Raw genomic sequence first — 224,398 nt, 5'->3', positions numbered from 1 at the left:
GGCGCAGGCCCGGCATCATGGAACGCCACCCACAGGAGAGCCGCCATGAATATGAACACCATCTTCCGCCCCCCGTTCAGCGAAGAGCAAGCCGCCGTGCTGGACCCGATCAACCAGTACTTCGCCGGCCACGCCAACGACGACGCGGCCCATATGCGCGCCGCCTTCCTGCCCGGTGCCCATATCGAATCGGTGCGCGAAGGCGTGTTCACCTCCTGGCCGCTGGATGTATATTGCCAGCGCTTCAAGGGCGAGCCGGCGGCCGACGAGGCGCAGCGCGAGCGCATCGTGGACTGGATAGACGTGCAGGGCAGCGCGGCCTGCGCCCGCGTCACCCTGGTGCACGGCGCCACCACTTTCACCGACTATTTCGTGCTGCTGAAAACCGATGCCGGCTGGCGCATCGCCAACAAGGCCTTCCACGGCCAGCCGACGGCGGACTAGGCAAACCATCCATGTTGTAAGATAGCCCACCCTGAGCTATCAAACCAATATGGAGCAGCCATGCAGTCCACGCCGTCCACTTCGCGCCTCACCACCCTCGCCTTCGCCACCGCCCTGACCCTGGCCGCCCACGGCGCCAACGCCCAGCAAGCCACCGTGCGCGAAGCGCCGCTGCGCGCCCACCTGTCCTTCCTGGCCGACGACCTGCTCGAAGGGCGCGGCACCGGCCAGCGCGGCGGCGACCTGGCGGTGCGCTACCTGGAAACCCAGGCCGCGCTGATGGGCCTCAAGCCGCTGGCCGACGGCACTTACCGCCAGCCGGTGCGCTTCCAGGGCACCAAGCTGCTGGCCAGCGGCAGCTCGGTCACCTTCCACGCCGGCAGCGGCACGCGCCTGACGCCCATCCCCGGCCAGGGCATCGTGTACGGCACCGGCAGCGGCCAGGCCAGCGTGAGCTTCGAGGCGCCGCTGCTGTTCGTCGGCTACGGCGTCAAGGCCGAGGAGGAGAACTGGGACGACTACAAGGGCGTGGACGTGAGGGGCAAGATCCTGGTGATGATGGTGAACGACCCGCAGCCCACCGCCGAAGAGCCGAACCGCTTTGCCGGCAAGGCCTACACCTACTACGGCCGCTGGCTGTACAAATTCGAGGAGGCGGTGCGGCGCGGCGCCGCCGGCGTGCTGCTGATCCACACCACGCCGTCGGCCTCCTACCCGTGGTCGGTGCCGGCCAACGGCTTCAGCCACGAGCGCTTCCACCTGAACCGCGGCGGCAACGGCATCGAAGGCTGGCTGCACGAGGACACCGCGCGCGACCTGGTGGGCGCCTCCGGCTTCGACCTGGACGAACTGCGCCGCCGCGCCGAGCGGCGCGACTTCCAGCCGGTGGACCTGAAGGCCAGCGCCAAGGTGGAGCTGCGCAGCGTGATCCGCCAGGTGGAGCAGTTCAACGTGGCCGGCATCGTGCCGGGCACCGATCCCAAGCTGAAGGAGCAGGCGGTGGTGTACTCGGCGCACTGGGACCACCTCGGCATCGACGAGGGCGTCAAGCGCGAGGACAAGACCGACCATACCTACAACGGCGCCATCGACAACGCCTCCGGCGCGGCGGCGCTGCTGGCCATGGCGGCCGAGGCGGTCAAGCACCCGGCCAAGCGCACCCAGGTCTTCCTGTGGCCGGCGGCCGAGGAGCAGGGCCTGCTGGGCAGCGCGGCCTACGTGGCCAAGCCGGCCTGGCCGCTGGACAAGACCAGCGCCGACCTGAACCTGGACAGCATGAATTTCGCCGGCCGCACCAAGGACATCGGCGTGGCAGGCGCCGAGCGCAGCACGCTGTACGAGACGGCCGGCCAGGTGGCCAAGAAGATGGGGCTGAAACTGGCGCCGCTGATCCCGGATTTGTCCGGCGCCTACTTCCGCGCGGACCACTTCAACTTCGCCAAGGCCGGCATCCCGGCCTTCAACGTGGGCTCGGCCGTGTTTTCGGGCGACGGCCATTTCGAGTTCGAGAAGAACCAGCAGGCCTCCAGCGACAAGCTGGTGGCGTTCAAGAAGGACTACCACCAGGTGACCGACGAGTACCGCGCGGACTGGGACTTGTCCGGCATGGTGCAGCAGGCGCAGTTCACGCTGAACCTGGGCTACGCGGTGGCGAACGCGCCCGGCATGGCCAGCTTCAAGAAGGGCGACGCGTTTGCGAAGGTGAAGCGCTAGGGACCGTGGCGGCGCATCGGCGGGTTACGCGAGTACCTCGCTAACCCGCCCTACGCGGAGCTTCGTAGGGCGGGTTAGGCGCGCAGCGCCGTAACCCGCCAACTACGCGGCATCGTAAGCGGCGCACTCCGCCCGCGCGCGCGCTTCCCATTCGTCCGGGTCGGGCGCGTACAGGGCGGCGGGCGGCGGCGGCGCCGCGCCTTCCGGGACCGCCACGCGCTGGTACAGGAACACGCCGGTCCAGGCCAGCGTGTTGGACGGGAAGTGCTGCAGCAGCCGGAACGCCGGATGCGACAGCGCAAAGGTGGTGCAGCTGACCAGGCAGCCCTCGGGCAGCTCGCGCGCCAGCTTGGCGGCCAGCGCGCCCATCAGCGGCGCAAAGCAGGTGCTGTAGATGAACACCAGGCTGGCGCGGCTGACGTCGGCCTCGAACATGTTCTGCTCGCGCAGTTCTATGCGCGCGTCGAGATCCTGCAAGTGGCGCAGCGTGGCCGCAGCGCCGCCGGGCAGCGCCAGCGGCGCCTCCGGCTGCAGCGGCTGCCCCGGCAACGCCGCCAGCAGCTGCTGCGACAGCGCCAGCAGGCGCGCGCGCCGCTCCAGCGCCATGGCGTGCCGGTAGCCCAGCAACTCCACGCCAGTGCAGCGCTCGAACGGCAGCGCCAGCGCGGCCGACAGCACCACCCTCCCCAGGCCGCTGCCCAGGTCTATCATCTCCCCGCCCGGCCGCACATAGGGCGCGATGGCGTCGAAATAATTGGCCAGCTCGTAGCGGTGGAATTCGCCGTAAATCAGGCTGCCGTCGTCCACCAGCCACTGGCGCAGCTCGGCGTCGCTGACCTGCTCCAGCCGCAGCGCGTCCGGCGCCGGGCCGGACGGTTCCGGCGGCAGCATGCCGTGCCGCTGTATGCCGGACGGCAGCAGGCCTATCACCAGTTCCAGGTGCGGCTTCATGCGGGCGATAAAATAATCGCGCTGCGCCGGATCGCGGAAAGCGCGCCGCAGCGCCAGTCCAACCTCGTTGAAGCGTGCGAAACGGCCGCTTTCCAGCAGCGCGCGCAGCGGCCGGATATGCTGCTCGCCGCCCTCCACGCTGTCGAGCAGGGCCGCCAGCACGTCCTCGGCGCTGGTGCAGGGACCGGCGGGGGCTGCGGCCGCCGTGTCGGCGCGCCGCCATTCAATAGCAGTTTGCATGTCGATTTTCTTTACATTTCCTTGCGGATACTTTTTATGGCAAGCGGCAAGTTATTGATTTACATAAATTTTTCTTACTGCACAGGAATGGGCATAATTCTTGCATCGTTCCAGGAAAATGCATTTATTAGGACTTATGCCATGTTCAAGACCCTGCGCTCCCTCGTTTTCCTGTTCGCCGCACTGAGCAGCGGCATCGCCTGCGCCGACGTGATCAGCGTTTCCCACACTTGGACCGGCGACGAAACCGCCGGCGAAGTGCGCCTGATACGCGACGGCGTCATTTCCCTGGCAGACTCGCCGAAGGTCTTTCCTGGAAGCATCTCCAACAACCCTGCGTATTTCGAAACCTGGTCCTTCAACGCCGACCCGGGCTCGCTGGTCAAGGTGCTGGTGACCGCCGTCTCCAACAACAGCTTCTTCTCGCTGTACGACACGGCACTCGACACCGGCAACCTCAGCCTGAACTACCTGGGCGACATGGGCGGCTCCTTCAGCGGCTCCGAATTCAGCGTGTACGCTCCGGGCAGCGGCCAGCTGCTGCTGGTCGCCAACAGCGTGGGCGGCGGCGCCATCGGCCAGACGGCCAACGCCACCATCACCTTCCAGGCTCCGGCCACCAACGCCGTGCCGGAACCGGCTTCGCTGGCCCTGCTGGCCATCGGCGCCCTGGCCCTGCTGCCGGCCGCGCGCCGCCGCAAGTCGCCGGCCGCCTGAGCCGCCCCGGCCGGCGCGGCGCTCAAGCCGCCGCGCGCGCCTCGTACTCCGCCAGCACCGCCTCGAAGGCGGCCGCCGGCACCGGACGGCTGAAGTAATAGCCCTGCATCTGCCTGCAGCCATGCTGGCGCAGGAAAGCCATCTGCTCCAGCGTCTCCACCCCTTCCGAAATCACTTCCAGCTTCAGGTTGGCCGCCAATGCGATGATGGTGGTGACAATGGCCGCGTCGTCCGGGTCCACCGTCAGGTCGCGCACAAAGGTCTGGTCTATCTTCAGCACGTCGATCGCAAAACGCTTCAGGTGCGCCAGGCTGGAATAGCCGGTGCCGAAGTCGTCGATGGCCAGCTTGACGCCCAGCTTTTTCAGCTCGTGCATGACGGCGATGGCGTGCTCCACGTCGTTCATCACCTGGCTTTCGGTCAACTCCAGCTCCAGGCAGGCCGGCGGCAAGCCGGTTTCTGCCAGCGCGGCGGCCACCGACTGCACGAAGTCCGGCTCGGCCATCTGCCGCGCCGACACGTTGACGGCCACGCGCAGGCTGTCGCGGCCGGCGCCGCCGGCGGCGCGCCAGGCCATCAGCTGCTGGCAGGCGGTGCGCAGCACCCAGGCGCCCACCGGCAGTATCAGGCCGGTTTCCTCGGCCAGCGGGATGAAGCGGTTCGGCGCCACCATGCCCAGCTCCGGATGCTGCCAGCGTATCAGCGCCTCCATGCCGACGATGCGGCCGCTGGCCGTGTCCACCTGCGGCTGGTAGTGCAGCACGAATTCGCGCCGCTCCAGCGCGCTGCGCAGCGCGCCTTCGATCAGCATGCGCTCGCCCAGCTTCTCGTTCATGGCTGGGGTGTAGAACTGGTAGTTGTTGCCGCCCATTTCCTTGGCGCGGTACATGGCGATGTCGGCGCGCTCGAGCAAGGCGCCGGGGTCGGCGCTGTCGTCCGGATACACCGCGATGCCGGCGCTGCAGGTGAAGAACAGCTCCTGGCCGTCGATCAACAGCGGCGCGGCCAGGCAGTCCAGCACGCGCTGCACCTGGTCGGCGCGCGGCGACAGCGCGCCCTGCTCGGGCAGCAGCATCAGTGCGAACTCGTCGCCGCCGATGCGCGCCACCGTGTCCACCGGCCGCAGCGCCAGCTGCAAACGCTCGGCCACCGCCTGCAGCAGGCGGTCGCCGCCCTTGTGGCCCAGGCGGCTGTTGGTGAATTTAAAGCGGTCCAGGTCGATCGACACCACCCACAGCGCATGGCCCTTGCGCTCGGAGTGCGTCATGGTCTGGTGCAGGCGGTCCAGCAGCAGCACGCGGTTGGGCAGGCCGGTCAGCGCGTCGTGCGTGGACTGGTGGTGCAGCTCGATCTCGTAGGCCTTGATGGCGGTGATGTCGTGCATGAAGGAGACGAAATGGGTCACCTCGCCGTCCTCGTCGCGCACCGGCGACACGTAGACGTCGTTCCAGAACATGGCGCCGTCCTTGCGGTAGTGGCGCAGCACGGCGTGGCCCTCGCGCTGCTCGCGCACCGCCGCCACCAGTTCGCTCACACCCGGCTGGTCCACATCGTCGCCGTGCAGCAGCCGCGTGCTGCGGCCCGCCAGCTCGGCGCCGCTGTAGCCGGTCAGGCGCTCGAAGGCAGGATTGGCGTAGGCGATGGCGTAGCCGGGCGCGCCGTCGGTGATGATGATGGCGTTCACATTGGACTCGATGGCGCGGTCGCGCAGCCGCATGGCGCGGTTCACGTCGCGCAGCTCGGCGGTGCGCTGGTCCACGCGGCGCTGCACGTCGCGGTTGCGGCTGGCCAGGGAATTGACGTAGGCCGCGCCCAGCACGCTGACGATGGCGCCCAGCGCCAGCGTGAAGATGGACGCCAGGTGGTCGCCCACCAGCACCGCGCGCGGCTGGGTGGCCACCATCAGCCAGGTCTGGCCGGCCACGTCGAAGGGCTGCGCCAGGCGCGGCGGCGGCGCCGGATACAGCCAGTGCGGCAGCTCGGCCTGCGCGGCGGGCTGGCCGGGGGCCTGGTACACCAGCGCGTCCGGCTCCTCGGCGCCGCTGGCGTACACCTTCAGGTCCAGCTCGCCGCTCGCGGGCAGGCCGGCCGCAGCGTAGATTTTTTCTATCATGTCGCCGGGGCGCAGCACCATGGCGGTCTCGCCCACCAGCGCGGCGCGCCGCTCGGCCTGGGTGGCCGGCTGCGTGCCGTAGCGGAACACCGGCATGGACACGATCACGCCCAGGCGCTCCTTGGGATCTTGCGGCCCCTGCGCCAGCCGCACCAGCTTGCCCGCCGTGGGACGGCCGCTGGCGTAGGCCTTGTTGCGCGCTCCGCCGTCGAGCGCCGGGTAAGCCGTGTCCAGGCCGATGGCCGCCGCGTTGTTCGCCATCGGTTCGATGTATTCGATCACGCGGTAGCTGTCGCGCACGTCGGCCGGCACCCGCTGGCCGCCGCGCATCTCGGTCAGCACCGTGCCCGGCACCACGGCGGCCAGTTCGGCCTCCAGCGCGGCGCGCTCGGCGTGGCCGATCACGCGCAGCGAACTGATCGCCTGCATATAGGGATAGTGCTCGATAATGGGCCGGGTAAACAGCTCGAATTCCTTGCGGCTGACCTGCTCGCGGCTGGCGAACAGCTGGTTCACCGCCCCCAGGCCGGCGATGGCGTTGCCCACGCCCTGCTGCAAAACGAACAGGCGCGCGTGCGCACGCTGCAGGAAGGCGAGCGACACATTGTCCTGCTCCAGGCGGCTCACGCCGGCAAACAACAGCGCCGTGCAACCCAGGCCGGACAACAAGGCCAGCACCATCGGGCGGAGCTGGGCCAGGCGGCCTGGCTGCGGCTGAGGAGCGGAAGGGTGGGAAGCGCTAATCGGGTTCACCCGTCGTAGATGCTGATAAAGCAGCAAGATTAGCACGGATTGGCGCCCCGCGAGCGGTGGCGCGGCCCCGGCGGGCCATCAAAATTTGCTTTGTAGCAAATTTATCAAGCATTGCCCGCAACCCGGCACAGTGTGATAATCGGTGACAATTCAGCGATGATCGGGCCCTCCCCTTTATGCCCTTGCTCCCCCTCCTCGCCCTGCTGCTGGCCTGGCTGACCGCCGCGCCGGCCCTGGCCAATACCCCCGCCGTGTTCAACGGCGGCGCGGTGGCCGGCTGCACCTATACCGCCGCCAGTTCCAGCTACAGCTGCCCGCCCTTCGCCGCCACGCTGGACGTCACCATCGCCAGCGGCTACAAGGTGGTGCTGACCGGGCCCATCAGCTTCGACTACAACCAGCAGCTCAATATGAGCGGCACGGCGCAGCTGCAGGTGGCGGGCAACCTCGACATCGGCGACATCAAGCCGTCCAACCTGAACATCAGCGGCGGCGCGCTGGTCTCCAGCGGCCAGTTCAAGATGGGCGCCCAGGTGCAGACCATCGTGGCCGACATCAGCGCCGCCAGCATGAAGATAGGCACCGGCTCGGACACCAAGGTGACCGGCACGCTGACCTCCACCGGCCAGATCGACCTGGCCTCGCACGCCACCATCATCGGCCCCATCACGGGCGGCAAGATCACCACCGGCTCGCCGGTGGCGCTGACCGGCGATGTGACGGCCAGCATCTCCTTCAACCTGTCCTCGGGCAGCACGCTGAACGGCAACCTGGTGGCCCCGGTGGTGACGCTGGACGCCTCGCCCTCGCGCGTGAACGGCAACGTCACGGCCAATACCTCGCTGACGATCTCTTCGGCCAGCAGCGTGAACGGCAACGTGGTGGCCGGCGCGGTCAAGCTGCTCTCCTCGGACGCCTACATCACCGGCACCGCGCTGGTGGACACGCTGGACCTGGACTGGCACGGCCGCGTCTACCAGGCGGTGACCTGCCGCACCGGTACCGCCGGCAGCCCGTGCAGCTGCGTGACCGACGGCAGCGGCTACGCGAGCACCCCCAGCAAGACGGTCTGCACCGCGCCCGCCGCCAACACCGTGCACCACTACCAGATCACGCACGACGGCAACGGCCTGACCTGCCAGCCGGAGACGGTCAGCGTGAAGGCCTGCGCCGACGCGTCCTGCAACACGCTGTACACCGGCAGCGCGCAAGTGTCGCTGGCGCCCAATACGGTGGAGTCGCCGGCGCCCGTGTTCAGCTTCAGCAACGGCGTCGCCAGCGCCTACGTGCGCCAGACCACCGTCGGCACCCCGACGCTGGCCATCACCTCCGCCACGCCGGCCGCCACGGCTGCGGCCACCTGCAGCTCGCCGTCCGGCACGTCCTGCAGCATGGCGTTTGCCGCCGCCGGCTTCCAGGTCACCGCCGCGCCGCGCCTGGCAGGCGTCAGTGCCCCCTTCATTGTGCAGGCGCTCACGGCCAGCAACGCCACGCCCAGCAGCTGCGTTCCGCTGATCGCCAACACCACCAAGACGCTGCAGATGCGCTGCGCATATATAGACCCTACCACCAACAGCAACACGCTGAGCCGCGCCGTCAACCTGACCGGCGCCGGCGGCGCGGGCAACACACCCAGCGCGGCGCTGGTCTGCGGCAGCGGCAGCCTGGCCAGCGCCGCTGGCGCCAACCTGTCGCTGTCCTTCGACGGCAACGGCGTTTCCACCAACGGCGCGCTGTCCTACGACGACGTGGGCTCGCTGGCCCTGTCCGCCGAATACACGGCCAGCAACGCCAATTTCACCGGCAGCAGCACGGACTTCGTGGTCGCTCCGCACCACTACGCCATCACCAACGCCAGCACCGGCACCGTGAGCAATCCCGGCGCCAGCAGTGCCACCGAGGGCGTCTTCACCAGCGCCGGCACCCCGTTCAGCGTGCAGGTAACCGTCCTCAGCCAGAACAATGTGGTGAGCACCAATTTCGGCCGCGAGACCCTGCCGCCGCGCGTGGACCTGACGCGCAACCTGGTCGCCCCGCTGCCATCGCCGGCCCAGCCCGTCACCAGCGCGGGCACGCTGACCTTGCCCAGCCCGGCCGTGATCACCGGCGCCATCGTCACCAGCGCCACCGCCACCAACCCCACGCCCGGCAAATTCACGATCAGCAACTTGAGCTGGGACGAAGTGGGCATCATCACCCTGACCGCCACCACCAACAATGCGCTCAACAACGGCAGCCTGTACAGCAACCTGGCCAGCACGCTGGTCGGCGGCGGCACCAGCGGCAATATCGGCCGCTTCATCCCGGACCACTTCGACACCGCCATCACCACACCCAACGCCTCCCCCATCATGGTGTGTCCAACCGGCGTGTTCAGCATCACCTGCAGCGGCGGGCGCTTCGTGTACGCCTCCCAGCCCTTCGGCCTGACGGTGAGCGCCCGCAACGCCGCCGGCGGCCTGACCACCAACTACGCCGCCAGCTATGCGCGCCCGCTCACCATCACCGCGTGGAACGCGGCCGGCGCCACCGGCACCACCGCCCCCAACGACAACGACAACCCGGAATACCGCCCCGTCGACAACGCCGCGCGCAGCATGCCGACAGGCGCCGGCCTGACCGGCGGCCCCGCAGTCCCGACCGCCTTCGTCTTCACCGGCGGCAACGGCCTGGGCAGCATCAGCTACGCCTTCAGCAAGTCCTACTCGCCGGGCCCGCCCTATATGCCCAGCGTGGCCACGAACACCATCTCAAGCCCGGTCAACGTGTTCTTCCGCGCCGCCGAAACCGTGCCCGGCGGCGACGGCGTGACCTCCCTGCGCGCCGGCGCCGTGGAAGCAGGCATCGCCGTGGCCAGCGGCCGCCTGCAGGTGGCGCACAGCTACGGCTCGGCCTTGCTCACGCGGCGCGTGGAAGTGGAATCGCAATACTGGACCGGCACCGAATTCCTGCGCAACAGCGCCGACGCCACCGCCGGCACCACCGCGCTGAGCACCGCAGGCGTGCTCACCTTCGGCAACTGCACCCGCAACCTGTCCGCGGGCGGCGGCTGCTACGCCGGCCTGGCGGCCGACAGCACCCCCGCCACCGTGGCCTTCACGCTGGGCCGTTCCTGGCTGCGCCTGGCCGCCCCCGGCGCCGGGCGCGACGGCAGCGTGGACCTGCGCGTGAACGCCTTCCCCTGGCTGCCCAGCACCGTGGGCCGCCTCAACTACGGCGTGTACCGCTCGCCCGTCATCTACCTGCGCGAAATCCACTAGCGTGCCTGCCGGCAGTCGCGAACTGCGGTAGCATGGCCGTTTCCCCAACAACGGCACAGGAGCGGACATGGACGGCAAGTGGATAGAGATACAGGGCGAAGACGGCCCCTTCGGCGCCTGGCTGGCCTTGCCGCGCGGCGGCAGCGGCCCCGGCATCGTGCTGCTGCAGGAAATCTTTGGCGTCAATGAGCACATCCGCAGCGTCGCCGCGCAATACGCGGCGGACGGCTACGTGGTGCTGGCGCCGGACCTGTTCTGGCGCTCAGGGGCGCGCATCGAACTGGGCTACGGCGAGGCCGACTGGCAGCGCGCCGTGCAGCTCAAGCAGGCCAACGGCCCCGCCCAAGCCCAGGCCGACGTGCGCGCCGCCGCGCAAGCCCTGCGCGCCCTGCCCGGCGTGGGCGCCAGGATCGCCGCCCTGGGCTACTGCTACGGCGGCCTGCTGGCCTACCACGCGGCGGCCAATGGCGACGTGGACGCCGCCGTGGCCTACTACGGCGGCGGCATCCAGAACGCGCTGGAACGCGCCGGCGACATCCACGTGCCGCTGATGCTGCACTTCGGCGCGCGCGACAGCCACATCCCGCTGGACGCGGTCAAGCACATCGCCGAACGCTTCGACGAGCGCGACAACGTGGAAGTCCACCTGTACACCGAGGCCGAGCACGGCTTCAACTGCAACCACCGCGCCAGCTACCGCCAGCAGCCCGCCGCGCTGGCGCACGGCCACACGCTGGTTTTCCTGAGCGAAACCATCTGAGCGCCACCCGTGGCCGTCTCTCCCCTATGGCGCATAGTCTGCCGCCTCCCACGGCGGCATACTGCTGGCATACGATGACTGGAGAACCGCATGAGCACGCACGCCCCACCCGAACCCATCCTAATCCTGATCAACGGCTGTTTCCACACGGTCGATAAATCCCAGCCGCAAGCCAGCGCGGTCGCCATCCAGGGCGGAAAATTCCTGGCCGTGGGCGACGCCGACGAGGTGATGCGCCACCGCACGCCCACCACCCAGGTCATCGACCTGAACGGCCGCAGCGTGGTGCCCGGCCTGAACGACTCCCACCTGCACCTGATACGCGGCGGCCTGAACTACAACCTGGAACTGCGCTGGGAAGGCGTGCCCTCGCTGGCCGACGCCCTGCGCATGCTCAAGGAACAGGCGCTGCGCACGCCCAGCCCGCAATGGGTGCGCGTGGTGGGCGGCTGGAACGAATTCCAGTTCGCTGAAAAGCGCATGCCCACGCTGGACGAGATCAACGCCGCCGCGCCGGACACGCCGGTGTTCGTGCTGCACCTGTACGACCGCGCCCTGCTCAACCGCGCCGCGCTGCGCGTGGTCGGCTACGGCAAGGACACGCCGAACCCGCCCGGCGGCGAAATCCAGCGCGACGCCTCCGGCAACCCGACCGGCATGCTGATCGCCCGTCCCAACGCCATGATCCTGTACGCCACGCTGGCCAAGGGACCCAAGCTGCCGCTGGACCTGCAGATCAACTCCACGCGCCAGTTCATGCGTGAGCTGAACCGCCTGGGCGTGACCTCCGCCATCGACGCCGGCGGCGGCTTCCAGAACTACCCCGAGGACTACTCGGTGGTGGACCAGCTGGCGCGCGAGGACCAGCTCACCATCCGCATTGCCTACAACCTGTTCACGCAGAACAAGGGCAAGGAACTGGAAGACTTCGAAAAGTGGACCGACATGGTCACGCCCGGCCAGGGCACGGATTTCTATCGCCACAACGGCGCCGGCGAAATGCTGGTGTTCTCGGCCGCCGACTTCGAAGACTTCCTGGAACCGCGCCCGGACCTGAACCCGGACATGGAGGCAGAGCTGGAAAAAGTGGTGCGCCACCTGGTCAGCAAGCGCTGGCCCTTCCGCCTGCACGCCACCTACGACGAATCGATCTCGCGCATGCTGGACGTGTTTGAAAAAGTGAACCGCGACATCCCCTTCGGCGACCTGCACTGGATGTTCGACCACGCCGAAACCATCAGCCCGCGCAACATCGAGCGCGTCAAGGCGCTCAACGGCGGCATCGCCATCCAGCACCGCATGGCCTTCCAGGGCGAATACTTCGTCGAGCGCTACGGCGCGGAAGCGGCCAAGGCCACCCCGCCCATCAAGCGCATGCTGGAGACCGGCGTGCCGGTGGGCGCAGGCACCGACGCCACCCGCGTAGCCAGCTACAACCCGTGGACCGCGCTGTACTGGCTGGTGTCCGGCCGCACCGTGGGCGGCATGCGCCTGTACGACGCCGGCGCCAAGCTCTCGCGCGACACCGCCATCGAACTGTGGACCGCGGGCAGCGCCTGGTTCTCCAGCGAGCAGGGCAAGAAAGGCCGCATCAAGGAAGGCATGCTGGCCGACCTGGCGGTGCTGTCGGCCGACTTCTTCACGGTGGACGAAGACGCCATCAAATCGATCGAATCGGTGCTCACCATCGTGGGCGGCAAAGTAGTCTACGGCCAGGCCGAATTCACGCCGCTGGCGCCGCCCGCCATACCGGTGCTGCCGGACTGGTCGCCGGTGGCCTCCACGCCGGGCCACTGGCGCCGCGCCGCGCCGGCCGCCGCCGTGGCCGCGCTGCCGCACCAATGCCAGGGACCGTGCGGCGTGCACGCCCACTCGCACGACCGCGCGCGCCGCTCGTCGGTGCCGGTGTCGGACTTCAGCGGCTTCTGGGGCGCGCTGGGCTGCAGCTGCTTTGCATTCTGACGGAGGCCGCCATGAACTACAGCAAAATTATCCTGGGCCTGGTCCTGTCCTTCGTGGTCGGCGCCGGCTGCAAGCTGTTCGGCATCCCGGCCGCCTCGCCGCCGGTGCTCAGCGGCGCGCTGCTGGTATTCGCCATGAGCAGCGGCTACTGGCTGGTGGACCGCTACCTGTGCCGGGAAGCGGCGCAGAACAAGCAGCACTGCGGCGGCCACGCGCTCGACGGCAAGCCCGGCGAGGCGCCCAAATGAGCGCGCTGCTGATAGGCGCCCTGCTGGGCCTGGCCGTGGGCGGCGTGTGCCGCTGGTTCGACATCCCCTCCCCCTCGCCGCCGACGCCTGTCGGCGCCCTGCTGGTGGTCGCCATGACCGCCGGCTACGTCACCGCCGGCCTGTTTTAGCACTGCAGCAGCGCGCGCAGTTCGGGGATGGTGAGCGGGGCGGCGCCGGCGCCGCGCGCGCGCAGGGCGGCCAGGATGGCGACGATCTCCTCCGACGTGCGGGCCGCGCTGAAGTACCAGCCCTGCACCCGCGTGGCGCCGCGCTCGGCCAGCCAGGCCAGGTCGGCCTCGTGCTCCAGCCCTTCGCACAGCAGCTCGGCGCTGAACAGCTCGGCAATGCCCTGGATCAGCCGGAACAGCCCGGCCACCCGCTCGCTGCCCGCCACGCCGTGCACGAACTGGCGGTCCACCTTGAGGCGGTCGAAGGGGAAGCTGTTGATGGCGTCCAGGTTGGAATAGCCGGTGCCGAAGTCGTCCACCGCGATGCGCACGCCCAGCGCGCGCAGCTGCGCCACGCGCGGCGACACCAGCTCCAGCGTCTCGAGCAGCTGGCTTTCCGTCACTTCGAACTCCAGCAGTTCGCCCCGGATGCGGTAGGCATGCAGCAGCCGTTTCAGGTCGCCGATCAGGTCGGCGTGCAGCAGCGAGCGGCGCGAGAAATTCAGCGACACCGGCACCACCGGCAGCCCGGCGTCCAGCCAGGACCGCATGTCGCGGCACACCTGGGTCAGCACGCGCAGGTCGATGTCGTAGATCTTGTCGGTGCTTTCTGCCAGCGGGATAAAGCTGCCCGGCGCCACCAGGCCGCGCGACGGATGGCGCCAGCGCACCAGCGCCTCCATGCCGATCAGCCGTCCCTGCGCGTAGTCCACCTGCGGCTGGTAGTGCGCCACCAGTTCGCCGTGCTGGGCGCTGGCGCCGGCCGCCGCCGTGTCGAGCGCGCCCTGCAGCTCGAACACCATGTGCGAGCGCGCCAGCAGCTCAAAGCCGTATTCCTTGACCGTGGTGCGCAGCATGGCGCTGCTGATGGACGAGGCCGCCGTCTCGGCCGCGTCCAGCAGGCTGGCGGCCGAGCCCAGGTAGGGCGTGTCGTGGTGCTCGACGCCGATGCGCGCGTGCAGCGCCTGGGTGCTGCCCTGCTCCAGCGTGAACGGCGCGCTCAGTTCGTTCTTCAGCCGCTCCAGGCTGAGCGCCTGCGCGGCGCGGTCGCCGAACAGCGCGAAGGCGAATTTGTCGCCGCCCAGGTGGCCCACCAGGTTGCTGGCCCCGGCCCATTCGGTGAGCCGCTCGCCAACGATGCGCAGGGCCTGGTTGCCGGCGCTGCGGCCGAACACTTCATTGAGCTGGCGGAAGCCGATCAGGTCGATATAGCCGGCCATCACGTGCGGCAGCCGGGTCTGCTCCAGGCCCAGCTGCAAATGGTGCAGGAAGACGTTGCGGTTGGACATGCCGGTGATGTCGTTGCAGTAGCGCAGCTCCAGCGTGTCCACCACCAGCCGCGCCATGCCCTTGAGCAGCATGGCCTGGTCGGGCGAGAAGCTGCCGGCCTCGCGCCGCATCACCCACAGCGTGCCGAGCAGATAGCCGCGCGCGCCGGACAGCGGCACGGCCGCGTAGTGGCGGTAGTGCGGCGCATGCGTCACCAGCGGATTGTTACGGAAACGCGGATCGCTGCTGGCGTCGGCGATCTCGAACCAGTCGCCCTCGGCGCCCACCGCCCAGGTGCAGAAGGAGCCCGAGCGCGGCACATGGCGCTCCTCCATGCCCACCCGGGACGGCAGCCAGATCTGCGACTGGTAGACGATGCTGATGCCGCCGATGTCCGCGCCCACCGAGCGGATCGCCAGTTCGGTGATGTAATCGAGGTTGGGGTCGCTGCGGTCCTGCGTCATGGCGTAGCGCGACACCTCGGCCAGGCGGCGCTGCTCGGTCTCCCCGTCCAGGCAGGACGGTGGCAGCTCTTCCAGGGTGCTGGCATCCATGCTTACTCTCCTCCGTGCGAGTAAACATGGTGACACAAAAATGCAGTTATTGCATTTTTTTGAGCCGCCTTACCTGCAACGTTGCGCCGATGAGAAACAGCAGGAACAGGACGCCCGACGCCATCTTCAGCCATTCGGCTTCCGGGCTGTCCGCCAGCGGTTTTCCAACCGGCAGGCGCACCGACGTTTCCGTCATGGCCGGGATCAGGTGGAAGAAAAAGGTGAGCGAATACGACACCGTCATCACGGCGGCGGCCTTGGCGCCGAACAGGCTGCCGCGCGCGGCCAGCCAGGCCAGGCCCAGCACCAGCAAGGTGATCACGCCCAGCGCGTGCGGCTTGCCAAAGCCGCCGTGCTGGAAGATGCCGAAGCCGGTCAAGCAGGTCAGCACCGTGGTCCAGATATACACCTGGCCCACGGTGTTGGCGGGGTTGATGCCCTTATCGCGGAAAAAGGCCATCAGCCCCGCGGCCAGCGCGACGAGGCTGATGGCGGTGTGGATGGCGCCGAGTGGGGTAAGTCCAAGCATGATGTCATTCCTTAGCGTGAAGGTTGAGGGCTGGCTGCCATTCAATGTTAGTCCTGTACGGCTCAGCCGTCCTATCGCGAAAGGCAGGGATGGATGCACCAATCCGGGGCGGCGCATGCTGCACGGTGCACGGTGCACCGTGCATGCTGCGCGCCGCCGCCCGCGCGGCGCCGATAAAATGGCGCCATATCGACGGAGGCTGCCATGCGATCGACTGCGATGAAACTGCTGGTTCTTTCTTGCGCCCTGGCGGGCCTGGCCGCGTGCGGCGGCGGCAGCGAGGGCATGAGCGTCACCTCGCCCCTGCCGCCGACGGTGCCGCCCGTCATCACGCCGCCGGTGACGCCGCCCGCCACGCTGCAGCTGGCCCTGCAGCCGGTGGCGAGCGGGCTCTCGCAGCCGCTGTACCTGACCGCGCCGGCCGGCGACAGCCGCCTGTTCATCGTCGAGCGTCCGGGCCGCATCCGCATAGTCGCCAACGGCGCGCTGCTGGCCGCGCCCTTCCTCGACATCAGCAGCCAGACCACCAGCGCCGGCGAACGCGGCCTGCTGTCGATGGCCTTCCATCCGCAGTACGCGCAGAACGGCAGCTTCTTCATCTACTACACCGACAGCAACGGCGATATCGCGGTGGACCGCATGAAGGTCTCCGCCGGCAACGCCAACCTGGCCGACCCGGCCACCGCCGGCCGCATCATCACCATCCCGCACCGCGAGTTCAGCAACCACAACGGCGGCCAGCTGGCTTTCGGCGCGGACGGCTACCTCTACATCGGCACCGGCGACGGCGGCGGCGCCGGCGATCCGCTGCGCAACGGCCAGAACCTCAATTCGCTGCTGGGAAAAATCCTGCGCCTGAACGTGGGCATCGTGGTGCCGGGCCAGACCTACGGCATCCCCGCCGACAACCCCTACGCGGGCCAGGCCGGACGGCGCGGCGAGATCTGGGCCGCCGGCCTGCGCAACCCCTGGCGCTTCTCCTTCGACCGCGGCGACGGCCTGCTCTACATCGCCGACGTGGGCCAGGACCAGCGCGAGGAGGTGGACGTGGCGCCCGCCACGCAGGCGGGCCTGAACTACGGCTGGAACGTCATGGAGGGCACGGCCTGCTACAACGCCGCCAGCTGCAGCCAGGCCGGGCTGACCTTGCCGGTGTTTGAATACCTGCACGGCGCCAACGACGTGAACGGCTGCTCCATCACCGGCGGCTATGTGTACCGGGGCGCGGCCATCCCTGAACTGGCGGGCACGTATTTCTACTCGGACTATTGCAAGGGCTATCTGAAAAGTTTCGCCTACCGCAACGGGGCGGTCAGCGCGGCGCAGGAGTGGGCGGTGGACAACCCCGGCAATGTGCTGTCCTTCGGCCAGGATGCGCAGGGCGAGCTGTATGTGCTGGCCGGCAGCGGCCAGGTGTTCCGCATCGTGCGCCGCTGAACGCGCTAGAATGGCGGCATTGCAACCCGCCCATTCCGCTGATACCGCCATGGCACGTTTGAAACTTGAATTCCCGGAAGACCAGTTCTATTTTTCCACCCAGCTGACCGTGCGCGTCACCGACATCAACGGCGCCAACCACCTGGCCAACGATTCGATGATCTCCATGATTTCGGAGGCCCGCGCGCGCTTCCTGTTCGAGTTCGGCGTGCGCGAGACGGAGGCGGACGGCACCGGCATCATCGTCACCGACCTGGCCACCACCTACAAGGCCGAGGGCCATGCGCGCGACCATTTGCTGTTCGAGGTGGGGGTGATGGACTTTAACAAATACGGCGGCGACATCACCTTCCGCATCACGCGCCCGCAGGACCAGGCGCTGGTGGCGATGGCCAAGTCGGGCTTCGTCTTCTTCAACTACAAGCGCAGCCAGGTGGTGCCCATGCCGGAGGATTTTCTGGCGAAATTCCCCCGGGTGAACTGGCTGGACTAAAGGCTTAGCCGCGCGAAGGCCGCGCGCCGGGCACTTTCACGTCGAAGGTCTTGCTGAACCAGTTGTCCAGCATCTGCTTTTCATAGCGCAGTTCGTCGTTGGCGGTGGACAGCCGCGCGTTCTCGAGATAGTTCATATCGGACAGCCTGGCGTCGCCGCTGCGCAGCACCTTGCCGCCCTCTTCCAGGCTGTAGTGCAGCTCCATGCGGGGCCAGTCCGCCATGCCGCGCATGACGCGGATGTCGTTCATGCTGCGGCGGCTGTAGTCGATGCGGCCGGCCAGGTCGATGTCGGTCACGGTCACTTTGAGTTCCTGCCCGGCAGGCAGGAGTTTGCCCAGGCCGGCGAAGTGCTTGCTGAGGCTGTCGAGCACGCGCTCGCGCTCCACCGGCGAGAACGGCATGTCGGCGAATTTCTGCGCGTCGGTGTAAGTCACCGTGGCGCCGGCCACGGCGGCGGCGCTGGCCATGGCGGCGACGCCGGCCAGCGCCAGCGCGGCTATGGGGTTGCGAAGTGCACGCATGATGATCCTTTCAGCATGAAGATTGCGGATCATCCTAATATACCCCCGTTTGCCGCGCCTTGTGCTGCGCTGAAACGCTTTCTTACCAATTCGCTGCCGATGCGGACGCCGTCATTCCCGGGACGGCGGCGGCCAGCGCCACCGCCTCCCTGCAAAGCATCATTTCGACAGTTTCACCTGCGTCAACTCCGCCGTCAGATAGCCGACAGCGCCACTGAACTTGTTGTTGTAGTTGGTGTTGATGAGGATGTTGATCTGATCCTTCAGCGCCGATGGCAGCGCGGGGAAGCGGGTCCACTCGTCGCCCGGATGCTGGAAGTTGCTCATCACATAGGTCCAGCCATTGATTTCATCGACCGCATGCAGGCCGGTCGATTCCGCGCCGGCCGGGCAGGACAGCAAACGATCGAGCTTTTTGGTATCGACGTTATACGCCCACAGGAAGTTGTTCAGGTGGTTGCCGCTGTCCTCGCCGATAAACAAGGTGCGCAGTTTTTCCGAGAACTTCAGGTTGTCGGGACTGGCGATCTTGTCCGGATTGGCGGTGTTGCCCAGGCCGTCGGCCGCGATGTCTTCGCCTGCGATCAGCATGCTCGATTCGCTCGGCACCCATTCGCTGTCGATGGCTGCGCCGGTGTCATCCTTCTGGCCGCCGGCGAGTTTGTGCGACACCACGGCGCCAGCCACCAGTTTCTTGAACTTGACGTTATTGCCGGCCACGTAGCCCGAACCGCCTTCGACCATCGAGTCCTGGATGTTGGCATACGCCGAGTAGGCCATCTTGTCCTTGGCGTTGACGGTCGTGCCTTCGTTCTTGGTAAAGGCCATGCTGCCACCCTTGAGCGCCGCGTAGCGGTGGGTTTCAAGGAAGGCGGCGGCTTTCTCCTGGCCGGCCTTGACGCGGACCCAGGCGGTTTTTTTGTTCAGCACGATCTTCGTGTAGCTGGCATCGTTCGGATCGGTCAGCGTCGAATCCATGATGTCGGTAGCCTTGATGCCGCCGTCGACCAGCGCCTTGATCTCGGCGTGCGTCGCACGGCCCAGCTTGATCCATTGCAGCTTGCCGGTGGTGGTCTCGGTCAGCTGGCTCGTGTATTTGGCCACGTACAGCGTGCCGCCTGCCGCCAGGTCGGCGGCCTTGTCGGCCACGAACATGAACAGCCCGCCATTGGTATAGTCGTCGCCGCCCAGGATGGTGCGCTGGTCCGGCATCACCTGCACCAGTTCGCGCGAGTAGCGGCCCAGGCAGTAATGTTTCTTGATGCTGCCGGTGCCGTCCGGGTTCACCGACACTTCCGGCAGGTGGCCGTAGTCATACGGATTAGCGGTGGCCGCATTGCCGAAGACGTTCTTGCTGAATTCCTTGAGCACGGCCAGCGTCTGGCCGCCCAGGCCCTGGTCGAAGGCATCGGGCTCGTACTCTTCGCTCGACAGATGGGTGTTCCACGGCGACAGGCTGGCGCCGCAAGTAATCCACAGGCCCTTGACGGCCGAGGTATCGACATTGTGGTATTTCACCAGCGACAGCTTGCCGGTGGTCTGGTCCTGGTCCAGCGTCAGCACGGCGATCGGCGACGGCAGCGTGCCGTAGGTGGACGCGCCGGCCTGGTTCAGCGAGTTGTATTCAAACTGCACCACGGCAAACACAGGCTTGCCCTTGACGCCGGCCACGCTGGCATTGGCCACCGTCAGCATCGAGCTGCCGTCCGGCGAATCCGAGAAGAACTGGCGTTCCTTGCCGGGCACCGAAGCGTCGATGATAGGCTGGTTCTTGATGTCGACATAGCCGCCCGCAATCAGGGTTCCGCCCTTGCCATCCGGTACCCGGTCGCCGGTCAGGAAGAAAGGCTGGTAAGCCAGGTTATAGCTGTTGCTGCTGCCATCGCTGAAATTGACCTTGAGTTTGGAGCCGACAGTGGTCGTGGCCAGCGCGGCAGGCGAGCTCGCGGCTGGCGCGGCCATGCCGGTGAATTCTACCGTGGTAAAAGTCGCGGCCGGGTTGCTGGTGCCTGGTGCGATCACCGGAGGCGCGTCGCCATCCGAGCTGCCGCCACAACCGGACAACAGGGCACTGACACCGGTCAGACCGGCCAAAGGCAGCATGGGGGCACCGGCAAACAGTTGCAACAGGCGACGACGGGAGGACTCTGGAGCGTAATTCGACATTTTTTGCTTCTTCCGTTATAAATAATATCGTGGGGAACAGGGCTGCTTGAAGATGTTGCCGGATCATAAACGGAGAATATTTCAGCTTGATGACCAGGCGCGGCCCTTGTCGGAGCGCCCCCCTGCCTCTGGGAATGCGGCACACCGCGATACATTTGTCTTGGACATTTTTTGCCGCTAAACAGTTTTCTTTTGAATTGATGGACAATATTGTCAAAAGTGAAGTACTGTTTCATATCTGTCACTGGCGAGGCGCCGCCGGGTCGGATGCAGCATGCAGTTTCGCTATGAAAAACAGGCATCTGTTGTAAGGCAATACCGTAATGATTATTGCCTGTTGTTAATTCAACGGATGTGAGACTACAATCGAAAGAATGCGCCTAAAAATTGCGCATACGAGTGTCTTTTTGCGGAATACGCCTATATGTCTTTTTTGTCCTCACCTTCGCCCAAGCTAGCGCCATGGAAAGTTCTGCTGGTCGATGACGAACCCGATATCCACGACGTCACCAAGCTGACCCTGACCCGCTTCCGCCTGGACGGCCGCGCGCTCAGTTTCGTGCATGCCTACAGCGGCGCCGAGGCCAAGGAAGTGCTGGCGCGCGAGCAGGATATTGCGCTGGTGTTCCTGGACGTGGTGATGGAGCAGGAAGACAGCGGCCTGGAAGTGGCGCGCTGGATGCGGCAGGACCTGGACAACCAGTTCACCCGCATCGTGCTGCGCACCGGCCAGCCGGGCCAGGCGCCCGAAGAGCGCGTGATCGTCAACTACGACATCAACGACTACAAGGAAAAGACCGAGCTCGACCGCACCAAGCTGTTCACCACCACCTTCGCCGCGCTGCGCGCCTACCGCGACATCATGAAGGTGGAGGAGGCGCGCATTGCGCAGCTGAACTACCGCGAAGGCCTGGAGCGCGTGATCGCCGCCTCGGCCCACATTTTCCAGCAGCGCAACCTGAAGGACTTCGCCAACGGCCTGCTGCAGCAGGTGGTGGCGCTGCTGCGCCTGGAAAACAGCATGCTGCTGCGCCTGCGCGCGGCCACCGCCATCAGCGGCGAACATGAATACGAAATCCTGGCCCAGATCGGCGACGAGGAAAACATCCTCACGCCCGACCTGCTGGCCCAGCTGGACGACGCCAAGAGCAACCGCATTTCCCGCGTGCACGGCGACACCTATGTCGGCTACTTCCCCAACAGCAGCGGCAAGGCTTCGCTGCTGGTGCTCAAGGGCGTGGAAGAAATTTCCGACATCGACGCCAAGCTGCTGGAAGTGTTCTGCTCGGGCGTGGCGATCGCCTTCGACAACATCCTGCTGACGCAGGAAATCACCGACACCCAGGCCGAGCTGATCCTGCGCCTGGGCGACGTGGTGGAATCGCGCTCGAACGAAGCGGGCAACCACGTGCGCCGCATGTCCGAGGTGTGCCATCTGCTGGCCGTGGCCAGCGGCATGCCGGACGAGGAAGTGGCCGTGCTGCGGCACGCCGCGCCCATGCACGACATCGGCAAGATCGCCACGCCGGACGCGGTGCTGCTGAAACCGGGCAAGCTCGACGCGGCCGAATGGGAAATCATGAAGCAGCATCCGGCGGTGGGCCTGTCCATCCTGGACGGCTCGCAGCGCCCTATCCTGAAAGCGGCCGCCGTGATCGCCCATCAGCACCACGAAAAATTCGACGGCAGCGGCTATCCGCAGGGCCTGCGCGGCGACAAGATCCACCTGTACGCGCGCATCGTGGCCGTGGCCGACGTGTTCGATGCGCTGATGCACAAGCGCTGCTACAAGGAAGCCTGGCCGGTGGAGCAAGTGGTCAGCCACCTGCGCGAAGTAGCGGGCCACCACCTGGACCCGGTCTACGTCGAGCACCTGATCAACAACATCGACAAGGCGCTGGCCATCAACGAGCGCTTCCCGGACTGAACGCCGCCTGCACGGCATGCTCGATGCGGCCGGCCAGTTTGGTGTCGGCCAGCATCGGGAACTCCTTCTTCAGTTTATTCGACACCGCCCAGCCGTTTTCACGCACGGCGCGCACGATGCGGTCGATTTCCGTGTCCGGCCCTTCCAGCCAGTTCTTCACTTCCCGCCGCGCGTTGTAGACGCCGCGCAGATACGCCGCCTCGTCCGGCATCTCGACGGCCAGGGTATGCCGCAGCACGCCGCCGAGATAAGCGGCGTGTTCGCTCAGGTCCGGATAACGCCAGGCCGCCATCCCATCCTCATAAGCGCCGAACTGGAAGTTTGAGCGGACGCCATCCTCGTACTCCGTCATGGCGCCAAACTGGTACTGCTGCGCATATTTGCGCATCAGCGGCCGCGAGAAGACTTCCAGCGTCTGGTCATACACTGCCCGCGCGAAGGCCGAGCGCGCGATCGAGGCCGACACCGGCAAAATAAAAGGCGCAGGCACTGCCCCGTCGCGGCGCAGGATGTCATTAATCAGAAAGCGCGAAATCCGGCCATTCCCGTCCGACATGGGATGGATGTAGACAAAGCCGAACGCCGCCACCGCCGCGCGGACAGCCGGCGGCTGGCCAGCCGTGCACGCCAAGCTGGCCCTCAAGCCTTCGAGCAGCGGCAGCGTCGCGTCCCAATGGGGCGCGATGTAGTCGACCACGTCGCTATATGTATTGAGATGGCCGACGAACACCGGCGAGCGGCGCAGGCCGTAGCGTGTTGCGGCCGGCCCCAGTATGCTGGCCTGCAGGGCCGCCAGGCTGTCCAGCGCCAATGGATCTTCAGCGCGGCCGCACTGGGACTCCATGGTGGCGGCAAAGCGCTGGATGCGGCTCTGCCGGCTCTCCTCGTGCTCGATAGCAAAGCTGGCACGGCTCTCCCTGATCGTCAGCCAGACCGCGCTGCGCTGGAGAATATCCAGCCCGTAGGCCGACTCCAGTTCCGCCAGCGCGTGGGCAAAATCGATAGCCTCAGCGGCCCGCACCTCCGGGCTGCGCGACACCACCGGACAAAACAGGCGCGTGCCCGGTAAATTGTTGCGCACACGCCAGCGCTTCACGGCGATAAACGATGTGGAAGTGAGATAAGCGCCGGCATCGATGGCATCGACGTAGTTGCCCGCTGCGGTATCCGGCACAGCGAGCGCCCGCCCGGTCAGCCACTCGAAAAAGAACCCCGCCCTGCGCGCATATTGCCCGGTGGGCTCTCGCCTGATCCACTCTTCAAGCTCAACCGGTTCAATCCGCGCAAACAGGCGCGCCAGCAACTCCAGATGCAAACGCTCATGCTTGAGCGCAAAAGTAAGCTGCCCTTGCAGATCGGGCGCCGGACGGCCAGCTGCGGGAAGGCCGTTCACGGCAGGCAAAGGCTGGACAGGCTCGGCGCCATACCGTTCCGCCAGCCATCGCCACCCTGCCCTTGTTCCAGCGGTCGCCATGATTAAAACCGTTCACAAGTACTCAAAAACGATTATGCGCCTAAAATTTTGATTACAAATCGGGGCTTTTGACAAAAAACGCTTATAGCGCTGAAAGACCAGAAAATTGAGCAATACCAAGGCAGGTCCCCATAAAGCGGCATCTCAATGTTAGGTAGCGTGCATCAAGCCTGCGGCTTGCCGTGCTGGACGCGGGGGAAGCGCAGGTTGTAGTGCAGGCCCATGTTGGGGGCGCTGACCACTTTTACCGTGCCGCCCAGCGGCCCCGTCACCAGGTTGTACAGGATGTGCGCGCCCAGGCCGCTCCCGCCGGAGCCGCGCTTGGTGGTGAAGAAGGGGTCGAACAGCTGGCTCAGCGTGCCCGGGTCCATGCCAATGCCGTTGTCGCTGTAGTCGAACTGCACGTGGTCGCCCTCCACCCTGCCCTTGATCTTGATCGAGCCGGACTGGCCTTCACCAAAGCCGTGCACCAGCGAGTTGACCACCATATTGGTCACGATCTGCGACACCGCGCCGGGGAAGCTTTCCATGTCGATGTCCGGCGGGCAGTCCACCTCCACTTCGATCGGCTTGCCCTTCAGCTTGGGCTGCAGCGACAGCAGCACCTCGTCCAGGTATTTGCGCAGGTTGAAGCTGCGCACATTGTCGGACGACTGGTCCACCGCCACCTGCTTGAAGCTGCGCACCAGCGCCGCCGCGCGCTGGGTGTTGGTGGTCATGATGCGCAGCGACTGGTCGACGATGTCGAAGAACTGGTTCAGGCCGTCCTCGTCCAGCGCGCCGTTGGCCAGGTCTTCCTTGGTCAGCTTGAGTTCCTGCACCAGGTGGCTGGTGGCGGTCACGCAGATGCCCAGGGGCGTGTTGATTTCGTGCGCCACGCCGGCCACCAGGCGGCCCAGCGAGGCCAGCTTTTCCTGCCGCACCAGCTCGCCCTGCGCCTCCTGCAGCTGCGTCAGCGCCGTGTTCAGCGCCGCGTTCTGCTCTTCCAGCGCGCTCTTGGCGCGGCGGATGGCGCGGTCGGCCTGCAGGCGCGAAATCACCACCGCCACGTGGCTGGCCATGAAGGCCAGCACGTCCAGGTCGGACTGGGTATAGATCACGTCCTCGTGGTAGCTCTGCACCACCAGCACGCCGTAGGCATAGTCGTTGAGCAAAATCGGCGCGCCCATCCAGCTGATGATCTCTTCATTGCCCAGCGGCCGCTCCACCTCGCCGGACGCCATCAGCGCCAGGTAGCCGTCGCGGTCCAGCAGCACCGGCTGGCGCTGCTTCAGGATGTAGGAGGTCATGCCAACGCCGTAGGAGAAGCTGGTGCACGGCGCGGTCGGGTCTTTCTCGTCGACGAAATACGGCACCGTGATTTCGTTGTTGCTCGGGTGGTAGAGCGCGATCAGGAAGTTGCGCACGGTCAGCACTTCGCTGATGGCTTCGTGCAGGCGCTGGTACATGGTGTTGCGGTCCCACGAGCCGCCCGACAGGCTGGCGATCTCGTACAGCGCGCGCTGCAGGCTTTCGGCGCGGCGCCGCTCGGCCACTTCGTATTCCAGCGCGGCGGTGCGCTCGTGCACGGCGCGCTCCAGGCGGTCCATGCTCTGCAGCCCTTGCAGCGCGCTCGACACGTGGCTGGCAATCAGCTGGAACAGCGCCTGGTCTTCTTCGCTGAAGGTGTGCTGCTTGTCGTAGCTCTGGATCACCATGGCGCCCATGGTCCGGTGGTTCTGGTCCAGCAGCGGGCAGCCCATCCAGTGTTCGGCGGTGGTGCCCAGGCCCCACACGGCGCCGTCGGTCTCGTGCGAGGTGTGCTCCTCGGCGGTCATGATCAGGCGCTGGCCGTTCAGTATCACCCAGGCGGTGGGCGAATGGTCGGACGAGGGCAGCTCCACCAGTTCCTGGCCGTCATACGGCGCATCGTCCACCTCGTCGACAAAGTAGACGAAGCGCACCGAGTTGGGGCGCCCCTCGTCGCTCAGCGCCACATAGAAGTTGGCCGCGTACATGATGCGCCCCAGCGCCTCGTGCACCGCCTGCACGAATTCCGCAATGTCGGTGCAGGTGCTCGATTTTTGCCCGATTTCGAGCAAGATGCTTTGTACGGCTTCCAGGCGGCTGAGACGGCTTTCCATCGATTTTCCTATGTGCAATTGAGCATAGGAATGGTAACAGTTCAGGCAGGCCGGCGGTAGCCGCTTTCTATCCACGCTGTGGCGCTGGCCACACTGAGTTTGAAGGTCGGCAGCGCGCGCACCTGGGCCAGTTCCTCGCCGTAGGGGTCGAAGGCGGTCAGGGTGGCGTAGGGTTCGTCCTCGTCCGGCGTGATGTCGAAGTTGACGGTGATGTAGGCCGCGCCTTCGGTGTTCACGCGCACGCTCTTGTGCAGCTGGGCGTACAGCTGCTGCTCGTGGCGGCGCAGCACTTCGTTGGCGGTCTTGACCAGGGTGTTGAAGGCGTTGATGTCGAGCGGCTTGGGGTTTTTCTTGTCGCGCCCCATGGTCCACGGCCCCACCAGGGCCGGTTCCGGCTCGCCGTCCTTGATCATGGCCACGGCCCAGCCTTCGTCCTCGTCGTTCTTGATCACGCGCGCGGTCCAGCCATTGGCTTGCCATAGGCGGTCTTCCTGCACCAGGGTGTCTTCTTCGTCCTGGTGCTGGTCTTGGTCGGAAAGCAGGGTGTCGTCAAACATGGCGTCAGTCATGGGAGCTCGCTTTACTGGATATATATACAGTTAAAAACCGTATCATAGCCCAATTCAGCCCTTGCGGGGAATAGCCGTTGAGCCCCGCACCACCAGTTCCGGCTTGAGCCGGATTTCCACCTGCCCGCCGCCCTCCCCGCGCAGCTGGCGCAGCACCAGCTGCGCGGCCTGCATGCCCATGGCGTGGTGGCCGATGCGCACCGTCGTCAGCGGCGGGTTGACCATGTCGACAAAGGGCATGTCGTTGTGGCCCACCACCGACACGTCCTCCGGACAGCGCAGGCCGCGCTCGCGCAGCGCGTCGTAGCAGCCCAGCGCCAGCAGGTCGTTGCCGGCCAGGATGGCGGTGGCCTGCGGGTAGCGGTCCAGCGCGTCCAGGCAGCCGGCGCGGCCCGCTTCGCGCGTGTAGGCGCTGCACTCGGCCAGCAGCACGTCTTCGCGCGCCACGCCGTGCGCGGCCAGCGCCAGTTCATAGCCTTCCTTGCGCAGGTGGCCGGTGGACAGCGTTTGCGGCCCCACCAGGTGCACCAGCTGGCGGTGGCCCAGCGCCAGCAGGTGCTCGACCGCCATGCGCATGCCGGCGTATTCGTCGTTCACCACGCTGGACACGCGGCTGCTGTCCTCGCTGCGGTTGACCGTCACCAGCGCCGCGCCGGCCTCCAGGCAGTGGCCTATCACCGGATCATCGCGGGTGGCGGTGGCCAGTATCAGCGCGTCCACCTGGCGCGCCAGCAGCTGGTCCACCACGAAGCGCTGCTGCGCCGGGTCTTCGCCGGCGTTGGTCACCAGCGCCACGTAGCCGTGCTTGCGCAGCTCGTCCTCTATGCCCAGCAGGATGGGCGGGAACACCGGGTTGGTAATGTCGGGCAGCATCACGCCGACGATATTGGAGCGCCGCGTGCGCAGCGCCGCCGCCATCTTGTTGGGACGGTAGCCGTGCCTGGCGGCTTCCTTCAGCACCCGCTGGGCCACCTCCTCGCCCACCATGTGGCGCGTTTCCGGGTCCATGACGCGGCCCACCGTGGAGGTGTGCACCCCCAGAATCTCTGCCAGGCCCTTCAGCGTCATCTTTTTCTGCTGCATAGACTTTTCCCGCGGCTCCCGCTAATCGACGTCGTATTTTCGCACGCCCGCGCTTCCCAGCGTAAACGGCGAAAGTTATGCGAACGTTCGCAAATATTTTCTCTCGCCGCTTGAATTCATATTTTGTTCTGATACTATCAAGTCAATGCGAACGTTCGCATAACCAAATACAAGCAGGAGGAGACAGCAAGTGGACATGAACACCGCCAACATTATCGACGGCGAAGCATCCGTCACCGCCGTGGCGCACGCCGCCATGGCCCGCACGCCGGACGCGCGCCTGCGCCAGCTGGTGGCCGCATTTGTCGACCATATGCACGCGCTGATACGCGAAGTGGACCTGACCGAAGCCGAGTTCGACACCGTGCTCAAATTCGTCACCGACATCGGCCAGCAGACCAACGACGTGCACAACGAGGTGGTGCTGGCGGCCGACGTGCTGGGCATCTCCACCCTGGTGGCGCTGCGCAACAACCCGCAGACCCAGGGCCAGAGCGCAGCCGCCCTGCTCGGCCCCTTCTGGCGCGCCGCCGCGCCGCTGTGCGCCAACGGCGAGTCCATCGCGCGCGGCGACACGCCCGGCACGCCGATGCAGGTGTTCGGCCAGGTGCGCGGCCTGGACGGGCAGCCCATCTGCGGCGCCAAGGTCGACGTATGGCAGGCCTCGCCGGCCGGCCTGTATGAAAACCAGGACGCGCACCAGCCTGCCATGAATCTGCGCGGCTATTTCATCACCGGCGAAGACGGCCGCTACAGCTTCCGCACCGTGCGCCCGGCCGGCTACCCGGTGCCCACGCACGGCGCGGTGGGCGTGCTGCTGCGCCTGCAGGAACGCCACTGCATGCGGCCCGCCCATGTGCACTTCATGGTGTCGCACCCGCAATGCAAAACGCTGATCACGCAGGTCTTCGCGGATGACTGCGACCACCTCGGCAGCGACGTCTCCTTTGGCGTGACCAAGCCGCTGGTGGGCCAGTTCGTGCGCCACGCGGCGGATGCGGAAAAAGGCGCGGGCGAGTACTACACCCTCAATTACGACTTCGTCCTGGAAGCGGGCGAAAGCTGCTTCCCCGAAGCGCCCATCAAATAAGGAAACCAGCATGCCAACACCACTTCCACTCGCCGGCCAGGTGGCCGTTATCGCAGGCGGCGCGGGCGCCATCGGCTACGCCAGCGCGCAGCGCCTGGCCGCCCAGGGCGCGCGCGTCGTGCTGCTCGGCCGCGCCGGCGGCGACGCCCACGCCAAGGCCGCCGCGCTGCCCCCGCTGCAATCCGGCGCACACTGCGCCATCGACGCCGAGCTGGCCGACAGCGCCGCGCTGGCCCGCGCCGCCGCCGAGGTGCGCGAGCGCTACGGCCGCGCTGACATCCTGGTCAACTCGGCCGGCTTCACGCAGCCGGTGCCGCACGCCGACCTGGACGCGCTGGACGACGATCTGATCGACGCCATCTTCACCGCCAACTGGCGCGCGCCGTTCGCAGCCATCCGCGCCTTCGCGCCGCTGCTGCGCGCTTCCGGCAAGGGCCTGGTGGTCAACATCTCGTCCATCGCGGCCAGCACCGGCATAGGCAGCAACGTGGCCTACTGCGCCGCCAAGGCCGGGCTGGACACCATGGCCAACTCGCTGGGCCGCGCGCTGGCGCCGCACATCCGCGTCATCAACGTTTCGCCCGGCGTGGTGGACAGCCAGTTCGTGCCGGGCCGCGACGCCGCCTTCAACGACAAACAGGCCTCCACCACCCCGCTCAAGCGCATCGGCCAGCCGGACGACATCGCCGCCGCCGTGGAAGCCTGCGCCACCACGCTGCTGTTCGCCACCGGCAGCGTGATCCGCATCGACGGCGGCCGCCACCTCGGCGCGGCGTAAGGAGAGCACATGAACAAGACCATCATCACCTGCGCCGTCACCGGCAACATCGTCAAGCCGGAGCAGCACCCGGACCTGCCGGTCACGCCGCGCCAGATCGCGCAGGCCTGCCTGGACGCGGCCGACGCCGGCGCCGCCGTGGTCCACATCCACGTGCGCGATCCGCGCACCGGCATGCCGTCCATGGAGCTGGACCACTACGCCGAAGTGATGCAGCGCATCCGCGAGCGCAACCGCGAGCTGGTGATCAACCTGACCACCGGCCCCGGCGGCCGCTTCATCCCCAGCGCAGAAGACCCGCAAGTGGCCGCCCCCGGCAGCACGCTGATGCTGCCCGAAAAGCGCGTGGCCCACATCGCCGCGCTGCGGCCGGACATCGCCACGCTGGACCTGAACACCATGAACTCCGGCGCAGACGTCGTCATCAACACGCCCGCCAACGTGCGCCGCATGGCCAAGGTGATACGCGAGGCCGGCGTGCTGCCCGAGATCGAAATCTTCGACTCCGGCGACCTGCACCTGGCGCGCGACCTGATCGCCGACGGCACGCTGGCCGGTCCGGGCCTGTTCAGCTTCGTGCTGGGCGTGCACTACGGCTTCAGCGCCAGCCCGGAAACCATGGCCTACGCGCGCGGCCTGCTGCCGCCGGGCGCCACCTGGACCGGCTTTGGCATCGGCCGCCACGAGTTTCCCATGGTGGCGCAGGCCTGGCTGCTGGGCGGCCACGTGCGCGTCGGCTTCGAGGACAACCTGTATATCGCCAAAGGCCGCCTGGCCAAGGACAACGCCGAACTGGTGGCCCGCGCGCGCCTGATCGTCGAATCGCTGGGCGGCGCCGTCGCCACCCCGGCCGAAGCCCGCACGATGCTCGGCCTGCACTGAATTCAATTAACTACAACGAGGAGCACCACATGAACACCGTACGCGTTACCGAAAAAGCCGCCAGCATCGACCTGCTGGCCCCTACCCTGTCCACTACCGAGCGCCCGGTTGCGCAGCCCGGCCAGTGCGTGATCGAAGTGCACAGCGCCGGCGTGAACCCCAGCGACGTGAAGGCCGCGCTGGGCGCCATGCCGCACGCCGTCTGGCCGCGCACGCCGGGCCGCGACTACGCCGGCGTGGTCATCGACGGGCCTGCGGAACTGATCGGCCAGGAAGTATGGGGCAGCGGCGGCGAGCTTGGCATCCGCCGCGACGGCACCCACGCGCGCTACCTGGTGATCGACGCGGCCGCCGTGCGCGCCAAGCCTGCCAGCGTATCGATGCTGGAAGCCGGCGCGGTGGGCGTGCCCTTCATCACCGCCTACGAAGGCCTGCGCCGCGCCGGGCTGCCGCAGGCCGGCGACGTGGTGCTGGTCATGGGCGGCAACGGCAAGGTCGGCCAGGCAACCATCCAGCTGGCCACCCGCGCCGGCGCCCGCGTGTTCGCGGTGGAGCGCAGCAAGGAAGCCTATATCGGCCACGCCAACGGCGCGGTGGACATGATCGCCGCCGACACCCAGGACATCGCCGCCTATGTGCGCGACAAGACCGGCGGCCACGGTGCGGACATCGTCTACAACACCGTCGGCAGCCCGTATTTTGAACAAGCCTGCGCAGCACTGGCCACCGGCGGACGCCAGATCTTCATCTCCACCATAGAGCGCGCCGTCCCCTTCGACATCTTCGCCTTCTACCGTGGCCAGCACACCTACGTCGGCATCGACACGCTGGCCCTGGACTCGCTGGCCTGCGCCCGCATCCTGGACGCGCTGGCGCCCGGCTTCGCCGACGGCACGCTCAAGCCCTTCCCCGTGCTGGCCGACACCATCTACGCCCTCAAGGACGCCGCGCAAGGCTACCGCGCCGTGCTGGGCGGCGCGCGTGAACGCGTGGTGTTGCAACCAGATCTGCAGCCGGCATGAACCTCACCCGCTACAAGGAAGCCCCGGCCTACTTCCCGCCCAACCACGCAGGCATGCACTGCCTGCGCCTGCAGGGCCATGAAGCGGGACCGTCGGACAGCCTGTGGCTGGGGCTGTCCCACCTGCTGCCCGGCGGCGGCACCACGCTGGACGCGTCCGGCGTGGAGAAGCTGTACGTGGTGCTTGAAGGCGAAGTCACCATCGCCACCGAGGACGGCGAACACGTGCTGCGCCAATACGATTCCGCGCGCCTGGCGCCCGGGGAAAAGAGAGCTCTAAAGAACAATACCAAGCACCCGGCCAGCATCCTGTTGGCCATGCCATACCAGTCAAAATAAGTTGTAAACAATAAGCTAGACCTTGATCGAAGCACACGACGAAGTATTGGAGGAGACACATGATTACCACCAGCCCCACCGGCCCGGGCGCGCTGCCGCCCGCAGTCCGCACCCGCAAGCCCTTTTACGCCATCCTGTACGTGCAGGTGCTGTTCGCCATCGCGCTCGGCATCCTGCTCGGCCATCTCGACGCCAAGCTGGCGATCGACATGAAGCCGCTGGGAGACGGCTTCATCAAGCTGATCAAAATGCTGATCGGCCCCATCGTGTTCTGCACCGTCGTCAGCGGCATCGCCGGCATGCAGGACATTAAGAAAGTCGGCCGCATCGGCTGCAAGGCCCTGCTCTACTTCGAGCTGGTGTCCACCTTCGCGCTGTTTATCGGCATGGCGGTCGGCAACTGGCTGCGTCCCGGCGACGGCTTCAACGTCAACCCGGCCACGCTGGACGCCAAGGCCGTCGCCGACTACGTGGGCAAGGCCAAGACGCTGAGCACTACGGACTTCTTCATGAACATCATCCCCACCACCGTGGCGGACGCCTTCGGCAAGGGCGACGTGCTGCAGGTGCTGCTCATTTCCCTGCTGTTCGGCTTTGCGCTGGCGGCCATGGGATCACGCGCCAAGCCGGTGACGGAACTGATAGAAATGGGCTCGCAGGCGGTGTTCGGCGTGATCGGCTTCATCATGCGCTTCGCCCCCATCGGCGCGTTCGGCGCCATGGCCTTCACGGTAGGCAAATACGGCGTGGTGGCGCTCGGCCCGCTGCTGCGGCTGATCGGCACCTTCTACCTGACCTCGGCGCTGTTCGTGCTGATCGTGCTGGGCCTGATCGCGCGCGCGGCCGGTTTCAGCATCATCAAGTTCCTGGTCTACATCAAGGAGGAGATTTTCCTGGTGCTGGGCACCAGCTCGTCCGACACCGCGCTGCCCACGCTGATGGCCAAAATGGAGAGGCTGGGCTGCTCCAAACCGCTGGTAGGCCTGATCGTCCCAACCGGCTACACTTTCAACACCGACGGCACCAGCATCTACATGACGATGGCGGCGCTGTTCGTGGCCCAGGCCACCAATACCGAGCTCAGTTTCCTGCAGCAGCTGGCCATCTTCGGCGTGGCCATGCTGACGTCCAAAGGCGCCAGCGGCGTGCAAGGCGCTTCCTTCATCGCGCTGGTCGGCACGCTGGCGGTGGTGCCCACGATACCGGTGGCCGGCATGGCGCTGATATTGGGCATAGACCGCTTCATGAGCGAAGCGCGCGCACTCGTCAACATGATAGGCAACGGCGTCGCCACGGTGGTCATGGCGCGCTGGGAGGGCGAGCTGGACCGCGAGAAACTGGCCGTCATCCGCTAAAGGAAAACACAATGAAAAAAACATACTACAACCCTGCGCTGGCCATGGCGCTGTCGCTCGCACTGGCGCCCGGCCTGGCCGCCGCGCAAAGCAGCGTCACCGTCTACGGCCGCCTGAACGTGGCGCTGGAATCCATGGAGACCTCGGCCGGCGCGGCCGGTAAGCCGCTCAGCATCACCCGCGAAGTGAACAACCGCTCGGTGTTCGGCTTCAAGGGCACGGAAGACCTGGGCGGCGGCATGAAGGCGCTGTTCCAGATCGAGGGCACGCTGTCGCCGGACACCGGCGAAGGCAGCCCGGCCGCGCGCGACACCCGCGTGGGCCTGGAAGGCGGCTTCGGCCAGGTCTTCCTGGGCCACTGGACCACGCCCTACAACAACAGCACCTCCGGGCTAGACCCGTTTTATCCGACCACGGCCGGCTATATGAGCATCATGGGCAACGGCGCCGGCTCCACGGTGGACAATGTGAGCAATGTGTCCTCCTTCGACCGGCGCCAGCAGAACAGCATCAGCTGGTATTCGCCCGTTTGGCGCGGCTTCTCGCTGCGCACCGCGCACGGCATCAGCGAGGAACGCCCGGCCGGCGGCGCCAAGCCGGCGCTGACGTCGCTGGCCGCCATTTACGAACAGGGGCCGTGGTACGCGGCGCTGGCGCACGAGCTGCACAAGGACTACCAGGGCAAGGGCCGCGACGACAAGGGCACTCGCCTGGCGGCGGCCTACAAGTTCGTCACCGGCTACGGCGAAACGCGGCTGGCCGTGGTGGCGGAAAAGCTCAGCTACGAGACGGCCACGGGCAAGCTGGAACGCAAGGCGGCGTATCTGTCGGCCAGCCACCAGTCGGGGGCGCACGGCCTGCGGCTGGGCGTGGCACGGGCGGGCGACGGCAGCGGCGCTTCCACGCAGAAGATAGGCTTTATCAAGCGCGGCGCGGATACCGGCGCGCTGCACGCCACGGTGGGCTATGACTACACGCTGTCCAAACGCAGCAGCTTGTACGCCTATTACACGCGGCTGGACAATGAAGCCAATGCGGTGCATGACTTCGCCATCAACGGGCTGGGCGTAAGCGCAGGCGCCACGCTCAAGGGCGCGGCGTTCGGCATCAGGCACGCGTTTTAACGGCGCGGTCGAATGAAGCGGTAGTGCCGGCGGCTTGCGCCACCGGCCTTGCTACTTACAATGACATCGCGGGCCGGTGCGGCGGAGCGATCGGCGGCCCCAGCGGAGTGCGGCGCGGATCGATGGCCGGTTCCGGCATATGGTAGGTGTAGGGATTGATGATAATCGGCGGAATCGTGGGTGGCGCCGATGGCGGCCCTTTGGGTCCGCCCGACAATTCAGTCGCGCTACGCTGGCGCATTGCACTGCCGAATCCCGAGGATATCGATTGACCCTCGCTCAGTTCTAGCCAAGCCATATTGCCCTCCATGTGCAAGATAGGTATTCAGTATAGGCAACGATATCTTTAATTCAAGGAGAACCCTGCCGCTTTTTTCGGCAGGCGGGGCGATTCCGCAGCTTATCGCCTCCGCCCGCCATTGATCCCGCGAAATCCGCGCTCCATCGCAATCCGGTGGCCCGGCGCGGCCGTCCGCCGTAAAGTCGCACCATACCAACCACGCATCACCACCACGACTTTACGGGGAACCTGAAATGAAAAAACTGCTCGCCATCGTCCTTATCGCCCTGCTCTTTATTGCAGCCTGGAACACGCTCGACACCGGCGACATGGTGGTCCACCTGGGCGACGAGGAATTCGACGGCCCGCTGGGCGTGCTGCTGGGCATCACCTTCGGCGGCCTGGGCCTGCTGATCGGCGCCATCGTCATGGTCTGCGTGGCGGTCTTCCTGGGCTTCCTGTTCGCCGGCCTGGGCGTGCTGATGCTGGCCGGCCTGGTGCTGCTGGCGGTGGTGCTGGTTGCCGTGATGTCGCCGCTGATGCTGCCGCTGCTTATTCCTGCCGGCATCATCTGGTTCTTCGCTGCACGCAACCGCAAGCAGCGCGAACGCGCCCACCAGGACATGGACCAGAAAATGGACCCTAAAATGGACCCGCACGCCGCCATCTGAACCAGCCCTAACCCTCCTCGCAAGCCGCGCCGGGCGCAAACCGTTCCACACGGTTGCGCCCGGCGCGTTTGGCGCAGTACAGCGCCTTGTCCGCCCGCACCAGCGCCGCATCGCCGCTGGCATCCGCCGGGTCCAGCGCCGCAATCCCTATGCTTACCGTGACCGACAGCGCGCCGCCCTCCGCCTGCAGCGGCGTGCCGGCGATGCGCTGCCGCAGCCGCTCGGCGAAGGCCAGCGCGGCGGCCATGTCGGCGCCCGGCAGCAGCACAGCGAACTCCTCCCCGCCCACCCGGCCCAGGGTATCGATCTTGCGCTGGCTGTCGCGCATCAGCCCGGCCAGGTGGCGCAGCACGGCGTCGCCGGTGGCGTGGCCGTATTCGTCGTTGACGCGCTTGAAATGGTCCAGGTCCAGCATCAGCACCGCGCCCTGCTCGCTGATGTCGCGCTGCAAGCGGGCCTGCTCGTCGTCCAGGCGCGCCATGAACTCGCGCCGGTTCGGCAGGCCGGTCAGGAAGTCGGTGGTGGCCAGCACCAGCAGCTCCTCGTTCATGCGCTTGCGCTCGGTGATGTCCAGCGTGGAGACGATGACGAAGTCCAGGCTGTGGGTATGGCCCGGCATCACCAGCAGGGTCAGTTCGTTCAGCCGCTGCACCCCGTCCAGCCGCTCGAAGCTGCCCTCGCAGGCGAACAGATGGGCGCCCTGCGCCAGCGCGCCCAGCGCCCGGGCGAAAGCGTCCAGGGCGGCGTGGTCGAAATTCTGCGCCAGCGTCAGCGCGGAGGCGTCCTTGCTGCCGGGCGGCGCGCCCACCTGGGCCAGCGCGGCCGCGTTGACGTCGGTGATGCGCACCAGGCCGGCCAGCCGCGCCACCTGGCTGGGATTGGCCCGCAGCCAGGCGGACACGTCGTCCACGCCGGACTGCGCCAGCTCGGCCAGCGCGGCGCGCACCGCCGACCAGTCCTGCTGCCACAGCGCCACCGGCGCGTGGTCGTACAGGCTGCGGAAGCGCGCCTCGCCGGCGCGCAGCGCCACCGCCGCCTGCGCCTGCTCGATGGCGATGCCGGCCAGCCGCGAAGCCTGCTCCATCAGCGCCAGCTGCGCCACGCTGGGCGCCTGCGCAGCGCAGTGGAAGATGGCGAAGCTGCCCAGTATGGCCCCGCTGGCGGCGCGGATGGGCTCCGACCAGCAGGCCTGCACCCCGGCCTGGCGCGCCAGGTCGCGGTATTGCGACCACAGCGGATCGCCGGCCAAGTCGGCCACAATCACCCGCCGTCCCAGCTGCACTGCCTGGCCGCAGTAACCTTGCGGCTCGTTCACCGGCTGGCCGTCTATCGCGGCGCACAGCATGGGCGGCAGGCTGGGCGCCGCGCGCACCTGCAGGCGGCTGCCGTCCTCGTCCAGCAGCAGGACGGCGCAGCGCAGTTCCGGATGGCCGTCCTCGACGCCGCGCACCACGCTGTCGAGGATGGTTTGCAGCGGCGCGCCGGTGGCCAGCAACTCCAGCACCTGGCGCCGGGTCTGCTCGCGCACCTCGCTCTGGGTGCGTTCGGTGATGTCGCGGAAGGACCACAGCCGCGCCGGCGCGCTGCCCAGCCGCAGGCCGCGCGTGAACTGCTCGATCACGCGGCCGTCGCGCAGATGCAGCAGTTCGTGCTGCACGTCGTTCTCGCGCAGCCGGCGCGCCACCGCAGCCAGGAATATGCTGGGCTGGGCCACCTGCTCGGCCACCTGCTGCAGCAGCAGCGCGCCGTCGTGCGCCCAGTCCAGATGCTCGGGCACGTTCCACAGCTCGCGGAAGCGGCGGTTGGAATTGAGTACGGCTCCGTCGAAATTGTCGACCAGGATGCCGTCCACGGTGGAGTCCAGTATGCTACGCAGCACCGCCTGGCTGCGCTGGGCGCTGTCGGCCATGGCCAGCAGGCTGGCCTGGCCCTCCTTGAGCTCATCGGCCAGCTGGCGCGCCCGGCTCAGCGCACGGCGCGCCCGCAGGCTGCTGCGCGCCAGCAGCCAGGCCAGCGCCGCCAGCACCACGCTGAGCACGGCGCCGGCGCCGCCTATCAGTTGCACTTTGCTGTCGCGCTCGGCGCCCACGCCGCTGCCCGGCAAGCCGCTGATGCGCAGCGTCCAGCGGTGCCCGGCCAGGCTGATCTTCTGCACCGTGTGGCGCATGCCCGGCTGCGGCGGCCCCGGCTGGCTGTCGTACATGCGCCTGGCCACGGCCAGTTCATCGCCGTCGTAGATCTCCACGTCCAGCTTGGCGGCGCGTTCGCCGCCCAGGCCGGCCATCACGTCGCCGATGCGGAACGGCGCATACACCCAGCCCGTGAGCGCGGCGCGGCGCTGCTCCAGGGTCTGCTGCGGCTGCGCGTTGCTGTACACCGGCAGCACCAGCAGGAAGCCGGCCTGCTCGGCGCCCGGGCCGCCGCCGTCCTCCTGCACCAGCCGTATCCGGCCGGTCAGGGACGGCAGGCCGGAATCGCGCGCGCGCTCGAGCGCAACGCGGCGCACCGGCTCGGACAGCGGGTCGAAGCCGAAGGCTTTCAGATTGGTGCCGCTGAACGGCTCGATATAGACGATGGGCGCGTACTGGGCGCGCGCGCCTTCGGGGTGGACCGTGTAGTCCGGGAAACCGTCGAGACGCAGCGCCCGTATATGGGTCTCGCGCTGCGCGCCGTCCACCAGGCGCATATAGCCCACGCCCTGGATGCCGGGGAAGTGCTGGTTCAGGTGCTGGCTGTCCAGGTAGCGGTGGAATTCGTCGCGGTCGACAAAATCGGAACTGATGTACAGGCCCTGCACGCCGTACAGCACCTGCTCGTAGGTCTGCATGCGCTGCGCGATGCTGTTCACCAGTTCGCGCACGCGGAAATCGAAGTCGGCCTGCAGGCCCTGGGCCGCGTCGGCGCTGGCGTTGCGCCATAGCCACCAGGTCGACCCCAGGCACACGCTCAGCACCAAGCCCGCCACCATGGCCGGGTTCAATAACAGGTAGGGCAGCATCCGGCGGGGTGCGGGCCGGGGAACGGTAGGGTCCATGCTTTTCGCTGGGAGACGGCGGTGAAAGGGAGTGCCAGCGCTTCTGATGCTACCGTTGATAGTACGTTAACGGCCCCGCCCCGCGCAACGCCCTATTGTGGATTTTCGGCAATAGCCTATGCCGCATTGCCATTTCCAATCGTGCCGCAGACATTGATTGTAGGGGGAACTCTTAGTTGTTCCGTGTCGAAAAACTTTACACCTGATGGGCCAAGCATCAACTGGACGAAGGCAACTCATTGATTTTATGCAATTTATTTTGCAGGCATGCAACTTGCTTATATGTAATTCATATTCCCATAAATCATGAGAGCCCACATGTCCGCACTGATCCGCCTGAGCGCCGCCGCAGTTGTTTCCCTCGCCTTCGCCGCCCAAGCCGGCGCCACCGTTATCGATTTCAATGGCAAAGCCGCCGGTTTCTATACAAACGCCAACAATAATGTGCTTAACAATATCAAGTTTAGCGATTCAAGCGGCAATTTGCTTTATATGGGAACCGGCTACACCGGCGGCGACACCAGCGCCTTCGCCTATAACGGCACCGACTATCTGATGGGCTACAGCAACCTCACACTGAGCGCCGCCACGGCAAGCCCGTTCTCGGTGCAAAGCCTGGACATGAAAGCCTGGGATGCCAATGGCCCTATCGCGTCTGCAACACTGATCGGCACCTACGCGAACGGAGCCACCATAACGCGCACCTTCAATCTGAATCAGACCGCAAACAACACTTTGACCGGCGGCAACGACTTCACCACCTATCTCCTGAGCGGCTATACCAACCTGACCTCCCTGACTATCCAGCGCAGCGACACCTACCGCTGGCTGGCCGTGGATAACATCACCATCAATGCCGCAACGGTGCCGGAGCCTGGCACGCTGGCCGTGTTCGGCCTGGGCCTGGCGGGTCTGGCGGCCATGCGCCGCCGCAAACAGAAGTAATCCCTGCCGCCGGCGCGGCAATCAGGCGCGGGCGCCGTCCGCGTACTGGCGGTAGCCGCGCGCGCGCAGGGCGCAGGCCGGGCAGGTGCCGCAGCCGTAGCCCCAGTCGTGCAGCGCGCCGCGCTCGCCCAGGTAGCAGGTGTGCGTGGCCGAGCGTATCAGGTCCACCAACGGCGCGCCGCCCAGCTGTTCGGCCAGGGTCCAGGTCTGGGCCTTGTCCAGCCACATCAGCGGGGTTTCCAGCTTGATGCGGGTGTCCATGCCCAGGTTGAGCGCCACTTGCAGCGCTTTCATGGTGTCGTCGCGGCAGTCCGGGTAGCCGGAGAAATCGGTCTCGCACATGCCGCCCACCAGCACGTTCAGGCCGCGCCGGTAGGCCAGCGTGGCGGCCACGGTCATGAACAGCAGGTTGCGGCCGGGTACGAAGGTGTTGGGCAAGCCGTTTTCCTGCATCACGATCTCAATGTCTTCCGTCATCGCCGTATTCGACAGCGCCGAGATCAGCGACAGGTCCACCATGTGGTCCTCGCCCAGCCGCTCGGCCCACTCCGGCTTGTGCGCGCGCAGCGCCGCCAGCACGCCCGGGCGCACCGTCAGCTCGATGGCGTGGCGCTGGCCGTAATCGAAACCGATGGTCTCAACCCGGCTGTAGCGCTCCAGCGCCCAGGCCAGGCAAGTGGTGGAGTCCTGGCCGCCGCTGAACAGGACCAGGGCCGCATCTGTTTGGATCATTTTTTTGCCTTCAGTAAATCTTAGTAGTACGCCATCTTTTGGGACTATCCGGTAACATGCGGAATAGCTTTCCCCTCAAAAGAACCGGCAGGACCTCGAATTTTGGCACAACTCATCACAAAAGCAATGGGCAAGCGCGCCTGGGCCGCCTTACTGTTGGCCTGCGCCCTGCCCTGCGCCGCGCTGGCCCAGGGCATGCAGTACAAAGTACGGGTGAATGCGCCCGACAAACTGGAAAGCCTGCTGACCGACAATCTGGACCTGCTGCGCTTTCGCGGCAACCCGCGCATCGACCGCGAACAGCTTCAGCGCATGGCGCGCGGCGCGCCGGAACAAGTGAAAACCCTGCTGGCCACGGCCGGCTACTACTCGCCCGTGGTAAGCACCCGCATCGACGGCCTGCCGGGCGCAGGCGAGGAAGGCGGCACGCCCACCGTGGTGCTCGACGTGCAGCCCGGCGAACCGGTGCGCGTGGGCAGCGTGGAGATCGTGCTGCAGGGCTTTGCCAGCAGCGGCGGCACGCCCTTCGACACCGCCGCGCTGCAGGCCGCGTGGGCGCTGCCCAAGGGCGACATCTTCCGCCAGGACGAGTGGGAGCAGGCCAAGCGCGCCTTGCTGCGCCAGGTGGTGCAGACGCGCTACCCGCGCGCCCAGTTGAGCGACAGCATGGCCACCGTGGACCCGGACCAGCACAGCGCCGCCCTGCGCGTGGTGCTCGACAGCGGCCCCGAACTGCGCTTCGGCGAACTGCGCATAGAAGGCCTGAAGCGCTACCCGGCCTCCATCGTGGCGAATCTGAACCAGATCAAGCCGGGCGACTACTACAGCGAAGCGGCGCTGCAAGCCTACCAGTCGCGCCTGCAGGACACCGGCTACTTCGCCAGCGTGGAGGTGAGCGCGGACCTGAGCGCCATCCTCGACCAGCAGCTGGAGGCAGCTGCCGAAAAGGGCGCCGACGCGGGCGCCCCCGCTGCGCAGCCCTCCACTGCGCCCATGGCTCCCCTGCCGCTGCTGGTGCGCGTAACGGAGAACAAGCGCCGCAACGTCAGCGCCGGCCTGGGCTACAGCACCAACACCGGCAACCGCGCCACGCTCAACTACGACGACCTGGCCATCTTCGGCCTGAAGATGAAAAGCGCGCTGACGCTGGAGACCAAGAAGCAGACCGCGCGCGGCGACTTCTATTTCCCCGTCACGCCGGACGGCTACAGCGACAGCTTCGGCGGCGCCTACGAGCGCAGCGACATCGCGGGCGAGCAGACCACGGTGTTCACCGTGTCCGGCAAGCGCGCCTGGGGCACGCCGCTGCTTGAACGCAGCCTGGGCCTGGAGCTGCTGACCGAACAGAAGACCGTGGCCGGCCAGCCCAATGTGCGCAGCACCAGCCTGCCGCTGACCTACTCGGTCACGCGCAGGAAGCTGGACAACCTGCTGTTCCCCAGCAAGGGCACCGTGGTGAACTGGCAGATCGGCGGCGCCCTGCTGCCGCTGCTGACGGACGAACCCTTTATCCGCGCCAGCACCAAGGCCATGTGGTACATCCCCTTCGGCGCCAGCAGCACGGTGATACTGCGCGGCGAGCTGGGCGCGCTGGCGTCGAAACAGAAGGACGGCGTGCCCGCCATCTACCAGTTCCGCGCCGGCGGCGACCAGTCCGTGCGCGGCTACGCCTACCAGGAACTGGGCGTGCGCAAGGGCGACGCCACCGTGGGTGGACGCTATCTCGCCACCGGCAGCGCCGAGTACCAGTACTGGTTCAAGCCGTCCTGGGGCGCGGCCGTGTTCTATGACGCGGGCAACGCCTCCGATTCCTTCTCCGGCCTGCATCCCAAGTCCGGCTACGGCGTGGGCGCGCGCTGGAAAAGCCCGGTCGGGCCCATCAACGTGGACGCGGCCTATGGCCACGCGGTCAAAAAAGCGCGTCTGCACTTCTCACTGGGGTTCACTTTCTGATGGCCGACACTACCGCCCCCGTCCCCGCCCCCGTCCCTGGCCCGAGCGCCCCGCCTGCCCGCTCCCGCTGGCTGCGCCGCACGCTGATCGGCCTGGCGGCGCTGCTGGTGCTGCTGGCGGGCCTGGCCTGGCTGCTGGGCCGCGAGTCCACCTTGCAGCAGATCGTCCAGCGCGTGGCCAGCGCCAGCGGCGGCCAGATCGTTGCCACCGGCGTGAGCGGCTCGCTGTACGGCCGCATGCATATCGACCGCATCGTCCACCGCACGCCGGAAAGCGTGCTGACGGCGAACGACATCACCATAGACTGGTCGCCGCTGCAGTACTTCAGCGAGGGCATCGCCATCAGCGAACTGCACATCGCCAGCGCTGTGTCGCAGACGCTCAAGCCCGGCGAGCCGGCCAAGCTGCCGGACACGCTGGCGCCGCCCTTCCGCCTGAGCGTGGCGGACGCCCGCCTGGAGCAGCTCACGCTGCTGCCCACGGCCGCCGCCAGCGCAGGCACCGTCATCAGCGCCATCCGCCTCAAGCTGGACGGCGACGGCAAAGCCTGGCGCGTGCGCGAAGCCAGCGCCATGACGCCCATCGGCCGCGTAGCGCTGGAAGGCAGCGTGGGCGCGCAGCGCCCCTTCCAGCTCAACGCCAAAGCCAGCCTGACCCAGACCACCGGCGTGCCCGCAGGCGCCAAGCCCGCGCAGCTTGCGCTGGCGGCCGGCGGCACGCTGGCGCAGATCGAACTGGGCGCGCAGGCCACGTCCGGCAAAGCTTCCGGCGAAGCAAAACTAACCCTGACCCCTTTTAATCCCATCATCCTGCAGGCCGCCGACATCAAGGGGCGCGGCATCGATCCCGCGCTGTTCGACCCGGCCTGGCCGCAGGCGGAACTGAGCCTGCAGCTGCAGGCGAAGATCGCGCCGAACCAGGCCGTCAGCGGCAGCCTGCTGGTGCAGAACCAGGGCGCGGCCGGTCCGCTGGACCAGCACCGCCTGCCGCTGCGCAGCATCAGCGGCCAGCTGGGCGGCACGCTTACCGCCACCACCATAGACCAGGTGCTGGTCGACCTCGGCGCGGCGGGCAAGTTCACCGGCGGCGGCCGCGTGCAGCGCGTGGCGGTGGACGGCGGCGTGGACGCAGCCACCTTCCAGCTGCGCACCGAGCGCCTGGACCTGCGCGCCATCCACGGCGCCGTCAACAGCACCAGGATCGCGGGCGACATCGCGCTGGGCAGCACCGGCAAGACGCAAACGCTGACCGTCAACCTGGCGCAAGCAGGCCTGCGCCTGGACGCGCAGGCCACGCTGGCCGACGCGCTGCTGCGCCTCAAGCAGGCCCGTCTCAGCGTGGGCAAAGGCAGCGTCAACGTGAGCGGCGAGGCCAGCCTGCTGGATAAGCAGCCGTTCAAGGCCAGCGCCAGCATCGTCCGTTTCGACCCGTCCGCGCTGGGCGCGCTGCCTGCGGCGGACCTGAACGGCGACATCAGCGCCAGCGGCCAGCTCGCACCGGCATGGCAAGTGGCGGCCAGCTTCAAGCTCGGGGCCAGCCGTCTGCTGGGCCAGCCGCTGTTGGGCGCAGGCAAGCTGAATGCGGACGCCGCGCGCCTGAGCGGCGTGGAGGCCCAACTGGCGCTAGGCCAGAACACGGTGGACCTGCGCGGCGGCTTCGGCGCGCCCGGCGAGCGCCTGGTGTGGCGCGTGGATGCGCGCCAGCTGTCGGCCGTCGGCAGCGGCCTGCTGGGCGCCCTGGCCGCCAACGGCGTGGCCAGCGGTACTTACGCCGCGCCGCGCAGCACATTCACCGCCGAAGCGACGGGCCTGGGCCTGGCTCAGGGTCAAGGTCAGGGTCAAGGTGCCGCCAAGCGCCCGGCGCCGGACAGCGTGCTGCGCGCAGCGGGCGAAGTCTGGATGGCGGGAAAACAGGCCGAGCTGAAAGTGTCGGGCAGCGCGCAGCGCGTCAATCCCGCCGCCTTCGGGCCTTACACGGCGGGCAGCATCAACGCGGACTTCAGCGGCAGCGGCAAGCTGGGCGCCGACTGGCGCGCCGCGCTCGACCTCAAGCTGCAGCCCTCCACCTTGTCCGGCGCCGCGCTGTCCGGCTACGCCAGGCTGGCTGCGGACCGCGCCCGCATCGACAACGCCGACATCGACCTGCACCTGGGCGCCAACAGCGTGCAGGCCAAGGGCGGCTTCGGCAGCGCGCGCGACCGGCTGGACTGGAAGGTCGACGCGCCGCAGCTGGCCACGCTGGGCGCGGGCTTCGGCGGCGTACTGCGCGGCACGGGCGCGCTCACCGGCACCATGGCGCAGCCCGCGCTGTCGTTCAGCATGGACGGCGCCAACCTGCGGCTGTTCACCGCGCACCAGATCAAGAGCATCAAGGCCAGCGCCAGCATCGGCACCGGCTACGGCGGCGCCGACCCGCTAAGCAGCGACGTGGAGCTGGCGGGCTATGTGTCGCCGGGCCTGAGCATAGACAAGGCGCGCTTCCAGTCCACCGGCACCCGCGCCGCCCACACGCTGCAACTCAGCGCCAGCAACCCGCACTTCGACGCGCTGCTCAAGATGCACGGCGGCAGCAGCGGCGGCAATGGCAACGGCGCCAGCATCGCCGACGACAGCGTCTGGAGCGGCTCCATCGACACGCTGCAGAACAAGGGCCGCTACACCCTCGCCCTGCAATCCCCGGCCGCGCTGCGCATAGCCGGCGCGGCGGGCGGCGGCGCGGCCGGCCTGGCCAAGCCCGAGCAGCTGTCGCTGTCGAACGCCGTCATCAAGCTCGCCGATGGCAGCATCCGCATCGAGACGCTGGAAAAGACCGGCCCGCGCTGGCGCAGCAAAGGCTCCGCCGCCGGCGTGCCGGTCAGCTACCTGGCGCAACTGTCCGAACTGTGGCGCGACAACGTGGTGAGCGACCTCACTCTGGGCGCCGCCTGGGCGCTGGACGTGCAGGCGCCGAACGCCGCGCCAGCGCAGGCGCAAGCCTCCGCCTCCGCCCCGGCGGCGCGCGGCGGCGCGCCCGTCCTCGCCAACATAGAAGGCATGCTGCGCATCTACCGCGAAGCGGGCGACATCACCGTCACCAGCGGCGACAAGCCCATTGCCCTCGGCCTGCGCCAGCTGGAGCTGCGCGCCGACGCCGCGGCGGGCGCCCTGCGCACCCAGCTCAGCCTGGAGGGCGCGCGCGCCGGCCAGGCGCGCGTCGACGCCACCGCGCAGCTGGTGGAGGGCCGCATCGCCGGCGGCAGCGCGCTGGCCATGACGGGCAGCGTCAACATGCCGTCCATCGCCTGGACCGCTCCGCTGACGGGCGTGCCCGGGCTGGAACTGGACGGCGCGCTGAAGCTCTCCGCCACCGGCAGCGGCACCATCGCCGCCCCCGTGCTCAATGGCGACATCAGCGGCGACAAGCTGGTGGTGAACTGGGCCGAGCAAGGCATCAAGCTGCGCAACGGCCAGCTGCAAGCCAAGCTGGCGGGCGATCAGCTCAACCTGCAAAAGCTCGCCTTCGACGGCGAGCAAGGCCGCGCGCAGGTGGACGGCTGGGTCAAGCTGGCCAATGCCGAAGCCACCATGCAGCTCAAGCTGGTGGCCGACAAGCTGCTGGTGCTGTCCCGCCCCGACCGCACGCTGGCCCTCAGCGGCCAGGCCACGCTGGTGCGCGACCAGAAGCACTTCCAGCTGGACGGCAAACTGAAAGCCGACCGCGCCCGCATAGAACTCGGTTCCGACAACAGCCCCACCATCAGCGACGACGTGGTGGTGCTGGGACGCGGCAAGCCGCCCTCCAAAGCGGCGGCGGTGCAGTCCATGCCGCTCAGCGTGGACCTCGAGGCGGACCTGGGCAACGACTTCCACCTGAAAGGCAAAGGCTTGGATGCGGACCTGAACGGCACCGTCCACCTGCGCATTGCGGACCGCCGCCCGCCGCGCGTGATCGGCAGCATCCGCGTGGACAACGGCACCTACAAGGCCTATGGCCAGAATCTCAGCATCGAGCGCGGCGTGCTCAATTTCACCGGCGCCTACGACAATCCCGGCCTGAACATCCTGGCCGTGCGCAAGCGGCCCGAGGGCGAGCAGCTGACCGAAACCAATGTGGAAGCGGGCGTGGAAGTGCGCGGCACGGCGCTGGCGCCGCAGGCCAAGCTGGTGTCCACGCCCACGGTGCCCGACAGCGACAAGCTGTCCTGGCTGGTGCTGGGGCACGGCATCGCGGACGCGGGCGGCAATGAGATGGCGCTGCTGGGCACGGCGGCCGGCGCACTGTTCGGCGGCACCGGCGGCGGCATCGCGGGCAAGCTGGGGCTGGACGAACTGGGCGTGTCGCAGGCGGCGGGCAGTTCGCAGGCCAAGGGGCTGGAGAACACCGTGGTCACGGTTGGCAAGCGCCTGTCCTCGCGCGCCTACCTCAGCTTCGAGCAGGGCGCGGGTACGGCCACCAGCCTGGTCAAGCTGCGCTACAAGCTCAATTCGCGCATCACGCTGCAGTTCCAGACCGGCACCAACAACGCACTCGACGTGCTGTACACCTGGGCCTTCGATTAAGCTTAGCTGGGATTATGGTCCGGCACCGGATCGTCCTGAGGCACAGGCGGCTCCGGATGGTGGGGATGGGATGGCGCCGGTTCCGGCATGGGATCGTCCACCGGCGCCGGATCGGGCGCGCGGTGGGCTTGGATGAAATCTGGGGCCATGGTTCACTCCGAAGGTAAACAATGGCCCCATTCTACGCCCCCTGGCGGAGGCGCTTCGTACTTTACGGCTTGGCCGCTTTCACATACTTGTCCAGCCAGTTATTGGTCTCATACAGCATCTGCATGATGGACTCGCGCGCGCGGTAGGCGTGCGACTCGTTCGGCAGCATCACCAAACGCGCCGTGCCGCCCAGGCCTTTCACGGCCTGGAACATGCGCTCGCTCTGGATCGGGAAGGTGCCGGGGTTGTTGTCCTCGGCGCCGTGGATCATCAGCAGCGCATCCTTGATCTTGTCGGCGCTGTTGAACGGCGACATGGTCTGGTACACCTCCTGCGCCTTCCAGAACGGACGGTCTTCGGACTGGAAGCCGAACGGCGTCAGCGTGCGGTTGTAGGCGCCGCTGCGCGCGATGCCGGCCTTGAACAAGCGCGTGTGCGCCAGCAGGTTGCCCGTCATGAAGGCGCCGTAGGAATGGCCGCCGATGGCGATGCGGTGGCGGTCCGCCACGCCGCGCCGCACCACCTCGTCCACCGCCGCTTCCGCGTCCGCCACCAGCTGCGGCAGATAGGTGTCGTTCGGCTCCTGCTCGCCCTGGCCCACGATAGGGAAGGACGGATTGTCCAGCACCGCGTAGCCCATCGCCACGAAGGCGCCCGGCCCCCAGTAGCTGACCGAGTTGAACTTGTACGGCGAACCGGTGGTCTGGCTGGCCGCTTCGGCCGACTTGAACTCGGCAGGATAGGCCCACATCAGCATCGGCAGCGGGCCGTCGCGCTTGGCGTCATATTTCGGCGGCAGCAGCAGCGTGGCGGTCAGGTCCACGCCGTCCTTGCGCTTGTAGCGGATCTGCTCTTTCTGCACGTCCTTCAGCTGCGGCAGCGGATGCGGGAAATGCGTCAGCGCGGTCAGCTGGGCGTCGCCCTGCTGCGCCAGGTTGCGCACGTAGTAGTTCGGGCGCTCGGTCGGCGATTCGCGCGTGGACAGCAGCTTGCTGCCGTCTTCGCTCAGCACCGCCACCACGTTCTCGTAGTACGGCGCGGCGCTCTGGAACAGGCGCTCTTTCTTCTTGGTGGTCAGGTTCAGGCGGTCGATGAAGGGGCGGTCGCCTTCCGGCGTGGCGCCGGGGCCGTCCAGCAGGATGGAGTTGTCCGCGCTGATGAGCAGGCGCGGCAGGCCGGCCGCGTCGGCGCGCATGACCGGCGAGCCAGGCGCGTTGTAGCGGTCTTCGGCGGAACCCTGGTAGATCAGCTCGGGCGCAGCGCCCGGCTGGTCCGGTGCGATCTTCCACTGCTTCACGGCGCGGGTCTTGGACCAGCGCTCGTTGAGCAGGGCCACGTCGCCACGGCCCCAGGCGATGCCCGCGTAGCGCGAACCCAGCTTGGCCAGCACGGAAGGCTGGGCCGTGAACGGCGCGGCCTGGGTGTAGACGATGTCGCGGATCTCGGCGGCCTTGGCCGGATCGCCGCCGTCCTGCGCCTCGGCCCACACCAGCGTAGCCGGCGCATCCACGCGCCAGCTGATATTGCGCTGGCCCGGCGGCACGGCGTCGTTCCCCGGCGGCAGGCCTTCGCGCAGCGGCTGATTGGCCACGGTGTGCTGCAGCTTGCCGTCCAGTTCACGCACTTCGATATGCTCGCCGAAGCTCGACACCGGCACAATGTAGGAATACGGGCGCGACACGCTGGCCGACAGCAGGTATTTGCCGCCCGGCGCCAGCGAGGCGCGCGAGTACTGGCCCGGCTTGCCGATCAGGCGCGTCTTGCCCGACAGGTCCACCAGCGCCAGCTGCGAGGTGATGTAGTGCTCGAACAGCTTGGCGTCTTCTTCGTTCTTCAGCAGGTCCGGATAGGTGCGGAGCAGGCGCGTGCCGGCGCCCGGCTGGCTGTCCTGCGCGGCGGGACCGGACGGAATGCCGGTCAGCGCCGGGGCGGCGCCCTGGCCTGCGGGACGCAGCTGCACCAGCAGGCCCTTGCCGTCCGGCTGCCACTGGAAGCCACGGCTGAACACGGCCGACAGCGGCTGAGAAGTCAGCTTCTTCGCGCTGCGCGCGGCCACGTCCACCAGCCACAATTCCACGCCGGCGCCTTTGCCTGCGTTTTTGCCCGATTCTTCGCCATAGCTAGTGTGGGTGAAGGCCAGGAAGCGCTGGTCCGGCGACCACGCCATCTCCGTTACGCGCACGCCCTTGGGCAGGCCGGTGATCTTCGCTTCCTTCTGGGTCTCGATGTCGAGCAGGGTCAGGTCGGTGCCGAAGGAGAAGCGGCTGGCGGCATAGGTGCGCGGGTTGATGCGCAGGCCGGCCAGCTTCAGTTCCGGCTGCGCCACTTCGGCGATGCCAGGCAGCGCAGGCTGCGCCACCATCACGGCCAGGTTGCGTTTCGGACTCAGGTTCAGCATGGGCGCGCGCGGCGCGTCGACGATGGCTTGCAGCGCAGCGGGCGGCAGCTGGTAGCCGCCGTTCTGGGCGCCGGCCAGCGGCGCGGCAGCCACCAGGCCGAGGGCCAGGGGCAGCAGGGAATTCCGTACAGTCATTATTATCTCGTGGACAAGTCAGAGGACTGATCATATTGCTTATTGATAACTTGAAAGTCAATCAACAGCATGTATCAATATGTCGCGCCCGGGCCTTGCTTTACAATCGTGGTTTTTGCGCGCCGAGAAGAACCGATATGGAAATGACCACGATAGCCCTGCTCGTCCTGATACCGCTGCTGGTGTGGCGGCTGTACTCGCGCATCAAGAGCATGCTCAAGCGGCAGGAATCGCTGGTATGGCGGCACTGGCTGTCGGCTGTGGCTTTTCCGGTGCTGCTGGCGTGGCTGGCGCTGTCCATGCTGGACAACGTGCTGGGCCTGTCCTGCCTGGCGGCGGGCGCGCTGGCGGGCGGCTGGCTGGGCGTGTTCGGGCTGAAAAGCACGCGCTTCGAAACCATAGGCAAGCGCTACTTCTTCACGCCCAATCTGCGTATCGGCGTCACGGTATTCATGCTGTTCGCCGCGCGCATGCTGTACCGGGGCCTGGAGCTGTACATGATCAGCCGCGTGGAAACGCCCAACCTGATGTCGCAAACCGAATTCGTGCAAAGCCCAGCCACGGCCGCCGTGCTGGGCATGGTGGCGGGCTACTGCGCCGCCTTCTCGGTGGGCATGATACGCTGGCGCCGCGCCCACCAGCCGCTGCCCGAGCCGGAGGAACAGGACTGATACGGGCTTAAATACGAGCTTAAATACGGGCTTAAAGCAGCGCGGCCAGCGCGCCGCGCAGCGAGGGATGGCGGAAGCGGAATCCCTCCTCCAGCAAGCGCTCCGGCGCCACCGTCTGCCCCTCCAGCAGCAAATCCGCCTGCTCCCCGAGCAACAGCCGCACCGGCCAGCCCGGCGTCGGCATCAAGCACGGCCTGCCCAGCAGCGCAGCCGCCGTGCGGCTGAACTCCAGTTGCGACACATGCTCCGGCGCCGTGAAGTTGTAGGCCGCGCGCAATGCGCCGCCTTCCGCGCCGGCGCGCCACAGGTGCGCCATCGCGCGCAGCAAATCGTCCACATGTATCCACGACATGCGCTGCCTGCCGCCGCCCATCGGCCCGCCCATGCCCAGCTTGATGGGCAGCAGCATGGGCGGCAGCGCGCCCTGCTCGCCCAGCACCAGTCCAAAGCGCATGCACGCCACCTGCACGCCGTGCGCCTGCGCCGCCCGCGCCGCAGCCTCCCATTCCTGGCACAGCTGCGACATGAACACCGGCTGCGGTGGCGCGTCCTCCGCCAGCGGCGTCTCGTCGCCCATGGCCTGCACGCCGTAGTAGCCGATGGCGGAGGCCGACAGCATCAGGCGCGGCTTGTGCTCCGCCTTCGCGATCCACGCTACCACGCGCTCCGTCAGCGCCACCCGGCTGCGCCGCAGCACCGCCTTGCGCGCAGCCGTCCAGCGCCAGCCGAGGATGCGCGCGCCGGCCAGGTTGATGACCACGTCTATCCGTTCCGGCGGCGCCAGCACCTCCATGCTGTCCACGCAGCGCACCGCACCCTTGAACAGTGTTTCCGCCTGCGCCGGCGAGCGCGTGAGCACCGTCACGCGCTGCCCGTCCTCGAGCAGCGCCGCCACCAGCCGCTGGCCGATAAAGCCGGTGGCGCCGGTCAGCAGCACGTTCTCCTTGCGCGCGCCGAACGCGATCGGACTATCGGCGGATTGATCGGTTTGCATGGTTATTTATCCTTGTCGTCCGAGCCGAGGAAGCGCGCCATGGTGCCGCCCATTTTCAGGAAGCGCAGCATGGTGGCGGGAGGCAGGTTCTTGTAGTCGTTGTAAGTCGTGCCCAGCATCTCCATGAACTCCAGCACGTTGTTCATGCGGTCCCTGGTGGCGGCTTCCAGCTGCGCGTCCTGCTCGGCCTCGATGGCGCATTCGCGCAGCACGGTCAGGGTGGGATCGATCTCGCGCCGCTTGCGCTCCTCGATGATGACGCGGAAGATTTCCCACACGTCCTGCAGCGCCAGGAAATGGTCGCGCCGGTCGCCCATCACGTGGCTCACGCGTATCAGGCCCCAGCTTTGCAGCTCCTTCAGGCTGTTGCTCACGTTGGAGCGCGCCACGTTCAGCGTTTCGGCGATGTCCTCCGCGGTCTGCGGCGTGTTCACCAGGAACAGCAGCGCATGGATCTGCGCCACCGTGCGGTTCACGCCCCAGCGCGTCCCCATCTCGCCCCAGTGGAGTATGTATTTCTGCATGGTCGGGCTGAGCTGCATGGCTTTTCCTTTAATTCTGTTATTACAGAAATTAAAGACCATACGGACACGGAAGTCAACCGAATTCGCTTTGCCGCCTTAAACCGGGCGCGAATGGACCGTTTCGAATTTGCGCTTCAGCTTCAGGAAATGGCGCTCGAACAGCTGATAGGACAGCGCCGACAGCAGCACGCCCGCCAGCAGCGCGGCGGCGGCATGCGTCCACCAGCCGCCACCCACGGCGACCGCCACCCGCCGCCCGATTTCGATGCCGACAAAGAGGAACACGTACAGGCCGTAGGAGATCTTGCCCAGGTAGCGCAAGGGGCGGCTGCCCAGGAAGCCGAGCAGCGGGTCATGCAGGGCGGCCATGGTCAGCGCCGCCGCGCCGCAGGCGGCAATGGCGTAGAGGTAGACCTGGTGCATGCCGACCACGTCCGGCGTAGGCAGCAGCACGCCGAAGAACAGCGCAAGCAGTCCGGCCGGGAGCAGCGCAAAACGCCAGCCGGCCGTAGCGGACGGCGCGGGCCGCAAGGCGCCGAACAAGGTCCCCAGCAGCAGCGAGTCCGCGCTGAACAGGGAAGTCCAGATCGCCGGATGCGGCGCGTGGTTCAGCACCAGGCCGATGCGCGCGCCCACGAACACCACCCAGATGGCCAGCAGGCCGTACACCAGCCGCTTCGAATTGGCCAGCATACCGGCCAGCATCAGCGGCAGCAGCAGATAGAACTGCTCCTCCAGCGAGATGGTCCACAAGTGCGGCGTGAACGGGATATTGCCGTAGCCGATAAAGCCGCTGATGATATTGTCCACGAACAGCAGCAGCCCGCCCAGGCGGAACCAGTCGCCGGTTTCGTGCGGATGCGCGCGCGGCACGAAGGTGAGCGCGAAATGGCCTATGCAGAAGGCGAAGTACAAAGGCCAGATGCGCAGCGCGCGCCGGATATAGAAGCGCCGGATCGAGATCCCGCCGCTGGCCTGCAGCTCGGCGCGCAGGATGGCGGTGAGCAGGTAGGCGCTGAGGAAGAAGAACACATGCACGCCGACCCAGCCCTGCTCCTGGATCTGGCGCAGCACCGTGTTCGCCGAGGGCGGCAAATGGTGCAGCAGCACCAGGAAAAACGCAAAGAAGCGCAGTCCGTCTAGCGTGGGGAAGTACAGGGCGGGTGATTTCATCGGCGGTCGTGTGCGAAAAAAACCCCGCGTACCGGCGGGGTTTCAAGTTTAGGCTGCGGCTTTATCCGGCGTTCGGCGCTGGAGCACGAAGATGGGCTGCGCCCACTGCGTGTCCTTCTTCTTTTTGCTGGTGATCAGCGTCAGCTCGGACGGGTCGTAGACGTCGGTGTTGTGCGTGAGCGGCGTCGTCATCAGGTACTGGGCTTCGGTATTCTTCAGGAACTCGCCAACCAGCTGGATGTTGCGGATGTCCAGGTGGGCGAACGGTTCGTCGATGAATACGAAACCGCCGGAGCCGTCCTCGGACTTCAGCAGGCCAATCAGCAGCACCAGCGATTTCATCACCTGCTGGCCGCCGGACGCTTCGCCGTCGTTCATGCCGATGATGCCCTTGCCGTCGAACTTGAAGCGCACGTGCAGGCCGGCCTGCGACAGCTGCAGGTCGTCGTTCTCCAGCTTGACCGGGTCCGAATGCACCTCGATGCCGGCCAGCTCGCCCAGCTCCTTGATGTTCTTGCTATACGTTTTGATGGTATAGCGCAGACGGTCCATGTACGCGCCGCGCGCGTTAGTGGTCGCTTCGATGGCGCGGTTGTTCTGGTAGCGGCGCTCTTCCGTCTCGCTTGCGCGGTTCTTCAGCTGCTCGTTCAGGCGCGCGTACTGGTCGATCACCGTAGCGTCCAGTTCCCAGTCGCTGCGCGACAGGCTCGCCTCCAGGCTGTGGATGCGCAGTATGGTCTGGTGCGCGTTGACGTACTCGGCCACCAGGCGCGCGCGGCGCGCCGGACGGCGCCAGTTGTACGGCATGTGGCGCCACTGGCGGCGCAGCGCCAGCAGCGCCTTGGCGTGCTCGCTGCGCTGCTCGATAACGCGCTTGTGGTTCAGGCGCAGGCCCGCTTCGGATTCGGACAGGTTGAAGCGCGCGTTCTGCCAGGTGGTGTCGGCGCGTGTGCGCGCGATGGTGGCGTTCTTGATCAGGCCTTGCAGCTCGCCCAGGCGCGAACCCACTTCGTTGCGCTCGGCCTTCAGCGGCACAGCGGCGCGCGCAGCTTCGTCGAATTCTTCCTGGCGCGCGCTCAGTTCCTTGGCCGCGTCCACGCCGGCCAGGCGAGCCTTCAGCGCACTCACTTCGGAGGCCAGCTTGCTGATGGCGAGCGTGAAGGAATCTTCCTGTGCTTCCAGCGAAGGCAGGTTCTTCAGGATCGCTTCCATGCGCTGCGACTTGCCGGCTGCGCCGAAGCGGTAGCGCGAGGCTTCCACGAACAGCGAGCGGCCACCACGGCGCTCTTTATGGTAGGCCTCGGGCGTGATCCATTCTTCGATATGGCTCTGGCGCGCGCCCTCTTCCACCGAGTCCACGCGCGTGATGCGCATCAGCTGCTCGATCAGCCAGCCCGGCGCCTTGTCGGAGAACTTCACCACCGACATCAGGCTGTCGCCCTTGGTGCTCGGCGCGGTGATCAGGTCCGGCACGATGAAGTGGCGGTAGCGTTCCTTCTCCGCCAGGCGGTAGGCGGCGGCGGCGTCGCTGGCTTTGTCCAGCAGCACCACGGAGGCATAGCCGCCCAGCACACCCTCGACCGCGCCCTGCCATTTCGGGTCCGTCACTTCGACGATGTCCGACAGCATGGCGTGGCCGATCTTGGCGTCGTTCAGCGCGCGGCGCATGGCGCGCACATTATCCGGCTCCGGCATGGCGGTCTTGCCCTGCAGCGCGGAGATGGTCGCCTTGTCCTGCGCTATGCGCGCCATGACCGTGTCGCGGCCCTGCTTCTGGCGCGCCAGCTCGGATTCCTTCTGTTCCAGCTGCTCGCTCACGGCGGCGATGTCGGCGCCGGAATCGGCGGCCAGCTTCTGCAAGCGGGCCTTCTGTTCCAGCAGGCTGTCCAGCGGCTTGAGCTTGGCGTTGATGGCGCCCAGGCGGCTTTGCAGCGCGGTCGATTCCTGCTCCAGCACGGTCTCATGCTGCTGCGCTTCGGTGTATGCCTGGGCCTGCGCGGCCACGTGGGCGCGCTTGTCGGACAGCTGCTGGTCCGCCAGCATCAGCGGCTTGCGCGCTTCGCGCAGCTGGCGCGTGATGTTGGCCTGCTTCTCGCGCGCCTCGTGGTATTCCAGCGTCGGCAGCACTTCTTCCTGCAGCTCGCGGCGTTCCTTGGTCAGGCCTTCCCACTGGTGGTAATTGGCCACGCGCAGGCGCAGGCCCTCCAGATTGGTCTTGGAGCCTTCCAGTTCGGCCTCGAAGCGTTTCAGCTCCGTTTCCGTGTCGCGCTGGTGGCGCTTGGCTTCGTCGTAGGCGTCCAGCACTTCCTTGTCGCCGAACACCTGGAACACCAGGTCCAGCAACTGGCGCGGCGCGTATTCGCACAGCTTGTCGGTTTCGCCCTGCTCCAGCGCCAGCACTTTCGCCATGGCCGGCGACAGGCCCGCGTTGGCCAGGCGCTTACGGTAGTTTTCCACGCCGAGGAAGTCGTTCGCCTCGGTCACTTCTTCGATCTGCACATTCCCCGGACGCATGAGGTACTGGCGCTTCCAGTCGCCGCCGTTCTTCTGGATCTGGCAAAACAGCGTTACTTCGTCTTCGGAGAAGAAGCCGGAGCTGCGGAAGGGACGGTTGGACAGCTGCTTGCCCGTGGCCTTGTTGTCCACCACGGCGCGCAGCCAGGAGGTCTGCTGGCCGGCGTGGCGCGCGTAGTGCTTGTAGGTGCGGCCCATCGAGCAATCGAGGCCGAACAGGGTGCGCAGCGCGTCGAGCAGGGTGGTCTTGCCGGAGCCGTTCTGGCCGGCGATGGTGATGATCTTGGCGTCGAGCGGAATGTTCTTGATGCGCTGCCAGTAATCCCAATGGACCAGTTCTAGCGATTTGATATGAAACATGGCTTAGTCTCGGTTCGGGGTGGCGATGGATTCGGAGTCGGCCGCCGCTTGCGCTTCGGCTTCGGCGGCGATGGCGGCGTTTTCAGCGGCGGCGGAGGCGGCCGCTTCGGCCAGCGCGGCGCGCGGAATGTGCACCACCTGCGCAGGCGCGCGCTTGAACACCTCGGCCAGTGCGCCGTTGACGATGCGCTCTTTCAGCAGGTCGGTGTCCATCAGCAGGTCCAGCAGCGGGCCTTCGACGATGATGTCGCCGCGGCGCTCGATGAAGCCCAGCTTGCCCAGGATGCCCAGGTTCATGTCCATGCGGGTCTTCTTGCCCAGCTTGTCGCCGAAGTCGGCCAGCAGGGCCTTGTACGGGATGCCGATGGAGGTGTCCTCGGCGCGCGGCAGCGGCTTGTCGATGCCGAACATGTCGTTCTGGTCGTCCTCCGCGTGGGTGTGGGTTTCCTGGCGTTCGCGCTTGGGCAGGATGATCTGCGCCCACAGCACCACCAGCAAAGCCACGCCGTCGCGCGCCAGGCCGAAATTATTGTTCTGCCATACGTCGCGCGCGCCGAAAATCTTCGGCTCGATGGTGCGCGACAGGGCCAGGGTCACATGGTCGGCATACACGTTGTCGAGCAGCTTCATGCCGCAGTTGGCCAGGCGCAGGTCCACTTCGGCGCGGAACAGTTCGTCCGACAGCACGCGTTTTACCAGGCGGTCGTCGCGGCGCAGCGTCTGGTGCGTCAGCAGGCGCGCGATCAGGATCTGGGAATCGTCATTCATCTTGGGTTCCCGAGTTTGGTTCCAGGTTCAAATCAAGGTTCAGCGCCAGCGAGGCGATACTCATGGCGGCCACTTCCTGGTCCGCCAGCTGCACCATGTCGTCGGTGGGGTTGAAAGAGATAGGCAGGCGCGCCAGGTCGCCGGTGGCGCCTTGCAGGCTGGCCTCGGAAGGGTCGCCCAGCAGCGGCAGCATGGAGGCGCGGTAGGACGCCACGGCGAAGCTGGCCGGCAGCAGCGATTCATGCACCGGCACCGATTTGGGCGCGTCGCCGGACGCGCCGGCCAGCTTGGTGATGGCGGCGAAGTCCGACAGGCGATCCAGCCAGTCGTCCAGCTCCTTCTGCATGGGGGGACCGTCGTTGACGGTGGTCGGCGCGTCCTGCCCGCTCGGCAGGCCGCCGGGCGCGGCTTGCGCGCGGTCGGTCAGCAATTCAGTTTCAGCCACGTCTATCATTTCTGCAGGGGTAATAAACAGCGGCACCACGGGCTGGTCGATCGCATCCTCGGCCAGCTGTGCCAGGTCTTCGTGCGCCAGCAGCCAGCGCTTGATGTCGGTGGTGGACAGGCCGGACTGGCCCAGGTGCACCCGCTGCCGTTCTATCTGGTTCAGCGCGCGCGAGAACATGCCCTGCATGTTCAGCAGCGCGCTCTGGGCGCGGCCGATGGCCTGCGCCGCGCGGTGCGTGGCCGCGTCGGCCCGCTCGTCGGAGGTGATGGCGCGCAGGATCTCGGAGCCCTTCTCCACCCAGTCGCAGGCCATATGCCATTTGTCCTGCGAGGCGCGCAGGCGGAATTCGGAACCGGAGGCGATGGCGTCGCGGAATTCCTCGGTCAGGTCCACCAGGCGGCCCAGCAGATGCTGCAGCTGCTCCACGGTGACGCCGCCCACGGCCTGGGCGCCGGCCACCTGGGATAGCAGGAAGCCCATTTCGGCTTCGTCTTCGTTCTGGTTCAGGTTCAGCAGGCTGTCGATGGCCGACAGCACATTGCGCGCCATGGGCGTGACGCGGTAGACCGCGTTCTGCGCGTCCCAGGCCAGCAGCTGGTTGGTGCGCAAGCGCATCAGCACCGTTTCCAGGCTTTCCGGCAGCAGATAGGCCAGGCGCGTGTTGATGTCGGCCCGCGAAAAGGTCGACGAAGCGGTGTCCGAGGCCAGTTCGCGCAATACCAGCAGGCGCACGGCCACGCCCTCAAAGCCGCCGTGGAACAGGGCCGTGAAGACTTGCAGCAGGGGCTGGGCGCGCTTCAGGTGGTAGACCTGCTCGATCTCGTCCACCGCGATGTGCGGCTGGAAGTGCGCCTGCAGGGCGTCCTGCGTCGCTTGCGTCTGCTGTTCGATGGGGTTCGCGTCTGCGGCCAGGGCCGCATTTGCCATTATGTCTATCATTCTGCTCCGAGTTGCCATTTTGTACACGCCGCGCAGGCAATGCTCGCGGGGGGCGTCAGTATAGCAGTTCGCCGGACCCGTCCAAGCTACTTGCGGATCACCTTGTCGAGCAGCTGGTCCACGGTGTCGCCGTCGTCGTCGAAGCGGATGCGCACCGGATACCAGTCGAGCGAGGGCGCCAGCCACAGGTCCACCTGCTGGCCCTGATCACTCCTGGGCGGGGACTTGGTGAAATGCACCGCCTCCACTTCGCCCACGCCGGTCTGCACCGGCTCGTGGCGCACCACCTTGAACACCCAGGGCTCGGCGTCGCGCCGGCCGGCCACGAAGAAGGCCCACTCGGAACCGGGCGTAAACTTGTCCGGCGCACTGCGGGCGATGGCGGCCAGCTGCCACGGCGCGCTGGTGCGGTCCTGCTCGCCGCCCTTGATGGGGTAGCTTTCCTCGCCCTTGCTGAAGGTGATGGTCCTGGCGTCGCGCTTGAAGGTGGCCGTGGTGGGCTCCTTGCGGAAGCGCTTTTCATTGAAGCTGGACGGCGCCAGGCCGTAGCTGTCCACCGCGCCTTCGCTGCGGCTGTCCAGGATCTTGCCGAAAATGCCAGCATGGCTTTCGGTGGCGATGCTGTACTTGCCGTCCCCCTGGCGCCACTGCACGGTGGCGTCGCCATTGATGGACAGGCCTTTCTGGCGCGCCTTGATGGTGTAGACCAGGTCCGCCGGCGGCGGCAGGCTGAAGGCACGTTTGATGCTGGGATGGCTGGGCTGCTCGGCGGCGGCCTGCGCGGCCGCCTGGGGTGCGGCTGCGGAAGTTGCCGCAGCCACGGCGGCTGCAAGGGTGATGCTTAGTGCGGTATGGCGCATATTTACTTTCCGGCGTTGCCGCTCAGGGTGATCTTGGTAATGGTCTGCGTGGTCAGCGCGCCATTCGCTTCGGTATTCCGTATCTGCACCGGGAACCAGTTCATGCCCGGCGCCAGCCACACGTCCAGCCGCGCCGAATAGGAGCCCGGCTTGGGCGGGCGCGCCAGGTGCCAGGTGACGATGCGGCCCAGCTGCGTGTCCAGCTCCTCTTCGCCCACCAGCAGGAAGCGGTAGATGCTGGCGTCCTTCTCGTCGCCCACCAGGATGTCGATGTCGCCGCCAAACTGGTTCACGTCGGCCCGGCCGATGGCGCCCAGCTGGAAGGGCACCGTGGCCTTGTCCTGCGCGCCGGCCATCAGCGGGTAGCTGCGCTCGTTCACCGAAAAGGTGATGCGGCCGTCGCCGCGCGCGAAATGCGTGGCGGTCTGCGCGCGGCCGCGCCGTTTCTCGGTGAACCTGAGCGGTGCGATGCCGGCGTCGTCGATCTCGCCTTCGCTGCCCAGCACCAGCAGATTCACGCGCGTCACCAGCATGCTGATGCCCGCTTCCATGCCCACTTTGTACTTGCTGCCGTCGGTCTGCCAGGACATATGGGCCACGCCGCTCCACTTGGTGCCGTTGGCGTCGGTGCGCTTGAGCTCCATCTCGAATTCGGCCGACGGCGGCAGGTCCACCTTGTAGCGTCGGGTGGACAGCGGCGCGGGCGGCGGTTCGGCGGCCTGCTTGTCGGCGCTGCCCGGCGCGGCGTCCGGCGGCGATTGTACGGCAGCCTGCGCGGCAGCGGCGCCCGGCTGCACCGGCTCGGGCGGCGCGGCCAGCGCTTCCAGTCCGGCCAGCGGATCGGACAGCGCGCCGGAAGCCGGCGCCGGCTCGGCCACGGCGGACGGCTGCGGCATGGGGGCGGGACGGGGCGCGGGACGGGCTTGCGGCGCCTTGGGCGCGGCCTGATCCAGCTGTTTGACTTCCGGCGGCGGCTCGCTGGACGCGCTGCGCTTGGGCAGCGCCAAGCGCAGCTGCGCCTGCATGACGGACGGCGCGGGCCGGACGGCTGTGCTCTGCTGCGGGCCGAGGCGCGCGCCCAGCCAGTCTATCGTCACGAAGTGCAGGACAGCGGTGGCCGCGCACAGGGCGAGTACGCGGCGGCGCCGGGAAAGAAAGGAAACTATCGTCATGGCGATAGTTTAACGCTTGTCAAGCCTGCTCCGCTGACAGGCCCTGGCAAATCTGCTACGCTGGCTCACCATTCCTATAGGAGACCTGCCATGCCCATGCCTCAAATGCCCAACATTCCAGGCGCCGCCGTCATGACGGACACGCTCGATTTCGTCAAGAACCTGTGGGGCAGCATGGGCGTGGTGCCGGGGATTGCCGCGCCTACGCTGTCGGTGGATGAACTGGACAAAAAAATCAACGACTTGCGCGCGGTGGAAGCGTGGCTGAACCTCAACTCGAGCATGGTGCGCGGCAGTATCCAGGCGCTGGAAGTGCAGCGCAACACCATCGCCACGCTCAAGTCCATGGGCAAGACCCTGGCGGACGCGGTGCAGCAACAGCAGCCCGCGCCGGGCAAGGAGAAGTCGCTGTTCGAGTCGATCCCGTATGCGTCGGCGTTCTTCCAGCATGCGGCGGACGCGCTGGCGCCGGGCGCGCCGGGGCCGGCGCCGGCCGCCGCCAAAGCGCCCGCAACGGAGGCGCCCACGCCGGCGCCTGCGCCTGCGGCCAAGGCGGAGCCGGCTGCCGTGCCGCCGGTGTCGGACGCTGAGGCGGCGGCGGCCGCAGCGGCGCCCATGGTGAACGCGGCGGCGTGGTGGAATTTGCTGCAGGACCAGTTCAAGCAGGCGGTGACCACCGCCATGACCACCGACGTGGTCAGCGGCGCGGCGGCGCGCGCAACTGAAGCGGCCGGCAAGTTCGCGGCGGCGGCGGGCAAGCCTGCGGCCAAGGCGGACAAGGGGAATTTGCCGGAGGCGCAGGGTAAGGCCGAGGCCAAAAAGGATGGCGGCAAGAATGGCGCCGCGCCAGCGGCGGCGCGCAAGGCGCCGGCCAAAAAAGCCGGCGCGAAGGCGGGCAAGGAATAAGGCCGCTGGCGGCGCGCGGCGGGTTACGGTCAAGGCCTGGCCTTGACCTAACCCGCCCTACGCGGTACGCGGTAAGCGGTACGCGAAACGCCCTATCGGGACGTGTTGACTTCGGCCTGGCCGCGCGCGCCGGTGGGCTTCAGGTATTTGTCGAGGAATTCCAGCATCCTGGCGTTGGCCACGAGCTGGTTTTTCTTCTTGCTGAAGCCGTGGCCTTCATCGTCGAACACCACGTATTCCACCGGCACCTTGTTGCCCTTCACCGCCTCCACGATCTCGTCGCTTTCAGGCTTGATGACGCGCGGGTCGTTCTTGCCCTGGATGACCATCAGCGGACGGCGGATCTCCTTGGCGTGGAACAGCGGCGAGGTCGCCACCAGGAAGTCCTTGTCCTTCACCGGGTCGCCTATCTCCTGGTACAGCGCCTTGCGCTGCGATTCCCAGTACGGCGGGATCGACTCCAGCGTGCGCACCCAGTTGCTCACGCCGAAGATGTCGATGCCCACCTTGAAGGCCTCCGGCCGGAACGCCAGCGCCGCCAGCGTCATGTAGCCGCCGTAGCTGCCGCCCATTATGCCGATGCGGTCCGGGTCGATATTGCCCAGGCTGGCCAGATAGGTCTTCGCTTCCACGCAATCCCACAGCGGCTCGCGGCCGTGCTTGCCGTCGTCGGCGGTGTTGAAGGTCTTGCCGTAGCCCGAGCTGCCGCGGTTGTTAATGCCCAGCACCGCGTAGCCGTGGTTGGCCAGGTACTGCATCAGCGCGCTGTAGCCGCGCCGGGTCTGGCCGCCGGGGCCGCCGTGCACAAAGATCACCGCCGGCGCCTTCGCGCCGGGCGCCAGGCCTTTCGGCTTGTAGTAGATGGACGGGATCACCATGCCGTCGAAGGACTTGAAGCGCACCACTTCCGCTTCCACCAGGTCGTTCGGGTCGATCTCCTTGTTCAGGCTTTGCGTCAGCTGCGTGGTCTTCTTCGTCTTCAGGTCATACACGAACAGATTGCTCGGCGCGCGGTCGCCGTTCAGATAGAAGGCCATCAGCTTGCCGCTCGGCGAGAAGGTCACGCCGCGCATTTCGCCGCCGGGCAGCTTGGGCAGGGCCACCGGCTTTTCGTCCGGGCCCTCCACCACGCGCACGGTCTGGCTGCCGTCGTTGTCGACCACCGTGGTGCGGAAGCGGCCGTCCAGCGAATAGCCGGAACCGAACACGTCCCAGTCCGCTTTCTCGTGCAGCGCCACCGCGCCGGTGGCCAGGTCGTAGGTGCGCAGCGTGTTGAACTCGCCGCCTTCATTGGAGGTGAAGAACAGGCGCTTGGACGCCGGGTCGAAGGTGGCGGCGCTGTAGCTGGCCGTGCCCTGGTGCGGCGTGATGTGCTTCAGTTCGCCCTTGCTCAGGTCGTACAGATAAATGTCGCTGTCGGACGTGGTGTTCGGTTTTTCCAGCGCAATCCAGCGCTCGTCGCGGCTGATGCGGTCCGGCGTCATGCCGTTCTCGTTCTTGTACAGCAGCGTGCGCGCATAGGTCTTGGCGTCGTAGCGGTACAGGTCGAAGTACTTGGGATCGCGCTCGTTGCTCAGCACATAGAAGGCGCCGCCGTCGGCCGACCAGCCGGCAAAGCTGGCTTTCAGCTTGTCGCCCGGCGTGAGGTCTTTCTCGCTGCCGTCCAGCTCGCGCACGAACAGGTGGTTCTGCTCGTTGCCGCCCTTGTCGCGCGTGAACAGGAAGCGGTCGTCGGTGCGGAAATAGCCCACCGCGTAGGTGCTGTCGGTGGTGGATTGGGTCAGCGCCACCGGCTTGCCGCCGCCCACGGGCTGCGTGTAGACGTTGGGCAGGCCGCTCTCGTTGCTGGTGAACAGAATGTTCTTTTCGTCACGGCTGAAGGACGCGCCCGAAATGGACGTGGTGGCCATGAACTGTTCTATCGTGTATTGCTTGGGGACGTGCTGCGGGGACTTGGACGCCGCCAGCGCGCCAGGGAGGGCATGTAACATCAGCGCCAGCACGGTGAGACGCGCGGCAGTTTTCATACGACGCATGTTCGCTCCTGTCTAGATGGCCTGCCGTCACGATGACGGCAGGTCAGCCAGTGTTGCAAGAACGAACTACGTTGTCAAACAAATAAATGCCAGCGGCGGCTCAGCCCAGGCGCTGGATGCGGATGGCGTCGATCAGGCCGCCCACTTCGCGTTGTATTTTTACAATCTGTATCAGGCCTTCCTCGGCCAGCAGCTTGGCGCCTTCATGCGCCGACTGGAAGGACTCCAGCGTGTCGCCCTTGGCGGCTACCGGCCGTACCCACGCAGCAGCGCCAACTTTCATTTTGTCGTAAACCTCTTTAGTGATGTCGCGCATAGGCTCTCTCCTTGTTGTGTTTTAGTGTAATCATTGAAGTGCCGGGAAACAAGTTGATGAATACTCAACTACTCGTCGCCCTCCTCCGGCTGGGTTTCTGTTTCGGTGTCGGCTTCGGCCTCCGCCGCGGCATGGCGCGACGGCATCAGCATGGCCAGCTGCTCGATCAGCTGCGCGAAGCGCTGCTGGCCGGGGGCGATGCGGTCCACGTGCATCAGCACGTCGTTGGCCTCGTCCATCAGTGCCTGGGTGTAGCCGTTCTGCTGCATGTGCGAGATCAGTATCTGCGCCGAATTGAACAGGATGCGCATATTGTTCGGCAGCGCGGCGCGCGCGGTGCGCATCCACTCCACGGCCTCGGCCAGCTTGCCGGTTTTCCACAGCAGCACGCCCTTGTTCATCATGTCCGCCGCTTCCTTGCGGGAAGCCTGGATCAGGTCGGCGCCCTCTTCGCTCATGCGCGCCTTGTCGAAGATCTTCTGCACGTCCTCCAGCAGCAGCTGGTTGTCGTGGTTGTTGCGGATCACGTAGCACAGCAGCTCCACCGGCGCGTCCTTCACGCCGACGGCGAACAGCAGCGTCGCCATCTCGATGCAGGTGTCCGTGTCCGGGCGCTCGGGGTCTTCGTTGAGCATGGTCTCGAGCTCGTCGCCGGACTTGCGCGCGCGGCGGTAGTCGCCGCTCTCGTGGTAGACCAGGCCCTCGGTGATCTTGGCGCGCAGCGCCACCTGGTCGCCGCTGAACTCGCGCTGCGCGGTGGCCAGCACCTGCAGCGCTTCCTTGGGGTCGTTCTTCTGGCCGCACACGCGCGCCAGGCCGAAATAGGCGTCCACCGTCTTGAGCACCGAATACTCGCCGATGGCGATGCACTTGCGGAAGGCGCGCTCGGCCAGCGGGATATTGCCCAGCTTGAGCGCCGCATTGCCCAGGTTGCGCTGGCGCGGCACCGAGTTGGGCGACAGCTTGGCCGCCTTCTCCAGCACGTCGCAGGACTCCTCCACCTTGCCCATCAGCTGGTAGGCCGTGGCGAGCTGGTCGTAGGCGTCGATGTAGAAGCGGTTCTCGGCGATCACGCCCTGGAACATCTGGCGCGCCGCTTCGTGGTCGCCGTTGCTCATGCGGATTTTCGCCAGGCCGGTGCGCGCCCAGTTGTAGTCGCGCTCCTCCAGCACCAGGTCGTACACCACGCGCGCCTTCTCCGGCTCGCCGGCCTTGAGCAGCAGCTGCGCCTTCATGCGCAGCAGGTCGATCTCGTGCAGCTTGTTGTGCACGATCTGCTCGTCGCACAGGCGGGCCGCGCGCAGGTAGTCCTTTTCCACAAAGGCCTGGTCGATTTCGCGGAAGATCTGCTTCTTCTGCCACACGCGGTTCAAGCGCGTCAGCAGCACGCCCTCGGTGATGGGCTTGATGATGTAGGCGTCCGGCTGGTGCTCGGCCGCGCCCATGACGGACTCCACGCTTTTCTCGGCCGACACCATCAGCCACACGCTGGACGGCGTCATCAGGTTGCGGATGCGCACCTCCTCCAGCACCTGCTGGCCGTTCTTGCCCTCGCCCAGGTTGAAGTCGCACAGCACCACGTCGTAATGGGTCTTGGCCAGCATGATCATGGCCTCGCCGCCGCTGGCGGCCTGGTCGATGTGCTTGGCGCCGAGGTTGCGCAGCGACTCGCGCAGCAGCTGGCGGATGCCGACGAAATCGTCGACGATCAGGTAATGCTTGTCGGTCCAGTCGATGGCGGCGATGGCGGCCGTGACGGTGTCGGGCATGGCCGGGGCGACGGTGGGAAATGACATCGGACCTCCGCTCAAGGCAAACGCAGCACGAAGCAGCCGCCGCCCAGGGTGGCGTCGCCCGGCGCGCCATTCTCCAGCTGCACGCTGCCGCCGCGCTGGCGGTGCTTGTGCATCTTGGCCACTTCGCACGCGAAGTACAGGCCCAGGCCGCTGCTGTTGGTGAGGAAGTTCACGCCGCTGGTGTTGCCGCTCATGGCCGAGGCGCCGGCGTCGATCAGCGCCTGCGGGAAGCCGCTGCCGTTGTCCTCCACGCGCAGCTCCAGGTAGCCGTCGCGCTCGGCGATGGCGAGGCGGATGGTGTCGCTGGTGTAGCGCACCGCGTTGTTGATGGCGTGCGCCAGCATGCCGATCACCAGGTCTTCATCGAAAGTCCAGATCAGGCCGGGCGGGAAATCAATCTGCAGCGTGATGCGCTTGGACGCCAGCAGCACCTTGGCCTGCGAGCTCACCTGCTGCACCAGTTCGGCCACCTGCTGCGGGCGCGGATCGAAGGGATAGGACGGCTTGCCCACTTCCTTGTACAGCGCCAGCAGCTGCATCAGGTTGTCGTTCAGGCGCTTGGTCTGGTACAGCATCTGGGCCAGGCTGGGATAAGCGGGATGGTTCGCGTCGTTCTCGTCGGCGCCGCCCAGCAAACTCTCCAGCGTGCCGCTCAGGACGCTGATCGAATTCTTCATGTCATGGGCGGTTGAAGCCAGGAACAGGAACAGCTCGGGCGAGCCCGCTTGATCTTCCATAGATGAGGCCTCCACGCGGCAATTATTTCTGAATAGCGATTATACCCGCCCGCCACGCCGGGCTTTGAGCATAAAGCGCGCGGGGTCCAGGGCGGCGGCCAGGGCGGCCTCCAGCGGCAGCGGTTCGTGCTCCAGCTGCGCGGCCAGCAGCTCGGCCGCCAGCGGCGCCCAGATCAGGCCGCGCGAGGCATAGCCCAGCAGGCCATACAGCCCGGCGTGGCGGGGCACGTCGCGCAGGCGCTCGGGGCGCCCGGGGGCGCCGTAGTCCGGCAAGGGGCCGGCCAGCGGCAGCCGGTCCGGCGCCATGCAGCGGAAGCCGACCCGGCCCGCCAGCGGCGGATCGTGGGCCAGCACGCCGGGCAGGATGTCGCGTGCGCGAGACAGATTTTCCTGCTGGCTAGCGTGGCGCAAGACGCTGTCCGTGTCGCCATCATAGGTGGCGCCCACGCTGACGACGCCCTGCACCGGCGGCGTCATATAGGCCTCGCGGCACACCACCAGCGGCAGATGGGGGAAATCCTGCTCCTGCAAATGGGTGACCTGGCCGCGCATGGTGTACAGCGGCAGCTCGGCCGTCTGCGCGATGGCGAGCGCGCCGGCGCCGTTGGCGAGGATGACGTGCGGCGCCTCGGCCAGCAGCTTGCCGCCCGCAGCGCGGACCTGCCACTGCCCGTCCGCGCGCTCCAGCCGCAGCGCCTCGGCGTTGAAGACGCGGGTCAGGCGCGCGCCGCAAGCGGCAAGCATGGCGCGGCAGATGGAGGCCGGATTGGCCCAGCCGCCCTGGCTGAACAGCCAGCCGCCGTCCGGCGTGGGCGCGCCCAGCAAGGCGCCGGCCTCCTGCGCATCCACCCAGCGCACGAACTCGCGCGGATAGTTCCAGGCCGCCGCCACCTCCTTCTGCAGCAGCGCATGTTCCGCATCGCGCGCCAGTTGCAGCACGCCGCACTGGGCGCCGGTGATGGCCGCAGCCGGGTCAGCGGCGCCCGGTGCGGTGGCGGCGGGCAGGCGCGCCTCCGGATCCAGGCCACCGAGGCGCTGCCAATGGCGCATGGCGTACAAATAGGCCGCGCGGCTCAGGCGAGTTGGAATATTGTCGTCCTTCGACAGCAGCGGCATGAAAATGCCCGCGCGGTTGCCGGAAGCTTCCTGTGCCGGCGCCTGGTGGCGTTCGACCAGCGTCACCTGCCAGCCGCGCGCCGCCAGCCGTTCGCAAGCGGCCGCCCCCGCCACGCCCGCGCCTATCACCACCGCCTGCCGCACCGGCTCCGCCGCCCGCGGCGCCTGCGGCTTCCTGCTCGTAAAGACCGCCTGCACCCCCATCACCCCGCCGCCCGTCCCAACAGACTCAGCCGCATTAACAGACTCAGCCGCATTAATGGGGTCTGACCCCGAATGCGGCTGAGGTTGCCACTCGAAGCCGACGGCGCGCTGCGCCTTGGTCGCCGCATTATTGATGTCTGCCGCATGCGCACCCGTACCAACGGACTCAGCCGCATTAATGGGGTCTGCATTAATGGGGTCTGACCCCGAATGCGGCTGAGGTTGCCACTCGAAGCCGGCGGAGCGCAGCGCTTTGAGGGCGGCATCGTCGGCGCCGAGCAGTGTCAGCGTGGCGCCGGGCAGGGCGAGCTTGGCGAGCGCGCGCATGGGGGCGATGGGTGCGGGCAGGTGGAAGGCGTCGACGCGCGCTTCGATCTGCGGCAGCGTGGCTTCCAGCTCGCCCACCGCCAGGTCGAGCACCACCCGCCCTTGGTGGAATTCGAGCCGGTGGAGGCCGGGGACGTTGACCGGCCAGCCGCCGCGCAGCTCGGCGGCGATGTCCTGCGCCGCCGGCAGCGCGGGGAGCAGCGCGATGTAGTGCAGCGCCTGCCCCCGCGCCGCCTGCATGGCAGCGAGGAAGTGTTCGCCCGCGCCAAAGCCGGTGGCAAGCAGCACGCGGCGCGGCCCACGCCGCGCGGTCAGGACAGTCGGCATGCGGCGTGCCGGAAACAGGCCTGGTCGTGGTCGTTGACCATGCCGATGCCTTGCATATAGGCGTAAATAATGGTCGAGCCGACGAACTTGAAGCCGCGCTTGACCAGGTCCTTCGAGATGCGGTCCGACAGCTCGGTCTTGGCTGGCCGGTCGCCCTGCTTCAGCACGACGTTGACGATGGGCTTGCCGCCCACGTAGTCCCACAGCAGCCGGTCCAGGCTGCCGCCCTCGTCCACCAGCCGCAAATAGGCCTGCGCGTTGCTGATGGCCGCCGCCACTTTGAGCTTGTTGCGCACGATGCCGGGATTGGCCAGCAGCTCGGCCACCTTGTCCGGGCCGTAGGCGGCGATCTTGCGCGCGTCCCATTGGTCGAAGGCGGCGCGGTAGTTGTCGCGCTTGTTCAGTATGGTTTCCCAGCTCAGCCCCGCCTGCGCGCCTTCCAGGTTCAGCATCTCGAACAGGCGCAGTTCGTCGTGGCAGGGCAGGCCCCACTCTTCGTCGTGGTAGGCGATGTATTTGGGATTGGCGGGATTGGCCCAGCTGCAGCGGTGTAGGTTCATGGGCGCAGTTTACATTAAGATATCCGCTTCGATAAACCGGCGCGGGAGCGGACATGCAATTCGAGGCGAAACTGGAGTGGCAGCGCAATGGGCAGGACTTCCTGGACCAGCGCTACAGCCGCGCCCATGAATGGATCTTCGACGGCGGCCTGCGCGTGCCGGCTTCGTCGTCGCCGCTGTCGGTGCCGCTGCCGATGTCGAACGCGGACAATGTGGACCCGGAGGAGGCGCTGGTGGCGGCCGCGTCCAGCTGCCATATGCTGTTCTTCCTGTCGATCGCCGCCAGGCGCGGACACGTGGTGGAGAGTTACACCGACCACGCCGTGGGCTTGCTGGAGAAGGATGATCGCGGCCGCATGGCGATGACCAGCATCACGCTGCGCCCCGCCATCGCGTTCGCCGGCGCGCACTGGCCGGACGAGGACGAACTGGAGGCCATCCACCACGAGGCGCACGACAAGTGCTACATCGCCAATTCGCTGCGGGCGGAGATTACGGTGGAGGCGCCGGTGTAACGGCGAATCAGGCCAGGTCGCTGGACAAGCCCACGCGGCGCCGCTCGCCGCTCAGATTGGGCGGCTGCACCAGGTTGGTCACCACCTTGACTTCGCCGCTGGCCACGGTCTGCTCCAGCTGCTGCATCATGCGCGGGAACAGGCCTTCCGGCTGCGTGGCGGGCGTGCTGTACAGCGCGGCCCAGGCGTTGCGGCCGGAATGCTTGGCGATGTACAGCCCCATGTCGGCCAGCTCCACCACCTGCGACCAGCTCAGCAAACGCGGCTGCGACGGCAGGAAGGGGAAGCAGGCGTAGCCTATCGAGCAGGTCTTGCGCAGCGTGCCGCCGTCCGGCAGGATGAACTCGCGCAGCGCCACCGCGCTGCGGATGCGCTCCGCCACCACCTTGGCTTCCTCGCGGTCGGTGGCGCGCGCCAGCACCAGGAATTCCTCGCCGCCCCAGCGTATCAGATAGTCCGATTCGCGGAACACTTCGCGCAGCCGCTCCTGCATCTGCACCAGCACCGCGTCGCCGGCCGCGTGGCCGTAGCGGTCGTTCACTTCCTTGAAGTGGTCCAGGTCCACCATGAAGAACACCAGGTCCTTGTCCATGCAGGCCATGCGCTCCTGGTCCGCGCCCTGCGGGTCCGGACAGTCGTACTGGCGCAGCGCCATGGCCACGTCGGCGTCCACATGCTGCAGGAAGAAGCGGCGGTTGCGCAGGCCGGTGAGCTGGTCGGTCAGGCTCACTTCCTCCAGCGCCTTGTACGCGCGCTCCAGCTCCACGTTCTTTTCCAGCAGCTGCGCCTGGGTGGCCGCCACCTGGCGGTAGGCGCTGGCGTTGTCGAGCGCGATGGCGCCGTAGGCGCACAGGGTGCGGAAGATCAGCCGTTCGCGTTCGCCGTAGGCCAGCGCGTGCAGCGACTGCACCGTCATCACGCCCAGCACGCGCTCGCCCACGGTCAGCGGCGCGAACAGCAGGCTCAGTGTGGGCAGGGTGCCGGGAATCAGGTTGGGCGTGCTGCCGCTTTCGTCCAGTTCGATCACGATCTCGCGCCGCTCGCGCACGCAGCGCGCCGAGTTGGCGTTGGGGTCGGACAGCGCGAAGCGCGACGGCGGCAGCTCCCGCCCCGCCTCGATGCCGAAGGCGCAGCGCAGGTACGCGCCGTCCGGCTCGAGCAGGAAGATGGAGAAGTGGGTGGCGTCCAGCAGGCCGTGCACGTGGCGGTCCAGCGCGCGGAACACGGCGGCCGCGTCCAGGTGCGCGGTGATTTCCTGGCCGATGGCGCTCAGGTGGGCCAGCATGGCGTTGGTCCGCTGCAGCACTTCGGCGCGCTGCGCCTCGGCCTGCGCCAGCTGGCGATGGTGCTCGCCCTCGGTCTGCGCGCGCTCGGTCTGGTGCTGCACCTGCATGGCGATGGCGCGGTTGGTGGCTTCCTGGCTGTGGGTCTTGTCGCGCGCGGCACCGGCCTGCACCGAAATTTCGTAGGCGCGCGCATAATCGCCGGTGGCGGCGTACTCGCGCGCGGCGGCGTCCAGCAAGGCGGCGGGCACGGCGTAGCCGGCGATGGTGGAGGCCAGCGTCATGGCCAGCTGCAGATAGTGCAGCACGGCGTTGGCCGCCGCCATGCCGATGGGCTGCGGCAGCGGGTGGCGCGCGTGGATCTGGGCCAGCACGCGCAGCGCGGCGATCTGGTTGTACAGGTCGCCGTGCTCGCTGGCCAGCGACAGCGCGGACAAGGCCACCGACAAGGCGTCCTGCGGCCGGTCCAGCTGCGACAGGGCGTGCGCCTGGCCGCGCCGCGCGCCGCTCTTGAAGTCGCTCTGGCCCAGCGAGTCGCCGCGCTGTTCCAGCATGGTGAAGCTGCGCAGCGCGCCCTGCGCATCGCCCAGGTCCAGCGCCAGGTCGCCCTGGTATTCCAGCGAGACGGCGTAGGCGCGCGAGCCGGACAGCGGCGACAGCAAGTGGATGGCTTCGTGCAGCAGTTCCTGCGCCGCTTCGCGCTGGCCCAGCTGGCGCAGGGTTTCGGCGGTCTGCATCAGGCAGGAGCCTATGCTCATCGGCCAGCCGGTGGGGCGCGCCAGCGCCAGGCCGCGCTGCATCCATTCCAGCGCCGCGTCGTGTGCGTTCAGGCTGGTGAAGCCGTTGCCGATATTGGTGGCGATGATGATGGCGCGCCGCACCTGGCCGGTGGCCATGGCGGCTTCGAAGGCCACCATCAGGCGCCCCACCGCGTAGCCGAAATCGGCCGCCTGGAAGGCGGAGATGCCGTGGTAGTCGCTGATCCAGCCGGACACCGCCGGGTGGATGGCGGGCGCCAGCGCGGCGTCCGGCGCGAAGCGCTGGCCCCAGCGCTGGTTGGCCTGCTGCAGGCTGTGGAACACGCTGAAGATGGCGGCGGCGGCGTCGATGATGTCGGTGCGCGCCAGGTCGCCGCCGGCGCGCGCGTCGGCCGAGGCGATGGCCAGTTCGGCGTCGCTGGTGGCCGAGTCGCCGCGGTCGGTGGCGATCCAGGCCAGCAGCCAGTGCGCGTCCGCGCAGCCCAGCATGTCGCCCAGCTGCTCGAAGGCGTGCAGCGCTTGCGCCGCCTGGGCCTGGCCGGCGTCCAGTGCGCCGTGCAGCCATTGCGCTTCGGCTTCGATCAGCATGAAGCGGGCCGCCAGCGCGCTGGCCTGCGGCGCGTCGACCAGGGGCAGCAGCGGCATGGCTTCGGCCATCAGGCGCCGCGCGCGAAGCACGTCGCGCTGGCGCAGCTGCCAGGCCAGCTCGGCCAGGCGCAGCAGGCGCGCGTCGTCCTGCAAAGACGGCAATTCCGCGTCCCAGCGCACCAGCTGCTCATCGAGCGCAAACATGTCCACTACACGGTGTCCTTCCTTGCAATATTGCCGAAACGCACTATGCGTCCTTTCGCATTATTCCACAGTTCAGCGCAGCAGAGCGACTGCCGTGGAAAATGTCAAAAAAGACAAGCTTGTTGAAACGAGGATAATGCGCGCGATGCGGCCGGTATGGGCGCCAAAGCGCTCGGACAGCAGCGCCACGTTGCTGGCACTGGGCAGGCAGGCCACCAGCACGATCACGGTCAAGGCGGCCGGGTCCAGCGGCGCCCCCAGGGCGATGGCGGCATGGCCGGCGCCGGCCACCAGCAGCGGATGCAGCAGCAGCTTCATCAGCGCCAGCCCAAGGAAGTCACCCGGCGGCGCGGCTGCAACAGGCGTGCCCATCTGCGAGCGGGCCAGCACCGCGCCTATGGTGAACAGCGCCACCGGCGAGGCCGCGTCCGCCAGCAGGCCGACGGTCTGCATGACCGGCCCGGGCAAGGCCAGCCCGGCCGCCGAACTCAGGCCGCCCAGCGCAATCGCCCACGGCATGGGATTGCCCAGCATGCCGCGCAGCGCCCGTCCCAGCGCGGCCCGCCCTGCCCCGCTGCCCATGCGCGACAGCGCAATGCACAGCGAGCTGGTGATCACCATATCGACCACGATGGCGACGATGGCCGGCCCGGTGGAGCGCGGCCCCAGCAGCGCCAGCAGCAGCGGCACGCCCATGAAGCCGGTGTTTGGAAAGGCCGCCACCAGCGCGCCGAAGGCGGCGTCGTTCCAGCCGGCGCGCCGCAGCGTGGCGGCCATGGCCAGCGCCACCATGAGCAGCGCGCACAGCAGGTAGACGCCGAACACGCCCACGTCCAGCAGCTGGGCGATGGGGGTGGCGGCGCCGAAGCGGTACAGCATGCAGGGCAGCGCGAAATACAGCACGAAGCTGTTCAGGCCGGGTATCGCCAGTTGCGGCAGCATGCCGCGCCGCACGGACACATAGCCGCACAGCACCAGCGCAAAGAAAGGAAAAGTGACGGAAAGAATGGCAAGCATGGACAGCGATTGTACCCATGCTTGCCGCCGTCACAGCGTCTTATTTCATGGGCGCGGGAGGCTGCGTGGTGGGGTTTTGCTTGTTTTCGGGATTGTCCGTGTTGCCGCTGGCCTTGTCCGGCGTGGCGCGCGGGCGCTTGCCGCTGCTGCCGGTGTTCCCCTCCATGCCGCTGCCGCTGGCCCCTTCCGTGCCGCTGCTGCCGCTGGCCGTGGCGCCCTTGATGCTGGCGTTGAGCTGGGTCACATGGGTCAGGTGCTGCGCCACCGTGGGCTCCAGCTTGGCCGCCAGCGCCTTCACGTCCGCATCCTTGGCCTGGGACTGCACTTTCTGCACCAGCGCGTGCGTCTTCTTATGGTCGTCCACGCCCGCCTGCCTCAGATAGGTGCGGTCGAACGCGTCCCCGGACAGCCCGTTGAGCTTGCTGGCCATGGCCTTGTGCTTGGCGTCCGGCTCGGCCGGCAGGGTTACGCCCTTGCTCTGGGCCACGCTCTGCACTTCCTGCAAGCCCTTGGTGTGGTCGTCTATCATCTGCTGGGCGAAGGTCTTCACTTCCGTGTTCTGCGATTTCTGCAGCGCGATCTTGCCCGCTTCAATTTCCGCCATATTGCCTTGCGCCAGCTGTTCCAGCATCTGCTGGTCCGATTTGGCCAGCGTCTGGGCCTGGGCGGACAGCGCTGCCAGCAGGGTTGCCGTCATCAATGCGAGTTTTGCCTTGTTCATGGGGATCTCCTATCCTTGAGGGTGTGGAAAAAAATTCTACGCGGGATGGAATAAACAGGCCGCAGCATACGTATACGCAACTGTTCCACCCCATCCATCCCCAAAAGGAGACACAGCCATGAAAAACGCACTCGCCATCGCCGCCCTGCTGCTGGCAGCCCAAGCCCAGGCCCAGGATCTGAAAAACACCGGCGGCGTGCTCGCCACCGCCGCCGGCATGACGGTCTACACCTTCGACAAGGACGTGGCCGGCAGCGGCAAGAGCGCCTGCGCCGGGCCTTGCATCCAGAACTGGCCCGCCGTGGCCGCGCCGGAAAAAGTGGCCGAACCGTACTCGGTGATCACGCGCGACGACGGCAGCAAGCAGCTGGCCTACAAGGGCAAGCCGCTGTACACCTTCGTCAAGGACGCCAAGGCGGGCGACCGCGCCGGCGACAACTTCAAGGACGTGTGGCACGTCGTCAAGGACTGAGTCCAGGCCCGCCATGCAAGACGACAGCGCCAGCCTCACCGCCTGCATCCCGCGCCTGCGCCGCTACGCGCGGGCGCTGCTGGGCGACCGCGCCAGCGCGGACGACCTGGTGCAGGACACCATGGAGCGCGGCTGGCACAAGCTGTCGACGTGGCGGCGCAATGGCGACATGCGCGCCTGGCTGTTCAGCATCATGCACAACCTGCATGTGGACCGGCTGCGCCAGCCCGGCCTGGCCACCGAGGCGCTGAGCGACGAGCTGCACAGCTCGCTCAGCGCGTCCGGCCCCGCGCCCTCGGACCGGCTGGAGATCCGCGACCTGCAAAGCGCGCTGCAAATGCTGCCGGCCGAGCAGCGCGAGGTGCTGCTGCTGGTGGCGCTGGAGGAACTCAGCTATGAAGAAGCGGCCGCCGTCCTGAACATTCCCGCCGGCACCGTGATGTCGCGCCTGTCGCGCGCGCGCGAACGGCTGCGCCTGCTCATGCTGGGCCAGGCCCCGGCCTCCACCTTGAAGGTGGTCAAATGAAGACAGCCTTATGAACCCGGTCACCGAAGCCGAATTGCAAGCCTGGGTCGACGGCCGCCTGGCGCTGGAGCGCCGCGCCGACGTCGACCGCTACCTGGAACACCATCCGCAGGAGGCGGAGCGCCTGCGCGCCTACCGACAGCAGAACGCCGGCCTGCGCGCGCTGTACAGCCCGGTGCTCGACGAAGCCATCCCGCGCGGCATGCTGCGTCCGCGCGGCTGGCAGCGCTACGGCTGGCCGCTGCAGCGCTATGCCGCCAGCGTGGCGCTGATGCTGTCGAGCGCGGCGCTGGGCTGGGTGGCGCACGGCAGCTACGGCGCCGCGCCGGACGCCACGGCGGCAGCGGCCGCCAGCAACGCCGCCCTTCCCCTGGCCGCGGCGCCGGCCGCCCTGGCGCACCGCGCCGCGCTGGCGCACCGCGTGTATGCGCCCGAAGTGCGGCATCCGGTGGAAGTGGGGGCGGACCAGCAGGAACACCTGGTGGCCTGGCTCTCGAAACGCCTGGGCACGCAGCTGCGCCCGCCCCGGCTGGCGCCGCTGGGCTACGAGCTGGTGGGCGGGCGCCTGCTGCCGGGCGACAGCGGCCCGGTGGCGCAATTCATGTACAGCGACGCCAGCGGCCAGCGGCTCACGCTCTACGTGTCCGCCGGCCAGGCCGGCAACCGCGACAGCGGTTTCCGCTACGCCCAGGACGGCGCGCTCAATGTGTTCTACTGGATAGACGGCAGCTACGGATACGCGCTCTCGGGCGCGCTGGGGAAGGCTGAGCTGTCGCAGATCGCGAACGCGGTCTACGAACAGCTGCAGCCGTAAAGGCAGGCCGGGGCCGTGCTTACTGCACGCCGCGCCGGCCCATGTCGTCCAGGCGCATGCGCATCAGCTCGTTGGCGGCAGGGCCGGGCGCGAACATATAGTCCTCGTCGTTGATGGCCAGGCCGGTGCGCGCATCGACCAGCACCTGGTCGGCCGGCTTGCCGGTTTCACGGCTCACCACCAGCAGGCTGGCGCCTTCGGGCGCCAGATGGTCATTGCCCCAGGCCACGAAGGCCAGCAGCACGGGCTTGAAATCGCGGCCCGCCTTGGTCAGCACATATTCGTAGCGCGGCGGCCGGGCGCTGTACTGGCGGCGCTCCATCAGCCCGCCTTCCACCAGGCCGGCCAGGCGCCGCGTCAGCATATTCGGGGCGATCTTCAGGCTTTTTTCGAACTCGTCGAAGCGGGTCAGGCCATAGAACGCATCGCGCAGGATGAGGATGCTCCACCATTCGCCCACTTTGCCCAGGCTGCGGGCGATAGGACATGGCATGCGGCCAAAGTCGGTATGTTTCATTTGCAACTCCTTCGATCAAGATTAGTCTCAACACTAAAAACAGATCCCGCAACCTGATGGCGGAATACCGTCGCTAACTTGCATCTTGGGTGCTGCATGCACCTTCTTTTTCCGGAACAAAGAGTGAACTTATGACAACTAAGTTTTCGAGGCGAAATTTGATTGCATATTCTCAACACTCGATACAATTATTGTCGATCCTGAGAAACTACGCTTTTGCTAGACGCGACAGCTCTTTTGCGAGCGGAGAAATCCGTTAAATAAATTTGAAAGATAGGCATAATACGCAACACCGGTAGCGCCACCTATCCAAGCCAACCATGTACTTAACCAGCGACGCCAATGTACGCAGCATCCTGATCGTGGACGACTCCGCGTTCGAGCAACGCATGCTGGTCGATCTGCTCAGCGAGCTGCCCTACCGCGTTTCCGTGGCCTTCAACGGCATGCAGGGCTACCAGCTGGCCCTGGCCAACCAGCCGGACCTGATTCTGCTCGACGTGCGCATGCCGAATATGGACGGCTACACCTGCTGCCGCCTGCTCAAGGCCAATCCGGCCACCTTCGATATTCCCGTGATCTTCCTGAGCGGCGCCGACGCGGCCGAGGACCGCATCATGGGCCTGTCGATAGGCGGCGTGGATTACGTGTCCAAGCCCTTCACGCCGGGCGAACTGGCGGCGCGCATCCATGTGCATCTTAACCTGATGCGGCGCACCTCCGGCGCCGCCGACGCGCCGGAAAGCGCCGCGCCGGCCAATCCGGACGCGGTCATCGTCAACGCCGCCAAGCGCCTGATTTCAGACAACCTGGCGGCCTTGCCCAGCCTGTCCGAAATTGCGCGCAGCGTGGGCACCTACCGCGAAAAGCTCTCGCAGCTGTTCCGCGAGCAGACCGGCATGACGGTGTTCGCCTTCATCCGCGAGGAGCGCATCGCGCGCGGCGTGCAGCTGCTGCGCGACACCGAAATCGATGTCCAGGACATCGCGCTGCTGATCGGCTTCAACAACGCGGGCAACTTCGCCACCGCCTTCCGCGAACGCATGGGCGTCACGCCCAGCGCCTACCGGCAGGGAGCCGAGCAGGCGCAAAAGCAGAGCGACGATCAGAACTTGTAGTTCAGCTTGACCGCCGCGGTGCGGCCGCGCGGGTCGGCCTGGGTGAAGTCGAAGAAGGCGGTCGACGAATCCCACGACGGACGCTTGTCGGCCAGGTTCTGCACGATGAAACTCACCGTCGCCGCAGGCGTGACCTTCCAGCCCACGTTCGCATCCAGCGTGCCGACCGGTTTGACGCGCTCACCCTCGCGCGTGGTCTGATCGTAGCCGTCCACATAGTTCCAGGTCAGCGTGCTGGCCCAGGCGCCGATGTCCCAGGTGGCGCTGGTGACGCCGCGCCATTTCGGGATGGAGCCGAAGTAGTTGTTGCCGGCGCCGTTGGTGAGCGGCTCGCCCACCGCCAGCGGCGCCTCGAACTTGAACACATGGCTCAGCTGCGCGTTCAGCGCCAGCTTGCCCCAGCGCCCCAGGCCCACGCGGTGGCGCAGGTCGATGTCGATGCCGGACACCAGGCGGTCGCCCTGGTTGGCGTACTGGCGGTACAGGGTCTGGATGCGGCCCTGCGCATCGCGCACCACCTTCTCCGGCGCGGTCTTTTCATTGGCGATGATGTTGTCCGCGCTCTCGGTGTCGATCACGCCCTTGGTGCGGATGCGGTAGTAGTCCACGCCGATGCTGCTGTCCGCGTTCGGCGCGACGACAAAGCCCAGGTTCAGATTGCCCGAGCGCTCGGGACGCAGCTCGGCGTTGGCGATGGTCAGATTGGTCACGCCGCGCGCCTGGGTGGGCGTGATCGGGTCGCGCGGATCGATCACGCTGCCGTAGCTGACCGACGTGGAGTTGGTGATCTCCGGCAGCGACGGCGCGCGGAAGCCGCGCGACACGGTGCCGCGCAGCAGCAGCCATTGCGCCGCCTGGTAGCGCGCGCTGGCCTTCGGCGAGAAGGCGGAACCGAAATCGCTGTAGCGGTCGGCGCGGCCGGCCAGGTTGACGTTCAGGTCTTTCACCACCGGCACATTGAACTCGGCGAACAGCGCAGCCACCTCGCGCGTGCCCTGGATGATGTTGATGGCCGGGCGCAGCTCGGTGCCGCTCAATACGGCAGTGGAAGTCTGCGAATCCATCTCCTCGCGGCGCCACTGCGCGCCGAAGGCAAAGCCCAGCGGACCGGCCGGCAGCTCGGCCAGTTCTTTGGAGGCGTTGAAGTCCACCGTGGTCAGCGTGGATTCGGCCGGACGCAAGGTCGACAAGCGCAGGCGCTTGCGCACCGCTTCGCTGTTCTTGGCCTGGTCGGCAAAGTTGTAGCTGCCCTCGGCCAGCACCTTCTCGAATTCGTAGCGGTTGACGAAGTTGTTCACGGTCTCTTCCAGCTTGCTGCCGGAGCGGCCTACGGACGCGTCATAGTCCCAGCCCGCCAGCGTTCCTTTCACACCGGCCAGCGCGCGGAAGAAGTCCACGCTGTCGCGCTTGGTGCGCGCGCCCAGGTCGAACAGGGTGGCGGTGAACGGCAGCGGCGTGGCGCCGGGATTGTTCGGGTGGCCCACCGGCAGCAGCACGCTGATGTTGTCCAGCTGCTGCCTGGCGTTGTTCCATGCGCGCAGGCCGCTGCCCACGGTGAGCGGCGCGCCAAAGGTCTGGTCGGCGCGCGAGTGGCCGTACAGCAGGTCCGCGTAGGCTTCGCTGTCCTCGTTCAGCTTGAGCGTGCCGCGCAGCGAGGAGTGGATGCGGCTGATGGCGGGAATCAGCGTCTTGTACTGCGCGTTGTTATACGCCTGCACCGTGCCGCTCTTGCCCGGCGTGATGGCGCCGTAAGGCTGCAGCTGCAGCGGGCCTTGCAGGCCGCCCAGCAAACGCGTGGGATCGTTGTTCAGATAGTTGGCCGGCACCCAGGCCAGCGCGCCGTTGGCGTTGCCGCGGAAATCGCTGCCGGCCATCCAGGCCACCTGGTCCTGCTGCAGCTTGTCGCGCTGCTGCGCGTCCAGCGAGAACACCACGCTGTAGCCGTCTTTCGCCAGGCTGCCGAAGCCGGTCTGCAGCGCCGCGCTCTTTTCCGACTGGCCCGTGCCTTCGGTGGAGCTGCCGTACTGCGCGCTCAGTTCCGTGCCCTTGAATTCCTTGTACAGGATGATGTTGACCACGCCGGCCACCGCGTCCGAACCGTACACGGACGAAGCACCGTCCTTCAGCACCTCGATGCGCTGCACCGCCGCCATCGGCAGGCTGTTCAGGTCCACGAACACTTCCTGCAAATCCTGCGCGGTGGCGTAGGGGCTCACGCGCTTGCCGTTCACCAGTATCAGCGTGTTCTTCTGGCCTATGCCGCGCAGCGACAGGCCCGCCGTGCCGGCCGAGAAGCTGCCGGTGTACTGCTCGTTGTAGCTGTTGCCGCTATTGGCCGAGATGGAGCGGATCACGTCGGCGATGCTGGCCTTGCCGCTGGCGGCGATGTCCTTGGCGCTGATCACCTGGACGGCGCTGGCGCCCTCTTTTTGCGTGGTGCGGATATTGGAGCCGGTAACGACCACGCGTTCCAGTTCCTGCGCGGCGGCGAAGGATGGCAGGACGGAGGCGACGGCGAGCGAGATGGCGAGTGGTTTGACTAACATGGTTTCCTCTTGGGTGGGAATGGAACAACGGCCCCGGTCCGCATGGAACCGGGGTGAGCGCAGCCATCCCGGCCTGGTGGGCCGGAGCGGAATGCAGCGGGGGCTTGGGATTCTTTGGAGCGTGTTTAACGCAGGGCAGCGCGGCACATGCACTGGGCCATGCAGAGCATGTACAGCACGTGGCGGCTAGGAACGAGGGACAGCGGAGCGAAACGGAACATAAACAAATTCAATCGGGGCGATACGGGAGTAAGCACTATACCGGCGCAGTTTCCATACAGGAACGAATTAAAACTGCATAGCTTATGCAGCCTGGATATAAGCCGCCACCCCGTAGCGCCTTCAGCGCACCTTGATGACGACCTTGCCCTTGGTGCGGCCCGTCGCGACATAATCCAGCGCCTGGGCGGTTTCCGCGAACGGGAATACCCGGTCCACCACGGGACGGATGCGACCCGCGTCGATCAGGCCGGCGATTTCCTCGAGCTGCGGGCCGCTGGCGGTCATGAAGTGGAAGCTGTAGCTGCTGCCGCCGCGCCGCGCTGCCTTGCGGATGCCATAGCTGAGCAGGCGCATCACCAGGCTGACAAAACCGTTCGCGCCGCGCTGCTGCGCAAACGCCGGATCCGGCGGACCGGCGATGCCGATCAGCTTGCCGCCCGGCTTGAGCACCGCCAGCGATTTGCGCAACGTGCCGCCGCCCTGCGTGTCGAGCACCAGGTCGTAGTCCTTCAGCATGGCCGAAAAATCCTGGGTCTTGTAGTCGATGACGACGTCCGCGCCCAGCGCTTTCAGCACCGGCGCCTGCGCCGCGCTGGCGGTGGTGGCGACAGTGGCGCCCAGGTGCCGGGCCAGCTGGATCGCCATGCTGCCCACGCCGCCGGAGCCGGCGTGTATCAGCACCTTCTGGCCCGCCTTGAGCTGGCCTTTTACCAGCAGCGTCTGCCAGGCGGTCAGCGCCGCCAGTGGAATCGACGCGGCTTCTTCCATGCTCAGGCTCGCGGGCTTGCGGGCCAGCGCGCTTTCCCTGACCGCGATGTATTCGGCAAAAGCGCCGATGCGGTCGTCGTCCGGCCGCGCGTAGACTTCGTCGCCCACCTTGAAGCGCCGCACGCGCGCGCCGGTGCGCACCACCACGCCGGCCAGGTCGTTGCCGAGGATCAGAGGCAGCTTGTACGGCAGCAGCAGCTTGAACTCGCCGCCGCGTATCTTGTTGTCCAGCGGGTTGACGCCGGCGGCATGGATCTGCACCAGCACGTCGTCATCGTTCAGCACGGGTTCCGGCTGCTCGCCTTGCACGAGGACATCCGCCTTGCCGTAGCGCTTGATATACCAGGCTTTCATGCTGCGCTCCTTGCCAGTGGCGGCTGCGTATCGAGCCGCAAGTCCTTGCGCACGCCGGCTTCGACCAGCGCGGCCGGCGCAAAACGGCGCAGCAAGCGCAGGCGGCCGGCCAGCGCGCCCGATGTGTACCGCACCTTGGGCGCAGCCGCCAGCGCCACCTGCACCACGGTCGCCGCCACCACGTCCGGGCCGTCCGCGCCCTGCAGCGCTTCCTTGACGCGCCGGTCCAGCCCCGCGCGCAAGTCGCGGTATTCATCGAGCGCCTGGTCGGGCTGCAGCTGGTTGGCGTCGAAGGGCGACTTGATATAGGCCGGCTGCACCAGCGACACGCGTATGCCCTGCGTGCGCAGTTCCTGGTCCAGCGCTTCCGAATAGCCTTCCATGGCGTGCTTGCTGGCCGAGTACAAGGCCATATACGGCATGGGCACGAAGCCAAGCACGGAGCTGATGTTGATGATACGCCCGCTGCCGCGCTGGCGCATGTGCGGCAGCACGGCATTTGTCATGCGCACCATGCCGAAAAAATTGGTGTCGAAGATGGCCTGCCCCAGCCCGATGGAACTCTCCTGCGCTGCGGCGGGCGCCACGCCGAAGCCGGCGTTGTTGACCAGCAGGTCGACGCGCCCTTCCAGCGCCAGCACCTGGCGCACGGCGGCCTGCACCGATGCGTCGCTGGTCACGTCCAGCGCCAGCATCCCGTAGCCCGGCGTGCCGCCCTGCGCGCCACGGCGGCTGGTGCCGTACACCTTGTAGCCGGCCCCGGCCAGCTGCGCGGCGGTGGCTGCGCCTATGCCCGACGACGCACCCGTCACAATCGCGATCCTGCTGTTCATGCTGTCCTCCTGATTTTCAATATGACGATCATCATATTGATGTTTAAAAAAAGCCCTGCGGACTCATTTTGCAAAATGCTGCAGCGCGGCTTCGCGCAGCGCTGCGGACAGCTTGGGATCGTCCACGGCGCGCGCCATCACCATGGCCCCTATCATGGAGCTGACCATGAACATGGCCTGCTGGTGCGCTTCCGGCGTGCCCCAGTCCGGCAGCTGGCGCGCCACCAGATCTATCATCTCCTTGATGTGGCGCGTGGCCGCATGCCGCACTTCCGGCGCCTGCCGGTGCATCTCGGACCCCAGCGCGGACACCGGGCAGCCGTACTCCACCGCGTCCACATGCTGCTGCGACAGGTAGGCTTCCATCAGCGCCTGCAAGGAGCGGCCCGGCGGCGCGGCTGCCGCGATGTCGGCCGACATGCGCACCGCCTCGGCCCCGGCGCGGTCCGCCGCCTCGGCCAGCAAAGCCTCGCGCGAGGCGAAGTGCGCGTAAAAGCCGCCGTGCGTCAAGCCGGCTTCCTTCATGATGTCCGCCACCCCGGTGCCGGCATAGCCGCTGCGCCGTATCGCGCGCGCGGCCACCTCGACGATGCGCGCGTGCGTCGCTTCCTTGCGGCTGGAGGCGGCGCGCCGGGCGCCGGGCTGGTCTGATTTTTTCTGCATGACGCCCATCATATACCAATTTCGGACTGCGTGCCCATCTGGCGCCGCCACCAGCGCCAGGACACCAGCGCGTTGATGAAGTAGGCCGCATACAGCACCGCCGTCAGGTACAGTCCCCGGCTGGTGTACAGCGGCACCGACACCGCGTTCACCAGCAGCCACACCGGCCACGTCTCCACCCGGCGCGCCATCAGCAGCAGCTGGGCGACGATGCTGAAGGCCAGCACCGCCGAATCGACAAAGGGCGCGTAGGCGCTGGTGTAGTGGTGCAGCATCAGGCCGTAGCCCACCGTGCCGGCCACGCCGGCCGCGCCCATCCACGCCAGCGTGGCGGTGCGCGCCGAGGTGATGGGCAGCGCCTTGCCGCCGCCGCCGCGCGCCCATTCGTACCAGCCGATGGCGCAGGTGGCGATGAAAAACAGCTGCAGCGCCACGTCGGCGAACAGCTGCACGCCGTAGAACAGCACGCCGAACAGCGCGCAGCCCACGATGCCCAGCCACCATGAATGGATGTTGTTGCGTCCGGCCAGGACGATGGACAGCGCCATCACCGCGTTGGCGGCCAGTTCCAGATTAGTGGTGCTCAAAAGGGGTCCCGGGAGGCTGGTTGCTCTGGCATGCCGGCGGCAGCAGCCGGGCCGGGATGTCCTCGCCGGCGCAGCGCCAGGCGACGCGCTTATTCTCGGCCAGCACGGGCGTGAACGCAATAGCCTTGCCGCGCAGGGCGAAGTCGGACGGGTAGATGCGCAGCACGCCGCTGTCGCCGTCGATGCGCGCGTCAACCACGGCCAGGCCGGGATCGGCCAGCGCAAACCCGGCTTCGCGCAGGCTGTCCGGACGGCGGCCGTAGGCGTAGTAATAGCGGTCCACCGCCGCCGTCGCGTCCTGCCCCACGCGCACGGCGCGCGCCAGCTGGCTGCGCGCCTCGGCTTCGTCCAGGGCCGGATGCAGCAGCGCGGCGGCCGCGCCCAGCAGCGCCAGCGCCAGCAAACCGCCCGCTCCGCCGCCCAGGCCCAGGCGCGGCACCAGCAGCGCCGCCGGCCAGGCCAGCCGGTGGCGCGCGGCCGGCGCGGCTTCGGCGCCCGCCGCCAGCGCGCGCAGCGCCGCCATGCGCTTGACCAGCCAGGGCTGGCCGTTGACCAGTTCCTGGAACGACATCCAGAAGCCGGACGCCTGCCGCGCCTGGTCCGCATAGCCGCGCAGATTGAGCTGGCGCCAGCGCCGCCCGCCGGCCGCCAGCGCGGCCAGGCCGCTCTGCGCGCTGCGCAAATCGTCGCAGGCGTGCAGGCCGTGGCGGTCGCAGGTGTAGGCGCAGGCGCGCGCGTAGGCCGCGCCCAGCAGCGGCAGCAAGGCGGCCGGCAGCAGCAGGGGCAGCCAGCGCTGGTGGCGCCGCGTGATATGGCCGATTTCATGGCCGACGTAGAAATTGATGGCGTCGGCCCGCTCCTCCAGCGCGTCCACCACGCCGGCCTGCAGCACGATGTAGCGCCGCCCCAGCATCAGGGCGGCAATCGCGCTGCGCCGGCGCAGCAGGTAGGCTTCGGGTATGGTCTCCAGCCCCAGCCGCTGGCAGCACACGTCGATGCGCGCTTTCAGGTCCGGGAATTGCTGATAGGTGATGTGGATGCCGGTCCCTTTTAAATAAGCGGCCAGCGCCGATTGCGCAGCACAGCTTATTATAAAAATAAAAACAAGGCATGCCAGCGCCGCGCGCGGCATGGCCAGCGCCAGCCCGCCCCAGATCAGCACCGAGGCCGCCAGCAGCGCCCTGAGCAGCATGCGCTCGTGTTTATAAACCAGTTCCAAAATACTTCCCTCATTTCCGTGCGGCATTCTAATTTAGTTTCTAAAAAAATAAAGCTTTGTAACAAATTAAAATATTTGCACGGCTGAGCTGATACCGAACTGAGACTGTGCTGACCTGTCCCCCGCGCCCGCCGGCCCGCATACTGGCGCCATCCCCATCTATCCGATCCCGCCATGATGCCGCACCTTGCCGACCCCGGCGCCGAAGCCATTGCCAGCCCGCCCTGCCCCACCCACGGCGGCCGCCGCTTCCACACCTATTTGCCCATGAACCAGATCCTGCAGGCGGGCGACTACATCGTGTCGGCCAACGGCCTGTTCTTCGCCACGCTGCTGGAGGACGGCACGCTGCGCGTGTACCGCGGCATGGACGCCGACGACGAGCAGGGCCTGCTGTGGAGCAGCGCCAAGACGGGCCAGCGGGGCCGCTACTTCGCGCTGCTGCAAAGCGACGGCAATTTCTGCGTCTACCAGGGCTCGGACCTGGCGCACAACTGCGGCTGGCACTGGGGCACCCAGGCCACTGCGCAGGGCCAGCAGTTCTACGCCGCCATGCAGGACGACGGCAATTTCTCCGTGCGCGCCGGCACCGGCCCGGACGACAGCCGGGGCGTGATCTGGGCCTCCACCGTCACCGACCGCGTGCTCAGCATCGAAGAAGTGCTGCACATCGAATACGACTTCAGCGAAGGCTGCGTGCTGCGCACCAGCCCGGCCAGCCAGTACAGCGAAACCGTCACCAACCACGGCAGCGAAATCTCGGTGCACACCCTGGCCGGCTCCATCGCCGTCACGGAAACGTCGTCGTGGACCAACACCCCCGCCGCCGCGCTGGGGCCGGACGTGGAATACTTCAGCGGCGCGCCCGCCATCTCGGGCGACGAATTCGTGCTGTCGGACCCGGTGTTCTACGTGGCCAACTGCGCCTCCACCCGCCTGACCGACTGGGCCTTCGACACGCCCTACAACGTGGCGCCCCACACCGCCATGCGGGCCGCCATCGCCCTCACCTACTCCACCGTGTCGGTGCCCTACGTGCTGGTGGGCCAGCTGCGCTTCGAATCGGGCGCGCGTGTTGTAGGCGCGATACGCGGAAACTACCTGGGCACCAACGCCCACAGCCTCACCGCCAGCTTCACGCCGCAGGACCCCACGCCCAATCACAGCAAGCGGATTTTGCGTCCTTTGCGGCCGCTGGCGGGCATGGTGGCCTATTAACATTGCCCGTTAGCAATACGTGACAGGCGCGCGTAGGCGCGCTTTGCAATGCTATAGTTGCGCTGTCATGAGTCTGGATCTGCCCGCCTACCACCCCGCCGAATCACCGCTGCCGCAAGACGGACGCGTGCTGCTCGACGCCACCCTGCTGAAGCGCCTGCGCAAGTCGCGCGGACTGAGCCAGGAAGCGCTGGCGGACTTGTGCTTCCAGCAGCAGTTGTGCGTCTCCATCGCCTCCATCAAGCGTGCGGAAACCGGCAAGATCGTGCTGTACCGCACCGCGCGCCACCTGGCCCAGGTGTTCGGCGTGGCGCTGGAGGAACTGGCGGCGGAGCAGGCCGCGTCCGCGCCAGCCGTCCCGGCGGCCCTGGTCCTGGCGGAGCCGCTGGCCGATGCGGCGCGCGCCGCGCCGCCGGCGGACAGCCGCCCGCCCGCCTATTCACCGTCCACGCCCTCTTCCGCCAGCGGCGTGCTGCGCCACGTGGTCCTGCTCGACATTGAAATGGCCGCGCCGCAGCACGCCGCCAGCACCGCCGTCCACGAGCTGGCCAGCGTGGCGCAGCAATTCGGCGGCCGCCTGGCGCAAGTGGACGGCTGCCGCCTGAGCGCCGTCTTCGGCCTGCCGCAAGCCTTCCGCAGCGACGCCGAGCGCGCCATGCGCTGCGCGCTGGAACTGAACCGCCAGTTGCTCACCCATGGCGGGCGCGCCATGGCCATGCGCCTGGCGCGCTGGGAAGGCGGCGCCGCGGCCGAGCCGGCCATTCCCGCGCCCGACCTGCGCCTGGACGACATGCCATCGGCGCCGCCCGGCGTGCGTCCCTTCCGCCTGCCGCTGTATGTCGAGCGCAGCCTGCTGCCGCTGCTCGACCACCGCTACCTGTTCGACCAGGACGAGCCGTGCTACCCCGGCTACCTGGCGTTCAGCAAGCCGGCCGCCAGCGACGCCAGCCAGCTGCCGCCGCTGATAGGCCGCTACGCCGAAACGCGGCAGTTCAAGGCCGTGGTGGAGAGCACGGAAGAAAACCAGTGCGGCCACATCATCTACCTGCGCGCGATGGCGGGCGTGGGCAAGAGCAGGCTGGCGCAGGAATTCGCCGACATCGCGCGCCAGCACGGCATGCGCAGCCACCGCGCCGAGGTACAGGACCTGGGCGCGGAAGCGGGCTGGCGCGCACCGCTGGAACAGCTGGCGCGCAGCCTGCTCGGCCTGGGCTCGCCGCTGGGCCACGCCAATGCGCAGGCCATTGCCGATATCGTGGCGCGGCTCTACCTGCCGCCCGATTCGGCCCTGTTCTACCATGTGCTGGCGGGCGTGCCGCTGGGCGAGGAGCAGCAGTCGCTGTACTCGGCCATGAGCCCCGAGGTGCGCGAGCAGGGCTGGGCGCACGCGCTGCAGATGCTGCTGCTGCGCCAGGCCATGACCGAGCCGCAGCTGATCGCGCTGGAGGACGTGCACTGGGGCGACCCCTATCTGTTCGAAGCGCTGGGACCGCTGCTCGCGCTGTCGCGCGACGCGCCGGTGCTATGGGTGATCACCTCGCGCGTGGAAAACGATCCGCTGGAATCGGCGCTGCGCCAGCAGATGGCGGACCTGGGCCTGTCGGTCTTCGACCTGGCCGCCATGGCGCCGCGCGAAGCGGCCGTGCTGGCCGACCAGTTCAGCGACGTCGACCCGGCCTACCGCGCGCGCTGCGTGGAACGCGCGCAGGGCAACCCGCTGTTCCTGACCCAGCTGCTGGCCAATCCCGGCCAGCAGCTGCCGGACAGCCTGCGCCACCTGATCCAGGCGCGCCTGGACGGCATGCCGCCCGAGCACGCGCAGGCGATGCGCATGGCGGCCGTGCTGGGCCACCGCTTCGAACTGGCGCAGCTGCGCGCCGCGCTGGGCCAGCCGGACTACCAGCTGCAGGCGGCCGGCCGCGACAGCCTGCTGCGCAATGTGGGCGCGGACAGCTACGGCTTCGTGCACGACCTGGTCATGCACTGCATCTACGACGCCATCGACCCGGCCCAGCAGCGCCGCCTGCACCTGCAGGCGGCCGAGGCCTGGCGCGGGCAGGACGCCGTGCAGTGCGCGCACCACCTGTACCGCGCCGCCGATCCGGGCGCGCTGGACATGATGCTGGAAGCCATCCGCGCCAAGCTGGAACAGCACCAGTTCGAAGCGGCGCTGGACCTGACGGCGGCCTGCAACACGGCCGACTCCACCAGTTTCAGCAGCTTCCCGCTCGCGCTGCTGCGCGCCCACGCCAGCGCCGGCATGGGCCACATGAGCAACGCGCGCCGCTACTACGAGCACGCCATGCAGCTGGCGGGCCGGCCGCAGGACAAGATCGACGCCGTGGTGGGCCTGGCCGGCACGCTGAACGTGCTGGAGGAGCTGGAAGAGGAAGAGCGCCTGCTGAACGAGGCCATCCCGCTGGCCCTGGAGATAGGCGCCGAGGCGGCGCTGGGCAAGCTGCTTTACCTGAAGGGCAATATCTACTTCCCGCGCGGGAACTACAACGAATGCCGCCGCCTGCATGAAGACGCGGCGCGCTACGCGCAGGCCAGCGACATGCGCGAGACCCAGGCGCGCGCGCTCAGCGGCGTGGGCGACTCCTACTACGCGCAGGGCCGCATGCGCAAAGCCTACGAGCTGTTCGAGCAATGCCTGGCCATGTGCGGGCAGCACCGCTTTGTGCAGATCGAAGCGTCCAACCGCGCCGCGCTCGGCTCGACCCGCATCTACCTCGGCGACGCCGCCGGCGCCGTGCAGGACGCGCAGGCATCCGCCGCCATCGCGCGCAAGGTGGGCAACCGCCGCGCGGAAACCTTCGCGCGCATGACCGCCGGCTGGGCGCTGGTGGCGGACGGCCTGCTGGACGAGGCCGACGAAGAAGTGGGCGCCGGCCTGGAGCTGGCGCGCTCGCTCGGCAGCTCGCGCTTCGAAACCTTTTTGATGGAAAGCCAGGCCCGCATCACCTGGCTGCGCGGCGACCGCGCGCTGGCCGAGCGCCAGATCCTGCTGGCGGCGCAGCACATGGAGCGGCTGCAGCTGCACAACTTCATCGGCCCGTGGGTGCTGGGCACGCTGGCCCTGTTCTCGCAGGACGCCGCCGTGCGCAAGCGCGCCCTGCTGCAAGGCGCCGCCCACCTGACGCGCGACTGCCTGGCGCACAACGCCTACCGCTTCCACCTGAGCGCGGCCGAAGTGTCGCTGCTCGACGGCGACACCGTGGCCGCCGAGTTCTACGCCGGCCAGCTGGCGGCCTATGGAGCGCAGGAGCCCTGCACCTGGATCGAACACCACGCGGCGCTGATCCACGCCTACGCGGAATGGCTGCGCGCCCCGTCCGAAACGCTGCGCGCCGAACTCGCGCTGCTGCACGCCCGCTCCGCCCAATACGGCTACACCCACGCCGCCCCGCGCCTGCACCTGGCGCTGCAAGCGCTGGCCTAGCCTTGCCCCTTTCGTACTGCCGACTAAGCCAGCTTGCTGAAGACCGCGACCAGGCCTGTAAGGTCCTGGCCGTCGTCTTTGCGCAGCACTTGCTGCTCCATGCTGCGCACCTGGAAGCCGTGCGCCTGCGCCAGCGCTTCGAGGTAGGCGCGCGTATGGGCGTAGCGGCCGGAAGACCGCAGCGTGTAGTCGCCGGCTTCCTGCGCTTCCACCGTGAAGGCGAATGCGCCGCCGTCCTGCAGCACGCGGCGCGCGGCGCGGAAGACGGGCTGCAGGTCGCCGAAGTAGACCAGCACGTCGGCCGCCACCAGCAGGCCGCACGGCATGGCCCGCGCCTGCAGGTATTCGACGATGTCGGCGCAGGCCAGTTCGTCGTAGACCTCGCGGCGGCGCGCCTGTTCCAGCATCTCTCCGGATAGATCGACACCGGCCAGCGTGCGCGCATAAGGCCGCAGCAGCGGGCCGCACAAGCCGGTGCCGCAGCCCAGGTCCAGCACGTCGAGCACGGCCTGCCCCGCCAGCACGCCCTGCGCGTCCAGCGCGGCCAGCAGCAGCTGCGGCGCGCGGTACTGCAGCACGTTCTGCAGGTGATGGTCGAAGTCGTCCGCATACTGGTCGAACAGCGCGGCCACGTATTGCGGCGGCGGCATGGGCGGCGCGGCCTGTTCGCCCAGCGCGGCCAGCTGGTAGGCCACCGACTCGGCGTCCGCCCCGCAAGCCTGCGCGTCGCGGTAGGCCGCCGCCGCTTCCTGCGGGCGGTCCAGCGCACGCAAGGCGTTGGCGCGGTGCAGGTGTGCCTGCGCATTGCCCGGCTGCAGAGACAGCGCGTGCTGGTGGCAATCGAGCGCGCCCTCATAATCGCCGCCGCGCTGCATCAGCGTGCCGTAGCTGGTCCACGCCTCGGCATAGGACGGCCGGGTTTCGATCGCATTGCGGTAAGCCTCGCTGGCGTCCTCATGGCGGCCCAGGCTTTGCAACGTGACGGCCGCGCCGCAGTAGGACTCGGCCAAATTGGGATTGAGCGTGAGCGAGCGGCCAAAACTCTCCAGCGCCTCGGCGCGCCGCCCCAGCCCATGCAGCGCGATGCCGCGATTGCCCAGCGCTTCGGCGTAGCCGGGCTGCAGGGCCAGCGCGGCGTCGTAGCTGGCCAGCGCTTCTTCCAGGCGGCCCAGCTTGCGCAAGGCGTTGCCCCGGTTGGCCAGCGCCATCGGATATGCAGGCTGCAGCGCCAGCGCGCGGTCATAACTTTCCAGCGCCTCCTGCTGCCGCCGCGCGTCCTGCAAGGCCGCGCCAAGGTTGCAATGGGCGATGGCCTTGCCGGCGTCGATGGCGATGGCGCGGCCGATCAGCTCTATCGCCGCTTCCGGCGCGCCGCCCTGGCGCGCCAGTACCCCCATCAGGTGCAGCGCGTCGAAATGGTCCGGCTCGCGGCGCAGCACTTCTGCGTACAGCGCCTCGGCCTGCGCCAGGTCGCCGCGCTGGTGCAGCGCCACGGCTTGCTGCAGCAATTGGCTGGTGGTGTGGCTTTGTGATGGCATGGCGCGGCTTGGTCCGGATAAAAACAGCACCTTACCAGAACGGCCGTTTAGTTGACTTTGCGCGGCAACGATTCTATTATTTCTGTAACGACAGAAATATCGGAAATAATCATGCGTATCCTGGTTCTCGGCGCCGCCGGCCTGATCGGCCGCCACCTGCTGGCCGCGCTGCACGCGGCGGGCCATGCGGCCATAGGCGCCGGCCGCAAAGCTCCCCACGCCTCGGCGTGGCTCGAACTGGATTTTGCGGCGCTGACCAGCGCGGAAGCGTGGCTGCCGCACCTGGCGGACGTCGATGCGGTAGTCAACTGCGTCGGCATCCTGCGCGAGCGCGGTCCGGGCGATTACGAAGGCCTGCACCATCTCGCCCCCGCCGCGCTGTTCGCCGCCTGCGAGCGCGCCGGCGTGCGGCGCCTGGTCCACCTGTCCGCGCTGGGCAGCGCGGAAGACGCCCCCACCGCCTACTGGCGCAGCAAAGCAGCCGGCGAACGCGCGCTGGAGCGGCATGCGCTGGAGAGCACCATCGTGCGGCCATCGCTGGTCTACAGCGCGGATGGCGCCAGCAGCAAATTATTCCTCGCGCTGGCCACGCTGCCCGCCCTCGCCCTGCCCGCCGCACACGGCTCGCGCGTGCAGCCCGTCCATATCGATGACTTATGCGCCGCGCTGCTCGCCGTGCTCACCATGGCGGCGCCGCCGCGCGAACTGGCTGCGGTTGGTCCGCGCGCCATGAGCATGGCCGCCTACCTGGCCTGCCTGCGCGGCGGCATGGCGGCGGGTGCGGCGATGCCGGTGCTCGAAGTGCCCATGCCGCTGGCCCGGCTGGCCGCGCGCGCGGCGGCGCTGCATCCCGCCAGTGCCCTGACGCCAGACTCCCTGGCCATGCTTGCCGCCAGCGCCAACGGCTGCAACACTGCCGATCCCGCGCCCATGCGCGCGCTGCTGGCAGGCCGTCCGCTGCGCGACCCCGCCGGCTTCGCCGCGCCCGCGCAAAAGCCCGCCGCCGTGCTGTCCTGGGCCATGCCGCTGGCCACCATCGCCATGGCCGCGCTGTGGCTGTGGACCGCCTATGTCTCCTGGTTCGCCTGGCCGCACGCCGGCAGCGTAGCCTGGCTCACCGCCTGCGGCATTCCCGCCGCCTGGGGCGAGGCCACGCTGGCCGCAGCCAGCCTGCTGGACGCGTCCATCGGCTGCGCCCTGCTGCTGCGGCCGCGGCGCTGGCTATGGCCGCTGCAACTGGCCCTGGTGGGCGGCTACACCGTGGCCATGAGCTTCTGCCTGCCCGAATTCTGGCTGCATCCCTTCGGCCCCCTGAGCAAAAACCTGCCCATCCTGGCGCTGCTGCTGGCGATGTGGCGCCTGGACGAAAGAAAGTGATATGGAATACCTGACGATCAAATGGCTGCACATCCTGTCCGCCACGCTGATGTTCGGCACCGGCTTCGGCACGGCCTTCTACATGTTCGCGGCCAACCGCAGCGGCAATGTACAAGCCATTTCCGTGGTCACGCGCTGGGTGGCGCGCGCGGACTGGTGGTTCACCACGCCGTCCGTCATCATCCAGCCGCTGTCCGGCTTCTGGATGATCCACCTGGCGGGCTATCCGCTCACGTCATTCTGGGTCATGTGGTCGCTGGCGCTGTACGCGCTGGCGGGCGCCTGCTGGCTGCCGGTGGTATGGCTGCAACTGAAGATGCGCGACATGGCGGTCCACGCCGCAGCGGCGGGCGAAGCGCTGCCCGAGCGCTACTGGCGCTATGAAAAGTGGTGGACCGCGCTCGGCTTCCCTGCCTTCGGCGGCTTGCTGGTGGTGTACTGGCTGATGGTGAACAAGCCGGCCTAATTCGGGTCCGAACGCCACACGCCAAGCAGCGCCTTCATCTTGGTCCAGAACGGCAAGCGTTCGTCGGACAGCACGTCCAGGAAATCCGACAGGCGCTTGGACTTGATCATGGTGTAAGCCGTGAGCACCGTGGTGACGACGAACACGGCGCCGAATATCCACAGGCGGCGGCTCATGGGCGCGTCCGCCTCGGCCAGCAGATTCATGCCGAGGAAGCCCGTGGTCACGGTGCCGATCAGGCCGAAAATGGTCACCACCGTCAGCCGCACCACCGTGTTGGCCTGGCGGCGCAGGCTGTCCGCCTCCAGGTAGCCGTTCATGTCCTCCACCCGCACTTTCACCTCGGCGTGCAGCCGCTCCAGGCCCAGCTGGGTGGAGCACATCTGGTACAGCGCACGCACCAGCGTCTGCTCCGAAATGTCCTTGAACCAGTAGCGGTGCGTAAAGCGCAAAAAGCCTTCGAAGGAGGAACGGATGCGGCGCTTGAAGCGGCGCACGCTGTTCGCGTCCACCACGTTCAGGCAGTTGAGCGCTTCGGCCAGCCGGTCCGAGAACATCAGCAGCGAGGACTTCTGCAGGTGCGCGATCAGGAACAGCAGAAAATGCTGGTGGCGGAACTGCGCCAGCACGCCCCGGTCGCGGCAGCAGAAGAAATCCGAGCCAGCCGCGCCGACCACGATCAGGGACAGGCCGCTGCACAGGTAGCGCGTATCGTTGATCGCAGCCGGCGCGGCGCCGCTGCCGCCCCAGAAGCGGTCGTAGCAGACCTGGCGCTCGAAGTCGCTCAGGTGCTGCTCCGAATAGGGCAGCGCGCCCCGTCCCTGGCCGGTCACCAGTCCCAGGCGGATAAAGTCCTCGCGCGACAGGGCGCGCGGGTCCTGCACGGCCAGGTAGGCCATCACCGGCATGCGGTAGTACTCGATCTGGCGGTAGCGCAGCGCGCCCGCTTCGTCGCCCAGGTCGTACACCAGCGGCTCCAGCATGAACTGCCAGTGCGCGGCGATGCGCGGCGCGCGCTTCTCGCACACGTGCGCCAGGAAAGTGTCGCGCTGCTGCGCGTCGGAGCGCGACAGCACCTGGCCCTGCGCGTCCAGCCATTCCACGCTGTGCATGCAATGCAGCGCCTTGCCTTCGCCGTCCCAGCCGGCCGGATAGCCGCGCCCGAAGCGGTACAGCAAGTCCTGCGCTTCGGCCAGCTCCAGGTCGTCCGCGCTCACCTCAACGTTGAGCATCACCACGTCCACGTCGAAGAAGAAATACAGGTCGGTGTGGACGATGGACAGCATGACCGGCACGGCGTCCGCGTGCGCCGTCACCCGCACCCGGGCCACGTCGTGGCGGCGGAACACGCGCATGCCCGCGCCCCCGGTTTCGCCGCGCCCGCTGCGCGCCTCGCCATACAGAAAGCGCTGCACATAAGGCAGGAAGGTGACGAATTCGTTGTAATGCCGCTCGTGGAAATTGGCCGCGTCGCCGTTGAACTCATCGACCACTTCGCGCCACGGCGAGCCGCCGGCGTCGCCCAGGGCGCGCAGGACCTCCCATGGCCGCTGGTGGGTGTGGTCGGCGCCGGTGGCGGGCATCAGGCGCAAGGGCCAGAGCAGCACCTGCCGCATGTGGTGGACATGGGTGCCCGTTGGAGCTGTGGTCTCTGTCATCCCCTCGCCTCCCGCTATTGTTTTGGTCCATTCTAGCGGAAAGGCGGCGCCTGGAGAGCAATGGCGCCCCGTACACTTGACTTTCCGGCCCGTTCTGGCACATTGGGACTTTTCGTCAAGCGGCACAAACATGAGCGGACGCACCCTCTTGCTAACAGCGGCACTTTGGTCCCTGGCAGCTACCGGTAACGCCTGCACCCTGAAGACGGCGCCGGAACCGTGGCCGCCCTATATCTTCATCGACGAGCGCGGCGGCCTGTCGGGACTGGACTATGAACTGGCGCAGGCCATCATGAAGGAAGCCGGCTGCACGCTGCAGGTGGAGATGGCGCTGCCGTCGCTGCGGCGGCAGATGGAATTCCGCCAGGGCCGGCTCGACCTGACCCTGGGCGCGTCCGATACGCCGGAGCGGCGCAGCTTCGCCCGTTTCAGCCTGCCCTACCGCAACGAGACGGTGGGCCTGTACACCAGCCCCGCCAACGCGGCGCGCTTCCGCAGCCTGGACAACTTCGACGCCCTCCTCCAGCAGCACGTCATGCTGCTCACGCCGCGCGGCGGCTGGTACGGCGAGGGCTATGCGCGCGCCCAGCGGGAACTGGACGCGGCCGGCACGCGCAGCCCCTTCGGTAGCTACGAGCAGGGCATGCGCATGTTCAAGGCGGGGCGCGCCGAAGTCATCATGGGCGACGCGGCCGCGCTGCGCCACGAGGCCGAGCGCCAGGGTGTGCGGCTGACGGCCCTGCCCTGGGTGCCCTTCCGCGCCCCGGCGCACCTGATGCTCAACGCCATCAGCACCAGCCAGGCGGATCTGAACCGCATCAACGCCGCCATCACCCGCCTGGAACAGAACGGCGCGCTGGCAGCCATCCGCGCGCGCTACGGCTTGAACTGATCGGCGCTGCGGCGCCGGTGCGCGCGGCGGTAGCGGCGCTCCGCTTCGGTCAGGTGGCTGACCAGCAGGTGCGAAACAATATTGATGCCCACACCCGCGAACAGCGCCGGGAACAGATACAGCGCCAGCGAAATGCCGGAGGCGAACAAGCGGTCGTCGAGCAGCGAGGGCGTGTGCGCGGTCAGCTCCGCCAGGCGGCGCAGCACCACCACGTTGACCCCGGCCAGCACGATGAGACTCAGGCCGAAAGTGAAAATCGCCAGCCGCGACAAGGCGCGCTTCCACATCATATAGCCGTAGATGGCCGACGGCAGTAGCAGCGACAGCACGATCAGCAAAAAGAAATCAAGCTCCACGAACACCGATTGGTTCACTGCCATCCCGTCCTCCAGTCCCAGCCGTTCAAACGATTATAGCCAAGGCGGGCCGGCACGCCTGTGTCGGCCGCGCGGACGAATGTAAGCAATGGCAACCGGCCCCATCAGCAAATAGGCGGCGCCGCGCCGCTCACTTCACTATGGCGTGTCAGATGACAGAGCAATCGTTGCTCCACATCAAATAGACCTGCGGGCAAATCCTTTACTGTGTATTTCCAACCTAACCTGAGGCACGTAAGCCATGCCGGACGAGAAAGCTGCTGCCAGCTGCGTACTGACACAGGATGGCGCCGTCACGACGGTGCTGGTCAGCGCAAGGTTCAGCGTGTGCTACGAATTCGACACCACTGCGACCAATCGTGACTTGGCGCTGCCCTATGCTGTCGCCCTCAATGGAAAGGTATTGGCGGCCCATGCCGACAAGCCGCGCGTGCTTGACGCCAAAGGCCGTACCATCCGCTTGTCCGTGGAAGCGGGTGACGAAGTGGCCTTATACCTCAACAGCGATGCGCACCCGGACTTCCGCACCGTGCCGGTCTACGCCGTCAAAGTCCGCAGCCGCGATGTGCTGGTGCGGATAGTTGAACGCAAGGGCCGTGGCAGCCATCGGAAGGGGGTACTGGAGCCACCCGCGTGCCAGCTGCTCGACGGCAAGCGTGTCGACGCCTACGATGACGAACTGAACGGCGACATCTGGTTGAAAATATCGCACAGCTACACGAGCGCCGAGGCCCAGGCGCTGCTGCCTGCCGACCTCGATCCGGCCATCCGCGCCGCCGTGCTCAGCATCTACGACGGTCTGCCCAAGCCCGAACTGCTGATTATATTCAACGCTGGCGATACTAAAGTGGCATCCAGCATGCGCGTGGCGTTCGACGATTCAGAGAATGCGCGAGCCAATCTGACCGCTACCTATTCGTTGCAAAAGCTGGTCCTGCCCAGGACCCATCCATGCGGCTACGCTGCCCTGCTGAGCGCTGCGCGCGCAGCAGGCATCACGGAGCTGCGCGTCACCTCCGCATGGCGCCCCATGCTCGGCTCCATCGCCCACCGCGCCGGCCTCGGTCTCGATGTCAGCTACGCTGGCACCACCGATAACACCGTCCAGTTCAACAGAGTGGCGCTAAGCAATCCCAAAGCAGCGGCAACAGCCACCGTTAGTCCGCAAGAAAAAGCTCTCTATGCTGAATATAAGACCGCAACCCTAGACAGGGAAAAAGCGGATGCTGACGTGAAACTAGTGTTGGCACGACACGCTGTGGGCTCTGCCAATACCGAGTCCAGTAGCATTCAGCAGGAAGTCGCGGCGGCCAACGACAGAGCGAAAGCGGCGCTAGCCGCTGAAAAAATGGCGGAAAAGCGCTGGAAGAAAGAGGTTCCCAACAATCAGCCTCGGCTGGTGAGCTCACTACGCGACCATTTATGCAGCGATAGTTCCGTCGTACAACTGTTCGACCCTTGGTATATGGATGCGAACACAAAAGATGCCGTTCCGCCGGAAATCAACCAACAACGCAGCGGAAATGAAAAACTCCACGCCAACCACCTGCATATCACTGTACAAGAGCCTAAATTATTATGAACCAGATACGAAAACTCTTCGGTGTGTTGGCGGGGGCAATCTTAATGTTTGACGCCCCCTCCTGTGCATACGGCCTCACCGACAAGCACTGTCCCTGTCCGGCTTACAACGGAACAAAACAAGACTGGCCAATACGCTATGTACTATTCGTGGACAATGCCGAAAGCATACGGCGTCGCATTCCGGCCGCACATCAGGAAAATGTCGACCGTGAACTGGGAAAGCGAAAGAGTTTGTATTTGTTTTACGAAGAACTATTTGAATTGACGACCACCATAAAGGTATCCGGCCGGGAGCCCGTCGGTTTGGTATTGCTTACCTTTGACAACGCAGGGCAGGTCATCACCCCAAATAGGCACTCGGTTCGGTTGAGCGGGAAACTGGACGAAATCGGCTCGTTGGTATTGTTGGCCAACGTATGGGGAGACCAGCTCAATCGTCCGTTCTATTTTGCCGACTGGCGCTATGTCCCCGGGGCGGATTACATTTCACCAGCAGTCTGCGCTGGCCACGACGACGCGCGCTATCGCCCCCAATGGCAGGCCGTAGTCAACTATATGGGAAACTTCGGCTGCCGCGAATGGACCGCTCAGCTTTACGATAAAGAGCGGCCCTACATCGACGTCACCTCCTACGAGGGCCGCGACATGTATATTGCTCCACTTGTCGGCTGGTCGCGCTTTGAGGACCCACCGAAGCCTGTCATCGGCCGTCACGGCAGGGTCTGGCTGTGCCTGCATGAGTGCCCTGCAGGCGAGCAGCCCGGCATTATCCCTGACATCAAGAAATGGGCTGCCAAACATGGCTTTCCGCTGCCCAAACGGCCGGCCCGGCAGCCTGAATTTCCCAATTCCAACTGGCCGGACGCCATCGACGAATAGTTAGCCTCAGTTGAACTGGCTGAAGTCCGGCTTGCGCTTTTCGAAGAAGGCGGTGAAGGCTTCCTTGGCTTCGGGGGCCAGCAGCATCTGGCCGAACAGCTGGCCTTCGGTTTCGATCACGGCCTGCACTTCGCTGGCGCGGCCGGCCTTCATCAGGCGCTTGGTGTTGCGGATGGAGGTGGCGGGCAGCGCGGCCAGCTTGGCGGCCTGGCCTTGCGCGTAGGCCAGCAACTCGGCCGCCGGCAGCACTTTCGAGACGATGCCCATGTCGTAGGCTTCCTGCGCCAGGAAGGGCTCGCCCAGCATCAGCTTTTCGGCGGCGCGCGCGTGGCCGGCCGCTTGCGTCATCAGCAGGCTGGAGGCGAATTCCGGACACAGGCCCAGCTGCGCAAAGGGCACCGAGAATTTGGCGTTGTCGGCCGCGTAGACCAGGTCGCAGTGCATCAGCAGCGTAGTGCCGATGCCGATGGCCGCGCCGCTCACGGCCGCCACCACGGGCTTGCTGGCGCCGCTCAGGGCGCGCATGAACTGGAACACTGGACGGTCGGTGAAGGCGGCGCCTTCGGCCGGCTTGGAGGTTTTCAGGAAATCGTCCAGGTCATTGCCGGCGGTGAAAATCTCCGGCTTGCCGGTGATGAGGATGGCGCGCACCGACGCGTCCTGCTCGGCGTCCTTGATGGCGTCGGCCATGGCCTGGTACATCACGGTGGTGATGGCGTTCTTGCGCTCCAGGCGGTTGAATTCGATGGTGAGGATGCCGTTGGCTTTGCTGCTCAGAATATCCATGTTGTCTCCGTCTTAATGTGAAAAAAGGCGCCGGGGTTGTGCCGCGGCGCCTTCAATTAGCGATCAGCGATGCTTATACGCGTTCGATGATGCCTGCTGCGCCCATGCCTGCGCCTACGCACATGGTGACCATGCCGTATTTGAGGCTGTTGCGGCGCAGCGCGTGCACCACGGTGGCGGCGCGGATAGCGCCGGTGGCGCCCAGCGGGTGGCCCAGGGCGATTGCGCCGCCCATCGGGTTGACCTTGGAGGTGTCCAGGTTCAGGTCGCGGATCACTGCCAGCGCTTGCGCTGCGAACGCTTCGTTCAGTTCGATCCAGTCCAGCTGGTCCTGGGTGATGCCGGCAGCTTTCAGGGCTGCTGGAATCGCCACTTTAGGACCGATGCCCATGATTTCCGGCGGCACGCCGCGCACGGCGAACGAGGAGAACTTGGCCAGCGGGGTCAGGTTGTGCTCGCGCAGGATCTTCTCGGACACCACGATCAGCGCGCCGGCGCCGTCGGACATCTGCGAGGAAGTAGCGGCGGTGACGGTGCCCTTGGCGGCGAAGACCGGCTTCAGCTTGCCCATGGTTTCCATGCTGGCGTCGGCGCGCGCGCCTTCGTCCTTGTCCACCACGCGTTTGGAGACCTTGATCTCGCCGGTGCGCAGGTCCGGGGTGCGGGTGATGATTTCAACCGGGGTGGTCTCGTCCTTGAAGAAACCGGCTTCCTGCGCGGCGATGGCCTTGCGGTGCGATTCCACGCCGAACGCGTCCTGGTCTTCGCGCGAGATTTTCCACTGCTGCGCCACTTTCTCGGCGGTCAGGCCCATGCCGTATGCCAGGCCGATGTTCTCGTCCTTGAAGGTGTCCATGTTGATCGACGGGTGGTGGCCCATCATCGGCACCATGGACATCGATTCCACGCCGCCGGCGATCATCACGTCGGCTTCGCCCACGCGGATGCGGTCCGCCGCCATGGCCAGGGCGGTGATGCCCGAAGCGCAGTAGCGGTTCACGGTCACGCCGCCCACGGTGTTCGGCAGGCCGGCCAGCACCACGGAATTACGGGCGATGTTGAAGCCCTGCTCGGCTTCCGGGAAGGAGCAGCCGATGATGGCGTCGACGATCAGCGCCGGGTCCAGGCCAGGCACGGCGGCCATGGCGCCCTTGATGGCGGCGACCAGCAGGTCGTCCGGGCGGGTCTTGTTGAACATGCCGCGCGGCGCCTTGCCGATCGGGGTGCGGGTCGCTGCGACGATGTATGCGTCTTGAAGTTGTTTGCTCATTTTCTGCTTTCGAATATTGTGTGATCGATTAGCCGTCAGTCTTTAGCGCTGGTCTCAGCGCTTGGCCGAGAGATACCAGTCCACCTGTACTTGCGCCGCCAGCGTGCCGTGCTCGTCGTGGATGTCCACATCCACCGGGAAGGCCACCTTGCCGTCCGCCGCCAGCTGCGCCTTGAGCGCGGCCAGGTCGCCCGGCACGCGGCCGCTAGCGCGCGTGGCGCCCTTGGCCAGCTTCTGGTACTGGATGCGCGACTCCTTGGCCACCGGCCGCATGTCCGCAATCAGCTCGGCGAAGCCGCCCGCCATGGCCGCGCCGGAAGCCGTTTCGGCCAGCGTGAACAGGGCGCCGGCGTGCGGCGTGCCGAGGTGGTTGTGCAGCTTCGCGTCGTCCGGCATGGACACCTCGGAGGTGCCGCTGCCGATGCTGTCGATGCGGATGCCGAGCAGCCGCACCATCGGCAGGGTGTCCATCATTTGCTGCTTGATGCGGTCATAAACCATGCTCGGTTTCACTTTCAACAGGACTTTGAAGGCCAGTGACAGGAAGGACATCGGGGCTGCTTAGTTGCGTACCGGCTTACCGGTTTGCAGCATACCCATGATGCGCTCTTGCGACTTCGGATTGTTCAGCAGCTCCAGGAAGGCTTTGCGTTCCATGTCCAGCAGCCACTGCTCGCTCACCACGCTGCCCTGGTCGATGTCGCCGCCGGACACGATTTCAGCAATCATGTCGCCCAGCTTGAAGTCGTGCGCGGAGATGAAGCCGCCGTCGCGCATGTTCACCAGCTGGCCCTTGATGGTGGCCCAGCCGTAGCGGCCGGTCACGGTCACGGGACGCTGGATCGGTGCGCGGTAGCCCGCGTCGAACATGGCGCGCGCGGTCACTTTGGCCACGTGCAGCAGTTCATACGGGTTGAACACGATCACGTCGTCTTCCTTCAGGTAGCCCATGGCCTTCGCTTCCAGCGCGGACTTCGATACTTGCGCGGTGGCGGCGTTGGTGAAGCCGGTCTTCAGGAATTGCAGAATGTCGTTGCCCTTGGCCTCCTTGAAGGCGCGTACCGCCGCTTCTTTCAGGCCGCCGCCGGCAGGAATCAGGCCCACGCCCACTTCCACCAGGCCGATGTAGGACTCGATCGAGGCCACGCGCTTCGATGCGTGCAGTGCCATTTCGCAGCCGCCGCCCAGCGCCAGGCCAGCCACCGCAGCCACGACAGGCACGTTGGAGTACTTCATGGACTGGAAGGTGTCCTGCAGTTCCTTGATGATAGGGTCGACCGCTTTCGAGCCGCCCTGCATGAACGCAGGCATGGCTTCCTGCAGGTCGGCGCCGGCCGAGAAGGCGCCGCCGTCGGCTGCATCCGCGCTCCAGATCACCAGGCCCTTGAAGTTCTTGCCGGCTTCCGCCAGGCCCAGCTTGATGCCGTTAATGACGCCGCTGCCGATCACGTGCATCTTGGTCTTCAGCGACAGGACCAGGACGTCGTCGCCCGAGTGCCACAGGCGTACCGATGCGTCTTCGAACACGGTGGTGCCGGCGGTGGTGCCGTCAATGGCGCCGGTGCCGAACACTTGCGCGCGGAATTCCTGGCGCTTGTACACGTCCAGCGTGGAGCGCGGCACGTAGCTGTTCGATGCCGCCGAGTAGGAGCCTTCAGGGGTGTGCACGCCCTTCTCCGCCACCTGGCCTTCGAATACCCACGCCGGCAGCGGTTCGCTGCACAGTGCCTGGCCTGCGTCGATGTCGGCTTTCACCCACTCGGCGATCTGCGACCAGCCGGCGGCTTGCCAGGTTTCGAACGGGCCGGATTTCCAGCCGAAGCCCCAGCGCAGCGCGAAGTCGATGTCGCGCGCGTTGTCGGCGATGTCCTTCATGTGCACGGCGATGTAGTGGAACACGTCGCGGAAGATCGCCCACAGGAACTGGCCTTGCGGGTTGGTCGATTCGCGCAGCGCCTTCATCTTCTTGACCGGATCCTTTTCCTTCAGGATGCGGGCGATGATGTCGGCTGCCTTGGCGCCGCCTGCCACGTATTCGCCGGTGGCGAAGTCCAGGCGCATGATGTCCTTGCCGACCTTCTTGTAGAAGCCGGCGCCGGTTTTCGAACCCAGCGCGCCCTTCTCAACCAGCGCGCTCAGCACGGCCGGGGTCTTGTAGATGGCGGCGAAGGGATCGTTCGGCAGGTAGTCCTGCATGGTCTTGATCACATGGCCCATGGTGTCCAGGCCCACCACGTCCGCGGTGCGGAAGGTGCCGGAGCTGGCGCGGCCCAGCTTGGAGCCGGTCAGGTCGTCCACCACGTCCACCGACAGGCCGAATTTCTCGGCTTCGTGGATGGTGGCCATCATGCCGAACACGCCCACGCGGTTGGCGATGAAGTTAGGCGTGTCCTTGGCGCGTACCACGCCCTTGCCCAGGGCCGAGGTCAGGAAGGTTTCCAGCTGGTCCAGGATCTCGGGCTTGGTGTCCGTGGTCGGGATCAGTTCCACCAGGTGCATATAGCGCGGCGGGTTGAAGAAGTGCACGCCGCAGTAGCGCGATTTCAGGTCGGCGTCGAAGCCTTCGGACAGCTTGGTGATCGACAGGCCCGAGGTGTTCGAGGCGAAGATGGCGTTGGCGGCGATGTGCGGCGCGACCTTTTTGTACAGGTCGTGCTTCCAGTCCATGCGCTCGGCGATGGCTTCGATAATCAGGTCGCAGCCGGCCAGCAGGTCCAGGTTGTCTTCGTAGTTGGCGACCTGGATCAGTTCAGCGTCGGCCTTGTCGCCGAACGGCGCAGGCGACATCTTCTTCAGGTTCTCGATGGCGCGCAGGACGATGCCGTTCTTCGGCGTGCCCTCTTTCCCAGGCAGGTCGAACAGCACGACCGGCACTTTGGCGTTGACGCAGTGGGCGGCGATCTGCGCGCCCATGACGCCGGCGCCCAGCACGGCTACTTTTTTAACGGTGAAATTGGTCATATCGGTCCTCTATCCTCTTAGAACAGGTCGGCGTCGAGCGCCATCAGGCTGGCAGCGCCGGAGCGTGCCTGGCGGATCAGGGTTGCGGTTTCCGGCTGCAGGCGGGCGAAGTAGAAGCGCGCCGTGGCCAGCTTGGCTTTGTAGAAGTTGTCGCCGGAGTCCTGCTTTTCCAGCGCGATCTTCGCCATCTGCGCGAAGAAGTAGCTGTACACCAGGTGGCCCACCACGCGCAGGTAAGGCACGGCGGCCGCGCCCACTTCGTCCGGATTCTGGAAGGCCTTCATGCCGATTTCCATGGTCAGCTTGCCGACTTTTTCGCCCAGGTCGCCCAGCGGGGTGATGAACTCGGACATCGCTTCATCGGTGCCGTTTTCTTCCACGAAGGCGCGGATCTTGTCGCCGAACTTGCGCAGCTTGGCGCCGTTGTCCATCAGGATCTTGCGGCCCAGCAGGTCCAGCGACTGGATGGTGTTGGTGCCTTCGTAGATCAGGTTGATGCGCGCGTCGCGCACGTACTGCTCCATGCCCCATTCGGAGATATAGCCGTGGCCGCCGTACACCTGCATCGCTTCCGAGGTGGCGATCCAGCCGTTGTCGGTGATGAAGGCCTTGACGATAGGGGTCAGCAGCGCGACTTCGTCGGCCGCTTCCTTGCGCACTTCTTCGTCAGGGTGGTTCAGTTCGCGGTCGATCTGCAGCGCGATGTAGGACGTGAAAGCGCGCGCGCCTTCTGCGTAGGCTTTGCAGGTCAGCAGCATGCGGCGCACGTCGGGGTGCACGATGATAGGGTCGGCTTGCTTGTCCGGCGCCTTCACGCCCGACAGGGAGCGCATCTGGATGCGGTCTTTGGCGTAGGTCAGCGCGTTCTGGTAGGCGATCTCGGTCAGGCCCAGCGACTGCATGCCCACGCCCAGGCGGGCCGCGTTCATGAACACGAACATGGCGTTCAGGCCCTTGTTCGGCTGGCCGATGATCCAGCCCTTGGCGCCGTCCAGGTTCATCTGGCAGGTCGAGTTGCCGTGGATGCCCATTTTTTCTTCGATGGCGCCGCAGGTGATCGGGTTGCGTGCGCCGACGGTGCCGTCTTCCTTGGGCAGGAACTTCGGCACCAGGAACAGCGAAATGCCTTTCGAGCCTTCCGGTGCGTCCGGCACGCGGGCCAGCACCAGGTGCAGGATGTTGTCGGACATATCGTGCTCGCCGGCCGAGATGAAGATCTTGTTGCCGGTGATGGTCCAGGAGCCGTCCGCTTCCGGGATGGCTTTCGAGCGCAGCATGCCCAGGTCGGTGCCGCAGTGCGGTTCGGTCAGGCACATGGTGCCGGTCCATTCGCCGGAGACCAGCTTGGGCAGGTACAGGCGCTTCTGTTCGTCGGTGCCGTGTTCCTTCAGGCACTCGTAGGCGCCGTGCGACAGGCCGGGGTACATGGTCCAGGCCTGGTTCGACGAGTTCAGCATCTCGTAGAAGGAGTTGTTCAGCACGACCGGCAGGCCCTGGCCGCCGAATTCAGGATCGCAAGCCAGCGCGGCCCAGCCGCCTTCAACGTACTGCTTGTAAGCCTCTTTGAAGCCTTTTGGAGTGGTCACGGTCTTGGCGACCGGATCATGGGTGCAGCCTTCGCGGTCGCCCGAGTGGTTCAGCGGGAACAGCACTTCCGAGGTGAACTTGGCGCCTTCTTCCAGCACGGCGTTGATGATGTCAGCGTCGGTTTCGGCGTGCGCCGGCAGTTCTTTGAGCTGATCTTCAACCTTCAAGAACTCGTGCAGTACGAATTGCATATCCCGGATTGGTGCGACGTATTGACCCATGATTTTCTCCTGATGGCGCAAACTTAAAAGTAAGCTAAATAAGTAAAAGCTCGCAGCGAGCTAACTAAGTGCGGTAATTTTCAATCAAGCGCGTGAAGCCGGTGCGCGCACGCTCCACACTGCCGGGCGTGCGCATGAAGCGCGCGTCGTGGTGCACCGCCAGGATCAGGCCGTACATCTCGTACACCAGCTGCGCCGCGTCGGTGTCCTGTTTCAGGTCGCCGGTCTCGATGGCTTGCTGCACGCAGCGCAGCAGCGCGCCCTGCCAGGCCGACACCATGGTCACCAGTTCCTCGCGGATCGGGCCGGGGCGGTCGTCATACTCGACGGCGCCGCTGATGTAGATGCAGCCCGAGGCGATCTCCTCGCTCACGCGGGTAATCCAGCGCGCAAACATCGCGCGCAGGCGCGGCAAGCCGCGCGGCTCCTTAATGCTGGGGAAGAACACTTCCTGCTCGAAGCGGTGGTGATACAGCTTCAGCACTTCCAGCTGCAAGTCCTCGCGCGAACCAAAGTGGGCGAACACGCCAGACTTGCTCATGTTCATTTTGTCCGCGAGCAAGCCGATCGTCAGGCCTTCCAGGCCGTCCCGGCTGGCCAGTTCCAGCGCCATATCCAGGATGGCTGCGCGGGTGAGCTCGCCCTTGCGCATAAATTTGATTGAAGTATTAATAGTTGCCACTCAAAGTAGTAATCCAGGTCAGGGGGTTCTATTTTCTCCCACCTGGATTTTCTTCGTGTGAAAAGAATTGCGAACGCTCGTACTATTATCCAGCGAAGGGTAAATGTCAAACGGCTTCGTTAGAGGCGGCGTTCTATTGGTGCAGCGCAGCAGAGTTGCCGCACACCCAAATGGGGTCAGGGTTGGTTTTCCCGCAAGGGAAAACCAACCCTGACCCCTTTATTGACCCCATTATTCGTCGCGGAAATGGCCCAGCTGGCGGCGGTCGCGCTTGGTGGGACGGCCCTTGAGGTCGGCGCCCGGTTCGTGAAACAACTTGCGCCTTTCGTGCTCCGCAGCGCGGCGCGCCACGCTGGCGGCGCTTTCCTGGTACAGCAGGCGCGCCACCGGGGCGCCGCCGCGCTTGTCGGAAATCCCCAACACCTCGACTTCCCAGGCGTCGGCGCCGTTGTCGATGTGCAGCTTGTCGCCCACCCGCACCGCGCGCGCGGGCTTGATGCGCTCGCCGTCCAGCTTGACCTTGCCGGTCTCGACGGCGTCCGCAGCCAGCGAGCGGGTCTTGAAGAAACGGGCCGCCCACAGCCATTTGTCGATGCGCACATTGACCATTACGCGTATTTCCCCACTGCAAATATTCTCATCAGGATTTTGTAGAACACGAAGGCCACCTCGTAGCCGATGCGGCGGAAGCGGCCCACGTGGGCGAAGTCCTCGGCGTGGATCACCACGCCGTCGGCGATGCCCTGCTCGATGTGGCGGCGCAGGCTGCGCGCGAATTCGGCGTCCTTGATAACCACGTTGGCTTCCTGGTTCAGGAACAGGCTCAGGCCGTCCACATTGCTGGAGCCCACCGTGGCCCAGTCGTCGTCGATCACGGCCACCTTGGCGTGCAGCTGGGTCTTGCGGTACTCCACCACTTTCACGCCGGCCGCCAGCAGCTTGGGGTAGAAGGAATGGGCCACCGCGTCCTGCAGCCAGATCTCGCCCACGCCGATCAGCAGCACCACTTCCACGCCGCGCTGGGCGGCGCGCGCCAGCGCGTGGCGGAACTTGCGGCCGGGCGCGAAATAGGGGTTGGCAATCAGCACGCTTTTGCGCGCGCGGCCCAGCGCCTGCAGGTAGGCGCGCTGGATGGTGGCGCGGTTGCGCAGGTTGTCGCGCACGACGAAGCCGGCTTGCACCGTGCTCTGGCGGGCGATCTTGTTCACCTTGCGCATTTCATTGAACAGGCCGATACGCTTGATGATGCTCATCTTGCCCAGGCGGCGCCACTGGGTCTGCGCCTCCTGGTGGATGGCGTGCACCAGCGGGCCGCGCACGGCCACCGCGAAGTCCCAGCGTGGCGCGGCCAGGCACACGTCGGGCTTGGTGTCGCAGAACATGTCGTCGTTGATGTTGATGCCGCCCACGAAGGCGATTTCGCGGTCCACCACGCAGATCTTGCGGTGGGTGCGCGTCACGCCGCGCCGGAACCAGGGATTGAAGATGCGGTGCTCCACGCCGGCCGCCAGCAGCTGCTCGTGCATGCGGTAGACCTGGCGGTGGCCGGTGCCGAACCAGTCGGTGATCATGCGCACGGTGACGCCGCGCGCGGCGGCGCGCGTGAGCGCGTCCAGCACGGACAGCGCGGTGCTGTCGCCGGCGAAGATATAGGTTTCGAAATAGATTTCGTACTGCGCCGCGTCGATCGCCTCCCGCAGGGCCGGGAAGTAATCGGTACCGCAGTGCAGAAGCTTGACTTCGTTATCGGCGATGAAATTGACTGAGCGCATACGGCGTCAGTTTAACCCCAGTGTCGCCACGATGGGAGAGTGGTCGGACAGGCGCGCCCATTCGGGGCCGTGCAGCACCTGCGCGGCTTCCACGCTGAAGCCGCGCACGTAGATGCGGTCCAGCCGGAACACGGGCAAGGCGGCCGGGAAGGTGCGGGCCGGATGCAGGGCCGCCTTGCGCCGCGCCAGAGTACGGACCAGGTCGCCCAGCGCGGACGGCGGACGGATCTCATCGAAGACCTCGACCACTCCCAGCGCCTTGCGCAGTGTGGCGCCCAGGGTGTTGCGCCAGTCGTTGAAATCGCCGGCGATGATGACCGGCTCGTTGTCGGGTGCGGTGGCCTTGACCGCGTCGATCAGCGCCTGGGTCTGGCGCGTGCGGCCCGCCTCGAACAGGCCCAGGTGCACCACGTAGCAGTGCACCGGCGTCTCCGGCGTGTCGACGATGCAGTGCAGGATGCCGCGCGCCTCGTAGGCGTGGTCGGAGATGTCGGTGTTGGTCCACTGGGCGATGGGGAAGCTGCTGAGCAAGGCATTGCCGTGGTGGCCGTGGTCGTACTTGGCGTTCATGCCGTAGACGGAATGGCGGCCGTCGCCGAAGAATTCGTGCTGCGCCGTGGTGGGCCAGTGGCGGTGGCCATTGATCTCCTCGCCGAACTTCTCGGCGATGCGGTCGTGCTTGCCCTGCACCTCCTGCAAAAACACCATATCCGCGTCGAACTTGCCGATGGCCTGCTTGAGCGCGTGCACGCGCGGATGAGAGCGGTAGGACATGCCCTTGTGGATATTGTAGGTGGCGACACGGATTTTCATGGAATGATTCTACTCCCAACAGTCCGCTTGCCGCACGGCTATTGTGCGGCGCCGTTTTCGTGCGGCAACCCACAGACAAGCAATCTGCATTGCCTTTGAGATTTGTAGTGGTGCTTGTCACTCGCTCAGGTATCGTCCACGTTAACCAGCCGAGACTACGAATGACGCGCCTGCTTGCCTATATGTTCCCATTTATCCTGATAGCAATTGAGGCAGGTCTACGATTGGCCCTGCATGCTGACATATACGGATTTGCAGGCCCTGCTCTGGCAGCAGCTGGAGCGAGTATGTTCGTACCGCTGACAGGCGCCCGGCGAATACTGTCCGCTGCAACAAAATATCCGCAGCTGGATGAGTTTCAACGCAATCTGAGCGTGCTACTCTTACTTTGCGCGATAGCGACATGGGTCTGGTGCGTGGTACTCACCCACCTGCAGGACACTATGCTCCTGCTCGGGTTTCCAAGACCTGTAGTAATCGGCTCCCTCTGTTACTTTTCCGCCATTGTCGCTTCCGAATTCAGGGAGGCTTTATGAATCAGTTTCTTACACAGTCGCTAGTCCTGCTCGCAATCACAGGCCTGACCTTCGTTACATCCGAACTCCTCAAAAAATACTTGAAATACCAGCCCACTCGCGAGCTCAGAAGCTGGCAGGCTCTGGAGTGTCGTCTGGCAGACCTCGCCGTCGACAAGCCTGAGTACGCGATCGAAGAAGCGTGGCCGCTGATTGAAAAAACCATCCTGCAGAGCGCTACCGGCTTGGAAACCATCGATGCGGCGCGCTCGCAGGACATAGTCGCCATCGCGGAATGCCTGCCTGATGTTACGCCAGTAACGATCGCCCGCCTGCGAGGGATCCAGAAAATGCATAACCTGGTTGCATATGGCGCCAACCTTACCAAGCATCAAACGGATTTACGTGCCGCGGTGAAGGACTTGCTGCCGGTATTGATGGGCCTGGATTATCAATTAACTGCAGGCTCTGAGTTAGGCAAGGCTAATGATCGGAGCAGCTTATGAACTACGAATTCCTGGTAAAACTGGCTGGTTTACTTCTAAGTTCCATTGCCACAATCAGACTAGCCAGTGAATGGCTGCACGGACGGCAAAGCAGGTTGCGACAGGAATACAAGTTTGCGAGGGAATTTTTTCAGGATCTAGAAACGAAGAACACCATGCATCCCTTTCTCAAACAAAAGGGATACCAAGCCATTGCTGCGAATGGAACTCTCAGCGCCAAAGAGATCGCATACCTACTTACATTGCATGATCCTGCTCGCGCGCTTCGCGATTATTCCATCGGGCGAAAATATCTGCTGCATGTAGCAACGAACCATAGCACGGAGATCACTTTTTCTCCTCGATACAGGTCAAAGTGGGCACGACTGTGGAGAAAATCCTTGTATTTCCTGCTTTATCTCGTAGCATTTCTTGCTGCATTCAGTCCGGTCTTGCTACCTATGCAAAGCGCTATTCCCTCAGATAAGCTCTGGTATTTGCTTTGTAGCAGCATGTTGCTCTTCGCACCTCCAGGCATTCTGTCGCTTAGAGCAGGCGCACGGATAGCACGGGCCGAAGCGCTCGTAAAGAAACAAGCAGCGAATTCCTAACTGTTCATCCTATCAGGCGCGGGAGCTGGAGGATGGCTTCGGCGTTGGAGGAGGAGAAGCACTGGTCGGCCGCTTCCAGGTAAGGCAGCCACACGTATTGCGTATGCTCGCGCGGGCTGAGCACGATGGGGATGTCGCGCGGCACCTGCACGCTGAACACGTGCTCGGTGTTCTGCGTCACGCCGGGCGCGTAGCGGTGGCGCCAGACCGGGTAGATTTCGTAGACGTTGGACAGCCGCCAGTCGCGCAGCGCGATAGTCTCGCCATCGGCCACGATGCCGGTCTCTTCGAACAGCTCGCGCGTGGCGGTCGCCAGCAGCGGCTCGTCCGGCGCGTCCAGCGAGCCGGTGACGGATTGCCAGAAGCCGGGGTTGCCGGCGCGCTCGATCAGCAGCACTTGCAGGTCGGCCGTGTGGATCACCACCAGCACCGATTCAGGAATCTTGTAGGGCTTCATAGTTCCGATAAAAGAAAAGGCGCCGAGGCGCCTTTTCCATTGCTACATTAGCCGGCAACTTTCGGCTCGGCGGCGCGCAGGCGGATATGCAGCTCTTTCAGCTGCTTCTCGTCCACTTCCGACGGGGCGTGGGTCAGCAGATCCTGTGCACGCTGGGTTTTCGGGAAGGCGATCACGTCGCGGATCGAATCGGACTTGGTCATCAGCGTCACGATACGGTCCAGGCCGAATGCCAGGCCGCCGTGCGGAGGCGCGCCGTACTGCAGCGCGTCCAGCAGGAAGCCGAACTTCAGGCGGGCTTCGTCGGCGTCGATCTTCAGCGCGCGGAACACTTTCGATTGCACTTCCTCGCGGTGGATACGGATCGAACCGCCGCCCAGTTCCCAGCCGTTCAGCACCATGTCGTAGGCCTTGGCGATGCAGGCGCCCGGATTGGTTTCCAGCATGTCCTCGTGGCCGTCTTTCGGCGCGGTGAACGGGTGGTGGGTCGCGGTCCAGCGGTCGCCTTCTTCGTCGTATTCGAACATCGGGAAGTCGATCACCCACAGCGGCGCCCAGACGTCGTCGAACAGGCCGGCTTTCTTGCCGAATTCGGAATGGCCGATCTTCACGCGCAGCGCGCCGATGGCGTCGTTCACCACCTTGGCTTTGTCGGCGCCGAAGAAGATCAGGTCGCCGTCTTGCGCGCCCGTCAGTTCCAGGATCTTGGCCAGGGTTGCGTCGTCGATGGTCTTGACGATAGGCGATTGCAGGCCGTCGCGGCCTTTCGCTTTTTCGTTGACCTTGATGTAGGCCAGGCCGCGCGCGCCGTAGATGGCCACGAACTGGGTGTAGGCGTCGATTTCCGAACGCGGCATCGAGCCGCCTTGCGGCACGCGCATGCCGACCACGCGGCCGTTAGGCAGGTTGGCGGCGGCGTTGAAGATCTTGAACTCGACGTTCTTGACCACGTCGGTCAGTTCGGTGAATTCCAGCTTGACGCGCATGTCCGGCTTGTCCGAACCGTATTTGCCCATGGCTTCGGAGAAGTCCATGACCGGGAAGGGGTTGGGCAGGTCGACGTCCATGGTGTTCTTGAACACCAGGCGTATCATGTCCTCGAACAGGTCGCGGATCTCCTGCTCGGTCAGGAAGGAGGTTTCGCAGTCGATCTGGGTGAATTCAGGCTGGCGGTCGGCGCGCAGGTCTTCGTCGCGGAAGCACTTGGTGATCTGGTAGTAGCGGTCGAAGTTGGCCACCATCAGCAGCTGCTTGAACAGCTGCGGCGACTGCGGCAGCGCGAAGAAGTTGCCGGCGTTGACGCGCGACGGCACCAGGTAGTCGCGCGCGCCTTCCGGCGTGGACTTGGTCAGCATCGGGGTCTCGATGTCGATGAAGCCGAGCGCGTCCAGGTATTTGCGCACTTCCATCGTCACCTTGTAGCGCAGGCGCAGGTTGTTCTGCATCTGCGGACGGCGCAGGTCCAGCACGCGGTGGGTCAGGCGGGTGGTTTCGGACAGGTTGTCGTCGTCCAGCTGGAACGGCACGGCCACGGAGGGGTTCAGCACTTCCAGTTCGGAGCAGATGACTTCGATCTTGCCCGATTTCAGGTTGGCGTTGACGGTGCCGGCCAGGCGGTCCTTGACCACGCCGGTGACGCGCAGGCAGAACTCGTTGCGCACGGATTCGGCGGCTTTGAACACGTCGGCCTGCTCAGGATTGCAGACGATTTGAACCAGGCCTTCGCGGTCGCGCAGGTCGATGAAGATCACGCCGCCGTGGTCGCGGCGACGGTGTACCCAACCGCACAGGCTGACGGTTTGGCCGAGCTGGGCTTCAGTGGTGAGGCCGCAGTAGTGAGTGCGCATAGACATGGTTATTTCTCAGTTCAGGTAAGTTGGTTCAATCGGGCGCAACCACGCCCATGGAGACGATGTACTTCAGGGCTGCATCGACGCTCATGTCGAGCTCGATGACATCTTTCTTGGCCAACATCAGGAAAAATCCCGAGGTCGGATTCGGTGTGGTGGGCACGTACACGCTGACGTACTCGCCCTCCAGGTGATTTTTCACGTCGCCGCCCGGCACCCCGGTCAGGAAGGCGATGGTGCGCGAATTCTGGTGCGGATACGGGATCAGCACGGCCTTGCGGAAGGCGTTGCCGGACGAGGAGAACAGCGTGTCCGACACCTGCTTGACGCTGCCGTACAGCGAGCTGACCACGGGAATGCGGTTCAGCAGCTTTTCCCACATGCGCACGATGTAGTTGCCGACCAGGTTGTTGGTCAGCAGGCCGGTCAGGAACACGATCAGCACGGTCAGAATGGTGCCCAGGCCGGGAATGTCGAAGCCGAACAGGGCCAGCGGGCGGAAACGCTCGGGCACCAGCAGCAGCGACTGGTCCATGGTGCTGATCACCAGGTTCAGCACCCAGGCGGTAATCGCCAGGGGCACCAGGATCAGCAGGCCGGTGATGAAGTATTTACGCATGGTCTCAGGCCGGGCCGGTGCTGCCGGCAGGCGTGGCTGCGGGCGCGGCGGGCTTGGCTTCGGATTTGGCTTCCGGCTTGGCTTCGGCCTTGGCGTCGGACGGGCCGGTGGCCACGCCGGTCGCAGGCGGCGTGCCGCCACGGAAGTCGGTCGCGTACCAGCCGGTGCCCTTGAGCTGGAAACCAGCGGCGGTCAGCTGCTTCTTGAAAGTTGCCTTGCCGCAATTAGGGCAATCGGTCAGGACCGGATCGGACATTTTCTGCAAAACATCCTTGGCAAAGCCACAGTCGTCGCAGCGGTAAGCGTAGATCGGCATTCAATTACTCCGCAAAAATCATCAAAACCCTGAATTATAAAGCCTTTTGCAAGCCGGAACGCGAATTACAGCCGCCGCCAGACCATCCAGCGCTCCTTGCCCTCGAAAACCGGCATGGAATCGGACACCGCTTCGTCCGCTTCGCAGCGGAAATACGGGGCGAGCAAGGCGTCCAGCCGGTCGCGGGCGATGCCGAAGGGCGGGCCTTTGGCGTTGTCGTCAAAAAAGAAATAGCCGGCCAGCACGGCGCCGGACGGCAGCAATGCTGCCCAGCGCTCGGCCACCTGCGGCCACATGGCGCGCGGCAAGGCGCACAGGAAGGCGCGTTCGTAGATCAGCCCGAGCGGGGCGGCGGGCTGGAACTGGAAGAAATCGGCCTCCAGCACCCTGCCCTGCCATTCCGGACCGACGGCCTGGCGCGCGGCGGCCACGGCGGCGGGGGCAAAGTCGATGGCGGTGGCGTTCCAGCCGGCTTGGCACAGGAAGGCCAGCTCGTAGGCGCTGCCGCAGCCGGGGATCAGCGTAGCGGGTGCGGCGCCGGCGCTGTCGGCCACGTAGCGGCGCAGGCGTTCGGGCACGCCGCCCCGGTCCCAGGGCGTAAAGCCCTTGCCGAAGCGCTCGTCCCAGAAGGCCGGGGCCAGCGGGTCGCGCGTGTCGAAGGACGGCGGCTTGTTCACAGCAGGCCGCGCCAGCGCATGATGGCTTGCAGGCCCAGCGCGCCGGCCGCGAAGGCGCCGGCGAAGTACACCACAAAGCTGATCAGCCGGTTGGTGCGCTGCTGTTCGGCGATGAGCACGCGCAGCAGTTCGTTGTTGGTGTTGTCCGGCTCGCCTGCCACGCTGAGCGCGCGGTGCATCAGGCGCGGCAGCTGGGGCAGCACGTGGGTGTAGCGCGGCGCCTCGGCCTTCAGGCGCTCCAGCATGCCCTGCCAGCCGACCTGCTCGGCCATCCAGTTTTCCAGGTAGGGCTTGGCGGTTTTCCACAGGTCCAGGTCCGGGTCCAGCTGGCGGCCCAGGCCTTCGATATTGAGCAGCGTCTTCTGCAGCAGCACCAGCTGCGGCTGCACTTCGACGTTGAAGCGGCGCGAGGTCTGGAACAGGCGCAGCAGGATCTGGCCGAAGGAGATGTCTTTGAGCGGACGGTCGAAGATGGGCTCGCAGCAGGCGCGCACGGCCGATTCCAGCTCGTCCACGCGGGTTTCCTTGGGCGCCCAGCCGGATTCGATGTGGGCCTCGGCCACGCGCTTGTAGTCGCGGCGGAAGAAGGCCAGGAAGTTCTGCGACAGATAGTCCTTGTCGAAGTCGTTCAGCGTGCCGACGATGCCGAAGTCCAGCGCGATGTAGCGGCCGAAAGTGGCCGGATCGATGGACACCAGGATATTCCCGGGGTGCATGTCGGCGTGGAAGAAGCCGTCGCGGAACACCTGCGTGAAAAAGATCTCCACGCCGTCGCTGGACAGCTTTTTCAGGTCCACGCCGGCTTCCCGCAGGCGCTCGATCTGCGACACGGGGATGCCGTGCATGCGCTCCATGACGATCACGCTGGACGAGCAATAGTCCCAGTACATTTCCGGCACCAGCAGCAGCTTGCCGTCGGCAAAGTTGCGGCGCAGCTGGCTGGCGTTGGCCGCCTCGCGCATCAGGTCCAGCTCGTCGTGCAGGTATTTGTCGAACTCGCCCACCACCTCTTTCGGCTTCAGGCGCTTGCTGTCGGCCCACAGGCGGCCTATCCAGTCGGCGGCGATATGCATCAGCGCCACGTCCTCGTCGATCAGCTTTTTCATGCCGGGACGCAGCACCTTGACGGCCACTTCCTTGCCGTCCTTCAGCACGGCGAAGTGCACCTGCGCGATGGAGGCGGACGCCACCGGCGTGCGCTCGAAGCTGGCGAACAAACGGTCCGGATGGTCGCCCAGCGAGCGCTGGATCTGCGCAATGGCCAGGTCGGAATCGAAAGGCGGCACGCGGTCCTGCAGCAGCGCCAGCTCTTCCACGATGTCGAGCGGGATCAGGTCGCGCCGGGTGGACAGCACCTGGCCGAACTTCACGAAGATGGGGCCGAGTTCCTCCAGCGCCAGGCGCAGGCGCAGGCCGCGCGGCGCGGAGATGTCGCGCCAGAAGAAGGCGGTGTCGATCAGCTTGGCGGTGCGCGGCACGCGCAGGCCGGAGAAGGCGATTTCATCGAGTCCGTACTGGACGGCCACCCGCAGGATTTTCAGCAGGCGCAGGAATTTCAAGATCATGTAGGGTCCCCGGCGCGCTGCGCCAGCTTCTTTTCCAGGTTGGCCAGGCGCTTGGCGAAGCGCTCGGTGTCGTCGCGCAGGCGGCGCACGTCCGCGCCGAACTGCTCGGTCACGGCCGGGCGCACCAGCAGCGGGTTTTCTTCAAGGAAGTACTCGGCGGCGTTCTCGGCCAGCTTGCGCTGCCCGGTCTTCAGCGCCGCGAACGCCGCCCTGGCGCCGCCCACCAGGCGGGTGGCGGCGATGGGGCCGAACACTTTTTCCAGGTCGTGCTCGGCTTCCCAGCGCAGCGACTTGGACAGCTGCGAGATGGCGTTGGCAAATTCGGCGTCGCCCTCGATCTGCACATAGGAAAAAGCGCGCTCGCGGTTTTGCGCGATCAGCGGCAGGTCGGACAGCTTGAGGCGGATGGTGACGCTGGCGGCGGCGTCCGGCGCGGCCGCTTCCACCATGCCGTCGGCGGTCACGCCCAGGCGCAGCTCCACCGGGGCGGCGGCGATGCAGGCCACCTTGCCGGCATGCAGGCGCAAGGCGGCGCGCGCCCACGGTTCCTGGGCCAGCAGGTGGTTGATGGTGGCGGCGACGGGCGTCAGCGGCGACGGCAGATTAGGTATGGTCGAAGAGGACATGCATTCAGGGGGCTTAAAAAAACAAAACCGCCCAGTTTGCCTGGGCGGTCTTGATCTTACCAGTTCTGGGCTCAGGCCAATTGCTGGATACCGGCCAACAGCCAGCCACCGCTGCCGGCGACCGGCTTGGCCAGGTTCCACACTTCATGGAAGGGCTCGGCCAGGGCGTCCGGCGCGGGCTTGATGGAACCGTGGAACTTCACGCTGGCCAGATAGTCCTTGCCGTCGTTCTCGATGCCCAGCAGCTCGGCTTCGATGGTGACCACGTCGGTGTAGTCGGCCTGGGCGCCGCGTTCGGCGATCTGCATTTTCAGCTCGGCGAACACTTCCGGGGTGGTGAATTCGCGGATGTCAGCCGAATCGCCCTTGTCCCAGGCCGCTTGCAGGCGGATGAAGTTGCTCTTCGCGTGGCGCAGGAAGGACGCGGTGTCGAAGTCGGCCGGCACGCCCCATGGGGTGTGCGCAAGCGGCGCGGCGGCCTTGTCCAGGTTCAGGCCGCCCGCGGCAGGCTGCAGCGGAGGCAGGCCGGAACCGATCTCCGGGGTGAAGGCCGCTGGCTGCTGCGGCTGTGGCTGCCAGGCGCTGCCGCCGAAGCTGCCGCCGCCGGCGGCCATGGGCTGCGGCGAGGTCTTGCGGCGGATCAGGGTGAAGATGAAGTAAGCCACGCCGGCGATCAGCAGGACGGTCAGCAGCGAGCCCAGCATGGACGCCATGGCGCCGCCCAGGCCGAAGTGGGAGAACAGCGCGCCCAGGCCCAGGCCCAGCAGTGCGCCGCCCAGGATGCCCTTCCAGGGGCTGGCGGGCTTGGCCGGAACAGGCGCAGGCGCGGCAGCCGGCGCCGCCGCAGGGGCGGCCGGGCGCGCGGCCTGGCTGGGCGCAGGCGCAGGCTGGGCCGGCATGCGGCTCACGCTTTGCGACTGGCGTCCGATCGAGCGGCCGCCGCCCATGGGACGGGCAATCGCCTCGCCCAGCATGGAGGTGACGGACAGCGCCAGCACGGCGCCGATCAGAATTTTCTTCATGTTCATGATAGTTTCCTGCTTACAGTTTGATACCGGTGTGCAAAGCGGCCACACCTGCCGTCAGGTTGTAATACTGGACCCGCTCCAGTCCCGCATCCTGCATCATGGTTTTCAGGGTTTCCTGGTCCGGATGCATGCGGATCGATTCCGCCAGATAGCGATAGCTTTCCGCGTCGCCGGCGATTTTCTGTCCCAGCCAAGGCAGGACAGAGAACGAATATACATCATAGGGCTTTTGCAGGGGTTCCGCGACCTTGGAGAACTCCAGCACCAGCAATTTGCCGCCCGGTTTCAGCACGCGGCGCATTTCCGCCAGCGCCTGGTCCTTGTGCGTCATGTTGCGCAGGCCGAAAGCGACGCTGACGCGGTCGAAATAGTCGTCCGGGAAGGGCAATTTTTCCGCGTCACACAGCAAGGTGGGGGTGACCAGGCCGCGATTCAAGAGGCGGTCGCGGCCGACGCGCAGCATGGACTCGTTGATATCGGTCAGCCACACCTCGCCGGTGGGGCCGGCTTGCCTGGCGAAGGCCTTGGCCAGGTCGCCGGTGCCGCCGGCGATGTCCAGGCATTTAAAACCCGGGCGCACGGCCGCGTTGGCGATGGTAAACGTCTTCCACAGGCGATGCAGACCGGCCGACATCAGGTCGTTCATCACGTCGTATTTGGCGGCCACCGAGTGGAACACCTTGGCGACTTCCTTCACTTTATCGTCTTCGGAGACGGTCTTGTAGCCGAAATGGGTGGTATTGGTCATGGTCAGGAAAGCTGTGGATTTGCCAGCATTATACAAGCGCAACAAGGAAAATCCCGTCCGGGCTTGATCTGGATGAAAGCGGGCGCCGCTGGCGGGCCTATGCTGGCAGCACAGGAGGCCACGATGAGCTATACCGTCTACATTGACACGTCCATCATCAAGCTGCTCACTTCTCCGCCCAGCCGCGATCCTATAACGCGCGCCTGCCAGCAGCTGACCCGGCATTGGTGGCGCACACGGCGCAATCCCAAACTGTCTTTTTCATCCGCCTATGTAGAAAACGAAATCAAGGCAGATATCCCACTGCTAGCCCAAAACCGCCTTGCGCTTAGCGCGCAAAACCAATTCCTTTACGAAGATTCGGCCGCAAAGATGCTAGGGGAACTCTTGATTTTGGGCGGAGGTCTAAGTTCAGACGCCAGGACTCAGGCTGAACATATTGCTTGCGCAGCAATTAATCACGTCGATGTTCTCCTAAGCTGGAACTGCATCGATATAGTTAATCCGACAAAGTTCAGACTGATGCGCATGATCATGCGATCTCACGAACTAAGGCTTCCGGAACTGGTCACCCCTTTTGCATTAATGGAGCAAAAATTATGAACCGCCTCCCTCCTCTTCCTGAAGACGTCGATTTTCCCGAACTCGATGACGAAAGCAAGGCTATAGCAGACAAACTACACGCTGAATTCAAAGCAAGCAGCAAACTTATACGGGAACGAGTACAACTCAACGGCCGCAGGCCGGCCACACCAAGGGAAGTATGGCAGTTAACCCATCCCGGGACCGACCCGCCTGCGCCTGGCCACAATGCGGAAGCACTCAGGGAACTAACGCCTTACCAGCGCGCGGTGTACCGCTATATTTTCACGCGCGAGGACTAGAGCGTCAGCCCCCGGTAGCTGCGCAGGACGGGCCGGAATAGGCGATGCGGAAAAGCTTGCGGCGCCGCAGTTCGGGCGCCACCTTTTGCAAACCGAAGGCGCGCCGGGTGCTCACGGACCGTCCCGCTGCAACTGTGCGCTGCGGGAACGCAGGTATTCCAGCTCAACCGCATTGGCGGTGAGTTCGCAGGCGCGCGCGTAGGCGGCGATGGCGGCGGCGTTTGCTGCCACACCGCCCTGGCGGCGCAGCAGCTCGGCCTTGGCCGCGTACAGGTAGTGGAACTGCGCCAGCTGGCCGCCCTGCTCCAGCTTGGCGATCCAGGCCAGCCCTTGGGCGGGGCCGTGCGCCATGCCGAGAGCGACGGCGGCGTTCAGCTCCACCACCGGCGTGGGCTGGTAGCGCAGCAGCGCGCCGTAGAGGGCCGAGATTTGCCGCCAGTCGGTGGCGGCGGCGCTGGCGGCCTTGCCGTGCAATGCGGCGATGGCCGCCTGGATCTGGTAGGGGCCGGGCTGGCGCAGCGGCAGCACGGCGTCCAGCACGGCGAGGCCTTCCGCGATGGCCGCGCCGTCCCACAGTGAGCGGTCCTGCGACTCCAGCGTCACCAGCCCGCCTTCGGCCGACACGCGCGCGCCGCTGCGGGCGTGCTGCAGCAGCATGAGCGCCAAGAGGCCTTGCACTTCGGCGTTGCGCGGGGCCAGTTCGGCCATCAGGCGGCCCAGGCGGATCGCTTCGCGGCATAAATCGGTGCGCACCAGGCGCTGGCCGCCGGTGGCGCCGTAGCCTTCGTTGAACACCAGATAAATCACTTGCAGCACCAGCGCCAGGCGCTCCGGCAGCTGGTCCGGCGCGGGCACGATGAAGGGAATGCGCGCCTCCGCAATCTTGCGCTTGGCGCGCACCAGGCGCTGGGCGGTGGTGGCTTCGGTCTCGCAGCAGGCGCGCGCGATTTCGCGGGTGGACAGGCCGCACAGCGTGCGCAAGGCCAGCGCGGTCTGCGCGCCCGGCGCCAGCGCGGGATGGCAGCAGATGAAGATCAGGCGCAGGCGGTCGTCGTCCACCGCCAGGTAATAGCCTGCGGCGGACATGCCGGATGCGGGCGCAGCGGTGACGGTAGCGGCAGGGAGTGCGCCACGCGCAAAGCCGGCTTCGGCATCGTCTGCTGGCTCTTGCGCCAGCTGCGCCAGCACCTGGGTCGAATCGTCCAGCGTGCGGGCGGCGCGGCGCATGTGGTCCAGGCCGGCGTTGCGGGCCACGGTGGTCAGCCAGGCGGCGGGATTGGCGGGCAGGCCGTCGCGCGGCCAGCATTCCAGCGCCTTGCTGTAGGCATCCTGCAGCAAGTCCTCGGCCAGGCTGAAGTCGCCGAAGCGCCGTATCAGCCCCGCCAGCACCCGGCCGCCCTCGCGGCGGCACACCTCCTCCACCGCCCGCGTCAACATGTTAGCGAGCTGAGCCGCATTCGGGGCCTGACCCCGAATGCGGCTCAGTCTGCTGGGACGGGGGCATGGGGTCAGCCGTGTTTGATTTGCGGCCGGACTTCCATCGAGCCGACGCCGGCGGAGGGGCACATGGCGGCCCATTGGATGGCTTCGTCGAGGTTGGCGCAATCGATCAGGTAGTAGCCGCCCAGCTGCTCCTTGGTTTCCGCGAAGGGACCGTCGGTGCAGGCGATTTTGCCGTCGCGCACGCGCACCGTGGTGGCGGTGTGTACCGGCGCCAGCTCGGAGCCGCCGCGCAGCACGCCGGCGGCGATCAGCTGCTGGGTGTAGTCGTTATAGGATTGCATCAGCTCGCCGAGCTGCTGCTCGTTCATGCCGCTGTACAGTTTTTCGTCGGCGTAGATCAGTATCATGTATTCCATGTTGCTCTCCTCAAAAGTCGACCGGACATCCGGACATCACCACGACGAAGGACTTTGGCAATATCGACAGCAGCCATGCAAAAAAATCCCCGCGGCGGGCGGGGATCGTTGTCAGTGCTTGTGGCCGCAGCCGTGCGCCTTGGGCGCGCTGGGCAGGGCTGCGCCGGAGGCGCGGCCGCTGTCGCCGTCGAAGCCGGCGGCGTGCAGCCGCGCCAGGTAGTCCCGCCACAGCTGTTCCTGTTCGGCGCCCAGCTTGTACAGGTAGTCCCAGGTGTAGAGGCCGGAGTCGTGGCCGTCCGAGAAGGTGGGCTTGACCGCGTAGTTGCCCACCGGTTCGAGGCCGGCCAGGCCGACTTCGCGCTTGCCCACTTGTAGCACTTCCTGCCCCGCCCCATGCCCTTTCACTTCGGCCGACGGCGAGTACACGCGCAGCAGTTCGAATGGCAGTTCGAAGGTGGCGCCGTCGTCGAAGCTCACTTCGAGGATGCGCGATTTGTTGTGGACCGTGAGGCCGGTAGCTTGTTTCATGATGCTTTCGACAGATTGGAGACGATGGTCTCGCGCAGCTTCTGCAGCAGCGCGCCGCGGCCGGCCAGGGACATCGGCTCCGGCTCGCGCTGCGCTTCGCCCCAGGTGGGATTGGGGAAATGCACGTCGTCAGTGTAGCGCGGAATAATGTGCCAGTGCACGTGCGGCGTCATGTTGCCGAAGCTGGCCAGGTTGACCTTGGCCGGCTTCATCACTTCGCGCACCGCCGCTTCCACCTGCCACACGGCGTTCATCACGGCCGCGCGGTCGGCGGGCGACAGGTCCGTCATTTCCTTGACGTGCTGGTTCCACACCACGCGCGCGAAGCCGGGGTAGTTGGGCTCGTTGACCAGCAAGGCGCTCAGCTTGCCGTCGCGCCAGATCAGGGTGTCGGCGGACGCGTCGGCCAGCAGCGCGCACAGTTCGCAAGGACGGGCCGTCATACCAGCACCCGCTCGATGCCGCCGTTGTTGGCCTTGGCCACGTAGTCCGGCATCCAGTTCTCGCCCAGCAGATGCTTGGCGATCTCCACCACGATGTAGTCGGCCGTGGTGCCGGCGTCTTCATTGTAGCGCGACACGCCGCCCAGGCAGGCCGGGCAGCTGGTCAGGATCTTCACTTCGCCGGTAAAGCCGTCGGCGCGCAGCTTGTCGGCGCCCTTCACCATTTCCTCTTCCTTGCGGAAGCGGACCTGGGTCGAGATGTCCGGGCGCGCCGCCATCAGCGTGCCGGAGTCGCCGCAGCAGCGGTCGTTCTTCTCGATCTTGGTGCTGTCCACCGTGGTGATGAGCGAGTTCACCGTTTTCAGCGGGTCCTGCATCTTCATCGGCGAGTGGCAAGGGTCGTGGTACATATAGCGGGTGCCGTTCACGCCTTCCAGCTTGACGTTCTTCTCCAGCAGGTATTCATGGATGTCCATGATGCGGCAGCCGGGGAAGATCTTTTCGAACTCGTAGGACGCCAGCTGGTCGTAGCAGGTGCCGCACGAGACCACCACGGTCTTGATGTCCAGGTAGTTCAGGGTGTTGGCCATGCGGTGGAACAGCACGCGGTTGTCCGTCACCATCTTGTCGGCCTTGTCGAAGTCGCCCGCGCCGCGCTGCGGATAGCCGCAGCACAGGTAGCCCGGCGGCAGCACGGTCTGCACGCCCACTTCCCACAGCATGGCCTGGGTGGCGAGGCCCACTTGCGAGAACAGGCGCTCCGAACCGCAGCCCGGGAAGTAGAACACGGCTTCGGTGTCGGCCGTGGTTTTCTTCGGGTCGCGGATGATGGGGATCATCTTGTTGTCTTCGATGTCGAGCAGCGCGCGCGCGGTCTTCTTCGGCAGGTTGCCCGGCATCTTCTTGTTGATGAAGTGGATCACCTGCTCTTTGATGGGCGGCTTGCCCACCGTCGGCGGCGGCGCCTTGGTCTGGCTGCGGGCGAATTTCTTCAGCACGTCGTTGCCCAGGCGCTGGGCCTTGTAGGCCACGCCCACCATGCCCTGGCGCACCGTGTTGATGGTGGTGGGGTCGGTCGCGTTCAGGAAGAACATGGCCGCCGCCTTGCCCGGGTTGAAGCTGCGCTTGTCCATCTTGCGCAGCAGGTTGCGCATATTCATCGACACGTCGCCGAAGTCGATGTTGACCGGACAGGGCGTGACGCATTTGTGGCAAACCGTGCAGTGGTCGGCCACGTCCTCGAATTCTTCCCAGTGCTTGATGGAGATGCCGCGCCGGGTCTGCTCTTCGTACAGGAAGGCTTCGATCAGCGAGGACGTCGCCAGGATCTTGTCGCGCGGCGAGTACAGCAGGTTGGCGCGCGGCACGTGGGTCGAGCACACGGGTTTGCATTTGCCGCAGCGCAGGCAGTCCTTGACGCTGTTGGCGATTTCGCCGATATCGCTTTGCTGCATGATCAGCGATTCGTGGCCCATCAGGCCGAAAGACGGGGTGTAGGCGTTGGACAGGTCGGCGTCCATGCCCGGCAGGTTGAGCAGCTTGCCCTTGTTGAAGCGGCCTTCCGGATCGACGCGCAGCTTGTACTCGCGGAAGTTGACGATTTCTTCTTCGGTCAGGAATTCCAGCTTGGTGATGCCGATGCCGTGCTCGCCCGAGATCACGCCGTTCAGCGAACGGGCCAGCTTCATGATGCGCGCCACGGCCTTGTGCGCCAGCTGCAGCATCTCGTAGTGGTCCGAGTTCACCGGCAGGTTGGTGTGCACGTTGCCGTCGCCGGCGTGCATGTGCAGCGCCACGAACACGCGGCCGCGCAGCACGCGCTTGTGGATGGCGGTGGCCTCGTCCAGGATCAGCTTGAAGGCGCCGCCGTTGAAGATCTGGCGCAGCACGGCGCGGATTTCCTGCTTCCAGCTGACGCGCACGGTGCGGTCCTGCACCACGTCGAACAGGGTGGCGTCCGGCTGGCGCTGCAGGCGCTCGTCGAAGGCCGCGTCCAGCGCGCCCAGGCCCAGCGCGCGCAGTTGTTCGCGCACGGCGGACAGCGGCTGGTCCAGGTTGTCCTGCGTGAAGGTCCAGCGCTGCTGCACCTGCTCCAGCAAGGCCAGCGCCTGCTGCGCGCGGTCGCCCAGCATTTCGGCGTCGCCCACCTTGTCGTCGGAGGCGTCGTCGCTCTTGCCGACCGGCAGATTGCCCGCTTCGAAGAAGGCCCGCAGTTCGCCCGCCAGCTCCAGCTTGTTGGTGATGGACAGCTCGACGTTGATGCGCTCGATGCCGTCGGTGTATTCGCCCATGCGGTTGAGCGGAATCACCACGTCTTCATTGATCTTGAAGGCATTGGTGTGCTTGGCGATGGCGGCGGTGCGGGCGCGGTCCAGCCAGAATTTCTTGCGCGCTTCCGGGCTCACGGCCACGAAGCCCTCGCCCACGCGGGTGTTCGCCAGGCGCACCACTTCGGAGGCGGCGATGGCCACCGCGTCCTCGTCGTCGCCGACGATGTCGCCGAACAGCGCCATCTTGGGCAGTACGCCGCGCTTGGACTTGGTGGCGTAGCCCACCGCGCGCAGGTAGCGCTCGTCCAGGTGTTCCAGGCCGGCCAGGCGCAGCGTGGCGAATTTTTCGCCGGTGGCGGGCAGGCCGTCCAGGTAGTCCTTGATTTCAACAATCGACGGGATCGCGTCGCGCGCCTGGCCGAAGAACTCCAGGCACACGGTGCGGGTGTGCTTGGGCATCTTGTGCAGGATCCAGCGCGCCGACGTGATCAGGCCGTCGCAGCCCTCTTTCTGGATGCCCGGCAGGCCGGCCAGGAATTTGTCGGTCACGTCCTTGCCCAGGCCTTCCTTGCGGAACACGCGGCCGGCGATCTCCAGGATCTCGGTCTTGAACGGCTCGCCTTTCGACTCGCCGCGCGCGTTCGGGTGCGTCCATTCCAGCTTGAAGCGGGCCAGAGGGGTGTCGTGGATCTTGGACAGGTTGTGGTCCAGGCGCGTGACCTCCAGCCAGTCGCCGTTCGGATCGACCATCTTCCACGAAGCCAGGTTGTCCAGCGCCGTGCCCCACAGCACGGCCTTCTTGCCGCCCGCGTTCATGGCGATATTGCCGCCGATGCAGGAGGCGTGCGCCGAGGTCGGGTCCACCGCGAACACGAAGCCGGCCTTCTCTGCCGCTTCGGACACCTTGTTGGTGATGACGCCGGCGCCCGAATAAATGGTGGCGTATTCCTTGTCCAGGCCGGGCAGCACTTTCATCTCGACCTTGCCGAGATTGAGCAGCTTTTCGGTGTTGATGACGGCCGACAGCGGCGTGAGCGGAATGGCGCCGCCGGTGTAGCCGGTGCCGCCGCCGCGCGGGATGATGGTCAGCCCCAGCTCGATGCAGCCCTTCACCAGGCCGGCCATTTCGTCCTCGGTGTCCGGCGTCAGCACCACGAAGGGGTACTCGACGCGCCAGTCGGTGGCGTCGGTCACGTGGGAGATGCGCTTCATGCCGTCGAAGCAGATGTTGTGCTTTTCGGTGTAGCGGCCCAGTACCTTGGTGGTGCGCTTGCGCAGGTCATAGGTCTGGCGGAATTCTTCGCCGAACGCTTCCACCGCCAGACTGGCGGCCTTGAGCAGCTTTTCCACGTTCTGGCTGCGGGTCTTGTCGGCCTCGGCGCCGTCCACGGCCACGCGGCGCTTGTCCACTTCGGCCAGGCGGTGGTGCAAGGCGTCGATCAGTTCCTGGCGGCGTTTCGGGTTGTCCAGCAGGTCGTCTTGCAGATAGGGATTGCGGCGCACGGCCCAGATGTCGCCCAGCACTTCGTACAGCATGCGCGCCGACCGGCCGGTCTGGCGCGCGCTGCGCAGCTCGTCCAGCACCTGCCAGGACTCCTCCCCCAGTAGCCGGATGACGATCTCGCGATCGGAAAACGACGTGTAGTTGTAAGGGATTTCACGCAAGCGGGTGGCTGCGGGACCATTTGGCGTTTCGGCGAGGAGAGCTTGGATTTGTGCGGGGGCGTTCATTGTTTAATGTGCTACGGACTGACCCTAAGGAAGAACATTCTAACTTATTGCGCCGCACCACGCCCCAACAGCCTTAGAGCGCCGCGGGGTTACGCGAACGTCAAATGGCCGATAAAAATTCGAAAAAATAGTATTTTCAGACAATTTCCTGCCTTTTCATGCCGGATGAGCAATTTTCATGCGGAGAAAGTGGCTTTCCACAAAATACATTCAGCCTCAGCCGCCCAGCGCATTGGCTATGGTTTTCCACACACCATCGGGCACATACAGCAGCAGCGTGGTCATGGTGAGGTAGCGCGCGCCCTTGCCGATGGCCATATAGACGATGGACGGCCAGAACGGCAGCTTGAGCCAGCCGCCCAGCGTGCACAGCGGATCGCCGATGCCGGGCACCCAGGACAGCAGCATGGTCTTGGCGCCGTAGCGGGCCAGCCAGCGGAACCAGCGGCTTTCGCGCTCTTTGGCGAAGGCCACCTTGGCGCGGTAGCCTATCCAGTAGTCCAGCGCGCCGCCCAGGGTGTTGCCCAGGGTGGCCACGGCCATGGCGGGCCAGAACAGTTCCGGGTTGGCCTTGATGGTGGCGAACACCATGGGTTCGGACCCCATGGGCACCAGGGTGGCGGAGACGAAGCTGACAAAGAAGACCGAGGTCAGGCCGACTTCCGGCGCGGACAGCTGCTCCAGCAGCCACTGGATGGTGGATTCAATCATTCTGCCATTATAATGATCCGGCATGGCGCGTGAGGTACTACACAACAGTACGCAGTACAGCGCCGCCCCACCCCGGTTACCCGCCGTTGAAAGCAAGTCCTTGCAGCACGCCCCGAATCACTCATTGCAGACTATGACTATCGACTACCTGAAGAAGATCCTGACCGCCCGCGTCTACGACGTGGCCCACGAAACGCCGCTTGAGCTGGCGCCTGCCCTGTCGCAGCGCTACCAGAACCGAATTTATTTCAAGCGCGAAGACATGCAGGACGTGTTCAGCTTCAAGATTCGCGGCGCCTACAACAAGATGGCGCACCTGAGCGAAGGCCAGCTGAAGCGCGGCGTGATTTGCGCGTCGGCCGGCAACCACGCGCAGGGCCTGGCGTTCTCGGCCAACAAGATGGGCTGCCGCGCCGTGATCGTGATGCCGACCACCACGCCCCAGGTGAAGGTGGACGCGGTGCGCACGCGCGGCGGCGCCGGCGTGGAAGTGATATTGCACGGCGAGTCCTACACGGACGCCTACAACCACGCGCTGACGCTGGAAAAAGAGCAGAAGCTGACCTTCGTCCACCCCTTCGACGATCCGGACGTGATCGCGGGCCAGGGCACCATCGGCATGGAGATCCTGCGCCAGCACAACGGCCCTATCCACGCCATCTTCGTGCCGATAGGCGGCGGCGGGCTGCTGGCGGGCATCGCCGCCTACGTCAAGCAGGTGCGGCCGGACATCAAGATCATCGGCGTGCACACCTTCGATTCGGACGCCATGGGCAAGAGCCTGAAGGCGGGCGAGCGCGTCACGCTGGCGGACGTGGGCCTGTTCGCGGACGGCACCGCCGTGCGCCTGGTGGGCGAGGAGACGTTCCGCCTGGCGCAGCTGTATGTGGACGACATCATCATTGTCGATACGGACGCGGTGTGCGCGGCCATCAAGGACGTGTTCACCGATACGCGCAGCATCCTGGAACCGTCCGGGGCGCTGGCCATCGCGGGCGCCAAGGCCTATGTGGAGCGCGCCGAGCTGACCAAGAACCCGGTCCGCAACCAGACCCTGGTCACCATTGCCAGCGGCGCCAATATGAATTTCGACCGCCTGCGCTTCGTGGCGGAACGCGCCGAGCTGGGCGAGTCGCGCGAGGCGGTGTTCGCGGTGACCCTGCCCGAGCAGCGCGGCAGCTTCAAGCGCTTCTGCTCGCTGATCGGGCCGCGCAATGTGACCGAGTTCAACTACCGCATCAGCGACCAGAAAGAGGCGCACGTGTTCGTGGGCGTGCAGATTTCCGACCGCGGCGAGTCCGGCGCCGTGGCGCGCACCTTCGAGGCGGCCGATTTCAAGACGCTGGACCTGACGCACGATGAACTGGCCAAGTCCCACCTGCGCCACCTGGTGGGCGGCAAGAGCGCGCTGGCCAAGGACGAGCTGCTGTACCGCTTCGAGTTCCCCGAACGCCCGGGCGCGCTGATGCGTTTCCTGGATTCGATGGCGCCGAACTGGAATATCTCGCTGTGCCATTACCGCTCGCAAGGCGGCGACGTGGGGCGCATCCTGATCGGCCTGCAGGTGCCGCCGGATGAGATGGAAGAGTTCACGCGCTTCCTGGCCAAGCTCGGCTACCGCTACTGGGACGAGTCGCAGAATCCGGTGTACAAGCTGTTCCTGGGCTGAGCTTAGGCGGGTTGCCACGGCGGGGACGCGGCTTTTGCGCTACCATGCGTCCTTCGTTCTCCGCCTATTCTCAGCTTTAACTACTGCCATGACCAATACCGCCGACTTGTCCCCGCTGGGCAAAAACTCCGCCTACCGCACCGATTACGCGCCGGAGCTGCTGTTCCCCATCCCGCGCCAGGGCAAGCGCGACGAACTCGGCCTGCAGGGCACGCTGCCCTTCTTCGGCGTGGATATCTGGAACGCCTACGAGCTGTCGTGGCTGAACATGCGCGGCAAGCCGCAGGTGGCGGTGGCCAGGATCACTTTCCCGGCCGATTCGCCCAACATCATCGAATCGAAGTCCTTCAAGCTCTACCTGAACTCCTTCAACCAGACCCGCCTGGCCAACGAGGAGGCGCTGCGCTCGCTGATGGTGCAGGACCTGTCGGCCGCCGCCGGCGCCAGCGTGCATGTCGTCATTACCTTGCAGGAAGATTTCGCCAAGCTGCAGATGGGCGAGCTGGACGGCCTGCTGCTGGACCGCCTGGACATCGACGTGGACAACTACGCGCCGCAGCCGGAAGTGCTGAAAGCCAACCTGGACGACCTGCCGGTGGAGGAAGTGTTTATTTCCCACCTGCTCAAATCGAACTGCCTGGTGACCGGCCAGCCGGACTGGGGCAGCGTGCAGATCAGCTACTCGGGTCCGCAAATCGACCAGGAAAGCCTGCTGCGCTACCTGATCGGTTTCCGCGAGCACAACGAATTCCATGAACAGTGCGTGGAACGCATCTTTACCGACATACTGCGCCATTGCAAACCGACCCAACTGGCCGTATATGCGAGGTATACGCGGCGCGGCGGACTAGACATCAACCCCTGGCGCGCCAACTACAGCACCGGCGCCATGCCGTCGAATTTGCGCAATGCCCGCCAGTAAGATTTGATCTATAACTGAACTGTGGCGGGGGCGCGCAATCATGTATCACTTGGCCCGGTTTTGTCTTACAATGAATCAATAAAGGTTGCAGTTTTCAAAGCTGCAGCCGATAACTGAAAAAGACATTCAAAAATCGGCCTATCCGCGTAGTCCCTGACAAAAATCTGGCATTTGTCTTGCATTCGATGCGGAAATGGCTAATATCCCTGCCAGTGCTTATTTAACAACGCTACGGCCTGCCCCAGGCGGACTGCGGCGGATTGCGGAGCCAGCCATGGCGCAAGCGAATTCAAGTTACACGGCAAAAAAACCAGCCTATAATTCTGCTCGCAAGCCACATTTGTGCGCCGCACCATTCCACGTCGCGTTATGAACAACCTGAGCAAAATCCTATCCCTCGAAAACGTCCAGCTCGATCTGGAAGTTTCCAGCAAAAAGCGCGCTTTCGAGCAAGCCGGCCTGATTTTTGAAAACAACTGCGGTATTGCCCGCTCCACCGTGTCGGACAATCTGTTCGCGCGCGAGCGCCTGGGCTCCACCGGCCTGGGCCACGGCGTGGCCGTGCCGCACGGACGCATCAAGGGCATGAAGAGCCTGAAGTCGCCGCTGGCGGCCTTTGTGCGCCTGGCAGAGCCGATTCCCTTCGAGTCGCCGGACGGCAAGCCGGTCAGCCTGCTGTTCTTCCTGCTGATACCGGACCATGTGACCCAGCAGCATCTGGAAATCCTGTCGGAAATCGCCGAAATGTTCTCGGACGACGGCTTCCGCACCGCGCTGGCCAGCGATCCGGACCCGCAATCGGTGTACAGCCGCATCGTGAATTGGCAGCCGAGCTTGCAAGCAGCAGGTTAAAGCAGGTTACACTAGGGTATCTCCACCCTGAACAGACAAGCTTATGCTGCAAACGCCCCTGACGATACAACGGCTGTACGACGACAATCGTGAAACGTTGCAGCTCGGCTGGTTCGCCGGCTTCCCCGGCGGCGAACGCCTGATCTCGGGCGATGTGGCCTCGGCGGCCGACCAGGTCGGCCACTTGAACACCATCCACCCGGGCCGCATCCAGGTGTTCGGGCACCAGGAAATCAATTACTACCAGCGCCTGAAGTCGCTCACGCGCGCCCACGTCATCAGCGAGCTGATCGCTGGCGGGCCGCCTGCGCTCATCATCGCGCAAGGTCTGGAAACGCCCCCCGATATCCTCGCCATCTGCGACGAAAAGAACATTCCGCTGTTTTCCACGCCGCTGCCGGCGGCGCAGGTGATCGACTTCCTGCGCGTGTACCTGTCGAAGAAGCTGGCGCAACGCATCATCATGCATGGCGTGTTCATGGACGTGCTGGGTGTGGGGGTGCTGATCACCGGCGATTCGGGCCTGGGCAAGTCGGAGCTGGGCCTGGAGCTGATTTCGCGCTCGCACGGCCTGGTGGCCGACGATGCGGTGGAGTTCGCGCGCATTGCGCCCAATATGATAGAGGGGCGCTGTCCCGCCCTGCTGCAGAATCTGCTGGAAGTGCGGGGGCTGGGGCTGCTGGACATCAAGGCCATCTTCGGCGAGACGGCGGTGCGCCGCAAGATGCGCCTGAAGCTGATCGTGCACCTGGTGCGGCGCTCAGCGCTGGAGGAGGAAGTGGAGCGGCTGCCGTTCCAGTTCCCTACCGAGGACGTGCTGGGACTCCCGATCCGCAAGGTGGTCATTCCCGTGGCGGCCGGCCGCAATATCGCGGTGCTGCTGGAGGCTGCGGTGCGCAATACCATCCTGCAGCTGCGCGGCATTGATACGCTGCAGGAGTTCATGGAACGCCAGCGGCAGGCCATGAGCGGGGACTGATAAGTCGTCATCCGCCGCCAATTGGTGTGCTAACGCACCTATCGCGTAGTCTTGATGTATCATCTTCAGCTATGCGTATCGTGCTCATCACCGGTATATCCGGCTCTGGAAAATCCGTCGCCCTGAATGTCCTCGAGGACACGGGCTATTATTGTGTGGACAATCTGCCGCCGGCGCTGCTGGCGCACCTGGTGCTGCAGCTGACCGACGAGGGCGCGCAGGCGCTGGCCGTGGCGGTCGACGCGCGCAGCGCCGAGTCGCTGGCCAGCTTGCCGGACGCCGTGCAGGCCCTGCGCCAGCAGGGGCATGACGTCAAGATCATGTATCTCACGGCGAACACGCATTCGCTGGTGGCGCGCTTCTCGGAAACGCGCCGCAGCCATCCCCTGTCGCATGAATTGAAGCCGGGCCAGAATCCGGCCGCGCGCCGCACGCTGATCGAATGCATCTCGGAAGAACGCGAGCGGCTGTCGGCCATCGAGCAGCTGGGGCATGTGATCGATACCTCGGAGCTGAGCGCCAACAAGCTGCGCGCCTGGATCAAGGACCTGGTGCAAAGCGAGAACGCGCCGCTGACGCTGTTCTTCGAGTCCTTTGCTTTCAAGGTGGGCGTGCCGCTGGACGCGGACTTCGTGTTCGATGTGCGGGCGATTCCGAATCCTTATTACGACCTGGCGCTGCGCCCGATGACGGGCCGCGACGCGCCGGTGATCGCCTTCCTGGACGCGCAGCCCAGCGCGGAGGAAATGTTCAAGGATATCCGCGACTTCGTCAGCAAGTGGCTGCCGTCGTTCAAGACCGATAACCGCAGCTATCTGACGGTGGCGGTGGGCTGCACGGGCGGGCAGCACCGCTCGGTGTATATGGCCGAGCGGCTCGCGCGGCATTTCCATCCGACGGAACGTGTGGTGTTGCGGCACCGCGAGCAGTCGTGATGGATCAGGGCGCGTAACCCGCCGTCACAGGTGGCGCAAAGGATGGGCGTGCGCTGGCCACGGCGGCGCGAAAAAGGCCTCCACCATCTCCGGCGTCACCTCCTCCAGCGTGGCGGGCGACCATTTCGGCGCGTTGTCCTTGTCGATCACCAGCGCGCGCACGCCTTCCAGCACTTCTCCATGTTCGAAATTGCGGCGCACCAGGTTGCGCTCCATGCGCAGGCAGTCCGCCACGTCCATCCGCGCGCCGCGCTTCAACAGCTCCAGCGTCACGCACATCATCAGCGGCGAGCGGCTTTGCATGGCTTTCAGCGCCTTCTGCGCGAACGCGCCCTCGTCGCCCGCCAGCGAGGCCATGATGGCCGCCACGCTGTCCGCCGCGAAGTGACGCTCGATGGCGGCGCGTTCGGTTTCCAGCACGCCAGCGCCAGCACTGCCCACGCCGCCCGCAAAGGCCGCGACCGCATCGCGCAGCCCTGCGCCCGGCGTGGCCTGCAGCAGCTCGCCCAGCGCGCTCCAGCGGGCCTCCGGCACGTAGTAGTCCGCCAGGCCCACGTACAGCGCGTCGGCCGCGCCCACGGTCAGCCCGGTCAGGCCCAGGTAGCGCCCCAGGCTGCCCGGCGCGTGCGACAGGAAATGGCTGCCGCCCACGTCCGGGAACAGGCCGATGTTCACTTCCGGCATGGCCATCTTGGTGCGGTCGGTCACGATGCGCACGCCGCAGCCGGGGCCGCCCTGCGAGATGCCCATGCCGCCGCCCATCACCACGCCGTCCATTAATGCGATATACGGTTTAGGGTAATAGTGGATCAGGTGGTTGAGGGCGTATTCCTCGGTGAAGAAGTCCTCCAGCAGCGCGCTGCCGCCCTGCGGCGTGGCGTTGCCCACTTCATGGAAGAAGCGGATGTCGCCGCCGGCGCAAAAGGCCTTCGCGCTGCTGCTGCGGATCACGACGGCGGCCACGGCGGCATCGCCGCGCCAGGCCAGCAGCGCGGCGGTCAGCGCGCGCACCATGGACAGGGACAGGGAGTTGAGCGCCTTGGGGCGGTCGAGGGTGATGATGCCGGCGGCGTTGGCAACCTGGGTGATGACGTGCTCGCTCATGGCTGATTGTCTCAATAATTGTTAGACAGCCATTTTAGCGCGGGCGCAAAAAAGGGCGCCAGATGCGCCCTTTGTTGGGAGTGCCGGTGACCGTCTTATGCGGTGGCGGCAGGCTCGTACGTGTCCGGGAGATGCTTGATGGCGTCGTGGCCATGCTCCTGCACTTTGGCCTTGTACTTCATGACTTGGCGGTCCAGTTTGTCGATCAGCGTATCGATGGCAGCATACAGGTCTTGCGACAGGCTTTCCACGTACACAGTCTTGCCGGACATGCGCAGGTTGATCTCGGCTTTTTGCCTTTTGTCTTTCTCGGTGAGGTTATCTACAGTCAGGATGACAGCAATATCAATAACTTGATCGAAATGGCGCTTTACCCGTTCCAGCTTGTTCTGCACGTATTCACGGATGGCGGGGGTCACTTCGAGATGATGTCCACTGATGGTGAGATTCATACACACTCCTAAAGATAAGGGCTCATGCGCTATCGAATGTTATTTGAGCGCAGGGGAACCCAAGTAAAACTACAAAGCTTTACGCAGACTTACCGGAGGGATTTTCAAGGCTTCGCGATATTTGGCAACAGTCCGTCGCGCAATTACCATGCCCTGTTCTCCCAGCATGTCCGCAATCTTACTGTCGGATAAAGGATTTTTCGGGTCTTCAGCTCCTGTCAGTTGCACTATCAGCGCCCGTATCGCCGTCGAGGATGCTTCTCCTCCTGCTTCGGTGGCGACGTGGCTGCCAAAGAAATATTTCAACTCAAACATCCCATGCGGAGTCAGCATGTATTTCTGAGTTGTTACCCGAGAAATAGTGCTCTCGTGTAGTCCCAGTGTATCAGCAATTTCACGCAACACAAGGGGTCTCATGGCAACCGCGCCATGGCTGAAAAAGTTCTTTTGCCTTTCTACTATCGCCTGCGCCACGCGCAAAATCGTGTCGAAACGCTGGCGCATATTCTTGATCAGCCACTTGGCTTCCTGCAGCTGCGCGCCCATGGCCGACTCGCCCTTGCCCTGCTTGAGCATGTTGGCGTACAGCGCGTTTACGCGCAGGCGCGGCATCACGTCGTTGTTCAAGGAGACCTGCCAGCCATTGCGCGCCTTCTTCACGATCACATCCGGCACCACGTAGTCGGACACGTCGGAAGCGAACTCGGCGCCCGGGTGCGGATTGCACTGGCGTATCACCGCCTGCGCTTCGCGCAGGTCCTCGTCGTCGCAATCGAGGGCTTTTTTCAGCTTGTTGAATTCGCGCTGCGCGAACCAGGCCAGGTGTTTTTCCACGATGCAGATGGCCATGCGGCGCGTGACCAGCGGCACGCCGGGCATGCGCTTGATCTGCAGCGCCAGGCACTCGGAGGCGCTGCGCGCGCCCACGCCGATGGGGTCGAAACTTTGCAGCAGGGTCAGCGCCGTTTGCAGCTCTTCCAGCTCCACGTCCGCCTCTTCCGGCAGGCGTGCATGGATCTCTTCCAGCGGCTCTTCCAGATAGCCGTTCTCGTCCAGCGCGTCGATGATGAGCTCCATCAGCACGCGGTCGCGCGGCTGCTGCACGGTCACGCGCATCTGCTCCATCAGGTGCTCGCGCAGGGTGCAGTGGCTCGCTTCGAGCTGCGGGCGCGAGTCCTCGTCGTCCGGCGCCTTGCTGCGGCCGGCGTCGCTCCAGTCGGTGTCGGCCTCGGCGCCGCTGGCGCTGTCGCCGCCGGCGCCGTCGAAGGGATCGCCCTCGCCGGCCGGCGCGCTGTCCTGCGCCGGCGCGCCCACGTCGGCGGGCGACGCGTCGGCGCCGTCGGACTGGGTCTGGTTGATGGCGCCGTCGCCGAGCAGGCGCAGCGAGCGGTCCAGCGGATCATCCAGGCGCTCCAGCAGCGGATTTTCGCCCAGCAGCTGTTCCAGTTCCTGGTGCAGCTCCAGCGTGGACAGCTGCAGCAATCGGATCGACTGCTGCAGTTGCGGCGTCAGCGCCAGGTGCTGAGAGGTGCGGAGTTGCAGTGACTGTTTCATGGGCTGGGTCAGGAATTACATGCGGAAGTGTTCGCCGAGGTAGACGCGCCGCACCGATTCGTCGGCGATGATGTCGTCCGGACGGCCGGACGCCAGCACGCTGCCCTGGTTGATGATGTAGGCGCGGTCGCAAATGCCCAGCGTCTCGCGCACGTTGTGGTCGGTGATCAGCACGCCGATGCCGCGCTCCTTGAGGAAGCGCACGATGCGCTGGATCTCGATCACGGCGATCGGATCGACGCCGGCGAACGGCTCGTCGAGCAGCACGAAGCGCGGGTTGGTGGCCAGCGCGCGCGCAATCTCCACCCGGCGGCGCTCGCCGCCCGACAGCGACAGCGCCGCGTTCTCGCGCAGCTTCTCGATCTGCAGGTCGGCCAGCAGGCGGTCCAGGCGCTCGTTGATCTCCTGCTTGCTCAGCGCCTTGCCGTTGACCTTCTGGATCTCCAGCACGGCGCGGATGTTCTCCTCCACCGTCAGCTTGCGGAACACCGAAGCCTCCTGCGGCAGGTAGGACAGGCCCAGCGTGGCGCGCTGGTGGATGGGCATGCTCGACACGTCCACGCCGGCGATGTCGATGCTGCCCGCGTCGGACGGCACCAGGCCCACGATCATGTAGAAGGAGGTGGTCTTGCCGGCGCCGTTGGGGCCCAGCAGGCCCACCACTTCGCCGCATTCCACCTGCAGCGACACGTCGTGCACCACCTGGCGCTTGCCGTAGGACTTCTGCAGTCCGCGCACCACCAGGGTGCTGGCGCAGCTTTGCATTGCTTCAGCCATGGTTATTTCCCCGCTGGCGGTTGCTGTACCGGCGCGGCCGGCGCAGCAGGAGCGGCCGGGGCGGCCGGCTTGGGCGTGGACGGCTGGATCACCATGGTGCCGCGGCCGCCGCCGGTCTTGCCTTCGCCGCTGGCGGTGTTGCGCACGCTGAACTGCTCGCGGCGGCTGTCGTAGGAGATGAACTCGCCCGACACTTCGTCGCTCGGCTTGCTGCCTTCCAGGCGGCGCACCTTGGCGCGCACGAACAGCTTCACCAGCTCGTTCTTGCCGTCGTATTCGATGCGCTCGGCCTCGCCTTCCATCCACTGCTCGCCTTCGCCGTCGCGCTTCTGGCGGAAGGTGGTCGGCTTGCCGCCGGCGCTGGTGAGCGTCACGTACTGGTAACCTTGCGGGTCCTTGGTCACGACCGCCTTGGCCGCTTTCATCAGCAGCGTGCCGCGCGTGAGCACCACGTTGCCGGTGAAGGTGCTGATCTGCTTGACGTCGTCGACGTCGGCGTTGTCGTAGTCGATCAGCGTGGGCTTGGTGGAGTCGGCCTTCTCGGCCTGCACCAGCCCGGCCGCGCACAGCAGCAGGGCCGAAATCAGGAGTTTTTTCATCGTCTGTCCATTCACTATTTAGTTTGCGCCGGCGGATACACAATCCGCCCGCGTCCCTGCAGTACAACCTGGCGCGTGGCGTTGTTCGCCTTCATGCCCGCGCCGGTGGCGGTGGCGCCGCCCTGCACGATCTGCACGGCCTGGTTGGTTTCCATGCGGTCCTCGTCCGGGTAGACGGTGAGCGCCTGCGTCGTCATCTGCATCGCCTGGCCCTTGTCCTGCGCTGCGCGGTCGATCTGCACATTGCCCTTCAACTGCACGCGCGAGTTGTTCTCGTCCACGCGGGCGTGGTCGGCCTTCATGTCCATCGGCGGGTGCGCGCTGCTCAGGTTGCGCACCACCGGCTTGTCGATCTCCGAGGCGTCGTCGATGGGCCGGTGCACCAGCTTGTCGCCGGACACGATATAGCTCGGCTTGCCGTCCTTGGCCATGCGCACCACGCTGAACTGCTCGATGATGTAATCGGGCTCGTTCAGGCGCTTGTCGGCCAGCATGTCCTCCTCGCCCCGGTTCATCAGTTGCACCAGCCAGAAGGTGCCGAAGGCGAAAAAGACCCCGATCACCAGGGTCATGCTCAGGCGCCAGCGGTGCGCGGTACGTTTACGCATCATTCAACCCCTGCATTATTAAACCTCTGCATCATGACCCTTCAGACCAGGAACTGGGCCATGACCTTGTCGTAATTGCCGGTGGCGCGCAGCACGAACTCGCACACCTCGCGCACCGCGCCGCGGCCGCCGTGCGCCCCGGTCACGTGGTGCACGCGGCTCAGCACGTCGGCGCGGCCGTTGGGCACGCCCACGGCGAAGCCCACGCGCTTCAATATCGTCAGGTCCACCACGTCGTCGCCGATAAAGCCCACCTCGTCCGCGCCCAGGCCGGTCTTGGCCAGCAGGTCGTTGAACGGGGTCAGCTTGTCGTGGCCGCCCTGGTGCACAAACTCGATGCCCAGGTCCTTGGCGCGGGCCGTCACCTGCGGCGAACGGCGCGCGCTGATGATGGCGGTCAGAATGCCGGCTTCCTGCAGCAGCTTGATGCCCAGGCCGTCGTGCACATTGAAGGTCTTCATCACTTCGCCATCCGGGCCGTAGTGCAGGCTGCCGTCGGTGAGCACGCCGTCCACGTCGAAGATCATCAGCTTGATTTTGGCGGCGCGCGCCACGTTTTCCAGGTTGTAGGCTTGGTTCATCTCAGATCACCTTGGCGCGGGTCAGGTCGTGGATATGCAGCGCGCCGGCCAGCTTGCCGTCCGCGTCCACCACCAGCATCTGGTTGATGCGGAACTGCTCCATGATGGCGACGGCGTCCACCGCCAGCTTATCAGGCGAAATGCTGCGCGGATTGGCGTGCATCACATCGCGGATGATCACTTTGCTGAAATCCTGCACTTTTTCTATCATGCGGCGCAAATCGCCGTCGGTGAACACGCCCACCGGGCGCTTGTCCGCGTCGACGATGGCGGTCATGCCCATGCCCTTCTGGGTGATTTCCAGCAGCGCGTCCGGCAGGCGCGTGTCCAGGCCCACGGCGGGAACCGCGTCGCCGCTGCGCATCACGTCGCGCACATGGGTCAGCAGGCGGCGGCCCAGGGCGCCGCCCGGATGCGAGCGGGCGAAGTCTTCCTCCTTGAAGCCGCGCAGGTCCAGCAGCGCCACGGCCAGCGCGTCGCCCAGCGCCAGGGTCACGGTGGTGCTGGCGGTGGGCGCCAGGTTCATCGGGCAGGCTTCCTTGTCGACCGACACGTCCAGGTGCACGTCGGCCAGCTTGGCCAGGCTGGAGCCGGGCTTGCCGGTCATGGAAATCAGGGTGCTGCCCATGCGCTTGACCACCGGCAGGATGGCCATCAGCTCCGAGCTTTCGCCGGAATAGGAGATGGCGATAAAGGCGTCCTCGGGCGTGACCATGCCCAGGTCGCCGTGCGCGGCTTCGGCCGGGTGCACGAACAGCGCCGGGGTGCCGGTGGAGGCCAGGGTGGCGGCGATCTTGCGCGCGATATGGCCGGATTTGCCGATGCCGGACACCACAACGCGACCTTTGCAGTTCAGCAACAACGCGACCGCCTTGCCGACGCTGTCGTCGGTGGCCAGGCGCGCATGCATGGCGATGATGGCGTCCGCCTCGATCTGCAGGGTTTCTCGGGCCAGCGCCAGCGCGCGTTCGGCCGTATTGTTGTCAAAAGCTTTCAGCATGGGATTTCCATCGGTTACACTCATGCCGGAAGTATAGCCGAATTGCGAAAGCAAAAAACTTGCCAGTCCCAACAAACAACGGGATGGGCCGCTGACCGGGAACCGCCGCATGTTTTCACCGCTAGAACTGACCCTGTTGTTGCTGGGCAGCGCCGTGCTGGGCGTGGTCGCGTTCCGGATGCTGCATCTGCCGCCCATGCTGGGCTATCTGGCGGTCGGCATCATTATCGGGCCGCACGCGCTGGGGCTGGCCGAACAGAGCGAAGCCAGCCATATCCTGGCCGAGTTCGGCGTGGTGTTCCTGATGTTCTCGATCGGCCTGGAATTCTCGCTGCCCAAGCTGATGGCCATGCGCGGCATCGTGTTCGGGCTGGGCATGGCGCAGGTGGCGGCCACCATCGTCGCCACCATGGGGCTGGGCTGGCTGCTGGCCTGGCAAATTCCCGGCGTTCACATCGGCTGGCAGGCCTCGTTCGCGCTGGGCGGCGCGCTGGCCATGTCGTCCACCGCCATCGTGGTCAAGATGCTGACCGAGCGGCTGGAGCTGGAAAGCGAGCACGGCCGCAAGATCGTCGGCATCCTGCTGTTCCAGGACCTGGCCGTGGTGCCGCTGCTGATACTGATCCCCTCTTTGTCGAAGAACCCGGACGACCTGCTCGGTACGCTGGCCTGGGCGGCGGGCAAGGCTGCCATCGTGCTGCTGTTGCTGCTGTTCGTGGGGCAGAAGCTGGTGCGCGGTTGGTTCACCATCGTGGTAAAGCGGCGCTCGCAGGAATTGTTCATGCTGAACCTGCTGCTGATCACGCTGGGCGCGGCCTGGATCACCGAAAAGGCCGGGCTGTCGATGGCGCTGGGCGCCTTCGTGGCCGGCATGCTGATTTCGGAAACCGAATACAAGCACCAGGTGGAGGAGGACATCAAGCCCTTCCGCGACGTGCTGCTGGGGCTGTTCTTCATCAACGTCGGCATGCTGCTCAACCTGCGCCTGGTGGTGGAGCACTGGTGGCTGGTGCTGGTGCTGCTGGCCGGGCCGGTGCTGCTCAAGTTCGCGCTGATCGCCGGGCTGGCCAAGCTATTCGGCTCGTCGGACGGGGTGTCGATGCGCACCGGCCTGGCGCTGGCGCAGGCCGGCGAGTTCGGCTTCGTGCTGCTCAACCTGGCCGGCGGCATGGCACTGATGGACCCCTTCATCATCCAGGTGGTGCTGGCGTCGATGGTGCTGTCGATGCTGCTGGCGCCGTTCATCATCGCCAAGTCCGACCAGCTGGTGATGAAGGTGTCGAGCAATGAATGGATGATGCAGTCGCTGGCGCTGACCAAGATCGCCACGCGCACCATGAGCACGCAAAAGCACGTGATCGTGGCCGGCTTCGGGCGCAGCGGGCAAAGCCTGGCCACCTTGCTGAGCGAGGAAGACATCGCCTACCACGCGCTGGACCTGGACCCGGAGCGGGTGCAGGAAGCGCAGGCGGCGGGCGCCAACGTCTCCTACGGCGACGCCGGGCGGCGCGAAAGCCTGATCGCGGCCGGCATCTACCGCGCCAGCGCGGTGGTGATCACCTACGCCAGCACGCCGTCGGCGCTGCGGGTGCTGCACCTGGTGCACGAGCTGGCGCCGGCGCTGCCGGTGATCGTGCGCAGCCACGACGACACCGACCTGGACCGGCTGAAAGCGGCCGGCGCGGCCGAAGTGGTGCCGGAGCTGATGGAAGGCAGCCTGATGCTCGCCTCGCACGCGCTGGTGATGCTGGGCGTGCCGCTGCGGCGCGTGGTGCACCGGGTGCAGGCGGCGCGGGAAGCGCGCTACGCCTCGCTGCGCGGCTGGTTCCACGGCGCCAGCGACGCCGGGGGGGACGACGAGATGCTGCGGCTGCACTCGGTGACGCTGGGCGACCACGCCAGCTGCGTCGGCAAGACGCTGGCCGACGTGGCGGTGGAATCGGCCGGCGCCGAAGTGGCCTCGATCCGGCGCGGCAAAGGCGGCGTGGAAGTGGCGCCCGCCACGGTGCTGGAAGCCGGCGACGTGGTGGTGCTGCGCGGCGCCGCCGACGCCGTCGCCCGCGCCGAAAACCAGCTGCTCGCCTAATGCCAGCCGACCTGAGCCGCATTCGGGGTCTGACCCCGAATGCGGCTCAGGCCGGTTGCGGGATTGGAGGGAGGGCTATTCGCCGGGGCGGTAGGTGAGGACGCGGTTGCGGCCGCTGTCTTTGGCTTGGTAGAGCGCCGAGTCGGCCTGAGCGATCAGTTCCATCGCGGCCGTCTCCGGAGGGACCGTCAGGTCACTGCGGTCCAGGCAGGCCACGCCGAGCGAGGCCGTGATCGACACCCGCACGCTGGGCGAGACGTGGATCATGCTGGCGGCAATGCCGGCGCGGATGCGCTCGGCAACGAAGGCGGCGCTGTCCAGGTCCGCATTGATCAGCAGTACCACGAACTCTTCGCCGCCAAAGCGCGCCAGCGCGTCCGACAGCCGCAGTTCGGCCTTGATGCGCTGCGCCACCTCGCGCAGCACTTCGTCGCCGCCCTGGTGGCCCACCGTGTCGTTGACCCGCTTGAAGTGGTCGATGTCGATGTACATGAAGGAGATGTCGTAGTCCTGGCGCCGCGCGCGCGAAATTTCCTCCAGCAGGCGGCGGTCCATATAGCGCCGGTTGTACACCCCGGTCAGCGAGTCGGTCAGGCCAATGTACTTGAGCATCTCGTTCGAGATCACGTTCTCCAGGCAGATGGCGATAATGGAGGCCATGTGCTCGATGAAGTCCGTGCCCAGGCTGGGCGTAAAGCGCGTGGGATCCACGCTGCCCAGGTTCAGGCTGCCGATGATGCGCTTGTTGCGCAGCAGCGGCACCAGCGCCACGCTTTGCAGCCCGTCCGGCGGACGCGGGAAGGCGTGCCCGTGCTTGGCGGCGTCGTACATGCCCAGCAGCGGCTTGGGCGTGGGCGAGTAGGCGTTGCGGCGGCCCAGGTCGAAGCCCAGATCGTCCACTTCTTCCGCGAAAATCAGGTCGGGGAACTCGCTGAAGATCACGCCCAGCTTGCCCATCACGGTGTTGATGTCGCCGCCTTCGTCGATCAGCGTCAGCGTCACCGCCTCCAGCTCGGAGATGATGGGCAGCGTGCGGAAGATGGTGCCCACCAGCTCGGGGAAAGTGCCGGCACCGACGATTTCCAGGTCGAAGGCCTGGTGCCGCATCATGATGTTGTGGTTGCGCTCGGCCTGCTCCAGCAAGTAGGCCATGCGCGTGCGCAGCGCCTGGTTTTCCGCCGCCAGCTCGAGCGCCTGGGCCTTTTTGTCGGGCATGGTGGTGGTCATTGGAAGGCCAGGTTGACGTCGATTTCCTGGCCCACATGCAGCTGCTGGCCGTCGCCGTCGAGCAGGATGCTGTTCATGCCGAAGCACAGCGCGCCCTCCACTTCGGGCTTGGCGCGGTAGCCGGCCATGATGTCGAGCGGGTCCGGACCGAACTGGCCGGTGGCCTGGTCGATCGAGGGCATGGGGCAGCGCGGGCAGGGTTTGACCGGCTTGAGCACGGCGCTGCCGGCGCGGAAGTCTTCCGCGTAGTCTTCTTCAAACGCGCCTATGCCGTCGATCACCAGGTTGGGACGGAAGCGGTTCATCGGCAGCGCCTCGCGGCCGGCCTTGAGCAGCTTTTCGTTCAGGTCCGCCAGCGAGGCGCTGCCGGCCACCAGGATGGGGTAGCCGTCCGAGAACATGGTGGTGGCGGCCACGCCCTTGGTCCATTTCTGCGACACGGCGCGGGTGGCGTGCGCATGGAAGCGCACCAGGCGGCACGGCAGGCCGAGGAAGCTGCTGAACCAGGCGGCGGTGGTGGCGTCGCAGTCGTAGGCCAGCACCTGGTCGTCCCACACTTGCACGGTGAGCTTGGGCGCCAGTTCGGGGTCGGGCAGGCCGAGGGCGATTTCCAGCCGCAGCATGCCGGGCGCGCGCAGTTCCAGGGTGTCCGCTTTCAGGCGCGGCACGATGAGCGCCATGCGTGGATGCTCGCGCTGGGTCAGCGCCAGGCCGGCCTGGTCCACCACCATCCATTCGCGGTCGTAAATCTGCTCTTTCATCAGCCCTGCGCTGGTCAGCGTGGCGGAACGCAGCGGCATGCCGGCACAGGATTTGATGGGGTAGAGGTTGATTTCGGAGAGGATAGCCATGCTGACCGCCGCAGGCAACGCGAACGGACGCTGCCTAAATGTTATTCAAGTTGGCAGTATGGCAGCAAAGTGACTTGCAGTAAATCGGGGAAAACCGCAGCGCTGCGCGGCGGGACGGCAAAAAAAAGCCCCCGGCACAGGCTGGAGGCGATTTGGGCGCGGACTGCGCCGCCGGCGGACTGGCTGTCCGCCGGGTGGTGATGCCGCTTTAGTTCGCTGCGGGCTTGCGCGGACGGCGCGGGCTGCGGGCTGGCTTGGCGTCGCCGGATGCGTCGGCGGCGTCGCCCTGCCCGGCTGCTGGCGCAGCAGGCTCGGCGGCGGCTTCGGCAGCCTTGGCGGCTTTGGCGGGCCGGGCCGGCTTGGCCGCTGCTGCAGGCTTGGACGCTGCCGCGCCACGGCGACCGCCGGCGCGCGCCGGTGCGGCGTCGTCCGCGCCTGCCGCCGGCTGGACCGGCACGGCGGCCGGAGCCTCGGCCGCTGCTGCAGCTGCCTCGGCAGCCGCCGTCACGCGCGGCTCGCCCGTCTTGGCGCGGCCCTTGGCTGGCGCGCGGCCACGGCCCTTGGCGGCCGGCTGCGCCGCCGCAGGCGTTTCCGCAGCGGTGTGGTTGTCCGCCACGGGCGCAGCCACCTGCGGCGCCGGCACGGCAACTGGAGCCGGGCTGGCCATCGTCACGGCTGCTGGCTGGGCGCCGGCAGACGGCGCTGGCGCCGGCTTGCCGCGCGGGTTGCCGCGCGAATTACCGCCTCCGGCAGCCTGGGATGCCTTTACCTGGGCGGCCTTGGCCTGGCGGGCTGGAATCTTGGGCGGCTTGCGCTTGCCCTGGCTGGCTTGCTGCGCGGCGCGCGCATTGCGCGTGCCGTTGGCGATGGCGGCGGCGGCTTCGTCCAGCGCGCGCTCTTCCTCGTCGCGGTCATCCATGTCGCTGCCCGGCTCGCCGGTCTCGCTTGCTTCGGCGGCATCGCCGTCGTCCTGCGCGGCCACGGCCTGGTGAGCGTAAGGGGCGGCGTCGGCGGCATGCACGGCTTCGGCTTCCGCGTAGGCGTTTTCATCCTGAGCCAGCTGCAATTCAGCCGACACTTCTTCCGATACCGGTTCCTGGCTGGCGTAGCGTTCGCCGCCACGGTTGCGGCCACGGCCACGGCCGCGCCGGCCTTCATGGCGGCCTTCCTGGCGGCCATCCGCACGGCCATCCTGGCGGACTTCGCCGGATTCACCCGCGCCTGGCGACACCACCGGCGCCGAGCCTTCGCCCGCCGCGCCCGGCTCGCCCATGCCGGCGCCGCTGCTACGGTATACATAAGCCCCGGACTTCTCGTCGCGGCCGAATTCCAGCAGGCCGCGCGCCTTGGCTTCTTCCAGCAGGTTGCCGAAGGTGCGGAAACCATAATAGGACTCGCTGAAGTCCGGCTTGCGGCGCTTGATCGCCTCTTTCAGCACGGAAGCCCAGATCTTGCCGGAGTCGCCACGCTCGGACACCAGCGCGTCGAAGGTTTCGACGGCCATGTCCACCGCTTCGCGGCGGCGCTTGTCCATTTCCTCGCGGCGGCGTTTTTCTTCTTCCGGGGTGCGTTTGACGGCGGGCTGGCCTTCGCGAGTGTCGCGCTTGGCGGCGGCGCGGCGGCTTTCGCGCACCAGGTCGTCATAGAAGATGAACTCGTCGCAGTTGGCCACCAGCAGGTCCGAGGTGGACTGCTTGACGCCCACGCCGATCACTTTCTTGTTGTTCTCGCGCAGCTTGGAGACCAGCGGCGAGAAGTCCGAGTCGCCGGAAATAATGACAAAAGTGTTAACGTGGGCCTTGGTGTAGCACAAGTCCAGCGCGTCCACGACCATGCGGATGTCGGCCGAGTTTTTGCCCGACTGGCGCACGTGCGGGATTTCGATCAGTTCGAAATTGGCCTCGTGCATCGGCGCTTTGAAACCCTTGTAGCGGTCCCAGTCGCAATACGCTTTTTTGACCACAATGCTGCCCTTGAGCAATAACCGCTCCAGCACGGGCTTGATGTCGAATTTTTCGTAATTGGCGTCGCGCACGCCGAGGGCGACGTTTTCGAAGTCGCAGAACAGCGCCATGCTGACGTTATCGTTGGATGAAGCCATGTGATTTCGTTTTCTGTGGTGAGGAGGTGCTATTGGGCCGGTGGCCGGCGAACTTGACGATTATACAGCCAGGCCCGCTCATCGCCCGCCCTGGTGTATGCTGGCTTTATCATTTTTTTCGGGAGTCTCCATGAAGCAATTGTTCGCCACCCTCGCGTTTCTGCTGATGAGCGCCACCGCCGCCGCCCAATCGCCCGCCGCCGACGAGGCATTCCGCGCACAGGTCAATAGCTTTATGGATCAGTGGCATAAAGACGCGGCGCAGGCCGACCCGGTCTATTTCGATAAGATGGCGGCCAAGGGAATTTATATCGGCACGGATAAAACGGAAATATGGACGCGCGACGAATTCAAGGTCTGGGCCAAACCCTACTTCGACAGGAAAAAGGCCTGGGCATTTACCGCAAGCAAACGCAATATCTATTTCTCGGCCGATAAAAGCTATGCCTGGTTTGATGAACAGCTGAATACGCAGATGGGAATATGCCAGGCCAGCGGCGTGCTCCACCGCACCGCGTCCGGATTCGAGATCGAGCATTATCAATTGTCGCTGGCGGTGCCCAATCCGCTGATGGACCAGTTCACCAAGATCATCAAGGACTTCGAAGCCAAACCGGGCTCCGCGCAGTAACACCCGGGCCATGCCACGCATTCATGGGGTTGGCACGGCCATTTTAAGCCAGATTTTAGCTTGTTCACGCCAGATTTGAGTGCGCCGCCCTCGCCCGCGCCGGGCTGGCGCAAAACAAGGGCGAAAAAAAAGCCGCGATTGCTCGCGGCTTTTTCTATTGCGGCCTGGGCCGCTGGATATTTAAACGTTGAACAGGAAGTTCAGCACGTCGCCATCCTTGACCACGTATTCCTTGCCCTCGGCGCGCATCTTGCCCGCTTCCTTGGCGCCCGCTTCGCCTTTGAGCGCAACGTAATCGTCATAGGCGATGGTCTGGGCGCGAATAAAGCCGCGTTCGAAATCGGTGTGAATAACGCCCGCTGCCTGCGGTGCGGTATCGCCCACATGGATGGTCCAGGCGCGCACTTCTTTTACGCCGGCGGTGAAATAAGTTTGCAGGCCCAGCAGTTTATATGCGGCGCGAATCAGGCGGTCCAGGCCTGGCTCTTCCATGCCCATATCGGACAGGAATTCGGTTTTATCGGCATCGTCCAGATCGGCGATTTCCGCTTCGATGGAAGCGCAAATGGCAACGATGGGCGCATTCTGCGATTTGGCGTATTCGGTCAATTGATCCAGCAGCGGATTATTGGTAAATCCGGTATCGGAAACGTTGGCCACATACATTGCCGGCTTGGCGGTAATCAGGCATAGCGATTTAATGATCGCCATTTGATCGGCGTCCAGGCCCATGGCGCGCACCGGCTTGGCTTCATTCAATTGCGGAATGATTTTTTCCAGCAGGGCGACCAGTTTGGCTGCGTCTTTATCGCCGGAACGGGCTTTTTTATTTTCGCGGTGCAGCGCTTTTTCAGCGGTGCCCAGATCGGCCAGCGCCAATTCGGTTTGAATAACTTCGATATCGTCCAGCGGGCTGACTTTACCGGCCACGTGTATCACGTTTTCATCTTCAAAGCAGCGCACCACGTTGACGATGGCGTCGGTTTCGCGGATGTGCGACAGGAACTGGTTGCCCAGGCCCTCGCCCTGCGAGGCGCCCGCCACCAAGCCGGCGATGTCGACGAACTCGACGATGGCGTTGACCATGCGCTCAGGTTTGACGATCTCGGCCAGCGCGGCCATGCGCGGGTCCGGCACTTCCACCACGCCGACGTTGGGCTCGATGGTGCAGAACGGATAGTTTTCAGCCGGAATGCCTGCTTTGGTCAGTGCATTGAAAAGAGTGGACTTGCCGACGTTAGGCAGGCCGACGATGCCGCATTGGAGACTCATGAAAAACCTTTAATGATGGTATTGTTTTGCTGCGCCGATTGCCCGCGCGTAAGGATCAATTGTACCCCAGAACCAGGAGCTTCCATGACGATGCGCGACGCCAAACGCTCGCAATTCCCCCATTTCCTGTCCATTGCCACGCGCTGGATGGACAATGACGTGTATGGCCATGTCAACAATGTTGTTTATTATTCCTATTTCGACACGGCGGTAAACCAGTTCCTGATCGAGCGCGGCGTGCTCGATATTCACAAGGGCGAGGTGGTCGGTTTCGTGGTCGACAGCGGCTGCGCCTACTTCAGCTCGGTCTCCTTCCCGGACACCATCCACGCCGGCATCCGCGTGGCCAAGCTGGGCAATTCCAGCGTGCGCTATGAAATCGCGCTGTTCCGCAACGGCGACGAACAGCCCTGCGCGGCCGGCCATTTCGTCCACGTCTACGTCGAACGCGCCGGCAACCGCTCCGTACCCATTCCGGCGCCGGTGCGGCAAGTGCTGGAGACCCTGCGCGGGGCGGAGGCGTGAGTCCCTTTCCGCTGATGCGCAGCACCAAGCGCCATCCGTCGGCGGTCTTGCTGCTGACGCAATTGCTGGGCATGTTGCTCTATCCCTTTATCGAAACCGTGCGCGGTGGGCACATCATTTTCAATGTGTTCGGCATCCTCGTGCTGCTGGTCGCCACCCGCATGGTGCGGCGCACGCCGGGCCATGCCTGGATCAGCGCCAGCATCGCCGGGCCGGTGATTGTGCTGCTGGGCCTGCAAATGGCGTTCGACCTGCCCGGGCTGCTGTCCTGGTCCTCCGCGCTGGAGGCGGCGTTCTACTTCTATGCGGCCGCCAGCCTGGTGGCCTATATGATGGAGGACCGCCAGGCCACCACGGACGAACTGTTCGCGGCGGGCGCGGCGTTCACGCTGCTGGCGTGGGCCTTCACGCACGTGTTCATCCTGCTCCAGACCCTGCAGCCCGGCACCTTTGGCGCAGCGGTCAACGCCGCCGCGCCGCGCACCTGGACCGAGCTGAACTACCTGAGCTTCGCCCTGCTCTCGAGCACCGGCATCGGCGACGTCATTCCGCTGACCTCGCAGGCGCGGGCCATCGCCAGCGTCGAGATGCTGGTCGGCCTGATGTATCTCGCGGCGGTGGTGGCGCGCCTGATCGGCTTTACGCTGCAGTCCAACAAGTCCTAGGCAGGGCAATTTCCTTCAATACGGCCGCACGGGGTGCGCATACGCTGTCCTTTCGATAATTTGAAAGGAACAGACGATGCAAACCCCTGACCTGATGGCGCTGGCGGCCGACAGCCTGCGCGCTTTGGCGCTGAACGAACAGGCAAAAGAGCGCTTCTGCCACGATCCTCTTCTACAGCCGTATATGCAGCGCGTGGCCGCGCGCTACGTGGCGGGGCAAACCGTGGCGGACGTGGTGCGGCATCTGCACGCCGTGGCCGCGCGCGGACACGCCGGTTCGGCGGAATATGTGGGCGAAAGCTGCCGCGACGAGGGCAAGGCCAACGCCGACACGGCAGTCTTCCTGGATTTGGTGGACGCCATCGCGCACGCGCAGCTGGCATGCTCGGTGTCGCTGGATTTGTCCCACGTCGGCTTGCTGGTGGACCCGGAACTGGGCTACCGCAACGCCAGGCGCATCGCCGCCGCCGCCGCGCGCGCCGGGCGCGAGGTGATGATTTCCATGGAGGGCGCGGAGCGCGCCGGCCTCATCTACGCCACCTATCTGCGGCTGCACGGCGAGGCCGGGCTGGACAATGTGGGCATCACCCTGCCCGCCAAGCTGCACCGCAGCGCACAGGACTTGCCACGGCTGATGGAAGCGCCGGGCCGCATCCGCCTGGTCAAGGGCGCTTTCCTTGAGTCGCCCGCGATTGCCTGGGACCGCAACAGCCCGGAACTGGCAGCCGCCTACCGCCGGTTTGCGCAGACCCTGCTCACCAGCGGCCACAAGTGCTCGCTCGCCACGCACGACGCGCAATTGCAGGACGATCTGGCCGGCTTCATCTTGCGGCAGGAGCTGCCGCCGCAGCAATCGGAATTTGAAACGCTGTTCGGACTGGGTGGGGACGGCCTGGATGCGCTGCGCCGGCGCGGTTTCCAGACCCGCGAATATGCGATCTTCGGCGGGGAGTATTTCCTCTACGTGCTGAACCGCATCGCGGAAGAACCGGCCCGGCTGTTCCAGGCCGTGGTGGATCTTATCGGCCCCGGTACTGTCCCGGCGTTGCGGCCAAGTGCTGCTTGAAGGCGCGCTGGAAATGCGCCTGGTCGGCAAAGCCGCTTTCGATGGCGGCGTCGGCGATCGCGGCGCCGCGCTTGAGCCGTCCCTGGCCATACTGGATGCGGCGGTTGACCAGGTAGGCGTGCGGCGTCATGCCGAACTGGCCTTTGAAGGCGCGGATCAGGTAGGCCGGGGACAGGCTGGCGGCGGCGCAAATGTCGTCCAGGCTGAGCAGGCGCGTGCAGTTGTCGCTGATGAATTCGGCGGCGCGCAGCAGCTTGCCGTTGGCGCCGGCCAGCGGGACGGGCGCGGGGTCCAGCGTTTGCTGCATGTCCATGAAGAAGCCGATGGCTGCGCTCTGCTTCTGCAGGCCGTCCGCGTGCGCCGAGGTCAAGGTGTCGTAAAGCCGGTTCAGGCCAGCGAACAGCGAGGTGTTCGAGGTCGTTGAAAATGCCCTGAAGTCCGCATTGCGGCTGAAGCCAAGCTGGTGCTGCAGCGCGCTCAGCCAGGCCGCATCCACATAAAACATGCGGTACGACCAGGGCTGGCCGGCGGCGGGATTGCAGGCGTGCGCGTCTTCCGGATTGATCACCACCACGCTGCCCGCGCCCACGGTTTCCTTGCTGCGCCGGTTCCAGTAGGTGCTCACGCCGCCGGTCACCGCGCCGATGGAGAAGGTGCTGTGCGTATGCCGCGCGTAGCAAAGGTCGCGGCCGCCGCGTATGGCGCGCGCCTCGATGAAAGGCAGCGCGGCGTCGCGCCAGAACACGGGCTGCTCGGCGGACATGGCGGTCCCTTAGCGCGCCAGTGCGCTCAGCACCGCCAGGCTCATGGCCTGCGCCGCCGTCTTGATGGACGGCTCGGGCACCGGCGCATAGAACGGCGAGTGGTTGAAGGCCAGCGGCTTGCCGCCGGCGGCTTCCGCTTCGGCCACGGCCTTGGCGGGATAGACGCCGGTGAAGAAGAACATGCCGGGAATGCCCTGGTTCACGTACTCGGAGAAGTCTTCGCTGGCCGTCATCGGCGCGATCAGGCCGACGTTGGCGGCGCCCAGCGCGTCCTTCAGCACGGCCTCCGTCTTGCGCACCAGCGCTTCGTTGTTGATGATGGCCTGGCCGCCGGACTTCAGTTCCACGTCCGGCGCCGGGGCGCCCGCCATGGCGGCCGACGCATTGGCCACGCGCCGCACGCCTTCCAGCAGCTTGGCGCGCACGGCCGGGCTGTAGGAGCGGATGGTGCCGCGCACCAGCACGCTGTCCGGAATGATGTTGCCCACGGTGCCGCCCTGGATGGCGCCTATGGTGACCACGCCGAATTCCTTGGGGTCTTTCTCGCGGCTGACCACGGTCTGCACGTCCACCACGAAGCGCGCGGCGATGGCGATCGGGTCCAGCGCCTTGTCCGGCGCGGAACCGTGGCCGCCACGGCCCTTGAACACGATCTCGATGGAGTCGGAGTTGGACGACACCGCGCCGACGTTGTAGCCGACCGTGCCGTGCGCGGTGGGCCAGGAATGCAGGGCGAACGCCAGGTCCGGCTTGGGAAAGCGCTTGAACAGGCCGTCCGCCAGCATGGCCTTGGCGCCGGACACGGTTTCTTCGGCGGGCTGCGCGATGAACATCAGGCTGCCCTGCCATTGCGATTTCAGCTCGACCAGGGTGCGCGCCGCGCCCAGCCAGCTGGCCATGTGGATGTCGTGGCCGCAGCTGTGCATGACGTAGGTTTCGGCGCCGCCGGACTGGGTGCGGGCCTTGCTGGCGTAGGGCAAGCCGGTCTTTTCCTCCATCGGCAGCGCGTCCAGTTCGGTGCGCACCATGACGGTGGGGCCGGGGCCGTTCTTATAGATCGCCACCAGCCCGGTCTTGCCCACGCCTTCGGTGACTTCGAAGCCGAGCGCGCGCATCTCGGCCGCCAGCCTGGCGGCGGTGCGCACTTCCTGGAAGGCGATTTCTGGATGGGTATGCAAATCCTTGTAGACCGCTTCCAGCTGCGGATACATGCTGTCGATGCGTTTGGCGACCTGCGTCTTGAGCGGCGCGCCGTCCTGCGCCGCGGCGGCCATCGTGGTCAGCGCTGCCGCCAGCGCCAGGGGAAGGTGTGCGAGGGATTTTTTCATAAGCCCTATATTCGCACGTTAATTGGCTGCGAGGCGCCAGCGGTCGCCGGATTTTTTCAGGTAGTGGTCGAACACGTAGCGCCACGGCATGGCCAGCGGCACCACGACCACCACCATGCAGGCGATGGTGTTTTCCAGCACGGCCTGGCTCATGTTTCCGGACCGCCAGGCGGGCAGCGCGACCAGCGACAGCCACAGCACTTTCCAGACCAGCTCCCACAGCAGCACGGGCAGCATCTGCAGCGGGTAGCGCAGGCCCAGCGCGCACAGCAGCGAGAACGCGGCCAGCATGCACACCACCACTCCTTCCATCAGCTCCCACGGCTTGCTGTGGTGCAGGATGCCGGGCCAGACCAGCAGCGCCAGTCCAACAACGATCAGCAGGTACACCGCGCGCAGCGCATACAGCCGGAACAACGAGACTTCTTTCATGGAGCGCTCCTGGTTATTGATTTGATATGTCAATAATATCTGACAGGTGTAAGAAGTCAAGTACAGTCTGCGCGTCCAGCGGATATGCGCTCAGGGCAGCACGTAGTCCAGCTCGTACTGGTGCTTGCGGTCCACCTGCTTCAGCGACATCCGGCCGCTGATGCCGGCCAGCTCGCCGGTGCCGGAGTCGGGCACGATGGTGACCGCCAGCTGGCTGTCGCCGCCGCGCATGCTGCCGGCGTGCTGGACCACAAAGCTGCCGGCCTTGCCTTTCAGCGTGCCGGTGATGCGCTCGATGGCGACGTAGGCGGCGGAACCCTTGGTGTCGGTCATGGCGGTCAGCATTTCGCCGACGCCGGCGGCCTGCAGTTCGCCGGAATATTGTTTTTCAAGTAACATGCGGCCGGTGGCCGTGCGGCCCTCGTGCTGCGGCGCGGAGGCCGGGGACATTTTGATCTCGAACGTACCTTGCACATGCTCCGCGCGGGCGGACAGGCAAGCGAGGGCGGCGAGGATGGCCAGGACTGGTTTCATGGTGCGCTTTCTTTGAAGGTGGAGCTTCACTGTAATGTTGGGACGGGAGAAAAGATTGGAAAAAACCGACAGCACGCCGATGCAGATGCCTAAGGGCGTGGTCGATCCGGCGGGAGCGGCGCGCCGCATCCGGCTGGCCACGTATCCGCCCTCGGCGGCGTTGCGGCCGTTTGTGGATTATCACTGGGTGGTGGAGTGGGATCTGGGCGGGCGGCCGCCGGAGACGCAGCGCGTGCTGCCGTATCCGAACGCCCACCTGGTGTTCGACCGGGGGCAGACCGCCATCCACGGCGTGGTGCGCGGCGCTTTCGAGCGCAAGGTGGAAGGCGCGGGCAAGGTGCTGGGCGTGCGCTTCAAGCCGGGCGGGCTGCGGCCTTTCCTGCCGCATCCCCTGTCCCGGCTGGCGGACCGCACCATGCCGGTGGACGAGGTGCTGGGCGTGGCCGGCGCCGAGGCGGAATGGCGTGTGCTGGGGGGCGGGAGCGGGCGCAGCGACGCGGATATGGTGGCGGCTGCGGAGGCCTTGCTGGCGGCGGCGCTGCCGCCCGTGGACGAGCGCGCGCTGCTGGCGCAGCAGGCGGTGGAGGCCGCCGCTGCGGCGAACGGGCCGGCCAGCGTGGCGGCCTTGTCGGCGCAGCTGGGCATGGAGGAACGCACGCTGCAGCGGCTGTTCAGCAACTATGTGGGCGTGTCGCCGAAATGGGTGATCCAGCGCTTCCGGCTGCAGGAGGCCGCCTGGCAGCTGGGCCAAACGGCGGCGCCGGACCTGGCCGGGCTGGCGGCGCGGCTGGGCTTCTTCGACCAGGCCCATTTCACGCGCAGCTTCACGCAGCTGGTGGGCAAGCCGCCGCTGGAATACTGGAAGTCGCAGCAAGCCGCCTGATATCCAGCGGCGCCGAGAACAGGATGACCGCGCTGCCGCTGATGGACACCTGCAGCGGCGCGCCCTGCTCTATCGCCACTTCGACATGCACCACGCCGTCGCGGCGCAGGGCGCGGCCCTGGTGGCCGTCGAAGCGCAGCATCTTGCCGTCATGCTCCATCAGGCCGTGCTGCACCAGGTAGGCGCCGAGCGGGCCGTTGGCGTTGCCGGTGACCGGGTCTTCCGGGATGCCGATGGCGGGCGCAAACATGCGGCCGTCGGTGGCGCGGCCGCAGGCGCGCAGCTGGAAGGGAAACCAGCCGTTGCAGCCGATTTCGGCGCTGAGCGCGGCCAGCGCGGTGTGGTCGGGCGCAATGGCGTCCAGCGCCACGCCGGGGCGCAGCGGCAGCATCACTTTCGCGTGGCCGGTGGAGACCACCTGCAGCGGCAGGCCGGGTTCGAAATCGCCCTCGTCCAGGCCGAGCGCGCGGGCGGCGGCGCGGCGCGCCTCGGCAGGCAATGGCGCGTCTAAGGACGGCGGCCCCTGCCGCATGACGATGCGGTAGTCCCCATCCGCCTGCCGTTCGACGCGGATGCGCTGCACGCCGGCGCCGGTCTTCTGCTTCAGCTCCAGCGTTCCCAGTCCCAGCGCCACGGCGCGCGCGTAATGCGCGGCGATGGTGGCGTGGCCGCAAATGGGCACTTCGGTGGTGGGCGTGAAGTAGCGGATATGCACGTCGTGGTCCTGGCCGTCGCCGCCTGCGGGCTGCGGCGCCATGACGAAGGCGGTTTCCGAATGCTTCAGCTCGCGCGCCAGGTCTTGCATCTGGGCCGCGCTGAGGCCGTCCGCGCCGAGCACCACGCCGGCGGGGTTGCCACGGAAAGGCGTGGCGGTGAAAGCGTCGATATGAAATAGCTGGGTCATGGGCATAGTGTAACTATGGCTGCCGCCAGCGATAATAGCTGTAAAATCAAGTCATACATTCCTCGGGAGACCGAATGGCGCCGCTGCACCTGCTCCGCGCTTTTAGCTGCGTGGTGGACCACCACAGTTTCGCGCGCGCGGCCCAGGCGCTGCGCATGACGCCCTCTTCCGTCAGCCGCCTGGTAAAAACGCTGGAACGGGAACTGGGCACGCAGCTGCTGAACCGCAGCACGCGCGCCATGTCGCTCACCGCCGCCGGGCAGGCGCTGTATGCCGAGTGCGCCAGCGCCTTCGCGCGGATGGACGGCGCCTACGCGGCCGCCGGCCAGCAGCAGACGCAAGCGCGCGGCCTGCTGCGGCTCAGCGTGCCGGTGTCCTTCGGGCGCACCCATGTGCTGCCCCACCTGGCCGATTTCCTGCGCCTGCATCCGGATATCGAACTCGACCTGCTGATGACGGACCGCTACGTGGACCTGGTGGCGGAAGGCGTGACGCTGGCCATCCGCATCGGCCGCCTGGACGACTCCACGCTGGTGGCGCGCAAGCTGATGGACAACCGCCGCCTGCTGGTGGCCGCGCCGCGCTACCTGGAGCAGCACGGCGCGCCGGCCGGCGTGGCGGAGCTGGCGCAGCACCAATGCCTGAACCTGGCCGTGAACCGCGACGCCGAGCTGTGGCGCCTGAGCGGCCCGGAAGGCGAGCGCAGCCTGCGGCCGCAGGGCCGCATCCGCGCCGACAATGGCGACGCCATCCGCCAGTTCGCCATCGACGGCCTGGGCATCGCCTTCCTGTCCAGCGCGACGGTGGCGGCGGCACTGCGCAGCGGCGAACTGGTGCGGGTGCTGCCGCAATGGAGCGGCCGTCCCAGCGGCGTCTTTGGTGTATGTCCGCAACGCCCGGCGCCGCCGTCGGCCAAGGCCACCATGGATTTCCTGGCCGCGCGCTGGGCATAAGCACCCGCAGCATTACTTCTCGTATACACTTGAAGACACAAATTTGCGCAGTCACAACTTTTGCATTGCAAGCCTGTAGGGGGAGCCGACTTGGATGAGTTGACGGTGACGATGGATCAGCTGCGCGTCGGGCTATATGTAGAGCTGGACCTGAAGTGGTTCGAGCACCCGTTTGCGTTCAGCCGTTTCAAGATCAAGTCCGAGGAGCAGATCGGCGTGCTGCGCAGCCTGGGGCTGCGCCAGGTGCGCTACAAGCCGGAATTGAGCGACGTAGCGCCGCAGGAGCAGACGGCGCTGCCGCAGTCCGCCGCCGCCGCCATGCAGGCGGCGCCGGCGGCCGTCCCGGACTCCCCGGCGCTGCAAGCCAAGCGCGCCATGATGGCGCAGATGCAGCAGCGCCGCGACGACGCCGAGCGCGTTGAACGCGCGTTCACCAGCACCGCGCGCGCCATCCGCGAAATTGAAAAAAACCTGTTCTCGCGGCCGGAGGAATCGGTCGGCCAGGCCACCACGCTGGTGACGCAGATTACCGACTCCATCCTGTCCGCCCCGGAACTGGCGATCCACGTGATGGGCGACACCGCCGGCAACGAAGAGCTCTACTTCCATTCGCTGAACGTGACCATGCTGTCCATGATGATCGCGCGCGAAGTGGGCTTGCCGCCCGAGGTGGCCACGGTGCTGGGCCTGGGTGCGCTGCTGCACGACGTCGGCCGCAAGAATATTCCGGACAAAATCCTCACCAAGCCGGACGCCTACACCACGGCCGAACAAAACCTGTATGAGATGCACGCGCAATACGGCGCCGAAATGGCGCAGCGCCTGCAATGCCCGCCTGCGGTGGGCGCGGTGATCCACGACCATCACGAGCTGTTCGACGGCAGCGGCTATCCGCGCAAGCTGAAGGGGGATGGCATAGGGGTGCTGGCGCGCATCGTGGCCATCGCCAATTACTACGACGAGCTGTGCAACCCGTTCAATCTGGCGCACGCGCTCACGCCGCACGAGGCGCTGTCCATGATGTTCGCCAAGCACCGCGCCAAGTTCGATCCGCGCCTGCTGCAAATGTTCATCCGCTGCCTGGGCGTGTACCCGCCCGGCACGGTGGTGCAGCTGTCCAACGGCATGACCGGCATGGTGGCCACCGTCAACACCGAGCGGCCCATGAAGCCCATGCTGGTGGTGTACGACAAGGATGTGCCGCGCCTGGAGGCGCTGATGGTGGACCTGGAGCGGGAGACGGACCTGAACATCGTCAAGGCGCTGCGGCCCAGCCAGGTGCCGATGGAGGTCTACGTCTATCTCAGCCCGCGCAAGCGCATCAGCTATTACTTCGACGCCAGCAAGCCGGCGCCGGAGACGGCGGCGGCTTAGGCGGGGTTCAAGCCGTATGCAGTTGGGTGGTGGCGAGCGGGAATTTGCCCTCGCACACCAGCGGGATGATTTTCAGGCTTTTTTCAATGGCTTCATCGATCAGCAGCTGCTCGTCGCGGCGCGGGCGGTGCAGCACGAAGTCGGCCACGGCCTGCTGCAGGCTCAGGGTGCGCGGATGGCCGATGCCGATGCGCAGCCGCCAGTAGTCCTGCGTGCCGAGCGCGGCGGTGATGTCCTTCAGGCCGTTGTGGCCGCCCGAGGAGCCGCCCTTCTTCAGCTTGGCCACGCCGGGCATCATGTCCAGCTCGTCGTGCACCACCAGCACTTCGTCCGGGTTGATCTTGTAGAAGCGCGCCAGGCCGCCCACCGACTGGCCGGAGCGGTTCATATAGGTTTGCGGTTCCAGCAGCCACAGCTCGCTGCCGGCGACGGAGGTCTTGGCCATCAGCGCGTTGAAGCGGGTTTCGCGCTGCAGGCGCGCGCCCAGGCTGTTGGCCAGGTTGTCGACCAGCCAGAAGCCGGCGTTGTGGCGGGTTTGTTCGTAGTCGGGACCGGGATTGCCGAGGCCGACGATGAGGCGGATGGACATGGTTTATTCTGTGGATGTAAAAAAACCCCGCGAGCGGGGTTTTTTATTTTACTTCATGGGAAGTAAAGATTACTTCTTGCCTTTAGCGGCTGGCTTGGCATCAGCGGCTGGAGCAGCTGCGGTGGCTTCAGCCGACACGTGGCCTGCTGGTACCGAAGCGGTAGCGATGGTCAGCTTTTTGCCGTGGGTGATTGCGGTCACGCCTTTTGGCAGTGCCAGGTCCGACACGTGGATCGAGTGGCCAACGTCGATGTTTGCCAGGTCAACGTTCACGAATTCCGGCAGGTCGCCTGCTACGCAGGAAACGTCCAGCTCGGACATCACGTGGCTGATCGTTGCGCCGTGCAGTTTGACTGCTGGCGATACGTCGGCGTTGATGAAGTGCAGCGCCACTTTCTTGTGCAGCTTGGTGTTTGCGTCAACGCGCTGGAAGTCAGCGTGCAGTACCAGTTGCTTGAATGCGTGCATCTGGAAGTCGCGCAGCAGAACTTGCTGGGTCTTGCCGTCGATTTCCAGGTCCAGGATGGACGAGTGGAACACTTCTTTTTTCAGCGCGTGGTACAGCGCGTTGTGGTCCAGGGAGATGTTCAGCGGGCCTTCAGCGCCGCCGTACACGATACCTGGGGTTTGGCCGGAAATACGCAGGCGGCGGCTCGCACCCGTGCCCTGCAGTTCGCGTTTGAATGCAACAACTTTCATTTGTGACTCCAAAAGTAACAAGGCTCGCGCCCCGTTGTGAAGAAGCGCCCCGCGACCAGGACGCTCCGGAAAAACAGCGGCGCAACCGGTCAAAAACCGGTCGCGCCGCCGCTAAAAACTATGTGTCGACCGACTTAGTCGATGAACAGGGAGATCACGGAATCGCCCTTGATAATGCGTTTGAACGTTTCTGCCAGCAGCGGTGCGCAGGTCAGCTGGCGGATCTTGCCGCAAGCTTTGGCCGCGTCGGACAGCGGGATCGTGTCGGTCACCACCAGCTCGTCCAGCGAGGAATTGGAGATGCGGTCGATCGCAGGGCCGGACAGCACGGCGTGGGTGCAATACGCCACCACTTTCTTGGCGCCGCGCTCTTTCAGCACTTCTGCGGCTTTCACCAGGGTGCCGGCGGTGTCCACCATGTCATCCATGATGACGCAGTTGCGGCCTTCGACTTCACCGATGATGTTCATCACTTCGGAAACGTTGGCTTTCGGACGGCGCTTGTCGATAATGGCCAGGTCGCAGCCCAGGCGTTTTGCCAGGGCGCGGGCACGGACCACGCCGCCAACGTCGGGCGACACGACCAGCAGGTCTTCATTGTCCTTCTTCTGCAGGTCGCCCAGCAGGATAGGGGAAGCGTAGATGTTATCGACTGGAATATCGAAGAAGCCCTGGATCTGGTCTGCGTGCAGATCCATGATCAGGACGCGCTCGACGCCGGCGCTTTCCAGCATATTGGCCACCACTTTTGCCGAGATCGCAACACGCGCCGAGCGTGGGCGGCGGTCCTGGCGGGCGTAGCCGAAGTAAGGGATGGCGGCAGTGATACGGCCAGCGGAGGCGCGTTTCAGTGCATCGACCATCAGTATCAGTTCCATCAGGCTATCGTTGGTCGGTGCGCAGGTCGATTGCAGCACGAACACGTCTTTACCACGAACGTTTTCGTTGATTTCGACCATGACTTCGCCGTCCGAGAATTTCGAGACGACTGCTTTGCCGAGAGGAATGCCGAGGTTTTTTGCGACTCCTTCAGCCAGCGCAGGATTAGCGTTGCCGGTAAAAACCATCAGGTTTTCGTAAGCCATGGGGAGTCCCAGAGAAGTAAGCGTTGATATCTTTGATTGATCGCCGGACAAACCTCTATCCGGCGCTGCGAGCTTCGGTGCCGTGGGCACCTGTATTTTATCTTGACTGGACGCTGATGCATCGACAGACTCAAGAAAAATTAGGTGGCAGGGGAACAAGGATTCGAACCTTGGTATGCTGGAATCAAAATCCAGTGCCTTAACCAGCTTGGCGATTCCCCTGCTGTAACTTGCTGCTTGTCGTTACGACGGCGATTATTATACTACCGAACTAACGAAAAGCAAAATCTTTTTTTCATTCACAACATGTCGAAGATCGGATGCTGCTTCAGCGCTTTGGCCTTCCAGGCAGTCCAGACACCCTGCGCTCTTTCGAGTACCGCATCGGCCTGGCCTTCATCTGCAAAGGCACAAAACACACAAGCACCGGAACCAGTCATCCTGGCATCTCCGTAAGCTGCCAGCCATTCTATCGCCTTTGCCACCGGCGGGTAAATACTGGACGCTACTTGTTGCAAATCATTCCTGCCATACTGCTTCAAATCGTTTCGATTTTCGTAGTGGCTGGAAAAGTCCGCTATTATGATGGGCGCAGTGTCCCTTGTCAAATGCTTGGAAGAAAAAATTTCGGCGGTGGGCACGGCCACGCCCGGTTCAATCACCACATACCAGCAATCCGGCGCCGCCACCGGCTGCAGCGCCTCGCCCACGCCTTCGGCAAACGCGGTCTGGCCGAAGATGAAGAAAGGGATGTCCGCGCCGAGCGGCAGGCCCAGCGCCATCAGCTCCTGTTTCGTCAGCCCCGCCTTCCACAGCTTGTTCAGCGCCATCAGCGTGGTGGCCGCATCGGACGAGCCGCCGCCCAGGCCGCCGCCCATGGGCAGCAGCTTTTCCACCGTGATGTCGGCGCCGTGCAGCAGGCCGCTGCGGCGCTGCGCCTCGGCCTGCAGCAGGCGGGCCGCGCGGATGACCAGGTCCTGTTCTTCCGGCACGCCGGGAATGTCGTTGCTGCGGCGCAGCTGGCCGTCCGCGCGCACGCGGATGTGCAGCAGGTCGCCGCGGTCTATCAGCTGGAAGGCGGTTTGCAGCATGTGGTAGCCGTCCGCGCGGCGGCCGGTCACGTGCAGGAACAGATTCAGTTTGGCCGGGGCCGGGAGGTTCTTCAGTTCAGTCATGCGGTCAGCTTAATTCTGTGCGTCTAATATGATACGGATCGACATGTGATCGAGCTTGCCGGTGGCGCCGCGCTCGGCGTCGATGCGCTTGGGCCGCCCGCCTTCGTGCCACGACACCCAGCTCACACGCCAGCCGTCGGCGGTGGTCACGCTGTTGGCCGCGCCGTCGCCGGCGGGGCTGGCCGCGAAGGACTGGCCGCCGGCCGCCATGGCGCGGCCCTGCAGCCAGTCGCGCAGGCCGGACACCGGCAAGGTCCAGCCCAGCGCCTGCGTGGTCAGGGCGTCGATATCGGCGGCGCTGCGCGGCGCCTTGCCGTTCTCGGTCAGCGTGGCCAGCTGCGGCGTGACGCTGATGGTGGCCACGGTCTGGTTCAGCGGCGGGGCCTGGATGGCGATGTCGGTGCACGCCGCGCCCTGCTGCCAGGTAAAGCGGCCCGTCATCGATCCCTCGCTGCCCTCCTTGCTGTAGGCGACGTTCAGCCTGCCGGCCAGCTCCTTGTCGTAGCGGCAGGACGGCGCGGGGGGCGTGCTGGCGCAGCCGGCCAGCAGCGCGCCGCAGGCGAACAGTGCAATGGCGTGGCGCTTCATCACAGGCTGGTATTCAAACGGGCCAGCGTGCTTTTCAGCGCGTCGTTCTGCGGGTCCTTGGCGCGCGCTTCGCGCCACAGCTTGTGTGCGCCGCCCTGGTCCCCCTGCGCCCACAGCACTTCGCCCAGATGCACGGCGATCTCGGGGTCGCTGCGCAAGGTGTAGGCCTGGCGCAGCAGCGCCTCGGCTTCCTTCAGGCGGCCCTGGCGGTATTGCACCCAGCCCATGCTGTCCATGATGAAGGGGTCGTTCGGCGCCATCTGCATGGCCTTCTCCACCAGCGTGAACGCTTCGTCCAGGCGCTGGTTGCGGTCCGCCAGCGAGTAGCCCAGCGCGTTGTAGGCGTGGTGGTTGTCCGGCGCGATCTCCATCACCTTGCGCAAGCTGGTTTCCATCAGTTCCACCTTGCCCAGCTTTTCAGCCGCCAGGGCGAAGTCGTACAGCAGGTCCGGGCTGTTCGGGTAGCGCAGCACGCCGTCCTGCAGCACGGCGTAGGCTTCCAGGCTGCGGCCGGCGTCGCGCAGCAGCTGGGCGTCGGTCTGCGCCACCTGGGCCAGTTCGGCCGGGTCTTCGCTCTTGATGTCGGCCAGCTGCTTGCGCGCGCCGTCCAGGTCGCCGAGGCGGGCGGACAGCTGGGCGCGCTTGAGCTTCACCGTCAGCAGCAGGCGCGGCTCGCCGTTGTCTATCTTTTCCAGCCAGGCCTGGGCGCCGGCGAAGTCGCCGCGCTCCTCGGCGATCTGCGACAGGATCAGCAGGGCCTTGGTGGGGTCGCGGTCTTCGCTGCCCTCCTTGTCCACCACTTCCACGAAGTGCTTGAAATAGCCTTCGGCGGCGGCGATGTCGTTGCCCTGCATGGACATGATGCCCAGCGCGTACAGCGTGGCAGGGTTGTCCGGCTGGCTTTTCAGCAGGAACTGGAACTGCTCGCGCGCCTGGTCGTACTGCTTCTGCTCCACCAGCATGCGGGCGTAGGCGGCGCGCACTTCGCGCGAATTCGGATACTTGGCCAGGAAAGCGGTCACCAGCCGGGTCACGGCGGCACCGTCCGGCGTCACTTGCGCCATCGTCAGCAGCGCCAGCTCGGAGTCGGGCTTGAGGCGCATGGCCTGCTGCGCCTCCTTGCCGGCGCGCTCCACGTCGTTATTCGAAAAAGCGCCCTGGGCCAGCACCAGGTGGGCTTCCAGCGTCTGGCCGTAAGGCGCGAGCACGCGCTCCATCAGCGCGAAGGCGGCGGCCTTGTCCTTGGCGCGCAGCAGGAATTGCTGCATCTGGAACATGGCCAGGCCGCGCGCGTTGGGCGGGCTGGCCTTCAGGCGCTGCGCGAACACCTGCTCGGCTTCGCTCAGGTCGTCGCTCAGCACGGAAAAACCGAGGAAATACTGGGCCGCTTCGTCCGACTCGGGGGCCAGCTCGCGCCACAGGCGGATCGCCGCCATCGCCTCGCCGCCCTGCTTGGCGGCCAGCGCCATTTCAGCCGAGCGCTGCGCCAGGCGCGGATCGCGCGTCTGCTGGGCCAGCACCATCATGGTGACGTAAGCGCTTTGCCACTGGCCGCGCTTGAAGTCCAGCTCGGCCTTGGTGAGCTTGTAGAACAGGTCGCTGGTCAGCTCCACGCTGGGCAGCGGCTCGGTGGCTTGCACTGCGGCGGCGGCCGCCACCGCCTGCACGGCGGGCGTATCGGCCTCGGCGGCGGCAGCGGCTTCGGCCGCCGGGGCGGGCTGCTCGGGCGCGGCCGGCTGCGGCACAACAGCGCATGCGGACAGCACTGCCGAGAAGGTTACAATGACGAATGCGTTTTTCAAAGGATAGTCCTGACTGGTAGGAAACTAGCCCTGATTTTACGCCAACCCACCGCTATCGTCCGTTTGCAGGTGTAACTAAGTTTTTTACTATGCCAGAATTGCCAGAAGTCGAAGTTACCCGGCGCGGAGTGGCGCCCCATATCGAAGGGCGCACCGTGCGCGGCGTGGTGCTGCGCCGCAGCGGCCTGCGCTGGCCCTTCCCCGCCGGCCTGGAACAGGCGCTGGCGGGCCGCGTGGTGGCGGCCACGGGGCGGCGCGGCAAATATCTGCTGCTGCGCTTCGACAATGGCACCCTCATCATCCACCTCGGCATGTCCGGCCATTTGCGCGTGCTGCCGCAGGGCATACCGCCGCAGAAGCACGACCATTTCGACCTGGTGGTGGACAGCGAGCGCGACGAGCAGATACTGCGCCTGACCGATCCGCGCCGTTTCGGCGCCGTGCTGTGGCACCCCAGCGAGGATGGCGACCTGGAGCAGCACCTGCTGCTGCGCGGCCTGGGCGTGGAGCCGCTGGAGGGCGCGTTCACCGGCGATCTGCTGCACCGCATGACGCGCACGCGCGGCGCGGCCATCAAGCAGGTGCTGCTGGCGGGCGATATCGTGGTGGGCGTGGGCAATATCTACTGCTCGGAGAGCCTGTTCCGCGCCGGCATCAATCCAAAGACGCCGGCCCGCCGTATCAGCCTGGCGCGCTACCAGAAGCTGGCGCAGGCCATCCGCGACGTGCTGGCCGAGGCCATTGTCCAGGGCGGCAGCACCTTGCGCGACTTTATCAGCGTCAATGGCCAGTCCGGCTACTTCCAGCAGAGCTATTTCGTCTATGATCGTACCGGCCTGCCGTGCCGGGTGTGCGGGACGCCGGTGCGCCAGGTCAAGCAGGGGCAGCGCTCGACCTTCTATTGTGTGCAGTGCCAGAAATAAGAGGGAAGCATGGTCAGGGATCTTGAACAGTACAGTGCGTGGCGCCAGGGCGTGGTGGTGGCGCTGCAGCAGTACCAAACATGGCTGCACGGCGCCGAACTGGCCGACGCGGCCAGCGAGCAGCGCCTGGCGCGCACCCTGGCCCGGCTGGCGGACGACAAGCTGTCGGTGGCCTTCGTGGCCGAGTTCTCGCGCGGCAAATCCGAACTGATCAACGCCATCTTCTTCGCCGACTACGGCCAGCGCATCCTGCCCTCGGCGGCCGGGCGCACCACCATGTGCCCCACCGAGCTGATGTACGACCCGGCCTGGCCGGCCTGCATCCGCCTGCTGCCGATCGAAACCCGGGCCGACAACCTGTCCACCAGCGACTACCGCGACAACGCCGCCGCTTGGACCATGCTGCCGCTGGACCTGGACTCGCCGGCCGCCATGCACGAGGTGTTCCGCCAGGTGAGCCTGACGCGCCACGTGGGCGTGGAGGAAGCCAAGCGCTACGGCCTGTACGACGAGAACGACCCGGACATGCCGGTCACGCTGGACAACGATGGCCTGGTGGAGATTTCGCTGTGGCGCCACGCCATCATCAACTTCCCGCACCCGCTGCTCAAGCAGGGCCTGGTGATCCTGGACACGCCGGGCCTGAACGCCATCGGCACCGAGCCGGAGCTGACGCTGAACCTGATCCCGCACGCGCACGCGGTGCTGTTCATCCTGGCGGCCGACACCGGCGTGACCAAGAGCGACATCGAGGTCTGGCGCACGCACATCGGCGCCGGCGCGGGCCGCCTCGTGGTGCTCAACAAGATAGACAGCATGTGGGACGAGCTGCGCAGCGACGCCGAGGTGGACGCCGAGATCGCGCGCCAGCAGGAGCATGCGGCGCACATGCTGGCCCTGGAGCCGCGCCAGGTGTTCCCGGTGTCGGCGCAGAAGGCGCTGGTGGGCAAGATCAACAGCGACGCGGCGCTGCTGGAAAAGAGCCGCCTGGGCCTGCTGGAGCGGGCCTTGTTCAACGAACTGATCCCGGCCAAGAAGGACATCATCCGCAAGCAGCTGGCGCGCGAGCTGGGCACGCTGAGCGGCGCGCAGCAGGCCATGGTGAGCGCGCGCATGCGCGGCATCGTCGAGCAGCTGCACGAGCTCAAGAGCCTGCGCGGCAAGAACCAGAGCGTGGTGGCGCACATGATGCGCCGCATCGACGTGGAGAAGAAGGAGTTCGACAGCAGCCTGTTCAAGCTGCAGGCCACGCGCGCGGTGTTCACGCGGCTGTCCACCGAACTGTACACCTGCCTGGGCATGGACATGCTGCGCGACCACGTGCTGGGCGTGCGCGCCGCCATGGACCGCAGCCGCTTTTCCACCGGCATGCGCGAGGCGGTCAAGGTCTTCTTCGACGACATCAAGCGCGACCTGCAGGCCTCCGAGCGCAAGACCAGCGAGATCCGCGACATGATGGAGGTGATGTACCGCAAATTCTCCAGCGAGCACGGCCTCACGCTGCCGCCGCCCATGCCGTTCACGCTGGACCGCTACCGCGACGAGATTGCCGACATCGAGGATATCTACGATGCGCAGTTCGGCACCGTGACCTTGCTGATGACCAGCCGGGTGGTGCTGATGGAGCGCTTCTTCGACTCCATCGCGTCGGCCGTGAAGCGCTGCTTCAAGGCCGCCAATGCGGATGCGGAGGCGTGGCTGAAGGTGATCATGGCGCCGCTGGAGGCACAGATCCGGCAGCACAAGGACCAGCTCAAGCACAGGCTGGCATCCATCCAGCGCATCCATGACGCGACCGACAGCCTGGAGCAGAAAATAGAGGCCTTCGAGCAGAGCCAGGCCGAGCTGGAGCAACTCAGGGCCAAGCTGACCGAGCTGTCCGGCAATATCAGCATCGCCATCAACGCGGAATACGTGGCGCTGGACGCCGCCGCATAGCAAGACAAGGAACTGAATGAAACGCTTGACCCATCCGCTGGCGCCCGAAGGCGCGGCGGACTATATCGATCCCACTTTCTCCGCCGACCTGATCGCCTGGCAGCAGCAGCACGGCCGCCACACGCTGCCGTGGCAGAACACGCGCGACGCCTACCTGGTGTGGCTGTCCGAGATCATGCTGCAGCAGACCCAGGTCTCGGCCGTGCTGGGCTATTACGCGCGCTTCCTGGAGCGCTTCCCTACCCTGCGCTCGCTGGCCGAAGCGCCGGTGGAGGATGTGATGGCGCAGTGGAGCGGCCTGGGCTACTACACCCGCGCGCGCAATCTGCACAAATGCGCGCAGCGCGTGGTGGCGGAATACGGCGGCGTGTTCCCGTCCGACCCGGCGCTGCTGGCCGAGCTGCCCGGCATAGGCCGTTCGACGGCGGCGGCCATTGCCGCCTTTTCCAGCGGCGCGCGCGCGGCCATTATGGACGGCAACGTCAAGCGGGTGTTTGCGCGCGTGTTCGGCATAGACGCCTATCCGGGCGAGAAGAAGGTGGAGCAGGCCATGTGGCTGCGCGCCGAGGCGCTGCTGCCCGAGCAGGGCATCGAGGCCTACACGCAGGGGCTGATGGACATGGGCGCCACCTTGTGCACGCGCAGCAGCCCGGACTGCGGCCGCTGCCCCATGCAGCCGCGCTGCGTGGCCTACGCCACCAACCGCACCAAGGACCTGCCGGTGCGCAAGCCGAAGAAGGCCACGCCTGAAAAGCACGCCACCATGCTGGTGCTGATAGACCAGGGCCAGGTGCTGCTGGAGCAGCGTCCGTCCAGCGGCATCTGGGGCGGCCTGCTGTCGCTGCCGGAACTGGACGGCCACACGCTGGCCGAGGACGACGATATTCCGCCGGCCGACCAGGCGGCGCTGGTGGCGGCGGTGAACGTGTTCGGGGAGATGGAGTCGCACGAGCGGCTGGTGACGGTGACGCATGTGTTTACGCACTACAAGCTGCATATCGCGCCGCTGCTGGTGACGCTGGCGCGCCGCGCGCCCTTCGCCGCCGACGGCCGCCACGTCTGGCTGGAGGCCTCCCGCGTGTCCGGCGCCGCCCTGCCCGCGCCCATCAAGAAGCTGCTGCTCGAGCTGCTGGGCGACAGCGGCGCCGCGCAGGCGCGCATGTTCTAACGCAGCAAAGCCGCCACCGCATGATGCGCCGCGCAAGGACGGATATCAAGCGAACCGCGCGGGGGGCTTGATGCAGCTCAGATGGCGCTACAGTTCTTCCAGCGCGAACAGGCGGCGGTGCTCGCGGATGGCGTAGCGGTCGGTCATGCCGGCGATGTAGTCGGCGATTTTGCGCGCCTGCGCGGTGGCGTCGCCGGAGGCGTCGATGTAGTCGGGCGGCAGCAGCACCGGGTCGGCGATGAAGGCGTCGAACAGCTCGCGCAGGATGCGGCTGGCCTTCACCCGCATGCGGTTGACCTTGTAGTGCTTGTACAGATTGGCCCGCAGGAAGCGCTTGAGCTCGGTTGCGTCCTTGCGCATCTGGTCCGAAAAACGGATCAGCGGCGGCGCGTGGCGCACCTCGTCCAGGTTTTTCGGCGCCGCCTCCAGCAGCAGCCGGCCGGAGGTGGCCAGCAGGTCGTCCGCCAGCGCCGTGATCAGGCGGCGTAGAGTTTCATAAATCGCGCGCCGCCCGCTCAGGCCGGGATGCACGCGCTGCACGTCGTGCCACAGCCGGGCGAAGAAGTCCACCTGCTCCAGCTGTTCTATCGTGATCAGCCCGGAACGCAGACCGTCGTCGATGTCGTGGCTGTTGTAGGCGATCTCGTCGGCCAGATTCGTCAGCTGCGCCTCCAGCGAGGGCTGCGTGCGGTCGATAAAGCGCTGCGCCACCGGCCCCAGCAGCTTGGCATTGGCCAGCGAGCAATGCTTGAGGATGCCCTCGCGCGTCTCGAACATCAGGTTCAGGCCGTCGAAGGCGCCGTACTGCTCCTCCAGCGTGTCGACCACGCGCAGGCTTTGCAGATTGTGTTCGAAGCCGCCGTGCTCCTGCATGCATTCGTTGAGCACGTCCTGGCCCACGTGGCCGAAGGGCGTGTGGCCCAAGTCGTGCGCCAGCGCCACCGCCTCCACCAGGTCCTCGTTCAGGCGCAGGTTGCGCGCCAGCGAGCGGCCCACCTGCGCCACTTCCAGGCTGTGCGTGAGGCGGGTGCGGAACAGGTCGCCCTCGTGGTTGAGGAAGACCTGGGTTTTGTATTCCAGGCGGCGGAACGCGGTCGAATGGATGATGCGGTCGCGGTCGCGCTGGTACTGGCTGCGCGAGGCGTGCGGGGTTTCCGGGTAGCGGCGCCCCACGCCCTGGTCCGAATGCACGGCGTAGGGGGCGAGGTGGGCTTCGCTGCTCATCATTGCGCTTGTACGCAGGCGGCCAGGGTTTCCAGCAGCAGTTGCTGCGGCGCGTTGGTGATGCTGGGGCTGCCCAGCGGCTTGAGCAGGATGAACTTGATGGCGCCGCCTTCGTTCTTCTTGTCGACCTCCATCAGCTCCAGCCAGCGCGCCGCGCCCAAGTCCGGCGCCACGGTGGGCAAGCCGGCGGCTTGCACCAGCTTGCGCACGCGCTCGACGGTTTCGCCGTCCACCAGGCCCATGCGGTGCGACAGGTCGGCCGCCATCACCATGCCGCAGCCCACGGCCTCGCCGTGCAGCCACTTGCCGTAGCCCAGGCCGTTCTCGATGGCGTGGCCGAAAGTGTGGCCGAAGTTGAGGATGGCGCGCAGGCCGCCTTCGCGCTCGTCCTGGCGCACCACGTCGGCCTTGATTTCGCAGGAACGGGCGATGGCGTAGGCCAGCGCGCCCTTGTCGCGCGCCACCAGCAGGCCGATGTTGGCTTCGATCCAGTCGAAGAACTCGGCGTCGATGATGGCGCCGTGCTTGATCACTTCGGCCAGGCCGGCCGACAGTTCGCGGTCCGGCAGGGTTTCCAGCGTGGACGTGTCGGCGATCACCACGCGCGGCTGGTAGAACGCGCCTATCATGTTCTTGCCCAGCGGATGGTTGATGCCGGTCTTGCCGCCCACCGAGGAGTCAACCTGGCTCAACAAGGTGGTCGGCACCTGGATGAAGTCCACCCCGCGCATATAGCTGGCCGCCGCGTAGCCGGTCAGGTCGCCGATCACGCCGCCGCCCAGCGCCAGCAAGGTGGTCTTGCGGTCGGCCTTGGCCGCCAGCAGGGTGTCGAACACCGTCATCAGGCTGTCCCAGGTCTTGTACTCCTCGCCGTCCGGCAGCACGATCTCGATGACGTCCTTGCCGTGCGCCTGCAGCGCGCCGCGCACGCGGTCCAGGTAAAGCGGCGCCACCGTGGTGTTGGTGACGATGGCGACTTTGCTGCCGGTGACGTGGCGCGCCAGCAGCGCGCCGTCCGCCAGCAGCGCCGGGCCGATGGAAATGGGGTAGCTGCGCTCGCCCAGCTCAACGTTCAGGAGTATGGTGGTTTGTTCGTTCATCGATGGTTGTGCGGTTGTGACGCAATTGGGCGCGGCATGGCAGGCCCGTGCATCCAGCTGGTTCAGAATTGTGTGAACCATCGATTGTACGTTAGGTCGGCCGGTATCGATGACGATGTGGGCCATTTCCTCGTACAAGGGTTCGCGCTGCACCATCAGCTCCTCGAGCTTTTTGCGCGGGTCGGCGGTCTGCAGCAGCGGGCGGTTCTTGTCGTGGGCGGTGCGGGCCAGGATGGAATTGATGCTTGCACGCAAGTAAATCACCGTGCCGCGCTCGCGCAGCAGGGCGCGGCTGTCGGGATTGAGGATGGCGCCGCCGCCGGTGGCCAGCACCACGCCCTGCTGGGCGCTCAGGTCGCGGATCACGTCGGCCTCGCGGCGCCGGAAGCTCTGTTCGCCTTCGATTTCAAAGATCCAGGGGATGGAGGCGCCGGTGCGGGCCTCGATCTCGTGGTCCGAATCGATGAAGGTCAGCCCCAGTTTGCGGGCCAGCAGACGGCCTATGGTGGTCTTGCCCGCCCCCATCAGTCCGACCAGAAATATATTACTGCCGTAAGTATCAGCCACTATGATCCACTTTTCAGAATGCGCGGACGCCGGCGCCGGCGTCCGCTACTGCCTCCTTACGGGCAGCTGAACCGCAGTTTAAACGGATACGTGGTGACATTGTTGCGCGGCGTGGTGATAGTGACATTAAATGTTGCATTCAATGGCGTCAGGCAAGGTTTCGGCTGCACGCTGCCCACCGTCACGGTGTGGTAGGAACCCTGGCGGATGCTGGCGTTGTCGATGCCGGTGCCGCTGCTGGCGTCGCCGCTGGCAGTGTGGGCGAACACGTTCTGCACGCTGGCCGGCGACACGCCGGTGGCGGAGGCATTGACCGGATTGGAAATTTCCACGCGGGTGCCGGCTGGCATCGGGTTGTTGTTGATGTCGTTCAGCTGCAGGTTGAACACGCGCGAATCGTTGGCGCCCACGGTGCCCAGGTCGTACTCGGCGCCGGTCAGGCGCACGGGGACCGGGCTGGCGGTGTCGTTGAACCACACGTTCTCGGCAAAGCTGCCGCTCAGGAAGATGCCGATCTTGGCGAACAGCGTGTTGTAGCCGTCGGTGGTGCTGGCGCAGATGGTCGCCAGGCCGGTGCGGGTGCTGTCGTTGCTGATGCCGGCCGAGGTGCTGCTGCCGTCGCTGCGCACGGTGGGCGCGTTGCACGCCGTTTTAGGCGTGTTGGCCGCCGCCGAGCGCGGGTTCTGGGTGCGGAAGTCCACCGAGCAGCCGCCGTTGGCGGTGTTGCAGGCGCCCTTGCTGGACGCGCCCACCGACGCCAGGTTGCTCTGGAATACCACCGGCAGGCCGTCGGCCACCGGGTTGCCGGCCTGGTCGGCCACCATGATGTTGACGGTGGTGGCCGGCGCCAGCGTGCCGCTGTCGTAGGTCCAGCCTTCCACGTTGGGGCTGCCCACGCTGAGCGAGAAGGCTTGCTGCACCGGCAGGCCGGTGGTGACGACGATGGAGTCCGAGCTGGTCGAGACGGCGGCGTTGTTGACCAGGGTGGCCTGCACGCGGAACGAGGTCGGCTTGGTGCCCGAGTTGACGGTCATGATGACTTCGCCGTTCGCATCGGTGCTGTCGGTGGCCTTGTTGACGGTGACGTCCGGCGTGGAGGCGGCGAACTTGACCGCCTGGGCCGGCAGCGCCTTGCCGAAGATGTCGACCACCTTGAAGGTCAGCGTGGCCGTTTCGGTACGGCCGAAGCCGCCTTCACCCTTGACCACGATGGACTGGTTGACCGGGCTGGCGCCGACGAACTGGATCGAGGCGGCGGCCGGGCTGGCGATGGCCAGGCTGGCGCTGACCGATTTCGGCGTCGACGAACCGCTGCTCAGGGTGGCGGTGATGACGTCGTTGTTGCCGCAGCCCTGGTCGCGGAACACCACTTGCGCGGTGCCATTGCTGGTCGGCGCGCTGGCGGCCAGCGTGGCCTTGCCGGCGGTAACGCAGGCCGAGCTGAAGGCAATATTCATCTGCTGGTCGGTGTACTTGGCCGAGCCGACCAGCACATCAACCGCGATCACGGTCGAACCATACGCGCCTATGCTGCCCGGCGACAAGCGCAAGGGGCTGAGCGACACGTCCGTGGCGCCGACCGTGAAGTTGGCGGCCGCACTGACGGCGGCGCCGTCCACGGTGGAGGTGACGGTGACGGTGCCCGCGCCGCTGGCGACCAGGCTGGCCGGACGCATGGTGGCGTCCGCCACGCCGTTGGCGTCGGTCAGGGTGGTACCGGCGGACGGAGAGAACGCCACCAGCGAGCTGCTGGCGACGAAGGTCACCAGCGCATTCGGCACCGGCTTGCCGTCCTTGTCCTTGACGGTGGCGCGCGCGGTCAGCGGCGTCACGCTGGACAGCGAATTGCTGGCCGCGCCGCCGCTGCTGAGCAGAGCCAGCGTCATGCTGGGCACTTGCACCGGCGTGCCGGCCACCACCTGGATTTTCTTCTCGGCCGAGGTCACGCCGCCGGAAGTGGCGGTGATGGTGATGGTGCGCAGCGAGGTGTCGCCCTTGGTGTTCAGGCGGGCCGTGACGGTGCCGGTGGCGTCGGTGGTCTTGGCCGTGGCCGCGATGGCGCCCGAGCTGGCTTTGAAATCAACGGTCTGGTCGGCCATGACGTTGTTGCTGGCGTCCTTGACCACCACGGTCAGCGTCACTTCGGTGCCGTCGGCGCCGGAGGAGGCGATGGTGTCCGCGCTGGAGACCAGGACCACGCTGGTCACCTTGGGCGTACCCGGCGTGGTCGGAGTGCCGGTGCCGCCGCCCACGCTGCCGGGGTTGCCGCCGCCGCCGCCGCAGGCGGCCAGCAAGGTGGCGCACAGGGACAGCGCCAGCCAGTCTTTAAATTTTTTCATCATGCTGCTTTCCGTAGTAGCCATAAATATTCAAGAAATCTTAACGGGCCGACAGCCGCTCGGCAACGATCTTGGGCGTGATAAACACCAGCAATTCCGTCTTGTCATTGGTGCGCGAGTCGGTGCGGAACAGATAGCCCAGCACCGGCACGTCGCCCAGCAGGGGCACTTTGCTGACCACGTTGCGCTCGACCTGCTGGTAGATGCCGCCCAGCACCACGGTGCCGCCGTTGTCTATCATGACCTGGGTCTTCACGTGCTTGGTGTCGATGGCGAAGCCGGCCCGGGTCTCCTGGCCCACGCTGTCCTTGTTCACATCCACGTCCAGCACCACGTTGCCGTCCGGCGTGATCTGCGGCGTCACTTCCAGGCGCAGATTGGCCTTGCGGAAGATGATGGAGGTGGCGCCGCTGCTGGTGGCCACCTGGTAAGGCAGCTCCAGGCCCTGTTCGATCACGGCCACCGCCTTGTCGGCCGTCACCACGCGCGGGCTGGACACGATCTTGCCGGTGCCGTCCGCCTCCAGCGCCGACAGCTCCAGGTTCAGGAAGCGGTTGGCGGCCGAGGAGAACAGGCTCACGGCCAGGCTGCCGGCGGCGGCGCCGTTGATGGACGCGGCCGGCAGGTTGATGAACTGCGAATTTGTGTAGCCGTCGCCCCGGTCCGGGGTCTGGCCGGTGACCTGGCCGATGCCTGTCATATTGCCGCCGATGCCGATGCGGGTGTTGCCGCCGCCGATCTGGTAGCCGGTGTCGCCGCCGCGCAGCGTGCGCAGGTCGGCAAAGCCCAGCTTGGCGCCCAGGTTGCGCGTGAAGGAGTCGCTGGCCTCGACGATGCGGGCCTCGATCAGCACCTGCTTGGAGGCGATGTCGGTCTTGGCGATCAGCTTGCGGATATCGTCCAGCTTGGAGGCGATGTCGGTGACGAAGAGCTGGTTGGTGCGCGGCTCGATAATGGCGCTGCCGCGCTTGGACAGCACGCGGTTCTTCACGTCGGACGAACCGTCCAGGCCGAACACGGTCTTGAACGATTCAGCCTTCTGGTAGTTCAGCTGGAAGATTTCCGACTTCAGCGGCTCCAGGTCGGCGATCTGGGCGCGCTGCTCCAGCTCCAGCTTCTCCTTGGTCAGCAGTTCTTCCTTGGGCGCGATCCACAGCACCGAGCCGTTCTTGCGCATGTCCAGGCCCTTGGCCTGCAGCACCACGTCCAGCGCCTGGTCCCACGGCACTTCCTTCAAGCGCAGGGTCAGGTTGCCGGTCACGCTGTCGCTGGTGATGATGTTCAGGCCGGAGATGTCGGCGATGGCCTGCAGCGCGGCGCGCACTTCCACGTTCTGGAAATTGAAGGACAGCTTCTCGCCGCGGTAGCCCTGGGTGCCCTGGGTCAGCTTGTTGGGGTCTTCCTTGATCGGCTTGACGTCCACCACCAGCTGGGTGTCGCTCTGGTACACGCTCTGTTCCCACAGGCCCTTGGCCTCGATGGTCATGCGCACATTGTCGCCCTGCGGCACGGTGGTGATCTGCGACACCGGGGTGCCGAAGTCCGTCACGTCCAGGCGGCGGCGCAGCGACTCCGGCACGCCGGTCTTGAGGAAATCGATCACCAGGCCGGCGGCGGTGGGACGCACGTCGACCGCCACCTGGCTGTTCGGCAGATCCACCACCACGCGGCCTTCGCCGTTGGCGCCGCGCCGGAAGTCCAGGTCGCGCAATTGCTGTTTGCCCGGCGGCGCCGCTTGCGCCGATGACAGCGCTGGCGCCGCCTTGGCCGGCATGCCGGTGGCGTCCACCGCCGTGGCCAGGCCGCCGGAGCCGTCTATGGTCAGGATGACGGCGTTGCCGTCGATCACGGTGGCGTAGTTCAGGCTGCGCTTCAGGTTGAACACCAGGCGCGAGCGTTCGCCGGCCTGCACCACGTTCACGCTGCGCAGCTCGCCCTGGTTCACTTCCTGGGTGGTCTTGCCGGTGCTGTTGACGGTGGCGCCGAAATCGAGCGCGATGCGCGGCGGGTTGGTGATGGCAAAGCCGATCGGCAGCTTGTCCGGCGCGTGCTTGAGCGCGATCTTGACGATCACGTTGGCGCCCTGCTGGTTGGTGCTGATGGACTCGATGGCGTTGCCCTGCTGGGCGCGGGCCGGAGCCAGCACCAGCGCCATGGCGGCGATGGCCAGCACGCCGTGCATGGCCTGTCGGAAAGCGGCGGTATTCAGGCGGTTCATTTTTGGTTCTCCTTGCTTTCCTGCAGTTCCAGCTTGGACACGCGTTCAACCCAGTCGCCGGTGGCGTCCTGGACGATTTCCTTGACGCTCACGGCGTCGTCGCTGATGCTGGTGATCAGACCGAAATTCTGGCCCACGTGCTGGCCGGGGCGTACCTGGTACACCGCCTTGTCCACTTGCAGCAAGGCGTACATCACCTTGGCTTTTTCCATGGTGCCCACCATCTTCACGATGTCGAGCGGGAAGGTTTCGAGGAACTCCTTGCGGCGGTCCATGTCCGGCTTGAGGCCGCCGCCGGGCTTGCGGTCCAGCCGCGCCAGCTCGGCCAGCAGCTTGTTGGCGCTGAAGGGGTCGACCTGGTCCTGCGCCACGTAGGCGAAGGGGATGAAGTTTTTCGGCGCGGCGATGGGCTTGACGGCCACATGGGCCGAATTGTCGACCTCTTTCATCCACTGCCGCACTTCCTGCACGTCGCTGTCGCCGCAGCCGGCCAGCGCCAGCAGGCCGGCCAGGACGAGCGCAACACGGGATAAACCGGATAGGCGCTTGCTCATTTTTTCGCCGCCTTTTTCTTGTCGGCGGCAGCCTTGCGCTGCGCCGCCACTTCTTCAGGGTCCAGGTAGCGGAAGGTCTTGGCCACCGCGTCCAGCGTCAGGCCGCCGTCCTTGCCGGCGGACAGCGCCATATTGTTCAGCGTAACGATGCGCGGCAGATTGGCCATGTCGCTGGCGAAAGCGCCCACGTCATGGTAGCTGCCGGTCACCTTGATATCGATGGGCAGCTCGGCGTAGTAGTCGCGCACCACCACCTGGCCCGGCTTGAACAGCTCGAACTGCAGGCCGCGTCCCAGGCCGGCCTGGTTGATGTCGGACAGCAGCGCCGCCATTTCGGCCTTGCTCGGCAGCTGCTTCTGCAGCCGCTCGACGTACTGGTCGACCTGCAGCTTCTGCGCCCGCAGCGCGTCCAGGTTGACCGCCTGCTGGGTCTTGGCGGTGTACTCGCCGCGCAGCTTGGCCTCCTCGGCCACCAGTATGTCCTGGGTCTCGAACTGGCCGCTCCAGTACGCGAAATAGCCCAGCGCGGACACCGCCGCCACCATGGCCACCACGCACATCAGGCGCGGCGCCAGCGGCCACTGGCCGGGATGGCGTCCGCTCAGTCCCCTGAACTGGTCCGCCAGCGCGGCGCTTGCTTCTTTCAGATCGATCGCCATGGTCCGCCCCTAGTTGCTGGCCGCAGCCATTGCGCCGCCCGGCTTGGCGCCGGGCTTGCCGTCGGCCGGCTGGTCCTTGTCGCGCGGCCGCTTGATGCTGACGATCATATTGAACTCCACTACTTTTTTGGCCGTCTTGCCCTGGCCCAGGCCGGTGGATTTGACTTCAATCAGGTCCGGTTTCTCCAGCCACGGCGACACCCCGGCCACATTGCGCAGCAGCTCGGAGACGCGCTCCTGCGACTGCGCATAGCCCAGCAGCGTGACCTTCTGCCCTTCCTGCTTGAACGATTTCAGGTACACGCCGGACGGGGTCTGCTTGACCAGCTCGTCGAGCAGGTAGACCGGCTGGTTGCGGTCGCCCTGCAAATCCTCGACCGCCTGCTGGCGCGCCTTCAGCGCCTCGATTTCCTGCTTCAGCGTGGCGATCTCGGCGATCTTCTTGTCCAGCACCACGATGGCGTCCTTGATGACCTTGTTGCGCTGCTCCTGGATGGAGATGGCGCGCGCGTTGTAGCCGCCCACCGCCAGCACCACGGCCGCGCCGATCAGCGCGCCCAGCACCAGCAGCGCGTAGAACGCCGATTTCTTCTGTTTGCGCTTGGCCTCGCGGTGCGGCAGCAGATTAATATGGATCATCAGCCGAACCTCCGCATGGCCAGGCCGCAGGCGACCAAATAGGCGGGCGCCTCGGCGCGCAGGGCCTGTTCGCGCACGCCCGGTCCCAGCTGCATGCCCTTGAACGGCGAAATGACGGCGCTGGAGATCTTGCTGCGGGCCGCCACGATGTCGAGCAGGCCGGGGATCAGCGCGCAGCCGCCGGCCAGGAACAGCTGGTCGACCCGGGTGTAGGGCGTGGACGTGTAAAAGAACTGGATGGCGCGCGTGACTTCCAGCGCGGCGCTTTCCAGGAAAGGCGTGAGGATGTCGGCCGTGTAGTTGTCCGGCAGCTCGCCCGACTTCTTGCGCGTTTCGGCCTCGTCGAAAGCCATGCCGTAGCTGCGCACGATTTCCTGGGTCAGCGAGTTGCCGCCGAAGGGCTGCTCGCGCTCGTAGATGGTGGCGCCGTCCAGCAGCACCGATATATGCGTGACCTGGGCGCCGATCTGGAACAGCGCCACGATCTGGCCCGCGCCGCCCTCGGGCAGCTGCATCAGGATGCGGTCCAGCGCGGCGCGCGCGGCGTAGGACTCCACGTCCATCACGGTGGCCTTCAGGCCGGAGGCCTCGGCGATGGCGACGCGGTCCTCCACCTTCTCGCGGCGCGAGGCGGCCAGCATCACTTCAATGTCGTCGGGCGAGTTGGGCGCGGGGCCGATGACGTCGAAGTCCAGGCTGACCTCGTCGAGCGCGAAAGGAATGTATTGGGACGCCTCGGATTCCACCTGCACTTCCAGCTGGTCTTCGGCCATGCCGGCGGGCAGCACGATTTTCTTGGTGATGACGGACGCGGGCGGCATGCCCAGCGCCGCCAGCTTGGCGCGCGTGCCGCTCTTTTTCCACACGCGGCGCAGCGTGTCGACCACCTGCTCCATGTTTTCTATATTGCCGTCCACCACCGCGCCGCGCGGCAGCGGCTCGGCCGCGTAGCGGTCCAGCCGCCAGCCTTCCTTGCCGGCCTGCGACAATTCCACCAGGCGCACACTGGAGGTGCTGATGTCCACGCCGATCAGCGGCGGGTTGCCGCCACCGAACAAGCTGCCGAGATCCAGGTTCATATTGCAACACCTGTGGTTGAATGCATAAGGGAACTCGTTTGAAAACCAGCGTTTAGGAGAAGGAAGTGAGACAGTACATTAAATCGTAGCAATAAGATGAATCCAGTGTAAAGGTATTTCTACTGTGCACAATTGCACGGTTGTGCGGCCTACGCCACACTTTTTCCTCTCTGGCGTGACCGCAAAAACAACTAAGTTGCTTAGTTGCTCAGAGTAAATGTTTCCTCCGTTCCCGCTGGTTCCGTAAGCTGCCGCAGCTATCTGCGCTCGCTTATAATGGGCCGGACAAAATGACAGCGAAAGACAACGCGCATGAGCACTGCCCAACCCGGTACCGCCGCCCCTTCCCGTTCCAAAAAACTCCTGCTGACCGTACTGGCCTCCGTGGTGGGCCTGGCCATGGTCGCGGTGCTGCTGCTGGTGTTCGGCCTGGCCATGGCCTACCCCAACCTGCCTGAACTGGACTCCCTGACCGACTACCGCCCCAAGATGCCACTGCGCATCTTCTCGGCCGACAATGTGCTGATCGGCGAGTTCGGCGAAGAGCGCCGCAACCTGGTGCACATCAAGGACATCCCCGACGTGATGAAAAAGGCCGTGCTGGCCATCGAGGACGACCGCTTCTACGACCACGGCGGCATCGACTACGCCGGCATCCTGCGCGCGGCGGTGCACAACGCCACCGGCGGCGCGCGCCAGGGCGCGTCCACCATCACGCAGCAGGTGGCGCGCAACTTCTTCCTGTCCAGCGAACAGACCTTCAAGCGCAAGATCTACGAGATCCTGCTGGCCTGGAAAATCGAGAAAAACCTCAGCAAGGACCAGATCCTCGAGGTGTATATGAACCAGATCTACCTGGGCCAGCGCGCCTACGGCTTTTCCTCGGCCGCACAGATCTATTTCGGCAAGAATCTGAAAGACATTAGCGTGGCCGAAGCCGCCATGCTGGCCGGCCTGCCGAAAGCGCCGTCGGCCTACAACCCGGTGGTCAACCCCAAGCGCGCGCGCACGCGCCAGCAATACATCCTGGTGCGCATGGCGCAGCTGGGCTATATCAGCGACGCGCAGTTCCAGGCCGCCAAGGCCGAGCCGCTGAAAGTGAAGACCGACAGCAGCGAATTCGGCGTGCACGCCGAGTACGTGGCCGAGATGGCGCGCCAGCTGGTGTACGAACAGTTCAAGGAGGACACCTACACGCGCGGCCTGAACGTGTTCACCACCATCACCAAGGCCGACCAGGACGCGGCCTACCTGGCGCTGCGCCGGGGCGTGATGGAGTACGAGAAGCGCCACGCCTACCGCGGCCCGGAAGCCTATATCAACATCCCCACCACCAAGGAAGAGGCGGACGACGCCATCGAATCCGAACTGGCCGGCCACCCGGACAGCGACGACATCGTGGCCGCCATGGTGCTGCAGGCCACGCCGCAGAAGGTGACGGCGGTGACCGCCACCGGCGAGGAAATCAGCATCACCGGCGCGGGCCTGGAGATGGGCAAGTCCTGGCTGTCGGACAAGGCCGCGCCCAACAAGCGCATCCGCCGCGGCGCCGTGATCCGCGTCATGCGCGAGGAAAAGGACTGGGAAATCACCCAGATGCCGGAAATCGAATCGGCCTTCGTGGCCGCCTCCACCGAAGACGGCGCCATCAAGGCCATGGTGGGCGGCTTCGACTACAACCGCAACAAGTTCAACCACGTGACGCAGGCCTGGCGCCAGCCCGGCTCCTCGTTCAAGCCCTTCATCTACTCGGCTTCGCTGGAGCGCGGCCTGTCGCCGGCCACCGTGATCAACGACGCGCCGATTTCCTTCGACGCCGGCCAGACCGGCGGCCAGGCCTGGGAGCCGAAGAACTACGACGGCAAGTATGAAGGCCCGATGACCATGCGGCGCGGCCTGACCAAGTCCAAGAACATGATCTCGATCCGCATCCTGCACCGCATCGGCGCCAAGTACGGCCAGGAATACACCACCCGCTTCGGCTTCGACGCCGAGAAAAATCCGCCCTACCTGACCCTGGCGCTGGGCGCGGGCGCGGTCACGCCGCTGCAGATGGCGGGCGCCTACGCGGTGTTCGCCAACGGCGGCTACAAGATCGCGCCCTACCTGATCTCCAAGGTGACCGACGCCAACGGCAAGGTGCTGTCGCAGGCCAATCCGGACCGCGCCGGCGTGGACGCCAACCGCGTCATCGACGAGCGCAACGCCTTCCTGATGGACAGCATGCTGAAAGACGTGGTGCGTTTCGGCACGGCCACCAAGGCCATGTCGCTCAAGCGCACCGACCTGGCGGGCAAGACCGGCACCACCAACGACTCCATCGACGCCTGGTTCGCGGGCTACCAGGCCAAGCTGGTGGGCGTGGCCTGGATAGGCTACGACCAGCCCAAGAACCTGGGCAACCGCGAAACCGGCGGCGGCCTGGCGCTGCCGATCTGGATAGGCTATATGGGCAAGGCGCTGAAGAACATCCCCATCGAGGAGCGCGCCGTACCGGAAGGCATGATGGTGGTGGACGGCGAGTACTACTACGCCGAGAACCCGCCCGGCACCGGCGTGACCAGCCTGGAAGGCGCCACGCGCGCCACCCCGGCCGAGGAAAAAGCCAAGGACGCCGTGAAGAACGAATTGTTCTGACAAAGTCACTACACCTCGGACTGGAGACCGCCACCGCATGAAGCAGCTGCCCCGCTTGTTGTCCTCCACCCTGCTGGCCCTGTCCGGGCTGCAGGCCGTTCAACATGCAGGGGCCGCCGAGGTGCTGGTGGCATCGGGCGCCTTCAGCGCCTGGCAATACCTGGACACGGGCAAACCCGCCGCGCCGGACTGGAACAGCGCCGCCGCGGACATGGCCGCCGCCGGCTGGAAAACCGGCGCCGCGCCGCTGGGCTACGGCCGCACGGACAGCGTCAACACCACGGTCTCCTTCGGCGCCGCGCCGGAAGCCAAACCCATCACCACCTACTTCCGCCGCGTGGTCAACGTGGCCGATCCGGCGCAAGTGGCGCTGCTGACGCTGGACCTGCGGCGCGACGACGGCGCCGTGGTGTACTGGAACGGCGTGGAAATCCAGCGCAGCAATATGCCGCCCGGCCCCGTAGCCGCGCGCACCACGGCGCTCAAGGCGATCGACGGCTACGGCGAAATCGAATACCGGCGCCACCTGGCGCCCGCCGCCGGCCTGCCCATCCGCAAAGGCGCGAATGTGCTGGCGGTGGAGATCCACCAGTCCGGCCCCGCCAGCAGCGACATCGTGTTCGACCTGGACCTGCGCGCCTACGCGCCGGGCGAAACGCCGCCCGCCGACCTCTACCCCGACACCTACGCGGCGCTGGCCGAGGGCCATGCCGACAAGGCGCTGAACCTGCTGCTGCAACTCGATGCGGCGCGCGCGGGCTATGCGCAGCTGGCCATGGCGGGCGCGTCCGCCTTCCTGGCCGGCGGCGGCTCCGCGCGCGACCCGCGCTACGGGCAGCTGCTGGACCGGACCCGCGCCGCCGCGCCGGACGATATGGGCGTGGTGCACGCATGGCTGCGCGCCCGCGTGGCGGCCCGCAGCGGCCTGCCCATCCGGCCGGCGCCGCGCCCGCTGCCGGCCGCTATCGATGAGCGGTGGCGCTTCATCGCGGACACGCCGGAACGCGCCGGCGGCCCCATGCTGCGGCGCGCCGGCCTGCTGGCCGACGTGGACGACCTGGAACTGATACTGGAAAACTGCTATTCCTACCTGGAACGGCGCGGCGCCGACTACCGTGGCGCGCTGGATGCGCTGCGCGCCAGCATCGCCACCGACCTGAACGCCGACACCTTCGCGCACCGCGTGGGCCGCGTGCTGTCCGTGTTCGGCGACCCGCACAGCCGCGTGCAGCGCATCAGCGAACCGCGCGCCCCCGTGCGCTTCGTCATGGACGGCGAACGCGTGGCCGCGCTCAGGTACGACCGCAGCACCCTGCTCGACCCGGCCCATCCCTACGTGACGGCCATCAACGGCTTGCCGGTGGCGCGCTGGCTGGCCGCCGCCGAGGCCGTCGTCGAGCAGGCGTCGCCGCAATACCGCCGCGTGCTGGCGCTGGAACAGCTGCGCAGGCTGGGCCTGGTGGCGCGCCAGCTGCAGCAGCCGGGCGGCGCTTTCGAGCTGACGCTGGCCTCGGCCGGCGGCGCGGAAGTCCGCCTGCCCGTCGCCCTGGAGCGCGGCAATCCGCCCGCGCCGCCGCTGTGGCCGGCGGGGGAATCCCAGCTGCGGGCCGACAATCTGGGCTATCTGCGCCTGGCGTCGATGGAGCGCGGCCCGGCCATGGCCGGGCAGATAGACGGCTGGATGGAAAAATTCAGCGGCACGCGCGGCCTGATCGTCGACGTGCGCGGCAATGGCGGCGGCTGGGTGGACGCCATCCAGACCCTGCTGCCCTGGCTGATGAAGCCGGGCGATCCCATGAAAATCATCAATGTGGCGGCCTACCGCATGCCGCTGGCCCTGCCCGAGCCCAACCGGGGCGGCTTCCTCGGCATGGACGGACGCGGCCTGTATCCGGCCAGCAGCCCGGTGTGGACGGCGGACGAGGCGAAACAGGTGCGGGCCTTCCTGGCCGGCTGGCGGCCGGAATGGCAGCTTCCGGCAGGCAAATTCAGCGACTGGCATGTGATGGCGGTGCGGCCCGGCGACGGCGCGCACGGCGTCTATGGCAAGCCAGTGGTGGTGCTGCTGGACGAGTCGTCCTTCAGCGCCACCGACACCTTCCTGGGCGCGCTCAAGGGCCATCCGAATGTGACGCTGATGGGCATGGCCAGCGGCGGCGGCAGCGGCCGCATGGCCGACTACACTTTGCCGCATTCCGGGCTGCAGCTGCAGCTGTGCCAGATGGCGTCTTTCACCAGCGCCGGCCAGCTGTATGACGGCAAGGGCGTGCAGCCCGACGTGGCGATGCCGGCCCGGTTAAGCGACCAGCTCAGCGGCGGTGGCGACAGCGTGCTGGAAGCGGCCGCCGCGCGCCTGCTGAAGGCAAAAAATTAAGCTGCGCTGATCACGACCGGCGCGCCGCCCTGGGCGGTGGTGATGTCGGACAGCGCGGCGAACAGCTCGGAGCCGTCGCGCGTGTTGATCCACTGGCCTTCGATGCGCTTGTAGTGGAAACCGCCGGAACGGGCCGCCACCCACAGCTCCTGCATCGGCGCCTGGCTGTTGACGATGACCTTGGAGCCGTTGTCGATGAACTCGATTTCCAGCACATTACCGCTGCGCTTGCATTCCACGTCCACCATATCCTGGTCGTTCAGGCGGTCCAGCGCGGCCTCGATGGTGTTCAGGGTGGCGTCGGCCAGGGTCAAAAATTCTGTTTCGGTCATGCTACACTCCAAGCTCTCTAGTCAAACTGTGATTTTAATCGTGAAGTCCACATTAGCGCTGCAATTCACTGCGCTGGCCTGCACCGCCGCCCTGCTGGGCGGCTGCGGCCAGACCGGCCCGCTGTACCTACCCAAACAGCCAGCAAAGCCCGCCTCTGCCAATACCCAGGGCAAGCCCGGCGTGGCGCCGCCGTCCGCCCCCGTGCCTTCGACTCCCCCCGCATCCCAACAATAGATTTCCAACAAAGCTATCCATGTCGCAATTTTCTTACCAGAACGGCGTGCTGCACGCCGAGGGCGTTTCGCTGAGCGCCATCGCCGAACAGTACGGCACGCCTGCTTACGTGTATTCCAAAGCGCAGCTGCTCGATAACTTTGCATCATACGCTGATGCCTGCCAGGGCCGCGACGCGCTGGTGTGCTACGCCATGAAAGCCAATTCCAACCTGGCCATCCTGGACCTGCTGGCGCGCCAGGGCGCGGGCTTCGACATCGTGTCCGGCGGCGAGCTGCTGCGCGTGATCGCGGCCGGCGGCGACCCGCAGAAGGTGATCTTCTCGGGCGTGGGCAAGAGCGTGGAAGAAATGCGCCTGGCGCTGGAACACGACATCCTGTGCTTCAACGTGGAATCGATCCCGGAACTGCACCGCCTGAACGACGTGGCCGGCAGCATGGGCAAGAAGGCGCGCGTGTCGCTGCGCGTGAACCCGAACGTGGACGCCAAGACGCATCCCTACATCGCCACCGGCCTGAAGGCCAACAAGTTCGGCGTGGCCTTTACCGACGCGCTGGCCACCTACCGCGCCGCGGCCCAGCTGCCGCACCTGGACGTGGCCGGCATCGACTGCCACATCGGCTCGCAGCTGCTGGACGACGCGCCGCTGCTGGAAGCGCTGGACAAGCTGATAGAACTGATCGACGCGCTGGGCGCCGAAGGCATCCACCTGCACCACCTGGACCTGGGCGGCGGCATCGGCATCGACTACGGCGACGAGGAAGACGGCGCGCCGGTGCCGGTAGGCGACTACCTGGGCCGCGTGTTCAAGCGCATCGACGCCTGGCGCGCCGCCAGCCACGGCGGCAAGGGCATCAAGGTGATCTTCGAGCCGGGCCGCTCCATCGTGGGCAACACCGGCGTGCTGCTGACCAAGGTGGAATTCATCAAGCACGGCGAAGAGAAGAACTTCTGCATCGTCGACGCGGCCATGAACGACATGGCGCGTCCGGCGCTGTACCAGGCCTGGATGGACATGCAGCCGGTGGTGCAGGGCGACGCGCCGGTGGGCACGTTCGACGTGGTGGGTCCGATCTGCGAATCGGGCGACTGGCTGGCGCGCGACCGCGCGCTGGCGATCGCCCCGGGCGACCTGCTGGTGATGAAAACGGCCGGCGCCTACGGCATGACGATGGCGTCCAACTACAACACGCGCGGCCGCGCCGCCGAGCTGATCGTCGACGGCGCCCAGGTCCACCTGGTGCGCCAGCGCGAAAACCCGGCCGAGCTGTTCGCGCTGGAATCGCTGATCAAGTAGTCAATAATCAAGTAAGGCAGCAGCAGCGGGTTACGGCGCCACGCGCCTCACCCGCTCTACGCGAACGGTCGGCTTCATTCCTTGGTAAAAATGTCATCGAGGCTCATTTCATCGAGCAGGCGGTCATACCACATGCGGACCTGTTCGAGATTTCCCTCGACGACATCGTCAAGCATGGCTTCGCCCGCGTCGCCGAACCGCTTGACCAAGCCCCTCATCAGAAATTCCTGCGCTTCTTCCAATCGTTCCGCGTATTTCCAATACTCCTCAACTTCCTCTACTGTAGGCAGCATCTCATTTCCCCCCTCCAGCTGATCTCTTGACTTCATGTTAGGCATTCGGCGCGGTTTCGGCAAACGCGACCGTAAATACAGATGGCAGTTGGCCGGACTCGGGCAGTTCGTGCCGCTTGACCAAATCCTGATACATCAAACCGACGTAGACGAACATCCGTAACGCCATCCACAAATCGGAGCGCGACTGGAACTCCAGCAAGATATAAAGGTAGAGCCACTCCCCGTCCAGACGCACCTTCCAGACCATGTCGCTGTGGCGTTGCGTACCTTTATCCCCAACATAGCTGCCGCTGACACGCTCCAGTGTAGACAAATCCAGTTGACTCAGCAAATCGCCAGGAACGTAGCCCAACAGTAGTTCGCGCACCATCTCCGGGTGGGAGAACAGCTGTTTGTATGCGGTGTCGTGATCGCTGGCCATCCGGAGATGGTAGCGGGGGAGGCGCCAGCCCGGCTTGGGCTGGCGCAAACTTGCTGCGTGTTAGCCAGCCGTTACCGGCCGGGCGGCGGCGGCCTTGCTGCGCGCCCAGTACACGCGCACGGCCAGCAGCGCCAGCACGATCAGGCCGAACAGGATGGGCTGCGAGAAGTCGTGCTTGGCCGCTTTCATCCACCAGTAATGCAGGATGCCCAGCGGGGCGATCAGGTACACCAGCCGGTGCAGCCACTGCCAGCGCTTGCCGCCCAGGCGGCGCACCATGCCGTTGGTGCTGGTGACGGCCAGCGGTATCAGCAGCACGAAGGCGATGAAGCCCACCGTGATGAAGGGCCGCTTTAGCACGTCCTTCAGCATTTCCTGCACGTCGAAGAAATGGTCGAACCACAGGAAGGTCGTGAAGTGCAGCAGGCCGTAGAAGAAGGCGTACAGCCCCACCATGCGGCGCAGCTTGAGCAGCCAGTTCCACTTGCTCAGCCGCCGCAGCGGCGTGACCGCCAGCGTGATGCACAGGAAGTACAAGGTCCAGTCGCCGGTGGCGCGCGTGATGTATTGCAGCGGCTCGACCAGCTGGCCGCTGGCCGTGAGCCAGACCAGCTTGAAGAACGGCAGCAGCGACAGCACGAAGGCCACCGCCTTCAGCGCCGTCACCTGCTTCGCTGTGGGATTGAAGGCCATGTCAGAAGAACTTCTTCAGGTCCATGCCAGCGTACAGCGGCGCCACGTCGTTGTAGCCGTTGAACATCAGCGTTTTGCGCTTGCGCACCAGGAAGCCGTCTTCGCCGATGCGGCGCTCGGACGCCTGCGACCAGCGCGGGTGGTCCACGTCCGGATTCACATTGGAGTAGAAGCCGTATTCGGACGGCGCGGCCTCGTTCCAGGCGGTGCGCGGCTGCTCCTTGACGAAGCGGATCTTGACGATGGACTTGGCCGACTTGAAGCCGTATTTCCACGGCGTGACGATGCGCACCGGCGCGCCGTTCTGGTTGGGCAGCACGTCGCCGTACATGCCCAGGGTGAGCAGCGCCAGCGGGTGCATGGCTTCGTCCATGCGCAGGCCTTCGCGGTAGGGCCAGGTCAGCACGCGGCTGCCCACGCCCGGCATCTGCGCCTTGTCGGCCAGCGAAATGAATTCCACGTATTTGGCGTTGCCGGTCGGCTCCACCTTCTTGATCAGCTCGGACAGCGAGTAGCCCACCCACGGGATCACCATGGACCAGCCCTCCACGCAGCGCAGGCGGTAGACGCGCTCTTCCAGCGGCGCCAGCTTGAGCAGCTGGTCCAGGTCCAGCGTCAGCGGCTTTTTGATCTCGCCCTCGATGCTCACCGTCCACGGGCGCGGCTTCAGCGTGTGGGCGTTGTGCGCCGGGTCGTCCTTGCCGGTGCCGAATTCGTAGAAGTTGTTGTAGGTGCTGGCGTCCTTGAACGCGGTCTGCTTGTCGAGCGCGGAATAGGACGGGTTCAGCTTGGCGCCCAGCTTGCCGGGCGTGCCCTGGGCAAACGCCTCCCGCGAGGCCATTTCCAGCAGTGCGCCGCCGGCGATGGAGCCCACCGCCAGCTGCTTGATGAAGCTGCGGCGCGACTCGAATACTTCGCGCGGCGTGATTTCTGACGAAAACGGCAACTCTATGCCGTTCGGGCTACGTTTGATCAACATGGCAACTCCGTGGTAAATGGGCTTCTGACAGCTCTGTCGGGCGGGACAGAGACAACCTTACACTAATCCCGATATTAATGAAGCGGCAGCCAGGGGGGAAGCGGCGATTTGTAGTGCTCTGTTTCGCCCTGCGCGGCGGATACACAGGAATACAAAAGCCCCCGGACGCGGATGCGGCCGGAGGCTTACAGGGGACTGCGGCGGCTTACAGCTTGCCGTAGGAATGCAGGCCGGACAGGAACATATTCACGCCCAGGAAGGCGAAGGTGGTCACCAGCAGGCCCACCAGCGCCCACCAGGCCGCCACTTTGCCGCGCAGGCCGGACATCAGGCGCATGTGCAGCCAGGCCGCGTAGTTGAGCCAGACGATCAGCGCCCAGGTCTCTTTCGGGTCCCACGACCAGTAGCCGCCCCAGGCCTCGGCCGCCCACAGCGCGCCCAGGATGGTGGCGATGGTGAAGAAGGCGAAGCCGGCCGAGATGGCCTTGTACATCAGGTCTTCCAGCGTTTCGGCGTCCGGCAGGCGCGCGGCCAGGCGGTCGCGCATCAAATTGGTGACGGCGAACAGCACCACCAGCACGGCGGTGAAGCGGCTGGCGTTGACCATGCCCTTGATGACGATTTCGCCCGCGCCGGACACAAAGGCGATCAGCCACGCCAACGCCAGCAGCACCAGCGGCGCAATGACCAGCGCCTGCCACAGGGTGCGGATTTTTTCATGCTTGAGCAGGTAGGCCCAGCCCACCATGGAGGCCAGCGCAAAGGTGCCGTAGCCGATGAAGTTGGCGGGCACGTGTATTTTCATCCACCAGCTTTGCAGCGCCGGCACCAGGGGCTGGATGTCGGCCGCGTCGCGCGAGACGGTGTACCACAGCAGGAAGCCGACCGCCGCCGAGATCACCAGCAGCACGAAGGCGCCCAGCTGGCGCGTCTGGTAGTGGGCTTCGTAGTACAGGTAGAACATGGCCGTGATCAGCGAGAACAGGATGAACACTTCGTACAGGTTGGAAATGGGAATGTGGCCCACGTCCGCGCCGATCAGGTAGGACTCGTACCAGCGCACCAGCATGCCGGTCAGGCCGATCACCAGCGCGGCCCAGCACAGCTTGGAGCCGACCACGAAGCCCATCGAGGAACGTCCCGCCAGGCCTATCCAGTAGAACAGCGTGGACAGGAAGAAGAAGGTGCTCATCCACAAAATGGCGGACTGGCTGGACAGCATGTATTTCAGCCAGAATTTGGTGTTGGCGGCGTCCAGGCTGTGGTCGTACATGGCCACGGCCAGCAGCGCCAGCGCGAAGGCCAGCGGCATGAACCAGCGCACCGGCTTCCAGTGCCAGCCCAGCGCGGCGAAAGCGGGCGCGGCGGCCAGCAATATCACTTTTTCGTAGATGTCCATATAGGCGCCGTAGCGGTTCAGCGCGAACAGCGCGCCGCCGGCCAGCACCAGCGCGAACAGCCAGTCGAAGATGCTCAGGCGCTTGAAATAGCCCGGCGTCTGGCTATAGCTTGGGGTTTGTGTCATTTCCATGTTGGTCTCCTGTACTACTAATGCAGCTTACGCCGATTGCGGCAGCTTTTCCTTAAGCTCCGCAAACTCCTTGTCGAAATCGAGGGTCTTGCGCTGCGTGCTCATGGCCATCAGCGCATGGGCGCCCGCGCCCTCCCCGCCATCCTTGATCCATACCCACAGGCGGCGCTCGCGGATGTAGAACATGGAGAACACGCCCAGCACCAGGAACAGGCAGCCCAAGTAGACCACGTTCTTGCCCGGCGACTTGGTCACCTGGAACACCGACGCTTTGACTTCGTTGAATTCGTCCAGCTGCAGATAGACCGGGGCGCCGTAGAAGGAGGCGTCGGACAGCGCGTTGGTGGCCAGCTGCAGGAAGCGGCCGTGCAGTTCGTTGCCTTCCACCGGCGCCAAGCCGTCCTTCTCGCGCGCGGCCTGCCACAGCTCCCACATGCTGCCGTTGAGGATCTTCATGAAGATGTCGGCCGCCTTTTCCTGCTCGGCCGGCGGCACTTTTTCCAGGAAGCGCGAGATGGCCACGAAGCCGGCGGCGGTGCTGCCGTCCTTGCCGTCCCCGGCTTCGGCGCCGGCAAACATGTTCAGGCTGCGCGCGGACGATTGCTCCAGCTGGCTGCGCAGCGCGGCGCTGCCGGCGTTGGCTGCATTGCCGCCGGCCGGCATGGCGCGGCGCGCGTAGCGCTCGGCGGCGACGGCGCGCAGGGCCGGGTCTTGCAGCGCGGCGCGCAGGCGCATCCATTCCTTGACGGTGTGCTCGTCGTCGGCCGGGATGCGCAGATAGCTGAACGGGTCGCCCGGATTGGCGCGCACGCCGGCCAGGAACACCGTGGCGCCGTCCACCGTCACCGGCTGCATATAGTTCTGGAACTCGCGCGCCTGGCCGGTCTGGTCGCGCAGCTTGTACTGCACGCTGGGGCCGACGTTCTTCAAGTCCTTGTTGTTGGCGTTCTTGGCCGCTGAACCGAGCTGCTTGTCCAGTCCGCGCGCAAAGCTCTCCTCCAGTTTTTCGCCCTTGGCCACGCCGCGCGCGTCCTGGGACGCCATGTTTTCAACGTTGAAGGGACGGAAGCCGGTCCACTCTATGCTGTATTCCTTGCCCAGCGGCGTAGCGGAATTGACCTCGCCCTCGACGTCGAAACTGTCCTTGCCGGCGCCGGCCATGGGATAGCCCTTGAGCTTGAGCTTGCTGCCGCCGTCCTCGAAGCTGGACTGGTAGACCGCCAGGCCCTTGTAGATCAGCGGCTTGTTCACCTCGATGACGGACTTGAAGACCTTGCCGGTTTCATGGTCGCGCACTTCCACTTCGCTGGCGAACAGCTTGGGCATGCCGGTGCTGTAGAAGTCGATATTGAACTTGTTGAGCTTGATGGTGAAGGGCAGGTCCTGGATCAGCACGCCGTCCGCGCGCGGGATGATGGCGGTGTTGCTGGTCTGGCCTTCGGGGATGGCGGTGTTGGCGCGGTAGGTGGGATTGCCCAGGCCGAGGCGGTGCTGGGCCGGAATGTCGGCGATCACGCCGCTGCCCGCGAACGGGGTCTTGCCCATGAACCATTCCTGGAAGCGGATCGGCATGTCCGAATCGAGCAGCCCGCCGATGCAGATCACCACGATGGCGGTGTGCGCGAAGATGTAGCCGAACTTGGCGCCGGCGCCGCGCTTGGCGGTCACCAGGGTGGCGTGTTCCTTCTCGACGATCTTGGCCTTGTAGCCGGCGTGGCCCAGGCGCTGCGCCATCTGCTGCGCCAGCGCGGCGCGCGGCAGCGGCGAGTTCCAGTCGTTCTTGTGGTGGAAATTGAGCAGCGACTGCTCGCGCACGTTCTCGCGCCAGCTGCGCATGTCTTTCAACATCTTCGGCGTGTTGCGCACGATGCACAGCGTGGTGGAGACCACCAGGAAACCCATAATGCCCAGGAACCACCAGGCCGAATACACGGCGTACAGGCCCGCCTTGCTGAACACCTCGAACCAGAACGGCCCGAACTGGTTCACATAGTTCGACATCGGCTCGTTCTGCTTCATGATGGTGCCGATCACCGAGGCGATGGCGATCATGGTGAGCAGGCTGATGGCAAAACGCATCGACGACAGCAGCTCGACGCTGGCGTCGAACGCGGGCCGGCTGGTTTTCAATTTGATACCGGCGGTACTGGTGGTGCTCATACGGACACTATCTCTCAATGGACTGGCAGCAGAATACCAACAAAAAGGGCAGCCCGCTCACGCGGCCGCCCTCTTTTTGATATGCATTAGCTGATACGCGCCATATCGGCGCGGAAATACACAGATTACTTCAGGCCGGCCACATAATCGGCCACGGCTTTCATCTCGTCGTCCGACAGGCGCTTGGCGATGGTGCTCATCTCGGCGCTGTTCTTGCGGGCGTCGGTGCGGAAGGTGGTCAGCTGGGCTACCGTGTAGTCCTGGTGCTGGCCGCCCAGGCGCGGGTACAGGGCCGGAATGCCGGCGCCGGCGGGACCGTGGCAGCTGGCGCAGGCGGGCACGTTCTTCTCGGCGATGCCGCCGCGATAGATCTTCTTGCCCAGCTCGATGGTGTCCTTGTTCTTGGCAGCGCCGGCTTTAGGGGCCTGGGTGCTCAGATAGGCCGACAGGTTCTTCTTTTCGTCCTCGGTCAGCATCTTGGCGTAGGTGCTCATCACCGGGTTGCTGCGCGACGGCGAGGCGAAATTCACCAGTTGCTTGTACAGGTAGGCTTCCGGCTGGCCGGCCAGCTTGGGGTTGGCGGCAATGGTGGAATTACCCGACGCGCCGTGGCAGGACACGCAAGCCGGCAGGCCGCGGGCGTTGTCGCCGTCGGCATACAGGGTGGCGCCTTTGGCGGGATCGGCTTTGGCAGGAGCAGCAGCATGTTCGGCAGCCGACGCCACACCCGACACGGCCAACACTGCGAGGAGCAAGGACTTTACCAACGGTGAAAACGCACGATTCATTCAAACACCCTGAGACTAGTGAAAAAAATGGTGGGACTGCGATGCATTATTCTTACTTGCTTTTATGCATAGCAACAATTCGTAACCCCTTATTGTACAATAGCTTTTCGCGCTTTTAGCTTTCTTTGTTGCATTTCTGCCCACCCCTTCCCCATGTCCAAACTCTGGCAAGCCCGCTTCTTTACCACCGTGAACCATTTGCGCGAACTGCCAAATACCACGGTGCCCGAAATCGCCTTCGCCGGCCGCTCCAACGCCGGCAAGTCGACCTCCATCAATATCCTGTGCAATCAGAAGGGGCTGGCGTTCGCCTCCAAGACACCGGGCCGCACCCAGCACATCAACTTCTTCTCGATCGGCGGCGCCCACGTGGCGATGCACCGCAAGGACCCGACCAAGGTCGACGAGATCGAATGCATGCTGGTGGACTTGCCCGGCTACGGCTACGCCGAAGTGTCCGGGAACACCAAGCTGTACTGGCAGCGCCTGCTGGGCGACTACGTGCAGCAGCGCGAACAGCTGGCAGCGCTGGTGCTGATCATGGACTCGCGCCGCCCGTTCACCGACCTGGACATCCAGATGCTGGAATGGTTCGCCCCGACCGGCAAGCCGATCCACTGCATCCTGACCAAGGTGGACAAGCTCACCCGCAGCGAGGCGACCACCGTGCTGCGCCAGGCGCAAGCCAAGCTGGACAGCTACGTGGACGAGGACGGCGAAGGCTTCCCCTTCACCGTGCAGCTGTTCTCGGCGCTCAAGCGCGTGGGCCTGGAAGAAGCCACCGCCAAGATCGTCGAACTGGCCGGCCTGGCCGAGGACGACGCCGCCGCGCAAGCTGAACTCATCGATACGCCGGACGACGCAGCGGACGGCGCATCGGAAGACTAATTACGCAAAGGACAACACCAGACATGGCCCACAACACGCCCTTCCCCGCCATCCGCATGCGCCGCATGCGCCGCGACCCGTTTTCGCGCGCCCTGATGCGCGAAAACGCCATCACCGCCTCCGACCTGATCTACCCGGTCTTCATCCTCGAAGGCGCCAACCAGCGCGAGCCGGTGCTGTCGATGCCGGGCGTGGAGCGCGTGTCGGTGGACCTGCTGCTGAAGGTGGCGGAAGAATGCGTGGCGCTGGGCATCCCCGTGCTGGCGCTGTTCCCGGTGATCGATTCCGCGCTGAAAACGCCGGACGGCATCGAAGCGACCAACCCGGACGGCCTGGTGCCGCGCGCCGTGCGCGCGCTCAAGCAAGCCTTCCCCGAGCTGGGCATCCTGACCGACGTGGCGCTGGACCCGTACACCAGCCACGGCCAGGACGGCCTGATCGACGAGCACGGCTACGTGCTGAACGACATCACCACCGACATGCTGGTGCGCCAGGCTCTGTGCCAGGCGGACGCCGGCGTGGACGTGGTGGCGCCGTCGGACATGATGGACGGCCGCATCGGCGCCATCCGCGCCGGGCTGGAAGCCAAGGGCCACATCCACACCCGCATCATGGCCTACTCGGCCAAGTACGCCTCGGCCTTCTACGGCCCCTTCCGCGACGCGGTGGGCTCGGCCAAGAACCTGGGCAAGAGCGACAAGAACACCTACCAGATGGACCCGGCCAACAGCGACGAGGCCCTGCGCGAAGTGGCGCTGGACCTGCAGGAAGGCGCCGACATGGTGATGGTCAAGCCCGGCATGCCCTATCTGGACATCGTGCGGCGCGTGAAGGACGAGTTCAAGGTGCCGACCTTCGCCTACCAGGTCAGCGGCGAATACGCGATGATCAAGGCGGCCGCGCAAAACGGCTGGCTGGACCATGACAAGGTGATGATGGAATCCATGCTCGCCTTCAAGCGCGCCGGCGCCGACGGCGTGCTGACCTACTTCGCGCTCGACATCGCGCGCAAGCTCAAGGCATAAACCAAAACGGGGCGCTTCAGGCGCCCCGTTTTTTATCTGCGGTAGTTGGGGAAGAATTCCTTGAGCAGGAAGGCTTCGAGTTCGCCCTGGTATTGCTTGCCGGCGTTCATGGTAATAACTTTGCCCAGGCGGTGCGATTCCCACTGGAATTCGCCCGGCTTCTCTTTGCGGATCAGGTCTATCATGCGGCGCACGATGGCCGTTTCGATGTCGATGTCCGTGCCCAGCTCCACGTGCACCTGCTGCGACCACTGGCGCTTGAAGTTGGTGTTCCAGCCGCGGAATTTGATGTCCGCGCTGAGGCCGGACTTGTTGACGATGGAGAAGATGCCGCCCGTGTCTTCGCGCTCGCCGGCCGCGTTGCGGCCCATGGCGCCCATGATGTTGGCGCGCGCGATGCGGTTGGCGCGATCGGCCTCGCTTTCCTGCGGCTCGGCCGCCGGCTGCGGATTGGCGTCGGCGCGGCGCTTGCGGGCCGCCTCCACGCGCGCCATCATGTCCTCTTCCACCGCCGGGGTCGGCGGCGGCTTCATCGTGGCCTGCACCGGCGGCACATAGGTTTCCAGCTTGGGCGGCGCGTTCTTGGCCACGGCCTTGCTCTCGCGGCGCGGCTGCGGCTGCGCTTTCGCTACTTCCGGTTTCTTGGGCTCGGGCTTGGCCTTCGGCGCCGGCTTGTCCTTCAGCGGCGCCACCCACACCATCTGCCCCTCCTTGGCGGGCGGCTTGATGGTGATCTTGTCCTTGGGCTGGAACAGGTAGTACAGCACGATCAGCAGGTGCAGCGCGATCGAGATGCCGATGCCGACGCGGTTGTGCTTGCGCGGCCCGCCAAAGCCGTAGCCGTCGGGACGGGGCAGGCGCTGGCCGCATGCTTCGCAATATTCGTGGCTATGGTCGGCCCCGTGGGTGTGGCTAAACTGGAACAAGATAAACGGACTTTCTGTACAAACACCCGAGAGAGAGCACCCAGCTTACCCGGACTCGGTCTTGATGGATGTTACCGTATGTATCACAAAGGTTGCGCTTGCGTAGCAACGGCCACGCGCCCAAAACTAAACGGGCCGGAATTATTCCGGCCCGCAGTATGATATCAGTGCTTGGCGAGGCTGACAGCTTTTAGCTCGACCGGCGCCTTGGCCGGTTCGGGCTCATCCACCATGGCCGCGTCGTCCATGGGGCCGCTGCCGCTGTATTTGTCGAGGAAGAGATAGATCACCGGGGTGATGTAGAGCGTGATCACCTGCGAGAAGATCAGCCCGCCCACCACGGCCAGGCCCAGCGGCTGGCGCAGTTCGGCGCCGGCGCCCAGGCCGAGGGCGATGGGCAGCGCGCCCATCAGCGCGGCCAGCGTGGTCATCATGATGGGACGGAAACGCAACACGCAGGCTTCGCGGATGGCTTCGGCCGGCTGCATGCCTTCGTTGCGCTGCGCGTGCAGCGCGAAGTCGATCATCATGATGGCGTTCTTCTTGACGATACCGATCAGCATCAGGATGCCGATGATGGCGATCATGGTCAGGTCCAGATTGAACAGGCGCAGGGTCAGCAAGGCCCCCACCGCCGCCGACGGCAGGCCGGCCAGGATGGTCAGCGGGTGGATATAGCTCTCGTAGAGCACGCCCAGCAGCACGTAGATGACGCCCAGCGCGGCGATGATCAGGATCAGCTGGCTGCCCTGGGAGCTCTGGAACACGGCCGCGTCGCCGCCGTAGGTGGTGATGATGGACGCGGGCAGGCCCATGTCCACCGCCATCTTGTCGATCTTGTTGGTGGCCACGCCCAGCGGCACGTCCGGCGCCAGGTTGAAGGACAGCGTAATGGCCTGCAGCTGGCCCTGGTGGTTGACCGAGGTCGGCCCCACGGTGCGCGCCACGCTGGCAAAGCTGGACAGCTGCACCAGCTGGCCGGTCTTGTTGCGCACCGATATCTTGGTCAGCGCGTCGTCGAACTGGCGGTCCTCGGTGGCCGCTTCCAGTATCACGAAGTAGCTGGCGGCGGACGAGTAGATGGTGGAAACCTGGCGCTCGCCGAACGCGAGGTAGAGCGCGCTGCGGATGGCGCTGATTTCCACGCCCAGGGTGTTGGCCTTGTCGCGGTCGATATTGAGCGAGGCTTGCAGGCCGCGGTTCTGCGAGTCGCTGGTGACGTCGCGGAAGTCGTTGTCGTTGCGCATGCGCTCCTGGAACTTGCCGGCCCATTCGCCCAGCGCGTCCGGGCTGACCGACTGCAGCGTGTACTGGTAGCGGCTCTTGCTCGGGCGGCCGCCCAGCTGCAAGTTCTGCGTCGGGCGCAGGTAGACCTGCATGCCCGGCACCTTGCGCACCGCCTTGCGCAGGCTGTCCAGCACTTCCGGCATCTTGGCGCGTTCGCCGCGCGGCTTGAGCACGATGAACATGCGGCCGGTGTTGCTGCCGCTCACAAAGGAGGTGACGTCCTGGATGTTGGGGTCGGCGCGCGCCGCCTCCACCACCCGCGTCTGCAGTTCCAGCATGGCGCTGGAGGAAATGTCTTCCGCCGCTTCGGTGGTGGCCTGGATCTGGCCCAGGTCTTCCTCGGGGAAGAAGCCTTTCGGAATTTCAATGTAGAGCACGATGGTCAGCGCGAAGGTGGCCACCGCGACGGCCAGCACCACGTAGCGGTGCTTGAGCGCGATGTCCAGCGTGCTGGCGTAGCCGTTGCGCAGGCGCGAGAAGCCGGCTTCGAACCAGCGGCCGATAAAGGTGTCGTCGCCTTCGGCGTCGTGCGCCTCGTTGGGCAGCAGGCGCGCGCACAGCATGGGCACCAGGGTCAGCGACACCACGGCCGAGACCAGCACCGACAGCGCCACCACCACCGCGAATTCGTGGAACAGCAGGCCGATCACGCCCGGCATGAAGAAGATGGGGATGAACACCGCCACCAGCGAAATCGAAATGGAAATAATGGTGAAGCCCATTTCGCGCGAGCCGACCAGCGCGGCCTGCAGCGGCTTCTTGCCCATCTCGATATGGCGCACGATGTTTTCCAGCACCACGATGGCGTCGTCCACCACCAGGCCCACGGCCAGCGTGATGCCGAGCAGGGACACGTTGTCCAGGCTGTAGCCGAAGGCGTACAGCAGCGACAGCGCGCCCAGCAGCGAGATCGGCATGGTGATGGCCGGGATGAAGGTGGCGGCGGCCTTGCGCAGGAACAGGAAGATCACCAGCACCACCAGCAGCACGGTCAGCGCCAGGGTCAGGTTGACGTCGTGGATGGCTTCGCGGATGGAGACGGAACGGTCGTTGACCAGGTTGATCTTGACCGAGCCCGGCAGTTGGGCGTTGAAGCGCGGCAGCAGCTTGCGCACGCCGTCCACCACTTGCACGGTGTTGGCGTCCGGCTGGCGCTGCACCAGCAGCACGATGGAGCGCTCGCCGTTGTAGCTGCCGGCCGCTTTCACGGACTGGAAGCTGTCCTCGACGGTGGCGACGTCCTTCAGGCGCACCGGCTGGCCGTTGCGGTTGGCGATGATCAGTTCGGCGAATTCGGCCGCCTTCATCAGCTGGGCGTTGCCCTGGATGGTGAGGGTCTGGCTGGGGCCGTCCAGGATGCCCAGCGGGGTGTTGGCGTTGGCCGACTTGATCGCGGCGGCCAGCTCGTCGAGCGTGATGTTGCGGGCGTTCAGCAGGTCGGCCTTGGCGCGCACGCGCACGGCGAAGCGCTTCTGGCCGTTGACCGTCACCTGCGCCACGCCGGGCAAGGTGGACAGGCTGGGAGCGATCAGGTTTTCGGCGTAGTCGTTCAGCTCGGACAGGCTGAGCGAGGGCGAGGTCATGGCCATGAACAGCACCGGCGCGTCGGCCGGGTTGACCTTGCGGTAGGACGGCAGGTCCGTCATTTCCTGCGGCAGGGAACGCTGGGCGCGCAGCAGCGCGGCCTGCACGTCCACGGCGGCCTGGTTGACGTCGATGCTGGGGTCGAACTCCAGGGTCAGCGAGGTGTTGCCCAGGGTGCTGGTGGAGGTGATCATGCTCAGGCCGGCGATCGTGGAGAACTGCTTCTCCAGTGGCAGCGCGACCGAGGACGCCATGGTTTCCGGGCTGGCGCCCGGCAGGTCGGCGCCGACGTTGATGACCGGGGTGTTATAGCTGGGCAGCGCCGCGACCGGGATGTGGGAATAGGCCAGCACGCCGGCCAAAATCAGGCTCAGCGACAGCAGCACCACCATCACCGGGCGGCGGATGCATAGTTCGGACAGGTTCATGCTGCGCTATCCTTCTTTTTTGCGTCGCCGCCGCCCTTTTTCTTGCCTTCGGACGCGGCTTCCGCGATGCGCACCTTGCCGCCGGGGCGCAGGTTTTGTTTGCCTTCCACGATGATCTTTTCGTCGCCATTCAGGCCGGACACGGCGGCGTAAGGGCCGAAGCTGTGCAGGCGCTTGACGTTGGCCACCACGGCGGTCTGGTCCGGGGCGACCGTGTACACGAAAGTACCTCGGGTATTGCTAATAATAGCGTTTTGCGGCACCACCAGCGCATCTTTCAGCGTTTGCACGGTCAGCCTGGTGTTGACGTACTGGCCGGGCCACAGCTGGGTCTGGCTGTTGTCGAACTCGGCCTTGACGCGGATCACGCCGGCCATGGGGTCGACCGCGTTGTCGATAAAGCTCAGCTTGCCCTTGAACTGCTTGCCGCCCGATTCCACTTCCACCGGCACCGCGCCGGCGTGCTGGGCCGCCAGCAGCCCGGCCAGCGCGCTTTCCGGCAAGGTGAAGGACACATTGATCGGGTTGAGCTGGGTCACCGTGGTGAGCGAGGTGGACAGCTGCACCAGGCTGCCCGGGTAGACGTTGATGGCGCCCACGCGGCCCGTCATCGGGGCGCGGATGCTGGTGTAGCTGGCGTCCACCTTGACGGCCTGGGTGGCGGCCAGGTCGGCGTTGAGCACGGCGCGCGCCTGTTCGACCTGGCTGCGCAGCGTATCCACCGCGCCCTGGGCGATGAATTTCTGCGCCAGCAGGTCCATGCTGCGCTGGTACTGGCGCTCCAGGTCGGCCAGGGTGGCGCGGTCGCGCATCACCTGGGCCTGGGCTTTGTCCACGTTGGCGTTTTCGCTGCGGCTGTCGAGCGAGAACATCAGCTCGCCCTGCTTGACGAACTGGCCTTCCTTGATGTGCACCTTGACGATGGTGCTGGTGGTCTGCGGGTGCAGGTCCACGGTGCTGATGGGCGACACGGTGCCGTTGGCGGTCAGCATCACCGGCACGTCCTGGCGCTGCGGCGACACCACGTTGACCGTGGTGGGGCCTTGCTGGCCCTGGCCGCCGCCCTTGCCCGAGCCTTGGCCGGCCGCCTGCCTGGCGGGTTCCGCCGCCGGTTGCGCGTAATACCAGCCACCCGCGCCTATCGCGGCGGCGGCGCCTACCAGAACTATCAGTGTCGTCTTTTTCATGGTTTTCTTGGATTATTGCAATGCGGGAATTATTTCCCTGCGTAATATTCGGGCAGCACCAGGGTCACTTCCAGGCCGCCGTTGGCGTGGTTGGCCAGCGCGATGCTGGCGCCGTGCTGTTCAGCAATGTTGCGCGCGATGGTCAGGCCGAGGCCGGTGCCGCCGGATTCGCGCGAGCGGGAAGTTTCGATGCGGTAGAAGGGTTCAAACACCTGGGCCAGCTGGTCGGGGGCGATGCCGGGACCGGCGTCGTGGATGCGGATGCGCGCCGCGCCCACCATGCGCTCCACCGTCACGCTGGCGCTGTGGCCGTATTTGACGGCGTTGTCGAGCAGGTTCACCAGGCAGCGGCGGATCGCCAGCGGGCGGCCCATCAGGGCCATGGCGGCGCGGCCTTTCAGGGTCACGTCCTGGCCGGCGTCGGCCGCGTCGGCGCACACGCTGTCGAGCAGGGAGTCCAGGTCCAGCGCCTGCATGTTCTCGGTGCTGTCCATGCTGCGCGCCAGGTCCAGGCCCTCTTTCACCATTTGCTGCGTGGCCGACAGGTCGCCCAGCAGCTTTTGCTGCAGGTCGCTGTCGGTGACTTTTTCCAGCCGCAGGCGCATGCGCGTGAGCGGAGTCTGCAGGTCATGGGTGATGGCGGCCAGCATCTGCGTGCGCTGGAAAATGTGCTGGCGGATGCGCGCCTGCATGGCGTTGAAGGCGGCGCTGGCCTGGCGGATTTCGCTGGCGCCGCCCAGGGCCAGCGGCGGGTGGTTGATGTCGTTGCCCAGGTCTTTGGCGGCCTGCGCCAGCTTTTGCAGCGGGCGCACGGCCATGCGCGTGACCAGGTAGGCCAGGCCGACTATGCTGAACAGGAAGGGCAGGACGGAAAACAGTTCGTTCTGGCCGGTGGGCGGCGGCGAGCGCGGCGGCAACACGGTCAGGCGCAGCACCTGGCCGTCGTGCAGGCCCACGAAGATCACTTCGCAAATGCCGCGCCACTGTACCGGGCCGAAGATGGAGTTGATCTCGCGCGGCGCGTCGCAGGCGGCGGCGCGGCCGGCCTGCGGCGCCAGCACGTAGTCCTTGCCCAGTCGGGCCGACAGCTGGCGCGAAAAAGCGGTCTGCTGGGCGGCCGTATCGATGGCGGCGTCGCTCGCCTCCAGCCGCAGGCCGCCCTGGCTGACGATTTTCAGGTAGGCCGCGCGCGCCTCGGGCGCCACCACGCTGATGGTGGAGATGAGCTCGTCGGAGCGGTCCAGCACGTAGGAGTCGCGGTAGCGCTCCAGGGTGCGCTGGCGTTCGGTGACGGCCAGGTAATGCGTCAGCGCGGCCGAGCCTACGATGCCGAGCAGCAGCACCAGAAAAACACGGCCCGTCATCGAACTGAGGAAATCTTTCACGCCAGCGGCTCCACGCTGACCGCGCCGGCCAGCACATAGCCGCCGTTGCGCACGGTCTTGATGATTTGCGGCACGCGCGCGTCCTCGCCCAGCTTCTGGCGCAGGCGGCTGATCTGGATGTCGATCGAGCGGTCGAAGGGGTCGGCGTCGCGGCCCTGGGTCAGGTTCAGCAGCTGGTCGCGGTTGAGCACGCGGTTGGGGTGTTCCAGGAACACTTTCAGCAGGCGGAATTCGGCGCCCGAGAGCATAATGACAAGGCCGTCCGGATTGACCAGATGGCGCGCGGTCAGGTCCAGCGTCCAGTTGGAAAAGCGCATCTGCTGCACCTTGTCGGAGCCGGCGTTGGACGGCATGGCGTGGCTGCGGCGCAGCACGCTGCGGATGCGGGCCAGCAGCTCGCGCGGCTCGAACGGTTTGGGCAGGTAGTCGTCGGCGCCCATTTCCAGGCCGAGGATGCGGTCCAGCGGCTCGTTGCGGGCGGTCAGCATGATCACCGGCAGCGAGGAGGTGGCGCGCAGCTTGCGGCACAGGCTCAGGCCGTCGTCGCCGGGCAGGTTCAGGTCCAGCACGATCAGGTCGGGGCGGGCTTCGTCCAGCTGTTTCCACATGGCGGCGCCGTCCGCCGCACACTGGGCGCGATAGCCGTTGGATTCCAGATAATCGGCCAGCAGGGAGCGGATATCGCGGTCGTCGTCGACGATCAGGATGGTAGAAGTTTGTTCCATGCTCCAATTATCCTTAGTTCGGCGGGGGAAGGCCAACAAGCGTTTGTATCGGCTTGTATATCTGGCGCCACAGCAAGTAGCGGCAGCGGAGAAACAGTTTGATACAAAAGCGGCCGGCGGGGCAATGCAGGGGCAACACCGCCCTGCCAAGATGTGTTCCATGTGCAGTGCACATAAGCAGAAGCCACTGAACCCAACGCAAAGGATGGACCATGAACACGATACGCAAATCCCTCATCATCGGCATGACCGTATTCGGTCTGGGCGCGGCCGGCAGCGCCGCCTACGCCGCCGACGCCCCGGCTCCGGGCCGCCACGGCCAGGCTCTGACGCAGGAGCAGATCGCCGCCAAGATGGCCGAGCGCCAGGCAAAATTCAAGGAAATGGTCGCCAAGCGCCAGGCCGCGCTGCACGACAAGCTGAAGCTGACGGCGGCGCAGGAGCCGGCCTGGGCGGCCTTCACCGCCGCCACCGCGCCCAAGCTGCCGGCAGCCCGTCCGGACCGCGCCGCGCTGGCCCAGCTGAGCGCGCCGGAACTGATGGAAAAACGCCAGGAAATGCACAAGCAGATGCTGGCCCAGCAGGAAGTCCGCCTGGCCGCGCTGAAGACTTTCTACGCCCAGCTGACGCCTGAGCAGCAAAAGACCTTCGACGAGGCAGCCAAGCACCACCACGGCCGTTTCGGCGGCCACCGCGGCGGCCAGGGTGGCGGCATGATGATGCGCCACGGCTAATCAAACACGGCGGGTTGGCAGGCGGGCGCCGAGCCCGCCGCTGCGTAACCCGCCAGCACCGCTACTGCAACTTCTCCAGCGACTTCAGGAACGTCTCCGCATTCTGGAACCCGACCACCCGCGAGTCCGCTATCTCCTGCCCCTGGCTGTTGAACAGAATAATGCCCGGCGGACCAAACAGCTTGAAACGCTTCAGCAAAGCCTTGTCGTCTTCATCATTGGCGGTCACATCCACCTGCAGCAGCACGGTGTTGGCCAGCCTGGCCTTGACCGCCGGCTCGATGAAGGTCAGCTTCTCCATCTCCTTGCAGGACACGCACCAGTCGGCATAAAAGTCGAGAATGGCAGTCTTGCCGCCCGTTTGCGCCAGCGCGGCCTCCAGCTGGGCCACGGTTTTCACGCGCGTGAAGTGCACCGCCTGCGCGCCGCCGGTCAGGTGAGCCAGCGGCGCCAGCACGTCCCTGCCCCCGGTCGCCAGGCCCGCCAGCTGCACGCCGCCGAGAATGATGAACACCGCCGCCACCGCCTTGGCCAGCCAGCCGTAGCCCGCGCTGCCCCAGTTCATGCCGCGGCTGCGGCCCGTGCGGGACAGCAGATACACGCCGTAGCCTATGCCCAGCAGCGCGAAGCCCGCCATGGCCAGCGCGGCCGGCAGCACCGGCGACACCAGCCACAAGGCCATGGCCAGCAGCAGCACGCCGAAGAATTGCTTCACATTGTCCATCCAGGCGCCGGCGCGCGGCAGCAAGGTGCCGGCCGACACGCCCACCAGCACCAGGGGCACGCTCATGCCCACCGCCATGGCGAACAGCGCGCCGCCGCCGACGACCACGTCGCGCGTCTGGCTGATGTAGACCAGCGCCCCGGCCAGCGGCGCGGCCACGCAGGGGCCGACGATGAGCGCGGAAATGGCGCCCATGGCGAACACGCCGGCCAGCTTGCCGGAGGACTGGCGGTTGGAGACCGTGCTCAGGCGGCTTTGCAGGCCGGCCGGCACTTGCAGTTCGTACACGCCGAACATGGACAGCGACAGGCCCACCATCAGCAGGCCGAAGGCGCCCAGCACCCAGGGATTCTGCAGCGCGGCGGCCAGGCCTTCGCCGATCAGGCCGGCGGCCACGCCCAGCGCGGTGTAGACGATGGCCATGCCCAGCGCATAGGTGAGCGACAGCAGCAGGCCGCGCGAACGGCTGCTGCGCGCGCCTTCGCCGACAATGATCGAGGACAGGATGGGCACCATGGGCAGCACGCAGGGCGTGAACGCCAGGCCCAGGCCCAGCAGCGCGAACAGCGGCAGGATGACCAGCAGGCGGCCGCCCTTGAGCGCCGCTTCGATCTTGCCCAGCTCGCTGTCGCCGTCCGCGCCCGGCGCGGCCGGTGCGGCGGCGCTGGCGGCGGCCGGCGCGGGGCTGCTGCCGCCGCTGCCGATCAGGCTGGCCTGCGCGTCCTGCGGCGAGTAGCACAAGCCCTTGTCGGAACAGCCCTGCGAGGTGACGGTCAACGTGAACGGGCCGGCCGTGTCCACCGGGATGGTGATGGTGATGTGCTTGCGGTAGGTCTCGACTTCCTTGTTGAAGGTCTCGTCGAATTTGACCTTGCCCGGCGGGATGTCCGGCTTGCCCAGGGTAGCGCCCTGCGCCTTGAACGCGAAGCGCTCGCGGTACATATAGTAGCCGTCCGCGATGTCGTAGGTGACGCTGGCGGTCTTGGCGTCCAGCATGCGGGCCGAGAATTTGAAGGCGACGGCGGGATCGAGGAAGTCCTCCTCGGCGCGCGCCGGGGCGGAAAACAGCAGCGTCAGCAATGTCAAGGGGACCAGCAGGCGGACGAGGTGGTGGGCAAAGCGGAACATGACAGCCTTCTAAAACTAAAACTTTTCTATGGTACACCTGCTGGGCGGGTTGCGCTGCGCGGGGGCATGTGCGCCCCCGCCGAACCGGCGGCCCATAAAAAAAGCCAGGCAGAGCCTGGCTTTTTCTCACTCGGCGTTAATTACGCTTCGTCAGCAACTTCAACAGCTTCGGTGATCTCTGGACGGTCCAGCAGTTCAACGTAAGCCATAGGAGCGTTGTCGCCTACGCGGAAACCCATTTTCAGGATGCGCAGGTAGCCGCCATTGCGGTTGGCGTAGCGTGGGCCCAGTTCAGCGAACAGCTTCAGAACCATTTCGCGGTCGCGCAGGCGGGCGAAGGCCAGGCGCTTGTTGGCCAGGGTGTCGGTCTTGCCCAGGGTCAGGATCGGCTCGATCACGCGGCGCAGTTCCTTAGCTTTAGGAACGGTGGTTTTGATGGCTTCATGACGCAGCAGGGAAACGGTCATGTTGCGCAGCATAGCCAGGCGGTGGGACGAGGTACGATTCAGTTTACGGAGGCCGTGACGGTGACGCATGGTACTTCCTTTCAATGATGTTTAATGCCAGGTTCTTCGATCGCCAAGGCTCTCACCAGGGCGCGGACCGGTTCATAAGGGTTAAACGCCCCCGGCACATGCCGGGGACGGGTGCTACAAGAATTACTTCTCCAGACCTGCAGGCGGCCAGTTCTCCAGCTTCATGCCCAGAGTCAGACCACGCGAAGCCAGCACTTCCTTGATTTCGTTCAAGGACTTGCGGCCCAGGTTCGGCGTCTTCAGCAGTTCGTTTTCCGAACGCTGGATCAGGTCGCCGATGTAGTAGATGTTTTCCGCTTTCAGGCAGTTGGCCGAACGTACGGTCAGCTCCAGGTCGTCCACTGGACGCAGCAGGATAGGATCGACCAGCGGAGCGCGCGATGGCGCTTCGGCGGCCGCTTCCGTGCCTTCCAGGGCAGCGAATACATTCAACTGGTCCACCAGGACGCGGGCCGACTGGCGGATCGCTTCTTCCGGCGTGATCACGCCGTTGGTTTCGATGTTGATGATCAGCTTGTCCAGGTCGGTACGCTGTTCCACACGGGCCGATTCCACGGCGTAAGACACGCGGCGCACTGGCGAGAACGAAGCGTCCAGGATGATGCGGCCGATGGTCTTGTTGGTGTCTTCGGACAGGCGGCGGACGTTGCCCGGCACATAGCCGCGGCCTTTTTCCACTTTGATCTGCATGTCCAGCTTGCCGCCTGCGGTCAGGTGGGCAATCACGTGGTCCGGGTTGATCAGCTCGACGTCGTGCGGCAGGTCGATGTCCGATGCCAGGACGGCGCCTTCGCCTTCCTTCTTCAGGGTCAGGGTGACGGAATCACGGTTGTGGACTTTGAAGACCACGCCCTTCAGGTTCAGCAGCAGGTCGACCACGTCTTCCTGGACGCCGTCCAGCGACGAGTACTCGTGCACCACGCCGGCGATCGTCACTTCGGTCGGCGCGTAGCCGATCATGGACGACAGCAGCACGCGGCGCAGCGCGTTGCCCAGGGTGTGGCCGTAGCCACGCTCGAACGGCTCCATCACGACTTTCGCGTGGCCGGCGCCCAGGGTTTCTACGTCGATAATACGTGGCTTCAACAAACTGTTTTGCATGAAATGTCCTTTTCAATACCCTCGGCTCATTACACCGATAAGGCTGATGGCATTAGTGAAAACGCCCGCTGTGCATGAGCGGCAGCGGGCGGGAAACAACTGACTACGATTAACGCGAGTACAGTTCGACGATCAGCGATTCGTTGACGTCGTGGGCGATTTCGTTGCGCTCTGGCAGCGATTTCAGGGTGCCTTCCATTTTCTTGGAATCCACCGACACCCAAGCTGGCATGCCAACTTGTTCAGCCAGCGACAGCGCTTCAACGATACGCACTTGCTTTTTGGCTTTTTCGCGCACGGCGATCACGTCGCCGGTCTTCACGTTGTACGAAGCGATGTTCACCACATTGCCGTTCACGGTGAAGGCCTTGTGCGATACCAGCTGGCGCGCTTCAGCGCGGGTCGAGCCGAAGCCCATGCGGTATGCAACGTTGTCCAGGCGGGTTTCCAGCAGGGACAGCAGGGTTTCACCGGTGTTGCCTTTGCGGCGGTCGGCTTCGGCGAAGTAGCGGCGGAACTGGCGTTCCAGGATGCCGTACATACGCTTGACTTTTTGCTTTTCGCGCAGCTGGTTGCCGAAGTCCGAGGTGCGGGCGCCCGATTTCACGCCGTGCTGGCCTGGCTTGACGTCCAGTTTGCATTTCGAATCCAGCGAGCGGCGTGCGCTCTTCAGGAACAGATCAGTGCCTTCACGGCGGGACAGCTTTGCTTTTGGTCCGATATAACGTGCCACGGTGCTTTCCTTTAAATAATGACGCCCCAGCCAGCCGCGGTGCGGGTGGTTAGGCGCTAGTCCAGCTCACTTTCAGCTTGGACGGTGGCTCAAAACGAAAAACCCGCCGGAGTTGACCCGACAGGCGAGAACAGCCGGACAGTATAGCCGTTTCCGGCCCACTGTTCCAGCGGTTTTTTGCTTCCAAGAGGACGACGCCGGCGGACAGATCCGCCGGCAGCATCATTAGATACGACGACGCTTAGGAGGACGGCAGCCGTTGTGCGGTACTGGGGTAACGTCCTGGATCTCGGTGATCTTGATGCCCAGGTTGTTCAGTGCGCGCACTGCGGATTCGCGACCAGGGCCTGGGCCCTTGATACGCACTTCCAGGTTCTTGACGCCGCACTCAACAGCCACTTTACCAGCGGCTTCAGCAGCAACCTGCGCTGCGAACGGGGTCGATTTACGCGAACCCTTGAAGCCAGCGCCACCGGAGGTCGCCCACGACAGAGCATTGCCCTGACGGTCGGTGATGGTGATGATGGTGTTGTTGAAGGAAGCGTGAACGTGTGCGATACCTTCGGCAACGTTCTTCTTGACCTTCTTGCGTACGCGAGCTGCTGCTGCGCTGCTTTGTTGCTTAGCCATAATATTTTCCTAAGATTATTTCTTCAGCGATTGAGCGGCTTTGCGCGGGCCCTTGCGGGTACGTGCATTGGTGCGGGTACGCTGGCCGCGGACCGGCAGGCCCTTACGGTGACGCATGCCGCGGTAGCAGCCCAGATCCATCAGACGCTTGATGTTCATCGACAGTTCGCGGCGCAGATCGCCTTCAACTACGAACTTGCCGATTTCATCACGCAGCTTTTCCAGCTCGCTGTCGTCCAGATCTTTGATCTTCTTGTTGGTTGGAACACCCGTCGCCTGGCAGATGAACTGCGAGCGTGGGCGGCCGATACCGTAGATGGCGGTCAGGCCGATAACGGTATGTTGGTGGTTTGGGATGTTAACCCCTGCAATACGTGCCATTCGTTATTCCTCGATAAATAACGGTTATTAACCTTGACGCTGCTTGTGACGCGGTTCGACGCAGATTACGCGGACCACACCTTTGCGCTTGATGATCTTGCAGTTGCGGCAGATGCGCTTGACTGAAGCGTTAACTTTCATTTTTGCACTCTCTTCTAGTACGATTGTTTATTTACTTGGTCCGGAACACGATGCGGGCCCGGCTCAGATCGTAAGGTGTCAGTTCGACCGTCACCTTGTCGCCAGGAAGGATGCGGATATAGTTCATCCGCATTTTACCCGAAATATGCCCGAGCACCACGTGCCCGTTTTCCAGCTTCACTCGAAATGTTGCATTGGGGAGATTCTCCAGAATCTCGCCTTGCATCTGTATGACGTCGTCTTTTGCCATTTTTCGTTATGTTTGCCGCGCTTATCGCTGCGGAATCCCGCCCTTGAAGTTTGCTTTGCGCAGCAGCGATTCATATTGCTGCGACATCACATAGTTTTGCACCTGGGCCATGAAATCCATGGTCACAACCACAATAATCAACAGGGAGGTGCCGCCGAAGTAGAAGGGGACCTTCCACTGGGCATTCATAAACTCCGGCAACAAACACACCAGCGTGATGTAGACGGCGCCGGCCAGCGTCAATCGCGTCAGGATCTTGTCGATGTAGCGGGCAGTCTGCTCACCGGGACGGATCCCTGGCACAAAGGCCCCGCTCTTCTTCAAGTTGTCCGCTGTTTCCTTGCTGTTGAACACCAGCGCGGTATAGAAGAAACAGAAGAACACGATTGCAATGGCGTACAACAATGCATGGATAGGCTCGCCCGAAGCCAGCGATGCCGCCAGGTCTTTCATGAAACTGACGACAGGACTGGACTTGTCGAGCCCCTTCGAGAACCAGTCCACGAGCGTCGCCGGGAACAAGATAATCGACGAGGCGAAGATCGGCGGGATCACGCCTGCCATGTTCAGCTTCAGCGGCAGGTGGCTGGTTTGGCCACCGTAGATCTTGTTGCCGACTTGACGCTTGGCGTAGTTGACCAAGATCTTGCGCTGTCCACGCTCCACGAACACCACGGCGAAGGTAACCAGGGCTACCAGGGCCACGATGAGGATCGCCGAGAAGCTGCCGATCGAACCGGTCGACACCTGGGTGAACAAGCCACCCAGCGCGCCCGGCAGACCGGCGGCGATGCCGGCGAAGATGATGATGGAGATGCCGTTACCGAGACCGCGCTCGGTAATCTGCTCCCCCAGCCACATCAGGAACATGGTGCCGGTCAACAGCGTCACGATCGTCACGAAGCGGAAGCCCAGGCCAGGATCCAGCACCAGGCCAGGCTGCGATTCCAGGGCTACAGAGACGCCCAGCGCCTGGAACAGAGCCAGTGCCACCGTCGCATAACGGGTGTACTGGGTGATCTTGCGGCGGCCGGATTCGCCCTCTTTCTTCAGCGCTTCCATCTGCGGCGACACGATCGACAGCAACTGCATGATGATCGAGGCCGAGATGTAGGGCGTGATACCCAGCGCAAACACCGTGAAGCGAGACAGGGCGCCACCGGAGAACATGTTGAACATGCCCAGGATGCCGCCTTCCTGCGACTTGAACAGTGCCGCGAGCTGTGCCGGGTCTACACCCGGCACAGGAACGTGAGCGCCGATACGGTACACCACCAATGCGCCAAGCAAAAACCACAGACGGCCCCAAGGGAAGCCAGCTGCAGCGCTCTTAGCAAGTTGCGGGTTGGTCGCCAATTTTCGCTCCGATCTAGCTGTTAGCTACTGACTCAGGCTACCGAGCCGCCAGCCGCTTCGATGGCCGCTTTCGCGCCCGCGGTGACTTTCAGGCCTTTGACCACAACGGCTTTGGTGATTTCGCCGGAGGCGATCACGCGCACGTCGCGGGCCAGCACGCCCAGCACGCCGGCTTGCTTCAGCACCAGAATGTCGACTTCGCCGGTTGGCAGGTTGTTCAGGTCGGACAGGCGCACTTCAGCTTTGAAGGTGGCGTTGAGCGACTTGAAACCGCGCTTAGGCAGACGGCGTTGCAGAGGCATTTGACCGCCTTCGAAGCCGACTTTGTGGAAGCCGCCCGAACGCGATTTTTGACCCTTGTGGCCACGGCCGGCGGTTTTACCCAGGCCGGAGCCGATACCGCGACCGACGCGACGCTTGTAGTGCTTCGCGCCTTCTGCAGGTTGAATGGTATTCAGTTCCATTGATTTCTCCAGATCATAAGCCAGGGCTTACGATACGACTTTCACGAGGTAGGCGACCTTGTTGATCATGCCGCGTACCGATGGGGTGTCCTGCAACTCGGCAACCGAGTTAACACGGCGCAGACCCAGGCCACGCACGGTGGCGCGGTGGTCTTGACGAGTGCCGATCAGGCCCTTCACCAGTTGTACTTTGATAGTGCTCATGTGGATTCCCCTTAAGCCAGGATGTCTTCCACCGACTTGCCGCGTTTCGCAGCGATGTCAGCAGCAGTACTGATTTTCGACAGGCCGTCCAGGGTAGCGCGCACCAGGTTGTACGGGTTGCTCGAACCGGTGGATTTCGCCACCACGTCCGTCACGCCCATCACCTCGAAGATCGCGCGCATGGCGCCACCAGCGATCACGCCGGTACCCGGCTTGGCTGGCATCATCATCACTTTCGACGCGCCGTGGCGGCCGATCACGGTGTGATGCAGCGTGCCGTTTTTCAGCGGCACTTTGATCAGGTTGCGGCGGGCTTCTTCCATTGCCTTTTGCACACCCACTGGCACTTCTTTCGATTTGCCTTTACCCATGCCGATGCGGCCATCGCCGTCACCAACCACGGTCAGCGCCGCGAAGCCCATGATACGACCACCCTTGACCACTTTGGTCACGCGGTTGATCGCGATCATTTTTTCGCGCATGCCGTCATCCGGCTTGTCGCTTTGCATTTTAGCTTGCATTTTTGCCATGATCGTACCCTTAGAACTTCAGACCGGCTTCGCGGGCAGCTTCTGCCAGCGCTTTGACACGGCCGTGGTAACGGAAACCGGAGCGGTCGAACGCAACTTCGGTGATTCCTGCTTTCAGTGCTTTTTCTGCTACGCGTTTGCCCACCAGTGCGGCGGCGGCGGCGTTGCCACCCTTGCCGGATTTGCCAGCCAGTTCAGCGCGCACTTCCGCTTCCGCGGTCGAGGCCGAAACCAGTACTTTGGCATCCGGGCTGGTCAAGTTTGCATAGATGTGCAGGTTGGTGCGGTGTACCGACAGGCGGTTCACTTTCAGCTGCGCAATCTTGATCCGGGTTTGACGTCCGCGACGCAGACGAGATTCTTTTTTATCCATCGTCAGCCCCTAATTACTTCTTCTTGGTTTCTTTGATCTTAACCACTTCGTCCGAATAACGGACGCCCTTGCCCTTGTAAGGCTCAGGTGGGCGGTAAGCGCGAACTTCGGCGGCAACCTGGCCGACCTTTTGACGATCGATACCCTTGATCAGGATCTCGGTCGGGGTCGGGGTTGCGCAGGTGACGCCTTCAGGCATCGCATGCGCGACCGGGTGCGAGAAGCCCAGCGACAGGTTCAGCTTGTCGCCAGCGGCTTGCGCCTTGTAACCCACGCCAACCAGGTTCAGTTTCTTTTCGAAACCCTTGGTGACGCCGGTGACCATGTTGTTCACCAGCGCGCGCAGCGTGCCGGACATGGCATTGGCTTCGCGGCTGTCGTCGGCCACGTCGAAGGACAGGGTGCCAGCGTTGTTTTCTACTTTTACCTGGCCGGTCAGGGCCTGGGTCAGTACGCCCAGCGGGCCTTTTACGGTGATCGCTGCTGCGGAGATGGCGACTTCAGCGCCAGCTGGCACAGCGATAGGCATTTTAGCTACACGAGACATTATTGCTCCTTACGCGACGTAGCAGATGACTTCGCCGCCGACGCCGGTGGCGCGTGCTTTGCGGTCGGTCATGACGCCTTGCGGGGTCGACACGATGGCAACGCCCAGGCCGTTCATCACGGTTGGGATTTCATCCTTGCCCTTGTAGACGCGCAGGCCCGGACGGGACACGCGCTCAAGGCGCTCGATAACAGGACGGCCTACATAATACTTCAAACCGATTTTGAGTTCCGACTTGCCGCCAGCTTCGGCGACAGCGTAGTCCTCAATGTAACCCTCGTCCTTCAGGACGTTGGCAATCGCTACTTTGACTTTCGACGATGGCATGGCCACGGTCGTTTTTTGAACGCCTTGGGCGTTGCGAATGCGGGTCAGCATATCGGCGATAGGATCGCTCATACTCATTGCTTGTTCTCCTATTACCAGCTGGCTTTAGTCATACCCGGAATTTCACCACGCATGGCGAATTCACGGAGCTTGATACGGCCCAGACCGAATTTACGGAAGGTGCCGCGTGGACGACCGGTGACGGCGCAACGGTTGCGCTGACGGGTCGGAGCGGAGTTACGTGGCAGCGCCTGCAGTTTCAGGCGGGCTTCGTAACGCTCTTCTTCCGTCTTCGACTGGTCGTCGATGATGGCCTTCAGCGAGGCGCGCTTGGCAGCGAATTTGTTTGCCAGGTCGACACGCTTCTGTTCACGGTTAATCAGTGCGAGTTTTGCCATGATCTATTAGTTCCTGAACGGGAATTTAAAGGCGGCGAGCAGAGCTTTCGCTTCGTCGTCGGTCTTCGCGGTGGTGGTGATCGAAATGTTCATACCACGCAGCGCATCGATCTTGTCGTACTCGATCTCTGGGAAGATGATCTGTTCTTTGACACCGATGTTGTAGTTGCCGCGGCCGTCGAACGAACGACCGGACACGCCACGGAAGTCACGCACGCGCGGCAGGGCCACGGTGATGAAACGATCCAGGAACTCGAACATACGGGCGCCGCGCAGGGTCACCATGGTACCGATCGGATAGCCTTCGCGGATTTTGAAACCGGCGATAGCTTTGCGCGACTTGGTGGTCACTGGCTTCTGGCCGGCGATCTTGGTCAGGTCGCCAACAGCGTGCTCCAGAACCTTCTTGTCAGCGATTGCTTCGCCCACACCCATGTTCAGGGTGATCTTGGTCAGGCGCGGCACTTCCATTACCGTTTTGTAACCGAATTTCTCGGTCAGCTCGGCAACGATTTTGTCTTTATAGACTGCTTGCAGACGGGCCATTTCTTATTACCCTTTCACTACTTCGCCGTTCGACTTGAAGACGCGGACTTTTTTGCCGTCCACATCTTTGAAGCCTACGCGATCTGCCTTACCGGTCGCAGCGTTGAACAGAGCAACGTTGGACACGTGAATAGGCATGGTCTTGTCAACGATGCCACCAGTTACGCCAGTCATCGGGTTCGGCTTGGTCGCTTTTTTAGCAACATTGACGCCCTCAACCACGACATGCTCAGCGTCTACACGCTGTTGCACGGTGCCGCGCTTGCCCTTGTCTTTACCGGTCAAAACGATGACTTCGTCGTTTTTACGAATCTTATCCATTTACTGACTCCTTACAGGACTTCCGGTGCCAGGGACACGATCTTCATGAACTTCTCAGTGCGCAGTTCGCGCGTGACAGGTCCGAAGATGCGGGTACCGATCGGCTCCAGCTTGGCGTTCAGCAGCACGGCGGCGTTGCCGTCGAACTTCACCAGGGAGCCGTCTTGGCGGCGCACACCTTTAGCGGTACGCACAACCACAGCGTTGTAAATTTCACCTTTTTTGACACGGCCGCGTGGCTGGGCAACCTTGACGGTTACCTTGATCACGTCGCCAATGCCAGCATAACGGCGCTTGGAGCCGCCCAATACCTTGATGCACATGACTTCTTTGGCACCGGTATTGTCGGCCACTTCGAGCCGGCTTTCAGTTTGAATCATAGTATTCTCTTTCCCAACTTAAGCCGAAGAATCCACACAATGTGGACCTCTCGGTCAGTCTTGGTCCCGCCAATGGCTTTCACCATTGTTTGGGTGCTTGACCTTCATACAAGTACTGACCGCGGTCCATGTCTGCGGAGAGACACTTTGCGGCGTTACATGAACGAAGCCCGCAAGTATTACACACAACCTGCGGGCTTGCAAGAACTAATTGAAAACCGCCCCACTCCGAAGAGTGCGGCGGCGGCTTCAATTAAACGATTTGTGCAGCTTGCACTACACGAGTCACCGTCCACGCCTTCGTTTTGGAGATCGGACGGCCTTCCTGGATCTCGACCGTATCACCGGCTTTGACTTGGTTGGTTTCGTCGTGTGCGTGGTATTTAGCCGAACGCACAATGATCTTGCCGTACAGAGGGTGCTTCACGTGACGTTCGATCAGAACGGTAACGGTCTTGTCCATCTTGTCGGACACCACTTTACCGATCAGCGTGCGCTTGAGCGACTGTTTCACTGGTTGGTTCATTTGGCTTCCTTCAGATTCATTACCGTTTTTACACGCGCGATGTCGCGGCGTACCTTCTTGAGCTGCGAAGTGTTGCTCAGTTGTTGCGTAGCGGTTTGCATACGCAGACCAAACTGGGCCTTCAGCAGATCGTTCAGCTCTTGTTGCAGAGCTGCCTGGTCTTTGCCGCGGAGTTCAGATGCTTTCATATTTCACTCCTATTATTGGCCAACCTGGCGCACCACGAAGGTGGTAGCCAGAGGCAGTTTGGCAGCAGCCAGGCGGAACGCTTCGCGTGCCAGTTCTTCACCGACGCCGTCCATTTCGTACAGGACTTTGCCCGGACGGATTTCAGCGACGTAGTATTCCGGGTTACCTTTACCGTTACCCATACGAACTTCGGCCGGCTTGTTCGAAATCGGCTTGTCCGGGAAAACGCGGATCCAGATACGGCCGCCACGTTTGATGTGACGGGTCATGGCGCGACGTGCTGCTTCGATCTGGCGCGCGGTGATACGACCGCGGGCCACTGCTTTCAGACCGAACTCGCCGAACGACACCGAAGTGCCGGCGGTGTGCGAAATGCCGGTGTTGCGGCCTTTCTGCTCTTTACGATACTTCCTGCGTGCTGGTTGCAGCATGGTTATTCTCCTGCTTTCTCAGCTGGTGCAGCGGCGGCCGGTTTAGCGGAACGCACGCGGGCAGCACCTGCCGGGGATGGTTTAGCACCGGCCGGACCTGGACGTGGGCGGCCGGAAGGCTTGCCATCGTCACGGCGTGGACCGCGGCTTTTCTTCTCGTCAGCCGGGGTCTCGATGACTGGCGCTTCGCCGGTCGGCGAGCGGTCACCCTTGTAGACCCACACCTTGACGCCGATGATGCCGTAGGTGGTCGATGCTTCGCTGGTGCCGTAGTCGATGTCGGCGCGCAGGGTATGCAGAGGCACGCGGCCTTCGCGGTACCATTCTTTACGCGCGATCTCGATGCCGTTCAGACGGCCCGACGACATGATCTTGATGCCCAGGGCACCCAGACGCATGGCGTTTTGCATCGCGCGCTTCATGGCGCGGCGGAACATGATACGCTTTTCCAGCTGCTGCGAGATCGAATCGGCGATCAGCTGCGAGTCGATTTCCGGCTTGCGGATTTCTTCGATGTTCACGTGCACAGGCACGCCCATGATCTTGGTCAGCGCCGACTTCAGTACTTCGATGTCTTCGCCTTTTTTACCAATGACCACGCCTGGACGCGAGCTGTAGATCGTGAAGCGCGCGTTCTTGGCTGGACGCTCGATAACGATGCGGCCAACGGAGGCGTTCTTCAGTTTCTTTTTCAGGAAAGCGCGAGCTTTCAGGTCTTCGTTCAGCATGGCAGCGAAATTGCCGTTGCCTGCGTACCAGCGCGAAGCCCAGTTACGGGTGACCGCCAGACGGAAACCGGTTGGATGAATTTTCTGACCCATCGTGGCTCCTTAGTTACCGACAGTCACGTACACGTGACAGGATTGTTTCGAAATGCGGTCGCCACGGCCCTTTGCACGCGCGGTGAAGCGCTTCAGGATCGGGCCCTTTTCGACGTAGATCGTTTTCACGAACAGTTCGTCGATGTCGGCACCATCGTTGTGCTCGGCGTTCGCGATTGCGGACTCCAGCACTTTCTTGATGATGGCCGCGCCTTTTTTCGGGCTGAACTGCAGAATGTTCAGCGCAGCGTCAACCTTCTTGCCGCGGATCAGATCAGCCACCAGGCGGCCTTTTTGATCCGACAGGCGCACGCCTTTGAGGATAGCTTTGGTTTCCATTATTTCTTAGCCTTTTTGTCAGCAGCGTGGCCCTTGAACGTGCGGGTCAGCGCGAATTCGCCGAGCTTGTGACCAACCATGTTCTCGGAAACATACACTGGCACGTGCAGCTTGCCGTTGTGCACAGCGATCGTCAGACCGATGAAGTCAGGCATGATCGTCGAGCGGCGCGACCAGGTTTTGATTGGCTTTTTGTCTTTGGTCGCTTGCGCGGCTTCGACTTTTTTCACCAGGTGGGCGTCACAGAACGGCCCTTTTTTCAATGAACGAGTCATGGTTTATCCTTATTTCTTGCCGCGGCGCGAGACGATCATCGAAGAAGTACGCTTGTTGCTGCGAGTCTTCTTGCCCTTGGTCTGCTGGCCCCATGGGGACACTGGATGACGACCTGCTGCCGTTTTACCTTCACCACCACCGTGCGGGTGATCGACCGGGTTCATGACCACACCGCGAACGGTAGGACGAACACCGCGCCAGCGCATCGCACCAGCTTTACCGATCTTGCGCAGGCTGTGTTCGGCATTGCCGACTTCGCCTACGGTCGCGCGGCACTCGATGTGCACGCGACGCACTTCACCCGAGCGCAGACGCACTTGAGCGTAGGTGCCTTCACGGGCCATCAGCACAACGCCGGCGCCGGCGGTACGGGCCATCTGGGCACCCTTACCTGGCAGCATTTCGACGCAGTGCATCACGGTACCGACCGGGATGTTACGGATAGGCAGGCAGTTGCCCGACTTGATAGGCGCTTCCGAACCGTTCATCACGCTGTCGCCAACGGACATGCCCTTGGTCGCGATGATGTACTGGCGCTCGCCGTCGGCGTAGCACAGCAGGGCGATATTCGCGGTGCGGTTTGGATCGTATTCGATACGTTCCACTTTCGCAGGAATGCCATCCTTCTGACGCTTGAAGTCGATCAGGCGATAGTGCTGCTTATGACCACCGCCGATGTGGCGGGTGGTGATGTGGCCGTTGTTGTTACGGCCGGCAGTTTTGGATTTCTTTTCAACCAGGGCAGCGAACGGACGGCCTTTGTACAGGTCCGGGTTCACCACCTTCACCATGCCGCGACGGCCTGGGGAGGTTGGCTTCATCTTTACGAGTGCCATTATTTAGCCTCCTCGGAGAAATTGATTTCCTGGCCAGGCTTCAGGCACACGAAAGCACGCTTGGTATGGTTGCGGCGGCCGGTGAAACGACCCGAACGCTTGACTTTACCTTCGCGATTGACGGTTTGCACCGACAGGACTTCAACCTTGAACAGCAGTTCAACGGCTGCCTTGATCTCAGGCTTGGTCGCATCCGGCAGTACGCGGAATACGATTTGCTCGTTCTTTTCCGCGACCATGGTGGCCTTCTCGGAAATGACCGGAGCCTGCAGCACCTTCATCAGGCGCTCTTCGCTGTGTTTGATGACTGCGCTCATGCCAGCATCTCCTCAATCTTGGCCAGTGCCGCTTTGGTGACCAGGATCTTCTTGTAGAAGACCAGCGACATTGGATCTGCGTGACGTGGCTCAACCACCAGCACGTTAGGCAGGTTACGGGAAGCCAGTTCCAGGTTTTCTTCGATGTTGTCAGCGATGATCAGCACCGATTCCAGACCCATGGCGTTCAGCTTTTGCGACAGCAGCTTGGTTTTTGGAGCTTCGATGGCGAAGTCTTCAACAACAACCAGGCGCTCTTCGCGAGCCAGTTGGGACAGGATCGAGCAGATACCAGCGCGGTACATCTTCTTGTTCACTTTGTGGGTGAAGTTCTCGTCAGGCGAGTTCGGGAAGATGCGACCACCGCCGCGCCACAGTGGCGACGACGACATACCGGCACGAGCGCGGCCGGTACCTTTTTGGCGCCATGGCTTCTTGGTCGTGTGGTGGACTTCTTCACGGTCTTTCTGCTTACGGTTGCCGCTGCGAGCATTGGCTTGGTAGGCGACCACGATCTGGTGGATCAGGGCTTCGTTGTAATCACGGCCGAAGACGGTGTCAGCGGCGGCAACGTTGGAAGATGCTTGACCTTGAGCATTCAGGAGCTTGAGTTCCATCGATTAAGCCCCTTTCTTTGCTTTGACTTTGACAGCAGGCGAGACGACCACTTGGCCGTTTTTCGCGCCTGGTACCGCGCCTTTGACCAGCAGCAGCTGACGGTCGGCGTCGATACGAGCGATTTCCAGATTCTGGGTGGTAACAGTAACGTCACCCATGTGGCCGGTCATGCGCTTGCCTGGGAATACACGGCCCGGATCCTGCGCCATACCGATCGAACCTGGTACGTTGTGCGAACGCGAGTTACCGTGGGTTGCACGGCCCGAAGCAAAGTTGTGACGCTTGATGGTACCGGCGTAGCCCTTACCGATGCTCGTGCCCTGAACGTCGATCTTTTGACCAACTTCGAACAGCGAAGCGGCGATAACTTCACCAGCTTTCAATTCTGCAGCTTTAGCAGCGTCAACGCGGAACTCTTTCAGCAGAGTACCGGCTTCGACACCAGCTTTGGCGTAGTGACCGGCTGCGGCTTTGGTCACGCGGGAAGCGCGACGTTGACCGAAGACGACCTGAACAGCGGAGTAACCATCCGTTTCAGGGGTTTTGATTTGCGCAACGCGGTTGTTCGACACGTCCAGCACGGTGACTGGGATCGAGTCCCCATCATCCGTGAAGATGCGCATCATGCCAACCTTGCGACCGAGGAGGCCTAGGCTCATTTTTTCTCCATTCCCACCTACGATTGGGCGGGGCTTTGTTTAACTACAAAAATTAGTACGGCCCGTAAAAAGATGGATTCCATACCGAAGCCGGCTAGTGTATCGCGAAAAGACTCTTGACGCAACAACTTAGTACGGGGTATGTGAACTATTTGGGGCCAATGAAAAAGGCCAGGCATTGCTGCCTGGCCCCGTGCTGCTTCACGCTAGCTGCTTACTTGTATACGCAGCCAGATTACTTGAAGGCGTACTTCGCGGTCGCGCGGAAGGTGCGGCCCATGCCGTTGTGCAGCTGGGTATTGAAGCCTTCGGTTGGGTAACGCGGATCGTATGGCGCCGCCTTGTCCAGAATATTCTTGATATTCAGGGCCAGGGTCAGGTTCTTGACGCCGGTGTACGCGTAGTTCACGCCGAAAGTGGTCCAGCTAGCAACTTCGCAGTTCGAGCTGGTGTACTTCGGCAGGCCGCCCAGCTGGTAGGCGCTGGAAGGCTGGCCGGTGCCATAGTGGCAGTACGGGGTTGGGTACTCCACGGCGTTGTCGTAGCGGCGCAGCAGGGAGACGTGGTCGACGAAGTCCGCCGACAGCGTGGTGCTGTGCACGCCGAAGGTCCAGTTGGTCGACAGCGACGCGCGGTTGCGTGGATTGTCGCCAGCCGACACCGCCCAGTCCGACAGGCCGCCGTTCGAGCCCGCCGTGTTGTGGGTCGCATCGCCAGGCTGCATGGCGCGCTTGTAGGTGCCCAGGTAGCTCCAGTTCAGCGTGCTGCTCAGGCGGCCGTAGTCGCCCAGCGAGTTACGCAGCGTCACTTCCAGGTCCAGGCCGGAAACCTGGGTCGAGCCCTGGTTGATGTAGGAACGGTTTACCTGCATCAGCGGGCCCGAGTTCGGCACCACGACGCCGTTTACCACCAGCAAGTTGGCCGGATTGGTGTCACGCAGCACTTCCGCGCCAGGGTACTGGTTCGGGTGGTCGATCACGGTTTGCGCACCCAGCAGCGCGGTTTCATCGCGCAGCTTGATGTTGTAGTAATCGATCAGGATGTCCAGGTTCTTGGTCGGCTGCAGGATCAGGCCCAGCGATGCGGACTTGGATTTCTCCGGCTTCAGCTCTGGATTGGCCTTGGACAGACTGGAAATGCTCTTCGAGCAGTCGGTACGGTCGGCGGTGCCGATCGGATTGACGCCGTCCGGGCAGCGGATCGAGTCGGTCACGGTCTGGAACGACTGCACGCCGCCAGGCGAAACCTGGGTCAGGGCCGGGGCGCGGAAGCCGCGCGCATAGGTCGCGCGCACGGCCACTTGCTCGGTCACGGTCCACTTGCTGCCCGCTTTAGGCACGAAGCTCGATTCGGTCGGATACTTGTCGTAGCGGCCGGCGAAGTCCATCTCGAAGTTCTTGAAGAACGGCGTGCGCAGCTCGATGAAGGCCGACTTCACATTGCGCTGGCCGTCAGCGACCGAGTTGGCCAGGCCGATGATGTCGCCGGCGCGGGTGGCCGCATCCGGGGTCAGGCCGATTTTCTCCTGGCGCGCCTCGGCGCCGAAGGCCAGGCCGATGTCGCCGCCGGACAGCTTGCCCAGCGTGGTCGACGCTTTGGCATCGATCTGCATCACTTGCGAGAAGCCTTTGTTTTCCAGGTCGCGGGTCGAGTTCGGATCAGCAATGGTCGACGCGATGGTGCGGTTTTCCGTCATGATGCGCTCGACCACCGGGCGGTACAGCATGCCCAGGTAGTGTTCGGTACGCTCGCTGCGGTTCCACAGCACGCCGGTTTCCCAGTCAAACGCGCCGGTGGTGCCTTTCAGGCCGGCCAGCACGCGGTAGGATTCGTTCAGGTTGTCGCTGCCGCCGGTGTGGCCCATGAAGCGGAAGCCCACTGCGGTGCGCGAGGTCGGGAACGGATTGTCCGGATGGCCGACCGGCAGGATCAGCTGGAACTGCGACGACGGCTTGCCGTCGGCCGCGAACACGGTGCTCGACGAGGTGCTCGAGATCGTGCGCGGCGCGCCCAGATAGGTACGCTCGACGCGCGCGTACGACGCCTCCGAGAACGCGGTGATCGATTCGTTGACCTTGAAGGTGCCGCGCGCCAGGATGTTGGCGTCCTTGCCGGCGCTCTGCACTTCGCTGTAGTCGTTCAGGTTGAAGTTACAGAAAGTACGGTCGATCAGCACGCTGGTCGCGGTCAGATTGTGCTGGGCGATGCTGCCCACCAGCTTTTGCGACGGGTCGCAGTTGGTGCGGTTGATCACGTCGGCGCGCAGCGCGTAGGTGGTGGCAAAATTCTTGCCGCCCGGAGTGCGTTCGCGGTAGAAGAACGGCTGATCCGTCAGGCTGCTCGAGTACGGGTTCAGGCGGGCGTTGATGTAGCTGTAGGCAGCCTGGTCGACGTCGGTCGCGTTCGGGATGGTGGTGCTGTCGCGCTTGGAGACGTCGAACGAGATAAAGCCGTTGTAGCGGTCTTTGTCCAGGTCGCCGAAGCCGATCACGCCGCTGACATTTTTGCGGGCGAATTCGCCGTCATCGTTGGCGGTGATGCTGGCCGACATGTCGAAGCCAGTGTAGTCGGTCTTGGTGATGAAGTTGATCACGCCGGCGATCGCGTCGGAACCGTACACGGCCGAAGCGCCATCCTTGAAGATCTCAACGCGCTCGATGGCGGAGATAGGAATGGAGTTCAGGTCGTACACCGCCGATTTGCCCTGGTTCGGGTCGGCGTACGCGGACGAGGCGATACGGCGGCCGTTCAGCAGCACCAGGGTCGAAGACGAACCCAGGCCGCGCAGGGAGGCGGTGGCCGCGCCGCGCGAGAAGCCGCCGTCGACGATGTCGATCGACGCGCCGGAGCCGAAGGCCGGGATCGAGTGCAGCAGTTCGGCCACGGTGTTGGCGCCGCTGGCCGCGATCTGCTTGGCGCTTACGGTCTGGACTGGCGACGAGCCTTCCTTATCCGAACGCTTGATGTTGGAACCGGTCACGAAGACCTTGGTAACTGGCGCTTCCGCAGCTTCTTGTGCGATTGCAAACTGGGTGGTACCCAGCGCTACTGCAACGGCGAGGACGCCCCGTTTGAGGACTAATTTATTGTTCAAAAGTTTCTCCGCTGTAAGGGTTGCAAGGGACTATGCCGGTGCTTGGACACCGGTTGCCATCTGTGCCGACGGCTTGTTTCAGAATACGCTGCGCTATTCCGAAGAGGGAATCTGAACATCTGAGTTAATGAAAGTCAATGAACTGGCAATATATTTGCCTCGGCTTTTTTTCACAAAAAATAACATTACGGCGCCGATGCCATACAAAAAGCTAGAAAATTACAAAAGTGTCGAATTTTATTTAAGAAATTTCATGTTTCTACATATATTCACAATTGCAGCTTAAAGTTTTCAGAAACATATGCATTTTATGTTCCGTACAATGATGCCGGATTACAACAGCCTTTTAGTTACAAATATGCAAAAAAACAACGCCCTGCCGGTTGCTGAAATCACTGGACGGCAATGCGGGCAACGGCGCTGTTTCAAAACAAAAAAGAGTGCCTCCAGATTGCTAACACGGAGTCTTATATCGTTTTTTGACGATCGGTCAAAATCTGCGCCGCCTCCGCGCCGCCCAATTGGTACCAGTCGACTTTGCGGGTGGCGACCATGATGGCGGCCAGCACGGCGAACAGCAGGATGGCGCCCATCACCAAGGCGTTGTTTTCCGAACTGAGCAAGCCGTACAGCACGCCGTACAAGGCCGTCAGCGCGGCGCCGAAGGCCAGGCCGCGGCGCCGGTCGCGCAGCACGTGGGCCAGGTAGTAGCCGGTCAGCAGGATGCAGGCGGCGCTGGCCAGCAGGTAGGCGCCCAGGAAGGCGATGTGCTCGGACAGGCTGACCAGCAGCAGGAAGAACAGCACCAGCGCCAGCCCCACCAGCGCGTACTGCACCGGGTGGATGGGCAGGCGCTTGAGCACCTCGAACAGGAAAAAGGCGGCAAAAGTCAGCGCCACGAACAGCAGGCCGTACTTGGTGGCGCGGTCGGCCATGGAATAGATGTTGACCGGCTCGATGAAACCGACCGCGAAGCTGTCCGGCACGGCGCCGCGGGCGGCGCTGCGGGCCGCCTCGTCGCCGGAGCCGGCGGCCAGCTCGCGCTGGCGCAACTGCTGCTGCGCCTCGGTCGACAGCGCCGAGATGCGCCACAGCGCCTCGAAGCCCTGCTCGCCCACCTTGCGCTGCTCGGGCAGGAAGCGGCCGCTGAACTGCGGATGGGGCCAGGACGAGGCCATCGCAAAGCGGTTGTTGCGCGCCAGCGGCACGAACTGCTGGCGGTCCATGCCGGACAGGCTCAGGCCAAAGCTGAACTGCACCGGGCCGGCGGTGGCGTCGGCCATGGCCAGCGGCACGTGCAGGCCCTGGCGGGCGGCGGCCAGGCCCGAACCCTGCTCGAACTCGAAGCTGCGCGCGCCCCAGCGCAGCTTGGGAATGTCCCGCACGCCGCGCACGTCTGAAATGCCGAGCGCCACGAAAGGCGGCTCGGGCGCGATGTCGGAGCGCTCCACCGTGCGCGGCAGCGCGGACACCGGCGGCACCGTGAACGCGCCCGCCACCGCGTGTTCGCCCTGGAACATCAGCACCTGGTGGATGCCCCGGTAGCGGCGCTCGGTGCCGAAGGTGGACTTGACCTCCAGCTGGTCCGGGAACACCAGGTGGCGCAGCTGCTTGCGGTAGCGCTTGGCCTCCTTGCGCTTCTCGTCGCCCGCCACCGGCTCCATCACTTCATAGGTTTCGCTGTAGGGCATGACCAGCACCGGCCCGTACACGGTCTGCTCGCCCACCGAATCCTCGGCGATGCTGCGCGCCGCGTCCTGGCGGTAGGCGCTGCGCTCGCGGATGGTGGACTCTATCAGCAGCAGCGGAATACCGATCAGCAGCATCACCGCGATCACGGCCAGTATTTTGAACAACAGTTTCTTTTGCATGGCGCTTCCTTCAGGTTGGAGTGGCGCCAGTCTAGAAAACCCTTGTGCGGTGAGGATGCGTTGCGTGTGAAGCGCTACAGCGCCAGCGGCAGCGGCAGGTAGAGCGCGGCGCGGCAGCCGCCCTGCCCCGGCCCGCCGGTGTTGGCCACGCTGACGCTGCCGCCGTGCAGGGCCGCCACTTCGCGCACAAAGGGCAGGCCCAGGCCGGTGCTCTTGGCGCCGCCGCCGGGGCGCGGCAGCGAATAGAAGCGCTCGAACACGCGCCCGGCCGCGTAGTCGGGAATGCCGGGGCCGCCGTCGGCCACGAAGATTTCCACGCCCTCGCCCAGCATGCGGGCGCCCAGCGCCACCACGCCGCCGGCCGGCGCGAAGGCGATGGCGTTGTCCAGCAGATTGCCGATGGCCTGGCGCAGCAGCAGCGCGTCGCCGTGCAGCACCGGGGCGCCGTCCTGCGGCAGCTCCAGGTCCAGGCGCAGGCCGCGCGCGGCCAGGGGCGCGGCGAAGTCGCGCGCCGCCTCATGCAGCAGCGCGCCGCCGTCGATGCGCTCGAGCGCGTCCAGGCGCTGTTGCTTCTCCACCCGCACCAGGGCCAGCAGCTTGTCGATCAGCTGCCGCTGGCGCGCGTTCTGGCTCAGTATGCTGGACAGGAACTGGCGGCGCTGCTCGGGCGGCATGTCCTCCTGCAGCAGCTCGGCCGAGGCCTGGATGGCGGCGATGGGGCTTTTCAGTTCGTGCGTGAGCGTGTGCATCAGCGTTTCCACATACTCCTTGCCTTCCAGCTTGACGCGCATGGCCTCCAGCGCGTGGCCCAGCGTGCCGATCTCGGTATTGCCCAGCACCGGCAGCGCCACCTTGCGGCCGGCCTGCACCTCCTCCACGTAGTGCATCAGCTTGCGCAGCGCGCGCGCCAGCCAGTAGGTGGACGCCAGGCCGATCAGCAGCGACAGCGCCAGCAGCAGCGCGCCGCGGCGCAGGATGTGCTGCTGGCTGCGCTCGACAAAGCCCTGCACGCTGGCGTTGGGCTTGGCCACGGTCAGCACGCCGATCAGGCGCTCGCCGTCGCGGACGGGGGCCGCCACGTGCATCACGGTGCTGTTCTCGTCGTCCTCGCGGTCGCGCGTGCTGCGCGCGCCGTACTTGCCGCGCAGGGTCAGGTAGACGTCGTTCCAGCGCGAGTAGTCCTTGCCCACCGCCTTGTTCTCGGAATCGAAACGCACGATGCCCTGCGCGTCGGTGATGTAAATGCGGTAGTCCAGCTTGTTCTTCGGCAGGCCGCTGATCTGCGCGCTGACGCCGCGCCCGGCGTAGTCGCGCATGCGCGCCAGCATGGGGGCGGCGTCGTAGGCGCCGGCGCGCACGTCGTCGGCCACCATCACGGCCAGCAGGTTGGCGGTGTCGACCAGGGTGTCTTCCAGCGTGGCGCGCACGCCCGGCTTGACCTCGGCCATGAACACATTCAGCAGGAACCATCCGGCCAGGCCGACGATCAGGAAATAGCCCAGCAGAATGCGCAGGCCTATCCTCATGTGGCGGCCAGGCTGTAGCCCAGGCCGCGATGGGTCTGGATCGGCTCGTTGTCGGGGGAGACCGCGCGCAGCTTGGCGCGCAGCGACTTCACATGGGCGTCCACGGTGCGGTCCAGGGTGTCGGCGGCGCCGGTCCAGACGCGGTCCATCAGCTGCGCGCGCGACAGCACGTGGCCGGGATGTTCGATCAGCGTCTTGAGCAGCAGGTATTCATAGCGCGTCAGCTCGAGCGCATGGCCGAGGTAGAGCACGCGCGCCTCCAGCGAGCGCAGTTCCAGGCCCGCCACGCGGCGCGCCTGGGAGGACTGGGCCGCCTGGGCTGCCTGTAATGCAGCGGCCTGCGCGGCCTGCGGCCCCAGGCGGCGCAGGATGACGCGGATGCGCGCCACCAGTTCGCGCGGCGAGAACGGCTTGGTCACATAATCGTCCGCGCCGATTTCCAGGCCCACCACGCGGTCGATCTCATCGCTGCGGGCGGTGAGGAAGATCACAGGCGCGTCCGAGAACTGGCGCAGGCGGCGGCACACTTCCAGGCCGCTCATATCGGGCAGGCCGATGTCGAGCACCACCAGCTCCGGCGGCGGCTGGCCGCCCTCCCCGCGCATGGCCTCCAGCGCCTGTTCGCCCAGCATCACGTGCAGCGGCGCAAAACCCTCGGTGCGCAGCGCATAGGCAATGCCGTCCGCAATCGCCTGCTCATCTTCAACGATCAGGATCGTCTTAGCCATAACATTTCCAGGAACTTAACATCCGCCGAATGTACTGCGCAGAGGGCACGCTGTCCAGCGGAGAGTGCGCCGTGTGCGGCGAGAGTGATAAGCTCGTTGCGCATCGCGAGCCTTGTATGGATAATTTGCCTTTATAGCAGTTTAATTCGCGGCAAAAATCCATACATCCAGACAAAATGTCCCAGACTCCATCCATACAAGCGCCTGCCTGGCTGGGCGAATTCAGCGTGGATGGCGGGCCGCGCTATCTGCAGATCGCCGATTTCATCGAGCGTGCCCTGTCCGACGGCCGCCTGCAGCCGGGCGACCGCCTGCCGCCGCAGCGCAGCCTGGCGGCGCGGCTGGCGGTGGACCTGACCACGGTGACGCGCGCCTACGACGAGGCCAGGCGCCGCCACCTGCTGGAGGGCCGGGGCGCGGCCGGCACCTACGCGGCGGCGCCGAAAGTGGAGCTGGCGCCCATGCTGGACCTGAGCATGAACATCCCTCCCCCGCCTGCCGGGGTGGATTTCGACGACATGCTGAAACTGGGCCTGTCCCAGGTGCTGATGCGCACCGACAGCGATTTGCTGATGAGCTACCAGCTGGGCGGCGGCAGCCAGGCCGACCGCGCGGCGGGCGCGCTCTGGCTGGCGCCCATGTTCGGCCGGGTGGACGAGGAACACGTGGCGGCCTGTCCGGGTGCGCAGTGCGCGCTGGCGGCGCTGATCCTGGCGCTGACGGGGCCGGGCGACGCCATCCTGGCCGAGCCCGCCATCTACCCCGGCCTGCGCTCGGCGGCCGGGCAGCTGGGACGGCGCGTGGTGGCGGTCGATGTGGACGGCGACGGCATGCGGCCCGATGCGCTGGAGAAGGCCTGCCGCAAGCACCGCGCGCGGCTGGTCTACCTGAACCCGACCTTGCAGAATCCCACCGCGCACACCATGCCGGAGCAGCGCCGCCGCGAGATCGCGCAAACCGCCATCCGCTGCGGCGCGGCCATTATCGAGGACGATCCATACTGGCTGCTGGCGGGCGGCCGCGCGCCCGCTCCGCTGGCCCGGCTGGCGCCGCGCCACGTCTACTACATTTCCACGCTGTCGAAATGCCTGGCGCCCGGGCTGCGCACGGCCTTTGTGCTGCTGCCGGACGCGCAGCTGCGCGAGCGCTTCCTGCTGGCGCTGCGCTCGCTGGTGCTGATGCCGTCGCCGCTGGCCGGCGCGCTGGTCACGCAATGGATACACGACGGCACGGCGCAGCGCCTGCTGGAGGGCGTGCGGGAAGAAGCGCGGGCGCGCCAGCAGCTGGCCGCGCACATCCTGGCCGGGCTGGCGTTCGCGCCCGGCGGCGCGGCCACAGGAGCGGCGGTCACGACCGCGGCGGCCGATGCCGGCGGCATCCACATCTGGCTGACCTTGCCGGACTACTGGCGTTCCGGCCAGCTGGCCCAGGCCGCGCTCGCCGAAGGACTGTCCGTCACCGCCTCGGACGCCTTCGACGGCAGCGCGCACCCGCCGAACGCCATCCGCATCTCGCTGGGCAGCATCCGCGACCGCGCGCGCCTGGCCGGCGCGCTGCGCAAACTGTCCCAACTGCTGGCCCGCATCCCGCCCGCGCCGCGCGAGCTGGCGGTGTGAGATTCCTTCCGGCTGTATTCAGGCCGTAAACGGCACTGGGGCCGGGAGCTGCGTGTGCAGGTCCCGGCCCCAGTGGGCTGGCGGCAGGCTGTTGGGCCGCCGCCTGGCCGAAATCAATTATTGCAGTTTGATTTCTACGTCCACGCCAGCTGGCAGGTCCAGCTTCATCAGCGCGTCAACGGTCTTGTCGGTTGGGTCGACGATGTCCATCAGGCGCTGGTGGGTGCGGATTTCGAACTGGTCGCGCGAAGTCTTGTTCACGTGCGGGGAACGCAGCACGTCGTAACGCTGGATGCGGGTTGGCAGAGGTACTGGACCTTTTACCACGGCGCCGGTGCGCTTCGCGGTGTCAACGATTTCCAGAGCGGACTGGTCGATCAGCTTGTAGTCGAAAGCTTTCAGGCGGATACGGATTTTTTGGTTTGGTGCGGACATGATTATTCCTTAAAAGAACGAGCCGGCGCGGGAGCGGCGGCAATAAGTAACAAACTCAGTACAAAACTCAGTACAGCTAAGAGGCGAGATCATAGCACCAAAATGCCAGCCATGCCCGTCTCTGCGACAAAAAAAGGCAGCGCCGCGAACGGCACTGCCTTCTTGTCTAACCGAGGCTATTAGGCCAGGATTTTTGCAACAACGCCGGCGCCGACGGTACGGCCGCCTTCGCGGATTGCGAAGCGCAGACCTTCTTCCATAGCGATCGGGTTGATCAGCTTAACAGTGATCGACACGTTGTCGCCTGGCATAACCATTTC

Annotated in this window: 208 protein-coding genes and 1 tRNA gene; 64 read left to right on the top strand and 145 right to left on the bottom strand. The window is 65.3% G+C overall.

Annotated elements, in window-relative coordinates:
* Positions 1-45 precede the first annotated feature (45 nt).
* Positions 46-444, top strand: coding sequence for a nuclear transport factor 2 family protein (locus AC07S4_RS22725; protein WP_494988779.1), 399 nt, complete (start codon positions 46-48; stop codon positions 442-444).
* A 60-nt stretch (positions 445-504) separates the two neighbouring features.
* Positions 505-2,157: a M28 family peptidase gene (locus AC07S4_RS22720; protein ID WP_494988778.1), complete on the top strand. Its 1,653-nt coding sequence runs from the start codon at positions 505-507 to the stop codon at positions 2,155-2,157.
* Between the two features lie 102 nt (positions 2,158-2,259).
* On the opposite strand, the gene AC07S4_RS22715 is transcribed toward AC07S4_RS22720, so the two are convergent.
* Positions 2,260-3,348 carry a histone methylation protein DOT1-like protein gene (locus tag AC07S4_RS22715; protein WP_494988777.1) on the bottom strand — a complete coding sequence of 363 codons (1,089 nt, stop codon included), beginning with the start codon at positions 3,346-3,348 and terminating at the stop codon, positions 2,260-2,262.
* A gap of 141 nt (positions 3,349-3,489) precedes the next feature.
* Here AC07S4_RS22715 and AC07S4_RS22710 point away from each other — a divergent pair, with 141 nt between their 5' ends.
* Entirely contained in the window at positions 3,490-4,065 is a 576-nt protein-coding gene (locus AC07S4_RS22710) for a PEP-CTERM sorting domain-containing protein (RefSeq protein ID WP_494988776.1), read from the top strand.
* 22 nt (positions 4,066-4,087) lie between these two features.
* On the opposite strand, the gene AC07S4_RS22705 is transcribed toward AC07S4_RS22710, so the two are convergent.
* On the bottom strand, positions 4,088-6,931 hold the full coding sequence (locus AC07S4_RS22705) for a bifunctional diguanylate cyclase/phosphodiesterase (protein ID WP_494988775.1): 2,844 nt from the start codon (positions 6,929-6,931) through the stop codon (positions 4,088-4,090).
* Between the two features lie 176 nt (positions 6,932-7,107).
* On the opposite strand from AC07S4_RS22705, the gene AC07S4_RS22700 reads away from it, so the two are divergent.
* From AC07S4_RS22700 to AC07S4_RS22680, 5 genes are all read left to right on the top strand, one after another.
* Complete coding sequence (locus AC07S4_RS22700) at positions 7,108-10,191, top strand: DUF8613 domain-containing protein (RefSeq protein ID WP_494988774.1); 3,084 nt, start codon at positions 7,108-7,110, stop codon at positions 10,189-10,191.
* A 67-nt stretch (positions 10,192-10,258) separates the two neighbouring features.
* Positions 10,259-10,951, top strand: coding sequence for a dienelactone hydrolase family protein (locus tag AC07S4_RS22695; RefSeq protein ID WP_494988773.1), 693 nt, complete (start codon positions 10,259-10,261; stop codon positions 10,949-10,951).
* Between the two features lie 90 nt (positions 10,952-11,041).
* Positions 11,042-12,913: an amidohydrolase gene (locus tag AC07S4_RS22690; RefSeq protein WP_494988772.1), complete on the top strand. Its 1,872-nt coding sequence runs from the start codon at positions 11,042-11,044 to the stop codon at positions 12,911-12,913.
* Between the two features lie 11 nt (positions 12,914-12,924).
* Entirely contained in the window at positions 12,925-13,161 is a 237-nt protein-coding gene (locus AC07S4_RS22685) for a DUF1427 family protein (RefSeq protein WP_494988771.1), read from the top strand.
* Positions 13,158-13,310, top strand: coding sequence for a DUF1427 family protein (locus AC07S4_RS22680; RefSeq protein WP_494988770.1), 153 nt, complete (start codon positions 13,158-13,160; stop codon positions 13,308-13,310). The genes AC07S4_RS22685 and AC07S4_RS22680 overlap by 4 nt, the downstream gene beginning before the upstream one ends.
* Here AC07S4_RS22680 and AC07S4_RS22675 read toward each other — a convergent pair.
* Both AC07S4_RS22675 and AC07S4_RS22670 read right to left on the bottom strand, forming a co-directional pair.
* Complete coding sequence (locus tag AC07S4_RS22675) at positions 13,307-15,172, bottom strand: sensor domain-containing phosphodiesterase (RefSeq protein WP_494988769.1); 1,866 nt, start codon at positions 15,170-15,172, stop codon at positions 13,307-13,309. The genes AC07S4_RS22680 and AC07S4_RS22675 overlap by 4 nt on opposite strands.
* A 46-nt stretch (positions 15,173-15,218) precedes the next feature.
* Positions 15,219-15,701: a DUF2306 domain-containing protein gene (locus AC07S4_RS22670; RefSeq protein WP_494988768.1), complete on the bottom strand. Its 483-nt coding sequence runs from the start codon at positions 15,699-15,701 to the stop codon at positions 15,219-15,221.
* 204 nt (positions 15,702-15,905) lie between these two features.
* Between AC07S4_RS22670 and AC07S4_RS22665 the strand changes: the two genes are divergently transcribed.
* Both AC07S4_RS22665 and AC07S4_RS22660 read left to right on the top strand, forming a co-directional pair.
* On the top strand, positions 15,906-17,138 hold the full coding sequence (locus AC07S4_RS22665; RefSeq protein ID WP_494988767.1) for a PQQ-dependent sugar dehydrogenase: 1,233 nt from the start codon (positions 15,906-15,908) through the stop codon (positions 17,136-17,138).
* A 49-nt stretch (positions 17,139-17,187) separates the two neighbouring features.
* Complete coding sequence (locus tag AC07S4_RS22660; protein WP_161074508.1) at positions 17,188-17,631, top strand: thioesterase family protein; 444 nt, start codon at positions 17,188-17,190, stop codon at positions 17,629-17,631.
* A gap of 4 nt (positions 17,632-17,635) precedes the next feature.
* On the opposite strand, the gene AC07S4_RS22655 is transcribed toward AC07S4_RS22660, so the two are convergent.
* Positions 17,636-18,154, bottom strand: coding sequence for a DUF3016 domain-containing protein (locus tag AC07S4_RS22655; RefSeq protein ID WP_494988766.1), 519 nt, complete (start codon positions 18,152-18,154; stop codon positions 17,636-17,638).
* Between the two features lie 159 nt (positions 18,155-18,313).
* A complete protein-coding gene (locus AC07S4_RS22650) occupies positions 18,314-20,320 on the bottom strand; it encodes a PhoX family protein (protein ID WP_494988765.1) in 2,007 nt (668 codons plus the stop codon).
* 424 nt (positions 20,321-20,744) lie between these two features.
* Here AC07S4_RS22650 and AC07S4_RS22645 point away from each other — a divergent pair, with 424 nt between their 5' ends.
* Complete coding sequence (locus AC07S4_RS22645) at positions 20,745-22,247, top strand: DUF3369 domain-containing protein (protein WP_494988764.1); 1,503 nt, start codon at positions 20,745-20,747, stop codon at positions 22,245-22,247.
* On the opposite strand, the gene AC07S4_RS22640 is transcribed toward AC07S4_RS22645, so the two are convergent.
* The 4 genes from AC07S4_RS22640 to AC07S4_RS22625 all read right to left on the bottom strand — a co-directional run bounded on the left by AC07S4_RS22640 (position 22,225) and on the right by AC07S4_RS22625 (position 27,496).
* Positions 22,225-23,721, bottom strand: coding sequence for a Fic family protein (locus tag AC07S4_RS22640; protein ID WP_494988763.1), 1,497 nt, complete (start codon positions 23,719-23,721; stop codon positions 22,225-22,227). The two genes, AC07S4_RS22645 and AC07S4_RS22640, sit on opposite strands and share 23 nt — an antisense overlap.
* Before the next feature lie 164 nt (positions 23,722-23,885).
* On the bottom strand, positions 23,886-25,844 hold the full coding sequence (locus AC07S4_RS22635; RefSeq protein ID WP_494988762.1) for a GAF domain-containing protein: 1,959 nt from the start codon (positions 25,842-25,844) through the stop codon (positions 23,886-23,888).
* A 41-nt stretch (positions 25,845-25,885) separates the two neighbouring features.
* The gene (locus AC07S4_RS22630; protein ID WP_494988902.1) at positions 25,886-26,401 is read right to left on the bottom strand and encodes a hypothetical protein; all 516 of its coding nucleotides are present in this window, start codon (positions 26,399-26,401) and stop codon (positions 25,886-25,888) included.
* A 66-nt stretch (positions 26,402-26,467) separates the two neighbouring features.
* Positions 26,468-27,496, bottom strand: a complete 1,029-nt coding sequence (locus AC07S4_RS22625) for a LacI family DNA-binding transcriptional regulator (RefSeq protein WP_494988761.1) — start codon at positions 27,494-27,496, stop codon at positions 26,468-26,470.
* Between the two features lie 196 nt (positions 27,497-27,692).
* Here AC07S4_RS22625 and AC07S4_RS22620 point away from each other — a divergent pair, with 196 nt between their 5' ends.
* The 8 genes from AC07S4_RS22620 (at position 27,693) to AC07S4_RS22585 (ending at position 35,036) form a co-directional block, all read left to right on the top strand.
* Entirely contained in the window at positions 27,693-28,586 is an 894-nt protein-coding gene (locus AC07S4_RS22620; RefSeq protein WP_494988901.1) for a dioxygenase family protein, read from the top strand.
* A gap of 10 nt (positions 28,587-28,596) precedes the next feature.
* Complete coding sequence (locus AC07S4_RS22615; RefSeq protein WP_494988760.1) at positions 28,597-29,364, top strand: SDR family NAD(P)-dependent oxidoreductase; 768 nt, start codon at positions 28,597-28,599, stop codon at positions 29,362-29,364.
* Between the two features lie 9 nt (positions 29,365-29,373).
* On the top strand, positions 29,374-30,246 hold the full coding sequence (locus AC07S4_RS22610) for a beta-keto acid cleavage family enzyme (RefSeq protein ID WP_494988759.1): 873 nt from the start codon (positions 29,374-29,376) through the stop codon (positions 30,244-30,246).
* Positions 30,247-30,275: 29 nt separating this feature from the next.
* Positions 30,276-31,268: a quinone oxidoreductase family protein gene (locus AC07S4_RS22605; RefSeq protein WP_494988758.1), complete on the top strand. Its 993-nt coding sequence runs from the start codon at positions 30,276-30,278 to the stop codon at positions 31,266-31,268.
* Positions 31,265-31,606 (top strand): cupin domain-containing protein, encoded by a 342-nt coding sequence (locus AC07S4_RS22600; RefSeq protein ID WP_494988757.1) that lies wholly within the window; start codon positions 31,265-31,267, stop codon positions 31,604-31,606. Before AC07S4_RS22605 ends, AC07S4_RS22600 begins: the two co-directional genes overlap by 4 nt.
* 59 nt (positions 31,607-31,665) lie before the next feature.
* Positions 31,666-32,961 carry a dicarboxylate/amino acid:cation symporter gene (locus AC07S4_RS22595; protein WP_494988756.1) on the top strand — a complete coding sequence of 432 codons (1,296 nt, stop codon included), beginning with the start codon at positions 31,666-31,668 and terminating at the stop codon, positions 32,959-32,961.
* 11 nt (positions 32,962-32,972) lie between these two features.
* Positions 32,973-34,085: a porin gene (locus tag AC07S4_RS22590; protein WP_494988755.1), complete on the top strand. Its 1,113-nt coding sequence runs from the start codon at positions 32,973-32,975 to the stop codon at positions 34,083-34,085.
* 534 nt (positions 34,086-34,619) lie between these two features.
* Positions 34,620-35,036, top strand: coding sequence for a hypothetical protein (locus AC07S4_RS22585; protein WP_494988754.1), 417 nt, complete (start codon positions 34,620-34,622; stop codon positions 35,034-35,036).
* A gap of 7 nt (positions 35,037-35,043) precedes the next feature.
* Here the strand turns inward: AC07S4_RS22585 and AC07S4_RS22580 are convergent, their stop codons facing one another.
* Entirely contained in the window at positions 35,044-38,070 is a 3,027-nt protein-coding gene (locus AC07S4_RS22580; RefSeq protein WP_494988753.1) for a CHASE domain-containing protein, read from the bottom strand.
* Between the two features lie 318 nt (positions 38,071-38,388).
* Between AC07S4_RS22580 and AC07S4_RS22575 the strand changes: the two genes are divergently transcribed.
* Positions 38,389-39,015, top strand: a complete 627-nt coding sequence (locus AC07S4_RS22575; protein WP_494988752.1) for a PEP-CTERM sorting domain-containing protein — start codon at positions 38,389-38,391, stop codon at positions 39,013-39,015.
* 21 nt (positions 39,016-39,036) lie between these two features.
* On the opposite strand, the gene queC is transcribed toward AC07S4_RS22575, so the two are convergent.
* Complete coding sequence (gene queC, locus AC07S4_RS22570; protein WP_494988751.1) at positions 39,037-39,747, bottom strand: 7-cyano-7-deazaguanine synthase QueC; 711 nt, start codon at positions 39,745-39,747, stop codon at positions 39,037-39,039.
* Positions 39,748-39,849: 102 nt separating this feature from the next.
* Between queC and AC07S4_RS22565 the strand changes: the two genes are divergently transcribed.
* Positions 39,850-41,700, top strand: a complete 1,851-nt coding sequence (locus AC07S4_RS22565; RefSeq protein WP_494988750.1) for an autotransporter assembly complex protein TamA — start codon at positions 39,850-39,852, stop codon at positions 41,698-41,700.
* Positions 41,700-46,238 carry a translocation/assembly module TamB domain-containing protein gene (locus tag AC07S4_RS22560; protein ID WP_494988749.1) on the top strand — a complete coding sequence of 1,513 codons (4,539 nt, stop codon included), beginning with the start codon at positions 41,700-41,702 and terminating at the stop codon, positions 46,236-46,238. The genes AC07S4_RS22565 and AC07S4_RS22560 overlap by 1 nt, the downstream gene beginning before the upstream one ends.
* Positions 46,239-46,240: 2 nt before the next feature.
* Here AC07S4_RS22560 and AC07S4_RS22555 read toward each other — a convergent pair whose 3' ends face one another.
* Both AC07S4_RS22555 and AC07S4_RS22550 read right to left on the bottom strand, forming a co-directional pair.
* Entirely contained in the window at positions 46,241-46,387 is a 147-nt protein-coding gene (locus AC07S4_RS22555; protein WP_494988748.1) for a hypothetical protein, read from the bottom strand.
* 62 nt (positions 46,388-46,449) lie between these two features.
* Positions 46,450-48,921 (bottom strand): alpha/beta hydrolase family protein, encoded by a 2,472-nt coding sequence (locus tag AC07S4_RS22550; RefSeq protein WP_494988747.1) that lies wholly within the window; start codon positions 48,919-48,921, stop codon positions 46,450-46,452.
* A gap of 143 nt (positions 48,922-49,064) precedes the next feature.
* Between AC07S4_RS22550 and AC07S4_RS22545 the strand changes: the two genes are divergently transcribed.
* Positions 49,065-49,592, top strand: coding sequence for a CcdC protein domain-containing protein (locus AC07S4_RS22545; RefSeq protein WP_494988746.1), 528 nt, complete (start codon positions 49,065-49,067; stop codon positions 49,590-49,592).
* 31 nt (positions 49,593-49,623) lie between these two features.
* Here AC07S4_RS22545 and AC07S4_RS22540 read toward each other — a convergent pair whose 3' ends face one another.
* The 8 genes from AC07S4_RS22540 to AC07S4_RS22505 all read right to left on the bottom strand — a co-directional run bounded on the left by AC07S4_RS22540 (position 49,624) and on the right by AC07S4_RS22505 (position 59,344).
* Positions 49,624-50,586 carry a TIGR01777 family oxidoreductase gene (locus AC07S4_RS22540; RefSeq protein WP_494988745.1) on the bottom strand — a complete coding sequence of 321 codons (963 nt, stop codon included), beginning with the start codon at positions 50,584-50,586 and terminating at the stop codon, positions 49,624-49,626.
* A gap of 2 nt (positions 50,587-50,588) precedes the next feature.
* Positions 50,589-51,128 carry a GbsR/MarR family transcriptional regulator gene (locus tag AC07S4_RS22535; RefSeq protein ID WP_494988744.1) on the bottom strand — a complete coding sequence of 180 codons (540 nt, stop codon included), beginning with the start codon at positions 51,126-51,128 and terminating at the stop codon, positions 50,589-50,591.
* A 78-nt stretch (positions 51,129-51,206) separates the two neighbouring features.
* A complete protein-coding gene (locus AC07S4_RS22530) occupies positions 51,207-52,283 on the bottom strand; it encodes an acyltransferase family protein (protein ID WP_494988743.1) in 1,077 nt (358 codons plus the stop codon).
* 48 nt (positions 52,284-52,331) lie between these two features.
* Entirely contained in the window at positions 52,332-55,157 is a 2,826-nt protein-coding gene (locus AC07S4_RS22525) for an ATP-binding protein (protein ID WP_494988742.1), read from the bottom strand.
* A gap of 3 nt (positions 55,158-55,160) precedes the next feature.
* Complete coding sequence (locus AC07S4_RS22520) at positions 55,161-55,925, bottom strand: hypothetical protein (protein WP_494988741.1); 765 nt, start codon at positions 55,923-55,925, stop codon at positions 55,161-55,163.
* Complete coding sequence (locus AC07S4_RS22515; protein ID WP_494988740.1) at positions 55,918-57,300, bottom strand: hypothetical protein; 1,383 nt, start codon at positions 57,298-57,300, stop codon at positions 55,918-55,920. Before AC07S4_RS22515 ends, AC07S4_RS22520 begins: the two co-directional genes overlap by 8 nt.
* A 98-nt stretch (positions 57,301-57,398) precedes the next feature.
* The gene (locus AC07S4_RS22510) at positions 57,399-58,172 is read right to left on the bottom strand and encodes a DUF3108 domain-containing protein (protein WP_494988739.1); all 774 of its coding nucleotides are present in this window, start codon (positions 58,170-58,172) and stop codon (positions 57,399-57,401) included.
* A 2-nt stretch (positions 58,173-58,174) separates the two neighbouring features.
* On the bottom strand, positions 58,175-59,344 hold the full coding sequence (locus AC07S4_RS22505; RefSeq protein WP_494988738.1) for a DUF3108 domain-containing protein: 1,170 nt from the start codon (positions 59,342-59,344) through the stop codon (positions 58,175-58,177).
* A gap of 90 nt (positions 59,345-59,434) precedes the next feature.
* Between AC07S4_RS22505 and AC07S4_RS22500 the strand changes: the two genes are divergently transcribed.
* On the top strand, positions 59,435-60,250 hold the full coding sequence (locus tag AC07S4_RS22500) for a PhaM family polyhydroxyalkanoate granule multifunctional regulatory protein (protein ID WP_494988737.1): 816 nt from the start codon (positions 59,435-59,437) through the stop codon (positions 60,248-60,250).
* Positions 60,251-60,342: 92 nt separating this feature from the next.
* Here AC07S4_RS22500 and AC07S4_RS22495 read toward each other — a convergent pair whose 3' ends face one another.
* The 6 genes from AC07S4_RS22495 to AC07S4_RS22470 all read right to left on the bottom strand — a co-directional run bounded on the left by AC07S4_RS22495 (position 60,343) and on the right by AC07S4_RS22470 (position 67,669).
* Positions 60,343-62,286, bottom strand: a complete 1,944-nt coding sequence (locus tag AC07S4_RS22495; protein ID WP_494988736.1) for an alpha/beta hydrolase family protein — start codon at positions 62,284-62,286, stop codon at positions 60,343-60,345.
* Between the two features lie 100 nt (positions 62,287-62,386).
* Complete coding sequence (locus AC07S4_RS22490; RefSeq protein ID WP_161075342.1) at positions 62,387-62,602, bottom strand: hypothetical protein; 216 nt, start codon at positions 62,600-62,602, stop codon at positions 62,387-62,389.
* Between the two features lie 68 nt (positions 62,603-62,670).
* A complete protein-coding gene (locus tag AC07S4_RS22485) occupies positions 62,671-64,398 on the bottom strand; it encodes a response regulator (RefSeq protein WP_494988735.1) in 1,728 nt (575 codons plus the stop codon).
* Positions 64,399-64,409: 11 nt separating this feature from the next.
* On the bottom strand, positions 64,410-65,135 hold the full coding sequence (locus AC07S4_RS22480) for a sensor histidine kinase (RefSeq protein WP_494988734.1): 726 nt from the start codon (positions 65,133-65,135) through the stop codon (positions 64,410-64,412).
* A gap of 39 nt (positions 65,136-65,174) precedes the next feature.
* A complete protein-coding gene (mnmC1, locus tag AC07S4_RS22475) occupies positions 65,175-67,109 on the bottom strand; it encodes an FAD-dependent 5-carboxymethylaminomethyl-2-thiouridine(34) oxidoreductase MnmC1 (RefSeq protein ID WP_494988733.1) in 1,935 nt (644 codons plus the stop codon).
* Positions 67,094-67,669, bottom strand: coding sequence for a DNA-3-methyladenine glycosylase I (locus tag AC07S4_RS22470; protein ID WP_494988732.1), 576 nt, complete (start codon positions 67,667-67,669; stop codon positions 67,094-67,096). Before AC07S4_RS22470 ends, mnmC1 begins: the two co-directional genes overlap by 16 nt.
* A 53-nt stretch (positions 67,670-67,722) precedes the next feature.
* On the opposite strand from AC07S4_RS22470, the gene AC07S4_RS22465 reads away from it, so the two are divergent.
* Positions 67,723-68,184 (top strand): OsmC family protein, encoded by a 462-nt coding sequence (locus tag AC07S4_RS22465; protein ID WP_494988731.1) that lies wholly within the window; start codon positions 67,723-67,725, stop codon positions 68,182-68,184.
* Positions 68,185-68,191: 7 nt separating this feature from the next.
* Here AC07S4_RS22465 and AC07S4_RS22460 read toward each other — a convergent pair whose 3' ends face one another.
* The 3 genes from AC07S4_RS22460 to AC07S4_RS22450 all read right to left on the bottom strand — a co-directional run bounded on the left by AC07S4_RS22460 (position 68,192) and on the right by AC07S4_RS22450 (position 72,755).
* A complete protein-coding gene (locus AC07S4_RS22460; protein WP_494988730.1) occupies positions 68,192-71,017 on the bottom strand; it encodes a diguanylate cyclase in 2,826 nt (941 codons plus the stop codon).
* Between the two features lie 72 nt (positions 71,018-71,089).
* Positions 71,090-72,034, bottom strand: a complete 945-nt coding sequence (locus AC07S4_RS22455; RefSeq protein ID WP_494988729.1) for an AEC family transporter — start codon at positions 72,032-72,034, stop codon at positions 71,090-71,092.
* A gap of 40 nt (positions 72,035-72,074) precedes the next feature.
* Entirely contained in the window at positions 72,075-72,755 is a 681-nt protein-coding gene (locus tag AC07S4_RS22450) for a DUF4142 domain-containing protein (RefSeq protein WP_494988728.1), read from the bottom strand.
* A 118-nt stretch (positions 72,756-72,873) separates the two neighbouring features.
* Between AC07S4_RS22450 and AC07S4_RS22445 the strand changes: the two genes are divergently transcribed.
* From AC07S4_RS22445 to AC07S4_RS22435, 3 genes are read left to right on the top strand one after another with little or no spacing between them, the layout of a single operon-like run.
* Positions 72,874-73,227, top strand: coding sequence for a COG4315 family predicted lipoprotein (locus AC07S4_RS22445; protein ID WP_494988727.1), 354 nt, complete (start codon positions 72,874-72,876; stop codon positions 73,225-73,227).
* A 13-nt stretch (positions 73,228-73,240) separates the two neighbouring features.
* Positions 73,241-73,753 carry an RNA polymerase sigma factor gene (locus AC07S4_RS22440; RefSeq protein ID WP_494988726.1) on the top strand — a complete coding sequence of 171 codons (513 nt, stop codon included), beginning with the start codon at positions 73,241-73,243 and terminating at the stop codon, positions 73,751-73,753.
* A 10-nt stretch (positions 73,754-73,763) separates the two neighbouring features.
* Positions 73,764-74,567 carry an anti-sigma factor family protein gene (locus AC07S4_RS22435; RefSeq protein ID WP_494988725.1) on the top strand — a complete coding sequence of 268 codons (804 nt, stop codon included), beginning with the start codon at positions 73,764-73,766 and terminating at the stop codon, positions 74,565-74,567.
* Between the two features lie 19 nt (positions 74,568-74,586).
* On the opposite strand, the gene AC07S4_RS22430 is transcribed toward AC07S4_RS22435, so the two are convergent.
* Entirely contained in the window at positions 74,587-75,084 is a 498-nt protein-coding gene (locus AC07S4_RS22430; RefSeq protein ID WP_056404007.1) for a winged helix-turn-helix transcriptional regulator, read from the bottom strand.
* Between the two features lie 320 nt (positions 75,085-75,404).
* On the opposite strand from AC07S4_RS22430, the gene AC07S4_RS22425 reads away from it, so the two are divergent.
* Positions 75,405-76,202, top strand: a complete 798-nt coding sequence (locus AC07S4_RS22425) for a response regulator transcription factor (RefSeq protein WP_494988724.1) — start codon at positions 75,405-75,407, stop codon at positions 76,200-76,202.
* Here the strand turns inward: AC07S4_RS22425 and AC07S4_RS22420 are convergent.
* The 6 genes from AC07S4_RS22420 to AC07S4_RS22395 all read right to left on the bottom strand — a co-directional run bounded on the left by AC07S4_RS22420 (position 76,190) and on the right by AC07S4_RS22395 (position 83,394).
* A complete protein-coding gene (locus tag AC07S4_RS22420; protein WP_494988723.1) occupies positions 76,190-78,748 on the bottom strand; it encodes a TonB-dependent receptor plug domain-containing protein in 2,559 nt (852 codons plus the stop codon). The two genes, AC07S4_RS22425 and AC07S4_RS22420, sit on opposite strands and share 13 nt — an antisense overlap.
* 342 nt (positions 78,749-79,090) lie before the next feature.
* Positions 79,091-80,092, bottom strand: coding sequence for an NADP-dependent oxidoreductase (locus AC07S4_RS22415; protein WP_494988722.1), 1,002 nt, complete (start codon positions 80,090-80,092; stop codon positions 79,091-79,093).
* Positions 80,089-80,925: an oxidoreductase gene (locus AC07S4_RS22410; protein ID WP_494988721.1), complete on the bottom strand. Its 837-nt coding sequence runs from the start codon at positions 80,923-80,925 to the stop codon at positions 80,089-80,091. The genes AC07S4_RS22415 and AC07S4_RS22410 overlap by 4 nt, the downstream gene beginning before the upstream one ends.
* Before the next feature lie 63 nt (positions 80,926-80,988).
* A complete protein-coding gene (locus AC07S4_RS22405) occupies positions 80,989-81,600 on the bottom strand; it encodes a TetR/AcrR family transcriptional regulator (RefSeq protein ID WP_494988720.1) in 612 nt (203 codons plus the stop codon).
* Positions 81,597-82,175: a nicotinamide riboside transporter PnuC gene (gene pnuC / locus AC07S4_RS22400; RefSeq protein ID WP_494988719.1), complete on the bottom strand. Its 579-nt coding sequence runs from the start codon at positions 82,173-82,175 to the stop codon at positions 81,597-81,599. Before pnuC ends, AC07S4_RS22405 begins: the two co-directional genes overlap by 4 nt.
* Complete coding sequence (locus AC07S4_RS22395; protein WP_494988718.1) at positions 82,162-83,394, bottom strand: M48 family metallopeptidase; 1,233 nt, start codon at positions 83,392-83,394, stop codon at positions 82,162-82,164. The genes pnuC and AC07S4_RS22395 overlap by 14 nt, the downstream gene beginning before the upstream one ends.
* A gap of 174 nt (positions 83,395-83,568) precedes the next feature.
* Here AC07S4_RS22395 and AC07S4_RS22390 point away from each other — a divergent pair, with 174 nt between their 5' ends.
* Together AC07S4_RS22390 and AC07S4_RS22385 are read left to right on the top strand one after the other, a co-directional pair.
* Positions 83,569-84,612 carry a hypothetical protein gene (locus AC07S4_RS22390; RefSeq protein WP_494988717.1) on the top strand — a complete coding sequence of 348 codons (1,044 nt, stop codon included), beginning with the start codon at positions 83,569-83,571 and terminating at the stop codon, positions 84,610-84,612.
* A gap of 67 nt (positions 84,613-84,679) precedes the next feature.
* The gene (locus AC07S4_RS22385; protein ID WP_494988716.1) at positions 84,680-88,054 is read left to right on the top strand and encodes an AAA family ATPase; all 3,375 of its coding nucleotides are present in this window, start codon (positions 84,680-84,682) and stop codon (positions 88,052-88,054) included.
* 23 nt (positions 88,055-88,077) lie between these two features.
* Here the strand turns inward: AC07S4_RS22385 and AC07S4_RS22380 are convergent, their stop codons facing one another.
* Complete coding sequence (locus AC07S4_RS22380) at positions 88,078-89,592, bottom strand: tetratricopeptide repeat protein (protein ID WP_494988715.1); 1,515 nt, start codon at positions 89,590-89,592, stop codon at positions 88,078-88,080.
* Between the two features lie 111 nt (positions 89,593-89,703).
* Between AC07S4_RS22380 and AC07S4_RS22375 the strand changes: the two genes are divergently transcribed.
* Together AC07S4_RS22375 and AC07S4_RS22370 are read left to right on the top strand one after the other, a co-directional pair.
* Entirely contained in the window at positions 89,704-90,969 is a 1,266-nt protein-coding gene (locus tag AC07S4_RS22375) for an SDR family oxidoreductase (protein WP_494988714.1), read from the top strand.
* Position 90,970: 1 nt separating this feature from the next.
* On the top strand, positions 90,971-91,435 hold the full coding sequence (locus AC07S4_RS22370) for a DUF2269 family protein (protein WP_494988713.1): 465 nt from the start codon (positions 90,971-90,973) through the stop codon (positions 91,433-91,435).
* Here the strand turns inward: AC07S4_RS22370 and AC07S4_RS22365 are convergent.
* Positions 91,432-93,093: a hypothetical protein gene (locus tag AC07S4_RS22365; protein ID WP_494988712.1), complete on the bottom strand. Its 1,662-nt coding sequence runs from the start codon at positions 93,091-93,093 to the stop codon at positions 91,432-91,434. The genes AC07S4_RS22370 and AC07S4_RS22365 overlap by 4 nt on opposite strands.
* Before the next feature lie 130 nt (positions 93,094-93,223).
* Between AC07S4_RS22365 and AC07S4_RS22360 the strand changes: the two genes are divergently transcribed.
* A complete protein-coding gene (locus AC07S4_RS22360; RefSeq protein WP_494988711.1) occupies positions 93,224-93,985 on the top strand; it encodes a substrate-binding periplasmic protein in 762 nt (253 codons plus the stop codon).
* Here AC07S4_RS22360 and AC07S4_RS22355 read toward each other — a convergent pair.
* Positions 93,970-94,365 carry a hypothetical protein gene (locus AC07S4_RS22355; protein WP_494988710.1) on the bottom strand — a complete coding sequence of 132 codons (396 nt, stop codon included), beginning with the start codon at positions 94,363-94,365 and terminating at the stop codon, positions 93,970-93,972. The two genes, AC07S4_RS22360 and AC07S4_RS22355, sit on opposite strands and share 16 nt — an antisense overlap.
* A 238-nt stretch (positions 94,366-94,603) precedes the next feature.
* Here AC07S4_RS22355 and AC07S4_RS22350 point away from each other — a divergent pair, with 238 nt between their 5' ends.
* Positions 94,604-95,944: a hypothetical protein gene (locus AC07S4_RS22350; protein ID WP_494988709.1), complete on the top strand. Its 1,341-nt coding sequence runs from the start codon at positions 94,604-94,606 to the stop codon at positions 95,942-95,944.
* A complete protein-coding gene (locus AC07S4_RS22345) occupies positions 95,941-96,825 on the top strand; it encodes a hypothetical protein (RefSeq protein WP_494988708.1) in 885 nt (294 codons plus the stop codon). Before AC07S4_RS22350 ends, AC07S4_RS22345 begins: the two co-directional genes overlap by 4 nt.
* A 6-nt stretch (positions 96,826-96,831) precedes the next feature.
* Here the strand turns inward: AC07S4_RS22345 and AC07S4_RS22340 are convergent, their stop codons facing one another.
* The 9 genes from AC07S4_RS22340 to AC07S4_RS22300 all read right to left on the bottom strand — a co-directional run bounded on the left by AC07S4_RS22340 (position 96,832) and on the right by AC07S4_RS22300 (position 106,917).
* A complete protein-coding gene (locus AC07S4_RS22340; RefSeq protein WP_494988707.1) occupies positions 96,832-97,611 on the bottom strand; it encodes an enoyl-CoA hydratase in 780 nt (259 codons plus the stop codon).
* Positions 97,612-97,684: 73 nt separating this feature from the next.
* Positions 97,685-98,881: an acetyl-CoA C-acyltransferase gene (locus AC07S4_RS22335; RefSeq protein ID WP_107875653.1), complete on the bottom strand. Its 1,197-nt coding sequence runs from the start codon at positions 98,879-98,881 to the stop codon at positions 97,685-97,687.
* A gap of 54 nt (positions 98,882-98,935) precedes the next feature.
* Positions 98,936-99,433: a PaaI family thioesterase gene (locus tag AC07S4_RS22330; RefSeq protein WP_228894615.1), complete on the bottom strand. Its 498-nt coding sequence runs from the start codon at positions 99,431-99,433 to the stop codon at positions 98,936-98,938.
* A 9-nt stretch (positions 99,434-99,442) separates the two neighbouring features.
* Complete coding sequence (locus AC07S4_RS22325; protein WP_494988706.1) at positions 99,443-101,842, bottom strand: 3-hydroxyacyl-CoA dehydrogenase/enoyl-CoA hydratase family protein; 2,400 nt, start codon at positions 101,840-101,842, stop codon at positions 99,443-99,445.
* Positions 101,843-101,859: 17 nt separating this feature from the next.
* Positions 101,860-103,650 (bottom strand): acyl-CoA dehydrogenase C-terminal domain-containing protein, encoded by a 1,791-nt coding sequence (locus AC07S4_RS22320; RefSeq protein ID WP_494988705.1) that lies wholly within the window; start codon positions 103,648-103,650, stop codon positions 101,860-101,862.
* A 64-nt stretch (positions 103,651-103,714) separates the two neighbouring features.
* Positions 103,715-104,302: a TetR/AcrR family transcriptional regulator gene (locus AC07S4_RS22315; RefSeq protein ID WP_494988704.1), complete on the bottom strand. Its 588-nt coding sequence runs from the start codon at positions 104,300-104,302 to the stop codon at positions 103,715-103,717.
* Between the two features lie 261 nt (positions 104,303-104,563).
* Entirely contained in the window at positions 104,564-104,941 is a 378-nt protein-coding gene (locus AC07S4_RS22310) for an RNA-binding S4 domain-containing protein (protein ID WP_494988703.1), read from the bottom strand.
* Positions 104,941-106,104 carry a cardiolipin synthase ClsB gene (gene clsB, locus AC07S4_RS22305; protein ID WP_494988702.1) on the bottom strand — a complete coding sequence of 388 codons (1,164 nt, stop codon included), beginning with the start codon at positions 106,102-106,104 and terminating at the stop codon, positions 104,941-104,943. The genes AC07S4_RS22310 and clsB overlap by 1 nt, the downstream gene beginning before the upstream one ends.
* A gap of 6 nt (positions 106,105-106,110) precedes the next feature.
* Positions 106,111-106,917: an endonuclease/exonuclease/phosphatase family protein gene (locus AC07S4_RS22300; protein WP_494988701.1), complete on the bottom strand. Its 807-nt coding sequence runs from the start codon at positions 106,915-106,917 to the stop codon at positions 106,111-106,113.
* A 532-nt stretch (positions 106,918-107,449) separates the two neighbouring features.
* On the opposite strand from AC07S4_RS22300, the gene AC07S4_RS22295 reads away from it, so the two are divergent.
* Positions 107,450-107,938 carry a hypothetical protein gene (locus AC07S4_RS22295; RefSeq protein ID WP_494988700.1) on the top strand — a complete coding sequence of 163 codons (489 nt, stop codon included), beginning with the start codon at positions 107,450-107,452 and terminating at the stop codon, positions 107,936-107,938.
* Complete coding sequence (locus AC07S4_RS22290) at positions 107,935-108,528, top strand: hypothetical protein (protein WP_494988699.1); 594 nt, start codon at positions 107,935-107,937, stop codon at positions 108,526-108,528. Before AC07S4_RS22295 ends, AC07S4_RS22290 begins: the two co-directional genes overlap by 4 nt.
* 4 nt (positions 108,529-108,532) lie before the next feature.
* Here AC07S4_RS22290 and nudB read toward each other — a convergent pair whose 3' ends face one another.
* The 9 genes from nudB to ubiE form a co-directional block, all read right to left on the bottom strand.
* Positions 108,533-108,985, bottom strand: a complete 453-nt coding sequence (nudB, locus tag AC07S4_RS22285; protein ID WP_494988698.1) for a dihydroneopterin triphosphate diphosphatase — start codon at positions 108,983-108,985, stop codon at positions 108,533-108,535.
* Positions 108,986-109,032: 47 nt separating this feature from the next.
* On the bottom strand, positions 109,033-110,838 hold the full coding sequence (gene aspS, locus AC07S4_RS22280) for an aspartate--tRNA ligase (protein WP_494988697.1): 1,806 nt from the start codon (positions 110,836-110,838) through the stop codon (positions 109,033-109,035).
* A gap of 28 nt (positions 110,839-110,866) precedes the next feature.
* Entirely contained in the window at positions 110,867-111,454 is a 588-nt protein-coding gene (locus AC07S4_RS22275; protein ID WP_494988696.1) for a DUF502 domain-containing protein, read from the bottom strand.
* A 4-nt stretch (positions 111,455-111,458) separates the two neighbouring features.
* Complete coding sequence (locus AC07S4_RS22270) at positions 111,459-111,770, bottom strand: FmdB family zinc ribbon protein (RefSeq protein WP_494988695.1); 312 nt, start codon at positions 111,768-111,770, stop codon at positions 111,459-111,461.
* Positions 111,771-111,835: 65 nt separating this feature from the next.
* Positions 111,836-112,447, bottom strand: a complete 612-nt coding sequence (locus AC07S4_RS22265; protein WP_494988694.1) for a methyltransferase domain-containing protein — start codon at positions 112,445-112,447, stop codon at positions 111,836-111,838.
* Positions 112,444-114,012 (bottom strand): ubiquinone biosynthesis regulatory protein kinase UbiB, encoded by a 1,569-nt coding sequence (ubiB, locus tag AC07S4_RS22260; RefSeq protein ID WP_494988693.1) that lies wholly within the window; start codon positions 114,010-114,012, stop codon positions 112,444-112,446. Before ubiB ends, AC07S4_RS22265 begins: the two co-directional genes overlap by 4 nt.
* Entirely contained in the window at positions 114,009-114,638 is a 630-nt protein-coding gene (locus AC07S4_RS22255; RefSeq protein ID WP_494988692.1) for a ubiquinone biosynthesis accessory factor UbiJ, read from the bottom strand. Before AC07S4_RS22255 ends, ubiB begins: the two co-directional genes overlap by 4 nt.
* 71 nt (positions 114,639-114,709) lie before the next feature.
* On the bottom strand, positions 114,710-115,666 hold the full coding sequence (locus AC07S4_RS22250) for a Tim44 domain-containing protein (protein WP_494988691.1): 957 nt from the start codon (positions 115,664-115,666) through the stop codon (positions 114,710-114,712).
* A gap of 13 nt (positions 115,667-115,679) precedes the next feature.
* The gene (ubiE, locus tag AC07S4_RS22245) at positions 115,680-116,414 is read right to left on the bottom strand and encodes a bifunctional demethylmenaquinone methyltransferase/2-methoxy-6-polyprenyl-1,4-benzoquinol methylase UbiE (RefSeq protein WP_228894591.1); all 735 of its coding nucleotides are present in this window, start codon (positions 116,412-116,414) and stop codon (positions 115,680-115,682) included.
* Between ubiE and AC07S4_RS22240 the strand changes: the two genes are divergently transcribed.
* Entirely contained in the window at positions 116,397-117,017 is a 621-nt protein-coding gene (locus tag AC07S4_RS22240) for a PIN domain-containing protein (RefSeq protein WP_494988690.1), read from the top strand. The genes ubiE and AC07S4_RS22240 overlap by 18 nt on opposite strands.
* A complete protein-coding gene (locus tag AC07S4_RS22235; RefSeq protein ID WP_494988689.1) occupies positions 117,014-117,298 on the top strand; it encodes a hypothetical protein in 285 nt (94 codons plus the stop codon). The genes AC07S4_RS22240 and AC07S4_RS22235 overlap by 4 nt, the downstream gene beginning before the upstream one ends.
* Positions 117,299-117,409: 111 nt before the next feature.
* Here AC07S4_RS22235 and AC07S4_RS22230 read toward each other — a convergent pair whose 3' ends face one another.
* From AC07S4_RS22230 to AC07S4_RS22205, 6 genes are all read right to left on the bottom strand, one after another.
* Positions 117,410-118,735: an RNA polymerase sigma factor gene (locus AC07S4_RS22230; RefSeq protein WP_494988688.1), complete on the bottom strand. Its 1,326-nt coding sequence runs from the start codon at positions 118,733-118,735 to the stop codon at positions 117,410-117,412.
* Positions 118,736-118,806: 71 nt separating this feature from the next.
* On the bottom strand, positions 118,807-119,157 hold the full coding sequence (locus tag AC07S4_RS22225) for a YciI family protein (protein WP_494988687.1): 351 nt from the start codon (positions 119,155-119,157) through the stop codon (positions 118,807-118,809).
* Between the two features lie 111 nt (positions 119,158-119,268).
* Positions 119,269-119,685, bottom strand: a complete 417-nt coding sequence (locus tag AC07S4_RS22220) for a gamma-butyrobetaine hydroxylase family protein (RefSeq protein WP_494988686.1) — start codon at positions 119,683-119,685, stop codon at positions 119,269-119,271.
* On the bottom strand, positions 119,682-120,128 hold the full coding sequence (locus tag AC07S4_RS22215; RefSeq protein ID WP_494988685.1) for an HIT family protein: 447 nt from the start codon (positions 120,126-120,128) through the stop codon (positions 119,682-119,684). The genes AC07S4_RS22220 and AC07S4_RS22215 overlap by 4 nt, the downstream gene beginning before the upstream one ends.
* The gene (locus AC07S4_RS22210; RefSeq protein WP_494988684.1) at positions 120,125-124,129 is read right to left on the bottom strand and encodes a DUF3683 domain-containing protein; all 4,005 of its coding nucleotides are present in this window, start codon (positions 124,127-124,129) and stop codon (positions 120,125-120,127) included. The genes AC07S4_RS22215 and AC07S4_RS22210 overlap by 4 nt, the downstream gene beginning before the upstream one ends.
* A 216-nt stretch (positions 124,130-124,345) precedes the next feature.
* Entirely contained in the window at positions 124,346-124,840 is a 495-nt protein-coding gene (locus tag AC07S4_RS22205; protein WP_494988683.1) for a YqaA family protein, read from the bottom strand.
* 22 nt (positions 124,841-124,862) lie between these two features.
* On the opposite strand from AC07S4_RS22205, the gene ilvA reads away from it, so the two are divergent.
* The 5 genes from ilvA to rapZ all read left to right on the top strand — a co-directional run bounded on the left by ilvA (position 124,863) and on the right by rapZ (position 130,197).
* Entirely contained in the window at positions 124,863-126,509 is a 1,647-nt protein-coding gene (ilvA, locus tag AC07S4_RS22200) for a threonine ammonia-lyase, biosynthetic (RefSeq protein WP_494988682.1), read from the top strand.
* An 88-nt stretch (positions 126,510-126,597) separates the two neighbouring features.
* Positions 126,598-127,431 carry an NADPH-dependent 7-cyano-7-deazaguanine reductase QueF gene (gene queF / locus AC07S4_RS22195; protein WP_494988681.1) on the top strand — a complete coding sequence of 278 codons (834 nt, stop codon included), beginning with the start codon at positions 126,598-126,600 and terminating at the stop codon, positions 127,429-127,431.
* 369 nt (positions 127,432-127,800) lie between these two features.
* Positions 127,801-128,283 (top strand): PTS sugar transporter subunit IIA, encoded by a 483-nt coding sequence (locus AC07S4_RS22190; protein ID WP_107870025.1) that lies wholly within the window; start codon positions 127,801-127,803, stop codon positions 128,281-128,283.
* A 43-nt stretch (positions 128,284-128,326) separates the two neighbouring features.
* Positions 128,327-129,262: an HPr(Ser) kinase/phosphatase gene (gene hprK / locus AC07S4_RS22185; protein WP_056404135.1), complete on the top strand. Its 936-nt coding sequence runs from the start codon at positions 128,327-128,329 to the stop codon at positions 129,260-129,262.
* A 71-nt stretch (positions 129,263-129,333) separates the two neighbouring features.
* Positions 129,334-130,197 (top strand): RNase adapter RapZ, encoded by an 864-nt coding sequence (gene rapZ / locus AC07S4_RS22180; protein WP_494988680.1) that lies wholly within the window; start codon positions 129,334-129,336, stop codon positions 130,195-130,197.
* A 24-nt stretch (positions 130,198-130,221) separates the two neighbouring features.
* Here the strand turns inward: rapZ and AC07S4_RS22175 are convergent, their stop codons facing one another.
* The 8 genes from AC07S4_RS22175 to AC07S4_RS22140 all read right to left on the bottom strand — a co-directional run bounded on the left by AC07S4_RS22175 (position 130,222) and on the right by AC07S4_RS22140 (position 136,872).
* On the bottom strand, positions 130,222-131,301 hold the full coding sequence (locus tag AC07S4_RS22175) for an enoyl-CoA hydratase/isomerase family protein (protein WP_494988679.1): 1,080 nt from the start codon (positions 131,299-131,301) through the stop codon (positions 130,222-130,224).
* Positions 131,302-131,396: 95 nt separating this feature from the next.
* On the bottom strand, positions 131,397-131,753 hold the full coding sequence (hpf, locus tag AC07S4_RS22170) for a ribosome hibernation-promoting factor, HPF/YfiA family (RefSeq protein WP_161071376.1): 357 nt from the start codon (positions 131,751-131,753) through the stop codon (positions 131,397-131,399).
* Positions 131,754-131,822: 69 nt separating this feature from the next.
* Complete coding sequence (locus AC07S4_RS22165; RefSeq protein ID WP_161071377.1) at positions 131,823-133,307, bottom strand: RNA polymerase factor sigma-54; 1,485 nt, start codon at positions 133,305-133,307, stop codon at positions 131,823-131,825.
* Between the two features lie 15 nt (positions 133,308-133,322).
* Complete coding sequence (gene lptB / locus AC07S4_RS22160) at positions 133,323-134,084, bottom strand: LPS export ABC transporter ATP-binding protein (RefSeq protein ID WP_494988678.1); 762 nt, start codon at positions 134,082-134,084, stop codon at positions 133,323-133,325.
* Between the two features lie 2 nt (positions 134,085-134,086).
* Positions 134,087-134,683, bottom strand: a complete 597-nt coding sequence (lptA, locus tag AC07S4_RS22155) for a lipopolysaccharide transport periplasmic protein LptA (RefSeq protein WP_228894576.1) — start codon at positions 134,681-134,683, stop codon at positions 134,087-134,089.
* Between the two features lie 14 nt (positions 134,684-134,697).
* Complete coding sequence (gene lptC, locus AC07S4_RS22150; RefSeq protein ID WP_494988677.1) at positions 134,698-135,294, bottom strand: LPS export ABC transporter periplasmic protein LptC; 597 nt, start codon at positions 135,292-135,294, stop codon at positions 134,698-134,700.
* Positions 135,295-135,332: 38 nt separating this feature from the next.
* On the bottom strand, positions 135,333-135,872 hold the full coding sequence (locus tag AC07S4_RS22145) for a KdsC family phosphatase (protein ID WP_494988676.1): 540 nt from the start codon (positions 135,870-135,872) through the stop codon (positions 135,333-135,335).
* 1 nt (position 135,873) lies between these two features.
* Positions 135,874-136,872, bottom strand: coding sequence for a KpsF/GutQ family sugar-phosphate isomerase (locus tag AC07S4_RS22140; RefSeq protein WP_494988675.1), 999 nt, complete (start codon positions 136,870-136,872; stop codon positions 135,874-135,876).
* A 109-nt stretch (positions 136,873-136,981) separates the two neighbouring features.
* On the opposite strand from AC07S4_RS22140, the gene AC07S4_RS22135 reads away from it, so the two are divergent.
* On the top strand, positions 136,982-138,958 hold the full coding sequence (locus tag AC07S4_RS22135) for a monovalent cation:proton antiporter family protein (RefSeq protein ID WP_494988674.1): 1,977 nt from the start codon (positions 136,982-136,984) through the stop codon (positions 138,956-138,958).
* Between the two features lie 75 nt (positions 138,959-139,033).
* Here the strand turns inward: AC07S4_RS22135 and AC07S4_RS22130 are convergent, their stop codons facing one another.
* The 3 genes from AC07S4_RS22130 to AC07S4_RS22120 form a co-directional block, all read right to left on the bottom strand.
* Positions 139,034-140,185 carry a GGDEF domain-containing protein gene (locus AC07S4_RS22130; protein ID WP_494988673.1) on the bottom strand — a complete coding sequence of 384 codons (1,152 nt, stop codon included), beginning with the start codon at positions 140,183-140,185 and terminating at the stop codon, positions 139,034-139,036.
* Positions 140,182-141,036 carry an MOSC domain-containing protein gene (locus tag AC07S4_RS22125; RefSeq protein ID WP_494988672.1) on the bottom strand — a complete coding sequence of 285 codons (855 nt, stop codon included), beginning with the start codon at positions 141,034-141,036 and terminating at the stop codon, positions 140,182-140,184. Before AC07S4_RS22125 ends, AC07S4_RS22130 begins: the two co-directional genes overlap by 4 nt.
* Before the next feature lie 208 nt (positions 141,037-141,244).
* Complete coding sequence (locus tag AC07S4_RS22120; protein ID WP_494988671.1) at positions 141,245-143,137, bottom strand: NYN domain-containing protein; 1,893 nt, start codon at positions 143,135-143,137, stop codon at positions 141,245-141,247.
* Positions 143,138-143,267: 130 nt separating this feature from the next.
* Here AC07S4_RS22120 and AC07S4_RS22115 point away from each other — a divergent pair, with 130 nt between their 5' ends.
* Entirely contained in the window at positions 143,268-143,768 is a 501-nt protein-coding gene (locus AC07S4_RS22115; protein WP_494988670.1) for a nuclear transport factor 2 family protein, read from the top strand.
* Positions 143,769-143,948: 180 nt separating this feature from the next.
* On the opposite strand, the gene ychF is transcribed toward AC07S4_RS22115, so the two are convergent.
* Positions 143,949-145,040 (bottom strand): redox-regulated ATPase YchF, encoded by a 1,092-nt coding sequence (gene ychF / locus AC07S4_RS22110; RefSeq protein ID WP_494988669.1) that lies wholly within the window; start codon positions 145,038-145,040, stop codon positions 143,949-143,951.
* A gap of 90 nt (positions 145,041-145,130) precedes the next feature.
* Here ychF and AC07S4_RS22105 point away from each other — a divergent pair, with 90 nt between their 5' ends.
* From AC07S4_RS22105 to AC07S4_RS22095, 3 genes are all read left to right on the top strand, one after another.
* Complete coding sequence (locus tag AC07S4_RS22105; protein WP_494988900.1) at positions 145,131-145,565, top strand: acyl-CoA thioesterase; 435 nt, start codon at positions 145,131-145,133, stop codon at positions 145,563-145,565.
* Positions 145,562-146,230, top strand: coding sequence for an ion channel (locus AC07S4_RS22100; protein WP_494988668.1), 669 nt, complete (start codon positions 145,562-145,564; stop codon positions 146,228-146,230). The genes AC07S4_RS22105 and AC07S4_RS22100 overlap by 4 nt, the downstream gene beginning before the upstream one ends.
* A gap of 76 nt (positions 146,231-146,306) precedes the next feature.
* The gene (locus tag AC07S4_RS22095; protein ID WP_494988667.1) at positions 146,307-147,296 is read left to right on the top strand and encodes a proline dehydrogenase family protein; all 990 of its coding nucleotides are present in this window, start codon (positions 146,307-146,309) and stop codon (positions 147,294-147,296) included.
* Here AC07S4_RS22095 and AC07S4_RS22090 read toward each other — a convergent pair.
* The 4 genes from AC07S4_RS22090 to AC07S4_RS22075 form a co-directional block, all read right to left on the bottom strand.
* Positions 147,250-148,059, bottom strand: coding sequence for an AraC family ligand binding domain-containing protein (locus tag AC07S4_RS22090; RefSeq protein WP_494988666.1), 810 nt, complete (start codon positions 148,057-148,059; stop codon positions 147,250-147,252). The genes AC07S4_RS22095 and AC07S4_RS22090 overlap by 47 nt on opposite strands.
* Positions 148,060-148,068: 9 nt before the next feature.
* The gene (locus tag AC07S4_RS22085) at positions 148,069-149,388 is read right to left on the bottom strand and encodes an amidohydrolase (RefSeq protein WP_494988665.1); all 1,320 of its coding nucleotides are present in this window, start codon (positions 149,386-149,388) and stop codon (positions 148,069-148,071) included.
* 18 nt (positions 149,389-149,406) lie between these two features.
* Complete coding sequence (locus AC07S4_RS22080; RefSeq protein WP_494988664.1) at positions 149,407-149,820, bottom strand: hypothetical protein; 414 nt, start codon at positions 149,818-149,820, stop codon at positions 149,407-149,409.
* 90 nt (positions 149,821-149,910) lie between these two features.
* Positions 149,911-150,354, bottom strand: coding sequence for a DUF3224 domain-containing protein (locus tag AC07S4_RS22075; RefSeq protein ID WP_494988663.1), 444 nt, complete (start codon positions 150,352-150,354; stop codon positions 149,911-149,913).
* A 55-nt stretch (positions 150,355-150,409) separates the two neighbouring features.
* On the opposite strand from AC07S4_RS22075, the gene AC07S4_RS22070 reads away from it, so the two are divergent.
* Positions 150,410-151,237 carry a DUF6597 domain-containing transcriptional factor gene (locus AC07S4_RS22070; protein ID WP_494988662.1) on the top strand — a complete coding sequence of 276 codons (828 nt, stop codon included), beginning with the start codon at positions 150,410-150,412 and terminating at the stop codon, positions 151,235-151,237.
* On the opposite strand, the gene AC07S4_RS22065 is transcribed toward AC07S4_RS22070, so the two are convergent.
* On the bottom strand, positions 151,179-152,141 hold the full coding sequence (locus tag AC07S4_RS22065; protein WP_494988661.1) for a PhzF family isomerase: 963 nt from the start codon (positions 152,139-152,141) through the stop codon (positions 151,179-151,181). The two genes, AC07S4_RS22070 and AC07S4_RS22065, sit on opposite strands and share 59 nt — an antisense overlap.
* Before the next feature lie 74 nt (positions 152,142-152,215).
* Here AC07S4_RS22065 and AC07S4_RS22060 point away from each other — a divergent pair, with 74 nt between their 5' ends.
* Positions 152,216-153,094 (top strand): LysR family transcriptional regulator, encoded by an 879-nt coding sequence (locus tag AC07S4_RS22060; RefSeq protein WP_494988660.1) that lies wholly within the window; start codon positions 152,216-152,218, stop codon positions 153,092-153,094.
* 90 nt (positions 153,095-153,184) lie between these two features.
* Complete coding sequence (locus AC07S4_RS22055; RefSeq protein WP_494988659.1) at positions 153,185-154,468, top strand: cyclic di-GMP phosphodiesterase; 1,284 nt, start codon at positions 153,185-153,187, stop codon at positions 154,466-154,468.
* Positions 154,469-154,475: 7 nt separating this feature from the next.
* Here the strand turns inward: AC07S4_RS22055 and pth are convergent, their stop codons facing one another.
* The 7 genes from pth to AC07S4_RS22020 form a co-directional block, all read right to left on the bottom strand.
* Entirely contained in the window at positions 154,476-155,057 is a 582-nt protein-coding gene (gene pth, locus AC07S4_RS22050; protein ID WP_161071392.1) for an aminoacyl-tRNA hydrolase, read from the bottom strand.
* Positions 155,058-155,126: 69 nt separating this feature from the next.
* Positions 155,127-155,756: a 50S ribosomal protein L25/general stress protein Ctc gene (locus AC07S4_RS22045; protein ID WP_161071393.1), complete on the bottom strand. Its 630-nt coding sequence runs from the start codon at positions 155,754-155,756 to the stop codon at positions 155,127-155,129.
* A 134-nt stretch (positions 155,757-155,890) separates the two neighbouring features.
* Positions 155,891-156,841: a ribose-phosphate pyrophosphokinase gene (locus tag AC07S4_RS22040; protein WP_161071394.1), complete on the bottom strand. Its 951-nt coding sequence runs from the start codon at positions 156,839-156,841 to the stop codon at positions 155,891-155,893.
* A gap of 145 nt (positions 156,842-156,986) precedes the next feature.
* Positions 156,987-157,063: transfer RNA gene (locus tag AC07S4_RS22035), tRNA-Gln, on the bottom strand.
* 77 nt (positions 157,064-157,140) lie between these two features.
* On the bottom strand, positions 157,141-158,016 hold the full coding sequence (gene ispE, locus AC07S4_RS22030; RefSeq protein WP_494988658.1) for a 4-(cytidine 5'-diphospho)-2-C-methyl-D-erythritol kinase: 876 nt from the start codon (positions 158,014-158,016) through the stop codon (positions 157,141-157,143).
* Between the two features lie 9 nt (positions 158,017-158,025).
* A complete protein-coding gene (locus AC07S4_RS22025; protein ID WP_494988657.1) occupies positions 158,026-158,604 on the bottom strand; it encodes a lipoprotein insertase outer membrane protein LolB in 579 nt (192 codons plus the stop codon).
* Positions 158,604-160,406: a tetratricopeptide repeat protein gene (locus tag AC07S4_RS22020; RefSeq protein ID WP_494988656.1), complete on the bottom strand. Its 1,803-nt coding sequence runs from the start codon at positions 160,404-160,406 to the stop codon at positions 158,604-158,606. Before AC07S4_RS22020 ends, AC07S4_RS22025 begins: the two co-directional genes overlap by 1 nt.
* An 89-nt stretch (positions 160,407-160,495) precedes the next feature.
* On the opposite strand from AC07S4_RS22020, the gene mutM reads away from it, so the two are divergent.
* From mutM to mutY, 3 genes are read left to right on the top strand one after another with little or no spacing between them, the layout of a single operon-like run.
* Entirely contained in the window at positions 160,496-161,329 is an 834-nt protein-coding gene (gene mutM, locus AC07S4_RS22015; RefSeq protein WP_494988655.1) for a bifunctional DNA-formamidopyrimidine glycosylase/DNA-(apurinic or apyrimidinic site) lyase, read from the top strand.
* Positions 161,330-161,338: 9 nt separating this feature from the next.
* On the top strand, positions 161,339-163,267 hold the full coding sequence (locus AC07S4_RS22010) for a dynamin family protein (protein WP_494988654.1): 1,929 nt from the start codon (positions 161,339-161,341) through the stop codon (positions 163,265-163,267).
* 16 nt (positions 163,268-163,283) lie between these two features.
* Entirely contained in the window at positions 163,284-164,435 is a 1,152-nt protein-coding gene (gene mutY / locus AC07S4_RS22005; protein WP_494988653.1) for an A/G-specific adenine glycosylase, read from the top strand.
* A gap of 87 nt (positions 164,436-164,522) precedes the next feature.
* Here mutY and AC07S4_RS22000 read toward each other — a convergent pair whose 3' ends face one another.
* The 8 genes from AC07S4_RS22000 to AC07S4_RS21965 all read right to left on the bottom strand — a co-directional run bounded on the left by AC07S4_RS22000 (position 164,523) and on the right by AC07S4_RS21965 (position 174,814).
* Positions 164,523-165,659, bottom strand: a complete 1,137-nt coding sequence (locus AC07S4_RS22000) for a deoxyguanosinetriphosphate triphosphohydrolase (RefSeq protein ID WP_494988899.1) — start codon at positions 165,657-165,659, stop codon at positions 164,523-164,525.
* A complete protein-coding gene (aroKB, locus tag AC07S4_RS21995; RefSeq protein WP_494988898.1) occupies positions 165,659-167,284 on the bottom strand; it encodes a bifunctional shikimate kinase/3-dehydroquinate synthase AroKB in 1,626 nt (541 codons plus the stop codon). The genes AC07S4_RS22000 and aroKB overlap by 1 nt, the downstream gene beginning before the upstream one ends.
* 98 nt (positions 167,285-167,382) lie before the next feature.
* Positions 167,383-169,668 carry an Ig-like domain-containing protein gene (locus AC07S4_RS21990; RefSeq protein WP_494988652.1) on the bottom strand — a complete coding sequence of 762 codons (2,286 nt, stop codon included), beginning with the start codon at positions 169,666-169,668 and terminating at the stop codon, positions 167,383-167,385.
* Between the two features lie 37 nt (positions 169,669-169,705).
* The gene (locus AC07S4_RS21985; protein WP_494988897.1) at positions 169,706-171,847 is read right to left on the bottom strand and encodes a type IV pilus secretin PilQ; all 2,142 of its coding nucleotides are present in this window, start codon (positions 171,845-171,847) and stop codon (positions 169,706-169,708) included.
* Between the two features lie 32 nt (positions 171,848-171,879).
* Positions 171,880-172,437, bottom strand: coding sequence for a pilus assembly protein PilP (locus AC07S4_RS21980; protein ID WP_494988651.1), 558 nt, complete (start codon positions 172,435-172,437; stop codon positions 171,880-171,882).
* Complete coding sequence (locus AC07S4_RS21975) at positions 172,434-173,096, bottom strand: type IV pilus inner membrane component PilO (RefSeq protein ID WP_494988650.1); 663 nt, start codon at positions 173,094-173,096, stop codon at positions 172,434-172,436. The genes AC07S4_RS21980 and AC07S4_RS21975 overlap by 4 nt, the downstream gene beginning before the upstream one ends.
* Positions 173,097-173,105: 9 nt before the next feature.
* Positions 173,106-173,735 (bottom strand): PilN domain-containing protein, encoded by a 630-nt coding sequence (locus AC07S4_RS21970; RefSeq protein WP_494988649.1) that lies wholly within the window; start codon positions 173,733-173,735, stop codon positions 173,106-173,108.
* Positions 173,735-174,814, bottom strand: coding sequence for a pilus assembly protein PilM (locus AC07S4_RS21965; protein ID WP_494988648.1), 1,080 nt, complete (start codon positions 174,812-174,814; stop codon positions 173,735-173,737). Before AC07S4_RS21965 ends, AC07S4_RS21970 begins: the two co-directional genes overlap by 1 nt.
* 312 nt (positions 174,815-175,126) lie before the next feature.
* On the opposite strand from AC07S4_RS21965, the gene AC07S4_RS21960 reads away from it, so the two are divergent.
* The gene (locus AC07S4_RS21960) at positions 175,127-177,451 is read left to right on the top strand and encodes a penicillin-binding protein 1A (protein WP_494988647.1); all 2,325 of its coding nucleotides are present in this window, start codon (positions 175,127-175,129) and stop codon (positions 177,449-177,451) included.
* Between the two features lie 37 nt (positions 177,452-177,488).
* The gene (locus AC07S4_RS21955; RefSeq protein ID WP_494988646.1) at positions 177,489-179,825 is read left to right on the top strand and encodes a S41 family peptidase; all 2,337 of its coding nucleotides are present in this window, start codon (positions 177,489-177,491) and stop codon (positions 179,823-179,825) included.
* On the opposite strand, the gene cyaY is transcribed toward AC07S4_RS21955, so the two are convergent.
* A complete protein-coding gene (cyaY, locus tag AC07S4_RS21950) occupies positions 179,822-180,157 on the bottom strand; it encodes an iron donor protein CyaY (RefSeq protein ID WP_494988645.1) in 336 nt (111 codons plus the stop codon). The genes AC07S4_RS21955 and cyaY overlap by 4 nt on opposite strands.
* 40 nt (positions 180,158-180,197) lie before the next feature.
* Here cyaY and lptM point away from each other — a divergent pair, with 40 nt between their 5' ends.
* Together lptM and lysA are read left to right on the top strand one after the other, a co-directional pair.
* A complete protein-coding gene (lptM, locus tag AC07S4_RS21945) occupies positions 180,198-180,392 on the top strand; it encodes an LPS translocon maturation chaperone LptM (RefSeq protein ID WP_228894532.1) in 195 nt (64 codons plus the stop codon).
* Between the two features lie 19 nt (positions 180,393-180,411).
* Complete coding sequence (lysA, locus tag AC07S4_RS21940; protein ID WP_494988644.1) at positions 180,412-181,689, top strand: diaminopimelate decarboxylase; 1,278 nt, start codon at positions 180,412-180,414, stop codon at positions 181,687-181,689.
* 74 nt (positions 181,690-181,763) lie between these two features.
* Here the strand turns inward: lysA and AC07S4_RS21935 are convergent, their stop codons facing one another.
* The 7 genes from AC07S4_RS21935 to AC07S4_RS21905 all read right to left on the bottom strand — a co-directional run bounded on the left by AC07S4_RS21935 (position 181,764) and on the right by AC07S4_RS21905 (position 188,557).
* Positions 181,764-181,982, bottom strand: a complete 219-nt coding sequence (locus AC07S4_RS21935; protein WP_494988643.1) for a hypothetical protein — start codon at positions 181,980-181,982, stop codon at positions 181,764-181,766.
* 37 nt (positions 181,983-182,019) lie between these two features.
* The gene (locus AC07S4_RS21930) at positions 182,020-182,406 is read right to left on the bottom strand and encodes an Rpn family recombination-promoting nuclease/putative transposase (RefSeq protein WP_494988642.1); all 387 of its coding nucleotides are present in this window, start codon (positions 182,404-182,406) and stop codon (positions 182,020-182,022) included.
* Positions 182,407-182,466: 60 nt separating this feature from the next.
* Entirely contained in the window at positions 182,467-183,099 is a 633-nt protein-coding gene (gene msrQ / locus AC07S4_RS21925) for a protein-methionine-sulfoxide reductase heme-binding subunit MsrQ (RefSeq protein ID WP_494988641.1), read from the bottom strand.
* Position 183,100: 1 nt separating this feature from the next.
* Positions 183,101-184,078: a protein-methionine-sulfoxide reductase catalytic subunit MsrP gene (gene msrP, locus AC07S4_RS21920; protein ID WP_161071412.1), complete on the bottom strand. Its 978-nt coding sequence runs from the start codon at positions 184,076-184,078 to the stop codon at positions 183,101-183,103.
* A 205-nt stretch (positions 184,079-184,283) separates the two neighbouring features.
* Positions 184,284-185,609 (bottom strand): c-type cytochrome biogenesis protein CcsB, encoded by a 1,326-nt coding sequence (gene ccsB / locus AC07S4_RS21915; protein ID WP_494988640.1) that lies wholly within the window; start codon positions 185,607-185,609, stop codon positions 184,284-184,286.
* Positions 185,610-185,636: 27 nt separating this feature from the next.
* A complete protein-coding gene (locus tag AC07S4_RS21910; protein ID WP_494988639.1) occupies positions 185,637-187,769 on the bottom strand; it encodes a cytochrome c biogenesis protein ResB in 2,133 nt (710 codons plus the stop codon).
* 125 nt (positions 187,770-187,894) lie between these two features.
* Complete coding sequence (locus tag AC07S4_RS21905; RefSeq protein WP_161071415.1) at positions 187,895-188,557, bottom strand: c-type cytochrome; 663 nt, start codon at positions 188,555-188,557, stop codon at positions 187,895-187,897.
* A 153-nt stretch (positions 188,558-188,710) separates the two neighbouring features.
* On the opposite strand from AC07S4_RS21905, the gene yihA reads away from it, so the two are divergent.
* Positions 188,711-189,445, top strand: coding sequence for a ribosome biogenesis GTP-binding protein YihA/YsxC (gene yihA / locus AC07S4_RS21900; RefSeq protein WP_494988638.1), 735 nt, complete (start codon positions 188,711-188,713; stop codon positions 189,443-189,445).
* Between the two features lie 23 nt (positions 189,446-189,468).
* Positions 189,469-190,470, top strand: coding sequence for a porphobilinogen synthase (gene hemB, locus AC07S4_RS21895; protein WP_494988637.1), 1,002 nt, complete (start codon positions 189,469-189,471; stop codon positions 190,468-190,470).
* Between the two features lie 32 nt (positions 190,471-190,502).
* On the opposite strand, the gene AC07S4_RS21890 is transcribed toward hemB, so the two are convergent.
* The 5 genes from AC07S4_RS21890 to AC07S4_RS21870 all read right to left on the bottom strand — a co-directional run bounded on the left by AC07S4_RS21890 (position 190,503) and on the right by AC07S4_RS21870 (position 197,992).
* Entirely contained in the window at positions 190,503-191,396 is an 894-nt protein-coding gene (locus tag AC07S4_RS21890; protein WP_494988636.1) for a cell envelope integrity TolA family protein, read from the bottom strand.
* Positions 191,397-191,560: 164 nt separating this feature from the next.
* Positions 191,561-194,695 (bottom strand): efflux RND transporter permease subunit, encoded by a 3,135-nt coding sequence (locus AC07S4_RS21885; RefSeq protein WP_494988635.1) that lies wholly within the window; start codon positions 194,693-194,695, stop codon positions 191,561-191,563.
* A complete protein-coding gene (locus tag AC07S4_RS21880) occupies positions 194,692-195,882 on the bottom strand; it encodes an efflux RND transporter periplasmic adaptor subunit (protein WP_494988634.1) in 1,191 nt (396 codons plus the stop codon). The genes AC07S4_RS21885 and AC07S4_RS21880 overlap by 4 nt, the downstream gene beginning before the upstream one ends.
* A 29-nt stretch (positions 195,883-195,911) precedes the next feature.
* Complete coding sequence (locus AC07S4_RS21875) at positions 195,912-197,267, bottom strand: ATP-binding protein (protein WP_494988633.1); 1,356 nt, start codon at positions 197,265-197,267, stop codon at positions 195,912-195,914.
* Positions 197,264-197,992 (bottom strand): response regulator, encoded by a 729-nt coding sequence (locus AC07S4_RS21870; protein ID WP_494988632.1) that lies wholly within the window; start codon positions 197,990-197,992, stop codon positions 197,264-197,266. Before AC07S4_RS21870 ends, AC07S4_RS21875 begins: the two co-directional genes overlap by 4 nt.
* A gap of 212 nt (positions 197,993-198,204) precedes the next feature.
* On the opposite strand from AC07S4_RS21870, the gene AC07S4_RS21865 reads away from it, so the two are divergent.
* Positions 198,205-198,726: a Spy/CpxP family protein refolding chaperone gene (locus tag AC07S4_RS21865; protein WP_494988631.1), complete on the top strand. Its 522-nt coding sequence runs from the start codon at positions 198,205-198,207 to the stop codon at positions 198,724-198,726.
* A gap of 61 nt (positions 198,727-198,787) precedes the next feature.
* On the opposite strand, the gene dsbD is transcribed toward AC07S4_RS21865, so the two are convergent.
* The 33 genes from dsbD to creB form a co-directional block, all read right to left on the bottom strand.
* Positions 198,788-200,578: a protein-disulfide reductase DsbD gene (dsbD, locus tag AC07S4_RS21860; RefSeq protein ID WP_494988630.1), complete on the bottom strand. Its 1,791-nt coding sequence runs from the start codon at positions 200,576-200,578 to the stop codon at positions 198,788-198,790.
* A gap of 140 nt (positions 200,579-200,718) precedes the next feature.
* Positions 200,719-201,114 (bottom strand): 50S ribosomal protein L17, encoded by a 396-nt coding sequence (gene rplQ / locus AC07S4_RS21855; RefSeq protein WP_056404269.1) that lies wholly within the window; start codon positions 201,112-201,114, stop codon positions 200,719-200,721.
* A 123-nt stretch (positions 201,115-201,237) separates the two neighbouring features.
* The gene (locus AC07S4_RS21850; protein ID WP_145878057.1) at positions 201,238-202,215 is read right to left on the bottom strand and encodes a DNA-directed RNA polymerase subunit alpha; all 978 of its coding nucleotides are present in this window, start codon (positions 202,213-202,215) and stop codon (positions 201,238-201,240) included.
* A gap of 109 nt (positions 202,216-202,324) precedes the next feature.
* The gene (gene rpsD / locus AC07S4_RS21845) at positions 202,325-202,948 is read right to left on the bottom strand and encodes a 30S ribosomal protein S4 (RefSeq protein WP_161071424.1); all 624 of its coding nucleotides are present in this window, start codon (positions 202,946-202,948) and stop codon (positions 202,325-202,327) included.
* Positions 202,949-203,173: 225 nt separating this feature from the next.
* Positions 203,174-203,578, bottom strand: coding sequence for a 30S ribosomal protein S11 (rpsK, locus tag AC07S4_RS21840; protein ID WP_008444339.1), 405 nt, complete (start codon positions 203,576-203,578; stop codon positions 203,174-203,176).
* Positions 203,579-203,593: 15 nt separating this feature from the next.
* Complete coding sequence (rpsM, locus tag AC07S4_RS21835) at positions 203,594-203,959, bottom strand: 30S ribosomal protein S13 (RefSeq protein WP_028833790.1); 366 nt, start codon at positions 203,957-203,959, stop codon at positions 203,594-203,596.
* Between the two features lie 27 nt (positions 203,960-203,986).
* Positions 203,987-204,100: a 50S ribosomal protein L36 gene (rpmJ, locus tag AC07S4_RS21830; RefSeq protein ID WP_005663407.1), complete on the bottom strand. Its 114-nt coding sequence runs from the start codon at positions 204,098-204,100 to the stop codon at positions 203,987-203,989.
* A 31-nt stretch (positions 204,101-204,131) separates the two neighbouring features.
* A complete protein-coding gene (gene infA, locus AC07S4_RS21825) occupies positions 204,132-204,350 on the bottom strand; it encodes a translation initiation factor IF-1 (protein ID WP_005663428.1) in 219 nt (72 codons plus the stop codon).
* 21 nt (positions 204,351-204,371) lie between these two features.
* Complete coding sequence (secY, locus tag AC07S4_RS21820) at positions 204,372-205,706, bottom strand: preprotein translocase subunit SecY (protein ID WP_161071425.1); 1,335 nt, start codon at positions 205,704-205,706, stop codon at positions 204,372-204,374.
* Between the two features lie 32 nt (positions 205,707-205,738).
* Positions 205,739-206,170 carry a 50S ribosomal protein L15 gene (gene rplO, locus AC07S4_RS21815; RefSeq protein WP_161071426.1) on the bottom strand — a complete coding sequence of 144 codons (432 nt, stop codon included), beginning with the start codon at positions 206,168-206,170 and terminating at the stop codon, positions 205,739-205,741.
* Positions 206,171-206,197: 27 nt separating this feature from the next.
* On the bottom strand, positions 206,198-206,374 hold the full coding sequence (gene rpmD, locus AC07S4_RS21810; RefSeq protein WP_161071427.1) for a 50S ribosomal protein L30: 177 nt from the start codon (positions 206,372-206,374) through the stop codon (positions 206,198-206,200).
* An 11-nt stretch (positions 206,375-206,385) separates the two neighbouring features.
* A complete protein-coding gene (gene rpsE / locus AC07S4_RS21805) occupies positions 206,386-206,904 on the bottom strand; it encodes a 30S ribosomal protein S5 (protein WP_049817602.1) in 519 nt (172 codons plus the stop codon).
* A gap of 10 nt (positions 206,905-206,914) precedes the next feature.
* Positions 206,915-207,277, bottom strand: coding sequence for a 50S ribosomal protein L18 (gene rplR / locus AC07S4_RS21800; protein ID WP_028833785.1), 363 nt, complete (start codon positions 207,275-207,277; stop codon positions 206,915-206,917).
* Positions 207,278-207,290: 13 nt separating this feature from the next.
* Positions 207,291-207,824: a 50S ribosomal protein L6 gene (gene rplF / locus AC07S4_RS21795; protein WP_494988629.1), complete on the bottom strand. Its 534-nt coding sequence runs from the start codon at positions 207,822-207,824 to the stop codon at positions 207,291-207,293.
* A 9-nt stretch (positions 207,825-207,833) separates the two neighbouring features.
* On the bottom strand, positions 207,834-208,229 hold the full coding sequence (rpsH, locus tag AC07S4_RS21790; RefSeq protein WP_161071429.1) for a 30S ribosomal protein S8: 396 nt from the start codon (positions 208,227-208,229) through the stop codon (positions 207,834-207,836).
* A gap of 14 nt (positions 208,230-208,243) precedes the next feature.
* Positions 208,244-208,549, bottom strand: a complete 306-nt coding sequence (rpsN, locus tag AC07S4_RS21785) for a 30S ribosomal protein S14 (protein ID WP_056404282.1) — start codon at positions 208,547-208,549, stop codon at positions 208,244-208,246.
* Between the two features lie 6 nt (positions 208,550-208,555).
* Complete coding sequence (gene rplE, locus AC07S4_RS21780; RefSeq protein ID WP_161071430.1) at positions 208,556-209,095, bottom strand: 50S ribosomal protein L5; 540 nt, start codon at positions 209,093-209,095, stop codon at positions 208,556-208,558.
* 6 nt (positions 209,096-209,101) lie between these two features.
* The gene (gene rplX, locus AC07S4_RS21775) at positions 209,102-209,416 is read right to left on the bottom strand and encodes a 50S ribosomal protein L24 (RefSeq protein WP_161071431.1); all 315 of its coding nucleotides are present in this window, start codon (positions 209,414-209,416) and stop codon (positions 209,102-209,104) included.
* Positions 209,417-209,427: 11 nt separating this feature from the next.
* Positions 209,428-209,796 (bottom strand): 50S ribosomal protein L14, encoded by a 369-nt coding sequence (rplN, locus tag AC07S4_RS21770; RefSeq protein WP_050409761.1) that lies wholly within the window; start codon positions 209,794-209,796, stop codon positions 209,428-209,430.
* Positions 209,797-210,049: 253 nt separating this feature from the next.
* On the bottom strand, positions 210,050-210,322 hold the full coding sequence (gene rpsQ / locus AC07S4_RS21765; protein WP_056404288.1) for a 30S ribosomal protein S17: 273 nt from the start codon (positions 210,320-210,322) through the stop codon (positions 210,050-210,052).
* Positions 210,319-210,510, bottom strand: coding sequence for a 50S ribosomal protein L29 (rpmC, locus tag AC07S4_RS21760; protein WP_161071432.1), 192 nt, complete (start codon positions 210,508-210,510; stop codon positions 210,319-210,321). Before rpmC ends, rpsQ begins: the two co-directional genes overlap by 4 nt.
* A gap of 12 nt (positions 210,511-210,522) precedes the next feature.
* Positions 210,523-210,942, bottom strand: a complete 420-nt coding sequence (gene rplP / locus AC07S4_RS21755) for a 50S ribosomal protein L16 (RefSeq protein WP_161071433.1) — start codon at positions 210,940-210,942, stop codon at positions 210,523-210,525.
* Positions 210,943-210,944: 2 nt separating this feature from the next.
* Positions 210,945-211,763, bottom strand: a complete 819-nt coding sequence (gene rpsC, locus AC07S4_RS21750) for a 30S ribosomal protein S3 (RefSeq protein WP_057158346.1) — start codon at positions 211,761-211,763, stop codon at positions 210,945-210,947.
* A 9-nt stretch (positions 211,764-211,772) separates the two neighbouring features.
* Entirely contained in the window at positions 211,773-212,105 is a 333-nt protein-coding gene (gene rplV / locus AC07S4_RS21745) for a 50S ribosomal protein L22 (protein ID WP_177307311.1), read from the bottom strand.
* Positions 212,102-212,377, bottom strand: coding sequence for a 30S ribosomal protein S19 (gene rpsS, locus AC07S4_RS21740; protein WP_050409767.1), 276 nt, complete (start codon positions 212,375-212,377; stop codon positions 212,102-212,104). Before rpsS ends, rplV begins: the two co-directional genes overlap by 4 nt.
* A 9-nt stretch (positions 212,378-212,386) precedes the next feature.
* Positions 212,387-213,214, bottom strand: a complete 828-nt coding sequence (gene rplB / locus AC07S4_RS21735; RefSeq protein ID WP_056404299.1) for a 50S ribosomal protein L2 — start codon at positions 213,212-213,214, stop codon at positions 212,387-212,389.
* A complete protein-coding gene (gene rplW / locus AC07S4_RS21730; protein WP_161071434.1) occupies positions 213,214-213,531 on the bottom strand; it encodes a 50S ribosomal protein L23 in 318 nt (105 codons plus the stop codon). The genes rplB and rplW overlap by 1 nt, the downstream gene beginning before the upstream one ends.
* A complete protein-coding gene (gene rplD, locus AC07S4_RS21725; protein ID WP_056404301.1) occupies positions 213,528-214,148 on the bottom strand; it encodes a 50S ribosomal protein L4 in 621 nt (206 codons plus the stop codon). The genes rplW and rplD overlap by 4 nt, the downstream gene beginning before the upstream one ends.
* Positions 214,149-214,151: 3 nt before the next feature.
* Positions 214,152-214,808 carry a 50S ribosomal protein L3 gene (rplC, locus tag AC07S4_RS21720; RefSeq protein WP_132133176.1) on the bottom strand — a complete coding sequence of 219 codons (657 nt, stop codon included), beginning with the start codon at positions 214,806-214,808 and terminating at the stop codon, positions 214,152-214,154.
* A gap of 235 nt (positions 214,809-215,043) precedes the next feature.
* Entirely contained in the window at positions 215,044-217,902 is a 2,859-nt protein-coding gene (locus AC07S4_RS21715) for a TonB-dependent receptor domain-containing protein (protein WP_494988628.1), read from the bottom strand.
* Between the two features lie 467 nt (positions 217,903-218,369).
* Positions 218,370-219,773, bottom strand: coding sequence for a cell envelope integrity protein CreD (creD, locus tag AC07S4_RS21710; protein WP_494988627.1), 1,404 nt, complete (start codon positions 219,771-219,773; stop codon positions 218,370-218,372).
* 74 nt (positions 219,774-219,847) lie between these two features.
* The gene (creC, locus tag AC07S4_RS21705; RefSeq protein WP_494988626.1) at positions 219,848-221,299 is read right to left on the bottom strand and encodes a two-component system sensor histidine kinase CreC; all 1,452 of its coding nucleotides are present in this window, start codon (positions 221,297-221,299) and stop codon (positions 219,848-219,850) included.
* Positions 221,296-222,027 carry a two-component system response regulator CreB gene (creB, locus tag AC07S4_RS21700; protein ID WP_494988625.1) on the bottom strand — a complete coding sequence of 244 codons (732 nt, stop codon included), beginning with the start codon at positions 222,025-222,027 and terminating at the stop codon, positions 221,296-221,298. Before creB ends, creC begins: the two co-directional genes overlap by 4 nt.
* Before the next feature lie 176 nt (positions 222,028-222,203).
* Between creB and AC07S4_RS21695 the strand changes: the two genes are divergently transcribed.
* On the top strand, positions 222,204-223,643 hold the full coding sequence (locus AC07S4_RS21695; RefSeq protein WP_494988624.1) for an aminotransferase-like domain-containing protein: 1,440 nt from the start codon (positions 222,204-222,206) through the stop codon (positions 223,641-223,643).
* Between the two features lie 117 nt (positions 223,644-223,760).
* Here AC07S4_RS21695 and rpsJ read toward each other — a convergent pair whose 3' ends face one another.
* Both rpsJ and AC07S4_RS21685 read right to left on the bottom strand, forming a co-directional pair.
* Positions 223,761-224,078: a 30S ribosomal protein S10 gene (gene rpsJ / locus AC07S4_RS21690; protein WP_028101676.1), complete on the bottom strand. Its 318-nt coding sequence runs from the start codon at positions 224,076-224,078 to the stop codon at positions 223,761-223,763.
* 179 nt (positions 224,079-224,257) lie between these two features.
* A partial coding sequence (locus AC07S4_RS21685; RefSeq protein ID WP_494988896.1) for an EF-Tu C-terminal domain-related protein occupies positions 224,258-224,398 on the bottom strand: 141 nt, incomplete at its 5' end.

Source organism: Pseudoduganella sp. GW821-FHT05F09 (genome assembly GCF_059419605.1).
This window is presented reverse-complemented; position numbering and strand designations above follow the sequence as displayed.

What these genes read in the sequence shown, in the direction of transcription:
- AC07S4_RS22725 (WP_494988779.1), top strand. Translation starts at nt 46, where the DNA reads ATGAATATGAACACCATCTTCCGCCCCCCGTTCAGCGAAGAGCAAGCC.
- AC07S4_RS22720 (WP_494988778.1), top strand. Translation starts at nt 505, where the DNA reads ATGCAGTCCACGCCGTCCACTTCGCGCCTCACCACCCTCGCCTTCGCC.
- AC07S4_RS22715 (WP_494988777.1), bottom strand. Translation starts at nt 3,348, where the DNA reads ATGCAAACTGCTATTGAATGGCGGCGCGCCGACACGGCGGCCGCAGCC.
- AC07S4_RS22710 (WP_494988776.1), top strand. Translation starts at nt 3,490, where the DNA reads ATGTTCAAGACCCTGCGCTCCCTCGTTTTCCTGTTCGCCGCACTGAGC.
- AC07S4_RS22700 (WP_494988774.1), top strand. Translation starts at nt 7,108, where the DNA reads ATGCCCTTGCTCCCCCTCCTCGCCCTGCTGCTGGCCTGGCTGACCGCC.
- AC07S4_RS22695 (WP_494988773.1), top strand. Translation starts at nt 10,259, where the DNA reads ATGGACGGCAAGTGGATAGAGATACAGGGCGAAGACGGCCCCTTCGGC.
- AC07S4_RS22690 (WP_494988772.1), top strand. Translation starts at nt 11,042, where the DNA reads ATGAGCACGCACGCCCCACCCGAACCCATCCTAATCCTGATCAACGGC.
- AC07S4_RS22685 (WP_494988771.1), top strand. Translation starts at nt 12,925, where the DNA reads ATGAACTACAGCAAAATTATCCTGGGCCTGGTCCTGTCCTTCGTGGTC.
- AC07S4_RS22680 (WP_494988770.1), top strand. Translation starts at nt 13,158, where the DNA reads ATGAGCGCGCTGCTGATAGGCGCCCTGCTGGGCCTGGCCGTGGGCGGC.
- AC07S4_RS22675 (WP_494988769.1), bottom strand. Translation starts at nt 15,172, where the DNA reads ATGGATGCCAGCACCCTGGAAGAGCTGCCACCGTCCTGCCTGGACGGG.
- AC07S4_RS22670 (WP_494988768.1), bottom strand. Translation starts at nt 15,701, where the DNA reads ATGCTTGGACTTACCCCACTCGGCGCCATCCACACCGCCATCAGCCTC.
- AC07S4_RS22665 (WP_494988767.1), top strand. Translation starts at nt 15,906, where the DNA reads ATGCGATCGACTGCGATGAAACTGCTGGTTCTTTCTTGCGCCCTGGCG.
- AC07S4_RS22660 (WP_161074508.1), top strand. Translation starts at nt 17,188, where the DNA reads ATGGCACGTTTGAAACTTGAATTCCCGGAAGACCAGTTCTATTTTTCC.
- AC07S4_RS22655 (WP_494988766.1), bottom strand. Translation starts at nt 18,154, where the DNA reads ATGCGTGCACTTCGCAACCCCATAGCCGCGCTGGCGCTGGCCGGCGTC.
- AC07S4_RS22650 (WP_494988765.1), bottom strand. Translation starts at nt 20,320, where the DNA reads ATGTCGAATTACGCTCCAGAGTCCTCCCGTCGTCGCCTGTTGCAACTG.
- AC07S4_RS22645 (WP_494988764.1), top strand. Translation starts at nt 20,745, where the DNA reads ATGTCTTTTTTGTCCTCACCTTCGCCCAAGCTAGCGCCATGGAAAGTT.
- AC07S4_RS22640 (WP_494988763.1), bottom strand. Translation starts at nt 23,721, where the DNA reads ATGGCGACCGCTGGAACAAGGGCAGGGTGGCGATGGCTGGCGGAACGG.
- AC07S4_RS22635 (WP_494988762.1), bottom strand. Translation starts at nt 25,844, where the DNA reads ATGGAAAGCCGTCTCAGCCGCCTGGAAGCCGTACAAAGCATCTTGCTC.
- AC07S4_RS22630 (WP_494988902.1), bottom strand. Translation starts at nt 26,401, where the DNA reads ATGTTTGACGACACCCTGCTTTCCGACCAAGACCAGCACCAGGACGAA.
- AC07S4_RS22625 (WP_494988761.1), bottom strand. Translation starts at nt 27,496, where the DNA reads ATGCAGCAGAAAAAGATGACGCTGAAGGGCCTGGCAGAGATTCTGGGG.
- AC07S4_RS22620 (WP_494988901.1), top strand. Translation starts at nt 27,693, where the DNA reads ATGAACACCGCCAACATTATCGACGGCGAAGCATCCGTCACCGCCGTG.
- AC07S4_RS22615 (WP_494988760.1), top strand. Translation starts at nt 28,597, where the DNA reads ATGCCAACACCACTTCCACTCGCCGGCCAGGTGGCCGTTATCGCAGGC.
- AC07S4_RS22610 (WP_494988759.1), top strand. Translation starts at nt 29,374, where the DNA reads ATGAACAAGACCATCATCACCTGCGCCGTCACCGGCAACATCGTCAAG.
- AC07S4_RS22605 (WP_494988758.1), top strand. Translation starts at nt 30,276, where the DNA reads ATGAACACCGTACGCGTTACCGAAAAAGCCGCCAGCATCGACCTGCTG.
- AC07S4_RS22600 (WP_494988757.1), top strand. Translation starts at nt 31,265, where the DNA reads ATGAACCTCACCCGCTACAAGGAAGCCCCGGCCTACTTCCCGCCCAAC.
- AC07S4_RS22595 (WP_494988756.1), top strand. Translation starts at nt 31,666, where the DNA reads ATGATTACCACCAGCCCCACCGGCCCGGGCGCGCTGCCGCCCGCAGTC.
- AC07S4_RS22590 (WP_494988755.1), top strand. Translation starts at nt 32,973, where the DNA reads ATGAAAAAAACATACTACAACCCTGCGCTGGCCATGGCGCTGTCGCTC.
- AC07S4_RS22585 (WP_494988754.1), top strand. Translation starts at nt 34,620, where the DNA reads ATGAAAAAACTGCTCGCCATCGTCCTTATCGCCCTGCTCTTTATTGCA.
- AC07S4_RS22580 (WP_494988753.1), bottom strand. Translation starts at nt 38,070, where the DNA reads ATGGACCCTACCGTTCCCCGGCCCGCACCCCGCCGGATGCTGCCCTAC.
- AC07S4_RS22575 (WP_494988752.1), top strand. Translation starts at nt 38,389, where the DNA reads ATGTCCGCACTGATCCGCCTGAGCGCCGCCGCAGTTGTTTCCCTCGCC.
- queC (WP_494988751.1), bottom strand. Translation starts at nt 39,747, where the DNA reads ATGATCCAAACAGATGCGGCCCTGGTCCTGTTCAGCGGCGGCCAGGAC.
- AC07S4_RS22560 (WP_494988749.1), top strand. Translation starts at nt 41,700, where the DNA reads ATGGCCGACACTACCGCCCCCGTCCCCGCCCCCGTCCCTGGCCCGAGC.
- AC07S4_RS22555 (WP_494988748.1), bottom strand. Translation starts at nt 46,387, where the DNA reads ATGGCCCCAGATTTCATCCAAGCCCACCGCGCGCCCGATCCGGCGCCG.
- AC07S4_RS22550 (WP_494988747.1), bottom strand. Translation starts at nt 48,921, where the DNA reads ATGACTGTACGGAATTCCCTGCTGCCCCTGGCCCTCGGCCTGGTGGCT.
- AC07S4_RS22545 (WP_494988746.1), top strand. Translation starts at nt 49,065, where the DNA reads ATGACCACGATAGCCCTGCTCGTCCTGATACCGCTGCTGGTGTGGCGG.
- AC07S4_RS22540 (WP_494988745.1), bottom strand. Translation starts at nt 50,586, where the DNA reads ATGCAAACCGATCAATCCGCCGATAGTCCGATCGCGTTCGGCGCGCGC.
- AC07S4_RS22535 (WP_494988744.1), bottom strand. Translation starts at nt 51,128, where the DNA reads ATGCAGCTCAGCCCGACCATGCAGAAATACATACTCCACTGGGGCGAG.
- AC07S4_RS22530 (WP_494988743.1), bottom strand. Translation starts at nt 52,283, where the DNA reads ATGAAATCACCCGCCCTGTACTTCCCCACGCTAGACGGACTGCGCTTC.
- AC07S4_RS22525 (WP_494988742.1), bottom strand. Translation starts at nt 55,157, where the DNA reads ATGTTTCATATCAAATCGCTAGAACTGGTCCATTGGGATTACTGGCAG.
- AC07S4_RS22520 (WP_494988741.1), bottom strand. Translation starts at nt 55,925, where the DNA reads ATGAATGACGATTCCCAGATCCTGATCGCGCGCCTGCTGACGCACCAG.
- AC07S4_RS22515 (WP_494988740.1), bottom strand. Translation starts at nt 57,300, where the DNA reads ATGGCAAATGCGGCCCTGGCCGCAGACGCGAACCCCATCGAACAGCAG.
- AC07S4_RS22510 (WP_494988739.1), bottom strand. Translation starts at nt 58,172, where the DNA reads ATGCGCCATACCGCACTAAGCATCACCCTTGCAGCCGCCGTGGCTGCG.
- AC07S4_RS22505 (WP_494988738.1), bottom strand. Translation starts at nt 59,344, where the DNA reads ATGACGATAGTTTCCTTTCTTTCCCGGCGCCGCCGCGTACTCGCCCTG.
- AC07S4_RS22500 (WP_494988737.1), top strand. Translation starts at nt 59,435, where the DNA reads ATGCCCATGCCTCAAATGCCCAACATTCCAGGCGCCGCCGTCATGACG.
- AC07S4_RS22495 (WP_494988736.1), bottom strand. Translation starts at nt 62,286, where the DNA reads ATGCGTCGTATGAAAACTGCCGCGCGTCTCACCGTGCTGGCGCTGATG.
- AC07S4_RS22490 (WP_161075342.1), bottom strand. Translation starts at nt 62,602, where the DNA reads ATGCGCGACATCACTAAAGAGGTTTACGACAAAATGAAAGTTGGCGCT.
- AC07S4_RS22485 (WP_494988735.1), bottom strand. Translation starts at nt 64,398, where the DNA reads ATGTCATTTCCCACCGTCGCCCCGGCCATGCCCGACACCGTCACGGCC.
- AC07S4_RS22480 (WP_494988734.1), bottom strand. Translation starts at nt 65,135, where the DNA reads ATGGAAGATCAAGCGGGCTCGCCCGAGCTGTTCCTGTTCCTGGCTTCA.
- mnmC1 (WP_494988733.1), bottom strand. Translation starts at nt 67,109, where the DNA reads ATGCCGACTGTCCTGACCGCGCGGCGTGGGCCGCGCCGCGTGCTGCTT.
- AC07S4_RS22470 (WP_494988732.1), bottom strand. Translation starts at nt 67,669, where the DNA reads ATGAACCTACACCGCTGCAGCTGGGCCAATCCCGCCAATCCCAAATAC.
- AC07S4_RS22465 (WP_494988731.1), top strand. Translation starts at nt 67,723, where the DNA reads ATGCAATTCGAGGCGAAACTGGAGTGGCAGCGCAATGGGCAGGACTTC.
- AC07S4_RS22460 (WP_494988730.1), bottom strand. Translation starts at nt 71,017, where the DNA reads ATGTTTGCGCTCGATGAGCAGCTGGTGCGCTGGGACGCGGAATTGCCG.
- AC07S4_RS22455 (WP_494988729.1), bottom strand. Translation starts at nt 72,034, where the DNA reads ATGCTTGCCATTCTTTCCGTCACTTTTCCTTTCTTTGCGCTGGTGCTG.
- AC07S4_RS22450 (WP_494988728.1), bottom strand. Translation starts at nt 72,755, where the DNA reads ATGAACAAGGCAAAACTCGCATTGATGACGGCAACCCTGCTGGCAGCG.
- AC07S4_RS22445 (WP_494988727.1), top strand. Translation starts at nt 72,874, where the DNA reads ATGAAAAACGCACTCGCCATCGCCGCCCTGCTGCTGGCAGCCCAAGCC.
- AC07S4_RS22440 (WP_494988726.1), top strand. Translation starts at nt 73,241, where the DNA reads ATGCAAGACGACAGCGCCAGCCTCACCGCCTGCATCCCGCGCCTGCGC.
- AC07S4_RS22435 (WP_494988725.1), top strand. Translation starts at nt 73,764, where the DNA reads ATGAACCCGGTCACCGAAGCCGAATTGCAAGCCTGGGTCGACGGCCGC.
- AC07S4_RS22430 (WP_056404007.1), bottom strand. Translation starts at nt 75,084, where the DNA reads ATGAAACATACCGACTTTGGCCGCATGCCATGTCCTATCGCCCGCAGC.
- AC07S4_RS22425 (WP_494988724.1), top strand. Translation starts at nt 75,405, where the DNA reads ATGTACTTAACCAGCGACGCCAATGTACGCAGCATCCTGATCGTGGAC.
- AC07S4_RS22420 (WP_494988723.1), bottom strand. Translation starts at nt 78,748, where the DNA reads ATGTTAGTCAAACCACTCGCCATCTCGCTCGCCGTCGCCTCCGTCCTG.
- AC07S4_RS22415 (WP_494988722.1), bottom strand. Translation starts at nt 80,092, where the DNA reads ATGAAAGCCTGGTATATCAAGCGCTACGGCAAGGCGGATGTCCTCGTG.
- AC07S4_RS22410 (WP_494988721.1), bottom strand. Translation starts at nt 80,925, where the DNA reads ATGAACAGCAGGATCGCGATTGTGACGGGTGCGTCGTCGGGCATAGGC.
- AC07S4_RS22405 (WP_494988720.1), bottom strand. Translation starts at nt 81,600, where the DNA reads ATGATGGGCGTCATGCAGAAAAAATCAGACCAGCCCGGCGCCCGGCGC.
- AC07S4_RS22390 (WP_494988717.1), top strand. Translation starts at nt 83,569, where the DNA reads ATGATGCCGCACCTTGCCGACCCCGGCGCCGAAGCCATTGCCAGCCCG.
- AC07S4_RS22385 (WP_494988716.1), top strand. Translation starts at nt 84,680, where the DNA reads ATGAGTCTGGATCTGCCCGCCTACCACCCCGCCGAATCACCGCTGCCG.
- AC07S4_RS22380 (WP_494988715.1), bottom strand. Translation starts at nt 89,592, where the DNA reads ATGCCATCACAAAGCCACACCACCAGCCAATTGCTGCAGCAAGCCGTG.
- AC07S4_RS22375 (WP_494988714.1), top strand. Translation starts at nt 89,704, where the DNA reads ATGCGTATCCTGGTTCTCGGCGCCGCCGGCCTGATCGGCCGCCACCTG.
- AC07S4_RS22370 (WP_494988713.1), top strand. Translation starts at nt 90,971, where the DNA reads ATGGAATACCTGACGATCAAATGGCTGCACATCCTGTCCGCCACGCTG.
- AC07S4_RS22365 (WP_494988712.1), bottom strand. Translation starts at nt 93,093, where the DNA reads ATGACAGAGACCACAGCTCCAACGGGCACCCATGTCCACCACATGCGG.
- AC07S4_RS22360 (WP_494988711.1), top strand. Translation starts at nt 93,224, where the DNA reads ATGAGCGGACGCACCCTCTTGCTAACAGCGGCACTTTGGTCCCTGGCA.
- AC07S4_RS22355 (WP_494988710.1), bottom strand. Translation starts at nt 94,365, where the DNA reads ATGGCAGTGAACCAATCGGTGTTCGTGGAGCTTGATTTCTTTTTGCTG.
- AC07S4_RS22350 (WP_494988709.1), top strand. Translation starts at nt 94,604, where the DNA reads ATGCCGGACGAGAAAGCTGCTGCCAGCTGCGTACTGACACAGGATGGC.
- AC07S4_RS22345 (WP_494988708.1), top strand. Translation starts at nt 95,941, where the DNA reads ATGAACCAGATACGAAAACTCTTCGGTGTGTTGGCGGGGGCAATCTTA.
- AC07S4_RS22340 (WP_494988707.1), bottom strand. Translation starts at nt 97,611, where the DNA reads ATGGATATTCTGAGCAGCAAAGCCAACGGCATCCTCACCATCGAATTC.
- AC07S4_RS22335 (WP_107875653.1), bottom strand. Translation starts at nt 98,881, where the DNA reads ATGAGCAAACAACTTCAAGACGCATACATCGTCGCAGCGACCCGCACC.
- AC07S4_RS22330 (WP_228894615.1), bottom strand. Translation starts at nt 99,433, where the DNA reads ATGTCCTTCCTGTCACTGGCCTTCAAAGTCCTGTTGAAAGTGAAACCG.
- AC07S4_RS22325 (WP_494988706.1), bottom strand. Translation starts at nt 101,842, where the DNA reads ATGACCAATTTCACCGTTAAAAAAGTAGCCGTGCTGGGCGCCGGCGTC.
- AC07S4_RS22320 (WP_494988705.1), bottom strand. Translation starts at nt 103,650, where the DNA reads ATGGGTCAATACGTCGCACCAATCCGGGATATGCAATTCGTACTGCAC.
- AC07S4_RS22315 (WP_494988704.1), bottom strand. Translation starts at nt 104,302, where the DNA reads ATGCGCAAGGGCGAGCTCACCCGCGCAGCCATCCTGGATATGGCGCTG.
- AC07S4_RS22310 (WP_494988703.1), bottom strand. Translation starts at nt 104,941, where the DNA reads ATGGTCAATGTGCGCATCGACAAATGGCTGTGGGCGGCCCGTTTCTTC.
- clsB (WP_494988702.1), bottom strand. Translation starts at nt 106,104, where the DNA reads ATGCGCTCAGTCAATTTCATCGCCGATAACGAAGTCAAGCTTCTGCAC.
- AC07S4_RS22300 (WP_494988701.1), bottom strand. Translation starts at nt 106,917, where the DNA reads ATGAAAATCCGTGTCGCCACCTACAATATCCACAAGGGCATGTCCTAC.
- AC07S4_RS22295 (WP_494988700.1), top strand. Translation starts at nt 107,450, where the DNA reads ATGAATCAGTTTCTTACACAGTCGCTAGTCCTGCTCGCAATCACAGGC.
- AC07S4_RS22290 (WP_494988699.1), top strand. Translation starts at nt 107,935, where the DNA reads ATGAACTACGAATTCCTGGTAAAACTGGCTGGTTTACTTCTAAGTTCC.
- nudB (WP_494988698.1), bottom strand. Translation starts at nt 108,985, where the DNA reads ATGAAGCCCTACAAGATTCCTGAATCGGTGCTGGTGGTGATCCACACG.
- aspS (WP_494988697.1), bottom strand. Translation starts at nt 110,838, where the DNA reads ATGTCTATGCGCACTCACTACTGCGGCCTCACCACTGAAGCCCAGCTC.
- AC07S4_RS22275 (WP_494988696.1), bottom strand. Translation starts at nt 111,454, where the DNA reads ATGCGTAAATACTTCATCACCGGCCTGCTGATCCTGGTGCCCCTGGCG.
- AC07S4_RS22270 (WP_494988695.1), bottom strand. Translation starts at nt 111,770, where the DNA reads ATGCCGATCTACGCTTACCGCTGCGACGACTGTGGCTTTGCCAAGGAT.
- ubiB (WP_494988693.1), bottom strand. Translation starts at nt 114,012, where the DNA reads ATGATCTTGAAATTCCTGCGCCTGCTGAAAATCCTGCGGGTGGCCGTC.
- AC07S4_RS22255 (WP_494988692.1), bottom strand. Translation starts at nt 114,638, where the DNA reads ATGTCCTCTTCGACCATACCTAATCTGCCGTCGCCGCTGACGCCCGTC.
- AC07S4_RS22250 (WP_494988691.1), bottom strand. Translation starts at nt 115,666, where the DNA reads ATGAACATGAAGAAAATTCTGATCGGCGCCGTGCTGGCGCTGTCCGTC.
- AC07S4_RS22240 (WP_494988690.1), top strand. Translation starts at nt 116,397, where the DNA reads ATGGGTGGTATTGGTCATGGTCAGGAAAGCTGTGGATTTGCCAGCATT.
- ubiE (WP_228894591.1), bottom strand. Translation starts at nt 116,414, where the DNA reads ATGACCAATACCACCCATTTCGGCTACAAGACCGTCTCCGAAGACGAT.
- AC07S4_RS22235 (WP_494988689.1), top strand. Translation starts at nt 117,014, where the DNA reads ATGAACCGCCTCCCTCCTCTTCCTGAAGACGTCGATTTTCCCGAACTC.
- AC07S4_RS22230 (WP_494988688.1), bottom strand. Translation starts at nt 118,735, where the DNA reads ATGTTGACGCGGGCGGTGGAGGAGGTGTGCCGCCGCGAGGGCGGCCGG.
- AC07S4_RS22225 (WP_494988687.1), bottom strand. Translation starts at nt 119,157, where the DNA reads ATGGAATACATGATACTGATCTACGCCGACGAAAAACTGTACAGCGGC.
- AC07S4_RS22220 (WP_494988686.1), bottom strand. Translation starts at nt 119,685, where the DNA reads ATGAAACAAGCTACCGGCCTCACGGTCCACAACAAATCGCGCATCCTC.
- AC07S4_RS22215 (WP_494988685.1), bottom strand. Translation starts at nt 120,128, where the DNA reads ATGACGGCCCGTCCTTGCGAACTGTGCGCGCTGCTGGCCGACGCGTCC.
- AC07S4_RS22210 (WP_494988684.1), bottom strand. Translation starts at nt 124,129, where the DNA reads ATGAACGCCCCCGCACAAATCCAAGCTCTCCTCGCCGAAACGCCAAAT.
- AC07S4_RS22205 (WP_494988683.1), bottom strand. Translation starts at nt 124,840, where the DNA reads ATGATTGAATCCACCATCCAGTGGCTGCTGGAGCAGCTGTCCGCGCCG.
- ilvA (WP_494988682.1), top strand. Translation starts at nt 124,863, where the DNA reads ATGGCGCGTGAGGTACTACACAACAGTACGCAGTACAGCGCCGCCCCA.
- queF (WP_494988681.1), top strand. Translation starts at nt 126,598, where the DNA reads ATGACCAATACCGCCGACTTGTCCCCGCTGGGCAAAAACTCCGCCTAC.
- AC07S4_RS22190 (WP_107870025.1), top strand. Translation starts at nt 127,801, where the DNA reads ATGAACAACCTGAGCAAAATCCTATCCCTCGAAAACGTCCAGCTCGAT.
- hprK (WP_056404135.1), top strand. Translation starts at nt 128,327, where the DNA reads ATGCTGCAAACGCCCCTGACGATACAACGGCTGTACGACGACAATCGT.
- rapZ (WP_494988680.1), top strand. Translation starts at nt 129,334, where the DNA reads ATGCGTATCGTGCTCATCACCGGTATATCCGGCTCTGGAAAATCCGTC.
- AC07S4_RS22175 (WP_494988679.1), bottom strand. Translation starts at nt 131,301, where the DNA reads ATGAGCGAGCACGTCATCACCCAGGTTGCCAACGCCGCCGGCATCATC.
- hpf (WP_161071376.1), bottom strand. Translation starts at nt 131,753, where the DNA reads ATGAATCTCACCATCAGTGGACATCATCTCGAAGTGACCCCCGCCATC.
- AC07S4_RS22165 (WP_161071377.1), bottom strand. Translation starts at nt 133,307, where the DNA reads ATGAAACAGTCACTGCAACTCCGCACCTCTCAGCACCTGGCGCTGACG.
- lptB (WP_494988678.1), bottom strand. Translation starts at nt 134,084, where the DNA reads ATGGCTGAAGCAATGCAAAGCTGCGCCAGCACCCTGGTGGTGCGCGGA.
- lptA (WP_228894576.1), bottom strand. Translation starts at nt 134,683, where the DNA reads ATGAAAAAACTCCTGATTTCGGCCCTGCTGCTGTGCGCGGCCGGGCTG.
- lptC (WP_494988677.1), bottom strand. Translation starts at nt 135,294, where the DNA reads ATGATGCGTAAACGTACCGCGCACCGCTGGCGCCTGAGCATGACCCTG.
- AC07S4_RS22145 (WP_494988676.1), bottom strand. Translation starts at nt 135,872, where the DNA reads ATGAACCAAGCCTACAACCTGGAAAACGTGGCGCGCGCCGCCAAAATC.
- AC07S4_RS22140 (WP_494988675.1), bottom strand. Translation starts at nt 136,872, where the DNA reads ATGCTGAAAGCTTTTGACAACAATACGGCCGAACGCGCGCTGGCGCTG.
- AC07S4_RS22135 (WP_494988674.1), top strand. Translation starts at nt 136,982, where the DNA reads ATGTTTTCACCGCTAGAACTGACCCTGTTGTTGCTGGGCAGCGCCGTG.
- AC07S4_RS22130 (WP_494988673.1), bottom strand. Translation starts at nt 140,185, where the DNA reads ATGACCACCACCATGCCCGACAAAAAGGCCCAGGCGCTCGAGCTGGCG.
- AC07S4_RS22125 (WP_494988672.1), bottom strand. Translation starts at nt 141,036, where the DNA reads ATGGCTATCCTCTCCGAAATCAACCTCTACCCCATCAAATCCTGTGCC.
- AC07S4_RS22120 (WP_494988671.1), bottom strand. Translation starts at nt 143,137, where the DNA reads ATGGCTTCATCCAACGATAACGTCAGCATGGCGCTGTTCTGCGACTTC.
- AC07S4_RS22115 (WP_494988670.1), top strand. Translation starts at nt 143,268, where the DNA reads ATGAAGCAATTGTTCGCCACCCTCGCGTTTCTGCTGATGAGCGCCACC.
- ychF (WP_494988669.1), bottom strand. Translation starts at nt 145,040, where the DNA reads ATGAGTCTCCAATGCGGCATCGTCGGCCTGCCTAACGTCGGCAAGTCC.
- AC07S4_RS22105 (WP_494988900.1), top strand. Translation starts at nt 145,131, where the DNA reads ATGCGCGACGCCAAACGCTCGCAATTCCCCCATTTCCTGTCCATTGCC.
- AC07S4_RS22095 (WP_494988667.1), top strand. Translation starts at nt 146,307, where the DNA reads ATGCAAACCCCTGACCTGATGGCGCTGGCGGCCGACAGCCTGCGCGCT.
- AC07S4_RS22090 (WP_494988666.1), bottom strand. Translation starts at nt 148,059, where the DNA reads ATGTCCGCCGAGCAGCCCGTGTTCTGGCGCGACGCCGCGCTGCCTTTC.
- AC07S4_RS22085 (WP_494988665.1), bottom strand. Translation starts at nt 149,388, where the DNA reads ATGAAAAAATCCCTCGCACACCTTCCCCTGGCGCTGGCGGCAGCGCTG.
- AC07S4_RS22080 (WP_494988664.1), bottom strand. Translation starts at nt 149,820, where the DNA reads ATGAAAGAAGTCTCGTTGTTCCGGCTGTATGCGCTGCGCGCGGTGTAC.
- AC07S4_RS22075 (WP_494988663.1), bottom strand. Translation starts at nt 150,354, where the DNA reads ATGAAACCAGTCCTGGCCATCCTCGCCGCCCTCGCTTGCCTGTCCGCC.
- AC07S4_RS22065 (WP_494988661.1), bottom strand. Translation starts at nt 152,141, where the DNA reads ATGACCCAGCTATTTCATATCGACGCTTTCACCGCCACGCCTTTCCGT.
- AC07S4_RS22060 (WP_494988660.1), top strand. Translation starts at nt 152,216, where the DNA reads ATGGCGCCGCTGCACCTGCTCCGCGCTTTTAGCTGCGTGGTGGACCAC.
- pth (WP_161071392.1), bottom strand. Translation starts at nt 155,057, where the DNA reads ATGTCCATCCGCCTCATCGTCGGCCTCGGCAATCCCGGTCCCGACTAC.
- AC07S4_RS22045 (WP_161071393.1), bottom strand. Translation starts at nt 155,756, where the DNA reads ATGAAAGTTGTTGCATTCAAACGCGAACTGCAGGGCACGGGTGCGAGC.
- AC07S4_RS22040 (WP_161071394.1), bottom strand. Translation starts at nt 156,841, where the DNA reads ATGGCTTACGAAAACCTGATGGTTTTTACCGGCAACGCTAATCCTGCG.
- ispE (WP_494988658.1), bottom strand. Translation starts at nt 158,016, where the DNA reads ATGACTGAACTGAAGAACCTCCCGGCCCCGGCCAAACTGAATCTGTTC.
- AC07S4_RS22025 (WP_494988657.1), bottom strand. Translation starts at nt 158,604, where the DNA reads ATGAAGCGCCACGCCATTGCACTGTTCGCCTGCGGCGCGCTGCTGGCC.
- mutM (WP_494988655.1), top strand. Translation starts at nt 160,496, where the DNA reads ATGCCAGAATTGCCAGAAGTCGAAGTTACCCGGCGCGGAGTGGCGCCC.
- AC07S4_RS22010 (WP_494988654.1), top strand. Translation starts at nt 161,339, where the DNA reads ATGGTCAGGGATCTTGAACAGTACAGTGCGTGGCGCCAGGGCGTGGTG.
- mutY (WP_494988653.1), top strand. Translation starts at nt 163,284, where the DNA reads ATGAAACGCTTGACCCATCCGCTGGCGCCCGAAGGCGCGGCGGACTAT.
- AC07S4_RS22000 (WP_494988899.1), bottom strand. Translation starts at nt 165,659, where the DNA reads ATGAGCAGCGAAGCCCACCTCGCCCCCTACGCCGTGCATTCGGACCAG.
- aroKB (WP_494988898.1), bottom strand. Translation starts at nt 167,284, where the DNA reads ATGGGGGCGGGCAAGACCACCATAGGCCGTCTGCTGGCCCGCAAACTG.
- AC07S4_RS21990 (WP_494988652.1), bottom strand. Translation starts at nt 169,668, where the DNA reads ATGATGAAAAAATTTAAAGACTGGCTGGCGCTGTCCCTGTGCGCCACC.
- AC07S4_RS21985 (WP_494988897.1), bottom strand. Translation starts at nt 171,847, where the DNA reads ATGCACGGCGTGCTGGCCATCGCCGCCATGGCGCTGGTGCTGGCTCCG.
- AC07S4_RS21980 (WP_494988651.1), bottom strand. Translation starts at nt 172,437, where the DNA reads ATGAGCAAGCGCCTATCCGGTTTATCCCGTGTTGCGCTCGTCCTGGCC.
- AC07S4_RS21975 (WP_494988650.1), bottom strand. Translation starts at nt 173,096, where the DNA reads ATGGCGATCGATCTGAAAGAAGCAAGCGCCGCGCTGGCGGACCAGTTC.
- AC07S4_RS21970 (WP_494988649.1), bottom strand. Translation starts at nt 173,735, where the DNA reads ATGATCCATATTAATCTGCTGCCGCACCGCGAGGCCAAGCGCAAACAG.
- AC07S4_RS21965 (WP_494988648.1), bottom strand. Translation starts at nt 174,814, where the DNA reads ATGAACCTGGATCTCGGCAGCTTGTTCGGTGGCGGCAACCCGCCGCTG.
- AC07S4_RS21960 (WP_494988647.1), top strand. Translation starts at nt 175,127, where the DNA reads ATGAGCACTGCCCAACCCGGTACCGCCGCCCCTTCCCGTTCCAAAAAA.
- AC07S4_RS21955 (WP_494988646.1), top strand. Translation starts at nt 177,489, where the DNA reads ATGAAGCAGCTGCCCCGCTTGTTGTCCTCCACCCTGCTGGCCCTGTCC.
- cyaY (WP_494988645.1), bottom strand. Translation starts at nt 180,157, where the DNA reads ATGACCGAAACAGAATTTTTGACCCTGGCCGACGCCACCCTGAACACC.
- lysA (WP_494988644.1), top strand. Translation starts at nt 180,412, where the DNA reads ATGTCGCAATTTTCTTACCAGAACGGCGTGCTGCACGCCGAGGGCGTT.
- AC07S4_RS21935 (WP_494988643.1), bottom strand. Translation starts at nt 181,982, where the DNA reads ATGCTGCCTACAGTAGAGGAAGTTGAGGAGTATTGGAAATACGCGGAA.
- AC07S4_RS21930 (WP_494988642.1), bottom strand. Translation starts at nt 182,406, where the DNA reads ATGGCCAGCGATCACGACACCGCATACAAACAGCTGTTCTCCCACCCG.
- msrQ (WP_494988641.1), bottom strand. Translation starts at nt 183,099, where the DNA reads ATGGCCTTCAATCCCACAGCGAAGCAGGTGACGGCGCTGAAGGCGGTG.
- msrP (WP_161071412.1), bottom strand. Translation starts at nt 184,078, where the DNA reads ATGTTGATCAAACGTAGCCCGAACGGCATAGAGTTGCCGTTTTCGTCA.
- ccsB (WP_494988640.1), bottom strand. Translation starts at nt 185,609, where the DNA reads ATGGAAATGACACAAACCCCAAGCTATAGCCAGACGCCGGGCTATTTC.
- AC07S4_RS21910 (WP_494988639.1), bottom strand. Translation starts at nt 187,769, where the DNA reads ATGAGCACCACCAGTACCGCCGGTATCAAATTGAAAACCAGCCGGCCC.
- AC07S4_RS21905 (WP_161071415.1), bottom strand. Translation starts at nt 188,557, where the DNA reads ATGAATCGTGCGTTTTCACCGTTGGTAAAGTCCTTGCTCCTCGCAGTG.
- yihA (WP_494988638.1), top strand. Translation starts at nt 188,711, where the DNA reads ATGTCCAAACTCTGGCAAGCCCGCTTCTTTACCACCGTGAACCATTTG.
- hemB (WP_494988637.1), top strand. Translation starts at nt 189,469, where the DNA reads ATGGCCCACAACACGCCCTTCCCCGCCATCCGCATGCGCCGCATGCGC.
- AC07S4_RS21885 (WP_494988635.1), bottom strand. Translation starts at nt 194,695, where the DNA reads ATGAACCTGTCCGAACTATGCATCCGCCGCCCGGTGATGGTGGTGCTG.
- AC07S4_RS21880 (WP_494988634.1), bottom strand. Translation starts at nt 195,882, where the DNA reads ATGAAAAAGACGACACTGATAGTTCTGGTAGGCGCCGCCGCCGCGATA.
- AC07S4_RS21870 (WP_494988632.1), bottom strand. Translation starts at nt 197,992, where the DNA reads ATGGAACAAACTTCTACCATCCTGATCGTCGACGACGACCGCGATATC.
- AC07S4_RS21865 (WP_494988631.1), top strand. Translation starts at nt 198,205, where the DNA reads ATGAACACGATACGCAAATCCCTCATCATCGGCATGACCGTATTCGGT.
- dsbD (WP_494988630.1), bottom strand. Translation starts at nt 200,578, where the DNA reads ATGTTCCGCTTTGCCCACCACCTCGTCCGCCTGCTGGTCCCCTTGACA.
- rplQ (WP_056404269.1), bottom strand. Translation starts at nt 201,114, where the DNA reads ATGCGTCACCGTCACGGCCTCCGTAAACTGAATCGTACCTCGTCCCAC.
- AC07S4_RS21850 (WP_145878057.1), bottom strand. Translation starts at nt 202,215, where the DNA reads ATGCAAAACAGTTTGTTGAAGCCACGTATTATCGACGTAGAAACCCTG.
- rpsK (WP_008444339.1), bottom strand. Translation starts at nt 203,578, where the DNA reads ATGGCTAAGCAACAAAGCAGCGCAGCAGCAGCTCGCGTACGCAAGAAG.
- rpsM (WP_028833790.1), bottom strand. Translation starts at nt 203,959, where the DNA reads ATGGCACGTATTGCAGGGGTTAACATCCCAAACCACCAACATACCGTT.
- rpmJ (WP_005663407.1), bottom strand. Translation starts at nt 204,100, where the DNA reads ATGAAAGTTAACGCTTCAGTCAAGCGCATCTGCCGCAACTGCAAGATC.
- infA (WP_005663428.1), bottom strand. Translation starts at nt 204,350, where the DNA reads ATGGCAAAAGACGACGTCATACAGATGCAAGGCGAGATTCTGGAGAAT.
- rplO (WP_161071426.1), bottom strand. Translation starts at nt 206,170, where the DNA reads ATGGAACTGAATACCATTCAACCTGCAGAAGGCGCGAAGCACTACAAG.
- rpmD (WP_161071427.1), bottom strand. Translation starts at nt 206,374, where the DNA reads ATGAGCACTATCAAAGTACAACTGGTGAAGGGCCTGATCGGCACTCGT.
- rpsE (WP_049817602.1), bottom strand. Translation starts at nt 206,904, where the DNA reads ATGGCAAAAATGCAAGCTAAAATGCAAAGCGACAAGCCGGATGACGGC.
- rplR (WP_028833785.1), bottom strand. Translation starts at nt 207,277, where the DNA reads ATGGATAAAAAAGAATCTCGTCTGCGTCGCGGACGTCAAACCCGGATC.
- rplF (WP_494988629.1), bottom strand. Translation starts at nt 207,824, where the DNA reads ATGTCTCGTGTAGCTAAAATGCCTATCGCTGTGCCAGCTGGCGCTGAA.
- rpsH (WP_161071429.1), bottom strand. Translation starts at nt 208,229, where the DNA reads ATGAGTATGAGCGATCCTATCGCCGATATGCTGACCCGCATTCGCAAC.
- rpsN (WP_056404282.1), bottom strand. Translation starts at nt 208,549, where the DNA reads ATGGCAAAACTCGCACTGATTAACCGTGAACAGAAGCGTGTCGACCTG.
- rplE (WP_161071430.1), bottom strand. Translation starts at nt 209,095, where the DNA reads ATGGCCCGTCTGCAAGCAGTCTATAAAGACAAAATCGTTGCCGAGCTG.
- rplX (WP_161071431.1), bottom strand. Translation starts at nt 209,416, where the DNA reads ATGGATAAGATTCGTAAAAACGACGAAGTCATCGTTTTGACCGGTAAA.
- rplN (WP_050409761.1), bottom strand. Translation starts at nt 209,796, where the DNA reads ATGATTCAAACTGAAAGCCGGCTCGAAGTGGCCGACAATACCGGTGCC.
- rpsQ (WP_056404288.1), bottom strand. Translation starts at nt 210,322, where the DNA reads ATGAACCAACCAGTGAAACAGTCGCTCAAGCGCACGCTGATCGGTAAA.
- rpmC (WP_161071432.1), bottom strand. Translation starts at nt 210,510, where the DNA reads ATGAAAGCATCTGAACTCCGCGGCAAAGACCAGGCAGCTCTGCAACAA.
- rplP (WP_161071433.1), bottom strand. Translation starts at nt 210,942, where the DNA reads ATGCTGCAACCAGCACGCAGGAAGTATCGTAAAGAGCAGAAAGGCCGC.
- rpsC (WP_057158346.1), bottom strand. Translation starts at nt 211,763, where the DNA reads ATGGGTCAGAAAATTCATCCAACCGGTTTCCGTCTGGCGGTCACCCGT.
- rpsS (WP_050409767.1), bottom strand. Translation starts at nt 212,377, where the DNA reads ATGACTCGTTCATTGAAAAAAGGGCCGTTCTGTGACGCCCACCTGGTG.
- rplB (WP_056404299.1), bottom strand. Translation starts at nt 213,214, where the DNA reads ATGGCACTCGTAAAGATGAAGCCAACCTCCCCAGGCCGTCGCGGCATG.
- rplW (WP_161071434.1), bottom strand. Translation starts at nt 213,531, where the DNA reads ATGAGCGCAGTCATCAAACACAGCGAAGAGCGCCTGATGAAGGTGCTG.
- rplD (WP_056404301.1), bottom strand. Translation starts at nt 214,148, where the DNA reads ATGGAACTCAAGCTCCTGAATGCTCAAGGTCAAGCATCTTCCAACGTT.
- rplC (WP_132133176.1), bottom strand. Translation starts at nt 214,808, where the DNA reads ATGAGCCTAGGCCTCCTCGGTCGCAAGGTTGGCATGATGCGCATCTTC.
- creD (WP_494988627.1), bottom strand. Translation starts at nt 219,773, where the DNA reads ATGCAAAAGAAACTGTTGTTCAAAATACTGGCCGTGATCGCGGTGATG.
- creC (WP_494988626.1), bottom strand. Translation starts at nt 221,299, where the DNA reads ATGAGGATAGGCCTGCGCATTCTGCTGGGCTATTTCCTGATCGTCGGC.
- creB (WP_494988625.1), bottom strand. Translation starts at nt 222,027, where the DNA reads ATGGCTAAGACGATCCTGATCGTTGAAGATGAGCAGGCGATTGCGGAC.
- AC07S4_RS21695 (WP_494988624.1), top strand. Translation starts at nt 222,204, where the DNA reads ATGTCCCAGACTCCATCCATACAAGCGCCTGCCTGGCTGGGCGAATTC.
- rpsJ (WP_028101676.1), bottom strand. Translation starts at nt 224,078, where the DNA reads ATGTCCGCACCAAACCAAAAAATCCGTATCCGCCTGAAAGCTTTCGAC.